Annotated in this window: 210 protein-coding genes, 4 tRNA genes and 10 pseudogenes (2 of these 224 cut by a window edge); 157 read left to right on the top strand and 67 right to left on the bottom strand. The window is 70.3% G+C overall.

The features are described from left to right. From pyrG to AC2W7E_RS03885, 11 genes and pseudogenes are all read left to right on the top strand, one after another. On the top strand, positions 1-571 hold the 3' portion of the coding sequence (gene pyrG, locus AC2W7E_RS03935; protein ID WP_029989884.1) for a CTP synthase. It extends 1,124 nt beyond the left edge of the window; only the last 571 of its 1,695 coding nucleotides appear in the window; its start codon lies off the left edge, out of view; the stop codon is at positions 569-571. Then, positions 564-1,160: an NUDIX domain-containing protein gene (locus tag AC2W7E_RS03930; protein WP_249521035.1), complete on the top strand. Its 597-nt coding sequence runs from the start codon at positions 564-566 to the stop codon at positions 1,158-1,160. Before pyrG ends, AC2W7E_RS03930 begins: the two co-directional genes overlap by 8 nt. Positions 1,161-1,162: 2 nt before the next feature. Then, positions 1,163-2,065, top strand: a complete 903-nt coding sequence (gene xerD / locus AC2W7E_RS03925; protein ID WP_485988575.1) for a site-specific tyrosine recombinase XerD — start codon at positions 1,163-1,165, stop codon at positions 2,063-2,065. A 157-nt stretch (positions 2,066-2,222) separates the two neighbouring features. Further along, positions 2,223-3,056: a ParA family protein gene (locus AC2W7E_RS03920; RefSeq protein ID WP_164498181.1), complete on the top strand. Its 834-nt coding sequence runs from the start codon at positions 2,223-2,225 to the stop codon at positions 3,054-3,056. Further along, on the top strand, positions 3,040-3,912 hold the full coding sequence (locus tag AC2W7E_RS03915) for a segregation and condensation protein A (protein ID WP_025105144.1): 873 nt from the start codon (positions 3,040-3,042) through the stop codon (positions 3,910-3,912). The genes AC2W7E_RS03920 and AC2W7E_RS03915 overlap by 17 nt, the downstream gene beginning before the upstream one ends. Beyond that, the gene (gene scpB / locus AC2W7E_RS03910; protein WP_315105621.1) at positions 3,902-4,525 is read left to right on the top strand and encodes an SMC-Scp complex subunit ScpB; all 624 of its coding nucleotides are present in this window, start codon (positions 3,902-3,904) and stop codon (positions 4,523-4,525) included. The genes AC2W7E_RS03915 and scpB overlap by 11 nt, the downstream gene beginning before the upstream one ends. Beyond that, positions 4,522-5,319, top strand: a complete 798-nt coding sequence (locus AC2W7E_RS03905) for a pseudouridine synthase (protein ID WP_485988574.1) — start codon at positions 4,522-4,524, stop codon at positions 5,317-5,319. The genes scpB and AC2W7E_RS03905 overlap by 4 nt, the downstream gene beginning before the upstream one ends. Further along, positions 5,316-6,451, top strand: a pseudogene (locus AC2W7E_RS03900) (prephenate dehydrogenase). Before AC2W7E_RS03905 ends, AC2W7E_RS03900 begins: the two are co-directional and overlap by 4 nt. Continuing rightward, the gene (gene cmk / locus AC2W7E_RS03895; protein ID WP_315105613.1) at positions 6,444-7,142 is read left to right on the top strand and encodes a (d)CMP kinase; all 699 of its coding nucleotides are present in this window, start codon (positions 6,444-6,446) and stop codon (positions 7,140-7,142) included. The pseudogene AC2W7E_RS03900 and the gene cmk overlap by 8 nt, the downstream one beginning before the upstream one ends. Beyond that, entirely contained in the window at positions 7,135-8,655 is a 1,521-nt protein-coding gene (gene der, locus AC2W7E_RS03890) for a ribosome biogenesis GTPase Der (RefSeq protein ID WP_025105139.1), read from the top strand. The genes cmk and der overlap by 8 nt, the downstream gene beginning before the upstream one ends. 62 nt (positions 8,656-8,717) lie before the next feature. Beyond that, positions 8,718-9,665, top strand: coding sequence for an NUDIX domain-containing protein (locus tag AC2W7E_RS03885; RefSeq protein ID WP_485988573.1), 948 nt, complete (start codon positions 8,718-8,720; stop codon positions 9,663-9,665). A 326-nt stretch (positions 9,666-9,991) separates the two neighbouring features. On the opposite strand, the gene AC2W7E_RS03880 is transcribed toward AC2W7E_RS03885, so the two are convergent. The 5 genes from AC2W7E_RS03880 to AC2W7E_RS03860 all read right to left on the bottom strand — a co-directional run bounded on the left by AC2W7E_RS03880 (position 9,992) and on the right by AC2W7E_RS03860 (position 13,659). After that, a complete protein-coding gene (locus AC2W7E_RS03880; protein WP_485988572.1) occupies positions 9,992-11,455 on the bottom strand; it encodes an HNH endonuclease signature motif containing protein in 1,464 nt (487 codons plus the stop codon). A 39-nt stretch (positions 11,456-11,494) separates the two neighbouring features. Continuing rightward, entirely contained in the window at positions 11,495-11,869 is a 375-nt protein-coding gene (locus AC2W7E_RS03875) for an RNA-binding S4 domain-containing protein (protein ID WP_025105136.1), read from the bottom strand. Further along, positions 11,869-12,537 (bottom strand): lysoplasmalogenase family protein, encoded by a 669-nt coding sequence (locus AC2W7E_RS03870; protein WP_485988571.1) that lies wholly within the window; start codon positions 12,535-12,537, stop codon positions 11,869-11,871. Before AC2W7E_RS03870 ends, AC2W7E_RS03875 begins: the two co-directional genes overlap by 1 nt. A gap of 62 nt (positions 12,538-12,599) precedes the next feature. Beyond that, a complete protein-coding gene (locus tag AC2W7E_RS03865) occupies positions 12,600-13,055 on the bottom strand; it encodes a hypothetical protein (RefSeq protein ID WP_485988570.1) in 456 nt (151 codons plus the stop codon). Positions 13,056-13,119: 64 nt separating this feature from the next. Continuing rightward, on the bottom strand, positions 13,120-13,659 hold the full coding sequence (locus AC2W7E_RS03860; RefSeq protein ID WP_485988569.1) for a GNAT family N-acetyltransferase: 540 nt from the start codon (positions 13,657-13,659) through the stop codon (positions 13,120-13,122). A 107-nt stretch (positions 13,660-13,766) separates the two neighbouring features. Here AC2W7E_RS03860 and AC2W7E_RS03855 point away from each other — a divergent pair. Beyond that, positions 13,767-13,843, top strand: a tRNA-Pro gene (locus tag AC2W7E_RS03855). A 99-nt stretch (positions 13,844-13,942) separates the two neighbouring features. Here AC2W7E_RS03855 and AC2W7E_RS03850 read toward each other — a convergent pair. Continuing rightward, a complete protein-coding gene (locus AC2W7E_RS03850; protein ID WP_485988568.1) occupies positions 13,943-14,581 on the bottom strand; it encodes a TetR/AcrR family transcriptional regulator in 639 nt (212 codons plus the stop codon). Positions 14,582-14,653: 72 nt separating this feature from the next. On the opposite strand from AC2W7E_RS03850, the gene AC2W7E_RS03845 reads away from it, so the two are divergent. The 9 genes from AC2W7E_RS03845 to AC2W7E_RS03805 all read left to right on the top strand — a co-directional run bounded on the left by AC2W7E_RS03845 (position 14,654) and on the right by AC2W7E_RS03805 (position 23,261). Beyond that, positions 14,654-15,697, top strand: a complete 1,044-nt coding sequence (locus tag AC2W7E_RS03845; protein WP_485988567.1) for an agmatine deiminase family protein — start codon at positions 14,654-14,656, stop codon at positions 15,695-15,697. Then, a complete protein-coding gene (locus tag AC2W7E_RS03840; RefSeq protein WP_485988566.1) occupies positions 15,694-17,415 on the top strand; it encodes an amidase in 1,722 nt (573 codons plus the stop codon). Before AC2W7E_RS03845 ends, AC2W7E_RS03840 begins: the two co-directional genes overlap by 4 nt. After that, the gene (locus tag AC2W7E_RS03835) at positions 17,415-18,515 is read left to right on the top strand and encodes a C45 family autoproteolytic acyltransferase/hydrolase (RefSeq protein ID WP_315105647.1); all 1,101 of its coding nucleotides are present in this window, start codon (positions 17,415-17,417) and stop codon (positions 18,513-18,515) included. The genes AC2W7E_RS03840 and AC2W7E_RS03835 overlap by 1 nt, the downstream gene beginning before the upstream one ends. A gap of 19 nt (positions 18,516-18,534) precedes the next feature. Further along, positions 18,535-20,178, top strand: a complete 1,644-nt coding sequence (locus tag AC2W7E_RS03830; protein ID WP_485988565.1) for an amidohydrolase — start codon at positions 18,535-18,537, stop codon at positions 20,176-20,178. Positions 20,179-20,247: 69 nt separating this feature from the next. After that, positions 20,248-21,711 carry a purine-cytosine permease family protein gene (locus AC2W7E_RS03825; protein ID WP_338566349.1) on the top strand — a complete coding sequence of 488 codons (1,464 nt, stop codon included), beginning with the start codon at positions 20,248-20,250 and terminating at the stop codon, positions 21,709-21,711. An 85-nt stretch (positions 21,712-21,796) separates the two neighbouring features. Further along, on the top strand, positions 21,797-22,147 hold the full coding sequence (locus AC2W7E_RS03820; protein WP_062764551.1) for a hypothetical protein: 351 nt from the start codon (positions 21,797-21,799) through the stop codon (positions 22,145-22,147). 8 nt (positions 22,148-22,155) lie between these two features. Next, entirely contained in the window at positions 22,156-22,611 is a 456-nt protein-coding gene (locus AC2W7E_RS03815) for a DUF6389 family protein (RefSeq protein ID WP_202976244.1), read from the top strand. A gap of 120 nt (positions 22,612-22,731) precedes the next feature. Beyond that, on the top strand, positions 22,732-23,049 hold the full coding sequence (locus AC2W7E_RS03810; protein ID WP_485988564.1) for a sugar ABC transporter ATPase: 318 nt from the start codon (positions 22,732-22,734) through the stop codon (positions 23,047-23,049). After that, positions 23,049-23,261, top strand: a complete 213-nt coding sequence (locus tag AC2W7E_RS03805; protein ID WP_485988563.1) for a DUF2188 domain-containing protein — start codon at positions 23,049-23,051, stop codon at positions 23,259-23,261. The genes AC2W7E_RS03810 and AC2W7E_RS03805 overlap by 1 nt, the downstream gene beginning before the upstream one ends. A 14-nt stretch (positions 23,262-23,275) precedes the next feature. Here the strand turns inward: AC2W7E_RS03805 and AC2W7E_RS03800 are convergent, their stop codons facing one another. Continuing rightward, positions 23,276-23,932, bottom strand: a complete 657-nt coding sequence (locus tag AC2W7E_RS03800; protein ID WP_485988587.1) for a hypothetical protein — start codon at positions 23,930-23,932, stop codon at positions 23,276-23,278. A gap of 581 nt (positions 23,933-24,513) precedes the next feature. Further along, on the bottom strand, positions 24,514-25,404 hold the full coding sequence (locus tag AC2W7E_RS03795) for a hypothetical protein (RefSeq protein ID WP_485988562.1): 891 nt from the start codon (positions 25,402-25,404) through the stop codon (positions 24,514-24,516). A 127-nt stretch (positions 25,405-25,531) separates the two neighbouring features. Between AC2W7E_RS03795 and AC2W7E_RS03790 the strand changes: the two genes are divergently transcribed. Continuing rightward, on the top strand, positions 25,532-26,113 hold the full coding sequence (locus AC2W7E_RS03790) for an NADPH-dependent FMN reductase (protein WP_338566346.1): 582 nt from the start codon (positions 25,532-25,534) through the stop codon (positions 26,111-26,113). Between the two features lie 17 nt (positions 26,114-26,130). Here AC2W7E_RS03790 and AC2W7E_RS03785 read toward each other — a convergent pair whose 3' ends face one another. Then, complete coding sequence (locus AC2W7E_RS03785) at positions 26,131-26,994, bottom strand: DUF72 domain-containing protein (RefSeq protein ID WP_485988561.1); 864 nt, start codon at positions 26,992-26,994, stop codon at positions 26,131-26,133. A gap of 84 nt (positions 26,995-27,078) precedes the next feature. On the opposite strand from AC2W7E_RS03785, the gene AC2W7E_RS03780 reads away from it, so the two are divergent. Together AC2W7E_RS03780 and AC2W7E_RS03775 are read left to right on the top strand one after the other, a co-directional pair. Then, positions 27,079-27,294: a hypothetical protein gene (locus AC2W7E_RS03780; protein ID WP_485988560.1), complete on the top strand. Its 216-nt coding sequence runs from the start codon at positions 27,079-27,081 to the stop codon at positions 27,292-27,294. 388 nt (positions 27,295-27,682) lie between these two features. Next, positions 27,683-28,063, top strand: a complete 381-nt coding sequence (locus AC2W7E_RS03775; RefSeq protein ID WP_485988559.1) for a hypothetical protein — start codon at positions 27,683-27,685, stop codon at positions 28,061-28,063. 33 nt (positions 28,064-28,096) lie between these two features. Here AC2W7E_RS03775 and AC2W7E_RS03770 read toward each other — a convergent pair whose 3' ends face one another. From AC2W7E_RS03770 to AC2W7E_RS03760, 3 genes are read right to left on the bottom strand one after another with little or no spacing between them, the layout of a single operon-like run. Then, positions 28,097-31,552, bottom strand: a complete 3,456-nt coding sequence (locus AC2W7E_RS03770; protein ID WP_485988558.1) for an error-prone DNA polymerase — start codon at positions 31,550-31,552, stop codon at positions 28,097-28,099. After that, a complete protein-coding gene (locus tag AC2W7E_RS03765) occupies positions 31,552-33,087 on the bottom strand; it encodes a DNA polymerase Y family protein (protein ID WP_485988557.1) in 1,536 nt (511 codons plus the stop codon). Before AC2W7E_RS03765 ends, AC2W7E_RS03770 begins: the two co-directional genes overlap by 1 nt. Further along, positions 33,084-33,887 (bottom strand): hypothetical protein, encoded by an 804-nt coding sequence (locus tag AC2W7E_RS03760; RefSeq protein WP_085607912.1) that lies wholly within the window; start codon positions 33,885-33,887, stop codon positions 33,084-33,086. The genes AC2W7E_RS03765 and AC2W7E_RS03760 overlap by 4 nt, the downstream gene beginning before the upstream one ends. 130 nt (positions 33,888-34,017) lie before the next feature. On the opposite strand from AC2W7E_RS03760, the gene AC2W7E_RS03755 reads away from it, so the two are divergent. The 6 genes from AC2W7E_RS03755 (at position 34,018) to AC2W7E_RS03730 (ending at position 38,405) form a co-directional block, all read left to right on the top strand. Further along, positions 34,018-34,488 (top strand): prepilin peptidase, encoded by a 471-nt coding sequence (locus tag AC2W7E_RS03755; protein ID WP_338566340.1) that lies wholly within the window; start codon positions 34,018-34,020, stop codon positions 34,486-34,488. A 47-nt stretch (positions 34,489-34,535) separates the two neighbouring features. After that, positions 34,536-34,751, top strand: coding sequence for a hypothetical protein (locus tag AC2W7E_RS03750; RefSeq protein ID WP_025105115.1), 216 nt, complete (start codon positions 34,536-34,538; stop codon positions 34,749-34,751). Beyond that, on the top strand, positions 34,744-35,355 hold the full coding sequence (locus tag AC2W7E_RS03745; protein ID WP_338566339.1) for a CYTH domain-containing protein: 612 nt from the start codon (positions 34,744-34,746) through the stop codon (positions 35,353-35,355). The genes AC2W7E_RS03750 and AC2W7E_RS03745 overlap by 8 nt, the downstream gene beginning before the upstream one ends. 62 nt (positions 35,356-35,417) lie before the next feature. Further along, positions 35,418-36,575 carry a type III polyketide synthase gene (locus AC2W7E_RS03740; protein WP_253247468.1) on the top strand — a complete coding sequence of 386 codons (1,158 nt, stop codon included), beginning with the start codon at positions 35,418-35,420 and terminating at the stop codon, positions 36,573-36,575. Next, a complete protein-coding gene (locus AC2W7E_RS03735) occupies positions 36,572-37,297 on the top strand; it encodes a methyltransferase domain-containing protein (protein ID WP_485988556.1) in 726 nt (241 codons plus the stop codon). Before AC2W7E_RS03740 ends, AC2W7E_RS03735 begins: the two co-directional genes overlap by 4 nt. Next, positions 37,284-38,405, top strand: a complete 1,122-nt coding sequence (locus tag AC2W7E_RS03730; RefSeq protein ID WP_485988555.1) for an FAD-dependent oxidoreductase — start codon at positions 37,284-37,286, stop codon at positions 38,403-38,405. The genes AC2W7E_RS03735 and AC2W7E_RS03730 overlap by 14 nt, the downstream gene beginning before the upstream one ends. A 53-nt stretch (positions 38,406-38,458) precedes the next feature. Here the strand turns inward: AC2W7E_RS03730 and lpdA are convergent, their stop codons facing one another. Beyond that, positions 38,459-39,856 (bottom strand): dihydrolipoyl dehydrogenase, encoded by a 1,398-nt coding sequence (gene lpdA, locus AC2W7E_RS03725; protein WP_485988554.1) that lies wholly within the window; start codon positions 39,854-39,856, stop codon positions 38,459-38,461. 9 nt (positions 39,857-39,865) lie between these two features. After that, positions 39,866-40,519 carry a copper resistance CopC family protein gene (locus AC2W7E_RS03720; protein WP_085607904.1) on the bottom strand — a complete coding sequence of 218 codons (654 nt, stop codon included), beginning with the start codon at positions 40,517-40,519 and terminating at the stop codon, positions 39,866-39,868. A 100-nt stretch (positions 40,520-40,619) separates the two neighbouring features. On the opposite strand from AC2W7E_RS03720, the gene AC2W7E_RS03715 reads away from it, so the two are divergent. The 3 genes from AC2W7E_RS03715 (at position 40,620) to AC2W7E_RS03705 (ending at position 42,433) form a co-directional block, all read left to right on the top strand. Continuing rightward, positions 40,620-41,102 carry an FHA domain-containing protein gene (locus AC2W7E_RS03715; protein ID WP_025105108.1) on the top strand — a complete coding sequence of 161 codons (483 nt, stop codon included), beginning with the start codon at positions 40,620-40,622 and terminating at the stop codon, positions 41,100-41,102. Further along, entirely contained in the window at positions 41,102-41,788 is a 687-nt protein-coding gene (gene ftsR, locus AC2W7E_RS03710; protein WP_085607902.1) for a transcriptional regulator FtsR, read from the top strand. The genes AC2W7E_RS03715 and ftsR overlap by 1 nt, the downstream gene beginning before the upstream one ends. Positions 41,789-41,887: 99 nt before the next feature. Next, positions 41,888-42,433: a MerR family transcriptional regulator gene (locus AC2W7E_RS03705; RefSeq protein ID WP_025105106.1), complete on the top strand. Its 546-nt coding sequence runs from the start codon at positions 41,888-41,890 to the stop codon at positions 42,431-42,433. A gap of 69 nt (positions 42,434-42,502) precedes the next feature. Here the strand turns inward: AC2W7E_RS03705 and AC2W7E_RS03700 are convergent, their stop codons facing one another. Then, positions 42,503-43,315: a ParA family protein gene (locus AC2W7E_RS03700; protein WP_025105105.1), complete on the bottom strand. Its 813-nt coding sequence runs from the start codon at positions 43,313-43,315 to the stop codon at positions 42,503-42,505. Positions 43,316-43,407: 92 nt separating this feature from the next. On the opposite strand from AC2W7E_RS03700, the gene AC2W7E_RS03695 reads away from it, so the two are divergent. From AC2W7E_RS03695 to def, 3 genes are all read left to right on the top strand, one after another. Continuing rightward, positions 43,408-46,815, top strand: coding sequence for a pyruvate carboxylase (locus AC2W7E_RS03695; RefSeq protein ID WP_485988553.1), 3,408 nt, complete (start codon positions 43,408-43,410; stop codon positions 46,813-46,815). Positions 46,816-46,880: 65 nt separating this feature from the next. Beyond that, a complete protein-coding gene (locus AC2W7E_RS03690; RefSeq protein WP_485988552.1) occupies positions 46,881-48,365 on the top strand; it encodes a MinD/ParA family ATP-binding protein in 1,485 nt (494 codons plus the stop codon). Next, positions 48,365-48,856 carry a peptide deformylase gene (gene def / locus AC2W7E_RS03685; protein WP_485988551.1) on the top strand — a complete coding sequence of 164 codons (492 nt, stop codon included), beginning with the start codon at positions 48,365-48,367 and terminating at the stop codon, positions 48,854-48,856. The genes AC2W7E_RS03690 and def overlap by 1 nt, the downstream gene beginning before the upstream one ends. Before the next feature lie 92 nt (positions 48,857-48,948). Here def and AC2W7E_RS03680 read toward each other — a convergent pair whose 3' ends face one another. Then, on the bottom strand, positions 48,949-50,781 hold the full coding sequence (locus AC2W7E_RS03680) for an AMP-dependent synthetase/ligase (RefSeq protein ID WP_025105101.1): 1,833 nt from the start codon (positions 50,779-50,781) through the stop codon (positions 48,949-48,951). 151 nt (positions 50,782-50,932) lie between these two features. On the opposite strand from AC2W7E_RS03680, the gene AC2W7E_RS03675 reads away from it, so the two are divergent. Together AC2W7E_RS03675 and AC2W7E_RS03670 are read left to right on the top strand one after the other, a co-directional pair. After that, positions 50,933-51,622 carry a lysophospholipid acyltransferase family protein gene (locus AC2W7E_RS03675; protein ID WP_029989867.1) on the top strand — a complete coding sequence of 230 codons (690 nt, stop codon included), beginning with the start codon at positions 50,933-50,935 and terminating at the stop codon, positions 51,620-51,622. Positions 51,623-51,669: 47 nt separating this feature from the next. Continuing rightward, complete coding sequence (locus AC2W7E_RS03670) at positions 51,670-53,010, top strand: class II 3-deoxy-7-phosphoheptulonate synthase (RefSeq protein ID WP_029989865.1); 1,341 nt, start codon at positions 51,670-51,672, stop codon at positions 53,008-53,010. A gap of 61 nt (positions 53,011-53,071) precedes the next feature. Here AC2W7E_RS03670 and pknB read toward each other — a convergent pair whose 3' ends face one another. Together pknB and AC2W7E_RS03660 are read right to left on the bottom strand one after the other, a co-directional pair. Continuing rightward, positions 53,072-55,027 (bottom strand): Stk1 family PASTA domain-containing Ser/Thr kinase, encoded by a 1,956-nt coding sequence (gene pknB, locus AC2W7E_RS03665; protein WP_485988550.1) that lies wholly within the window; start codon positions 55,025-55,027, stop codon positions 53,072-53,074. 76 nt (positions 55,028-55,103) lie between these two features. Then, positions 55,104-56,240 carry a LysM peptidoglycan-binding domain-containing protein gene (locus AC2W7E_RS03660; RefSeq protein ID WP_485988549.1) on the bottom strand — a complete coding sequence of 379 codons (1,137 nt, stop codon included), beginning with the start codon at positions 56,238-56,240 and terminating at the stop codon, positions 55,104-55,106. Between the two features lie 130 nt (positions 56,241-56,370). Here AC2W7E_RS03660 and AC2W7E_RS03655 point away from each other — a divergent pair, with 130 nt between their 5' ends. Beyond that, positions 56,371-56,727: an Rv2175c family DNA-binding protein gene (locus AC2W7E_RS03655; protein ID WP_025105098.1), complete on the top strand. Its 357-nt coding sequence runs from the start codon at positions 56,371-56,373 to the stop codon at positions 56,725-56,727. Between the two features lie 6 nt (positions 56,728-56,733). Here the strand turns inward: AC2W7E_RS03655 and AC2W7E_RS03650 are convergent, their stop codons facing one another. Beyond that, positions 56,734-57,837, bottom strand: a complete 1,104-nt coding sequence (locus tag AC2W7E_RS03650) for a polyprenyl synthetase family protein (RefSeq protein WP_485988548.1) — start codon at positions 57,835-57,837, stop codon at positions 56,734-56,736. A gap of 84 nt (positions 57,838-57,921) precedes the next feature. Between AC2W7E_RS03650 and AC2W7E_RS03645 the strand changes: the two genes are divergently transcribed. The 27 genes and pseudogenes from AC2W7E_RS03645 to AC2W7E_RS03515 all read left to right on the top strand — a co-directional run bounded on the left by AC2W7E_RS03645 (position 57,922) and on the right by AC2W7E_RS03515 (position 86,250). After that, the gene (locus AC2W7E_RS03645) at positions 57,922-58,296 is read left to right on the top strand and encodes a DUF3040 domain-containing protein (protein ID WP_025105096.1); all 375 of its coding nucleotides are present in this window, start codon (positions 57,922-57,924) and stop codon (positions 58,294-58,296) included. A 263-nt stretch (positions 58,297-58,559) separates the two neighbouring features. Then, the gene (gene mraZ, locus AC2W7E_RS03640; protein ID WP_025105095.1) at positions 58,560-58,991 is read left to right on the top strand and encodes a division/cell wall cluster transcriptional repressor MraZ; all 432 of its coding nucleotides are present in this window, start codon (positions 58,560-58,562) and stop codon (positions 58,989-58,991) included. Between the two features lie 103 nt (positions 58,992-59,094). Continuing rightward, on the top strand, positions 59,095-60,033 hold the full coding sequence (rsmH, locus tag AC2W7E_RS03635) for a 16S rRNA (cytosine(1402)-N(4))-methyltransferase RsmH (protein WP_062766897.1): 939 nt from the start codon (positions 59,095-59,097) through the stop codon (positions 60,031-60,033). Further along, entirely contained in the window at positions 60,030-60,602 is a 573-nt protein-coding gene (gene ftsL / locus AC2W7E_RS03630; protein WP_025105093.1) for a cell division protein FtsL, read from the top strand. The genes rsmH and ftsL overlap by 4 nt, the downstream gene beginning before the upstream one ends. Before the next feature lie 25 nt (positions 60,603-60,627). Continuing rightward, positions 60,628-62,397, top strand: coding sequence for a peptidoglycan D,D-transpeptidase FtsI family protein (locus tag AC2W7E_RS03625; protein ID WP_025105092.1), 1,770 nt, complete (start codon positions 60,628-60,630; stop codon positions 62,395-62,397). Positions 62,398-62,424: 27 nt separating this feature from the next. Beyond that, complete coding sequence (locus AC2W7E_RS03620; RefSeq protein ID WP_025105091.1) at positions 62,425-63,837, top strand: UDP-N-acetylmuramoyl-tripeptide--D-alanyl-D-alanine ligase; 1,413 nt, start codon at positions 62,425-62,427, stop codon at positions 63,835-63,837. After that, positions 63,834-64,940, top strand: coding sequence for a phospho-N-acetylmuramoyl-pentapeptide-transferase (mraY, locus tag AC2W7E_RS03615; RefSeq protein WP_485988547.1), 1,107 nt, complete (start codon positions 63,834-63,836; stop codon positions 64,938-64,940). Before AC2W7E_RS03620 ends, mraY begins: the two co-directional genes overlap by 4 nt. After that, positions 64,930-66,464 (top strand): annotated as a pseudogene (murD, locus tag AC2W7E_RS03610) (UDP-N-acetylmuramoyl-L-alanine--D-glutamate ligase). The gene mraY and the pseudogene murD overlap by 11 nt, the downstream one beginning before the upstream one ends. Further along, positions 66,433-67,638: a putative lipid II flippase FtsW gene (gene ftsW, locus AC2W7E_RS03605; RefSeq protein WP_062633985.1), complete on the top strand. Its 1,206-nt coding sequence runs from the start codon at positions 66,433-66,435 to the stop codon at positions 67,636-67,638. The pseudogene murD and the gene ftsW overlap by 32 nt, the downstream one beginning before the upstream one ends. Beyond that, positions 67,635-68,711 (top strand): UDP-N-acetylglucosamine--N-acetylmuramyl-(pentapeptide) pyrophosphoryl-undecaprenol N-acetylglucosamine transferase, encoded by a 1,077-nt coding sequence (locus AC2W7E_RS03600; protein WP_485988546.1) that lies wholly within the window; start codon positions 67,635-67,637, stop codon positions 68,709-68,711. Before ftsW ends, AC2W7E_RS03600 begins: the two co-directional genes overlap by 4 nt. 42 nt (positions 68,712-68,753) lie before the next feature. After that, positions 68,754-70,154: a UDP-N-acetylmuramate--L-alanine ligase gene (gene murC / locus AC2W7E_RS03595; protein WP_485988545.1), complete on the top strand. Its 1,401-nt coding sequence runs from the start codon at positions 68,754-68,756 to the stop codon at positions 70,152-70,154. Between the two features lie 3 nt (positions 70,155-70,157). After that, the gene (locus tag AC2W7E_RS03590) at positions 70,158-71,081 is read left to right on the top strand and encodes a cell division protein FtsQ/DivIB (RefSeq protein WP_485988544.1); all 924 of its coding nucleotides are present in this window, start codon (positions 70,158-70,160) and stop codon (positions 71,079-71,081) included. 162 nt (positions 71,082-71,243) lie between these two features. Next, positions 71,244-72,398: a cell division protein FtsZ gene (gene ftsZ / locus AC2W7E_RS03585; protein WP_025105084.1), complete on the top strand. Its 1,155-nt coding sequence runs from the start codon at positions 71,244-71,246 to the stop codon at positions 72,396-72,398. Next, positions 72,395-73,102, top strand: coding sequence for a YggS family pyridoxal phosphate-dependent enzyme (locus tag AC2W7E_RS03580; RefSeq protein WP_485988543.1), 708 nt, complete (start codon positions 72,395-72,397; stop codon positions 73,100-73,102). The genes ftsZ and AC2W7E_RS03580 overlap by 4 nt, the downstream gene beginning before the upstream one ends. Before the next feature lie 43 nt (positions 73,103-73,145). Then, positions 73,146-73,625, top strand: a complete 480-nt coding sequence (locus AC2W7E_RS03575) for a cell division protein SepF (protein WP_485988542.1) — start codon at positions 73,146-73,148, stop codon at positions 73,623-73,625. 3 nt (positions 73,626-73,628) lie between these two features. After that, positions 73,629-73,928, top strand: coding sequence for a YggT family protein (locus AC2W7E_RS03570; protein ID WP_025105081.1), 300 nt, complete (start codon positions 73,629-73,631; stop codon positions 73,926-73,928). A 181-nt stretch (positions 73,929-74,109) separates the two neighbouring features. Then, a complete protein-coding gene (locus AC2W7E_RS03565) occupies positions 74,110-74,712 on the top strand; it encodes a DivIVA domain-containing protein (protein WP_485988541.1) in 603 nt (200 codons plus the stop codon). 9 nt (positions 74,713-74,721) lie between these two features. Next, positions 74,722-75,294 (top strand): signal peptidase II, encoded by a 573-nt coding sequence (lspA, locus tag AC2W7E_RS03560; protein ID WP_485988540.1) that lies wholly within the window; start codon positions 74,722-74,724, stop codon positions 75,292-75,294. A gap of 2 nt (positions 75,295-75,296) precedes the next feature. Then, positions 75,297-76,217 (top strand): RluA family pseudouridine synthase, encoded by a 921-nt coding sequence (locus AC2W7E_RS03555; protein WP_485988539.1) that lies wholly within the window; start codon positions 75,297-75,299, stop codon positions 76,215-76,217. Between the two features lie 56 nt (positions 76,218-76,273). Beyond that, entirely contained in the window at positions 76,274-76,855 is a 582-nt protein-coding gene (locus AC2W7E_RS03550) for a GNAT family N-acetyltransferase (RefSeq protein ID WP_485988538.1), read from the top strand. Between the two features lie 31 nt (positions 76,856-76,886). After that, complete coding sequence (locus AC2W7E_RS03545; protein WP_025105076.1) at positions 76,887-77,489, top strand: RNA polymerase sigma factor; 603 nt, start codon at positions 76,887-76,889, stop codon at positions 77,487-77,489. Continuing rightward, positions 77,464-78,528, top strand: coding sequence for a hypothetical protein (locus AC2W7E_RS03540; protein ID WP_366215481.1), 1,065 nt, complete (start codon positions 77,464-77,466; stop codon positions 78,526-78,528). The genes AC2W7E_RS03545 and AC2W7E_RS03540 overlap by 26 nt, the downstream gene beginning before the upstream one ends. Positions 78,529-78,566: 38 nt before the next feature. Continuing rightward, positions 78,567-82,085: a DNA polymerase III subunit alpha gene (gene dnaE, locus AC2W7E_RS03535; protein ID WP_485988537.1), complete on the top strand. Its 3,519-nt coding sequence runs from the start codon at positions 78,567-78,569 to the stop codon at positions 82,083-82,085. Positions 82,086-82,152: 67 nt separating this feature from the next. Further along, complete coding sequence (locus AC2W7E_RS03530; protein ID WP_485988536.1) at positions 82,153-83,415, top strand: prolipoprotein diacylglyceryl transferase; 1,263 nt, start codon at positions 82,153-82,155, stop codon at positions 83,413-83,415. Position 83,416: 1 nt separating this feature from the next. Then, the gene (hisD, locus tag AC2W7E_RS03525) at positions 83,417-84,721 is read left to right on the top strand and encodes a histidinol dehydrogenase (protein WP_485988535.1); all 1,305 of its coding nucleotides are present in this window, start codon (positions 83,417-83,419) and stop codon (positions 84,719-84,721) included. Between the two features lie 10 nt (positions 84,722-84,731). After that, a complete protein-coding gene (nrdR, locus tag AC2W7E_RS03520; RefSeq protein WP_025105071.1) occupies positions 84,732-85,202 on the top strand; it encodes a transcriptional regulator NrdR in 471 nt (156 codons plus the stop codon). Positions 85,203-85,212: 10 nt separating this feature from the next. Then, positions 85,213-86,250, top strand: coding sequence for a quinone-dependent dihydroorotate dehydrogenase (locus AC2W7E_RS03515; RefSeq protein WP_485988534.1), 1,038 nt, complete (start codon positions 85,213-85,215; stop codon positions 86,248-86,250). On the opposite strand, the gene AC2W7E_RS03510 is transcribed toward AC2W7E_RS03515, so the two are convergent. Then, positions 86,225-86,797: a DUF3043 domain-containing protein gene (locus AC2W7E_RS03510; RefSeq protein ID WP_060921218.1), complete on the bottom strand. Its 573-nt coding sequence runs from the start codon at positions 86,795-86,797 to the stop codon at positions 86,225-86,227. The genes AC2W7E_RS03515 and AC2W7E_RS03510 overlap by 26 nt on opposite strands. A 45-nt stretch (positions 86,798-86,842) precedes the next feature. Between AC2W7E_RS03510 and AC2W7E_RS03505 the strand changes: the two genes are divergently transcribed. The 5 genes from AC2W7E_RS03505 to AC2W7E_RS03485 all read left to right on the top strand — a co-directional run bounded on the left by AC2W7E_RS03505 (position 86,843) and on the right by AC2W7E_RS03485 (position 91,887). Then, on the top strand, positions 86,843-88,246 hold the full coding sequence (locus AC2W7E_RS03505) for a dipeptidase (protein ID WP_025105068.1): 1,404 nt from the start codon (positions 86,843-86,845) through the stop codon (positions 88,244-88,246). Positions 88,247-88,313: 67 nt separating this feature from the next. After that, on the top strand, positions 88,314-88,676 hold the full coding sequence (gene erpA, locus AC2W7E_RS03500; RefSeq protein ID WP_025105067.1) for an iron-sulfur cluster insertion protein ErpA: 363 nt from the start codon (positions 88,314-88,316) through the stop codon (positions 88,674-88,676). 109 nt (positions 88,677-88,785) lie between these two features. After that, positions 88,786-89,712 carry an aa3-type cytochrome oxidase subunit II gene (ctaC, locus tag AC2W7E_RS03495; protein ID WP_062634011.1) on the top strand — a complete coding sequence of 309 codons (927 nt, stop codon included), beginning with the start codon at positions 88,786-88,788 and terminating at the stop codon, positions 89,710-89,712. Between the two features lie 3 nt (positions 89,713-89,715). Beyond that, a complete protein-coding gene (gene ctaD, locus AC2W7E_RS03490) occupies positions 89,716-91,449 on the top strand; it encodes an aa3-type cytochrome oxidase subunit I (RefSeq protein ID WP_371513639.1) in 1,734 nt (577 codons plus the stop codon). A 3-nt stretch (positions 91,450-91,452) separates the two neighbouring features. Beyond that, positions 91,453-91,887, top strand: a complete 435-nt coding sequence (locus tag AC2W7E_RS03485; RefSeq protein WP_126892922.1) for a cytochrome c oxidase subunit 4 — start codon at positions 91,453-91,455, stop codon at positions 91,885-91,887. 63 nt (positions 91,888-91,950) lie between these two features. Here AC2W7E_RS03485 and AC2W7E_RS03480 read toward each other — a convergent pair whose 3' ends face one another. The 7 genes from AC2W7E_RS03480 to ctaE form a co-directional block, all read right to left on the bottom strand. Continuing rightward, a complete protein-coding gene (locus AC2W7E_RS03480; RefSeq protein ID WP_485988533.1) occupies positions 91,951-92,370 on the bottom strand; it encodes a rhodanese-like domain-containing protein in 420 nt (139 codons plus the stop codon). Positions 92,371-92,450: 80 nt separating this feature from the next. Continuing rightward, a complete protein-coding gene (locus AC2W7E_RS03475) occupies positions 92,451-92,975 on the bottom strand; it encodes a GNAT family N-acetyltransferase (protein ID WP_485988532.1) in 525 nt (174 codons plus the stop codon). Then, positions 92,972-93,385, bottom strand: coding sequence for a RidA family protein (locus tag AC2W7E_RS03470; protein ID WP_366215486.1), 414 nt, complete (start codon positions 93,383-93,385; stop codon positions 92,972-92,974). The genes AC2W7E_RS03475 and AC2W7E_RS03470 overlap by 4 nt, the downstream gene beginning before the upstream one ends. 78 nt (positions 93,386-93,463) lie before the next feature. Beyond that, complete coding sequence (qcrB, locus tag AC2W7E_RS03465) at positions 93,464-95,278, bottom strand: cytochrome bc1 complex cytochrome b subunit (RefSeq protein ID WP_485988531.1); 1,815 nt, start codon at positions 95,276-95,278, stop codon at positions 93,464-93,466. Further along, positions 95,275-96,351 carry a cytochrome bc1 complex Rieske iron-sulfur subunit gene (gene qcrA / locus AC2W7E_RS03460; protein ID WP_025105059.1) on the bottom strand — a complete coding sequence of 359 codons (1,077 nt, stop codon included), beginning with the start codon at positions 96,349-96,351 and terminating at the stop codon, positions 95,275-95,277. The genes qcrB and qcrA overlap by 4 nt, the downstream gene beginning before the upstream one ends. A gap of 36 nt (positions 96,352-96,387) precedes the next feature. Further along, positions 96,388-97,188, bottom strand: coding sequence for a cytochrome bc1 complex diheme cytochrome c subunit (gene qcrC / locus AC2W7E_RS03455; RefSeq protein WP_025105058.1), 801 nt, complete (start codon positions 97,186-97,188; stop codon positions 96,388-96,390). A gap of 20 nt (positions 97,189-97,208) precedes the next feature. Further along, a complete protein-coding gene (gene ctaE / locus AC2W7E_RS03450) occupies positions 97,209-97,862 on the bottom strand; it encodes an aa3-type cytochrome oxidase subunit III (RefSeq protein WP_025105057.1) in 654 nt (217 codons plus the stop codon). Between the two features lie 192 nt (positions 97,863-98,054). Between ctaE and trpD the strand changes: the two are divergent. Further along, positions 98,055-99,124 (top strand): annotated as a pseudogene (gene trpD, locus AC2W7E_RS03445) (anthranilate phosphoribosyltransferase). Positions 99,125-99,126: 2 nt separating this feature from the next. Beyond that, positions 99,127-100,113 (top strand): PHP domain-containing protein, encoded by a 987-nt coding sequence (locus AC2W7E_RS03440; protein WP_485988530.1) that lies wholly within the window; start codon positions 99,127-99,129, stop codon positions 100,111-100,113. 12 nt (positions 100,114-100,125) lie between these two features. Here AC2W7E_RS03440 and AC2W7E_RS03435 read toward each other — a convergent pair whose 3' ends face one another. Both AC2W7E_RS03435 and AC2W7E_RS03430 read right to left on the bottom strand, forming a co-directional pair. Then, positions 100,126-101,076, bottom strand: coding sequence for a 5'-3' exonuclease (locus AC2W7E_RS03435; RefSeq protein WP_062766845.1), 951 nt, complete (start codon positions 101,074-101,076; stop codon positions 100,126-100,128). Positions 101,077-101,870: 794 nt separating this feature from the next. Further along, positions 101,871-102,395 carry a hypothetical protein gene (locus tag AC2W7E_RS03430; RefSeq protein WP_485988586.1) on the bottom strand — a complete coding sequence of 175 codons (525 nt, stop codon included), beginning with the start codon at positions 102,393-102,395 and terminating at the stop codon, positions 101,871-101,873. Between the two features lie 237 nt (positions 102,396-102,632). Between AC2W7E_RS03430 and rpsA the strand changes: the two genes are divergently transcribed. The 7 genes and pseudogenes from rpsA (at position 102,633) to AC2W7E_RS03395 (ending at position 110,840) form a co-directional block, all read left to right on the top strand. Beyond that, positions 102,633-104,087, top strand: coding sequence for a 30S ribosomal protein S1 (rpsA, locus tag AC2W7E_RS03425; protein ID WP_025105051.1), 1,455 nt, complete (start codon positions 102,633-102,635; stop codon positions 104,085-104,087). 144 nt (positions 104,088-104,231) lie between these two features. Next, positions 104,232-105,083, top strand: a complete 852-nt coding sequence (locus AC2W7E_RS03420) for an ABC transporter ATP-binding protein (protein ID WP_485988529.1) — start codon at positions 104,232-104,234, stop codon at positions 105,081-105,083. Then, complete coding sequence (locus tag AC2W7E_RS03415) at positions 105,080-106,120, top strand: aliphatic sulfonate ABC transporter substrate-binding protein (protein ID WP_025105049.1); 1,041 nt, start codon at positions 105,080-105,082, stop codon at positions 106,118-106,120. The genes AC2W7E_RS03420 and AC2W7E_RS03415 overlap by 4 nt, the downstream gene beginning before the upstream one ends. Next, positions 106,117-106,974 (top strand): ABC transporter permease, encoded by an 858-nt coding sequence (locus AC2W7E_RS03410; protein ID WP_062766830.1) that lies wholly within the window; start codon positions 106,117-106,119, stop codon positions 106,972-106,974. Before AC2W7E_RS03415 ends, AC2W7E_RS03410 begins: the two co-directional genes overlap by 4 nt. After that, on the top strand, positions 106,965-108,971 hold the full coding sequence (gene acs / locus AC2W7E_RS03405; RefSeq protein ID WP_485988528.1) for an acetate--CoA ligase: 2,007 nt from the start codon (positions 106,965-106,967) through the stop codon (positions 108,969-108,971). The genes AC2W7E_RS03410 and acs overlap by 10 nt, the downstream gene beginning before the upstream one ends. Beyond that, positions 108,968-110,271, top strand: a pseudogene (locus AC2W7E_RS03400) (O-acetylhomoserine aminocarboxypropyltransferase/cysteine synthase family protein). Before acs ends, AC2W7E_RS03400 begins: the two are co-directional and overlap by 4 nt. Further along, positions 110,268-110,840 carry a CoA-binding protein gene (locus AC2W7E_RS03395; RefSeq protein ID WP_082758503.1) on the top strand — a complete coding sequence of 191 codons (573 nt, stop codon included), beginning with the start codon at positions 110,268-110,270 and terminating at the stop codon, positions 110,838-110,840. Before AC2W7E_RS03400 ends, AC2W7E_RS03395 begins: the two are co-directional and overlap by 4 nt. Before the next feature lie 26 nt (positions 110,841-110,866). Here AC2W7E_RS03395 and AC2W7E_RS03390 read toward each other — a convergent pair whose 3' ends face one another. The 3 genes from AC2W7E_RS03390 to AC2W7E_RS03380 are packed head-to-tail and all read right to left on the bottom strand — an operon-like array spanning position 110,867 to position 112,503. Continuing rightward, the gene (locus tag AC2W7E_RS03390; protein ID WP_062766821.1) at positions 110,867-111,370 is read right to left on the bottom strand and encodes a hypothetical protein; all 504 of its coding nucleotides are present in this window, start codon (positions 111,368-111,370) and stop codon (positions 110,867-110,869) included. Positions 111,371-111,393: 23 nt separating this feature from the next. Then, positions 111,394-111,909, bottom strand: coding sequence for a signal peptidase I (locus tag AC2W7E_RS03385; RefSeq protein WP_231729464.1), 516 nt, complete (start codon positions 111,907-111,909; stop codon positions 111,394-111,396). A 36-nt stretch (positions 111,910-111,945) separates the two neighbouring features. Continuing rightward, positions 111,946-112,503 (bottom strand): hypothetical protein, encoded by a 558-nt coding sequence (locus AC2W7E_RS03380; protein WP_062634042.1) that lies wholly within the window; start codon positions 112,501-112,503, stop codon positions 111,946-111,948. A gap of 126 nt (positions 112,504-112,629) precedes the next feature. On the opposite strand from AC2W7E_RS03380, the gene coaE reads away from it, so the two are divergent. The 3 genes from coaE to AC2W7E_RS03365 are packed head-to-tail and all read left to right on the top strand — an operon-like array spanning position 112,630 to position 115,718. Continuing rightward, the gene (coaE, locus tag AC2W7E_RS03375) at positions 112,630-113,229 is read left to right on the top strand and encodes a dephospho-CoA kinase (protein WP_062766818.1); all 600 of its coding nucleotides are present in this window, start codon (positions 112,630-112,632) and stop codon (positions 113,227-113,229) included. A gap of 57 nt (positions 113,230-113,286) precedes the next feature. Continuing rightward, complete coding sequence (gene uvrB, locus AC2W7E_RS03370; protein WP_025105040.1) at positions 113,287-115,359, top strand: excinuclease ABC subunit UvrB; 2,073 nt, start codon at positions 113,287-113,289, stop codon at positions 115,357-115,359. Positions 115,360-115,370: 11 nt separating this feature from the next. Continuing rightward, positions 115,371-115,718 (top strand): TfoX/Sxy family protein, encoded by a 348-nt coding sequence (locus tag AC2W7E_RS03365; protein ID WP_249521026.1) that lies wholly within the window; start codon positions 115,371-115,373, stop codon positions 115,716-115,718. 12 nt (positions 115,719-115,730) lie between these two features. Here the strand turns inward: AC2W7E_RS03365 and AC2W7E_RS03360 are convergent, their stop codons facing one another. Further along, positions 115,731-115,979 (bottom strand): hypothetical protein, encoded by a 249-nt coding sequence (locus tag AC2W7E_RS03360; protein WP_060921196.1) that lies wholly within the window; start codon positions 115,977-115,979, stop codon positions 115,731-115,733. A gap of 39 nt (positions 115,980-116,018) precedes the next feature. Between AC2W7E_RS03360 and AC2W7E_RS03355 the strand changes: the two genes are divergently transcribed. From AC2W7E_RS03355 to AC2W7E_RS03280, 16 genes and pseudogenes are all read left to right on the top strand, one after another. Continuing rightward, on the top strand, positions 116,019-116,462 hold the full coding sequence (locus tag AC2W7E_RS03355) for a MarR family transcriptional regulator (RefSeq protein ID WP_315106120.1): 444 nt from the start codon (positions 116,019-116,021) through the stop codon (positions 116,460-116,462). Positions 116,463-116,525: 63 nt separating this feature from the next. After that, on the top strand, positions 116,526-117,281 hold the full coding sequence (locus AC2W7E_RS03350) for a DUF4129 domain-containing protein (protein ID WP_485988527.1): 756 nt from the start codon (positions 116,526-116,528) through the stop codon (positions 117,279-117,281). Next, positions 117,278-117,748, top strand: a complete 471-nt coding sequence (locus AC2W7E_RS03345; RefSeq protein ID WP_338566289.1) for a hypothetical protein — start codon at positions 117,278-117,280, stop codon at positions 117,746-117,748. The genes AC2W7E_RS03350 and AC2W7E_RS03345 overlap by 4 nt, the downstream gene beginning before the upstream one ends. Continuing rightward, a complete protein-coding gene (locus AC2W7E_RS03340; RefSeq protein WP_249521023.1) occupies positions 117,745-118,716 on the top strand; it encodes an AAA family ATPase in 972 nt (323 codons plus the stop codon). Before AC2W7E_RS03345 ends, AC2W7E_RS03340 begins: the two co-directional genes overlap by 4 nt. After that, on the top strand, positions 118,713-120,020 hold the full coding sequence (locus AC2W7E_RS03335; RefSeq protein WP_062766802.1) for a DUF58 domain-containing protein: 1,308 nt from the start codon (positions 118,713-118,715) through the stop codon (positions 120,018-120,020). Before AC2W7E_RS03340 ends, AC2W7E_RS03335 begins: the two co-directional genes overlap by 4 nt. Continuing rightward, on the top strand, positions 120,017-120,592 hold the full coding sequence (locus AC2W7E_RS03330; RefSeq protein ID WP_338566286.1) for a hypothetical protein: 576 nt from the start codon (positions 120,017-120,019) through the stop codon (positions 120,590-120,592). The genes AC2W7E_RS03335 and AC2W7E_RS03330 overlap by 4 nt, the downstream gene beginning before the upstream one ends. A 9-nt stretch (positions 120,593-120,601) precedes the next feature. Beyond that, positions 120,602-123,490 (top strand): excinuclease ABC subunit UvrA, encoded by a 2,889-nt coding sequence (gene uvrA / locus AC2W7E_RS03325; RefSeq protein ID WP_025105031.1) that lies wholly within the window; start codon positions 120,602-120,604, stop codon positions 123,488-123,490. Further along, entirely contained in the window at positions 123,490-125,394 is a 1,905-nt protein-coding gene (uvrC, locus tag AC2W7E_RS03320) for an excinuclease ABC subunit UvrC (protein WP_062766796.1), read from the top strand. Before uvrA ends, uvrC begins: the two co-directional genes overlap by 1 nt. A 35-nt stretch (positions 125,395-125,429) precedes the next feature. Beyond that, positions 125,430-126,302: an RNase adapter RapZ gene (gene rapZ / locus AC2W7E_RS03315; protein ID WP_025105029.1), complete on the top strand. Its 873-nt coding sequence runs from the start codon at positions 125,430-125,432 to the stop codon at positions 126,300-126,302. A 63-nt stretch (positions 126,303-126,365) separates the two neighbouring features. Further along, the gene (gene whiA / locus AC2W7E_RS03310) at positions 126,366-127,343 is read left to right on the top strand and encodes a DNA-binding protein WhiA (RefSeq protein WP_025105028.1); all 978 of its coding nucleotides are present in this window, start codon (positions 126,366-126,368) and stop codon (positions 127,341-127,343) included. A gap of 161 nt (positions 127,344-127,504) precedes the next feature. Continuing rightward, positions 127,505-128,131 (top strand): superoxide dismutase, encoded by a 627-nt coding sequence (locus AC2W7E_RS03305; protein WP_025105027.1) that lies wholly within the window; start codon positions 127,505-127,507, stop codon positions 128,129-128,131. A gap of 115 nt (positions 128,132-128,246) precedes the next feature. Next, positions 128,247-129,256: pseudogene (gap, locus tag AC2W7E_RS03300) on the top strand (type I glyceraldehyde-3-phosphate dehydrogenase). Between the two features lie 10 nt (positions 129,257-129,266). Beyond that, positions 129,267-130,481, top strand: coding sequence for a phosphoglycerate kinase (locus AC2W7E_RS03295; RefSeq protein WP_485988526.1), 1,215 nt, complete (start codon positions 129,267-129,269; stop codon positions 130,479-130,481). Next, a complete protein-coding gene (gene tpiA / locus AC2W7E_RS03290; RefSeq protein ID WP_025105024.1) occupies positions 130,472-131,263 on the top strand; it encodes a triose-phosphate isomerase in 792 nt (263 codons plus the stop codon). The genes AC2W7E_RS03295 and tpiA overlap by 10 nt, the downstream gene beginning before the upstream one ends. An 80-nt stretch (positions 131,264-131,343) precedes the next feature. Further along, entirely contained in the window at positions 131,344-131,592 is a 249-nt protein-coding gene (gene secG, locus AC2W7E_RS03285) for a preprotein translocase subunit SecG (protein ID WP_025105023.1), read from the top strand. Next, the gene (locus tag AC2W7E_RS03280; protein WP_025105022.1) at positions 131,592-131,945 is read left to right on the top strand and encodes an RNA polymerase-binding protein RbpA; all 354 of its coding nucleotides are present in this window, start codon (positions 131,592-131,594) and stop codon (positions 131,943-131,945) included. The genes secG and AC2W7E_RS03280 overlap by 1 nt, the downstream gene beginning before the upstream one ends. Before the next feature lie 56 nt (positions 131,946-132,001). On the opposite strand, the gene AC2W7E_RS03275 is transcribed toward AC2W7E_RS03280, so the two are convergent. Beyond that, a complete protein-coding gene (locus AC2W7E_RS03275; protein ID WP_485988525.1) occupies positions 132,002-133,231 on the bottom strand; it encodes a hypothetical protein in 1,230 nt (409 codons plus the stop codon). 71 nt (positions 133,232-133,302) lie between these two features. After that, positions 133,303-133,376 (bottom strand) — tRNA-Gly (locus AC2W7E_RS03270). Positions 133,377-133,470: 94 nt separating this feature from the next. Here AC2W7E_RS03270 and AC2W7E_RS03265 point away from each other — a divergent pair. The 11 genes from AC2W7E_RS03265 (at position 133,471) to clpX (ending at position 143,381) form a co-directional block, all read left to right on the top strand. Continuing rightward, positions 133,471-133,544: transfer RNA gene (locus AC2W7E_RS03265), tRNA-Pro, on the top strand. Between the two features lie 60 nt (positions 133,545-133,604). Next, a complete protein-coding gene (gene tig, locus AC2W7E_RS03260; protein WP_485988524.1) occupies positions 133,605-135,083 on the top strand; it encodes a trigger factor in 1,479 nt (492 codons plus the stop codon). A gap of 72 nt (positions 135,084-135,155) precedes the next feature. Beyond that, a complete protein-coding gene (locus AC2W7E_RS03255) occupies positions 135,156-135,650 on the top strand; it encodes a tetratricopeptide repeat protein (protein WP_025105019.1) in 495 nt (164 codons plus the stop codon). A gap of 81 nt (positions 135,651-135,731) precedes the next feature. After that, the gene (locus AC2W7E_RS03250) at positions 135,732-136,319 is read left to right on the top strand and encodes an ATP-dependent Clp protease proteolytic subunit (protein ID WP_025105018.1); all 588 of its coding nucleotides are present in this window, start codon (positions 135,732-135,734) and stop codon (positions 136,317-136,319) included. Positions 136,320-136,336: 17 nt separating this feature from the next. Further along, a complete protein-coding gene (locus AC2W7E_RS03245; protein WP_025105017.1) occupies positions 136,337-136,978 on the top strand; it encodes an ATP-dependent Clp protease proteolytic subunit in 642 nt (213 codons plus the stop codon). A gap of 154 nt (positions 136,979-137,132) precedes the next feature. Continuing rightward, complete coding sequence (locus tag AC2W7E_RS03240; protein ID WP_060921184.1) at positions 137,133-138,068, top strand: sugar-binding transcriptional regulator; 936 nt, start codon at positions 137,133-137,135, stop codon at positions 138,066-138,068. Then, the gene (gene deoC / locus AC2W7E_RS03235; RefSeq protein ID WP_025105015.1) at positions 138,065-139,066 is read left to right on the top strand and encodes a deoxyribose-phosphate aldolase; all 1,002 of its coding nucleotides are present in this window, start codon (positions 138,065-138,067) and stop codon (positions 139,064-139,066) included. Before AC2W7E_RS03240 ends, deoC begins: the two co-directional genes overlap by 4 nt. 10 nt (positions 139,067-139,076) lie before the next feature. Then, positions 139,077-140,519, top strand: coding sequence for an aldehyde dehydrogenase family protein (locus AC2W7E_RS03230; protein WP_374460175.1), 1,443 nt, complete (start codon positions 139,077-139,079; stop codon positions 140,517-140,519). Continuing rightward, positions 140,516-141,367, top strand: a complete 852-nt coding sequence (locus AC2W7E_RS03225) for an aldehyde dehydrogenase family protein (protein WP_025105013.1) — start codon at positions 140,516-140,518, stop codon at positions 141,365-141,367. Before AC2W7E_RS03230 ends, AC2W7E_RS03225 begins: the two co-directional genes overlap by 4 nt. Before the next feature lie 103 nt (positions 141,368-141,470). Continuing rightward, positions 141,471-141,995, top strand: a complete 525-nt coding sequence (locus AC2W7E_RS03220) for a hypothetical protein (RefSeq protein ID WP_062766775.1) — start codon at positions 141,471-141,473, stop codon at positions 141,993-141,995. A gap of 117 nt (positions 141,996-142,112) precedes the next feature. Next, entirely contained in the window at positions 142,113-143,381 is a 1,269-nt protein-coding gene (clpX, locus tag AC2W7E_RS03215) for an ATP-dependent Clp protease ATP-binding subunit ClpX (RefSeq protein ID WP_025105011.1), read from the top strand. A gap of 8 nt (positions 143,382-143,389) precedes the next feature. Here the strand turns inward: clpX and AC2W7E_RS03210 are convergent, their stop codons facing one another. The 3 genes from AC2W7E_RS03210 to AC2W7E_RS03200 are packed head-to-tail and all read right to left on the bottom strand — an operon-like array spanning position 143,390 to position 146,900. Next, positions 143,390-143,887 (bottom strand): GyrI-like domain-containing protein, encoded by a 498-nt coding sequence (locus AC2W7E_RS03210; RefSeq protein ID WP_366215497.1) that lies wholly within the window; start codon positions 143,885-143,887, stop codon positions 143,390-143,392. Positions 143,888-143,906: 19 nt separating this feature from the next. Next, a complete protein-coding gene (locus AC2W7E_RS03205) occupies positions 143,907-145,958 on the bottom strand; it encodes a M3 family metallopeptidase (RefSeq protein ID WP_485988523.1) in 2,052 nt (683 codons plus the stop codon). A gap of 9 nt (positions 145,959-145,967) precedes the next feature. Beyond that, positions 145,968-146,900: a LysR family transcriptional regulator gene (locus tag AC2W7E_RS03200; RefSeq protein ID WP_485988522.1), complete on the bottom strand. Its 933-nt coding sequence runs from the start codon at positions 146,898-146,900 to the stop codon at positions 145,968-145,970. An 81-nt stretch (positions 146,901-146,981) separates the two neighbouring features. On the opposite strand from AC2W7E_RS03200, the gene tdh reads away from it, so the two are divergent. From tdh to AC2W7E_RS03180, 4 genes are read left to right on the top strand one after another with little or no spacing between them, the layout of a single operon-like run. Next, a complete protein-coding gene (gene tdh, locus AC2W7E_RS03195; protein ID WP_062634086.1) occupies positions 146,982-148,025 on the top strand; it encodes an L-threonine 3-dehydrogenase in 1,044 nt (347 codons plus the stop codon). Beyond that, complete coding sequence (locus AC2W7E_RS03190) at positions 148,025-149,203, top strand: glycine C-acetyltransferase (protein ID WP_085607816.1); 1,179 nt, start codon at positions 148,025-148,027, stop codon at positions 149,201-149,203. The genes tdh and AC2W7E_RS03190 overlap by 1 nt, the downstream gene beginning before the upstream one ends. A gap of 54 nt (positions 149,204-149,257) precedes the next feature. Then, positions 149,258-149,872: an ArsR/SmtB family transcription factor gene (locus tag AC2W7E_RS03185; protein ID WP_378871502.1), complete on the top strand. Its 615-nt coding sequence runs from the start codon at positions 149,258-149,260 to the stop codon at positions 149,870-149,872. Further along, positions 149,869-150,087, top strand: coding sequence for a hypothetical protein (locus AC2W7E_RS03180; protein WP_378871499.1), 219 nt, complete (start codon positions 149,869-149,871; stop codon positions 150,085-150,087). The genes AC2W7E_RS03185 and AC2W7E_RS03180 overlap by 4 nt, the downstream gene beginning before the upstream one ends. An 83-nt stretch (positions 150,088-150,170) precedes the next feature. On the opposite strand, the gene AC2W7E_RS03175 is transcribed toward AC2W7E_RS03180, so the two are convergent. Next, positions 150,171-150,380 carry a hypothetical protein gene (locus tag AC2W7E_RS03175; protein WP_485988521.1) on the bottom strand — a complete coding sequence of 70 codons (210 nt, stop codon included), beginning with the start codon at positions 150,378-150,380 and terminating at the stop codon, positions 150,171-150,173. Continuing rightward, positions 150,380-152,974, bottom strand: a complete 2,595-nt coding sequence (gene valS, locus AC2W7E_RS03170; protein WP_085607810.1) for a valine--tRNA ligase — start codon at positions 152,972-152,974, stop codon at positions 150,380-150,382. Before valS ends, AC2W7E_RS03175 begins: the two co-directional genes overlap by 1 nt. Positions 152,975-153,131: 157 nt before the next feature. Here valS and AC2W7E_RS03165 point away from each other — a divergent pair. Further along, positions 153,132-154,180, top strand: a pseudogene (locus AC2W7E_RS03165) (P1 family peptidase). A gap of 12 nt (positions 154,181-154,192) precedes the next feature. On the opposite strand, the gene AC2W7E_RS03160 reads toward AC2W7E_RS03165, so the two are convergent. The 9 genes from AC2W7E_RS03160 to AC2W7E_RS03120 form a co-directional block, all read right to left on the bottom strand. After that, on the bottom strand, positions 154,193-155,005 hold the full coding sequence (locus tag AC2W7E_RS03160; RefSeq protein ID WP_062766745.1) for a serine hydrolase: 813 nt from the start codon (positions 155,003-155,005) through the stop codon (positions 154,193-154,195). After that, on the bottom strand, positions 155,002-155,835 hold the full coding sequence (locus tag AC2W7E_RS03155; protein WP_062766742.1) for a serine hydrolase: 834 nt from the start codon (positions 155,833-155,835) through the stop codon (positions 155,002-155,004). Before AC2W7E_RS03155 ends, AC2W7E_RS03160 begins: the two co-directional genes overlap by 4 nt. Next, positions 155,832-156,794, bottom strand: a complete 963-nt coding sequence (locus AC2W7E_RS03150; RefSeq protein WP_485988520.1) for a S66 peptidase family protein — start codon at positions 156,792-156,794, stop codon at positions 155,832-155,834. Before AC2W7E_RS03150 ends, AC2W7E_RS03155 begins: the two co-directional genes overlap by 4 nt. Continuing rightward, the gene (locus AC2W7E_RS03145; protein WP_085607806.1) at positions 156,791-158,440 is read right to left on the bottom strand and encodes an ATP-binding cassette domain-containing protein; all 1,650 of its coding nucleotides are present in this window, start codon (positions 158,438-158,440) and stop codon (positions 156,791-156,793) included. Before AC2W7E_RS03145 ends, AC2W7E_RS03150 begins: the two co-directional genes overlap by 4 nt. A 1-nt stretch (position 158,441) precedes the next feature. Further along, the gene (locus AC2W7E_RS03140) at positions 158,442-159,356 is read right to left on the bottom strand and encodes an ABC transporter permease (protein WP_082758500.1); all 915 of its coding nucleotides are present in this window, start codon (positions 159,354-159,356) and stop codon (positions 158,442-158,444) included. Continuing rightward, a complete protein-coding gene (locus tag AC2W7E_RS03135) occupies positions 159,353-160,132 on the bottom strand; it encodes an ABC transporter permease (RefSeq protein WP_485988519.1) in 780 nt (259 codons plus the stop codon). Before AC2W7E_RS03135 ends, AC2W7E_RS03140 begins: the two co-directional genes overlap by 4 nt. Further along, on the bottom strand, positions 160,090-160,395 hold the full coding sequence (locus AC2W7E_RS03130; RefSeq protein ID WP_485988518.1) for a hypothetical protein: 306 nt from the start codon (positions 160,393-160,395) through the stop codon (positions 160,090-160,092). The genes AC2W7E_RS03135 and AC2W7E_RS03130 overlap by 43 nt, the downstream gene beginning before the upstream one ends. A 72-nt stretch (positions 160,396-160,467) precedes the next feature. Further along, complete coding sequence (locus AC2W7E_RS03125; protein WP_485988517.1) at positions 160,468-162,273, bottom strand: ABC transporter substrate-binding protein; 1,806 nt, start codon at positions 162,271-162,273, stop codon at positions 160,468-160,470. A 314-nt stretch (positions 162,274-162,587) separates the two neighbouring features. After that, the gene (locus tag AC2W7E_RS03120) at positions 162,588-163,736 is read right to left on the bottom strand and encodes a M20/M25/M40 family metallo-hydrolase (protein ID WP_485988516.1); all 1,149 of its coding nucleotides are present in this window, start codon (positions 163,734-163,736) and stop codon (positions 162,588-162,590) included. Positions 163,737-163,829: 93 nt separating this feature from the next. On the opposite strand from AC2W7E_RS03120, the gene AC2W7E_RS03115 reads away from it, so the two are divergent. The 11 genes from AC2W7E_RS03115 to AC2W7E_RS03065 all read left to right on the top strand — a co-directional run bounded on the left by AC2W7E_RS03115 (position 163,830) and on the right by AC2W7E_RS03065 (position 175,704). After that, on the top strand, positions 163,830-164,606 hold the full coding sequence (locus AC2W7E_RS03115; protein WP_485988515.1) for a GNAT family N-acetyltransferase: 777 nt from the start codon (positions 163,830-163,832) through the stop codon (positions 164,604-164,606). Beyond that, complete coding sequence (locus AC2W7E_RS03110; protein ID WP_303708665.1) at positions 164,603-165,286, top strand: MurR/RpiR family transcriptional regulator; 684 nt, start codon at positions 164,603-164,605, stop codon at positions 165,284-165,286. Before AC2W7E_RS03115 ends, AC2W7E_RS03110 begins: the two co-directional genes overlap by 4 nt. Continuing rightward, positions 165,283-166,431: an o-succinylbenzoate synthase gene (menC, locus tag AC2W7E_RS03105; protein WP_485988514.1), complete on the top strand. Its 1,149-nt coding sequence runs from the start codon at positions 165,283-165,285 to the stop codon at positions 166,429-166,431. Before AC2W7E_RS03110 ends, menC begins: the two co-directional genes overlap by 4 nt. 32 nt (positions 166,432-166,463) lie before the next feature. Beyond that, entirely contained in the window at positions 166,464-167,351 is an 888-nt protein-coding gene (locus AC2W7E_RS03100) for an aminotransferase class IV (RefSeq protein ID WP_485988513.1), read from the top strand. After that, the gene (locus AC2W7E_RS03095; RefSeq protein WP_485988512.1) at positions 167,335-168,465 is read left to right on the top strand and encodes a dipeptidase; all 1,131 of its coding nucleotides are present in this window, start codon (positions 167,335-167,337) and stop codon (positions 168,463-168,465) included. The genes AC2W7E_RS03100 and AC2W7E_RS03095 overlap by 17 nt, the downstream gene beginning before the upstream one ends. Next, complete coding sequence (locus AC2W7E_RS03090; RefSeq protein ID WP_485988511.1) at positions 168,462-169,175, top strand: type 1 glutamine amidotransferase; 714 nt, start codon at positions 168,462-168,464, stop codon at positions 169,173-169,175. The genes AC2W7E_RS03095 and AC2W7E_RS03090 overlap by 4 nt, the downstream gene beginning before the upstream one ends. After that, positions 169,172-170,698 (top strand): serine hydrolase domain-containing protein, encoded by a 1,527-nt coding sequence (locus AC2W7E_RS03085; RefSeq protein WP_485988510.1) that lies wholly within the window; start codon positions 169,172-169,174, stop codon positions 170,696-170,698. The genes AC2W7E_RS03090 and AC2W7E_RS03085 overlap by 4 nt, the downstream gene beginning before the upstream one ends. Before the next feature lie 84 nt (positions 170,699-170,782). Then, positions 170,783-172,396, top strand: coding sequence for an ABC transporter substrate-binding protein (locus AC2W7E_RS03080; protein ID WP_485988509.1), 1,614 nt, complete (start codon positions 170,783-170,785; stop codon positions 172,394-172,396). 46 nt (positions 172,397-172,442) lie between these two features. Next, positions 172,443-173,390, top strand: coding sequence for an ABC transporter permease (locus AC2W7E_RS03075; RefSeq protein ID WP_485988508.1), 948 nt, complete (start codon positions 172,443-172,445; stop codon positions 173,388-173,390). Beyond that, positions 173,387-174,199 (top strand): ABC transporter permease, encoded by an 813-nt coding sequence (locus tag AC2W7E_RS03070; RefSeq protein WP_485988507.1) that lies wholly within the window; start codon positions 173,387-173,389, stop codon positions 174,197-174,199. Before AC2W7E_RS03075 ends, AC2W7E_RS03070 begins: the two co-directional genes overlap by 4 nt. After that, positions 174,196-175,704, top strand: coding sequence for an ATP-binding cassette domain-containing protein (locus AC2W7E_RS03065; RefSeq protein ID WP_366215511.1), 1,509 nt, complete (start codon positions 174,196-174,198; stop codon positions 175,702-175,704). The genes AC2W7E_RS03070 and AC2W7E_RS03065 overlap by 4 nt, the downstream gene beginning before the upstream one ends. Here AC2W7E_RS03065 and AC2W7E_RS03060 read toward each other — a convergent pair. Continuing rightward, complete coding sequence (locus tag AC2W7E_RS03060; RefSeq protein ID WP_025104982.1) at positions 175,694-176,335, bottom strand: pentapeptide repeat-containing protein; 642 nt, start codon at positions 176,333-176,335, stop codon at positions 175,694-175,696. The two genes, AC2W7E_RS03065 and AC2W7E_RS03060, sit on opposite strands and share 11 nt — an antisense overlap. Positions 176,336-176,599: 264 nt before the next feature. Between AC2W7E_RS03060 and AC2W7E_RS03055 the strand changes: the two genes are divergently transcribed. From AC2W7E_RS03055 to ndk, 5 genes and pseudogenes are all read left to right on the top strand, one after another. Next, the gene (locus AC2W7E_RS03055; RefSeq protein ID WP_485988506.1) at positions 176,600-177,451 is read left to right on the top strand and encodes an endonuclease domain-containing protein; all 852 of its coding nucleotides are present in this window, start codon (positions 176,600-176,602) and stop codon (positions 177,449-177,451) included. Positions 177,452-177,763: 312 nt separating this feature from the next. Then, positions 177,764-181,191, top strand: a pseudogene (gene ileS, locus AC2W7E_RS03050) (isoleucine--tRNA ligase). Further along, positions 181,188-182,536, top strand: a pseudogene (locus AC2W7E_RS03045) (bifunctional folylpolyglutamate synthase/dihydrofolate synthase). Before ileS ends, AC2W7E_RS03045 begins: the two co-directional pseudogenes overlap by 4 nt. Then, positions 182,533-182,946, top strand: coding sequence for a DUF4233 domain-containing protein (locus AC2W7E_RS03040; protein ID WP_231729450.1), 414 nt, complete (start codon positions 182,533-182,535; stop codon positions 182,944-182,946). Before AC2W7E_RS03045 ends, AC2W7E_RS03040 begins: the two are co-directional and overlap by 4 nt. Position 182,947: 1 nt before the next feature. Continuing rightward, complete coding sequence (gene ndk, locus AC2W7E_RS03035) at positions 182,948-183,364, top strand: nucleoside-diphosphate kinase (protein WP_025104977.1); 417 nt, start codon at positions 182,948-182,950, stop codon at positions 183,362-183,364. Positions 183,365-183,431: 67 nt separating this feature from the next. Here the strand turns inward: ndk and AC2W7E_RS03030 are convergent, their stop codons facing one another. Next, positions 183,432-184,043, bottom strand: coding sequence for a vitamin K epoxide reductase family protein (locus tag AC2W7E_RS03030; protein WP_485988505.1), 612 nt, complete (start codon positions 184,041-184,043; stop codon positions 183,432-183,434). A gap of 282 nt (positions 184,044-184,325) precedes the next feature. On the opposite strand from AC2W7E_RS03030, the gene AC2W7E_RS03025 reads away from it, so the two are divergent. Next, positions 184,326-186,794 carry an Rne/Rng family ribonuclease gene (locus AC2W7E_RS03025; protein WP_485988504.1) on the top strand — a complete coding sequence of 823 codons (2,469 nt, stop codon included), beginning with the start codon at positions 184,326-184,328 and terminating at the stop codon, positions 186,792-186,794. On the opposite strand, the gene AC2W7E_RS03020 is transcribed toward AC2W7E_RS03025, so the two are convergent. Beyond that, complete coding sequence (locus AC2W7E_RS03020; protein ID WP_025104974.1) at positions 186,756-187,025, bottom strand: DUF4031 domain-containing protein; 270 nt, start codon at positions 187,023-187,025, stop codon at positions 186,756-186,758. The two genes, AC2W7E_RS03025 and AC2W7E_RS03020, sit on opposite strands and share 39 nt — an antisense overlap. 213 nt (positions 187,026-187,238) lie before the next feature. On the opposite strand from AC2W7E_RS03020, the gene rplU reads away from it, so the two are divergent. From rplU to AC2W7E_RS02965, 11 genes are all read left to right on the top strand, one after another. After that, positions 187,239-187,547, top strand: coding sequence for a 50S ribosomal protein L21 (gene rplU / locus AC2W7E_RS03015; protein ID WP_025104973.1), 309 nt, complete (start codon positions 187,239-187,241; stop codon positions 187,545-187,547). 18 nt (positions 187,548-187,565) lie between these two features. Next, the gene (gene rpmA, locus AC2W7E_RS03010; RefSeq protein ID WP_025104972.1) at positions 187,566-187,823 is read left to right on the top strand and encodes a 50S ribosomal protein L27; all 258 of its coding nucleotides are present in this window, start codon (positions 187,566-187,568) and stop codon (positions 187,821-187,823) included. 98 nt (positions 187,824-187,921) lie between these two features. Next, a complete protein-coding gene (gene obgE / locus AC2W7E_RS03005; RefSeq protein ID WP_025104971.1) occupies positions 187,922-189,421 on the top strand; it encodes a GTPase ObgE in 1,500 nt (499 codons plus the stop codon). After that, on the top strand, positions 189,418-190,203 hold the full coding sequence (proB, locus tag AC2W7E_RS03000) for a glutamate 5-kinase (protein ID WP_025104970.1): 786 nt from the start codon (positions 189,418-189,420) through the stop codon (positions 190,201-190,203). Before obgE ends, proB begins: the two co-directional genes overlap by 4 nt. Positions 190,204-190,212: 9 nt before the next feature. Further along, on the top strand, positions 190,213-191,466 hold the full coding sequence (locus AC2W7E_RS02995) for a glutamate-5-semialdehyde dehydrogenase (protein ID WP_485988503.1): 1,254 nt from the start codon (positions 190,213-190,215) through the stop codon (positions 191,464-191,466). Between the two features lie 67 nt (positions 191,467-191,533). Further along, positions 191,534-191,755 (top strand): hypothetical protein, encoded by a 222-nt coding sequence (locus AC2W7E_RS02990; protein WP_025104968.1) that lies wholly within the window; start codon positions 191,534-191,536, stop codon positions 191,753-191,755. Between the two features lie 6 nt (positions 191,756-191,761). Further along, the gene (nadD, locus tag AC2W7E_RS02985) at positions 191,762-192,364 is read left to right on the top strand and encodes a nicotinate-nucleotide adenylyltransferase (protein ID WP_029989831.1); all 603 of its coding nucleotides are present in this window, start codon (positions 191,762-191,764) and stop codon (positions 192,362-192,364) included. Beyond that, complete coding sequence (locus tag AC2W7E_RS02980; protein WP_485988502.1) at positions 192,361-193,422, top strand: hypothetical protein; 1,062 nt, start codon at positions 192,361-192,363, stop codon at positions 193,420-193,422. The genes nadD and AC2W7E_RS02980 overlap by 4 nt, the downstream gene beginning before the upstream one ends. After that, positions 193,422-193,802 carry a ribosome silencing factor gene (rsfS, locus tag AC2W7E_RS02975; RefSeq protein WP_025104965.1) on the top strand — a complete coding sequence of 127 codons (381 nt, stop codon included), beginning with the start codon at positions 193,422-193,424 and terminating at the stop codon, positions 193,800-193,802. Before AC2W7E_RS02980 ends, rsfS begins: the two co-directional genes overlap by 1 nt. 1 nt (position 193,803) lies before the next feature. Beyond that, entirely contained in the window at positions 193,804-194,493 is a 690-nt protein-coding gene (locus AC2W7E_RS02970) for an SDR family oxidoreductase (RefSeq protein WP_025104964.1), read from the top strand. A gap of 138 nt (positions 194,494-194,631) precedes the next feature. Then, positions 194,632-194,889 carry a hypothetical protein gene (locus AC2W7E_RS02965; RefSeq protein ID WP_164498151.1) on the top strand — a complete coding sequence of 86 codons (258 nt, stop codon included), beginning with the start codon at positions 194,632-194,634 and terminating at the stop codon, positions 194,887-194,889. 63 nt (positions 194,890-194,952) lie between these two features. Here AC2W7E_RS02965 and AC2W7E_RS02960 read toward each other — a convergent pair whose 3' ends face one another. The 4 genes from AC2W7E_RS02960 to AC2W7E_RS02945 all read right to left on the bottom strand — a co-directional run bounded on the left by AC2W7E_RS02960 (position 194,953) and on the right by AC2W7E_RS02945 (position 197,211). After that, positions 194,953-195,126: a hypothetical protein gene (locus tag AC2W7E_RS02960; protein WP_164498152.1), complete on the bottom strand. Its 174-nt coding sequence runs from the start codon at positions 195,124-195,126 to the stop codon at positions 194,953-194,955. Positions 195,127-195,229: 103 nt separating this feature from the next. Beyond that, the gene (locus AC2W7E_RS02955) at positions 195,230-196,432 is read right to left on the bottom strand and encodes a DUF3500 domain-containing protein (RefSeq protein WP_485988501.1); all 1,203 of its coding nucleotides are present in this window, start codon (positions 196,430-196,432) and stop codon (positions 195,230-195,232) included. A gap of 205 nt (positions 196,433-196,637) precedes the next feature. Then, a complete protein-coding gene (locus AC2W7E_RS02950) occupies positions 196,638-196,961 on the bottom strand; it encodes a hypothetical protein (RefSeq protein ID WP_485988500.1) in 324 nt (107 codons plus the stop codon). Positions 196,962-197,138: 177 nt separating this feature from the next. Then, a tRNA-Ala gene (locus AC2W7E_RS02945) sits at positions 197,139-197,211 on the bottom strand. 135 nt (positions 197,212-197,346) lie between these two features. On the opposite strand from AC2W7E_RS02945, the gene AC2W7E_RS02940 reads away from it, so the two are divergent. The 5 genes from AC2W7E_RS02940 (at position 197,347) to AC2W7E_RS02920 (ending at position 201,671) form a co-directional block, all read left to right on the top strand. Continuing rightward, positions 197,347-198,414, top strand: a complete 1,068-nt coding sequence (locus tag AC2W7E_RS02940; protein WP_485988499.1) for a flavin-containing monooxygenase — start codon at positions 197,347-197,349, stop codon at positions 198,412-198,414. A 42-nt stretch (positions 198,415-198,456) separates the two neighbouring features. After that, the gene (locus tag AC2W7E_RS02935; protein WP_485988498.1) at positions 198,457-199,248 is read left to right on the top strand and encodes a hypothetical protein; all 792 of its coding nucleotides are present in this window, start codon (positions 198,457-198,459) and stop codon (positions 199,246-199,248) included. Then, positions 199,245-199,772, top strand: a complete 528-nt coding sequence (locus tag AC2W7E_RS02930; RefSeq protein WP_249521157.1) for a hypothetical protein — start codon at positions 199,245-199,247, stop codon at positions 199,770-199,772. Before AC2W7E_RS02935 ends, AC2W7E_RS02930 begins: the two co-directional genes overlap by 4 nt. Before the next feature lie 28 nt (positions 199,773-199,800). Continuing rightward, on the top strand, positions 199,801-200,457 hold the full coding sequence (locus AC2W7E_RS02925; protein WP_025104957.1) for an SDR family oxidoreductase: 657 nt from the start codon (positions 199,801-199,803) through the stop codon (positions 200,455-200,457). Between the two features lie 131 nt (positions 200,458-200,588). After that, positions 200,589-201,671: a glycoside hydrolase family 3 N-terminal domain-containing protein gene (locus AC2W7E_RS02920; RefSeq protein WP_485988497.1), complete on the top strand. Its 1,083-nt coding sequence runs from the start codon at positions 200,589-200,591 to the stop codon at positions 201,669-201,671. Positions 201,672-201,674: 3 nt separating this feature from the next. On the opposite strand, the gene AC2W7E_RS02915 is transcribed toward AC2W7E_RS02920, so the two are convergent. The 3 genes and pseudogenes from AC2W7E_RS02915 to AC2W7E_RS02905 all read right to left on the bottom strand — a co-directional run bounded on the left by AC2W7E_RS02915 (position 201,675) and on the right by AC2W7E_RS02905 (position 204,240). After that, positions 201,675-202,538, bottom strand: coding sequence for a 3-methyladenine DNA glycosylase (locus AC2W7E_RS02915; protein ID WP_485988496.1), 864 nt, complete (start codon positions 202,536-202,538; stop codon positions 201,675-201,677). A gap of 1 nt (position 202,539) precedes the next feature. Next, positions 202,540-203,564, bottom strand: a pseudogene (locus tag AC2W7E_RS02910) (App1 family protein phosphatidate phosphatase). A gap of 4 nt (positions 203,565-203,568) precedes the next feature. Then, positions 203,569-204,240 carry a DedA family protein gene (locus tag AC2W7E_RS02905; RefSeq protein ID WP_025104953.1) on the bottom strand — a complete coding sequence of 224 codons (672 nt, stop codon included), beginning with the start codon at positions 204,238-204,240 and terminating at the stop codon, positions 203,569-203,571. Positions 204,241-204,281: 41 nt separating this feature from the next. Here AC2W7E_RS02905 and AC2W7E_RS02900 point away from each other — a divergent pair, with 41 nt between their 5' ends. The 3 genes and pseudogenes from AC2W7E_RS02900 to AC2W7E_RS02890 all read left to right on the top strand — a co-directional run bounded on the left by AC2W7E_RS02900 (position 204,282) and on the right by AC2W7E_RS02890 (position 208,982). Beyond that, entirely contained in the window at positions 204,282-205,604 is a 1,323-nt protein-coding gene (locus AC2W7E_RS02900) for an anthranilate synthase component I family protein (protein WP_485988495.1), read from the top strand. A 46-nt stretch (positions 205,605-205,650) separates the two neighbouring features. Then, a pseudogene (gene leuS / locus AC2W7E_RS02895) lies at positions 205,651-208,213 on the top strand (leucine--tRNA ligase). A 169-nt stretch (positions 208,214-208,382) separates the two neighbouring features. Further along, a complete protein-coding gene (locus AC2W7E_RS02890; RefSeq protein ID WP_025104950.1) occupies positions 208,383-208,982 on the top strand; it encodes a ComEA family DNA-binding protein in 600 nt (199 codons plus the stop codon). Positions 208,983-208,989: 7 nt separating this feature from the next. Here AC2W7E_RS02890 and AC2W7E_RS02885 read toward each other — a convergent pair whose 3' ends face one another. Further along, positions 208,990-209,739 (bottom strand): DUF2510 domain-containing protein, encoded by a 750-nt coding sequence (locus tag AC2W7E_RS02885; protein ID WP_025104949.1) that lies wholly within the window; start codon positions 209,737-209,739, stop codon positions 208,990-208,992. A 53-nt stretch (positions 209,740-209,792) separates the two neighbouring features. Beyond that, complete coding sequence (locus AC2W7E_RS02880; RefSeq protein WP_485988494.1) at positions 209,793-209,930, bottom strand: hypothetical protein; 138 nt, start codon at positions 209,928-209,930, stop codon at positions 209,793-209,795. Positions 209,931-210,000: 70 nt separating this feature from the next. Here AC2W7E_RS02880 and AC2W7E_RS02875 point away from each other — a divergent pair, with 70 nt between their 5' ends. Genes AC2W7E_RS02875 through holA form a run of 3 tightly spaced genes read left to right on the top strand, consistent with a single transcriptional unit; the run spans position 210,001 to position 213,435 of the window. Further along, complete coding sequence (locus AC2W7E_RS02875; RefSeq protein WP_485988493.1) at positions 210,001-210,765, top strand: hypothetical protein; 765 nt, start codon at positions 210,001-210,003, stop codon at positions 210,763-210,765. Beyond that, positions 210,651-212,363: a ComEC/Rec2 family competence protein gene (locus AC2W7E_RS02870; RefSeq protein ID WP_485988492.1), complete on the top strand. Its 1,713-nt coding sequence runs from the start codon at positions 210,651-210,653 to the stop codon at positions 212,361-212,363. Before AC2W7E_RS02875 ends, AC2W7E_RS02870 begins: the two co-directional genes overlap by 115 nt. Before the next feature lie 34 nt (positions 212,364-212,397). Beyond that, positions 212,398-213,435, top strand: a complete 1,038-nt coding sequence (gene holA, locus AC2W7E_RS02865) for a DNA polymerase III subunit delta (RefSeq protein WP_025103705.1) — start codon at positions 212,398-212,400, stop codon at positions 213,433-213,435. Between the two features lie 68 nt (positions 213,436-213,503). On the opposite strand, the gene rpsT is transcribed toward holA, so the two are convergent. Beyond that, positions 213,504-213,764 carry a 30S ribosomal protein S20 gene (rpsT, locus tag AC2W7E_RS02860; RefSeq protein WP_025103704.1) on the bottom strand — a complete coding sequence of 87 codons (261 nt, stop codon included), beginning with the start codon at positions 213,762-213,764 and terminating at the stop codon, positions 213,504-213,506. A gap of 220 nt (positions 213,765-213,984) precedes the next feature. On the opposite strand from rpsT, the gene AC2W7E_RS02855 reads away from it, so the two are divergent. Further along, positions 213,985-215,358: a glycoside hydrolase family 1 protein gene (locus AC2W7E_RS02855; RefSeq protein ID WP_249521150.1), complete on the top strand. Its 1,374-nt coding sequence runs from the start codon at positions 213,985-213,987 to the stop codon at positions 215,356-215,358. Further along, a complete protein-coding gene (locus tag AC2W7E_RS02850; protein ID WP_485988491.1) occupies positions 215,355-216,593 on the top strand; it encodes an MFS transporter in 1,239 nt (412 codons plus the stop codon). The genes AC2W7E_RS02855 and AC2W7E_RS02850 overlap by 4 nt, the downstream gene beginning before the upstream one ends. On the opposite strand, the gene AC2W7E_RS02845 is transcribed toward AC2W7E_RS02850, so the two are convergent. From AC2W7E_RS02845 to AC2W7E_RS02825, 5 genes are all read right to left on the bottom strand, one after another. Beyond that, positions 216,585-217,316: an alpha/beta fold hydrolase gene (locus AC2W7E_RS02845; RefSeq protein ID WP_126892957.1), complete on the bottom strand. Its 732-nt coding sequence runs from the start codon at positions 217,314-217,316 to the stop codon at positions 216,585-216,587. The two genes, AC2W7E_RS02850 and AC2W7E_RS02845, sit on opposite strands and share 9 nt — an antisense overlap. 75 nt (positions 217,317-217,391) lie before the next feature. Beyond that, positions 217,392-219,107, bottom strand: coding sequence for an ABC transporter family substrate-binding protein (locus tag AC2W7E_RS02840; protein ID WP_062766639.1), 1,716 nt, complete (start codon positions 219,105-219,107; stop codon positions 217,392-217,394). 132 nt (positions 219,108-219,239) lie between these two features. Then, positions 219,240-221,168, bottom strand: a complete 1,929-nt coding sequence (locus AC2W7E_RS02835; protein WP_025103699.1) for an ABC transporter ATP-binding protein — start codon at positions 221,166-221,168, stop codon at positions 219,240-219,242. Next, a complete protein-coding gene (locus AC2W7E_RS02830; RefSeq protein WP_025103698.1) occupies positions 221,165-222,103 on the bottom strand; it encodes an ABC transporter permease in 939 nt (312 codons plus the stop codon). Before AC2W7E_RS02830 ends, AC2W7E_RS02835 begins: the two co-directional genes overlap by 4 nt. Position 222,104: 1 nt before the next feature. Next, positions 222,105-223,088 (bottom strand): ABC transporter permease, encoded by a 984-nt coding sequence (locus AC2W7E_RS02825; protein ID WP_025103697.1) that lies wholly within the window; start codon positions 223,086-223,088, stop codon positions 222,105-222,107. Between the two features lie 211 nt (positions 223,089-223,299). On the opposite strand from AC2W7E_RS02825, the gene lepA reads away from it, so the two are divergent. Further along, positions 223,300-223,622, top strand: partial view of a translation elongation factor 4 gene (lepA, locus tag AC2W7E_RS02820; protein ID WP_485988490.1) — the start only. It continues 1,576 nt past the right edge of the window; only the first 323 of its 1,899 coding nucleotides appear in the window; the start codon lies at positions 223,300-223,302; its stop codon lies beyond the right edge, outside the window.

Here is a 223,622-nt window from a genome sequence, read left to right as displayed (position 1 = left end):
CGAGGGCAAGCTGGGTGCGCTGAAGTTCGCCCGCGAGCAGGGCATCCCGACCCTCGGCCTCTGCCTGGGTCTGCAGTGCATGGTCATCGAGTACGCCCGCGACGTGGCCGGGATCGCCGGAGCCTCGTCCAGCGAGTTCGACCCGGACACCGCGGAGCCCGTCATCGCGACCATGGCCGAGCAGATCGAGATCCTCGACGGCGGCGACCTGGGCGGCACCATGCGCCTCGGCCTCTACCAGGCGGCTCTCGCGGAGGGCTCGCTGGCGCGCGAGGTCTACGGCGCCGCCGAGGTGTCCGAGCGTCACCGCCACCGCTACGAGGTGAACAACGCGTACCGCGATCGCCTGTCCGAGGCCGGTCTGGTGTTCTCGGGCCTCAACCCGGAACTCGACCTCGTCGAGTACGTCGAGCTGCCGCGTGACGTGCACCCGTACTACATCGCCACCCAGGCGCACCCGGAGCTGCGCTCGCGTCCGACCGACCCGCACCCGCTGTTCCGCGGGCTCGTCGGCGCGGCCATCGCCCGCCATCGCGCGAGCGAGCTGTTCGACGTGCCCGTCGATGAGTGAGTCGGAGGCGCCGGCCGTCGCGGAGCCGTTGCGCGACGAGCCCTTCGAGCCGGAGGTCCTGAGCAGCGACCTCGTCTACGAGGGGCGCGTCTGGGACGTGCGCTCCGACCGGGTCCGCTACGGCGAGGGCGAGATCGTGCGACAGTACGTCGCCCACCCCGGGGCCGTCGCGATCCTCGCGCTGGACGACGAGGGACGGGTGCTGCTCATCCAGCAGTACCGTCACCCGATCCGCCACCGCGACTGGGAGCTGCCGGCCGGCCTCCTCGATATCGCGGGGGAGGAGCCGTTGGCGGCCGCCCGACGCGAGCTCGCGGAGGAGGCCGACCTCGTCGCCGCGCACTGGGAGCCCCTGGTGTCGTCGTGGACGACGCCGGGAGGCAACGACGAGCTCATCCAGGTGTTCCTCGCGACGGGGCTCACCGCCGCCGCGGCCGCGCACGCCCGCGAAGACGAGGAGGCGGACATCCGTCTCGCCTGGCTTCCCCTCGAGGAGGCGGTCGCCGGAGTCCTGGCGGGACGCCTGCGCAACGGCATCCTCGCGCTCGGCGTGCTGGCGACCGCGCAGAGGCTGCGCGACCGGAGCTGAGCATGCAGCTCGATCGCGCCCTCGACGCGTATCTGCGTCACGTCACGATCGAGCGCGGCCTGAGCGCGCACACGGTCGGCGCCTACCGGCGGGACCTCGAGGGCTACCGGGACTGGCTCACGGCGGAGGGGATCGACGACACGGCGGACATCACGCCCGCCGTCATCGACCGCTTCATCGCCTACCGCGCCTCGGCGGAGCCGCCCCCGGCCGCGACGAGTCTGGCGCGCCTGCAGTCCTCGGTGCGCGGCTGGCACCGGTTCCTCGCCCGTGAGGGCATCGAGGCGGACGATCCGACCGGACGGCTCCGCCCGCCGAAGACCCCGCGCCGGCTGCCGAAAGCCCTCACGATCGACCAGGTGGAGCGGCTGCTCGCCGCGCCGTCGGCCGAGGAGCCGCTCGGCATCCGCGACCGGGCGCTGCTGGAGCTCCTCTACGCCACGGGCGCCCGGGTGTCGGAGGCGGTCGGTCTCGACGTCGACGACATGGCGCACGGCGAGGTGCTGCGCCTGCGAGGCAAGGGCTCGAAGGAGCGCATCGTCCCGGTGGGGTCGTACGCCCGTGCCGCCGTCGACGCCTACCTCACCCGGGTCCGCCCGGAGCTCGCCGCGAAGGGCCGCGCATCGGCCCGGCTCTTCCTCGGCGCCCGCGGTGCCCCGCTCTCGCGACAGAGCGCCTGGCTGGTGATCCGTTCCGCGGCGGAGCGCGCACAGCTCACGACCGAGGTCTCCCCGCACACGCTGCGCCACTCGTTCGCGACGCACCTCCTGCAGGGCGGTGCCGACGTGCGGGTGGTGCAGGAGCTGCTGGGGCACTCCTCGGTCGCGACGACGCAGATCTACACGCATGTGTCGGTGGACGCCCTCCGCGACATCTACGCGACCTCTCATCCCCGGGCGCGCTGACCGCGCAGGCCGCGGCCGGTACCGGGACCGCCGCGCGCCGAGCCGGCTGCGGAACGCTGGGCGGCTACAATCGAGCAAGCACGAAGGAGCAGGAGAACCGGTGGCTGAGAAAGTGGCGAAGTCCAGGGCGAAGGCGCAGAAGGCCGACGACACCCCCATGGGACCCACCGGCCGTCCGTACCAGGGCTTCCCGATCCCGGCGCCTCTGAAGTCGCACGGCCCGGCCCGCATCATCGCGCTCTGCAACCAGAAGGGCGGCGTCGGCAAGACGACCACCTCCATCAACCTCGCCGCCGCGCTCGCGGAGTACGGCCGCAAGGTGCTCGCCGTCGACTTCGACCCGCAGGGCGCGCTGTCCGCCGGTCTCGGCATCCAGACGCACGACGTCCCGACGGTCTACGACCTCCTGCTCGACACGAAGCGCGACGCGCACGACGCGATCGTGCACTCGAACGTGCCCGGTCTCGACGTGCTCCCCGCGAACATCGACCTCTCCGCCGCGGAAGTGCACCTCGTGAACGAGGTCGCCCGCGAGACGATCCTCGCCCGCGTGCTGCGCCAGGTGGCGGGGGAGTACGACGTCATCCTCATCGACTGCCAGCCGTCGCTCGGTCTGCTGACCGTGAACGCGCTGACGGCGGCGCACGGCGTCATCATCCCGCTCGAGTGCGAGTTCTTCGCGCTCCGCGGTGTCGCGCTCCTCATCGAGACCATCGACAAGGTCCGCGACCGGCTCAACCCCTCCATCGAGATGGACGGCCTGCTGGCGACGATGTACGACCCGCGCACGCTGCACTCGCGCGAGGTGCTGGAGCGCGTCGTGGAGGCGTTCGGCGACGACGTGCTGGAGACCGTCATCGGCCGCACCGTGAAGTTCCCGGACGCGTCGGTCTCGGGGGTCCCGATCACCGAGTTCGCTCCGGAGCACGCGGCCGCACAGGCATACCTGCGGCTGGCCAGGGAGCTGGTCGCCCGTGGCGCCGTCGCCTGACGAGCTCGGTACCGCTGAGGTCCCGGCACCCGCCGAGGCGATCGACACCGCGGAGCCGTCCTCCGCCGACGATGCCGCTGGGTTCCGCGTCTCGCTGTCCAACTTCGACGGCCCCTTCGACCTCCTGCTGAACCTCATCTCGAAGCACGAGATGGACATCACCGAGGTGTCGCTGAGCGCCGTCACCAACGAGTTCATCGCGTACCTCGCCGATCTGGAGGACGAGGAGGAGCTCGACCAGGCGTCGGAGTTCCTCGTCGTCGCCGCGACCCTGCTCGACATGAAGGTGGCGGGCCTGCTGCCGCAGGGCGAGCTCGTCGACGCCGAGGCCGTCGCCCTGCTCGAAGCGCGCGACCTGCTCTTCGCCCGTCTCCTGCAGTACCGCGCGTTCAAAGAGGTCTCCGCATGGTTCTCGCGGTGCCTGCAGCGGGAGGACCGCCGTCATGTGCGTGCGGTACCGCTGGAGGAGAAGCACCGGAAGCAGACGCCCGAGCTCGTCTGGTCGCTCACGCCCGACGACTTCGCGGCGCTGGCGCTGCTGGCCTTCGCGCCGAAGGAGATCCCGCACGTCGGACTCGACCACCTGCATGCGCCCCTGGTCAGCATCCGCGAGCAGGCCGCGATCGTCGTCACGCTGCTGCGCGGCACCGAGTCGCTGAGCTTCCGCGAGCTGGTCGCGGGCGTCTCGGAGCCGGGTATCGTCGTGGCCCGCTTCATCTCGGTGCTGGAGCTGTACCGCCACGCGGCGCTCTCCTTCGAACAACTGGAACCGCTCGGGGAGCTCACCCTCCGCTGGGCCGCCGACTCCTGGTCGGACGAGACACTCGCGACCCTGGGGGCCGACTATGACCGATGACGTGACCGAGGCAGAGACCGAGCTCCACGACGAGCCCGACGCCGTGACGGGTTCCGAGCTCCCGCTCAGCGAGCGTGTGGAGGCGATCCTCTTCATCGTCGACGAGCCGATCGGCCTGGTGGCCCTCGCCGCCGCGGTCGGCGCGCCGGTGCCCGCCGTCCGGCAGACGGTCGAGTCGCTGGTCGAGGACTACGACGGTCGAGGCGCGGGTCCGCGGCGCGGCTTCGAGCTGCGAGAGGTCGGCGGTGGCTGGCGGCTCTACGTCCGCGAGGACCTCGATCCGGTCGTGGCGGAGTTCGTCGGCGGTCAGGCGCCGGCCCGGCTCTCCCAGGCGGCGCTGGAGACGCTCGCGGTGATCGCGTACAAGCAGCCGGTGACCCGGAGCCAGGTGGCCTCGATCCGCGCGGTCAACGTCGACTCCGTGGTCCGCACCCTCCTCGCGCGGGGGCTGATCACCGAACTGTTCGCCGATTCCGAGACCGGCGCGATCAACTACGGCACGACCGATGCACTCCTCCAGCATCTCGGCATCAACTCTCTGGATGAGCTTCCGCCGATCTCGCCGCTCCTCGACGACGGCGCCGACGGCTTCGACGAAGGGACGGTCCGATGACCACCGACACCCACGATTCCGCCGCTCCCGAAGGCGTGCGACTGCAGAAGGTGCTCGCCGCGGCCGGCGTCGCCTCCCGTCGGGTCGTCGAGCAGTACATCGTCGAGGGACGCATCCGCGTGAACGGCCAGGTGGTCACCGAGCTCGGCCGCCGCATCGACCCGGAGCGGGACCTCGTGGACGTGGACGGCACCGCGGTGCAGCTCGACGTGTCCAAGCGGTACGTGATGCTGAACAAGCCGACGGGTGTGGTCAGCAGCATGCGCGACGAGAGCGGACGCCCCGACCTCCGACGCTTCACGAAGGACTACGAGGAGCGGCTGTACAACGTCGGGCGTCTGGACGCCGAGACCAGCGGACTGCTGCTGCTCACCAACGACGGCGAGCTCGCGCACGTCCTCGCGCACCCCTCCTTCGGCGTCACCAAGGTCTACATCGCGAAGGTCGAGGGGGCGGTGACGGCGCAGACCATCTCGAAGCTCACGAAGGGCATCGAGCTGGAGGACGGCCCCATCGCCGCCGACAAAGCCCGGCTGCTGGACATGTCGCGCGGCTCGAGCCTCGTGGAGCTCACGCTGCACTCCGGCCGCAACCGGATCGTGCGCCGGATGATGGCCGCGGTCGGCCATCCGGTCACGGAACTCGTGCGGCGGCAGTTCGGTCCGCTGCACCTGGGAACCCTCCCGGCGGGCCGGACGCGGGAACTGAGTAAAATCGAACTCGGCGCGCTGCTGACTCTCGCGCGCCGGGAATCCGGTGTCGCCGAGGCGCCAGGCGAGCAGGAGAGCGAATGACCCAGACGACGAGTGCGCCCGCGGTGCGGAAGACCGGTGCCGTGGCGCCGCGTCTGTCCGGCACCGTGCGCATCGTCGGCGCCGGGCTGCTCGGTGCCAGCGTCGGCCATGCCCTCCGTGCGAAGGGCATCGATGTCGTCCTCACCGACGCGTCCCCTGCGCAACTGCGCCTCGCCGTCGACTACGGCGCCGGACGCCTTCCGCAGGATGACGACGCCCCGGTGCTCGTCGTCGTGGCCGTGCCGCCGGACGTGACCGCCGACGTGATCCAGGCCGAGCTCGAGCGGTACCCCGACGCCGTCGTGACCGATGTCGCGAGCGTGAAGCTCGAGCCGTTCCGCACACTCCGGGAGCGGGGCGTGAACCTCGCCCGCTACATCGGCTCGCACCCGCTCGCCGGTCGGGAGCGCGGCGGGGCGATCTCGGCGAGAGCCGATCTCTTCATCGGCCGGCGTGGGTCGTGTGCCGCGACGAGGACACCACCGCGCGCGACCTCGCGCTGGTCGAGGCGCTGGCCCTCGACGTCGGCGCGATGCCGCTGGAGATGACTCCGGAGGAGCACGACCGCTCCGTCGCCCTCACCTCGCACGTGCCGCAGGTCGTCGCGAGCCTCCTCGCCGGTCGTCTGGCCGGGGCCGAGGAGGGCGCCCTCCGCCTGGCCGGGCAGGGGGTGCGGGACACGACGCGCATCGCCGCGTCCGCTCCGGAACTGTGGGTGCAGATCCTCGGGGCCAACGCCGGTCCCGTCGTCGAGATCCTCGACGCGCTCGCGACCGACCTGAGCGAGGTCGCCGACGCGCTGCGCGCTCCCGGGGCCCCGGGCGCCCGACGCGTGCTCGCGGAGACCATCCGCCAGGGCAACGACGGCGTCGAGCGCCTGCCCGGCAAGCACGGGCAGAACCGACGCTTCGAGACACTGGTCGTCATGGTCGACGACACCGCCGGTCAGCTGGGTCGCCTGTTCGGCGAGCTCGGCGAGCTGGGCGTCAACGTCGAGGACCTGCGACTGGAGCACTCTCCAGGCGCGCAGTTCGGCCTCGCCGAGATCAGTGTCGACCCCGCGGCGCTGCACGGCGCGATCACCGGGCTCCAGGAACGCGGCTGGCGCATCGCAGGGAACACCAATGACTGACACCTCCACCATCTCCGCCACGAAGTTCATCGCGATCGACGGGCCTGCCGGGTCCGGGAAGTCGAGCGTCTCCAAGGCGATCGCGCGTCGCGAGGGCTTCGGCTACCTCGACACCGGGTCGGCCTACCGGGCTCTCGCCTGGCATGTGCTCGATCGCGGTGCAGACACCGACGACGCTGAGGCCGTGCGCGCCGCGGCCGCCGACTTCCCCGTCCGCCTCGGGCTCGACCCGGACGACCGCACGGTGCGCGTCGGCGACGTCGACGTGACGGACGCGATCCGCGAACCTCGTGTGTCCGGTGCCGTGAGCGGCGTGGCCCGCGTGCCGGAGGTGCGCACCCAGGTCAACGAGCTCTTCCGGGCGCTGGTCGCCGAGGCGCCGTACCCGGCCGTCGTCGTCGAAGGACGCGACATCACGACCGTCGTGGCACCGGATGCCCCCGTGCGCATCCTGTTGACCGCGGCACCGGAGGTGCGGGCCGCCCGTCGCGCGGGTGAGCTCGCGGGCGAGAACGCCGCCGCCGTGGCGGAGGCCCTGCACAAGCGCGACGCCTCCGACAGTGCCGTCGTCGACTTCCTCAACGCCGCGGACGGCGTGGAGGTCGTCGACTCGACCGCACTCGATTTCCCCCAGACCATCGACGCCGTCCTCTCGGTGATCGAACGACTCCGAGGAGCAGACCGTGGCTGACGACGAATACGAAGGCGGTCCCGACCAGCTCGCCGAGAAGCTCGAGCAGATCGATGACCAGCTCGCCGAGCAGCGCGCGGAGACCCTGCGCGCCGGGCTCGCCGACTACGAACTCGACGACGAGGACGCCGCGCTCCTCGCCGGCGTGGCGCTGGGCGAGGACGGCATCGAGTTCCTGCCTGCGCTCCCCGTGGTGGCGATCGTCGGGCGGCCGAACGTGGGCAAGTCCGCGCTCGTGAACCGGATCCTCGGCCGTCGCGAGGCCGTCGTGGAGGACACTCCCGGCGTCACCCGCGACCGCGTCACGTACAAGGCCGAGTGGAACGACCGCCGCTTCACGGTCGTCGACACCGGCGGCTGGGAGCCCGACGCCCGGGGCATCGACCGTTCGGTCGCGGCGCAGGCCGAGGTCGCGATCGACCTCTCCGATGTCGTGCTGTTCGTCGTGGACGCCATGGTGGGCGCCACCTCGACGGACGAGCACGTCGTGAAGCTGCTGCGCAAGAGCGGCAAGCCGGTCTTTCTCGTCGCCAACAAGATCGACGACGCGCGTCAGGAGCCGGAAGCCGCCGCCCTGTGGAACCTGGGTCTCGGGGAGCCGCACCCGGTCTCCGCGATCCACGGTCGTGGTGTCGCCGACCTCCTCGACGCCGTGCTGACGAAGCTGCCGGAGATCTCCGCGGTGGCGAAGCAGGAGATCGGCGGTCCGCGCCGCGTCGCGATCCTCGGACGCCCGAACGTCGGCAAGTCCTCGCTGCTGAACAAGGCCGCGGGGGAGGAGCGTGTGGTCGTCAACGACCTCGCCGGCACCACTCGTGACCCTGTCGACGAGGTCGTGGAGCTGGGCGGCAAGATGTGGCGCCTCGTCGACACGGCCGGCATCCGTCGCCGCGTGCACATGGCGCAGGGCGCCGACTTCTACGCGTCGCTGCGCACGTCGGCCGCGCTGGAGAAGGCCGAGGTCGCCATCGTCGTCCTCGACGTGTCGGAGTCGATCAGCGAGCAGGACGTGCGGATCATCGACCTCGTGCTCGAGTCCGGTCGCGCGCTCGTCCTGGCGTTCAACAAGTGGGATCGCCTCAACGACGACGACCTGGAGAACGCCGACCGCCGCCGCTACCTGGAGCGCGAGATCGAGCAGGACCTCGCCCACGTGGCCTGGGCCCCGCGGGTCAACATCTCGGCGAAGACGGGTCGTCACCTCGACAAGCTCGTCCCCGCGCTCGAGATGGCGCTGGAGAACTGGGACCGCCGCATCCCGACCGGCAAGTTCAACGCGTTCCTCGCCGAGCTCGTCGCCGAGCACCCGCACCCGGTGCGCGGCGGGAAGCAGCCGCGCATCCTCTTCGGGACGCAGGCCTCGACCCGTCCGCCGACGTTCGTGCTGTTCACGACCGGTTTCCTCGACCCGGGCTACCGCCGGTTCATCCAGCGCCGCCTGCGCGAGCTCTACCCGTTCGAGGGCACGCCGATCGTCATCAACATGCGTGTGCGGGAGCGTCGCCAGCGCTGACTCGTTGCCGCGCATGTCGCGGCGGTGGCGCCGGAGCCCCGATGCTGTGAAAAGCTGAGGGGGTGACTGTCGTACCTCCCGCCGCCGGTGAACCGCGTCGCCCCGAGGGGCCGCGCGATCCGGGCGATGCCTGGGTGGTCGCGGACTCCGGTGAGCGGTACTGGGGGCGCTTCGGTGCGGCCGGTCTCCTCGCCGTCGATCCGGAGCGCGGCATCCTGCTGCAGCACCGCGTGGCGTGGAGCCACTTCGGCGGCACCTGGGGCCTGCCCGGCGGCGCGCTGCACGAGGGCGAGGCGGCCATCGTGGGCGCCGTGCGCGAGGCGCAGGAGGAGGCGGGAGTGCCGGATGGTGCGGTGCGGCCGCGCTTCACGAGCGTGCTCGACCTCGGCATCTGGTCGTACACCACCGTCGTCGCCGATGTGCGGACGCCGTTCGATCCCGTGATCAGCGACCCCGAGAGCGTCGCGCTGTCGTGGGTGCCCGTCGAGGACGTGGACGGGCTGCCCCTGCACCCCGGCTTCGGCGCGGCGTGGCCGATGCTGCGGGCTCAGCTCTCGGCGCACCCGGTGGTCGTGGTCGACGCCGCCAATGTCGTGGGCTCGGTTCCGGACGGCTGGTGGAAGGATCGCGCCGGAGCCGCCGCACGACTGCGTGATCGTCTGACCGGGCTGGCCGTGCCCGCGGACGACCTCGGCCTCGCGGGGGACGCCTGGTTCCCGGAGGTCTCGCTCGTCGTGGAAGGTCGAGCGCGGGACATCGCGGAAGCCGCTGCGGGGGCATCGCCCGCGGACGCCGCGGCCGCAGAAGCCGGAGTCGCGAGCTCGGCCCTGGACGTCGTGCGCGCCGAAGGCGCCGGTGACGACGCGATCGTGGCCGAGGTCGAACGCCGGGTCGCGACCGGGTCGCCGGTTCTCGCGGTGACCAGTGACCGCGAGCTGCAGTCCCGCGTCGAGGCCGCCGGGGCGCAGGTGCGCTCGAGCGGCTGGCTCCTTCGTCTGCTCGACGCCTGAGCGAGACACGGGCGCCTCGCTCCGCGGATCCCGGGACTCGTGGCGCGGCGTGGCGCGGCGTGGCGTGGCATGGCGTGTGGTCTGAGGCTGCGCGGCGTGGTCTGATGTGGTGTCGCACGACGTGGTCTGATGTGGTGTCGCACGACGTGGTCTGATGTGGTGTGGCACGACGTGGTCCGACGGCGCGGATCGACGTCGCTCGACGCGGCCCGGATCGACGTGGTCTGACCTGGCGTGGCGCGGCACGGCGTGGTCTGGCCTGGCGCGGATCGAGGTGGCCTGCGCCCCTGCGCTCGAAGGACCCGTCGTCGTGATGGCGCCGCGTTTCAGACGAAGGCAACCCGACGTGGGGCGCGATCGGTGTGGACCGCGCCGAGGGGACTTCGCCATTCCAGGACCCCGCCGGGGTGCTGCCGCACCGTCCAGCGCTGGGGCTCCGGGATATCGGGGTGCTTCAGCACATGGTGTCCGCGGCAGAGGTGCGCGAGGTTGTCGACGCGGGTCGGGCCGCCCTTCGCGTGATCCCAGGTGTGGTCGATGTCGCAGCGGTGTACCGGCTGGCGACACCCCGGGAACCGGCAGTGCTGATCGCGGGCCCGAAGCAACCGGCGCATGCCCTCGGTCGGGCTGTAGGCGTCCGTTTCGATGACCTGCCCGTGCGGATCGAGGAACAAGCGGGTCCAGCCGCCGTCGCGACCGGCCAGAGCCCGAGCGATGTCCGGGTGAAGAGCACCGTGTCCGTCCAGTTCCGCCGGGCGGTCGTCGAGTCCGGCGAGGGTCGTCGCCGCCACGGTCACCTGCAGGCGGCCGCGCACGCCGACGAGGCCGTCGCCCTCGACGGTGCTCGGATCGGCGGTGAGGAGCAGATCGGTCAGAAGGTCGGCCTGCACCTGGCTCCAGGTGCGGGTGTCTGCGGGGAGCGATTCCGCCTCGGGGTCGAGGGCGTAGGTGCCGCCATCGACGCTGGAGATCGTCGGGTCCGACCGAGTCTCGCCGCACGGGCGATCCGTTGCGAAGCGGTCGGCGGTCAGCACTTCGTGGTGCGCAGGTGCCAGACGCGGCGTCGCTTCGTCCGACCCCGATGCCGCATCACGCGCAGTCCCCGCATAACGCGTGGGAGCCGCATCACGGGCCCGGATGACGGTGCGGGTGAGCTGATTCAGTCGGTCGGCGATCGCCACCGCCGCCCATTCCGGGAGGACCGCCGTCAGGACCGCGAGGCCGTCGTCGACCGATCGCACCGTGACGCAGCGCTCGTCCGCGGCGCGGCGGTGTCGTTCCGTGATCGTCTCGCCGACAAGCGCGGAGGCGACGCGGCGGGCATGCACCCGCGTGCGCGCCGCGGTCTCCGCTTCGGCGACGACGAGCACCGCCGTCTCGAACAGCGCCATCGTCTCGGGCGCGACGACGCGGTTGCGGATGGCCTCGGCCACGACGGCGCTCGCCCGCGCGATCTCCCGCACGTGCCCGGAGCTCAGAGACCCCGTGTGGAAGGCCTCTCGTACGCGGGGGAGTGCCGTGCTCAGGGCGAGAGCATCGGCGAACGCGAACTCCGTGGTGCCGGTGGAAAGACGCGCCGCCGTGGCGTACTCGGCGACCATCGAGCGGTGGATGGCATCGCGGTGGTGCGGGGCCGCGGCCACGTCTTCGTCATGGAAAGCGATCTGCGCCACCAGCAGCTCCGCAGCCTCTGCCTCCAGCGCTGCGATGCGTCGACGTGTCGCCGTCCAGGCGTCTCGCACGCGCCTCCGCTCATCCAAGTCGAGGGGTGCGGTCGGCTGGTTCGTCATACCTCGATTTTAGAACTTATGTTCGAATCGAGGAAGGGTTCAGTCGTGTTGTATATCGCCTCGTCCGCGGAGGCGGTCGATGTCCCGACGCTCCCGCTTCGTCGGTCGTCCGGCGCCGCGGTCCCGGACGCCGAGGGCTGCCTGCGGCTCGCGTTCCGGCGTCCGGTCCTCGTACGCGAGGGCGGCCAGCGGTGCGCCGACGCGCTTGACGAGGATCTGGCGCACGATCAGGATCCGATCGAAGCCCGCGATGCGGATGCGGAGCTCATCGCCCACGCGAACCGCCTGTGCAGCCTTCGCCTTGTCGCCGTTGACGCGCACATGCCCCGCACGGCATGCGGTGGTCGCCGCCGACCGGGTCTTGTAGACGCGCACCGCCCAGAGCCAGCTGTCCACCCGCGCGCTGTCGACCATCAGGCGGCCCTCCGCTGCAGGGAGACGAGGGCGCCGGCGATGATCAGCGCCTGGCCGAGTGTGTACGTGAGCATCACGGCGGGGCTGCTCCAGGCCGGGAGCGCGTCGGGCAGGAAGAGTCGGAAAGCGAGGATCGTGTCGCTCGCCAGGAAGAACGCGCCGCCCGTCGCGACCAGCGGATGGCATCGTGCGGCGAACGCGGCGGTGCCCGCGAGGAGCAGGCCATACAGGGCGACGCCGACGAGGAGAGGGCCCGTGTGCGGGCCGAGGACGAGGATCATCGCGAGCCACCAGACGGCGTAGATCGCGGTCCACCACGGCGGGCGGCGGCGCGCGAGGTGGCGGGCGAAGAGGACGATGTAGGCGATGTGCGCGAGGCCGAAGAAGGCGAGCATGAGCGGAAGCTCGGGTGCCGCGGGGAAAAGCGCGCCCGCGCCGTCACCCAGCCAGGAGAAGAGCAGGGCGACGAGGAGCAGAGCCACCGTCACGGGTGGGTGGATCCGTCGCGCCGCCACCAGGACCGGCACCGCGAGCAGCGGCATGAGCAGCAGCTTCGTCGGAGCCGCGAGATCGTGGTCGAGCGCCAGAAGCACGACGTGCAGGGCGGAGACCGCGGCGTAGGGAACGAACGCCCACACGATCGCGGGAGGGAGGGTGCGGCGCTGCATCCCTCCATCGTATGACCGGAGGGGCATGTCGTCTCGAAGGCGGTCGATCGGACCGGCCCGACTCAGGACTCGACGGTGACCGTCGCCACGGCGCCCTCGGCATCGAGGTGGACGGCGGGCCAGTAGCCCTCCGGGAAGTGCTCGCCGCAGGAGTCCGTGAAGTGGAGGACGACGGTGCCGTCGCCGGAGGCCTCGATGGTCTCGAGGTCCAGGTCGTCCGCCGCCTCGTCGAGCTCGCTGGGGGCGGGGTCTCCGGTGCTGAACGTCGTGACCACGGCCTCCGAGGCGACCCGGCGGAGTCCCGGGAGCGCGGCGACGACTGTGCGCAGCCGGGGGAGCAGCGGCGCGACCTCGTCGGGCGACGCGCCCTCGACCATCAGCTCGTAGGTGCTGCCGTCGACCTCGACGCTGCCGACGAACCAGTCGTGGGTGAGGACGGAGCCGTCGTCGAGCTCGGAGGTCGCCCGGTGGAGCGGTCCGAGGTCGGGATCGTCGAGTGAGGGGTTCGCGTCGCTCATGCCTTCACGCTATCGGTCCCGTTCGGTGTGATATCCAGGGCGACGAGCACGCGCCCCGGCTTCATCACCGCCTTCTCCGTGAAACCTGCGCGGAGGAACGTCCCGAGTGTGCCGTGGTACAGATCGTTCGCGCGCTGCTTCTCACCACGGGTGTCGACGGGATACCCCTCGATGAGGCGGGCGCCGACTCTCGCGCGAAGGCGATTGCGGCGTCGAGCAGCTCGGCGTTGAGCCCGGTGCCCCGGTGCTCCCTGCGGACGACGAAGCAGGTGACCGCCCACACAGACTCGTCGTCGAACGGCTCGGTGCTCGACGCGGCGATCATGCGGGTACGGGGGATCCGGGCCTGACGGGTGCGGGGTCCGATACGGATCCAGCCCGCGGCCTCGCCGTCGACGTATGCGACCAGTCCCGGAGGGGGACCCTCGTCGATCTCGGCGCGGAACATCGCGGTGCGCTGAGGCGTGGTCGTCTGATTCCAGTCCTTGTTCGGCAGCACCGGCCAGATGCACTGGCAGCTCGCCCCATCGCCGCCGCCGGTGAGTGCGTGCTGAACGTCATCCCAGCGGGCGGTCGTCGCCAGCGCGGTCGTGATCGTCGACATGCAGCGACGGTACAAGCAGCTTCCGACACCCCGCAACGCCTCGGTTCGCGAGAGGGCCTCCGGTGCGGCTAAGATAGGGGAGTTGCCTGCGCGAGAGTGCAGAACAACGGGCTGTGGCGCAGCTTGGTAGCGCACTTGACTGGGGGTCAAGGGGTCGCAGGTTCAAATCCTGTCAGCCCGACCATTTCGGGGCCGGAATCTCGCACGAGGTTCCGGCCCTTCTGCATTCCTGGGATCGCCGAGGGCACGAAGAGGGCACGCCCTCCGCGACCCTCCGCGACCGTCAGCGCGTGGGAAGGAGCTCCGCGATCGTCCCCTGGGGCGCGCCGACCAGCGTCTCGCAGGCCTGTGCCAACCGAGCGGCGAACAGCGCGGCGTCGGTACGGCGGGTCAGCGCATGCGCTGCGATGCCGTCGATCATGGCGAGGATCTGCCAGGCCACGGCATCCGTGTCGTCGGTGCGGAACACGCCGGAGCGCCGGCCATCCTCGATGAGCTGCGCGATGAACGACTGCCAGGCGCTCATCTGCTCGTCGATGGCCACCGACAGCGCCGCGCTGCCGCGGCCGAGGGACCAGGCGTCCACCCACACGAGCGTGATGTCGTCGTGATCGCTGCTGAGGACCGTGGAGATCATCCGTGCCACCCGTGCCGCCGGCTCGCTCTCGGTCTCGGCCTGGGTGCGGACGTCGTCCAGTTCGGATGCCGTGAGCTCGCGGAAGGTGCGCGCGACCAACTCATCCATGCTCGATGCGTAGTGCGAGACGAGCCCCGGCGCCACCCCTGCCCTGCTGGCGACCGCCCGCAGCGTCAGTGCGGACAGTCCCTTCTCCCTGGCGATCGCGATCGCGGCGTCGTAGATCTCGCCGGCGCGCTGCTCCGGCGTCTTCCTGGTTCGTGGACGCGTATCGGATGTTGACATGGTGCCTCCAGTGTAGGAACATTCCTGTATTGGTCACGTGACCAACAAGCCGTTGTCGGCAAAGGAGATGACATGGGCTGGCGGATGCCGCACGAGGGCGATCGGCACGAACGCACCTGGATGGCGTTTCCGCGCGTGGGCGTCACCCTGGGAGACGGTGCCGCCTGGCGCGACACCGCGTACCGCGCATGGACCGACGTCGCCCTGGCGATCGCCGAGTTCGAACCGGTGACGATGGTCGTGGACCCGACCGAGATGGCGCGGGCGCGGGACATGCTCGGCTCGGCCGTCGAGATCGTCGAGTCGCCGCTGGACGAGTTCTGGATGCGCGATTTCGGCCCGACCTTCGTCCTCGACGACGATCGGCCCGGCGTCCTCGGCGCGGTCGACTGGATCTTCAACGGCTGGGGTGCGCCCGCATGGGCCGAGTGGCAGGTGTCGGCCGGCATCGCACGCATCGTCGCCGCACACGTGGGAGCGGAGCACATCAGCTCGGTGCTCGTGAACGAGGGCGGCGGTATCCACGTCGACGGCGAGGGCACGGTGCTGCTCACCGAGACCGTGCAGCTCGACCCGAACCGCAACCCCTACGCCGATAGGGGCCGCGTCGAAGCCGAACTCGCACGCACGATCGGCGCGACCAGAGCCATCTGGCTGCCCCGAGGCCTCACGCGCGACTACGACGAGTTCGGCACCAATGGGCACGTCGACATCGTCGCCGCGTTCGCCGCTCCGGGCCGGGTGCTGCTGCACCGCCAGGACGACGCGGGACACCCCGACCACGTCGTCACGCGGGAGCTGAGGGCGTTCCTGCAGGACCAGACGGATGCCGCGGGCCGCCCGCTCGAGATCATCGACGTCCCGGCCCCCGAGACCCTCCGCGACGACGACGGCTTCGTGGACTGGAGCTACATCAACCACCTCATCGTGAACGACGCCGTGATCGCGTGCGGGTTCGGTGAGGACGCCGCTGATGCCCGTGCGCGGGACATCCTCGGAGCCGCGTACCCCGGGCGACAGATCGTGACCGTCGACGCGCGCCCGATCTTCGCGCGCGGCGGCGGCATCCACTGCATCACCCAGCAGCAGCCGGCAACGAGCGAGGCGCCCGCATGATCGACGTGGTCGACGCATCCATCGCGGACCTGCGGCGAGCACTCGAGTCCGGTGCAGCGACGAGCGTCGCGCTGGTGCAGGCCTATCTCGCCCGCATCGACGCGTACGACGCACCCGGCACCGAGACCGCACTCAACGCGGTCGTCGTCCGCAACCCCGACGCCCTCGCCGAAGCCGCGGCGTCCGATGCCCGCAGGGCGGCCCGGCACTCGCTCGGCCCGCTGGACGGCATCCCGTACACGGCGAAGGACAGCTACCTCGTTTCCGGGCTCACCGCGGCATGTGGATCCCCGGCGTTCGCGGATCTGGTCGCGCAGCGGGACGCGTTCACGATCGAACGGCTCAGGGCCGGCGGGGCGATCTGCCTCGGGCTGACCAACATGCCGCCGATGGCGAACGGCGGGATGCAGCGCGGTGTGTACGGACGGGCGGAGAGCCCGTACAGCGCCGACTGGCTGACCAGTGCATTCGGATCCGGCTCCTCCAACGGATCGGGCACCGCGACCGCCGCGAGCTTCGCGGCCTTCGGACTCGGCGAGGAGACCTGGTCGAGCGGTCGGGCACCGGCGTCGAACAACGCCCTCTGCGCATACACGCCCAGCCGCGGCGTCATCTCGGTGCGCGGCAACTGGCCGCTCGTGCCCACGATGGACGTCGTGGTGCCGCATACCCGTACGATGGCCGATCTCTTCGAGGTGCTCGACGTGATCGTCGCCGACGACGCCGACGTCCGCGGCGACTTCTGGCGCGCCCAGCCGTGGGTGCGTATTCCTGCGGCATCCGAGGTGCGTCCGGCGTCGTACCGCGACCTCGCCGCGGCCGACCCTCGTTCCGCTCTCGCCGGCCGGCGCTTCGGCGTGCCGCGCATGTACATCAATGCCGATCCGGATGCCGGCACCGGCACCACCATCGGAGGCGCGTCCGGGCAGCGCATCGTGACCCGGGCGTCCGTCATCGACCTCTGGGAGCAGGCGCGCCGAGACCTCGAAGACGCTGGCGCCCACGTGGTCGAGGTCGACTTCCCGGTCGTCACCAACTACGAGGGTGACCGCGCCGGGGCGCCGACCGTGCGCACCAGGGGACTGGTGTCCGAGCGGTTCCTGCGCTCCGAGATCGAGGATCTCTCTGCCTGGGCGTGGGACGACTTCCTGCGCGCGAACGGCGACCCCGCGCTCGATCGGCTCGAACTCGTCGACGGCGCGCGCATCTTCCCGCATCCGGAAGGTGCCCTCCCGGATCGCTACACCGGCTTCGATGACGAGATCGCCGGGTATCCGGCCCTCGTCCGCGAGCGCCCGTACGCGTCATTCACCGACATCCCGCATCTCGAGGAGGGTGTGCGCGGGCTCGAGGAGACCCGCCGCGTCGACCTCGAGGAGTGGATGGACGCGCTCGGCCTCGACGCCGTGATCTTCCCCGCCGTCGCCGACATCGGCCCCGCCGACATGGACGTGAACCCGGCATCCGCCGACGCCGGTTGGCGCAACGGGGTGTGGGTCGCGAACGGAAATCTCGCGATCCGTCATCTCGGCATCCCGACCGTCACGGTGCCGATGGGCACGACGGCAGACATCGGGATGCCGGTGGGGCTGACCATCGCGGGCCGCGGCTGGGACGACACCGCCCTGCTGCGCCTCGCCGCCGCGTTCGAGGCGACCGGCGAGCGCCGCACTGCACCGCCGCGCACTCCCGCCCTTCCCGGAGAGGAGCTCTCGTGATGTCGCCCTTTCCGCGCCCGGCGCGGCGCTTGCAGATCACGGCCGATGCCTCGGATCCGCGCCAGCGCGGCGTCGAGCGCGGCAGGCAGCTGCGGGAGACTTTGCCCGGCACGATCGACGCGTATGATCGGCTCTTCCGCCTCGGCGCCGTGGACGAGAAGACCGTGCGCGACGACGCCGAACGGCTGCTCGACGCGGTCGACGCCCACCGTCCGGCGCTGCGCGCGCAGATCGAGGGCATCGCCGCCGGTGCGGATGCCGAGATCTGGCGCGTCGCAGCCTTGAACGGGCGAACGGAGATCCTGTCCCGCAGCGTCGCCGTACCGCCGGGGGAGTGCTCGACCATCGTGCGCTCGATCCGCGATGCGGACGGCCGCGCGCGCACCCTCGGCGTGCAAACGTGGGACTGGCACATGGAGATCGCGCCGTACTGGCACACGATCATCTCGCGCGGCGGCGTCCACGACTACGCCGGGCTCACCGAATGCGGCATCCTCGGCAAGATCGGCGTAAACAGCGCCGGCGTCGCGCTGCACTTCAACATCCTCGGGCACCGGTCCGACCGGCCCGAGGGCATCCCGATGCACGTGCTCGCCGCTCTCGTGCTCGAGGAGGCCTCCAGTGTCGCGCACGCCGTCGAGCTGGTGCGCGAGGCGCCGGTCACGAGCTCGGGCTCGTTCGCGCTCTTCGACGCCGCGGGCGACGCCGTGCTGCTCGACATCAGCCCCGAAGGCGTGTTCTCCGCGCCTGCCATCACCGAGGGCACCTGGCTGCGCACCAACCACTTCCTCACCGAAGCGCCGGCGGCGCGCGAGAAGACCTGGCTGTACCAGCCCGACTCCGGTCTGCGATGGGAGTTCCTGCGAGACCGACTGCTGTCGGTCGGCGCGCCGACGGATGCCGAGCAGCTGCGCGCCATGCTCGTGACCGGCGACGGCGAGCCTCCGGTGACCTGCATACCCGACCTCGCGCTTCCGATGGGACAGCGGTGGGCCAGCCTGGCCACCGTCGTGCTCGACCCCGTCGGTCGTCGGGCCGACGTGCTCGACGGCACTCCGGCTGAATCCGCCACCCGCCCTCATCTGGCTCTGGCGCTCTGACCCGATCGAAGGGACCACCATGACCAACACCGCCACCGTCTATCGCAACGCCACCGTCTTCGACGGGCTCGCGGATGCTCCGGTGCAGTCCGCGTTCGCCGTGCGCGGCGATCGCATCCTCGCTGTCGGTACGGAGACGGAGGTCCGCTCCGCGGCAGGTGAGGGTGCCGCGGTCGTGGACCTCGGCGGGGCGTTCGTGATGCCCGGTGTCATCGAGGCGCACGCGCACCTGGCGATGTTCGGCCACGCGCAGGGCAAGGTGCAACTCCGCGACTGCACCTCGGTGGCACAGATCCAGCAGCGGCTGCTCGAGGCGCGGGCGATGAACCCGGACGCGACGATCATCGAGGGCGTCAGCTGGCTGTTCGACGCTCTGCCTGACGGCGTCACCCAGCCGACCGCGGCGATGATCGACGAGGTGATCGACGACATCCCGGTCTTCCTCGACGCGAATGACCTGCACAGCACCTGGGTGAACACAGCCGCGCTGCGCGCTGCCGGAATCGACCGCGACACCGTCGACCCGATCGGCGGCCAGGTCGTGCGGGACGACGACGGAGAGGCGACCGGGTTCCTGCTCGAGACCGCGGCCATGGATCTGCTCGCGGACTATCTCGACGGAATCCGGACCGAGGAGGAGGTCGACGGCCACCTGGAGCTCGCCTTCGCCGCGTATCTGGCGGCCGGCGTCACCGGTGCCGCCGACATGGGGATGACAGAGCAGTCGATGGCGGCGCTGCGGCGTCGGCTCGACCGCGACGGTCGGCTGCCGTTCCCGGTCACCGCGCACTGGTGGCTGAGCTCGACCGGCGACCCGGCATCCGATCTCGCCCAGGTCGAGCGTGCGGTCCAGCTGCGTGACGAGCTCGAGGCCACGGGCACGCCGTGGCTGAAGGTCGTCGGAGTGAAGTTCATCCTCGACGGCGTGATCGACGCGTGCACCGCCGCGATGGTGCGCCCGTACGCCGACGGCTCGAACGCCGACCCGATCTGGAGCCGCGAGGCCGCGACGCCGGTCGCGATCGCCGCCGACCGCGCCGGCCTGCAGCTCGCGATGCACGCGATCGGAGACGCGGCGAGCGCACTGGCCGTCGACCTCGTCGAGGCCTGTGAGCGGGCGAACGGCACCGGCACCGCCCGCCGCCCGCGCATCGAGCACCTGGAGTCGGTCGCGCCCGAGACGGTCGCACGGATGCGCGCGCACGGCATCGCGGCATCCATGCAGCCGGTGCACTGCGACCCCGCCATCCTGGACAACTGGATGGCGATGCTCGGAGATCAGCGCGCCGAGGACGGCTTCCCGTGGAACTGGTTCCGCGACGTCGATGTTCCCATCGCGCTGGGTACCGACGCCCCCACCGCACCCCACGAGGCTCTGCACAACCTGTTCATCGCGATGTCCGGGCGATCCTCGATCGACCGCGCGCTGCCGCCGTACCACCCCGAGCGTGCGTTCACCGCCGCGCAGGCACTCGCTGCGGCGACGTCTGGCGCGGCCCACGTCGGTGCGATCGACGACGCCTACGGCCGGATCGCGCCCGGTTTCTTCGCGAACGTCGCCGTGCTGGACATCGACCCGCTGTCCGCGCCGACCAACGACCTGCTCACCGGTGCCGTGCTGCTCACCCTCGTGCACGGCGAGGTCGCCTACCGGCGGCCATGAGCTCCCGCTCCTGAATCCCGAACGCCCCCTGCACTGACGCAGGAGGGTGCCCGTCCTGGAAGGACCGTCATGTCCGACACATCCGCCATCCCCGCTCCTGGTGCCGTCGCGCCCGGATCCGAATCCGACTTCGTCGACTCCGCGAGCACCCCCGAGACGCGGGGCATCGAACTCATCACCGACGCCCAACGACACGGGAGAGCGCGCGATCTGTTCTTCGTCTGGAGCGCACCGGGCGTCAGCGTGCTGAACATCACGGTCGGCGCCTCGATGACGCTCGTGCTCGGCCTGGAGATCTGGCAGGCGCTGCTCGTGATTCTGGCATCGAGCGCGCTCGCTCTGCTGCCGGGTATCGTCGCCATCTCCGGACCGGCAGCCGGCACCTCCGGCTCGGTGGTCCAGCGAGCGATCTACGGCATCCACGGCAACAAGATCGTCATCGCGTTCTACGGCTGGTTCATCTCGGGCGTCTTCCTCGCGCTGAACTGGGTGGCGGCGTCATTCATCGGCGGCGAACTGCTCGTGCGGTGGGGCTTCCCCGATCCGATCGCGGCATCGATCCTGGTAGCGGTCGTGGTCTCGACGATCACCGTGGTGGTCGCCGTGTACGGTCACGCCCTCATCCTGAAGGCCTACCTGGCGATCTCGATCGGGCTGTTCGTGATCTTCGCACTCGTCATCGGCTTCATCGCCCCCGCGTTGGATTGGGGGTTCGCGCAGCCCGCGCCGCTCAGCGGGCTGCCGCTGTGGGTGAGCATCACGATCGCGTTCGCGCTGATGGCATCGTCGCCGCTGTCGTTCAGCAACAGCGCCGACATGGCCCGGTATCTGCCACGCGACACCAAAGCGTCCGGCATCATCGGCGCGACTGCGCTGGGACAGCTCTTCCCCGCGGTGCTCATCACCGCCTTCGGCGTCGTGCTGGGCGGCTCCATCGGGCCGGACAGTCTCGCGAACGGCATCGAGTACTCCCTGCTCGAGAAGCTGCCGGTGTGGCTCGCCCCGCTGTTCGTGCTCGGCGTCCTGGTGAACTGCATCTCGCTCAACGGCATGACGACCTACACGGCGAGCATGGCCCTGCAGTCGATCGGCGTGCCGATCCGCCGCATCCCCTCCGCGATCCTCATCGGTGCGCTCGGCTGCGCGTTCACGATCGTGCTCGTCGTGGCATCCGACCTGATCAGCGCCGTCAACCTGATGCTGCAGTTCCTGCTGATCATCTCCGTGCCCACGATGGGCGTCTACGTCGCCGACATCGTCCTGCGCCGCAACCGGTACTCCGGGACCGACCTGTTCGACGAGCGGCCCGGCGGCAGGTTCTGGTACACCGGCGGCTTCGGCATCCCGGGTCTCGTCTCCGTGGTCGCCGGTGGCTTCGCCACCGCGATGTTCCTGTCGACGACGGTGTGGACCGGCCCGCTCGGCGCGGCGCTGGGCGGGCTCGACCTCTCGGTGCCGGTCGGGCTCCTGGTCTCGATGGGCCTGTACGCCGTGCTCGCAGGACGGACAGTGCGCACGCAGATCGGCGATTGAGCCGGAGGCCGCCGCTTTCCGTCCGCCGCGGTGGAACGGGTCAAGGGGGTGCGACGCCACAGCCTCGCGTCCTAACGTCGGAGTCATGGCTATCGAACTGAACCGACCGGCGCTGAAGCTCGCGCGTTCCCTCGTCCGCGACGGCAAGGTCGTGCGGGACGAACGCGACGACTGGTCCGAGGCGGCGCCCAGCGCCGAAGAAGAGAACCGCTTCATCGACGAGCACGGGTGGACGGAGTTCGCCCACTGGCATCTCGGCATCGACAAGAGCGAGAACCTCGAGACGAAGAAGGCGTACAGCTTTCCGTTCGGCGACTTCCGGAAGGTGCGTCGTTCCGGCGTGATCTCGGGGGAGAGCCGCGCCGGGCAGTATGACCACACGGAGATCAGGGACGAGCTGCGGAAGCTCCTCGAGCTCATCGACTCCGAGGCCTGACACCTTCCATGAGCGCTCCGGAGACAGCAGAGCAGGCGGACGGCACCGAGCCCTACGCCCGCGCCCTGCGAACCGTGCTCGACCGGGAGAGCGAGCGCGTCGCCGCCGCGCTGGGTGCCCTACATCGGGCCGCCGTCGAAGCGGAGAGCGGTGTGGAAGCGATCCTCATCGACGTCTTCGTCGACCAGGACGGCGAGGGCCCCTTCGACGTCTGGGCGCGGTTCGACGGGGCCGACGCCTTCGACCTGGACCGGCGGTTCGACGACCAGCGCCACCTGTTCGGTGTGGAGTGGACCGCGGACGGCTGGGAGCCCGCGGTGCCCTCGCGCCCGCGCGGATGGACGCGGGATCGCCTGGAGGAAGCCGTCCTCGTGGTCGTCGCCGAATGGATAGAAGGCCTGCTCCCGGCCGGCGCGAGGGAGGGCCTCTTCTGGGTGGGTGCTCCCGATCTCGGCTACGCCTGACCCGCTCCTGACCGTCCCATCCGGCTCCGGAACCTAGCGGCTCGGCGAGGTCTCCTCAAGCCCCTCGGCGACTCAGAGTCCAGCCGGGAGACTGGGGGCAGCCCGATCGAAGGAGGAGACATGGAATCGACACCCGACGACGTCGGCGGTCAGCCGCTGCGCGACGGCGACGCGACCACCGAGGCCGACCCGAGCAACGATCCCGCGCAGGCGGAATGGGAGCGCACGGAAGCCCTCGACGACGGTGCGGCACCGGAGGATCTGGAGGCGTCGACCGCCACCGGCCGTGATCCCGACGAGATCCCGGACCCCGACGACGAGGTGCCGGCGGAGGACCTGCCGGGTTCCGCGCCGCAGCCGGAGAGCCAGGGAGAGGACCCGGTCCTCGCCGATCTCGGCGAAGAAGGACAAGGCGACCTGGGGTCGGGGGACGTCTGATGGCCATCACGGCAGTCGTCACCCGGTCGAAGAACGGGCAATGGGTCAACGAGGTGGACGGCGCTCCCGAGCTCTCCCGCAGCTACACCAGCCGCGACGAGGCGATCGAGGAGGGGGAAGCGCTGGCCTCCGAGCACGGTGCCCGCCACGAGATCGAGGAGAGCGAGCCGACCGGCACCATCACCGACGGCGGCGACCCGGACGACGTCTGAAGCTCCACGACTGCTCAGCGCAAGATGACGAGTTCGCGCGTCGTGCGGGTCATCGCCACATAGCGGTCGACCGCCCCCGTGCGCCCGGAGCCGAATGCCTCCGGGCGCACGAGGACCACGAGGTCGAACTCCAGTCCTTTGGCCTCCTCCGGCGTCAGCGCCCGGACCCGCGGATTCGGCGCGAAGGTGGGGTCGCCGATGACTGCGGCGATTCCCTCCGGGTTCGCCGCGAGCCACGCCTCGATCACCTCGTCACGCTCGACGGCGTTCCCGTGCCGGACCGGAATGCCGCTCTCCCGCACGGACACCGGGACGTTGGCATCGGGCAGGGCCTCGAGGATGCTCGGTGCGGCGACCGCCATCACCTCCGTGGGCGTGCGGTAGTTCACCCGGAGCGAGGAGACCCGGACGTTCCGCAGGCCGAGGCGTTCCAGACGCTCACTCCACGACTCCGTGAACGCCCTCCGTGCTTGGGCTCTGTCGCCCACCACCGTGAAGCTGCGGGACGGACACCGTGCGATCAAGGTGCGCCACTGCGCGTCGGTGAGCTCCTGTGCCTCATCCACGACGATGTGCCCGAACGGGCCGGCGAGCTCGTCCGGGGGGAGCGGAGGAGGAACGTCCGCTCCGGCGAGCACGGTCCGCGCGTCGGCACCGCGCAGGATCGACATCACCTTCATCTCGCTGTCATCGCTCTCGACGAGGTGGTCGACCACGGCGGACATCTGCTCCCGCGCCGCCGCGGCCGCGACCTGCCGGCGGTGCTGCTCCCGCACGGCCTCCGGGTCGCCCAGCCGACGGTGCGCGGCATCGAGCAGGGGAAGGTCGGCGTCCGTCCACGGCGCCCCCTCTGCGCGGTGCAGCAAGGCGAGCTCCTCCGCCGGGAGATCCGGCGCGCACCGGGCGAGCAGCGCCGGAGACGTCCACAGGGCGGCGACCACCGCCGCCGGAGAGAGCAGCGGCCACGCGCGTACGAACGTCGTCGTGAGATCGTCGTCCTGCCGCAGCCACCGACGGACGGAGGACTCCGGGACCTCGGGATCGCGAACCTGGTCCACCAGCATCTCCAGCACCTCCTCCCACACCTCGTCACGAGCCTCGTTGTGCGGCGACGCGGGATCCGCACGGGCGAACAGATCGGCCCAGTCCTCTCGGCTCACCCAGAGATCGGCCCACGGCGCCTCGAGGCGGAGCGCGTGCAGCGGCGGCCGGGTGAGCTCGGAGACCGCCGCCGCGATCACCAGCTCCGGGTCTAGGCGCTGCTTGAGCTCGGCCACGCGGGAATCCGTCTCCGCGATCGCGCCCGCGCCCTCGGGAGTGAGATCACGCAGAGTGCACAACCGCACCGTGTCCTCGCCGAGGCTCGGCAGCACGTCCTCGACGTAGCCGAGGTACTGCGGGTTCGGTCCCACGAGCAGCATGCCCCCGGCGCCGTGGTCAGCCGCGGCTCGGCGTACAGAAGGTGCGCCGCCCGGTGCAGCGCGACGACGGTCTTCCCGGTGCCGGGGCCGCCATCCACGACCAGAGCGCCGGGCGAAGGGGCGCGCACGATGGCGTCCTGATCCGCCTGGATCGTCGCCAGCACGTCCCGCATGCGCCCGGTCCGGTGTGCGTCGAGGCTCGCGAGAAAAGCGGACTGGTCGTCGAGGGAGGCGGCGCCGTCGAGGCCCTCGGGGGACAGCGCCTCGTCCCAGTAGTCCGTGATCCTGCCTCGGTTCCACCGGTACCGTCGCCGGGAGAGGAGGCCCCGGGGGTCTTCCCAGGTCGCGGCGAAGTACGGTTCCGCTGCCGGAGCCCGCCAGTCGACCAGCAGGCGGGTGCCGTCCGCATCGGACACCCCGGCGCGACCGATGTACACCGGCGGTCCGGCCGCGGGGGTCATCCGGCCCAGGCACATGTCGATGCCGTAGCGCTCCCGCAGGCGCAGCGTCGCGCTGAGGCGGCGGATCTCCAGGTCGCGATCGACCGCCGTGACGCCCGCGTCGGCGGCCTGCCGGCGCACGAGGGCGAGACGAGCGGTCAGGGCGTCCCGTTCCCGGGACAGAGCGGCGCCGAGGCGCCGGACGTGGGCGCGGTCGGCGGCGATGAGGTCGTCTGCGGATTTCGCCGCGTGGTCGTCGGACAGATCAAAGGGGTCGAGCACGGGACATCTCCTTCGCGAGGGCATGCGGGGGCACGCGAGCCGTCGATTCTGCCTCCCGAGGGGGCCTTGTGGCAAGCCCCCACCCCGGCGATATCCTGGAGATGCACGGAGACGAGGGGACCTCACCATGACCCATCGGATCGGCTACCTCATCGGCAGCCTCGCATCGGACTCGATCAATCGCGTCCTGGCCACGGCGCTCGTACGGCTCGCCCCGCCGGACCTCGAACTCGTGGAGATCCCGATCCGTGACCTCCCCCTCTACAACCGCGACGACGAGCTCGAACCCGTCGCTGCGGTCACCGCGTTCAAGAGCGCGATCGAAGGGTCGGACGGTCTGCTGCTCGTCTCGCCGGAGTACAACCGCTCGATCCCCGGGGCGTTGAAGAACGCCATCGACTGGGGCTCGCGACCCTGGGGTCACAACTCGTTCGCACGCAAACCCACCGGCATCATCGGCGCCTCGACGGGAGCCATCGGCACCGCGGTCATGCAGTCGTCGATGCGGAGCGTGCTGAGCTTCCTCAACGCGCCGCAGCTGAACGCCCCGGAGGCGTACATCACGTTCCGGCCCGAGGTCTTCGGCGCCGACGGTCAGGTGCACGATGCTGACACCGAGAAGTTCCTCGCGCACTACATGGAGGAGTACGCGGCGTTCGTCGAGCGGGTGCTGTCGCTCACCGCTCCGGGTCACGTCGGCGACCGGTAGCCGCCGCGCTCGCCGCGTCAGGAAGGCGCGTCCGCCACGAGCGCGCTCAACGCCAGGGCGTCGTGGGGTGCGTGCCCGCGGGCGTCGTTGTCGAAGTACACGAAGACGTCGCGTGGTCTCCCGTCGTCGGCGCCGGTCCCGTCGGCCCACCCGCGGATGAGCGCCGCCCACTCCCGCAGCTCGGTCTCGGTGTAGGCGCTGTGATAGAGCATCTGCGCGCCGTGGAGACGGATGTAGACGAAGTCCGCGGTGAGGGCATCGAATCGCGGCCACGTGCCTGCGGTGTCGGCGATGACGAGGGAAGCCCCGTGCTGCTGCAGGAGCCTCAGGCTCGAGGGGTCGGCGAAGGAAGCGGAACGCGGTTCGAGGGCATAGCGGAGCGGGCGGTCGGCATCGATCTCCAGCCACGCCCGGTCCTGCAGCCGCTCGTCATGCCGCCGGGCGAGCGCGAGAGCGTCGGCCGTCATCCGGGGAAGCGCGTCGAAGAAGGACTCCAGGAGATCCGGGTCGAAGCGCTGGCGCTCGGGGAGCTGCCACAGGATCGGGCCGAGGCGGGGACCGAGGGCGAGGACGCCCGACGCGAAGAAGTTCGCCAGTGCCTGCTCGACGTTCCGCAGTCGCAGCATGTGGCTGACGTAGCGTGAGCCCTTGACCGCGAACACGAAGTCGTCGGGAACGCTCGCGGCCCACCGGCGGTAGCTCTCGGGCCGCTGCAGAGAGTAGAACGAGCCGTTGAGCTCGACGGTGGGGAACTGCGATCCGATGTGCTCCAGCTCTCGACGCTGCGGGAGGCCGCGCGGGTAGAAGTCGCCGCGCCACCGGGCGTACCGCCACCCGGAGACGCCGATGCGTACCCGGCCTCGCGTGCTCTTCTTCTTCATGGCCGGCTCCGTCGGGTCAAGCCCCTTGCCGCTGTCGTGCGGCCTCGGCAGGCTGGAGGCATCCACACCGAAGGAGGAGGAGCCATGTCGCTCAATGACCATCCGATCGACGATGTGAAGCCCGAGGCCGACCTGCAGGAGCAGGAGCGCCTTGCGGAGGAGGTTCCCGAGGACCCGGAAGCGCCGACCCCCTCGGCACCGGAGACGCACCCCATCGAGGCGGACCCGGCGGACGCCGCCGAGCAGCGCATCGAAGTGCCGCTGGATGAGGAGGGCCTCGACGAGCCCGCCGAGGACTGACGGCCTCCGGCGGCAGGTGCGCCGGGGCGGCGTTCGAGACAGGGGAGAGGCGTCATGACGAACGACCGTAGTCCGAGCGGTGCGTGCCCTCGCCGGGGTTGACGCTCAGCGGGACGATGGCTAGCCGCGGGGTATGCCCTCTCGACGGGACCGCCCCAACCCGGTGCTGCCGAGAGGGCTCACCGTCCTACCCGGACGGTTGGGGAGGCGGCGAAGTCTCGCTGTCTCTACGGCTGATCCCCCAGAGATTCAGCCGGTAGCCCCCGCTACGAAGAGCAGAATATCCCTTAATCCTCTTGTCCGCCATTTGGGGGACAAAAGTTTCTTCGAAAATTCTGCGCGGCTCCCGGCCCTGTCGCCGATACGGACCGTTCCGTAGGGTGGGGGCATGGACAGGATGCTCGTCTTCGCCGGTGAGGTCGCACTCCCGGTCGGGCACCGGGTCGAGGTCTCCGAACTCGTCGACCCCCAGACGCAGGAGCCCGTCGTCCTGTCGCTGCTCGACCTGGACACCGGTATCCGCTACCGCCGCGCCGAGGAGCCCCGAGCTGAGGTGACGCACTGGATCGGCCGTGTCCTCGACTGCACGGTGGCGGTGGGCGTCGCTCCGCGGACGTCGCTGCTCATCGACCCCATCGGGCCGTCGGCCAGCGGCGCGGGCATTGCTCTGCGCGGCGCGGATGCGGCGGTCAACGCGGCCAAGGCCGAGGCGGATCGCTGGGGTGGATCGGACCGTCCCCCGCCGGAGGAGCCCGAACGCTTCTGGTGACCGCCGGAGGCCGGGGCCCCTCCCGCACCGGAGTCATCGGAAGTCCCGCGAGCGGTGCATGACCCCCGTGCGGAGGTCTTCGAAGGCGTCGGCGAGCACATTGACGACCCCCTCCGGGGAGCGCTCGAGGATGCCGCGGATGATGAGCGCCGGGGACTCCCGGGCGATGCGACCGAACCGGCCCCAGACCCCCGTCGAGCAGATCACGTTCACCAACCCGCTCTCGTCCTCGAGGTTGACGAAGGTGACGCCGGCGGCCGTGGCGGGGCGCTGTCGATGGGTGACGAGACCGGCCACCTCGACGCGTCGTCCGGTCTCGTGGCGCTGCAGGTCTGCGGCCGTCAGGACGCCGCGAGCCCGGAGGTCGTCGCGGAAGTGCGTCATCGGGTGGTCGTCGGTCGAGATGCCCGTGGCCCAGAGATCGGCCGAGAGGCGCTCGTAGCTGGTCTGGTCGGCGAACAGCGGCGGCTGCACCGCCACCGTGGTCCCCGGGAGGAATCGGGCGCGGTCTTCCGCGGCAGCCCCGGCGAGCCAGATGGCCTCCCGGCGCTCCAACCCGAGGCACGCGAAGGCTCCGGCGGTGGCGAGGGCCTCCAACTGCGCGGCCGTGGCGTCGGTCCGGCGCACGAGGTCGTGCAGATCGCGGTAAAGGCCGTGCGCTTCCCGCTCGGCGACGATGCGCTCTGCCATCGGCACTCCGATCCCGCGGATGCCGCTGAGTCCCAGGCGCACCGCGAACCGTCCGTCCCGCCGGTGCGCCGCGGACTCGTCCGGTGCGCTCCGGTCGAACCGGTGCACGGGCGGCTGCGGGTCGGCCAGGCAGTCGTCCCTCCCGGTCGTCCCTGCGGCGTCCGGCGAGAGAGGTTCGAGGGTCTCGGTGGCGCCGGAGAGGTGGAGATCCGGGCGCCGGACCTCCACGCCGTGTCGACGGGCATCTGCCGTGAGGGTCGCGGGGGAGTAGAAGCCCATCGGCTGCGACCGCAGCAGGCCCGCGAGGAAGGCGGCCGGATAGTGCAGCTTCAACCACGAGCTCGCGTAGACGAGCAGGGCGAAGGACAGCGAATGGGACTCCGCGAAGCCGAAGTTCGAGAACGCCTGGATCTGCGCGTAGATCCGGTCGGCGGCCTCGTCGACGAGCTCGCGGCGCGCCATCCCGGCGTACAGCTTGTCCCTGACCTTCTCGATCTTCTCCAGGCCCCGCTTCGACCCCATCGCCCGGCGCAGCAGGTCGGCCTCGTCGGCCGTGCAGTCGCCGACGGCCGTGGCCATCTGGATGAGCTGCTCCTGGAAGATGGGGATGCCGAGTGTCCGCTCGAGGATGTCCTCGAGGTCGCTGTGCGGGTAGGGGATGGGGAACTCCTCCGGGGGCTCGCCCCTGGACTCCCGTTCCCGGTTGGCCTCGTCCACCTTGTCCTTCGCCATCTTCCGACGGACGAACGGGTGCACGGCGCCGCCCTGGATGGGTCCGGGGCGGATGAGGGCGATCTGGATGGCGAGGTCGTAGAAGCGCCGCGGCTGCAGCCGGGGGAGCAGCCCGATCTGCGCGCGGGACTCCACCTGGAAGACGCCGATCGAGTCGGCCCGGCAGAGCATGTCATAGACGCCGGCCTCCTCCTTCGGCAGGGTCTCCAGCGTCCACTCCTCGCCCGTCGCCTCCCGGACCAGGTCGAAGCAGTGCTGCAGCGCCGCGAGCATGCCCAGGCCGAGGAGGTCGAACTTCACCAGCCCCATGAAGGCGGCGTCGTCCTTGTCCCACTGGATGACGGTGCGGTCCTCCATGCGGGCGTGCTCGACCGGCACCACCTCGCCGACCGGCCGGGCCGTGAGGACCATGCCGCCCGAGTGGATCCCCAGGTGCCGCGGAGCCTTCAGCAGCTCGGCTGCGTAGTCGAGCACGGTCTCGGGGATGTCGTGGCCCTCGACGGGTTCGAGTCCCGATCCCCAGCCGTCCACCTGCCGCGACCAGGAGTCCTGCTGCCCCGGGGAGTGCCCCAGGGCTCTGGCCATGTCGCGGACCGCGTTCTTCGGACGGTACTGGATGACGTTCGCCACCTGGGCCGCCCGCTCCCTGCCGTACTCCCGATAGACCCACTGGATGATCTCCTCCCGGCGCCGTGAGTCGAAGTCCACGTCGATGTCCGGCTCCTCCGTGCGGGTGGTGGCGAGGAAGCGCTCGAAGGGGAGACGGTAGAGGATCGGATCGACCGCGGTGATGCCCAGCAGGTAGCAGACCGCGCTCGCCGCCGCGGAACCCCGGCCCTGGCAGAGGATGCCGCGTCGCCGGGCTTCCGCCACGATGCCGTGCACGATGAGGAAGTATCCGGGGAAGTCCTTCTCCTCGATCACGTCGAGCTCGCGGGCGATGCGCCGACGGCCGTCCTCGTCCAGCCGCGGATACTTCGACGGGACCGCCTCCCAGACCAGGTGCCGCAGCCAGCTCATCGGGGTATGTCCCGTCGGCACGTCCTGGCGGGGGAGGGCCGGGCGCGCCATCCGAAGTGGGAAGGCCGAGGCCGCAGCCAGCTCCAGGCCGTGCGAGATCGCACCGGGGTACCGCTGGAAGCGCGCCGTCATCTCCGCGCCGCTGCGCAGGTGCGCGCCGCCATGGGCCGGGAGCCAGCCGTCGAGCTCGTCCATGCTCCGGACCGCGCGGACCGCGGCCACCGCCTCGGCGAGAGGGGCCTGATCCGGGCGGGCGTAGTGCACGTTGTTGGTCGCCACGACGGGCAGCCGCATCCGGCGGGCGAGGTCGGCCAGGGCGTCGTTCCGCCGGGTGTCCAGCGGATCGCCGTGGTCGAAGAGCTCGACGGCGATGTTGTCACGTCCGAAGAGGTCGACGAGGTGGCGCAGCGGCGCGGCGGCGTCCCCGGCCTCCAGCCCCTGCCGTACCGCCCCCTTGCGGCAGCCGGTGAGGATCGTCCAGTGTCCGTCGGCGGTCGCCGCGAGCTCGTCGAGGTCGTAGACCGGGCGTCCCTTCTCTCCGCCGCGGAGCTGGGCCGCGGTGATCGCCCCCGACAGGCGGTGGTACCCCTCGAGGCCCCGGGCGAGCACGAGCAGATGCGTGCCCGGCGGGTCGGCGGCCCCCTGCGGAGCGGAGGGCAGATCGAGGGAGAGCTCGGCGCCGTAGACGGTCTGCAGCCGCAGCTCCATGAGCTCCGCCAGCTCGGCGAAGCGCGCGGCGCCGTAGAACCCGTCGTGGTCGGTGAGCGCGAGCGCGCTCAGGCCGAGACGCTCGGCCTCCGCGAGCAGATCCTCGGGGGAGGACGCCCCGTCGAGGAAGGAGTAGGACGAGTGCGCGTGCAGCTCGGCATAGGGCACCGCCTCCTCCGGGCGCTCCGGGAGGGTCGGGGGGACGAGCTTCCGCGGACGACTCACCGGTCCGGGATCCGGGCGGAGCCCCCGCGGTGCGGAGGTCGCTTCGGGAGTGGACTCTCCGCTGAGGGTGCGCTCGAGCTGATCCCAGGTCAACGGCGGATTGTGCCAGCCCATCAGCGGTACCTCCCCTCGGCCCACCAGCGCTCGCCGGCCAGGAAGACCAGCCAGGCGCGGTCACGGTCGTCGACGATCTGGAGCCGGTGGCCTCGTTTGCCACCGCCCGTGCTCCACCGCCGCTCGTGCACGGGCCACGGCCCGGCCCAGGCCTGTACGGTCGCCCCGTCGATGCGGGCGGGGTCATGCGTGAGGGCGCCGCGATCGTCGACGTCGATCGTGCTCCCGTCCGCGGCGACGATGCCGATGGGGCGCGGTGGGCGGAACACCTCGGAGGGGAGAGGGTCGGGGAGGCTCCCCGGCCAGGGGGACCGTGGATCACGAGGCGGGACCGGGCGCTCGCCCCACGGCGTGAGCACCTGACGATCGGCGAGCCAGCGCCCTCCGGAGAGGGCGGCGGTGACCACGCCCTGATGCCCCAGCATGGTCTGCACCCGGGAGACCGCGTGATGCAGTCGCTCATCGGTACCCGAGCCGAAGAGCCCCGGTTGGTGGTGGGCCGCATCATCCACCGCGACGGGGAGGAGGCGGGCGGCCACGATGCCCCCGAACGCCCTCGCCTCGTCGACGGGCGCGCTCGCGGTCAGGGCGGCCAGCGCCTCCAGCTGCCAGCGCACGCGGTCCACGAGGTCGGCGGCGTCGAAGCTCGTCGGGTGCAGCCAGGTGCGGGAGTGGACGGCGCCGTCGTCGTCGGTCAGGTCGATCCGCACCTCGGTGCACACGAGCGACGCGTCCGCCAGAGCGAGCATCACGGCATCGGCGGTCTGCCGCACGGCGAAGGCCACCTGGTCGGTGCCCCCGAGAGGGGACTCGAACTCGATGGTCCTGGCCAGTTCGGGGTCGGGCGGCCGGGGAGCCAGGGGCCGGGAGTCGGCGCCGGCGGCGAGGGCCTGCAGGCGGGCACCATGCTCGCCGAAGCGGTCGCGGACGTCGAGAGGGGCGAGCGCGGTGAACTCGCCGAGAGTGCGCACGCCGAGGCGGAGGAGGAGATCGCTGATCTGCTCGTCGCGGAGCACCTGCACGGGGTAGGGGGCCAGGAACTCCCGGGAGCCGCCCGGGGGCACGACCGTGCAGGACGCCGTTCCTCGGGCCGCGATCTCGGCGGTGAAGGGTCCGTCGGCGACGCCGACACGCACTTCGGGGAAGCCGGCAGCGGCGAGGACCGCGGACAGGGCTGTTGCCGCCTCGGTCTCCCCGCCGTGATAGCGGGCGATGCCGCGGGCGCGCAGGATCGCGAGGCCGGGGCGCAGCAGCGTCACGCCCGGGGCGTGCTTCTCGATGAGCTGCAGCACGGGGACGAAGGCGCGTTCGTCCTTCTCGGCGTCGTGGGGGAGGACCTGCAAGGAGGAGAGGAGGCCCTGGGCGACGCGGCGGCGCTGGCCGATGCGGACGCCGTGTGCGCGGGCCGATGCGGTGCAGGCGACGACCGTGTTCGCCTGCACCAGGGCCGTCGGCGGGTGCGGGCCTCCGCCCAGCACCGCTCGCAGCGGCCAATCGGGGAACCAGAGCACGAGGACGCGGAGCGGGGCGTTCATCCTGCCTCCGCCCAGAAGAGGAGGTCGGACGACCCGGCCACAGCATCGTCTGTCGCCACGGCGCTGCCCGTCGCAGAGGGAACGAGCGGTGGCAGAGCGGTAAGCTCCGCGGCCGCGGTCTCCACGGCTCCGTGTCCGCCGGGCAGTCGGACGCGCACGCTCGAGGCGCGAGGGCTGTGCCTGGTCCGTGCCGTGACCGTCACCGTGCAGTCCGAGAGCAGCCCCCACCCCTCGCCGAGCCCATGCCAGTCCGGGTCGTGGAGCCGGATGGTCCCCTCGCTCTGCGCCCAGCGCCCCGCACCCGGTTCCTCCGCCACGAGCAGCGTGGACCCGCGGTCGCGCAGACGGGCGCTGAGTCGGGACACATCGGCGTCGCGTGCCCTGGTCGTGGGCTGCACGACGATCAGGGGCACCACCTCGGCCAGCGCGGATGCGACGGCGAGCCAGCGGTCCCCCGGGTCGGGGACGAGGATGAGGCGGCTCAGATCGATGCCGTAGGCGGCGGCGGCCTCGACCCCCAGGGTGGGCATGCCGATCACCGCGCACCAGTGCCCGCGGCCGGAGGAGGCGCTGAGCAGGGCGAGCACGAGGGCGGGCGAGGGGGAGACGGTGTACGAGGTGCCCGTCTGCAGTCCCTCGTCCGGCAGCAGCGCGGCGAAGGCGGGATCGAGGGGGAGGAGGGTGTGCTCGCTGCGCCGCCGCTGCATCCGGCTGATCTCGCGGCGCAGTCGCAGGACCTCTCCGGCGCGGGTGTCGCTGGTCGGAGAGAGCGCGGTCATCGCATCGAGCCCGATCCCCATGTGTCCATCCTCGAAGATATGTACGAATAAAGCAAGTGACGCGACTGACGCTAGTTCGTACATCCGACATCGCCCTCCGGGTTGTCCACAGGGCGCTCCGCGCCGTCCCGGATCTCCCTACCCTGCCGGGATGGACATCCGTCTCGCCCTCCTCGGCCTCGTGCACGGCGGCCTCCTCGCGATCGGCATCCTGCTGACCGTGATCGATGCGCGCACGCACCGGCTCCCGAACCGCATCGTGCTGCCGACCCTGTTCCTGCTGCTCCTGGCGGCGGTCGCCGACGCCGTCATCACCGCCGACGCCGCCGCTCTGGGGCGGGGCCTGCTCGGAGCTCTCGTGCTCGGCGGCTTCTATGCGGCCCTGCGGCTGCTCAGCCGGGCGGGCATGGGCGGAGGCGATGTGAAGCTCGCCCTGGTGATCGGGCTCGTCCTCGCCTGGCACGGCTGGGGGGCCTTCCTCCTCGGCGCGGTGTCCGCCTTCGTGCTCGGAGCGGTCTACGCGCTCGTGCTCCTCGCCGCGGGCCGGGCCGATCGGAGGACCCGCATCGCCTTCGGGCCGTGGATGATCGCGGGGGCCGTCCTCGGCGTCCTCGGCGGCTGACCGCGCAGGTCGCCCCGAATGGGGGAGGGCGGCGCTACCCTGGGCACATGGCACTCGCGCGACTTCACGGCGGCCCGCTGGACGGGCAGATCATCCCCCTCGACGACGATGCGGACGACAAGCTGATCGTCCCCTACAGCGAGACGCAGGTGGTCTACAACCGCCGCGGCGAGCCGCAGAACACGGGAGAGGGCGACGGCCCCACCGAGATCGACTACTGGTTCGAGGAAGCCCTCGAAGACCTCACGCTCGAGGATGACTGAGCCCTCTCGCACCGTCGAGGTCGAGCGCAAGTACGACGTCGACGACGGGACGCCCCTGCCCGACTGGACGGCGATCCCCGGCGTCGATGCGGTCTCGCCCGGTGAGCACCGCGCTCTCGACGCCCGCTACCTGGACACCGCGGACGGAACGCTGGCCCGTGCCGGCGTCGCGGTGCGCCGTCGTTCCGGGGGACCGGACGAGGGCTGGCACATCAAGGGCCCGCGGCAGGGCGACGGCCGGGTCGAGCAGGGCTGGCCCCTCGGCGGCGAGCAGGTCCCGACGGCGGTGCGCGCAGCGATCGCCGCCTGGACCACTGCGCCGCTGGAGCCTCTCGCACGCATCGAGAACGACCGAACGGCCTACCTCCTCACCGGACCGGACGGCGTCGTGGCGGAGTTCGTGGACGACCACGTGCGCGCGACCGACCTGCGCAGCGGGACTCGCCGGACCTGGCGGGAGTGGGAGGTCGAGCTCGGCCCCGCAGGCCCCTCCGACGACGCCGGTCGTGCGGCGTTCTTCGCGGCGGTCGAGCGTGCGGTGCACGCCGCCGGCGGCCGTGAGGCGGGCTCCGATTCGAAGCTCGCCCGGGCTCTCGGCTTCTAGGCCGCCGACTCCTCGGATGCAACCCCTTTCCGCGTGCGGTTGCAGGGTGGTTGAGTGACCACATGAGTCGACCGCCCGTGCTCCGATCGCTGCAGACGATCGTCCCCGAGACCGTCCTCGTGCAGGAGCAGGTGCGCGACGTCTTCGCCGCCCAGCCCGGCCTGGGACGGCTGGCGCAGCGCATCGTGGCGACGTCGTTCAACGTCTCCGGCATCGACACGCGCCACACCGTGATCGCGGAGCTGGCCGACGACGCCTCCCCGGACGACCCGTTGTTCTACGATCGCGTCTCCGGGCAGCTGCTGGCGCCGGGCACGAGGGCACGCAACGACGTCTACACGCGCGAGGCCTCCCGTCTCTTCGTCGAGGTCGCGCGCCGCGCCCTCGAGGCGGACCCCGACCTGAGCCCGACGGACGTGACGCACGTCATCACGGTCTCCTGCACGGGCTTCCACGCCCCGGGCCCCGAGTACGAGATCGTGCGCGGGCTCGGCCTGTCCGACGCCGTCCAGCGCTATCACTTCGGCTTCATGGGGTGCTACGCCTCGATGCCGGCCCTCCGCGCCGCCGGCCAGTTCTGCGCGGCCGACCAGAACGCCGTCGTCCTCGTCGTCAGCGTCGAGCTGTGCACCCTGCACCTGCGCTCCTCCGAGGACCCGGACACCATCGTCGCCTCCTCCCTGTTCGCCGACGGGGCGGCCGCCGGGATCGTGACGGCACGGGACCTTCCCACGACCGTCCCTGCGCTCCGGCTCGACGGCTTCCACACGGCGATCGTGCCGGAGGGCGTGGACGACATGGCCTGGACGATCGGCGACTCCGGCTTCGAGATGATCCTCTCCACCGCCGTCCCGCAGATCATCGGGGAGTCGATCATCGGAGCGCTCGCCCCGCTCTACGGGCGGGAGGACGGCCTGGCGGAGGCCTTCGCCGCGGGGCGGGTGGGCGACCGGGTGCGCCATTGGGCGATCCATCCCGGCGGACGGAGCATCCTCGACCGTGTGCAGGAGCGGATGGCGCTGAGTGACGGGCAGTTGCGACCGGCGCGGGAGACGCTCCGGGAGTACGGGAACATGTCGAGTGCGACCGTGCTGTTCGTACTGAAGCGCATCCTCGAGCAGGAGGATGCGGAACCCGGCGACCGCGTCGCGGCGATGGCCTTCGGCCCGGGGCTCACCGCCGAGAGCGCGCTGCTGACCGTCGTCGCACCCGCACCGTGAGCGTGGATCTGTCGGCGCGCGCCGTCGACCTCGTCGAGCTCATGGACGACCCCGCCGCCGACGAGGAGGCGCTCGGTCGCACGTACCGGCGCTTCAGCGCCGTGAACGCGGTCGTCTCCCGCCCGGGTCGGCTGTATCGGCGGGACATCCGCCCGCGGGCGGTCGCCGGGCGTCCGCTGCGCATCCTCGACATCGGCGCCGGCGGGGGAGACCTGTGTCGCGACCTCGTCCGGAGACTGCGACGCGACGGCCTCCGCGCCGACATCACCGCTCTGGACGCCGACGAGCGTGCGATCCACTGGGCCTCGGCGCACGACGACGGCGCGGGGATCCGCTATCGCCATGCACTCTCCGGCGACCTCGTGGCGGCGGGCGACACCTATGACGTGGTGCTCTCCAACCACGTCCTCCACCACCTCGACGCCGCAGCACTGCGCGCGGTGCTCGACGACTCCCGTGCGCTGGTGGGTGACCGAGGACTCATCTCCCACCACGACATCGCCCGCAGCCGCCTGGCCTACGAGGCGTTCGCGGTAGGAACCTGGCCGTTCGCGCGGAACCTCCTCGCCGGGTCCTTCATCCGGGTCGACGGTCTCCTGAGCATCCGCCGCTCGTACACTCCGCGGGAGCTCGCGGCCGTCGCCCCGCCGGGCTGGGAGGTGCGCTCGCACCTGCCCGCTCGTCTGGAGCTGCGCTGGGAGGGCGCGGATGGTCGACCATGACGTCCTCGTGGTCGGGGGCGGTCCGGTCGGGCTGCTCCTCGCCTGTCTCGTCGCGCAGGACGGTCGTCGGGTGCGCGTATGCGAGCGTCGCGCCGAGCCGGGCCTGCAGACGCGGGCGATCGGGATCCATCGTCCGGGGCTCGATGCCCTCGACGCCGCCGGAGTGGGCGCCGACGTCCGCTCCGCGGCGCTCCGCCTCTCGAGCGGCGAGGTCCGCAGCCGCGGGCGACGGCTCGCCGCCCTGACCTTCCCTCCCGAGCGTCCCATCCTCACGCTGGCGCAGCCCCGCACGGAGGAGCTGCTGCGCGACCGCCTGCAGACGCTGCGACCCGATGCGCTGCAGCTCGGCTCCGCCGTCCGGGCCGTCCATGACGACGGTCCGCTCGTCCGGGTCGGGATCGACGGTGAGCACGGGCCCGTCGAGGAGACGGCGTCGGTCGTGGTGGTCGCCGACGGTGTGCGGAGTCCTCTGCGGGCGGCGTTCGGCGCCGGCTGGGGTCGGCGGTCGGGGAGTGCCGGCTACGCGATGCTCGACGTCGACGATCCGCAGGCCGACGATCGCGCCGTGCTGTACTTCGAGCCGGACGGCCTCGTCGAGTCCTTCCCGCTGCCGGGTGGACGGCGCCGCTGGGTGGTGCGCGAAGACGGCGACCGGACGGTGGCGTCCGCCGGCGAGCTGGCGGACATCGTCGGGCGCCGGACGGGGAACCTCCTCGACGTGGACCCCGCGGCGGCGGTCTCGTCGTTCCGCGCCGCTCAGCACGCGGCTCGGAGGCTGCACCGCGGACGGATCGTCCTGCTCGGGGACGCCGCGCACGAGGTGAGCCCCATCGGCGGCCAGGGCATGAACCTCGGCTGGGCGGATGCGCTCCGGCTGGCGGCCGCGTTGCGCCGGACCGACCGGGGCGCCGTCCCGGTCCTGGACGGCTTCGCCCGGGAGGTCCAGCGGACCGCGCGGAAGGCGCATCGTCGTTCCGCGTTCTTCATGGCGATGGGGGCTCCGGCGATCGCGCCGGTCGTCGCTGCGCGGGAGGGCCTGGTCGGCGTGCTCGGCTCCTCGACGCTGCGCGGGTGGACCACCGGCCTCATCACCATGCGCGGTCTGTGACGCGAGAAGGCCCGATCCGCGATGCGCGGACCGGGCCTTCTCGAGGCGTCGGATCAGAAGTTGATCATGTGGCCGACGAGGCCATGGAAGCCCTCCTGCAGCGCCTCCGACAGCGTCGGGTGCGTGTGCACGTTGCGGGCCAGCTCGAGAGCCGTGAGGTCCCACTTCTGCGCGAGGGTGAGCTCGGGCAGCAGCTCCGACACGTCGGGGCCGATCATGTGCGCGCCGATGAGCTCCAGGTGCTCGGCGTCGGCGATGAGCTTGACGAAGCCGACCGGCTCGCCGAGGCCGTGGGCCTTGCCGTTGGCCATGAACGGGAAGGTCGCGACCTTGATCTCGCGCCCCTCGTCCTTGGCCTGCTGCTCGGTCAGTCCGAACGAAGCCACCTGCGGCGAGCAGAACGTCGCCCGCGGCATCATGCGGTAGTCGCCCAGCGTCATGGTCTCGGCGCCGCCGATGGTCTCGGCCGCGACGACGCCCTGCGCCTCGGCGACGTGGGCGAGCTGCAGCTTGGCGGTGACGTCGCCGATGGCGTAGATGCCCTCGACGTTGGTGCGCATGTGGTCGTCGATGTCGATCGCGCCGCGCTCCGTGAGCTTCACACCCGTCTTGTCGAGTCCGAAGCCCTCGACGTTCGGGGCGAACCCGACCGACATGAGCACCTTGTCGGCCTCGATCGACGCCTGCTGGCCGTCCTTGCCCGTGTACGACACGGTCACCGAGGAGCCGTTGTCGACGACCGACTCGACCTTGGTGGAGGTGAGGATGTCGACGCCGTAGTTCTTGTACTGCTTGGTGATCTCCTTCGACACGTCGGCGTCCTCGTTGGGGAGGGCGCGGTCGAGGAACTCGATGATCGTGACCTTCACGCCATAGTTCGTCATCACGTAGGCGAACTCCATGCCGATGGCGCCGGCACCGACGATCACGATGGACTTCGGCAGCTCACGGGAGAGGATCTGCTCCTCGTAGGTCACGACGTTGTCGCTAAGCTGCACGCCCGGGAGCAGGCGCACCTTGGAGCCGGTCGCGATGATCACGTTGTCGAACGTGACCTCCTCGGTGGAGCCGTCCGCCTTCGCGACGGAGATGGCCTTGGGGCCGGTGAAGGTGCCGCGGCCGTCGTACTCGGTCACCTTGTTCTTCTTCATGAGGAAGTGGATGCCCTTGACCCGGCCGTCCGCGACGACGCGGCTGCGGTCGAACGCCTTGCCGTAGTCGATCGTGAACTCTCCGGAGATCCCGAAGAAGTCGGCCTTGTGGTTCAGGGTGTGCGCGATCTCCGCGTTCTTCAGGAGCGCCTTGGAAGGGATGCAGCCGACGTTGAGGCAGACACCACCCCAGTACTTCTCCTCGATGATCGCGGTGGACAGGCCGAGCTGTGCGCTGCGAACCGCAGCGACGTATCCGCCAGGACCTGCACCAAGGATGACGACGTCGTAATGTGGCATGCCTTAAGCCTATCGCTCCGAGGGGGCGTCGGAATCGGTCGGAGCGGGGCGCCGACGACCGCGCAGGGTGAGCCAGAGGACGACGCCCAGCACCGCGAGCGCGCCGAGGATCACGAGCACCCAGATCCATGCCGGAGCGGCTCCGGCGTCTTCTCCGGCGTCCGGCGTCTTCGTCGCGGTCGCCTCGGGGGTGGCGGTCTGCTCCGTCGTCGGTGCCGCCGTCGGGGGAGCGGTGGTGGGCTCGTCCGTCGCAGCGCCCTCGTCGCCGACGGTGACGGTGAAGGAGAACTCGCCGGACGTGGGGTGGCCGTCGCTCGAGACGACCTTCCACACGACGCGGTACTCGCCGGCGGGCCCCGAACCGGTCAGGGGCTGGGTCACGATCGCGCCGTCGACCGTCGGGGCGCCGTCGATCACGGACTCGCCGGCCGGATCGGTGACGGTGAGCTCCGTCGCACCCTCCCCGTCGATGAGCTTGGCGCTGAACGTCAGGGTCAGCTCCGACGGCAGGGTCTCCACGCTGCTGTCCGCCGCGGGCGACGACGACACGAGGGCGTCGTGGGCCGAGGCCGACAGCGGGGAGAAGAGGACGAGGAACGCGGCGAGGAGGGTGGCCGCGAGGGCGATCGGGGCCGCCGTGCGGCGCAGGGCTGTGGTCTTCACGAGTCCAGCCTATGAATCCCCGGTATGGGACCGCTGAGTGCGAAAGCGGCCTCCCGCGCACCCCTTCGGATCGGATAGTCTGGACGACCAGGAGGGCACAGTGACAGACAGCGACAGCCGACCGGCCGGTGAAGCCGCCATCCATCGCTCCGGCGAGCCGAGACACGATGTGACGCAGACGTTCGGACACGATTCCGATCTGTCGTTCGTGCCGTTCGGCGTGGAGTTGACCGATGTCGAGCAGTCGGCCATCGCGGCGCTGCCCTCGGGCTCCGCGCTGCTGCTCGTCCGCTCCGGCGCCCTCGCCGGCGCCCGATACCTCCTCGACACCGACGTCACCACCGTCGGTCGTCACCCGGAGGCCGACATCTTCTTCGACGACGTCACGGTGTCCCGTCGTCACGCGGAGATCACCCGCACCGGGACGACGTTCGAGATCATCGACCAGCGCTCCCTCAACGGCACCTACGTGAACGGGGAGCGCGTCGATCGCAGCGCCCTCGCGGACGGCTCCGAGCTGCGCGTCGGCAAGTTCCGTCTGAACTTCTTCGCTTCTCCGCTCGACCGCGCGGCGAACGCCTGATGGCGGCGACTCCCGCCCGCGAACGCTCGGCGTCCGCGGGCCTGCTGAGTATCGGTCAGGTGCTCGCCCGCCTCACCCCGGAGTTCCCCGACCTGACCTCCAGCAAGCTGCGGTTCCTCGAGGTGCAGGGCATCGTCCGCCCCTCCCGCACCGAATCCGGCTACCGCAAGTTCTCCGCGTCCGACATCGAGCGGCTGCGCCTGGGCCTCACGCTGCAGCGGGATCACTACCTTCCGCTCAGCGTGATCCGCGAGCAGCTCGATGAGGCGGTGGCGTCCGGCGAGACCGCCGCGCTCGCGCCGCCGCCCTCCATCGCCCCCGCGCCGCGTCGCTACCGCCGCGAGGAACTGCTCGCCGCGGCGGGCGCGGGACCACAGCTGCTCAACGACGCGATCAGCACGGGTGTCATCACCGCCCAGGAGACGTACCCGGAATCCACCGTCGCGCTGCTCCGCGGGCTCGTCGCCCTCGATCGGCATGGCATCGAGCCTCGGCACCTGCGCTCCCTGCGGCAGGGCGCCGAGCGTGAGGTGTCGCTCATCGAGTCGGCGCTCTCCACGCTGCTGCGCCGCACGGACGCGGCGTCCCGTGCTCGTGCCAACGAATTGGCCCCGGAGCTGGCCACGCGGATCGACGATGTGCGGACGCTCTTCGTGAAGGACGCGCTCACCCGGATCCTTTCGTAACGAACTGATTGCGACACACCTTCGGCGTCGCACGGATGTCGTTGCCGGTGCCGGGACCCTGCTCTACCGTGGAGATAACCGTTCCAGGGAGGATTTCAGATGAATGCGGATGAGCTCGCAGGCGACCCGCGGTTCGTGACCGAACTCCTCTTCACGGACGGTCTGCCCGCGATGGACGACGAGGTCGGCTACCGCGGCGCCGTGGCGGCCCGTGCCGCCGGCATCACCTACCGTCAGCTGGACTACTGGGCCCGCACCGAGCTCGTGGAGCCCACCGTGCGCGGTGCGAACGGCTCCGGATCGCAGCGCCTCTACGGCTTCCGCGACATCCTCGTGCTCAAGCTCGTCAAGAGCCTGCTCGACACCGGCATCTCCCTGCAGCAGATCCGCACCGCGGTGGACGAGCTCCGCCGTGCGGGTATCCGCGACCTCGCCGGCACGACCCTCATGAGCGACGGCGCTTCCGTCTACCTCTGCACGTCGAACGACGAGGTGATCGACCTCGTCAGCCGCGGCCAGGGCGTGTTCGGCATCGCGGTGGGCAAGGTCCTCCGCGAGGTGGAGTCGACGCTCGTCGCGTTCGATCCGACCGCACCGGACCCCGTCGACGAGCTGTCGGCCCGTCGCGCCAAGCGCACCGCCTGACGCGTCCCCTCCCGCTTCACGAAGAACGGCCACCCTCGAAGAGGATGGCCGTTTCGTCGTTCCGCGGGGTCAGCTCTGCGGTCCGTTCTCCGGCACCGGGACGCGGCCCGTGCGGATGATGCGGTCGAGGAGCTGGTCGAAGTCGGCGGCGAGCTCCTGTGCGGAGTCGCCGGGCCAGATGTGCAGAGGCTTCGCGGCGCCCTGGGCCTGCTGGAGCGAGGTGCGCTCGGGCAGCTGGGGCGAGAGCACGAGGGGACCGAACATGTCCCGCAGCTCCTTGATGCGGAACTGGTGCTCGATCGACTGCGGACGGACGCGGTTGACCACGATGCCCAGCGGCTGGAGGCGCGGGGAGAGGCCCCGGCGGATCTCCTCGATCGCGCGGAGCGCACGGTCCGCCGCGGCCACGGAGAAGAGGCCGGGCTCGGTGACGACCATGACGCGGTCGCTGGCGGCCCACGCCGTTCGCGTCAGGGCGTTCAGCGACGGGGCGCAGTCGATGAGCACGAGGTCATAGTCGGCCTCAACTGCCGCGAGGGCCTCCTCGAGCTTCCACACGTCGCGGACGCTCGGGTGCGGGCCGTCGAAGTTGATGGCGGACGGACTGCCGATCAGCACGTCGATCGTGCCGGGGTGGACCTTGGCCCAGCCGCTGGAGGTGATCGCCTGACGGACGGTCTTCTCCTTCGGGTTCGCCAGCACATCGGCGATGTTGAGTCGTCCCGCGACCTGGATGTCCATCCCGGTGGAGACGTCGGACTGCGGGTCGAGGTCGACGACGAGCGTCCGGACACCCCGGGCGAAAGCCGCGGAGGCCAGCCCGAGTGTCACGGTCGTCTTGCCGACGCCTCCCTTGAGAGAGCTGACGCTGAGTACGTGCACGGACTCCACGTTACCTTCCCCTAGGCTGGGGGAACACTCAGCCCCGCCCCATGTGCGTGCTTCGGCCGTGCATCGAGCTCTCAGAGGTGTGCATGTTCCAGAAGATCCTTGTGGCGAATCGTGGCGAGATCGCGATCCGGGCATTCCGAGCGGCCGTGGAGGTGGGGGCGCGCACCGTCGCCGTCTTCCCGCACGAGGACCGCGGCTCGGTCCACAGGCTCAAGGCCGACGAGGCCTACGAGATCGGCGAGCGCGGCCATCCGGTCCGCGCCTACCTCGATGTCGACGAGATCATCCGCGTCGCGACCGAGGCCGGCGCTGACGCCATCTACCCCGGTTACGGCTTCCTCTCGGAGAACCCCGAGCTGGCGGAGAAGGCCGCGGCGAACGGCATCGTGTTCATCGGGCCGCCGGCGAAGGTCCTCGAGATGGCCGGCAACAAGGTGGAGGCGAAGCGCCACGCCGTCGAAGCGGGCGTCCCCGTGCTCCGGTCCACCGAGGCCTCGGACGACGTCGACGCCCTGGTCGCCCAGGCGGAGGAGATCGGGTTCCCCCTCTTCGCCAAGGCGGTGGCCGGGGGAGGCGGCCGTGGCATGCGGCGCGTCGAGACGATGGGCGATCTCGGCCCTGCCCTCGCCGAGGCCATGCGGGAGGCCGGCAGCGCCTTCGGCGATCCCCGCATGTTCCTCGAGCAGGCCGTCGTGCGGCCCCGGCACATCGAGGTGCAGATCCTCGCGGACAAGACCGGTGAGACGGTGCACCTGTTCGAGCGGGACTGCTCGGTGCAGCGGCGGCATCAGAAGGTCGTCGAGATCGCTCCCGCCCCCAACCTCGACGACGACGTGCGCCAGGCCCTGCACGGCTACGCCGTCGCGTTCGCCCGCTCGATCGGCTACGAGAACGCGGGGACCGTCGAGTTCCTCCTGGAGACGGCGGGGGAGCGCGCCGGCGAGGTCGTGTTCATCGAGATGAACCCGCGCATCCAGGTCGAGCACACGGTGACCGAGGAGGTCACCGATGTCGACCTCGTGCAGAGCCAGATGCGCATCGCCGCGGGGCAGACCCTCGCCGAGCTGGGACTGCAGCAGGAGAATCTGCACCTGCGCGGTGCCGCGCTGCAGTGCCGCATCACCACGGAGGACCCGACGCAGGGCTTCCGTCCCGACACCGGGAAGATCACGACCTACCGCTCGCCCGGCGGCGCGGGGATCCGCCTGGACGGCGGCACCGTGCACCAGGGCGCTCAGATCAGCCCGCACTTCGACTCGATGCTGGCGAAGCTCACGTGCCGCGGACGCGACTTCCCGGCCGCCGTCGCCCGGGCGCGCCGTGCCCTCGCCGAGTTCCGCATCCGCGGCGTCTCCACGAACATCCCCTTCCTCCAGGCGCTGCTCGACGACGAGGCGTTCATCCGGGGCGACGTCAGCACGTCCTTCATCGACGAGCGCCCGGAGCTGCTCCGCGGCCGCGAGTCGAAGGACCGCGGGACCAAGATCCTCAACTGGCTCGTCGACGTGACGGTGAACAAGCCGCACGGTGCGCATCCCGGCGTCATCGACCCCGCGACCAAACTGCCGCCGATCGACCTGGCCGCCGCACCGGCGCCCGGCTCCCGGCAGCGGCTGCTCGAGGTCGGCCCGGAGGAGTTCGCGCGCGGTCTGCGTGCGCAGAGCGCGCTCGCGATCACGGACACGACGTTCCGCGACGCGCACCAGTCGCTGCTCGCGACCCGCGTCCGCACGAAGGACCTCGTCGCCGCCGCTCCGTACCTCGCCCGGCTGACACCGGAGCTGCTGTCGGTCGAGGCCTGGGGCGGCGCCACCTACGACGTGGCGCTCCGCTTCCTGGGTGAGGACCCGTGGGAGCGGCTCGACAAGCTGCGCGCGGCCCTGCCGAACGTCGCGATCCAGATGCTGCTGCGCGGCCGGAACACGGTCGGCTACACGCCGTACCCGACGGCGGTGACCGAGGCCTTCGTCGCGGAGGCGGCGGCGAGCGGCGTCGACATCTTCCGCATCTTCGACGCGCTCAACGACGTGGAGCAGATGCGCCCCGCGATCGAGGCGGTCCGCGCCACGGGGACGGCCGTCGCGGAGGTCGCGCTCTGCTACACCGGCGATCTGCTGGATCCGGCGGAGGAGCTCTACACCCTCGACTACTACCTGGGGCTCGCGGATCAGATCGTCGCCGCGGGTGCGCACATCCTTGCGATCAAGGACATGGCGGGCCTGCTCCGTCCCGCCGCCGCCGCGAAGCTCGTCTCGGCGCTCCGGGAGCGCTTCGACCTGCCCGTGCACCTGCACACCCACGACACTCCGGGCGGACAGCTCGCCACCCTCCTCGCGGCCAGCGCCGCCGGCGTCGATGCGGTGGACGCCGCGTCGGCCCCGCTGTCCGGCACGACCAGTCAGCCGTCGCTGTCGTCGCTCGTGGCCGCCCTCGCCCACACGGAGCGGGACAGCGGGATCTCCCTCGCCGCGGTCTCCGACCTGGAACCGTACTGGGAGGCGGTGCGTCGCCAGTACGCGCCGTTCGAGTCCGGGCTGCCGGGACCCACGGGGCGCGTGTACCACCACGAGATCCCCGGCGGACAGCTGTCGAACCTCCGGCAGCAGGCGAAGGCTCTCGGCCTCGCGGACGACTTCGAGCTCATCGAGGACATGTACGCCGCCGCCGACCGCATCCTCGGACGCGTGCCGAAGGTCACCCCGTCGTCGAAGGTCGTGGGCGACCTCGCCCTGCACCTCGCCGCGGTGAAGGCCGACCCCGCAGACTTCGAGGCGAACCCCGAGAAGTACGACGTTCCGGACTCCGTGGTCGGGTTCATGGCCGGAGAGCTCGGCGACCTCCCCGGTGGCTGGCCCGAGCCCTTCCGCTCCAAGGTGCTCGCGGGGCGTTCCGTGCGCACGGGGCTCACGGCGCTGACGGAGCAGGACGAGGCGGAGCTGGCCGGGACGAGCGCGCAGCGCCGTTCTCGCCTGAACACGCTGCTCTTCCCCGCCCCCACGGCCGAGTTCGCGGAGCGGCGCGAGCAGTACGGCGATCTGTCCGTGCTCGACACGAGCGACTACCTCTACGGGCTGGTCCCCGGGCAGGAGCACCTCATCGAGATCGACCGAGGGGTACAGCTCTACGTCGGTCTCGAAGCCATCGGCGAGGCGGACGACAAGGGTATGCGCACCGTGATGACGACTCTGAACGGTCAACTCCGGCCCGTGTTCGTGCGCGATCGCTCGATCGCTGTCGACGCGCACGAGGTGGAGAAGGCCGACACGTCGGTGCCCGGCCAGGTGGCCGCGCCGTTCTCCGGCGTGGTCACGCTCAAGGCCGAGGTGGGCGCGACCGTGCGGGCGGGCGAGCCGGTCGCGTCGATCGAGGCGATGAAGATGGAGGCCGCCATCACCGCCCCGGTGGACGGGGTCGTGGAGCGGCATGCCATCGCCGAGACGCAGCAGGTGGACGCGGGTGATCTTTTGGTCGTGATCCGACCGGCGCACTAATCTTGTGCGGGCGAGGCCGCGCACCCTGGGCGCATCCCGAGGCCCGCACAGGTTGGGAGTGACACGTGACCGCGAAGAAGAACGCCGACCCCGAGGACAGTCCGCTGGGAGTGCTCGACGACGCCGCGTCCGTCGACACCGCCGGCATCGGCATCCTCGGCGGGACCGCGCAGGTGCGGGTGGCCCTGCCGGCGGAGGAGGACGACGACCTCGCCGACGACGGCGTGGTGGAGGGAGAGGTCGGGATCGATCTCGTCGTCGACGACCTCACCCTCCCCTCCGCGCCGACGCCCGTCCTCGACCCGCCGCGCATCCACGAGGTGATCGACGCGGTCGTGGTGGAGGAGCCGGTGCCGGCCGTGGTTGCCGCGCCGGAGCGGGCCGCCGAAGAGGAGGCGGCCGCCCTCTTCCTCGCGAAGGCCGATGCCGACCGTGCGGAGGTCCCGGCCGCGAAACCGGCGCGGGCCCCGCAGGTGCCCGTGCAGAAGGAGACCACGATGCCCGAAGCCGACGACACACCCGCCGCCTCCGCGCCCGCACGTCCGGCGCCCCGGACGGATGTGACCCTCACCGCGAAGCGACTGGGGGAGCTGGGGGAGTCCGCTCGCGAGTCCGCGGACCTCCTCACGACCGATCGCCTCCTCGACCCGCACCGGGTGGCCAAGCCCGAACCCGAGGGCGGGTGGAGTCACCTGCTCTACACGTTGTCCGGACGGCGGCTGAACATCGGCGACGGGCGGCGTGCGCGCGAGCGCAAGGAGCTGACCGCGCGCATCGCGGCCCCGCTCGCCGGCGGCGCCCGCTTCGTGCCGGTGCTCTCCCGCAAGGGCGGGGTGGGCAAGACCACCGTCACGGCGCTCCTGGGCATGGCCCTCGCGGACGCGCGGGAGGACCGCGTCATCGCGGTGGACGCGAACCCCGATCGAGGAACTCTCGCCGACCGGGTGCAGCGCGCCGCGCACGGCAAGTCCGTGCGCGACCTCGTCCGCATCCGGGACGACGTGCGCGGCTACCACGACATCTCCGCGATCGTGGCTCGGGATGCGACGCGCCTCGACGTGCTCGCGTCGGACGTCGATCCCCGTGTCGCCGAAGCCTTCAGTGACAGCGACTACCGCGATGTCGCCGACGTGGCCGCGCACTACTACTCGCTCGTGCTCACCGACACCGGCACCGGGATCGTCCATTCGGTGATGTCGGCGACCCTCGATCTCGCCGACCAGATCGTCATCGTCTCCGGTCTCAGCGTCGACGAAGCGCGGCTGGCCTCCGAGACGCTCACGTGGCTGGAGACCAACGGGTACGCGCAGCAGGCGCGGGACGCCATCGTGGTACTCAACCAGTCCACGCCCGGGACGCCGCTCGTGCGTCTCGGAGAGCTGCAGGCGCACTTCGCGTCGCGGGCCCGCAGCGTCGTGCGCGTGCCGTACGACCCGCAGATCGCCGCGGGCGGGACGATCGTCTTCGCGAACCTCCTCCCCGAGACCCGGAAGGCGGCGCGGGAACTCGCGGCGCTCCTCGTCGAGGGCCTCCGGACGAAGGCCGCCTGATGGCGGTTCGCGAGATCCGCATCTTCGGCGACCCGGTCCTGCGGACGGTGTGCGCGCCCATCGAGGAGATCGACGACGGCGTGCGCGCCCTGGTAACCGATCTCCTGGAGACCGTCGAGCTTCCGGGGCGCGCCGGCGTGGCGGCCCCGCAGATCGGCGTCGCGCTCCGCGCCTTCAGCTACAACGTCGACGGCGAGATCGGGTACGTCCTCAACCCCGTGCTCACGGAGGTGCGCGGCGAGCCGGAGCCCACGGGGGAGGGCTGCCTCTCCGTCCCCGGACTCTGGCACGACGCCCAGCGCCATCCCTGGGCCCGCGTCGAAGGGATCGACCTCGACGGACAGCCCGTGGTGCTCGAGGGCGACGGCTTGCTCGCGCAGGCGCTCCAGCACGAGACCGACCACCTCGACGGCACGCTCTTCCTCTCCCGGCTCGACCCGGAGACGCGGAAGGTCGCGATGCGCGAGGTGCGCGAGAGCTCCTGGTTCTAGCTGTCGACCCACCCCTTCTCGTACGAACCGGCCCCTTACGCGCGAGCGCAAGGGGCCGGTTCGGTCAGAAGGGGCTGGGTCGACGAGGGGCGTCAGCCGCCGATCGCGACGTTGGTGGTGGCGACGGGCTCGTCGTAGATCGCGGAGATCTCGTCGGCGAAGTCGTTCATGATGATGTTCCGCTTGATCGACAGCTTCGGGGTGAGGTGGCCCGAGGCCTCCGTCCACTCCGAGTCGAGGATCGTGAACTTGCGGATGGACTCCGCACGCGACACCCGCTCGTTCGCCGCGTCGACCGCGCGCTGTACCTCGGCGCGGACCTGCGGGTTGGTCGAGGCCTCCGCCAGCGTCATCTTCTCGTCGAGGCCGTTGTTCGCGAGCCACGTCGGCAGCATCTCGGGGTCGAGGGTGACGAGCGCCGAGATGAACGGACGCTGGTCGCCGACGACGACGACCTGCCCGACGATCGGGTTCGCGCGGATCGGGTCCTCCAGGGCCGCGGGGGCGACGTTCTTGCCGCCCGCCGTGACGATGATCTCCTTCTTGCGTCCGGTGATCGTGAGGAACCCGTCGGCGTCGAAGCTGCCGATGTCGCCGGTGTGGAACCAGCCGCCGTCGCTGAACGCCTCGGCGGTGGCCTCCGGGTTGTTCCAGTACTCCTTGAAGACGTTGATGCCGCGCACCTCGATCTCGCCGTCGTCGGCGAGACGCACCCCGACGCCGGGAAGGGCGGGACCGACCGTGCCGATCTTCGACTTCGAGGCGAGGTTCACCGTCGCGGGGGCGGTCGTCTCGGTCAGACCGTAGCCCTCGAGGATCACGACGCCGAGGCTGTGGAAGAAGTGACCGAGCCGGGCGCCCAGGGGAGCGGAGCCGGACACCGCGTAGACGACCTTGCCGCCCATGGCCTCGCGGAGTTTGGAGTAGACGAGCTTGTTGAACAGCGCGAACTTGAGCTTCGTCCCGAACGGGATCTTCTTGCCCTCCTCCAGCAGCCGGGAGTGCTCGATCGCGACGTCGGCGGCGGCGCGGAAGATCTTGCCCTTGCCGCCCGCCTCGGCCTTCTGCTCGGCGGAGTTGTAGACCTTCTCGAACACGCGGGGGACCGCGAGGAGGAAGGTCGGCTGGAACGAGCCGAGGGCCGGGAGCAGCTGGCGCGTGTCCGGCTGGTGACCGGTGCGAACCCCCGCATGCACGTTGAGGATGGAGATGAAGCGGGCGAAGACGTGTGCCGTCGTGATGAAGAGGAGGGTGGAGGACCCCGGCGTCTGCACGACCTCGTCGAGGGCCTTCGCGGAGTTGCGGGACAGCTCGACGAAGTTGCTGTGCGTGAGCACGCAGCCCTTCGGCCGCCCGGTGGACCCCGAGGTGTAGATGAGGGTGGCGATGTCGGAGCCGACGGCGAGGTTCCGGCGGCGCTGGATCTCCTCGTCGGAGACCGATGCCCCCTGGGCGGTGAGCGTGTCGATCGCGCCCAGGTGCAGCTGCCAGACCTCCCGGAGCAGCGGCAGGTCGCCGCGCACCTCGTCGACGCGGGCGAAGTGCTCCGGCGACTCGACGAGGAGGGCGATGGCGCCGGAGTCCTCGAGGATCCACTGGATCTGCGACGGCGAGCTCGTCTCGTAGATCGGCACCATCACCGCACCGGCGTAGAAGAGGGCGAAGTCGACGAGGCTCCACTCGTAGGTGGTGCGGGCGAGGAAGCCCACCTTCTCGCCGGGCTGGATGCCCGCGGCGGCGAAGCCCTTCGCGAGCGCGATCACCGCGGTCTCGAAGTCGGCGGCGGTGATGTCGCGCCATCCGTCGCCCTGCGGGACGGAGAACAGCGCCCGGTCGGGAGTCGCCTCGACGCGCTTCGCAAGCAGGTCGGCGACGTTCGCGTCGGGATCGGCGGGGACGATCGCGGGGACTTCAAACTGGACCACGGCAGCTCCTTCGGTACCGGTCGGGCACGGGCGTTGGTCCGAGTCTAGGGCATGGCACCGGGTCGCGGTCAGGGTGAAACTGAGTCGCTTTCCCGAGGTGGCGAGGGGGAACAGCGGGACGATCCGCGACACGGCGCTAGACTTCACCTCGATGTTCTACTGGCTGATGAAGTACGTCGTGATCGGCCCCGTGGTCAAGGCCGTGTTCCGCCCCTGGATCGTGGGGCGGAAGAACGTGCCCGCGACCGGAGCGGCGATCCTCGCCAGCAATCATCTCTCCTTCGCGGACTCGATCTTCCTCCCGCTCGTGATCGACCGGCCCATGTCGTTCCTCGCGAAGAGCGACTACTTCACCGGGCGGGGCCTCAAGGGGTGGTCCACCCGCTTCTTCATGAAGGCGACCGGGCAGCTCCCTATCGACCGCTCGGGCGGAAAGGCCTCGGAGGCATCGCTCAACACGGGTCTCCAGGTGCTCGGCGGGGGCGACCTCCTCGGCATCTATCCGGAGGGCACCCGCAGCCCAGACGGCAAGCTCTACCGCGGCCGCACCGGCATCGCCCGGATGGCGCTCGAAGCCAAGGTCCCCGTGATCCCGGTCATCATGGTCGACACCGACACGGCCATGCCCATCGGCCGGCGGATCCCGCGCGTCATGCGGGTCGGGATCGTCATCGGCGAGCCCCTCGACTTCTCCCGGTACGCCGGCATGGAGAACGACCGCTACATCCTCCGCTCGGTCACGGACGAGATCATGGTGGCGCTCCAGCGGCTCGGTCAGCAGGAGTACGAGGACGTCTACGCATCGACCGTCAAGGACCGCCTCCCGAGCCGCGTCACATAGGCTCCAGGGCGCGTCTCGGCGGTGTCGCCGCCCACTAGGCTGGACGCATGCTCCCGCACCACATCGAAGCCCTTGATGCCTGGCGCTCGCTTCCCATCAAGCAGCAGCCGCAGTGGCCAGACGCCGACCGCGTCGCCGACGTCTCCCGGCAGATCTCGAGCCTTCCGCCGCTGGTCTTCGCCGGTGAGGTCGACAACCTCCGCGACCGTCTCGCCCGGGCCGCCTCGGGGCAGGCCTTCCTGCTGCAGGGCGGCGACTGCGCCGAGACGTTCGCCGGTGCGACCGCCGAGCAGATCCGCAACCGCATCAAGACGGTGCTGCAGATGGCCGTGGTGCTCACGTATGGCGCCTCGATGCCGGTCGTCAAGATGGGACGCATGGCCGGGCAGTTCGCCAAGCCGCGCTCCAGCGACACGGAGACCCGCGGCGAGGTCACGCTCCCGGCGTACCGCGGCGACATCGTCAACGGCTACGACTTCACCGAGGGCTCGCGTCAGGCCGACCCCGGTCGTCTGCTGCAGGGCTACCACACCGCGGCGTCGACGCTGAACCTCATCCGGGCGTTCACGCAGGGTGGATTCGCCGACCTCCGCGAGGTGCACTCCTGGAACAAGGGCTTCGCCCAGAACCCCGCCAACCAGCGCTACGAGCGCATGGCCGCGGAGATCGACCGGGCGATCAAGTTCATGGAGGCCGCCGGCGCCGACTTCGACGAGCTCAAGCGCGTCGAGTTCTTCACCGGGCACGAGGGCCTGCTCATGGACTACGAGCGCCCGATGACGCGCATCGACTCCCGGACGGACACCCCGTACAACACCTCGGCCCACTTCCTGTGGATCGGGGAGCGCACGCGCGAGCTCGACGGCGCGCACGTCGACTACTTCTCGAAGATCCGGAACCCGATCGGCGTGAAGCTGGGGCCCACCACGACGCCGGAGACGGCGCTGGCGCTGATCGACAAGCTCGACCCGGAGCGCGAGCCCGGACGCCTGACCTTCATCACGCGCATGGGCGCCGGACGCATCCGCGACGCGCTGCCCCCGCTGCTGGAGGCCGTCCGGGAATCCGGCGCGCAGCCGCTGTGGGTCACCGACCCCATGCACGGCAACGGCATCACCACGCCGACCGGCTACAAGACGCGGCGCTTCGACGACGTCGTCGACGAGGTCCGCGGCTTCTTCGAGGCGCACCGTGCGGTGGGCACGTTCCCCGGCGGCATCCACGTCGAGCTGACGGGAGACGACGTCACCGAGTGCCTGGGCGGGTCGGAGCAGATCGACGAGGCCGCGCTCGCGACCCGCTACGAGAGCCTGTGCGACCCGCGCCTGAACCACATGCAGTCGCTGGAGCTGGCGTTCCTCGTGGCCGAGGAGCTTGAGAAGCGCTGATCCGCGAGGCGGATGCACGAAGGGGCCGGAACGATGTTCCGGCCCCTTCGTCGTCTCGGTCTCAGCCGGCGAAGCCCATGGTGAGCGTGATGCTCGTGCCCTTGCGCTGCGGTTCGGACGGGCTGTACGACTCCACCCGCGTGTTCTCGTTCGCGAGGAGGTCCCAGACGGAGTCGGGGAGTCCGGTGCTGCTCGTGTAGCTCCACGTGAAGCCGGCGTCACGCAGGGCGGCGGTGGCCTCGTTGCGCGTCATGCCCGACACATCGGGGACGTCGAAGAGCGGCGGCCCCTGCGAGATGATGAGCTGGATGGTCTCGCCCGGTCGCCAGGCACCCTCCTCGGCGCGGTCCGCGTATCCGATGACGCGGTCCTTGCCGATGGAGTCGCTCGGGCGGTAGATGCTCTCCTCGGCGACCTTGAGTCCCTTGCCGGTCAGCGCCTCGGTGGCCTGAGCGACGGTCATGTCCGTGACGTCGGGCACGGCGCCGCGGGAGACCTGCATGGTCGCGGTGTCCTTCTCATGCACCGTGCAGCCCTCTTCGCAGCCGAAGGCGTCTCCGCCGTCCCGAGGCGTGATGCGCACGTTGATCACCGAGCCGTTCGCCGCGTCGGTGAAGAACTCCTCGTCGTCGGTGATCTCCAGGTTCGCCGCCGCCAGCGCCGCGCGGACGTCGTCGGCCGACTGCCCGGCGACGGCGGCGAGCTCGTGCGAGGCGGGGCCGGCGGAGACGACGACGGCGACCGTGGTGCCCTTGTCGACCCTGGCCCCGGTGCCGGGATCGGTCTCGATGACGATGCCCTTGTCGACGTCGACGGAGAACTCGTCGCGCTGCGTCGGTTCGAAGCCTGCCTCGGTGAGGTCGGCCGCCGCCTCGTCGTACGTCTGTCCCGCGACATCGGGGACCGCGATGAGCGAACCGGGGCCGGAGCCGAACCACCAGCCCACGCCGCCGGCGAGGACCGCGAGCAGGAGCACGAGGGACAGCAGGAAGGTGCCTCTGGCGCGGCGCTTCGAGGCCCGCCGACGGAGGATGGTGGCGTTGTCGATCCCCGGGGAGGTCGCCGTCGCCGGCTCCGGGAGCACCATCGTGCCCGGCATGACCTTGGTGAGGTCGCCGGAGTCCGCCTGGTCGCGGGCGGAGCCGGTCGTCCGGGTCACCGCGGGGGCGACGCCGATCTCGCGCTCGATCTCGCGCAGGCGCTCCAGCATCTGCTGTGCGTCGTCGGGCCGCTCGTCCGGCGACTTCTCCGTCGCCCAGAGCACGAGCTCGTCGAGCTGTTCCGGGACCGCGGGGTTGCGCACGCTGGGGCGGGGCACCGACTCGGTGGCGTGCTGGAAGGCGATCTGCATCGGCTGCTCGCCCTTGTAGGGCTGCTCGCCGACGAGCATCTCGTAGAGCATGATGCCGAGCGCGTAGATGTCGCTGCGGGCGTCGGCCGTGCCGCGCGTGACGAGCTCGGGCGCGAGGTAGGCGATCGTCCCGAGCAGCTGCTGGCCGGTCGCAGTGTTGGCCGTGGTGGCCCTGGCGAGGCCGAAGTCGCCGATCTTGATGCGGCCGTCTTCCGCGAGCAGCACGTTCTCCGGCTTGACGTCGCGGTGGACGATCCCGGCGCGGTGCGCAGCGGACAGTCCGGCGAGGACGGCGTCCATGATCGTGATCGTCTGGGCGACCGTCAGGCGCTTCTGCTCGCGGAGGAGTTCACGCAGGGTGATGCCCGGCAGATACTCCATGACGAGGTAGGCGAGTTCGCCGTCCTGCCCCTGGTCGAAGACGTTGACGACGTGCGGGTCGGCCAGACGGGCGGCCGCGCGGGCCTCCTGGATGAACCGGCTCTGGAACGCCGAGTCGTCGCTGAGGTGCGCGTGCATCACCTTCAGGGCGATGCGGCGCTCGAGGCGCAGGTCGGTGGCGACGTAGACGGTGGCCATCCCGCCGCGGGCGATCCGCGCGCGGACGCGGTAGCGACCGTCGACAAGCCGCCCGATGAGGGGGTCGGCCTGATGGTTGGTCGTCACGACAGAAGTCTATGGACGATTGGCTGAAAGCCCCGGGAACGCCTCACCCCTCGACGCATCCGGATTTCCGGAATCGTCACCCGTGCTGGGCGAGCCACGCGTACGCCTGCGTCTCCCACTGCCCGTAGCGCTCGGGGTAGGCGGAGATCTGCACGGCCTGCGCCGCGTCGGTGAAGGACAGCGACTCCCACCCGGGGATGTCGAACAGACCGCGGGTCACGTCGCCGTTGGGATCGCCGGTCCCGCCGTAGAAGACCCGCGTGCTCCGTTCCGCATCCATGATCTGCTCCGGCGTGCCCCAGCCCGTGCTGGGGCGCTGCTGGAACAGGCCGAGCGAATCGCGGTCTCCCCAGTCGAGGTTCCGCAGACCCGACTCCACCATCCCCGTCGCGAGCGCCGTGGCGATCGCGCGGTCGGAGGCGCCCAGCTCACGGCCGATGCGGATGATGAGGGAGGCATTGGCCGCTTGCTCCGCATTCAGGGCGGCGGTGCGCTGGCCGCTCGGGGCGGCCGCGGGCGTCGGCGCCGGAGCACCCTGGACGGCGAGCTTCTGACCGGGATAGATGATCGACGAGGCTTCGAGGCCGTTCCAGGCGAAGAGCGACTGCGTCGTGGTGCCGTACTTCTGGGCGATCGAGAACAGCGTCTCACCGGCGGCCACGGTGTGCGTGGCGGCGGCCGGTGCGGGGGCGGGCGTCGACGGCGCTGCGGCCGGCGCGGCCGCGGGTGCGGCGGGTGCGCCCGCGGAGACGACGAGCTTCTGGCCCGGGTAGATGATCGCGCCCTGGGGCAGGCCGTTCGCGGCGAGGACGGCGCTCACCGAGGTCCCGTACGTCTGGGCGATGGCGAACACCGTGTCGCCGGCCGCGACGACGTGCGTCTTCGCCGCGGCAGGGGCGGGCGTCGCGGCCGGGGCCGGAACCGCCGCAGGTGCCCGCAGGGAGAGAGTCTGCCCGGGGTAGATCACGGAGCGCATCGAGAGCCCGTTCCAGCTGAGGACGTCGGCGGTCCGGAGCCCGTACCGACCGGCGATGCCGGCGACCGTGTCGCCCGGCTGCACGACGTGCCCCGGCGGCACGTTCTGCGTGGGGACGACGCGCGTCGGAGCGACGCGCTGGCGTTCGTGCGGTGCGAGCGGTGGTGCGGGTGCGGCGGCGGGTGTCGCCGTCAGGGTGGCGGCGAGAGCGCCGGCCACGGCTGTCTGCAGGATCACGTCGGGCCCCCTTTTCGAGCACTTCACGCTGACACGGATGTATAGAGATGTCAACAGAAGTGACGGGTGTGACGCATGGGGCGAAAGTGACGAACATGCGACCGGGCCGTGGAGGTGAGATAGTGGCACCGTGTCTGAGAACGTCGCTGCAACCCCTGATTCCGCGCTCGAGTGGCTGACCATGCCCGACCTCGTCGAGGTCCTCGGCGAGCCGTTGGGTCGCGTGCGACGCCTGATCGACGAGCACTACCTCGTCGGCTCGCGCCGCAGCGGTGTCTTCGCGGTCCCCTCCGTGTTCATCGTGGACGGACAGCCGCTGAGCTCGCTGCGCGGAACGATCATCGTGCTGCAGGACGCCGGGTTCTCCGACGACGAGCTCATCGACTGGCTGCTCGCCGAGGACGAGACCCTCGGGCGTTCGCCGATCGCCTCTCTCCTCGCGGGGCACAAGAGCGAGGTGCGTCGGCTCGCGCGCACGCTCGCCTGAGCCTGCTCAGGAGGAGCGCACGGTGGCGGCCCTGGCGAGGTCGCGCAGCTCGCCGACCGCTGCGTCGTCGAGGCGCGCGCCGGTCAGCGCACGGTCGGCGTCCCTGGCGTAGTCGGCGATCATCGTCTCGACGCGGTCCAGAGCCCCGGTCCCGGCGATCGTCTCCTGCAGGGAGGAGACCTGGGACGCCGACAGGTCGGGATCGCCGAGCATCTCGTCGAGCACCCGGCGGGCCGAGGTGTCCAGGCGCTCCCTGGTGAAGGCGATGAGCATGGTCCGCTTGCCCTCCCGCAGGTCGTCGCCCGCGGGCTTCCCGGTGACGGCGGCGTCGCCGAACACGCCGAGCACATCGTCGCGCAGCTGGAAGGCGAGACCGAGCGGATGCCCGAAGCGGCGCAGCGCCCGTGTCTGCTCGGCATCGGCGCCGGCCAGGCTCGCTCCGAGGATCAGCGGTTGCTCGATGCTGTAGCGCGCCGATTTCAGCGAGGCGACGCGGAGCGCCCGCTCGGCGTGCTCGCGGTCGTCGCTCACGCTCCACGCCGACTCCTCGGCGATGTCGAGGAACTGCCCGGTCGTGACGTCGCGACGCATCCGGGCATACTCCGCCCGCACGGTCCTCGCCTCGGCGTGCCCGTCGAGCGCCGACTCCAGGAGGTCGTCGCTCCAGGCCACGAGGAGATCGCCGAGCAGGACGGATCCGGCGCGCCCGAAGGCGGCGGCGTCGCCCCACCATCCGGCGGCGCGGTGCGAGGACTCGAGTGCGCGGTGGGCGGCGGGGCGTCCTCGACGGGTGTCCGAGTTGTCGATCAGGTCGTCATGGACGAGAGCGGCCGACTGGAAGATCTCGAGGGCGGCGCAGGCGTCCCACAGGTGGTCGTCCTCGACCGCGCGACGATCGCGGAACCGGGCGACCGCACGCCACCCGGCGTGACAGAACCGGGCGCGCAGGCGCTTGCCGCCGGAGAGGGTGTCCGCCGCCGCGGCGAGGAAGGCGGCGGCGTCCTCGCCGTACTCGGCCGACTCGGCTCGCATGCGGTCGAGGAAGAGGTCCAGTCGCGCGGCTACGGCCTCAGCGACGGAGGGGGTGGGGGACGGCACGACTCCCAGCATACGTAAAGGATGTGAGGCGGGAACCGCTAGCCCCGGACGCTGCTCGCGCGTAGACTGGAGGGCACGATACCCGAGGGGGATGAGATGCCACTCTCCGAACAGGAGCAACGTCTGCTCGACGAGATGGAACGCCATCTCCTGCACAATGACGCCGACGTCGTGAGCGCGCCGTCGGGTGATCGCACGCTGAGCTATCGCAACCTCGTCTACGGGGCCCTCCTCCTGCTCGCCGGCATCGGCGGACTGGTCGTGGGTGTCATCCTCGGCGACGTCTGGGGCATCGTGGTCGGCGTCATCGGATTCGCGGCCATGCTCGGCGGAGTGATGCTGGCCGTCACCCCGGTCCGGCGCAGCGGTCCGGCAGAGACCCGCACGCGCACCGCCCCGAAGCGGCAGGACTCCTCCTCCTTCATGGATCGCATGAACGACCGGTGGGATCGGCGCCAGGACGGTCACTGAGCCCCCTCCCTTCTCCTCCACCACGAAGCCCGGATGCTGAGCATCCGGGCTTTTTCGTGTCTTCGGTCCGTTGACGCCGTCTGAGTCCTCCACTGGCCCTCCACTCGCCCTCCACCTTGCTTCACCGCGGAATCCCGGGGGTCGCGAGCGTGCGGGTCGCGAACCGCGGCGCGATACGCGGGATTCATCGTAGGAATGTGGAGGAAAGTGGAGTAAAGTGGGGCGCACCTCGAGTTGGCCGGACGGAGAGGGGGTGATGGCCGATGCTGCTGGGCACGCACTCACCGAAGCTGGACGACAAGGGACGGGTCATCCTTCCCGCGAAGTTCCGCGAGGACCTGGGCGGCGGCATCGTCGTCACCCGGGGTCAGGAGCGGTGCCTCTACGTCTTCAGCACGGCCGAGTTCGAGGCGATGCACGAGCGGATCCGTCAGGCCCCGCTCGCCAACAAGCAGGCGCGTGACTTCATGCGCATGTTCCTCTCCGGTGCCAGTGCGGAGATGCCCGACAGCCAGAACCGCATCACCATCCCCGCCCACCTGCGTCAGTACGCGGGTCTTCAGAAGGAGCTCATCGTGACCGGAGTCGGCGCCCACGCCGAGATCTGGGATGCGGAGAGCTGGAACGCCTACCTCGCCGCCGGCGAGGAGTCCTACGCCGAGCTGGAGCAGGAGGTGATTCCCGGACTGTTCTGACCACGGCTGTGATGCCCCGCCGCTCCCGCCCCGACACACTTCCCCGGTGCCGGGTCGAGAAGCGGAGGGGGATCAGAGCCGAAGGTCGGACCCGAGAGAGATCATGAACCTCCGCGACATCCACACACCCGTCCTGCTCGACCGCTGCGTCGAGCTCCTCGCGCCGGCCCTCCGGGAGGACGGCGCCGTGCTCGTCGATGCCACCCTCGGCATGGGCGGGCACTCGGAGGCACTGCTCGAGCGCTTCCCCGGCATCCGCCTGATCGGCCTGGACCGCGACACCGACGCGCTGAAGATCGCGGGGGAGCGGCTCGCCCGGTTCCGCGACCGCGTCACGCTCGTCCACACGGTCTACGACGAGATCGGTCTGCACGCCCAGGGCGCCGCCGGGATCCTCTTCGACCTCGGCGTCTCGTCGCTGCAGCTGGACGAGGCCGAACGCGGCTTCGCGTACTCCAAGGACGCTCCGCTCGACATGCGGATGGACCAGACGAAGGGCATCACCGCCGCCGACGTCATCGCGACGTACAGCGAGGGGAACCTGCGCCGCATCTTCGAGCGGTACGGCGAGGAGAAGCTCGCCGCACGGTACGCCCGCTTCATCATCGACGCCCGCCAGAAGCAGCCGATCACCCGCTCCGGGGAGCTCGTGGACATCCTCGTGGCGGCGACGCCCGCCGCGGCACAGCGTGCGGGGCACCCCGCGAAGCGCGTGTTCCAGGCGCTGCGCATCGAGGTCAACGCGGAGCTGAACGTGCTCGCGGACGCCATCCCCTCCGCGATGGACGCTCTCGCCGTCGGCGGTCGCATCGTCGTGATGTCCTACCAGTCCCTCGAGGACCGGCTGGTGAAGCAGGCCTTCGCCGCCGCGTCCTCCTCGACGGCACCCGCCGGCCTCCCTGTCGAGCTGCCGGAGCACGCCCCCCGATTCCGCATCCTGACCAAGGGGGCGGAACTCGCCGACGACGAAGAACGCGCACGCAACCCGCGTGCGATACCGGTGCGCCTGCGCGCCGCCGAGAAGGTGCGGGAGAGCGCATGAGCATGAACGCAGTCCGCAAGCCGACCCTGCCGCTGCAGCCGGTCGTCCCGGAGAAGACCCCGGAGCGCCGCCTCCAGCCCGTGACGGCGCCGGCGCGGCGGCGGAAGCCGAAGCTCGCCTACGCGCTCGTCGCCCTCGGCGGAGCCCTGGCGATCGGTGCCGCGCAGGTCGGACTCTCCCTGGCCATCACGCAGGACTCGTTCACCCTCGCCGGGCTCACCTCCCAGCAGCGCGAGCTCGATCTCCGCACGGATGCACTGAAGGAGGAGCTCACGGGTCTGAGCTCTCCGCAGGTGCTCGCCGGCAATGCGGCCGACCTCGGCATGGTCGTCGCGGGAGCGCCCTCCTATCTGCGTCTCAGTGACGGCGCGGTCTTCGGTGCCGGTGCCGGCGCGGAGGGGATCTCGACGGTCGACCCCCACGGACCGGCGGCCGTCGGCAACGTCCTCGTCACCGAGGAGACGCCCGCGGCGGAGCAGACCGCGGAGGAGTCCACAGGCGGCACTCCGCCCGCGACGGATCTGCCGCCCGCTCTCACCGACGGCCTTCCCAGCCCCACGACCCACTGACCATCCCGATCGACGGAGAGATCCCATGACGACACGAGCCACGCGCGGACCGCGGCGACGCACCGTCGTCGCACTGGCGGTCATACTCTCGGTGCTGGTGGCGTTCGTCGTCCGCCTCATCGACATCCAGGTCGTGAGCGCCGACGAGCACGTCAGCCAGTCCCTCGAGCACATCGGGGACGGGTCGACGATCCCCGGACAGCGCGGCTCCATCGTCGACGCGGAGGGCACCGTCCTCGCGTCGAGCGTCATGGTGTACGACGCCCAGCTCAGCCCGCAGGTGATCCGACTCACGGAGGAGAAGGACCCGGCGCTGCCGTGGGCCGAGGCCTCCGAGAAGATCGCCGAGATCACGGGCGTGCCGGGCGACGAGATCCGCAAGCGGGTCTCGGACGCCCTGGCCGAGAACCCGAACAGCCAGTACGCGCCCTTGAAGACCGGATTGAACACCGAGCAGTACATCGCGCTCCGCGACCTCGGCCTCGGGTCCTACCTGGCGCTGAAGCCGCGCGAGACGCGGGTCTATCCGAACGGCGCGGTCGCCGGCAACGTGCTGGGCTTCCTCGACAACACGGGCGAGGCCAAAGCCGGTGTGGAGCAGCTCGAGGAGTCGTGCCTCGCGCCCGTGGACGGTGAGAAGACGTACCGCAAGGGTAAGGACGGGGTCGTGATCCCGGGCAGCGAGTCCGTCACCGACGCCGTGAACGGCGGCACCGTGCAGCTCACGATCAACAGCGACCTCCAGTGGTACCTCCAGCAGATGGTCGGCGAGGAGGCCCAGAAGCAGGGCGCGAAGGGCGGGACCGTGACGGTGGTCGAGGTGGGCACCGGCAAGATCCGCGCCGCCGCCGAGTGGCCCGCCATGGACCCCAACGACCTGGACTCCTCGACGCCGGAGACGCGTTACAGTCAGATCTTCCACCGCGACTTCGAGCCGGGCTCGACGTTCAAGGCGATCACGGCGGCGGCGGCGATGGAGGGTGCCGGCCTCACTCCGCTCAGCACCGTCACGGCCTCGTCGCGGGAGACCTTCCCGAACGGCGCCGTGGTCAACGACGCGTTCAGCCACCCCGCGTACAACTACACGCTGGCCGGCGGACTGATCGACTCGTCCAACACGGCGCTGTCGAAGTTCGGCACGATGGTCGCCCCCGAGGTCCGCTACGACTACCTGCAGCGATTCGGCGTCGGTCAGAAGACGCTGGACTTCCCCTCCGAGGTGGGGGGCATCCTCCACCCGGTGAGCGACTGGGACAGCCAGTCGCTCTACACCACGACGTTCGGCCAGTACTTCACCGTGACGGCTCCCCAGCTCGCCGGCGCGTACCAGGCCATCGCCAACGGCGGGGAGAAGATCGACCTGACGATGGTCGAGTCCTGCACCGCACCCGACGGGACGGTCACGGAGACCCCGAAGCCGAAGCACGAGCAGATCGTGAAGGAGCAGACCGCGGCCGATCTGACGCGCATGCTCGAGAACGTGGCCGTGCAGGGCGGGAACGCCGATCGCATCCAGGTGCCCGGCTATCGCGTGACCAGCAAGACCGGTACCGCACAGGTCTCCGACGGCAAGGGCGGCTACAAGGCGGGCGTCTACTACACCAGCATGGTGGGCTTCGCTCCCGTCGACGACCCCCAGTACGTCGTCGTGGTGACCCTCGACGAGCCGACTAAGGTTGTATCGTCCGCGGCCACCGCTTCCGCCTTCCAGAAGGCGATGACGCAGGTGATGAAGACCTATCGCGTGATGCCGTCCTCTGTCCCGATGGACGCGCTCCTCCCCAAGTTCGGATAGCCGGCGAGAGCCGCGCATGGAGATGACATGATCGCCCTGACGCTCGCTGAGATCGCCGCCGCCGTCGGTGGTGAGCTGCGCGTGGCCGGAGAGCACACGCCGGAGACGGTGGTCGACGGCATCGTCGACACCGATTCCCGAACCATGGAGGCCGGGTCGATCTTCGTCGCCAAGCCCGGAGCCGAGACGGACGGACACCGCTTCGTCGGCGCCGCTGTCGAAGCCGGCGCGGTGCTGGCGATCGTCGAGCGTCCGGTCGACGTCGCGGTTTCACAGATCGTCGTCTCGGATGCCGTCGCCGCGCTCGGCGACCTCGCCCGCGAGGTCGTGGCGCGCGTACGCGCTGGCGGGAACCTGCGCATCGTCGGCATCACCGGCTCCAACGGCAAGACGACGACGAAGAACTTCCTCGCCCGCATCCTCGAGGACGAGGGCGAGACCGTCGCTCCGGTGAAGTCCTTCAACAACGAGGTCGGCGCCCCGGTGACGATGCTCCGCGTCACGCACGACACCCGCTTCCTCGTGAGCGAGTTCGGCGCCGCCGCGCCGGGCAGCATCGCGCGGCTCGCCGGCCTCGTCGAGCCCGACCTCGTCGTCGTGCTCATGGTCGGGATGGCGCACGCCGGGGGCTTCGGCGGCATCGAGGCCACCGCGAAGGCCAAGTCCGAGCTCGTCGCCGCGGCCCGCGTGCCCGGCACGGCCGTGCTCAACGCCGACGACGCCCGGGTGTGGGCGATGCGCGAGCTCGCGGAGAGCCGCGGCCTCCGGGTCGTCGGCTTCGGCCAGTCCGCCGCGGCCGCCGTGCACGCGCGCGACATCGAGGTCTCGGCCTCCGGCACGCAGTGCGTGATCGAGGTCGCGGGGGAGCGGCTGCCGCTGCGGCTGCGCGTCCTCGGCGCGCACCACGTCACGAACGCCCTCGCCGCGATCACCGCGGCCGTCGAGCTCGGTGTGGCCGCTGCCGACGCCGTCGCCCGCTTGGAGACCGTCGAGATCGCCGAGCGCTGGCGCATGCAGCCCCTGGGCAACGACCGCGTCCGCATCATCAACGACGCGTACAACGCCAGCCCCGACTCGATGGCAGCCGCCTTGCGGACCCTCGCCCAGATCACCGGCCCCGACGAGCGCACCGTCGCCGTCCTCGGCGCGATGAGCGAGCTCGGCGAGAGCGCGGGGGAGGAGCACGACCGCATCGGCCTCCTCGCGGTGCGCCTCAACATCCGGCGCATCGTCGTGGTCGGCCCGGAGGCCCGTCGGCTGTACCTCGCCGCCGTCGGCGAGGGATCGTGGGACAGCGAGGCCGTGCATCTGCCGGACCAGGACGCCGCGTTCGAGTACCTCCGCACCGAGCTGCGCGACGGCGACCGGGTCCTCGTGAAGTCGTCCAACTCCGTGGGCCTCCGGCATCTCGGCGATCGTCTGGGAGAATTGTTCTCGTGAGGTCCCTCATCATGGCGGCGGCCATCTCGCTCGCCTTCACTCTCTTCCTGACTCCCGTCTTCCTCCGGCTCTTCCGGAAGTGGGGCTGGGGGCAGGTCATCCGCACCCCGGAAGCCGCCGGCAACCCGAGCCACGAGGCCAAGCGCGGCACGCCCACGATGGGCGGGGTCATCTTCATCCTCGGCTCGATCGTCGGCTACTTCACCGGCGTCCTCGTCAGCGGCGAGACCCCGGCGCTGTCCGCGATCCTCGTCATCTGGCTCATGGTCGGCTTCGGCGTGGTCGGGTTCATCGACGACTACATGAAGGTGCGCAGCCAGCGCAGCCTCGGGCTCTCCGGGTGGCGCAAGGTGATCGGGCAGCTCATCGTCGTGATCCCGTTCGGGATCGTGGCGCTGAACTTCCCGAACAAGTGGGGGCAGACGCCGGCCAGTGCGTCCATCTCCCTCTTCCGCGACATCACGTGGCTGAACCTCTTCGCGTTCGGCGTCATCCTCGGCTGGATCCTCTACCTCGCCTGGATCTCGATCATCGGGGTCGCGACCTCCAACAGCGTCAACCTCACCGACGGCCTCGACGGCCTCGCCGCCGGTGCGGGCGTGATCGTCGTCGGTGCGTACAGCCTCATCGCGTTCTGGCAGTTCAAGCAGCCCTGCATCGGCGGAGACCCCGGTTCCCTCGGCGGCTGCTACGAGGTGCGCGACCCGTTCAACCTCGCCATCATCTCGGCCTCGTTCGCTGCCAGCCTCATCGGCTTCCTGTGGTGGAACGCCCCGAAGGCCAAGGTGTTCATGGGAGATGTGGGTTCGATGGCCATCGGCGGCGTCATCACCGCGATGGCGGTCATGACCCGTACCGAGCTGCTGCTCCTCATCATCGCCGGTGTCTTCGTGCTCGCCTCCGGATCCGTGATCCTGCAGCGCGCCTACTTCAAGATCACCCGCGGCAAGCGGCTCTTCCTCATGAGCCCGTTCCACCACCACCTCGAGATGCGGGGATGGTCGGAGGTCACCATCGTGGTGCGCATGTGGATCATCGCGGGTCTGCTCGCCGTCTCCGCCGTCGGTCTCTTGTACGTGGAATGGCTGACCCGTGTCGGCTGAGCGCCTGGCCGGGCTGACGAGCTGGCACGCCGACTGGCGTGGCCTGCGCGTCGCCGTCCTCGGCCTCTCCATGACCGGCTTCTCCGTCGCCGACACCCTCGCCGAGCTCGTGCCGACGTCCTCGTGCTGAGCGCGTCGGCGGAAGAGGAGTACGCCCGTCTGCTCCCCGTCATCGGCGCCCGGCTGGAGCTCGGTCCGCTGGACGCCGTGCCCGAGGCGCTGACGGCGTTCGCGCCCGAGGTCGTCGTCGCCTCCCCGGGTTTCGCTCCGTCGCACCCCGTCATCCGCTGGGTCCAGGACGAGGGCATCGCGCTCTGGGGCGACGTCGAGCTCGCCTGGCGCGTGCGTGACAAGGTCCTCCGCGCGGACGGCACGCCGGCCGACTGGGTGCTCATCACCGGCACCAACGGCAAGACGACCACGACCCAGCTCACGGCGACGCTGCTCGTCGCCGGCGGACTGCGCGCCGCACCCTGCGGCAACATCGGCGTCCCCGTGCTCGACGCGGTCCGGGATCCCGCCGGCTTCGACGTGCTCGTCGTCGAGCTCTCCAGCCACCAGCTCTGGTATCTCGGCCTGTCGCGCCCGGAGGGGGAGCTCTTCCCGCACGCCGCGGTCTGCCTCAACCTCGCCGACGATCATCTCGTCTGGCACGGCAGCGCCCAGGCGTACCGGGACGCAAAGGCACTGGTCTACCGGAACACCCGCGTCGCCTGCGTCTACAACAAGGCCGACGAGGCCACGCGGCGGATGGTCGAGGAGGCCGAGGTCGTCGACGGCGCTCGTGCCATCGGCTTCGACCTGGGCATCCCCGGCCCGAGCGATCTCGGCGTCGTGGAGGGGCTGCTCGTCGATCGGGCCTTCCTCGACGACCGCGCGCGCAGCGCCCTGGAGCTGACCACGGTCGCCGACCTGGAGGCGGCAGGGCTGTCGGCCCCGCACATCGTGCAGAACATCCTCGCCGCCAGTGCTCTCGCCCGGTCCCTCGGAGTCGAGCCCGAGGCCATCCACGGGGCGCTGCAGAGCTTCCGGCTGGACGCGCACCGCATCGAGGTCGTCGCGCGGCACGCCGGCATCACCTGGATCGACGACTCCAAGGCGACGAACCCGCACGCCGCCGCCTCCTCGCTGCGCGCGTACCCCGGAGCGGTGTGGGTCGTCGGCGGCGATCTCAAGGGCGTCGACATCGCCGATCTCGTCGCGGACGCGGGCTCGACCGCGCGCGCAGCGGTGGTCATCGGAGTGGACCGCACGGCCGTCGTCGCGGCATTCGAGCGACACGCGCCGACGGTGCCGGTCTTCGAGGTCGATGCTGGCGACACTGGACAGGTCATGAACCGCGTCGTGGAGATCGCGGCGGGGATCGTCGACGGGGAGGGCACCGTGCTCCTCGCTCCCGCCGCCGCATCCTTCGACCAGTTCTCCAGCTACGCGGATCGCGGCCACCGCTTCGCCGAAGCGGTGCAGGAATGGATCGATCGGGGGAGCACCGATGACGCAGGTGGCTCGCCCTCCGCGGTCTGAGTCGGGCGGGCTCGCGGCCCGGGTCTCGCTCGGGCGCCGGTTCACGCCGGTCTCGACCGAGTTCCTGCTGATCGCTTCGACCGCCCTGCTCCTCACGATCTTCGGCCTCGTCATGGTGCTGTCCGCGACGAGCGCCACCGCCGTGGCCAACGCGCAGAACCCGTTGGACGGCGCCCTCCGGCAGGGTGTGTTCGCTCTGCTCGGCATCCCGATGATGTTCCTCATCAGCCGCTTCCCCGTGGACTTCCTCAAGCGCATGGCCTGGCCGGCGCTGTTCGGCGCGGTGGCCCTCCAGCTCCTGGTGTTCACCCCGCTCGGCATCGCCGACGGCGGAAACCGGAACTGGATCCAGGTGGCGGGCTTCCAGATGCAGCCGTCCGAGTTCCTCAAGCTGGCGCTCGCCCTGTGGATCGCCGCGGTGCTGCTGCGCAAGCAGACCATGCTCGGCACCTGGCACCACGTCTTCATCCCCGTCGTGCCGGTCGGCGCGCTGGCGATCGGCACCGTGCTCGCGGGCAAGGACCTCGGCACCGCGATGGTGATGGTCCTCATCCTCCTCGGCTGCCTCTTCTTCTCCGGCGTGAAGCTGCGGCTGTTCATCATCCCGATGATCCTGGGCGTGGTCGCGGTGCTGGCGTACGCGCTCTCCAGCGAGGACCGCATGCGCCGCATCACCGCCACCTGCGACGACATGGCGCTGTACTACACGGACTGCTACCAGTCGATCCACGGCATCTGGGGCATGGCCTCCGGCGGTGTCTTCGGCCTCGGTCTCGGCAATTCCCAGGAGAAGTACGGGTGGCTGCCCGCCGCCGGCAACGACTTCATCTTCGCGATCGTCGGCGAGGAGCTGGGGCTGATCGGCTGCATCGTGGTGCTCGCCCTCTTCACGTTCTTCACGGTGGGCGCGTTCCACGTGATCCGCAAGACCTCGGACCCCTTCATCCGCGTCGCGGCCGGGGGGATCACGGTGTGGATCGTCGGCCAGGCGGTCCTGAACATCGGCGTCGTCATCGGGGTCTTCCCGGTGATGGGTGTGCCCCTTCCCTTCATGTCGCAGGGCGGGACGGCGCTCTTCGCCGTGCTCATCGCCTGCGGTGTGCTGCTGGCCTTCGCGCGGACCATCCCGGTCGCCGAGAAGCAGTCAGCCGAGCGGGGTAGGGTCGCGAGGTGACTTCGTACCTCCTCGCCGGCGGTGGCACCGCCGGCCATGTCAATCCGCTGCTCGCCGTCGCCGACGCGCTCCGCGAGCGCGACCCCGACGCGACGATCCTCGTGCTCGGCACGGCCGAAGGCCTGGAGTCCCGCCTCGTCCCCGAGCGCGGCTACGAGCTGCTCATCGTCGACAAGGTGCCGTTCCCGCGGCGTCCGAATGCGCAGGCCGCCGCGTTCCCCGCGCGGTTCCGTCGGGCGATCGCGCAGGTGCGCGCGCACATCCGTCAGCACGGCATCGACGTCGTCGTCGGCTTCGGCGGCTACGCCTCCGCACCCGCCTACGTCGCCGCGCGTCGCGAGCGCGTGCCCTTCGTCGTCCACGAGGCCAACGCGAAGCCCGGGCTGGCGAACGTGCTCGGTGCCCGTGCGGCCGCGGGCGTGGGCGTCGCGTTCGCCGGGACGCCCCTCCGCGGAAGCGAGGTGGTCGGCATGCCGCTGCGGCGCGAGGTCATCACGCTCGACCGGGTGGCACGGCGCGCCGAGGCCGCGGAGTACTTCGGGCTCGACCCCGATCGCCCCGTGCTGCTCGTCTTCGGCGGCTCGCTCGGAGCGCAGCGCTTGAACGACGCTCTGGCGGATTCCTGGCGCGACATCCTCGCCGCGGGCTGGCAACTGCTGCATGTGACGGGGGAGCGCAGCGGCCTTCCCGATCCGGGCGTCGCCGGCTATGCCCTCCGGCGGTACGTCGACCGCATGGATCTGGCGTTCGCCCTGGCCGACCTCATCGTGTCGCGCTCGGGGTCGGCGACGGTCAGCGAGATCAGCGCGCTCGGCATCCCCGCGCTGTACGTGCCGTACTCGGTGGGCAACGGGGAGCAGCGTCTGAACGCGGGATCGGCCGTGGCCGCCGGTGCCGCGCAGCTCCTCGACGACGCGACCTTCGACGGCGACGCCGTCCGGCGGATCGTCGTGCCGCTGCTCGGCGATCCCGACCGCATCCGGCGGATGGCGGAGGCCGCGGAGACCGTGGGCACCCGCACCGGGACCGAGAACGTCGTGGCGATGATCGATCGTGCCCTCGGTGCGGCGTGACGCCGCCGCCCGGACGCGAACGAAAAGTAGACTGAAGCGGACATGATCAGACCCGACCTCTCCCTCCCCATCCCCGACACGATCACCTCCGCGCACTTCATCGGCATCGGTGGATCCGGGATGAGCGGACTCGCCAAGATGTTCCTCGACGCGGGTATCCGCGTCTCCGGCAGCGACCGCGCCGACAGCGACAACCTGCGGGCGCTGGCCGACGCGGGGGCGACGGTCCACGTCGGTCACGATGCCGCCCACCTCGGCGACGCCGACACGGTCGTGCACACCGGCGCCATCTGGCCGGAGAACCCCGAGTTCGTCACCGCCAAGGAGCGGGGCCTGCACGTCATCCACCGGTCCCAGGCGCTGCACTGGCTGATCGGCACGCGGCGCCTCGTCTCGGTGGCGGGTGCGCACGGCAAGACGACCTCGACGGGCATGATCGTCACCGCGCTGCGTGACCTCGGCGCCGATCCGCACTTCGTCAACGGCGGCGTCATCGAGCAGCTCGGCACGTCCAGCGCGACCGGGAGCGGCGACCTCTTCGTCATCGAGGCCGACGAATCGGACGGCACCTTCCTCCTCTACGACACGGCGGTGGCGCTCATCACGAACGTCGACCCCGACCACCTCGACCACTACGGCTCGGACGAGGCCTTCCACGACGCCTTCGTGCGGTTCGCGGACGCCGCGTCGGAGGCGGTCGTCATCTCCAGCGACGACCCCGGCGCGCTCCGGGTGCTGGCAGGACTGTCCCACCCGCGGGTCCTGACGTTCGGTCAGGCCGAGGGTGCCGACGTCCGGGTCAGCGAGATCGTCACGGCAGGTCCCGTCGCCGCGGTCGTCTCGCACGGCGGGGAGACCGAGCGCATGCAGCTCGCCGTCCCCGGCGTGCACAACGCGATCAACGCCACCGGGGCGGTCGCCGTGCTGCTCGCGCTCGGGCACCCGCTCCGCGACGCCGTGCGCGCCGTCGAGGGCTTCGCGGGGACCGTCCGTCGTCTCGAGCGTCATGGCGAGGAGCGCGGGGTCACGGTCTACGACGACTACTCCCACCACCCGACCGAGGTGCGTGCGGCGCTCGAAGCCATGCGCAGCATCGCCGGCTCCGGACGGTTGATCGCGATCCAGCAGCCGCACACCTACTCGCGGACGCAGCACATGTACCAGGAGTTCGCGGACGTCCTGGAGGAGCTCGCCGACCACACCGTGATGCTGGACGTCTACGGCGCCAGAGAAGATCCGGTGCCCGGCGTCACCGGCGAGCTGGTGAGCGGCGCGTTCCACGACCCCTCCCGCGTGCACTTCGTCGCCGACTGGCAGGAGGCGGCCGACTACACGGCATCCGTGGCGACCGACGGCGACTTCGTCGTGACCCTCGGCTGCGGCAACGTCTATCAGATCATCCCGCAGGTGCTGGACTCGCTGCGCCGGACCGACGGGGCGTAGCCCATGCGCCGGCCGCCCCCGCTCCCGAGCGCCCCGGATGCACCGGAGGAGACGGACGCCGCATCCGCGCGCAGCCTCCGCCGCCGCGGTGCCGCTCCGTCGCCGGCGGACGAGGCTGTCCAGGACGATCTCGTCGCCCCCGGGGTCGAGGGGGAGCAGGAAGCGGCCGTCCCGAGCTCCTCGATGGACGTCTGGCGGGCTGCGCGCGCGCGTCGCAAGGCCCTCCGCGCGGAGATCCGTCGGTTCACCCAGCGCTCGCGTCGGCGCCGCATCACCTGGCTGAGCGTCGTCGGCGCGATCGTGCTGCTGATCGGCGGAAGCGTGGCGGCGGCCTACAGTCCGCTCTTCGCGGTCGAGCGCATCACGGTCACCGGGACGACCACGATCGATCCGGCGGTGATCGAGGGTGCGTTGGCGGACCAGATGGGCACGCCGCTCGCGCTCGTCGACACCAGTGAGGTCAAGGCCGCGCTGCTGGCCTTCCCGCTCATCGAGACCTACGCGCTGGAGGCGAGACCCCCGCACGACCTCACGGTCCGCATCGTCGAGCGCACACCGATCGGCGTGATCGAGTCCGATGCCGGCTTCACCCTCGTGGACGCCGCGGGCGTCGCGCTCTCGACGACCGAGGAGCGCCCGGCAGGTCAGCCGCTCGTCGAGGTCGAGGGCGGCGTGGACTCCTCGGCGTTCCGCAGCGCCGGGCTCGTCGTGCGTGCCCTCCCCGCCGACATCCGCAGCGCCCTCACCGGCGTCCGTGCCTCGACGGCGGACGACGTGACCCTCACCCTCGACTCCGGCCTCACGGTCGTGTGGGGGAGCGAGGAAGACAGCGCGCTGAAGGCGCTCGCGCTCTCCGCGGCGCTCGTGAAGAACCCCACGGCCTCGTCGATCGACGTGACCTCGCCCGACGTCGCGGTCGTCGGCTGAACGCTTTCCGCAGGAATGGCGCGACACGCCCACGGCGTTGCGGGCGCGCGGGCGGGGGGCGCTTACCTTCGATCTGAGAGAACGCAATACCGGGAAATACTTTACACCTCTAGTTGAGGTTTAAGGTTCCCCCTTCCAGGCTCTACTAATCGGAGGCCGGCCATGAGCCAGAACCAGAACTACCTCGCCGTGATCAAGGTCGTCGGCGTCGGCGGTGGCGGCGTCAACGCCGTCAACCGCATGATCGAGCTCGGTCTCCGCGGAGTCGAGTTCATCGCCGTGAACACCGACGCCCAGGCGCTGCTCATGAGCGACGCCGACGTCAAGCTGGACGTGGGCCGCGAGCTCACCCGCGGCCTCGGTGCCGGTGCCGACCCCGAGGTGGGTCGTCGTGCCGCAGAGGACCACGCGGAGGAGATCGAGCAGGCGCTGACCGGCGCCGACATGGTCTTCGTCACCGCCGGAGAGGGCGGTGGCACCGGAACGGGTGGCGCTCCCGTCGTCGCCCGCATCGCGAAGTCGATCGGTGCGCTCACCATCGGTGTCGTCACGAAGCCGTTCTCCTTCGAGGGGCGTCGCCGCCAGAGCCAGGCCGAGGCGGGCGTCGCGAAGCTGAAGGAAGAGGTCGACACCCTCATCGTCGTCCCGAACGACCGTCTGCTCGAGATCAGCGACCGCGGCATCTCGATGATCGAGGCGTTCGCCACCGCCGACCAGGTCCTCCTCGCCGGTGTGCAGGGCATCACCGACCTCATCACGACCCCCGGTCTCATCAACCTGGACTTCGCCGATGTGAAGTCGGTCATGCAGGGAGCCGGATCCGCCCTGATGGGCATCGGCTCGGCCCGCGGCGCCGACCGCGCGATCAAGGCGGCGGAGCTCGCCGTCGAGTCGCCGCTGCTCGAGGCCTCCATCGAAGGTGCCCACGGGGTGCTGCTCTCGATCCAGGGTGGCTCGAACCTCGGCATCTTCGAGATCCACGACGCGGCGGACCTCGTCAAGGAGGCCGCGCACCCCGAGGCCAACATCATCTTCGGTACGGTCATCGACGACACGCTCGGCGACGAGGTGCGGGTGACCGTGATCGCCGCGGGCTTCGACGGCGGGGAGCCCTCGCTGCGACTGGACCCGATGGTCGTCTCGCGTCCCTCGACCGCGTCCCTTCCCGAGGTGGCGCTGTCGGAGACCAGCGAGCCTGCGGCCGAGAAGAGCACGCCCGAGCCCGCCCCGGCGCCCGCGGCACCGCGCACGCCGGCGACGAGCATCGAGCCGGCCTTCGCCGACGACGACATCGACATCCCCGAATTCCTGAAGTGACGACACCGGTCGGCGCCTCGGCGCCATCGGATCTGGCCGCGCGGCTGTCGGCGATCGACGACAAGATCGCCGACGCCGCGCGTGCCGCCGGGCGGTCTCCCGCGGAGATCACCCGGATCGTCGTCACGAAGTTCCACCCCGCTTCGCTGGTGCGCGATCTGCACGCCCTCGGAGTGCACGCGGTGGGGGAGAACCGGCAGCAGGAGCTCACCGCCAAGGCGGGCGAGCTCTCCGCGCTCGACCTCGAGTGGCACTTCATCGGACAGGGACAGACGAACAAGGCCGCGGCGATCAGGCGGAGCGCCGACGTCGTGCACTCCGTGGACCGTGACCGGTTCGCCGATGCCCTGCATCGTGCCGCAGAGACCGACGAGGTGCTCGACGTGCTCGTGCAGGTGAACCTCACCGAGGACGAGGGCAGGGGAGGGGTGGAGCCGGCGTCGGCGGTGGCGTTGGCCGAGCACGTGCTCAGCCTGCCCTCGCTGCGGCTCCGGGGCGTGATGGCCGTCGCGCCCCTCGTCGAGGACCCCGCGAGCGCCTTCGCCCGTCTGCACCACATCGCCGCCGACGTGCGGACCGTCGCTCCCGACGCGACGTGGATCTCCGCCGGGATGACCGGCGACTTCGCCGAGGCCATCGCCGCCGGCGCGACACACCTGCGGATCGGTTCCGCAATCACGGGACCGCGCCCCGCCCGGGGTTAACCTGTGACAAGACCAGCCCGAAACGTTCGAACCGGAGGACACGATGGGTAACCCGCTGAAGAAGACCATGGTGTATCTCGGCCTCGCCGACGAGGAAGAGGTCTACGAAGAGGAGACGCCGGCACCCGCGCGCGCCCATCGCGAGCGCGAGCGTGAGCGCGAGCGCGAAGAGCCGGCTCCGGCCCCCGTCACGCCGCTCCGTCGTCCCGTCGCCGTCCGCCAGCCCGCAGCAGGAGCCGTGAACGAGATCCTCACCGTCCACCCGAAGCAGTACCGCGACGCCCAGCTGATCGCGGAGAGCTTCCGCGAGGGCGTCCCGGTCATCATCAACCTCTCCCAGATGAGCGACGCCGACGCGCGCCGCCTCATCGACTTCGCGAGCGGTCTCTCCCTCGGCCTCTACGGCCGGATCGAGCGGGTGACCTCCAAGGTCTTCCTGCTCTCGCCGGAGAACATCGCGGTGTCCGGTCACGGGGGTATCGCGCACGCAGACGCCGAGTCTGCGGGCTTCGACCACTCGTAGACCGTGCAGCTGGTCTCGGTCCTCGCCAGCATCGTCCATCTGGTGCTGCTGGTCTACATCCTCGTGCTCTTCGCGAGGCTCATCCTGGATTACATCCCGATGTTCAATCGGGAATGGCGTCCGAAGGGCTTCGGCCTCGTGGCCGCGGAGGCGGTGTACACCGTCACCGATCCGCCCATCCGGTTCTTCCGGCGGATCATCCCTCCGCTGCGCATCGGTCAGCTCTCGCTGGACTTCGGCTTCGCGCTGACCCTTCTGGTCGTCCTGATCCTGATGAACATCGTCCGGTTGTTCATCCGCTGACCACCCCGCGTGTCGCGCCCGGGGACGGCTGCGAGTTCTCCGAGCCTGGGTGTCGTGGCATCGCGACCCCAAGGCTCGGGGGCTATGCTGGCACCCAGGTGCGCGCCCCGGGTTCGCGCCACATCACGAACACGCCATACATCGGTACTGGCAATCGAACTCATCGAAAGAGGAGCCACCCATGGCACTTACCCCGGATGACGTCGTCACCAAGCAGTTCCAGCACGTCCGCTTCAAGGACGGCTTCGACCCGGACGAGGTCGACGACTTCCTCGACGAGATCGTCATCGAGTGGCGCAAGGCCCTCGAGGAGAACGCCGAGCTGAAGGCGAAGCTCGCCGCGTACGAGTCGGGTTCCACCCCTGCTCCCGCTGCCGCCGCCGAGCCGGCTGCCGCTGCATCCACCCCGGCCCCCGCGGCCGAGGCCCCCGCCGCCGACGCCGCACCGACCGGCTCCGCCACCGCCACCGCCGGCATCATCGAGCTCGCGCAGCGTCTGCACGACGAGCACGTGGCCGAGGGTGAGGCCAAGCGCAACCAGCTCATCTCCGAGGCCGAGGCCGAGGTCGCCCGCATCCGCACGGAGGCCGAGGCGAAGCAGCGCGAGGAGACCGCGCGCCTGGAGCGCGAGCGCAACACGCTGGAGGCCCGCATCACCGAGCTGCGCAACTTCGAGCGCGACTACCGCTCGCAGCTCCGCGGCTACATCGAGGGTCAGCTCCGCGAGCTCGACGAGAAGTCGGCGTCCACGGACTCCACGCCGGTCTCCGCGATCGGCCTGTAAGGCGCCCTCTTGTCAGGACGTCGTCCCCTTCGTCGGTCGGCGGCCGGCGCGATCGTTGCGATTCTCGCAGCGGTCGTGCTGGCCGCCGATCAGTTTGTGAAGTACCTCACCATCGAGAACCTGCCGCTGCACGAGGCGGTCCCGGTTCTCGGAGAGTTCCTGCAGCTCTACTACGTGCGCAATCCCGGCGCGGCGTTCTCGCTCGGCTCTGGCGTGACGTGGATCTTCACCATCGCCCTCGTGGTCGTCGCGGGCGTCATCGTCTGGAAGGCGTTTGGCCTGCGGTCGCGTCTCTGGGCGGTCGTCCTCGGCTGCCTCCTCGGGGGCGTGCTGGGGAATCTGTCGGACCGTCTGTTCCGGGAGCCCGGGTTCCCCGTGGGTCACGTCGTGGACATGATCTCCATGCCGTGGATGATGCCGGCGATCTTCAACGTCGCCGACATCTTCATCGTCACCGGGATGATCTCGGTCGCCCTGCTCGTGGTGTTCGGCCTCCGGTTCGACGGCACGCGTGAGCGCGACCACGCCCCGGTCGAGACCGACGAGGACGCCGAGGCCGCCGCCGCGTCCGAGGGGCGCTGAGCGTGGAGTCCCGCTCGCTGCCCGTCCCGGACGGGCTCGACGGCACGCGGGTCGACGCCGCCCTCGCCAAGCTCCTCGGGTTCTCGAGGACCTTCGCGGCGGAGGTGGCCGCGTCCGGCGGCGTCCGCCTGGACGGCGTCACCCTCGACAAGTCGGACCGCCTGCGGGGCGGTGCCTGGCTCGATGTCGAGTGGGAGCCGAAGGAGGGGCCGAAGATCGTCCCCATCGCGGTGCCTGAGCTGGGCATCGTCTACGACGACGACGACATCGTCGTCGTCGACAAGCCGACGGGCGTCGCCGCCCACCCCTCGCTCGGGTGGGAGGGCCCCACGGTCGTCGGTGCGCTCGCCGCCGCGGGGTTCCGCGTCGCGACCAGCGGTGCACCGGAGCGTCAAGGCGTCGTGCACCGGCTGGATGTGGGGACGAGCGGACTCATGGTCGTCGCCAAGAGCGAGGCCGCCTACACCGCTCTCAAGCGGGCGTTCAAGGAGCGCACAGTCGAGAAGATCTACCACGCGGTGGTGCAGGGGCATCCGGACCCGCTCGTGGGCACGATCGATGCGCCGATCGGTCGGCACCCGAACCACTCGTGGAAGTTCGCCGTCGTCCCGGACGGCAAGCCCTCCATGACGCACTACGAGACGCTCGAGGCTTTTCCCGGTGCCTCCCTGCTCGAGATCCACCTGGAGACGGGCCGTACGCATCAGATCCGCGTGCACATGGCGGCGCACCGGCACCCGTGCGTCGGGGACCCGCTCTACGGCGCCGACCCGACGCTTTCGGCCCGCCTCGGACTCACGCGTCAGTGGCTGCATGCGCATCAGCTGGCCTTCGCCCATCCGACGACGGGGGAGTGGGTGCAGTTCGCCTCGCCCTATCCGGAGGACTTCCAGCACGCGCTGGACGTGCTGCGCGGGGAATAGTCCATCCGCCGGGGCGTCAGCGCGCCGGTGTCCGTGGTCTCCGCCACACTGACCGCATGAGCATCGTGGTGCGCCCGGCGACGGTCTTCGACGACGTCGCCGCTGTCGTGGGACCGAAGAAACCGACGTCGAATGTCTGCTTCTGCCTGAGCTATCGGATCGGCAACAAGGAGAACGTCTCCCTTCGCGGTCCCGCACGGGCCGAGCGGGTGCGTGAGCTCTGCCACCAGGATCCTCCTCCCGGCGTGCTCGCCTACCTCGACGACGAGCCGGTCGGCTGGGCGGCGTTGCACCCTCGGCGCGACACGAGCTTCGCGCGCAATCGCCTCATCCCGCATGTCGACGACCTCGACGTGTGGTCGCTGTGGTGCTTCCGGGTCCGCCCTGGGCACCGCAAGCAGGGGGTCTCCCACGCTCTCATCGAAGGCGCGGTCGCCTACGCCAGGGAACGCGGCGCGCCCGCGATCGAGGGCTATCCGGTCGACAACGCCGGGGCGAAGGTGAATCTCACGATGGCGTACGTCGGGACCCAGCGGCTCTTCGAGGGCGCGGGGTTCGAGAAGGCGGCGGACACGGGTTCGGTCCTCGACGGCTTCCCTCGCGTGCTCATGCGGCTGGACCTCCGCGAGAAAGCGTGAACCGGATTCCGCTTCCCGGGCAATACAGAGTGTGAACACAGACAGCGAGGTCATCGCCCGGTCGCTCGACGAGCCGCGGGCGTTCTCCGCCATCTTCGAGCGGCACGTGCGCCCGGTCGGCGGGTACATCCGGCGGCGGGTCGGCGAGGATGCGGTCGACGACGTGCTCAGCGAGACGTTCCTGGTCGCGTTCCGCCGTCGGGCGTCTTTCGATCTCGATGTCGTGTCGGCCCTCCCGTGGCTCCTCGGTATCGCCACGCGGATGGTCAAGCGGCATCGTGCCGCCGAAGTGCGGCAGTGGCGGGCTTTCGAGGCTACGTCCGCCGCGGCCGGACCCGGCGAGCACCCGTACGCGGCCTCGGATGCGCGGCTGGACGCCGACGCGGCCCTGCGAGCGCTCGCACCCCGCATCGCCGGTCTTCCCGCCCGAGACCGCGATGTGCTTCTCCTGCATGCGTGGGGCGACCTCACATACGAGCAGATCGCCGAGGCCCTCGGCATCCCGGTCGGGACGGTGCGGTCGCGGCTCCACCGGGTGCGACGACGACTCGCCCCGCCGGGTTCGCGCGGGCAGACCCGACTGACATGGATGGCGAAGGAGGAGAGCGATGCTGCTTATGGAACGAGTGCGTGACCTCGGTGCGGATCGGGCGGAACCGTCGGAGGAGAGCGTCCGTCGAGCCCGCGCCGCTCTGGCGACCGCGGTGTCCGCCGCACATGCTCCGCGGGGCGGGCGACGACGGGCGCGGGTGTGGACCGGCCTCGTCATCGGGGGGCTGACGGCCGGAGCCGCGGTGGTGGCGCTGGGCGCCGGAGGCCTCCTGTTCCCGGTGATGCCCGATGCCGCCGCTGCGGCGGTGCTCGAGCAGGCGGCGAGCGTCACCGTCGACGCCCAGGACCTCGCCCCGGGCGCGGGACAGTACATCCGGATCGAGACCGTCGACGAGTTCGTCCAGTTCTGGGATGGAGACGCCGCCGACGACGGCGACGACGACACCTTCGCCTTCAACGCCTCCCGCGACACGGGGGACGCCGCCGTCCTGGTCAGGGACACGCGGGTGCTGTACGTCCCTGCCGACCGCTCGGCGGACTGGTTCTACGACTGGGGGAACGCCGAAGTCGTACGGTCGTTCGGCGCGCAGGGCACGCGCGCCGCACAGGAGTGGCCCTCGTCACCCGGAGCGGCGATCCGCGAGCGCGGCACTGTGCAGGTCCTCCCGGGCGGCGCCTGGCCGGTCGGCGACGGCGATCCGGCACCCGTCCCGCACCTGGCGGACGGCTATCGCCCGTACTACGAGGAGATGCCGCGGGAACCGTCGGCGTTGCGGGACTGGCTGCGTGCCCGCTCCGGCCTGACCGGTGCGGAGGGTGATCGGTGGGTGGTGGCGAGCCTCTCCGACCCGTCCGCGATCAACCTCATGCCGGCCGAGCTGAGAGCGGCCTTCTTCCGCGCGATCGCCTTGATCCCGGGATTCGAGCTGGTCGACGAGGGTGACGGCACGGCCACGCTGCGCTATGCGGTTCCCGGCCACCGGACGACGACCATCGTCGTCGACACGGATCACGGACTCGTGGACTCGATCGCTGAGGGCTACGGGTCAGGAGGGGTCATCGGCGACACGCCGGAGTCGACGACGAGCGTCGTCACCGAGGTGGTGGACGAGGTGCCGTGAGGCCGGCCGATGTCGATGGCCGAACGTAGACTCGAAGCATGGCATCCGACTCCTTCGTCCACCTGCACGTGCACAGCGAGTACTCGATGCTCGACGGGGCTGCGAAGATCAACGCGATGACGCAGGCGGCCGCCGATTACGGCATGCCGGCGATCGCGGTGACGGACCACGGGAACACCTTCGCGGCGTTCGAGTTCTACAACGCCGCGCGCAACGCCGGCATCAAGCCCATCGTGGGTCTCGAGGCGTACGTCACCCCGGGCACGCACCGCAGCGACAAGACCCGCGTGCAGTGGGGCTCGGCAGACCAGCGCAGCGACGACGTGTCGGGTTCGGGCGCGTACACCCACATGACCATGTGGAGCCAGAGCACGGAGGGCATGCACAACCTCTTCCGGCTGAGCTCGCTGTCGAGCATGGAGGGGTACTACTTCAAGCCGCGTATGGACCGCGAGCTGCTCCAGACGTACGGCAAGGGGCTCATCGCCACGACGGGGTGCCCGTCCGGCGAGGTGCAGACGCGGCTGCGGCTCGGCCAGTACGACGCCGCCCGCGCGGCCGCAGCGGAGTTCCAGGACATCTTCGGCAAGGAGAACTACTTCGCCGAGATCATGGACCACGGCCTGTCGATCGAGCGCCGGGTCATGACGGATCTGCTGCGTCTCGCGAAAGACCTCGGCATCCCGCTCGTGGCGACCAACGACTCGCACTACACCCACCAGCACGAGGCCGACGCCCACGCGGCCCTGCTGTGCGTGCAGTCCGGCTCCACGCTCGACGACCCGAACCGCTTCAAGTTCGACGGCGACGGGTACTACATCAAGACCGCGGCCGAGATGCGGCAGCTCTTCCGGGACCACCCGGAGGCCTGCGACAACACGCTCCTGATCGCCGAGCGCTGCGAGGTGGAGTTCAACACCTCGGCGAACTACATGCCGCGGTTCCCGGTCCCCGAGGGCGAGACCGAGGACAGCTGGCTCATCAAGGAGGTCGAGAAGGGCCTCCACTACCGGTACCCGAACGGCATCCCGGACAAGGTGCGCAAGCAGGCCGAGTACGAGACCGGCATCATCCTCCAGATGGGCTTCCCCGGGTACTTCCTCGTCGTCGCCGACTTCATCAACTGGGCCAAGGACAACGGCATCCGGGTCGGTCCAGGGCGCGGCTCCGGTGCGGGTTCGATGGTCGCCTATGCGATGAAGATCACCGACCTCGACCCTCTCGAGCACGGTCTGATCTTCGAGCGGTTCCTCAACCCGGACCGCGTGTCGATGCCCGACTTCGACGTCGACTTCGACGACCGCCGCCGCGGCGAGGTCATCGAGTACGTGACTAGGAAGTACGGGTCCGAGCGGGTCGCACAGATCGTCACGTACGGCACGATCAAGTCGAAGCAGGCCCTCAAGGACGCCGGTCGTGTCCTCGGCTTCCCGTTCAGCATGGGAGAGCGGCTCACCAAGGCGATGCCCCCGGCCGTCATGGGGAAGGACATGCCCCTCGACGGCATGTTCGACTCCGCGCACCCGCGCTACAAGGAGGCGAGCGAGTTCCGGGCTCTCATCGAGACCGACCCCGAGGCGAAGACGGTCTTCGACCGCGCGCTCGGCCTCGAGGGGCTGAAGCGGCAGTGGGGCGTGCACGCCGCCGGCGTCATCATGTCGTCCGAGCCCCTGCTCGACATCATCCCGATCATGCGTCGCGAGCAGGACGGTCAGATCGTCACGCAGTTCGACTATCCGTCGTGCGAGTCCCTCGGTCTGATCAAGATGGACTTCCTGGGCCTCCGGAACCTCACGATCATCTCGGACGCGCTCGACAACATCCGCATGAACCGGGGCGAGGAGCTCGATCTCGAGCACCTCGGTCTCGACGACCCCGCCGTCTACGAACTGCTGGCCCGCGGCGACACGCTCGGCGTCTTCCAGCTCGACAGTCCGCCGCTGCGCTCGCTGATGCGGCTCATGAAGCCCGACAACTTCGGTGACATCTCGGCCCTCATCGCGCTGTACCGTCCCGGGCCGATGGGAGCCAACTCCCACACCAACTACGCGCTGCGCAAGAACGGGCAGCAGGAGATCACCCCGATCCACCCCGAGCTGGCGGAGCCGCTCGCCGAGATCCTGGAGGAGTCCTACGGGCTCATCATCTACCAGGAGCAGGTCATGGCGATCGCGCAGAAGGTGGCCGGGTTCAGCCTCGGTCAGGCCGACATCCTGCGCCGAGCGATGGGAAAGAAGAAGAAGTCCGAGCTGGACAAGCAGTACGCGGGTTTCGCGGCGGGCATGACCGAGCGCGGCTTCGGGGAGGGAGCGGTCAAGGCTCTCTGGGACATCCTCCTGCCGTTCTCGGACTACGCCTTCAACAAAGCGCACTCCGCTGCCTACGGGCTCGTGTCGTACTGGACCGCCTACCTCAAGGCGCACTACCCGGCCGAGTACATGGCCGCCCTCCTCACGAGCGTCGGCGACTCGAAGGACAAGATGGCGCTCTACCTGAACGAGTGCCGCCGGATGGGGATCAAGGTGCTCCCGCCGGACGTCTCGGAGTCGATCAACTTCTTCGCGGCCGTCGGCGACGACATCCGCTTCGGTCTCGGGGCGGTCCGCAACGTCGGCACGAACGTCGTCGACGGCATCGTGCAGTCGCGCAAGGATGAGCGGTTCACCTCCTTCCATCACTTCCTCGACACGGTGCCGCTGCACGTCGCCAACAAGCGCACGGTGGAGTCGCTCATCAAGGCCGGCGCCTTCGACTCGATGGGGGACACCCGGCGGGCGCTCCTCGAGATCCACGAAGACGCCGTGGAGGCGGCCGTCGACAGGAAGCGCAACGAGGCGCAGGGCGCCATCGGGTTCGACTTCGACAGTCTCTATGACGGCATGGAGGAGGCGGCACCCGCGAAGGTCCCTCCGCGTCCGGAGTGGATCAAGAAGGACAAGCTCGCCTTCGAGCGCGAGATGCTCGGCCTCTACGTCTCGGATCACCCGCTCGCGGGTCTCGAGGTGCCGCTGGCCAAGCACGCCTCGATCTCGATCCACGACCTCAACAACTCCGAGGACCTGCAGGACGGCGATCAGGTCACCGTGGCGGGCCTCGTCACGAGCGTGCAGCACCGTGTGGCGAAGGCGAGCGGCAACCCCTACGGCATGATCACCGTGGAGGACTTCAACGGCGAGGTCACCGTGATGTTCATGGGAAAGACCTACCTCGAGTTCCAGCACACGCTGCAGCAGGATGCGATCCTCGCCGTGCGTGGGCGCGTCTCCCGCCGCGACGACGGCCTGAACCTGCATGCCCAGTCCGCCTTCGCGCCCGACGTCGGCTCCTTCGATGCGGCAGGGCCCCTGGCGCTCGTCCTCGCCGAGCAGCGCGCGACGGAACGGGTCATGACCGAGCTGGCCGAGGTGCTCCGACGGCACAGCGGCGACACCGAGGTGCTGCTCCGCGTGCACCGCGGAGGCACCGCGAAGGTGTTCGAGGTGCCCATGCCCGTGAAGGTGTCGGCCGACCTCTTCGGCGACCTCAAGTCGCTGCTCGGACCAACCTGTCTGGGGTGAGCGGGTAGGATCGGGAGCCGTCGAGAGCACCGGAAAGTCGTGGTGCGCCGATGAGGAAAGGACGACTATGAGCACGGATCTTCCCGAGCCGGATGCCGAGGCGGTGTTCAGCGACGAGGACGGCGTCCTCTACGACGACGAGGTCACGCCGGAGTACGGCATCCTCGGATTCACGCTGCGCGAGCTGCTGATCGTCGGAGTCTGGCTGGTCTCCTTCCTCGTGTCGTTCTTCCCGCTCAGCGGGGGGATCTCGCTCTGGGGCATCGGCATCCAGTGGATCCTGCCGATCGGCGTGCCGACGGTCGCCGTGTTCCTCCTCGTCCTCCGGCGGTTCTCGCCCGACGGCATCCGCCGCGTGGGGTCGCTCGGCATCGATCAGTTCGCCTCCGTGGCCTTCTCGGTCTCGGCGTGCGTGTGGGCCGGCAACCTGTGGCTCGCCCTGTCGGCCGTCATCTCCACCGGCAACTGGGGTCTGCCCTGGAACGCTGTCGTGCAGGTCATCACCTCGACCGCGCTCGTCGTGCTCACCGTCTTCGCCCCGCTCATCCCGGGCCTCAAGGAGGACTTCCAGGGGCGTCTCGTCACGCTGGCGCACCGCAACGCGAACCCGGTCCGCCCCGTGATCCCTCGTCCGCGTCCCGAGACGACCACGGACACCACCGCCGCCGCGGAGGCCGACGCGTCGCCGTCCGTGGCCACCGCGGCTCCGGCGGAGGATGAGACCGCCGTGATCGCGACTCCCGACAGCGCATCGTCGACGGCGGATGTCGCTCCTGCAGAGGCCCGCACCGCTGATGCGGCCTCCGATGAAGGCTCCGATGACGCCGCCGACGACGGGATCGCGGACGACGCGGGTCGGGTCCCGCTCACCGCGCACGCCTCCGGAGGGGGAACCGGAACCGTTCCCGTCTCCTCCGAGCCGGAGTACGCCCCGCCGTACTCGCGTCGCTCCCGTGGCGAGCAGCCCGAGATCGTGTCGGACACCGGCAGCATCGAGTCCCTCCTCGGAGCCAAGGCGCTCACCGAGGAAGAGCTCGCCGCATACCGGGAACCGGAGGCGGACGACGCGACCGCCGTGCACCCGGTCGTCGGCGACAGCCGTGAGGACGGGTACGCCGCGCCGCGCGAGAGCGCGGACGTGGCGCAGCCCTTCTGGATCCTCGCGCCGACGGAGCGCGACGTGCACGACGAGCGCGGCGAGCCGATCTTCCGTATCGGTCCGACGGCCTGGGCCCTCGTGATCGAGGATCGGGGCGGCGCGTTCGTGGTCCGTCATGACGACGGCCGCATCGGCTACCTCCACGACATCGCCGGCATCACGAAGGGCTGACATGCGCACGATCGATCTGCGGGGGCGCGAGCTCTCGCCCGCCGACATGCTCGCGGCCGTCCCGCGCGCGACTCAGGCGCGGGCCGAGGCTCTGGACACCGCCGCGCGTCTCGTCGACGATGTCCGGGAGCGCGGCGAGGAGGCCCTCCGCGAGCAGGCGGAGCGCTTCGACCGCGTCACCGGCCACGCGGTGCGGGTGCCCGCGTCCCACCTCCAGGAAGCTCTGGAGGGGCTGGCCCCCACAGTGCGCGCGGCCCTGGAGGAGGCGATCCGACGCGTGCGATCGGCGTCGGCCGCGCAGGTGCCGGCCCCGCAGGTCACACGTTTCGGCGACGGCGCGACCATCACGCAGCGCTGGCAGCCGGTCTCCCGCGTCGGGGTCTACATCCCCGGCGGCAAGGCCGTCTACCCGTCGAGCGTCGTCATGAACGTCGTGCCCGCGCAGGTCGCCGGGGTGCAGCAGATCGCCCTCGCCTCGCCACCGCAGGCGGATGAGGACGGCCGCGTGCACCCGACCATCCTGGCTGCGGCCGCGCTGCTCGGGGTCTCCGAGGTCTACGCCATGGGCGGAGCCGGAGCCATCGGAGCCCTCGCCTACGGCGTCGGGAGCTTGGGACTCGATCCCGTCGACGTCGTGTCCGGACCGGGCAACAACTACGTCGCCTCCGCGAAGCGCGCCGTCGCGGGCGTGGTCGGCACCGACTCCGAAGCCGGGGCCACCGAGATCCTCGTCGTCGCGGACGCCACGTCCGACCCGCGGCTCATCGCCGCCGACCTCGTGAGCCAGGCCGAGCACGACGAGCAGGCCTCTGCCGTCCTCGTGACGGACTCCGCGGAGATCGCGGAGCAGGTCAGGGGAGAGGTCGAACGGCAGGCGGGGCGCACGCGGCACAGCGAGCGCGTCGCGGCCGCACTGTCCGGACCGCAGTCGGCGATCGTGCTCGTGGACGATCGGGCGATGGCTGTCGCGTTCAGCAACGCGTATGCCCCGGAGCACCTGGAACTGCACCTCGCGGATGCGGAGGAGGCGGCAGCCGCGTTCACGAGCGCCGGTGCCGTCTTCGTCGGCGATCAGACCCCGGTCAGCCTCGGCGACTACATGGCCGGGAGCAACCACGTCCTGCCCACCGGAGGGCAGGCGCGCTACGCCCCGGGCCTGGGCGCCTACACGTTCCTCCGCCCGCAGCAGGTCGTCTCGTACGACCGTGCCGCTCTGGCTGCGGTCCGGGAGGGCGTGGTCGCATTGGCCGACACCGAGGTGCTCCCCGCCCACGGCGAGGCGATCGAGGCCCGTTTCACCGCGTAGGATCTGTCAGATGCACTGCCCCTTCTGCCGTCACCCCGATTCGCGCGTCATCGACTCGCGCACCAGCGACGACGGTCTGTCCATCCGTCGGCGTCGTCAGTGTCCGGAATGCGGCGGACGGTTCTCGACGACGGAGACCGCGAGCCTGAACGTCATCAAGCGCTCGGGCGTCATGGAGCCCTTCAGCAGGGAGAAGGTCATCTCCGGTGTCCGGAAGGCCTGCCAGGGGCGGCCCGTGACGGAGGCGGACCTGGCGATCCTCGCTCAGCGCGTGGAGGAGGCGGTCCGGCAGACGGGGGTCTCCCAGCTCGACACGAACGAGATCGGCCTCGCCATCCTCGGCCCGCTGCGTGAGCTCGACGAGGTCGCCTTCCTCCGCTTCGCGAGCGTCTACCAGGCGTTCGACTCGCTCGAGGACTTCGAGTCCGCGATCAGCGACCTCCGGGCCGACCACGCGAAGGCGGAGGCGGCGGACCGGTAATCTGGCAGGGATGTATCCGCTGCTCTTCCGCGCCGTCCTCTCGCGCTTCGACCCCGAGTTCGCCCACCACGCAGGCATGGCGGTGATCCGCGTCCTCGGTGTGCCGCCGTTCTCGTGTGCCACCCGTGCGATGACCCGGCCGGACCCCTCGCTGCGGGTCGAGGCCCTCGGGCTCACGTTCCCGTCCCCGTTCGGCGTCGCAGCCGGGTTCGACAAGAACGCCGTCGGGGTCCGCGGACTCGCGGCGCTCGGCTTCGGCCACGTCGAGGTCGGCACGATCACGGCAGTCCCGCAGGAGGGCAACCCGAAGCCGCGCCTGTTCCGGCTGGTCGAGGACCGGGCGGTCATCAACCGCATGGGCTTCAACAACCGGGGCGCGGATGCCGCAGCCCGCCGCCTCGCCCGGCTCCGCCGCGGCGCGCCGGACACGGTGATCGGCGTGAACATCGGCAAGAGCCGCGTGGTGGACGTCGAGGACGCGGTCGCCGACTACGTCGCCTCTGCCACCAGACTCGCTCCGCTCGCCGACTATCTCGCGGTCAACGTCTCGTCGCCGAACACCCCAGGGCTGCGGGGCCTGCAGGCGGTCGAGACCCTGGCGCCGCTGCTGCGCGCCGTCCGCGACGCGGCCGGGTCCACCCCGCTGCTCGTGAAGATCGCCCCCGATCTGCCGGACGACGAGATCACCGCGATCGCGCGGCTCGCCGTCGACGAAGGGCTCGCGGGGATCATCGCCCACAACACGACGATCAGCCGTGACGGCCTGCGGACCGATGCGGCCGTGGTCGAAGCGGCCGGCGCCGGGGGGCTTTCCGGGGCTCCGCTCAAGCAGCGGTCGCTGGAGGTGCTCCGGGTCGTCCGTGCGGCGGTGCCGGAGGACTTCTGCGTGATCGCGGTGGGCGGTGTGGAGACGGCCGCCGACGTGCAGGAGCGTCTGGATGCCGGGGCGACCCTGGTCCAGGGCTACACGGCGTTCCTCTACCGCGGCCCGTTCTGGGGCCGCGAGATCAACCGCGGACTGGTCAGTCGGGGTACTGCCCGCGCTTGACCTGCGGCTTGGGCAGGCGCATGAAGCGCATCTGCAGCGCCCGCATGCCGGCGTACCAGCCGAGACCCTTCTCGACGCGGTCCTTGCCGAACTTCGCGGCCGCCTTGCGCTTGACCCGCATGCCGAGGAGGATCATGCCGCCGATCGCGATCACGAGGTACGCCATCATGAACAGGTACGCGTAGAACGAGATCATCATGTTCGTCGGCAGCAGCGAGGCCAGGATGACGAGGACCATGACGCCCATGACGAACTCGGCGGGGTGCCAGCCGGCATCGACGTAGTCGCGCACCCACCGACGCTGCGGGCCCTTGTCGCGCGCGGGGAGGTACTTCTCCTCACCGGCGGCCATGCCGGCCTGTGCCTTCGCGCGGCGCTCGTTGAGCTCGGCGCGGGCCGCAGCCTTGGCCTCCTTCGTGTTCGCCACGAGGGGGCGGCGGCGGGCGGCCTCCTGCTCGGCGCGGGTCGGCGTCGCGCGTCCCTTGCCGACGGCAGGCGTCTGGGGGGCGTCGTCGTTCGTCGAAGGGGAGGCGGGGGTAGTGGCCACGAGGTTCCTCGGTTCGCTGGGGTGGGTCGCCTTAAGATTACTCGCATGACCTCACCTGCACTTCCCAGCGAGTCCGACGCCGCCGTCCTCGAAGCAGTCGCCACCGGTATCCCGTCCGCGCTGTCGGACCTCGGGAACCTCGTGCGCATTCCCGGCATGGCCTGGCCGGCCTTCGACCAGACGCAGCTCGAGCGCAGCGCCGACGCCGTCGCCACGCTCGCGCGCGGCACCGGTGTCTTCGACGAGGTGAGGGTGCTCCGTGCCGACATCCCCGGCACCGACGAGCAGGGCCAGCCCGCCGTCCTCGCGACGCGCGCGGCACGCAACGGGAAGCCGACGATCCTCCTCTACGCCCACCACGACGTGCAGCCTCCGGGGGAGGACGCCCTGTGGGAGACGCCGCCGTTCGAGCCGACGGTGCGTGACGGCCGCCTGTACGGACGCGGCGCCGCGGACGACAAGGCCGGCATCATGGCACACATCGGCGCGATCCGCGCGGTCGCCGACGTGCTCGGCGACGACCTCGACCTCGGGATCGCGATGTTCGTCGAGGGGGAGGAGGAGTACGGTTCGCGGTCATTCGCGCAATTCCTCTCCGACAACAAGGACGCCCTCCGCGCCGACGCGATCGTCGTCGCGGACTCGGGCAACTGGGACTCCGTCACGCCGGGCCTGACCGTCTCCCTCCGCGGCAACGCACGCTTCACCCTGAAGGTGCGCACGCTCGACCACGCGTCCCACTCCGGGATGTTCGGTGGCGCGGTGCCCGACGCGATGATGGCGACCGTGCGTCTCCTCGCCACGCTGTGGAACGAGGACGGCTCCGTCGCGGTCGAGGGCATGACCGCTCGGGACGCCGAGACACCCGAGTACACCGAGGAGACGCTGCGCGACGAGGCCGGGCTCCTCCCGGGGACGACGCCCATCGGCGACGGCACGATCCTCAGTCGCATCTGGAACAAGCCCTCCGTCACCGTGATCGGCATCGATGCGACGAGCGTCGCGGCGGCGTCGAACACGCTGCTCCCGGAGGTGACCGTGGTCATCAGCGCACGTGTCGCCCCCGGACAGTCCGGCCAGGAGGCCTACGAGGCTCTCGAGCGGCACCTCCGCGCCCACGCCCCGTTCGGCGCCGAGCTGACCTTCTCGGACGTCGACCTCGGCAACCCCTTCCTCGTGGACACGAGCGGGTGGGCGGTCACCCTCACCCGCGACGCGATGCGCGACGGGTACGGGGTCGCTCCGGTGGACCTGGGCGTCGGCGGGTCGATCCCGTTCATCGCCGACCTCGTGCGCGAGTTCCCGGAGGCGCAGATCCTCGTGACGGGCGTGGAGGATCCGCACTCCCGCGCGCACAGCCCGAACGAGTCTCTGCATCTCGACACCTTCCGGCATGCCGTGGCGACCGAGGCCCTGCTCCTCGCCCGCATGAACGCGCGGGAGATCTGAGCCTTCCGTCCGCACCGGCGGTAGAATCGTCGAAGAGCACGTACCCGGCCCCGTCACGAGGAGCGACATGAGCGACACCACCCTGTCCGCAGAGACCACCCGCGCACACGGCGTCAAGCTGACGGACGCCGCCGCCACGAAGGTGAAGAACCTTCTCGAGCAGGAGGGCCGGGACGACCTCCGGCTGCGTGTCGCCGTGCAGCCCGGCGGCTGCTCGGGCCTGATCTACCAGCTCTACTTCGACGAGCGCTACCTCGAAGGCGACGAGACCGTCGACTTCGACGGTGTCGAGGTCATCGTCGACAACATGAGTGTTCCCTACCTCGACGGCGCCTCGATCGACTTCAAGGACACCATCTCGGAGCAGGGCTTCACCATCGACAACCCGAACGCGGCGGGCAGCTGCGCCTGCGGCGACAGCTTCCACTGACACGTTCTTCCCGCGAACGGCCGCCGTCACGTCCCGTGGCGGCGGCCGTTCCGCTTCTCAACCTGCATGGTTGGCATGAATCAGGTGTGAGGTTGCTCTAGACTTGGACATGCCTTGTCCGCGATCTGAAAGGTGCATCGTGCCCTCGAAACGCCGCCTTCGTTGGGCCGCACTCCCTGTGGGAGTTGTGGCAGCTGTGGCTCTGGCGGGATGTACTCCCACCGAGCTGAACGGCTTTCTTCCGGGCTTCGTGGATGGTGGTCCGGCAGCAACCAACCAGACGGAGCGCGTGTCGTCCCTCTGGGTGAACTCCTGGATCGTGCTCCTCGCGGTGGGTGTCGTCACCTGGAGCCTCATGGCCTGGGCTGCGATCGCGTATCGCCGCCGCAAGGGCCAGACCGGCCTCCCGGTGCAGATGCGCTACAACATGCCGATCGAGATCTTCTACACGATCGTGCCGCTCATCCTCGTGCTGGGCATGTTCTTCTTCACGGCTCGCGACCAGACCGAGATCGAGACGAAGTGGGACGACCCCGACGTCGAGATCACCGCGATCGCCAAGCAGTGGGCGTGGGACTTCCAGTACAACGGCGAGACCGAGGAAGACACCGTGTGGACCATGGGCATCCAGGCCCAGCCCGACGCGGAAGGCAACATCGACCAGGCGGAGCTGCCGACCCTGGTGCTGCCGGTCGACCAGAAGGTCACCATCAACCTCCAGTCGCGCGACGTCATCCACTCCTTCTGGATCATCGACTTCCTCTACAAGAAGGACATGTTCATCGGGAAGGACAACTCCTGGTCCTTCATCCCCACCCGCGAGGGCGAGTACGCCGGCAAGTGCGCCGAGCTCTGCGGCGAGTACCACTCGATGATGCTCTTCAACGTGAAGGTCGTCTCGCAGGATGAGTACGCCGCCTACCTCGAGACGCTCGAGGAAGAGGGCAACACCGGGGACATCACCGACGCGTACGACCGTCTCTCGAACCTCCCCGGCACCTCCGGGAAGACCGACACCGAGGAAGGAGAGGAGTAAGCCATGTCGACCACTGAAGCTCCTCGCACCGACGAGGCACCTCGCTCCCGTCCCACCACCCTGCCCGCGCGCCAGGCTGCTCTGATGAGCTCCTCCCGCGTCGAGCAGAAGGGCAACATCGTCGTCAAGTGGATCACCTCCACGGACCACAAGACGATCGGGTACATGTACCTCATCGCCTCGGTGATGTTCTTCCTTCTGGGTGGCGTGATGGCGCTGGTGATCCGTGCCGAGCTGTTCGCTCCGGGGATGCAGATCGTCCCGACCAAGGAGCAGTACAACCAGCTGTTCACGATGCACGGCACGATCATGCTGCTGATGTTCGCGACGCCGCTGTTCGCCGGCTTCGCGAACGCGATCCTGCCGCTGCAGATCGGTGCGCCGGACGTCGCCTTCCCGCGTCTGAACGCCTTCGCCTTCTGGCTGTTCCTGTTCGGCTCGACCATCGCGGTCGCCGGCTTCCTCACCCCGCAGGGTGCGGCCTCGTTCGGCTGGTTCGCGTATCAGCCCTTGGCCAACGCGTCGTTCTCGCCAGGAGCGGGCGGAAACCTCTGGATGCTCGGTCTCGGCATCTCGGGCTTCGGTACCATCCTCGGTGCGGTGAACTTCATCACGACGATCATCACGATGCGTGCCCCGGGCATGACGATGTGGCGCATGCCGATCTTCAGCTGGAACACGCTCATCACCAGCCTCCTGATCCTGATGGCCTTCCCGGTGCTGGCCGCGGCGATCTTCGCCGCCGCCGCCGACCGCGTGCTCGGTGCGCACATCTACGACCCGGCCAACGGCGGTGTCCTGCTCTGGCAGCACCTCTTCTGGTTCTTCGGCCACCCCGAGGTCTACATCATCGCGCTGCCGTTCTTCGGCATCGTCTCGGAGATCTTCCCGGTGTTCAGCCGCAAGCCGATCTTCGGGTACAAGACCCTGGTCTACGCGACGATCGCGATCGCGGCCCTGTCCGTCGCCGTGTGGGCGCACCACATGTACGTCACCGGCTCCGTGCTGCTGCCGTTCTTCGCCCTGATGACGATGCTCATCGCGGTGCCCACGGGTGTGAAGATCTTCAACTGGATCGGCACGCTCTGGCGCGGCTCGGTGACGTTCGAGACCCCGATGGTGTTCTCGCTCGGCTTCCTCGTGTCGTTCGTCTTCGGTGGCCTCACCGGTGTGATCCTCGCGGCCCCGCCGCTGGACTTCCACCTCAGCGACAGCTACTTCGTCGTGGCGCACTTCCACTACGTGGTGTTCGGCACGGTCGTGTTCGCGATGTTCGCCGGCTTCTACTTCTGGTGGCCGAAGTGGACGGGTCGCATGCTGAACGAGCGCCTCGGCTACGTGCACTTCTGGATGCTGTTCATCGGCTTCCACATGACCTTCCTCATCCAGCACTGGCTCGGTGTCGACGGCATGGTGCGTCGCTACGCGGACTACTCCGCGGCGGACGGCTGGACGTGGCAGAACCAGGTCTCGACGATCGGTGCGATCATCCTCGGCGCCTCGATGCTGCCGTTCTTCCTGAACGTCTGGATCACGGCGCGGAAGGCGCCGAAGGTCACCGTGAACGACCCCTGGGGCTACGGTGCCTCGCTGGAGTGGGCGACCTCGTGCCCGCCGCCGCGGCACAACTTCACGTCGATCCCGCGCATCCGCAGCGAGCGCCCGGCGTTCGACCTGAACCACCCGGAGGCCGCGGAGTTCGCGACCACCGCACCCGGCGAGCGAGAGGGCCACTGAGCCATGCGCGACAACGTCATCATCTGGTGGGTCCTGACCGCGTTCTTCGCCCTCGTCGGCGTCGTCTACACGGGCTGGAACATCCTGGCTCACCCCGGGCTTCCGCTGGTGAACCAGGTCGAGTGGGTCGGTACCGTCGCCCTGTTCTTCTCGGCCTTCATGGGCGCGATGGTCGCCTTCTACCTCGACCGGACGCACAAGGCGCAGAACGGTGAGCTGCCCGAGGACATCCTCACGTCGGACATCGACGACGGTGACCCCGAGCTCGGCGAGTTCAGCCCGTGGTCCTGGTGGCCGCTGGTGCTCGCGGCTTCGGCGGGAGTGTTCGTCGTCGGCCTGGCGGTCGGTCACTTCCTGCTCCCGATCGGTCTCGCGATCTTCGTGGTCGCGATCGTCGGCTGGGTCTACGAGTACTACCGCGGCAACTTCGCCCGCTGAGTCTCCTCACACCACGAAGGCCCCCGGATCACTCCGGGGGCCTTCGTCGTTCCTGCGATCCGCTCACACGCGGGTGCGGATGCGGGGGATTCCGGTCAGCGGGTCGACGGGACGGTGGTGCACACCCTCGGCGTCTTCGACGGGATATCCCTCGCGGGCCCAGTACTCGAAACCGCCGATCATCTCGCGCACGCGATAGCCGAGACGAGCGAACTCGAGCGCCCCGCGGACACCGCCGTTGCATCCGGGACTCCAGCAGTAGACGACGACCTCGGCATCCGCCGGGATCTCCTCCGGGGCACGGTGCGCGATCTCGCTGTGAGGCATGTGGAGCGCGCCGGACACGCGGCCTTGGGCGAATGCCTCGCTCGAGCGGACGTCGACGACGACCAGTGCGTGGCCGGCGGCACGGTCGGCGTGCACGTCGCTGGGGTCGGTCTCGAAGGCGAGTCGGGCGGCGAAGTAGTCGAGGCGATCGATCATGAGCCCAGACTAGGGATGCGCGGGCGCCGACGACCGAGGGATACCGTCGTGCGTCGCGCGAATCCTGCCGTCGTAGCCGGTCAGAGCGCCGCGGTCATCTGGATCCGCCGTCCGTACCGGGTCACGCCCAGACGCTCTTCGACGGCGACGAGCTCACGGAGGAAGTCGGTGTCCGGCGTGGACTCCGTGAAGCCGCAGCGGGAGTAGAAAGGGGCGTTCCAGGGGACGTCCGCGTAGGTGCGCAGCGTGAGCTGCGATCGGCCCCGACGGCGGGACTCCTCCTGGGCCGCCATGACGAGCGCGCGACCGATACCGCGGCGAGCGGAGGCGGGGTGGACGGACAGCTGCTCCAGATGGGCGTACCCGGGCCCCTCCAGCACCTGCACGAACCCGACCGGCACCTCGAGTCCGCGGGCAGCCTCCGCCGTAGGGGAGTAGGTGGCCACCAGGACGAATCCCTCGGCGCGCCGCCGGTCGTCGGCTGTCGACGGCGGGGGCCAGTCCTCGGCACCGAAGCGATCGGTCAGAAGGCTGTCAGCGGCGCGCTCGATCTCCTCCAGGACGGCATGGTCCTGATCCGTCGCGTGTCGGATGAGGGTGGTCATGCACGGTCCGCGGGCAGAGCGGCGACCGCCTCGATCTCGACGAGCTGGTCGTCGTAGCCGAGGACAGTCACGCCGAGGAGGGTGCTGGGGACGTCGTGAGGCCCGAACGCGGCGTGGATGACGTCCCAGGCCGTGATGAGGTCCCGCTGCGCGGAGGAGGCCACCAGGACCCGCGTGCTGATGACATCCGTCAGAGTGGCGCCGGCAGCCGTGAGCGCGCCCTGCAGCGTCTCGACACACCGAGCCGCCTGAGCGGCGTAGTCTCCGGGGGCGGTGGTCGTCCCATCGTCCTCCAACGGGCAGGCTCCGGCCAGGAAGACCAGACGCGCGTCAGCGGGGGCGGTGGCGGCGTACGCGTAGGGGGCGTCGGCGAGGAGGGGAGCACGGAGCAGGCGGACGACCGAAGACATGAGACGATCCTCTCATCAGGGGAGAACGATGAAGGCCCCGTCCGAACGGACGGGGCCTTCATCGAAGGGGAGTGACGACTACTCGTCGTCCTCCGACTTCTTCTTCCGAGGCTTTTTGACGGGCTCGGTCGAGATCACCGTGCTGGGCGTGTTCGGCGTTTCGTCGACGTGCGTCTCGTCGACCGTGAGCGGCGCGTCCGGGAACCCGGCACGCTCGTGAGCGCCCTGGATCTCGGCGGCCTCCGCCTCCTCGTTCCCCGTAGTGACGTGATGCTGGTGCGCATCCGCGGCGTCGATCTCGGCCTGCGTGAGCGGGGCGAGACGGTCCTCGAAGAACCAGCGGGACATCGCAGAACGGAGGTTCTCCGTCCACGGGATGCGGCCCTTGGCGTTCGGGCGGACGACCAGCGGCTCGTAGCCGTCGACGTCGATGAGCTTCCAGCGGTCGTAGACGTCGACCGGCTGGTGCACCTCGATGAACTCGCCGCCGGGGAGGCGGACGATGCGTCCGGACTCGAAGCCGTGCAGGACGATCTCACGGTCCTTCTTCTGGAGCGCGATGCAGATGCGCTTCGTGACGAAGTAGCCGATGATCGGGCCCAGGAACAGCAGCGCCTGCAGCGTGTGGATGACGCCTTCCATGGTGAGCATGAAGTGCGTGGCGATGAGGTCGGACGAGGCCGCCGCCCACAGGACTGCGTAGAAGATGACGCCGGCGACGCCGATCGCGGTGCGGGTGGCCGCGTTGCGCGGACGCTGGGCGATGTGGTGCTCGCGCTTGTCGCCCGTGACCCACGCCTCGATGAACGGGTAGATCGCGACGATGACGATGAACAGACCGAGCACGGCGACCGGGGCCAGGATTCCGAACGACCAGGTGTGGTCGAGGAACACGATGTCCCAGTTCGACGGGGCCAGACGCAGCGCGCCGTCCGCGAACCCGATGTACCAGTCCGGCTGCGTACCGGCCGAGACGGGGGAGGGGTCGTAGGGGCCGTAGTTCCAGATCGGGTTGATCTGGAAGAACGTCGCGATCAGCACGATGGTGCCGAAGACGATGAACAGGTAGCCGCCCATCTTGGACATGTAGACCGGCATCATCGGGTAGCCCACGACGTTGTCGTTCGTGCGGCCGGGGCCGGCGAACTGCGTGTGCTTGTTGATGATCATGAGCATCAGGTGCACCGCGATGAAGGCGATCACCAGCATCGGGAGCAGCAGGATGTGCAGGGTGTAGAGGCGTCCCACGATGTCGGTGCCCGGGAACTCGCCGCCGAAGAGGAGGAAGGAGGTCCAGGTGCCGATCAGGGGGAGACCCTTGATCATGCCGTCGATGATGCGCAGACCGTTGCCCGAGAGCAGGTCGTCGGGGAGCGAGTAGCCGGTGAAGCCCTCGGCCATCGCGAGGATGAACAGCACGAAGCCGATCACCCAGTTCAGCTCGCGCGGCTTGCGGAACGCGCCCGTGAAGAACACGCGCAGCATGTGCACGCCGATGCCGGCGATGAAGACGAGCGCGGCCCAGTGGTGGATCTGGCGGACCAGGAGGCCACCGCGGAGGTCGAACGAGATGTGCAGCGTCGACTCGAGAGCCGAGGACATCGCGATACCGCGCATGGGGGCGTAGGCGCCGGTGTAGTGGGTCTCCACCATCGACGCCTGGAAGAAGAACGTCAGGAAGGTTCCGGAGAGGAACACGACGACGAAGCTCCAGAGCGCGATCTCACCGAGCATGAACGACCAGTGGTCGGGGAAGATCTTGCGACCGAGCTCCTTGACGAAGCCGGAGAGGCTCGTGCGCTCATCGATGTAGTTCGACGCGGCACCGACGAAGCGGCCGCCGAGAGGCGCCTTGGTGTCCTTCTCGTCCTTGGACAGCGTTGCGGTGCTCAATGGCGCTCCCAGAAGCTCGGGCCGACGGGTTCGGTGAAGTCGCTGCGTGCGATGAGGTAGCCCTCGTCGTCCACGGTGATGGGCAGCTGAGGCAGCGGCCGAGCGGCCGGGCCGAAGATGACCTTCGCGTGGTCCGTGACGTCGAACTGCGACTGGTGGCACGGGCACAGCAGGTGGTGGGTCTGCTGCTCGTACAGCGCGACGGGGCAGCCGACGTGCGTGCAGACCTTGGAGTAGGCGACGATGCCGTCGTAGGACCAGTCCTTGCGGTCCTCGGCCTCGATGAGCTGCTCCGGGCGGAGGCGCATCATCAGCACGATGGCCTTGGCCTTCTCCTCGAGGTAGCCCTCATCGTGACCGAGCTCCGCGAGGTCCTCCGGGATCACGTGGAAAGCGGAGCCGAGCGTGACGTCGGCGGCACGGATGGGGGTGCCGTCGGGGTCGCGGACGAGGCGCATGCCCTCATCCCACATCGTGTGCTTCAGCAGCGCGACCGGGTCGCCCGCGGTGGGGTCGTCCGGCGTGGAGTGCGGGGCGAGGCCACGGAACAGCGTCACACCGGGGATGATCGACGCGACGATCGCCGCGAACAGCGAGTTGCGGATCATCGTGCGGCGACCGAAGCCGGACTCCTCGTTGGCGTCGGCGAAGGCCTTGATGGCCGCCTCACGCGTCGAGTCCTTGCCCCGGGTGGGGTGGCGGAGCTCGACGTGCTCCTTGTCGGACATGAGGGCCTTCGACCAGTGGATCGCGCCGATGCCCAAGGCCAGCAGCGCGAGCGCGATGCCGAGACCGATGAAGAGGTTGTTCTGACGGATGTCGATGAGAGCGCCGCTCTCGATCGGGAACAGCATGTAGGCGGCGACCGCCCAGATGCTGCCGGCGAGCGACAGGTAGAACAGCGTGTAGACGGTGCGGACGGCGGCCTTCTCGGCGCGCGGGTCCTTGTCGGTCATCCGCTCGCGGTGCGGCGGAAGCCCGGGGTTCTGCACGGGATCGCTGACTGCGACACCCAGCCCCGGAGAGGGCTGGTAGGCCCTGTCAAGAGCCTGCGAGTCGTCGTCGTGTGCCATGGTGCTCCTCGTACGTTCCTCTTCGATGAATAAGCGTCAGTTGGACTTCGCCGTGATCCACACGGTGATGGCGACCAGAGCGCCGATACCGAAGATCCACACGAACAGGCCTTCGGAGACCGGTCCGAGCGAGCCGAGGGAGAAGCCGCCGATCTGGACGGACTGCTGCTGGAAGAGCAGAGCCGAGATGATGTCGCGCTTGTCCTCGTCGGACAGGTTCATGTCGCCGAAGACCGGCATGTTCTGCGGGCCGGTGACCATGGCCGCGTAGATGTGCAGTGCGCTGGTCTCCGTGATGGCCGGAGCGTACTTGCCCTCGGTGAGAGCGCCACCGGCGGCGGCCACGTTGTGGCACATCGCGCAGTTGACGCGGAAGAGCTCGGCGCCGTGCGCCACGTCGCCCTCGCCGTCGATGATCTCGTCAGCGGGGTACGTCGGGCCGGGGGCCTCGGACTGCACGTAGGCCGCCATCGCGAGGATCTGCTCCTCGGTGAACTGCGGCTCCTTCTGCGGAGCCTGCGGTCCCTGCATCTGCAGCGGCATGCGGCCGGTCGACACCTGGAACTCCACCGCCAGCTCGCCGACGCCGTAGAGGCTCGGGCCGTTGGGGGTGCCCTCCAGGTCGAGGCCGTGGCAGGTGGCGCAGTTCGCCGTGAACAGCTTCTCGCCGTCCTCGACCGTCAGCTGCGTCGATGCCGTGGGGGCGTCGTTGGCGGCGAATGCCGCGGTCGCACCCGCGTACACCGCGCCGGTGATCATGAGGCCTGCTCCGATGAGCGCGGCCGCCGCCAGTGGGCTGCGACGACCGCTCGAACGGCGCTTCTTCTCTCGTGCCATCTCGGGGATCAGCTCCGCTCTTATTTCAGGAAGTAGATAACGAAGAACAGCACGATCCAGACGACGTCGACGAAGTGCCAGTAGTAGGACACCACGATCGAGGAGGTCGCCTCCTTGTGCCGGAAGTTCTTGACGGCGTACGCGCGGCCGATCACCAGGAGGAACGCGACGAGTCCGCCGGTGACGTGGAGGGCGTGGAAGCCGGTGGTGAGGTAGAACGCCGAGGCGTACGAGTCCGCCTGGATGGGCATGCCCTCTGCGACGAGCTGGGCGTACTCCCACACCTGGCCGGACACGAAGATCGCGCCGAGGGCGAAGGTGAGGAAGAACCACTCGACCATGCCCCAGCCGAACAGGCGACGGCGGCCGGCGCCGTTCTTCTGGCCCTTGCCGATCTTGTACGGCTGCAGGTCTTCGGCCGCGAACACGCCCATCTGGCAGGTGAACGAGGAGAGCACGAGGATCGCCGTGTTCACTGCCGCGAACGGCACGTTCAGGAGCTCGGTACGGTCGGCCCACAGCTCGGGGGAAGTGCTGCGGAGGGTGAAGTAGATCGCGAAGAGTCCCGCGAAGAACATCACCTCGCTGCCGAGCCACACAATGGTGCCGACAGCTACCGGGTTGGGCCGCTTGATGGTTCTCGCCGCCGGGGCATACGTCGCTGAGGTCGTCACCCCTCCATTATGGCCGATCCGCGGGCGTGATTCTTGCACCCGCGCCCCTCGATTCGCCCGTCGAGGACTTAGGGGACCCTAAGAAAACACTGCGAATACCCGGTGAATACGCGGGAAACGTCGCTCTTCCGCGGGCTGCGCGCTCGCCCGGATCGATCTGCACGTTTTCTCCGCGCCGATAGGATCGCACACATGGCTGATTCCCTGACCTGGTCCGATGTGCTCACCTCTCTCCTGGAGCGTCGCGACCTCAGCGTGTGGGAGTCGACGTGGGCCATGCGCCAGATCATGAAGGGCGACGTCTCCGAGGCGCAGCTCGCCGGATTCCTCGTCGCTCTGCGGGCGAAGGGGGAGACGATCGATGAGATCGTCGGCTTCCGCGACGCGATTCTCGAGGCGGCCGTGCCTCTGCCGGTCTCGCCGAACGTGCTGGACATCGTGGGCACGGGCGCGACCGCGTCGGGACGGTGAACGTGTCGACGACGGCCGCCGTCATCATCGGTGCCACAGGCATCCCCGTTGTCAAGCACGGCAATCGCGCCGCGAGCTCGGCCTCGGGCTCCTCCGACGTCCTCGGTGCACTCGGCCTCGAGCTCTCCCTCGACCCCGCGGCGGTCGCCTCGATCCTCGACCGGACGGGCATCACCTTCGCCTGGGCGGGGGCGTTCCACCCCGGGTTCATGCACGCCGGTGCCGTGCGGTCGCAGCTCGGCGTTCCTACGGTGTTCAACATGCTCGGCCCGCTCTGCAACCCCGCGCGTGCCGAGGCGAACGCGGTCGGTGTCGCCCAGATGGAGCGCGTCCCGCTGATCACCGGCGTCTTCCGCACCCGGGGAGCGACGGCGCTGGTCTTCCGCGGCGACGACGGCCTCGACGAGCTCACGACCACCGGGCACAGCCGCATCTGGGAGGTCACCCGTGGAGACATCCACGAGCACGACCTCGATCCCCGTGACCTCGGCATCCCGCTCGCCGACCTCTCCGACCTCATCGGCGGCTCTCCCGCCCACAACGCCGAGATCCTCCGCCGGACGCTCGCGGGGGAGCAGGGGCCGGTACGGGACATCGTGCTCCTCAACGCCGCTGCCGGCATCGTCGCCTTCGAGCTGTCGCAGGACGCGACCCAGGTGCAGCGGCCGATCCTCGAGCGGCTCCGCGATGCGCTCGCCCGTGCGTCCGCCGCAGTGGACGACGGGCGCGCGCTGGCCAAGCTGGATCAGTGGATCGGCGTCAGTCGCGAGCTGGCCGCGCCGAAGGAGTGAGCATGGACCCGGTCGACGCGCTGCTCGAGATCGCTTCGCTGCTGGAGCGCGAGCGGGCGTCGCGCTACCGGGCCAAGGCGTTCCGCCAGGCGGCTGCCACGTTCCAGGATCTTCCGTCCGACGTGCAGGGCGACCCGACGCGTCTCCGCGCAGCCAAGGGCATCGGGGAGTCGACCTTCGCCGTCATCCGCCAGGCGCAGGCCGGTGAGGTGCCGGAGTACCTCGTGGAGCTCCGCGGCGACGTCGAACCGGAGAAGGTGTCGGTGCTCCGCGGGAAGCTGCGCGGAGACCTGCACGCCCACACCGAGTGGTCGGACGGGACGACGTCCATCCAGGTGATGGCCGCTGCCGCCCGCGCGCAGGGCCACGAGTACCAGGCCATCACCGACCACTCTCCACGCCTCCGTGTGGCGCGAGGGCTGTCGGCGGAGCGGCTCCGCGAGCAGATCCCGCAGGTGCGGGCGCAGTCGGGGGACGGCTTCACACTGCTCGCCGGCATCGAGGTGGACATCCTGGAAGACGGAGCGCTCGATCAGGAGGACGCCCTCCTCGCGGACCTGGACATCGTCGTCGCCTCGGTGCATTCCAAGCTCCGCATGGACGGACGGGCGATGACCGCGCGGATGATCGCGGCCGTCTCGCATCCTCGGGTGAACGTCCTCGGACACTGCACCGGCCGGCTCGTCCAGGGCGACCGGGGCACGCGCCCGCCCTCGGCCTTCGATGCCGCCGCGGTGTTCGCGGCGTGCGCGGAGAACGGGGTGGCGGTCGAGATCAACTCGCGCCCCGAGCGTCAGGACCCGCCGGACGAGCTCATCGCGATCGCGCTCGAGGCCGGATGCCTCTTCTCGATCGACTCCGACGCGCACGCTCCCGGACAGCTCTCCCTGCTGGACCACGGCGCCGAACGTGCGGAGCGCGCCGGGGTGCCGGCGTCGCGCATCGTCACGACGTGGGGTCTGTCGCGCCTCCTCGCCTGGGCGGAGTGACGTCCGGCCGCGTCAGCCCTCGGTGATCTGGCTCGCGGCCGCGGTGACCGCGGTGACGGCCCGTGTCATCGAGCTTCCGAGGTTCCAGCGCTCGGCGAGGGCCGTGGCTTCCGCCGCTTCGTCCGGCGTGAGGGCTCGCAGCGCGACATCGGGAGCGGTGATCGGGAGCTCCGTGGCGACGGCGACGACCGTGGGGGCGACATCGAGATACGCCTGCGCGTCGAGGATCTTCGCGCGGATGCCGGCGCTCATGCCCTCGCCCGCTTCCGCGGCTTCCCGGATGCCGACGAGGTCGCCGTGCTTCTGCAGCAGGGTGGCGGCGGTCTTCTCGCCGATCCCGGCGACGCCCGGGAGTCCGTCCGACGCATCGCCGCGCATCGTCGCGAAGTCCGCGTACTGCGAGGGGAGCACCCCGTACTTGGTGACCACAGTGGCGTCCGTCACGACCTCGAGGTTGCTCATGCCGCGCGCCGTGTAGATCACACGCACGTCGCGCTCGTCGTCGACGAGCTGGAACAGGTCGCGGTCGCCGGTGACGATGTCGACGGGCATCGTCGCGTGCGTCGCGAGGGTGCCGATGACGTCATCCGCCTCATGCTCGGCGACGCCGACGATCGGGATGCCGAGGACCGCGAGCGTCTCGCGGATCAGCGGGATCTGCGCCTCCAGCGGGTCGGGCACTTCCTCGACGTCGGGCGCACCCGCCACGACCTCCACCACGCGGTGCGTCTTGTAGCTGGGGATGAGGTCCACTCGCCACTGCGGGCGCCAGTCGTCGTCCCAGCACGCCACGACGTGGGTCGGCTGATAGGTGGTCACGAGCTTCGCGATCATGTCCAGCAGGCCGCGCGCCGCATTGATGGGGGAGCCGTCGGGGGCTGTCACCTTGTCGGGAACGCCGTAGAACGCGCGGAAGTAGAGGCTGGCGGTGTCGAGCAGCATGAGGCGTTCGGCGCGGGTCATGGATTCAGGGTAGAGCGTGCCCCGCGGGTGCTCAGCAGCCCGCAGCCGCGGGTCGTTCTTCACACGTCCGTGCCACGAGCGCGGTGGTCGCCTCGTAGATGCGGATCTGCCTGGATGCGCCATCGACCGAAAGCTCGCCGGACACCGGGAACCAGCCCCCGCCGACGTCGACCTCCGCCGTATAGGCGACCGTCGTCCTCGTCGTGTAGGTGCCGCGTCGGGTGTAGACGTGGCTCGTGGGGGTCGCGGTGAAGGGCGCTTGGTCGAGCGTCGCCCACGTGCGGCCGCCGTCCGGCGCGGTGGCCGTCGTCCCGTCGCCGTGGTCGAAGACGACCGCGCGGGTGTGAAGCGCACCGTCACCGGCCGGTCGAGGAGTGTGCCGCTCACCGTGTGCGCCGCGACGGTCGCCACGAAGTTCGTCGCCATCCCCACGACGCCGGCGTTCCCGGGCTCCGCTGTCGTCGTCACGGGGTCGGGCGCGAACTGTGCGAGGTCCTCGATCGTGAGCGGGTGCTCGGACTCCTCCGTCACCCGCACTCCGTACATGCCGCACGACCGGCTCAGCGCCGTGTCCGTCTTGCACGGTTCGCGTTTTGGTTCTGGGGCGGAGTGAAGGGGCACGGGAGAGTTGGTGCCATCAAAAGCCGACCGTTCAGAATCGCTGACGCGAACCACGAGCGAATCCCCTGTGTTGGAGGCCCAAACGTCTTCCACTCCGGCCTGCGATCCACTTGGGTCGCTCTCAGAGGTCGCGAGGACAAACACCAGCGCGGCAACCGACAGCGAACGGATGACTAGCACGAGAGTTCCTCAGTCGCAGCAGTCGAGGAGATTGCCAGTCCTGTGCTTGTCGTCGGCGCCGTGATAAGCAGAACCTCGACAGCCTGGCGGCCAGGCCGGTCAGAACTGACCTCGTTTCCCGATCCGTCCCAGAGCCTCACCGCTGACGCGTCGACGCAAAGGCGCGCCGTAACTGATTCGTCGCCGAAGGAGACAGGAATGAATTGATCGAACGTCGTGTCGCCCGAGCGTTTCCAACCTTCTGCGTGAAAGCGGGAGAAGTTGGTCTTTGCGGAAGCCAGTGCCTCATCGCGTAGCCAAGAAAAAACGCCCTCGAAAGAAGCCGGATCGCTGAGGTCGGTATCGTTTGACGCCTCAACATACGCCCGGTACGTAGCCTCGGCGGCGGCGAAGGCCTCTTCCTCGGAGGCGAAGGCGGGGGAGGGGGTCGGCGTGGGCTCCGGAGCGGGGGCGCAGGCGGACAGGGCCGAGACGCCGAGGGCCAGCACGGCGAGCATGCGGAGAGCGGTGGGCGACATCACCGGGCCACCGTACGCGGAATGGACGGAGCGGCGCCGACGTTATCCACAGAGAAGCTCGCACGAATCCGCTCTTTCGCGGACGGCAACTTCTGATAGCCTGAACTGTCACTCGTGGCGTGTACACGCATGCCCAGGTGACGAACACACCACAATCCACCTGCTGCGAAGCACATCCCGGCCGTGCGCGGCCATGCTCCGCAGCCCGAGTATCCATTCACAAGGACAACCCACTACATGACTACCGCAACGACCGCCCCGGCCACCAAGCAGGTCGCCATCAACGACATCGGATCTGCTGAGGACTTCCTGGCCGCGGTCGAGAAGACCCTGAAGTTCTTCAACGACGGCGACATCATCGAGGGCACGATCGTCAAGATCGACCGCGATGAGGTCCTGCTCGATGTCGGCTACAAGACCGAGGGTGTCATCCCCTCGCGCGAGCTCTCGATCAAGCACGACGTCGACCCCAACGAGGTCGTCAAGGTCGGCGACGAGGTCGAGGCCCTCGTTCTCCAGAAGGAGGACAAGGAAGGCCGCCTGATCCTCTCCAAGAAGCGTGCACAGTACGAGCGCGCCTGGGGAGACGTCGAGAAGATCAAGGAGAACGACGGCGTCGTCACCGGTACGGTCATCGAGGTCGTCAAGGGTGGACTCATCGTCGACATCGGCCTCCGTGGCTTCCTCCCGGCCTCGCTCATCGAGCTCCGTCGCGTCCGCGACCTCACGCCGTACCTCGGCCAGGAGATCGAGGCGAAGATCCTCGAGCTCGACAAGAACCGCAACAACGTCGTCCTGAGCCGCCGCGCGCTGCTCGAGCAGACGCAGTCGGAGTCGCGCACCACGTTCCTGAACAACCTGCACAAGGGTCAGGTCCGCAAGGGTGTCGTCTCCTCGATCGTCAACTTCGGTGCGTTCGTGGACCTGGGTGGCGTGGACGGCCTCGTGCACGTCTCCGAGCTGTCCTGGAAGCACATCGAGCACGCCTCCGAGGTCGTCGAGGTGGGCCAGGAGGTCACCGTCGAGATCCTCGAGGTCGACCTCGACCGCGAGCGCGTCTCCCTGTCGCTGAAGGCGACGCAGGAGGACCCGTGGCAGGTCTTCGCCCGCACCCACGCGATCGGTCAGGTCACGCCGGGTAAGGTCACCAAGCTCGTTCCGTTCGGTGCGTTCGTCCGCGTCGCCGACGGCATCGAGGGCCTCGTCCACATCTCCGAGCTCTCCAGCAAGCACGTCGAGCTGGCCGAGCAGGTCGTGTCGGTGGGCGAAGAGGTCTTCGTCAAGGTCATCGACATCGACCTCGAGCGTCGTCGCATCTCGCTGTCGCTGAAGCAGGCCAACGAGTCGGTCGACCCCAACGGCACCGAGTTCGACCCGGCCCTGTACGGCATGCTCGCCGAGTACGACGAGAACGGCGAGTACAAGTACCCGGAGGGCTTCGACGCCGAGACCGGTCAGTGGAAGGAAGGCTTCGACGCCCAGCGCGAGGCATGGGAGCAGGAGTACGCTGCGGCCCAGGCTCGCTGGGAGGCGCACAAGGCTCAGGTCGCGAAGGCGGCCGAGGCCGAGGCTGCGGCCGGCGACGACTTCGGCGGCCAGTCCTTCTCGAGCGAGTCGGCCGGCGCCGGCACGCTCGCCGATGACGAGGCTCTCGCGGCTCTGCGCGAGAAGCTCTCGGGCGGCAACTCCTAAGCACCACTCCGAAAAGGGTCGTCACCCCGCCTCACGGCGGGTGTGGCGGCCCTTTTCGCATGCCCGGTATCCGGCGGAGCAGCTGCGTGACGCAACGTTACGACCGCATTCGTAACATTCCCGAGCCTCCGACAGCATGGGGACATGACCGCCCTCCTGCCCGCTGCGTCGCGCACCGCTGAGGCCCCGACGACGTCGGGCTCCGCACAACCCGTGCGCCTGGACGGCATCGCGCGGTCGTTCCCGCTCGCTCAGGGGCGACGCGAGGTGCTCCGCGGCATCGACCTGGATATCGTCGCAGGGGAGATCGTTGCCGTCGTCGGTCCGTCCGGGTGTGGGAAGTCGACGCTGCTGCGCCTCATCGGCGGACTGGACACCCCTACGCGTGGAACGATCCGTCTGGACGGCTCCGGTGTCGCCGACGTCGACGAGCGCACGGCGATCGCGTTCCAGGAGCCGCGGCTGCTCCCGTGGCGTACGCTCGCGCAGAACGTCGAGCTCGGTCTTCCCCGGGGCGTCTCCCGCCGCGCCGGACGCGCCCGGGTCCGCGAACTCCTGCAGCTCGTGGGACTCGAGCACGCCGCCGACCAGCGCCCCCGTGAAGTGTCCGGAGGCATGGCGCAACGGGCCTCCCTCGCCCGGGCTCTCGCCAGGAACCCCGGAGTCCTGCTGCTCGACGAGCCGTTCGGCGCGCTCGACGCCCTCACGCGCCTCCGCATGCACGACCTGCTCCTGAAGATCCACGCGGCCGAGCCCACCACGGTGCTGCTCGTGACCCACGACGTGGAGGAGGCGCTCTATCTCGCTGATCGCGTGCTGCTGCTGCGCACCGTCGGCGACGCGGACGACCCCGCGTCGTCCGTCGCGCGGACGATCCGCGTACCCGGCATCCGCCCCCGAGACCGCGCCGACCGCGGCCTCGCCGACCTGCGCGCCGAGCTCCTCGAAGGGCTCGGCGTCGACACGCACCACCACACCCCCGAGGAGACCCGATGAGCACCATCACCCGCCGCATCATCCCTGCGATCGCCGTCGCCGGGACGATGATGCTCGTCGCCACCGGCTGCGTCGCCGGGGAGAACGCGTCCGCCGAGGCCGAGTCCACCCCGGCCGGGAACGGCGAGTGGTCGGCGGACACGCTGTCCATCGACTTCGCGACCTACAATCCGCTCAGCCTCGTGATCCGCGACCAGGGCATCCTGGAGGACATCCTCGGCGACGACGTCACCGTCGAATGGGTGCAGTCCGCCGGCTCGAACAAGGCCAACGAGCTCCTCCGCTCGGGTTCGGTCGACGTGGGGTCGACGGCGGGCTCGGCCGCGCTGCTCGCCCGCGCGAACGGTTCGCCGATCCAGGTGATCGACATCTTCTCCCAGCCCGAGTGGTCGGCCATCGTCGTCGGGCCCGACAGCGACATCACCTCGGTGGAGGATCTCAAGGGCGCCTCCGTCGCGGCCACCAAGGGCACGGACCCCTACTTCTTCCTCCTCCAGGCCCTGGAGGAGGGCGGGCTGTCGCTGGCTGACGTCGAGGTGCAGAACCTCCAGCACGCCGACGGCCGCGCGGCGCTCGACGGCGGTTCGGTCGACGCATGGGCGGGTCTCGACCCCATCATGGCCGCCGCGGAGCAGGAGTCGGGCGACAAGCTCATCTACCGCAACGTCGACTTCAACACGTACGGCTTCCTCAACGCGACCGAGGACTTCATCGACAACCACCCCGACCTCGCTCAGGCCGTCGTCGACGCCTACGAGGAGGCGCGTGCGTGGGCGCTGGAGAACCCGGAGGAGACCGCCGCCCTGTTGGCAGAGGTCGCCGGTATCGACCTCGAGGTCGCGACCACGGTCATCCAGGAGCGGTCGAACCTCGACGTGGACGGCGTCCCCGGTGACGACCAGCTCGCGGTGCTCGAGAAGATCGCTCCGGTGCTCGTCGAGTCCGGCGACGTCCAGGGTGGGCAGGAATCCGTCGACAAGGCGCTGTCCAGCATCATCAACGACACCTTCGCGACGAAGGCGGGCGCAGGCGAGTGACTGGTCTCGAGGATCGGGTGGTCGTCCCGGCGGAATCGCGGGACGCGCTCGAGTTCGCGAAGGGTGCTCCCCGGCGGGGGACAGGAGGATCACGGCGTGGTCTGCCGCCCGTCGTGCGGATCGTCGCGGGTCTCCTGCTCCCGGCCGCGATCCTCATCGCCTGGCAGGTGGTCACGACGGCCGGTCTCATCGAGCCGTACCGCCTCCCGGCGCCGGCGTCGGTCTTCCAGGCCGGGGTGGAACTCGCCGAGTCCGGACAGCTCTGGACCCACATCGCCATCTCCGTCCAGCGGGTGCTGCTCGGATTCGCGATCGGCTCGGTCGTCGGCCTCGCCGCAGCCGGCATCGTCGGGCTCTCGCGCTGGGGTGACGTGCTGCTCAGCCCGACTCTCGCCGCGGTTCGCGCGGTGCCGTCGCTCGCCTGGGTGCCGCTGCTGATCCTGTGGATGCAGATCGGCGAGGAGTCCAAGGTGACCCTCATCGCGATCGGTGCGTTCTTCCCGGTCTACACGACCGTCGCCTCCGCGCTCCGGCATGTGGACCCGCAGCTCGTCGAGGCGGGACGCTCCTTCAGCCTGCACGGATGGTCGCTGTTCCGGACGGTGCAGCTCCCGGCCGTCGTGCCGTCCGTCGTCGCCGGCCTGCGCCTCGCGCTCGCCCAGGCGTGGCTGTTCCTGGTCGCCGCCGAGCTGATCGCCTCGTCCATGGGGCTCGGTTTCCTCTTGACCGACTCCCAGAGCACGGGGCGCGTCGACCGCATCCTGCTCTCCATCGTGCTGCTCGCGCTGCTGGGCACGATCACCAACGGCGTGCTCGCACTGTTGGAGAAGTACCTGCTGCGGCGATGGACGTGACGACGACCGAGGCTCGGCTGCTGGAGGAACGGGTCTATCCTCCGTCGCCCGCGTTCCTCGACGCCAACGTGACCGCGGACGCCTACGAGCGCGCGGCCGCTGATCCTCTGGCCTTCTGGGAGGACGCGGCGCGCCGACTGGACTGGGCCGAGCCGTGGACGGCCGTGCACGAGTGGGAGCCGCCCGTCGATGGTGCCGTCCCCGCGGCGCGGTGGTTCCTCGGCGGGCGGCTGAACGTCGCGGTGAACTGCGTGGACCGTCATGTCGACGCCGGACGCGGAGACAAGGTCGCGCTGCATTTCGAAGGGGAGCCCGGCGACCGGATCTCGGTGACCTACGCCGACCTGCAGCGTCGTGTGGCCCAGGCGGCGCACGCGCTGGAAGACCTCGGGATCCGACCGGGGGATCGCGTGGTGATCTACCTCCCCGTGCTCGTGGAGACCGTGGGCGTCACGCTCGCGTGCGCCCGGATCGGAGCCGTCCACTCGCTCGTCTTCGGAGGGTTCTCCGCGGAGGCCGTGCGTTTCCGGCTCGAGGACACCGGGGCGAAGCTGCTCGTCACCAGCGACGGCCAGTTCCGGCGGGGGACGGCGACCGAGGTCAAGTCCGCCGCCGATGCCGCCGCTGCGGGACTGCCGGACCTCGAACACGTCCTCGTGCTCCGTCGCACCGGACAGGGCGTCCCGTGGACCGAAGGCCGGGACGTGTGGTGGCACGATGTCGTCGACACGGCTCCCACCGCGCATCGGGCGGAGGCCTTCGACGCCGAGCACCCGCTCTTCATCATCTACACCTCCGGCACGACCGGGAAGCCCAAGGGCCTCGTGCACACCTCCGGTGGCTACCTGACCCACGCGAGCTGGGCGCACTGGGCGCACTTCGACGCCAAACCCGACGACGTCCATTGGTGCACGGCCGACCTCGCCTGGGTCACGGCCCACACCTACGAGATCTACGGGCCGCTGTCGAACGGGCTCACCCAGGTCATCTACGAGGGCACGCCGGACACTCCGCGCCGCGAGCGGCACCTGGAGATCATCGAGCGCTACGGCGTCACGGTCTACTACACGGCCCCGACGCTCATCCGGACGTTCATGACCTGGTTCGGCGACGAGCTGCCGAGCGGCCACGACCTGTCGACCCTGCGACTGCTCGGCACGGTGGGGGAGGCGATCAATCCGGAGGCCTGGGTGTGGTTCCGCCGGAACTTCGGGCGGGAGGAGCTCCCCGTCATCGACACGTGGTGGCAGTCGGAGACCGGCGCCGCGATGATCGCCCCCCTGCCCGGCATCACGCCGCTGAAGCCCGGCTCTGCGTCCGTCCCGCTTCCGGGCATCGACGTCGCGGTGGTCGACGAGAACGGGGACGAGGTGGCGCCGGGCCGATCCGGGACGCTGGTCGTCCGGCGCCCGTGGCCGGGGATGGCGCGGACCGTCTGGGGGAACCCGGAGCGCTACCGCGACGCATACTGGTCCGCGTACGCCGGCGTGGGCGCGCACGGCGGCTACTACGTGGCCGGAGACGGGGCGACCCGGGACGCCGACGGGTTCATCTGGATCCTGGGCCGGCTCGACGACGTCGTGAACGTGTCCGGTCATCGCCTCTCGACGATCGAGATCGAGTCGGCGCTCGTGGCGCACGAGACCGTCGGCGAAGCCGGGTCCGCCGGCGTGGCGGATCCGGTCACCGGGCAGGCGGTCGTGGCGTTCGTCACCCCGTCCGGCCGGGCGGAGATCGACGTGCACGCGCTGCGTGCTGAGGTCGCCCGCGCGATCGGTCCGGTCGCGAAGCCGAAGCACGTCGTCGTCGTGCCGGACCTGCCCAAGACACGCTCGGGGAAGATCATGCGCCGCCTGCTCGCGCAGCTCTGGGATGCCGAACAGGATCGGCGAGCGGGACGCACTCCGCAGGCCCTCGGCGACACGACGTCACTGCAGAACCCCTGGGCCGTCGACGACATCGCCGGCGCTCTCGCCGCAGAATCGAGGACATCATGACCGAGGACCACCGTTTCGGGTTCCGCACCCGCGCTCTGCACGCCGGCGGCACACCGGACGCCGCCACCGGAGCGCGGGCGGTGCCGATCTACCAGACGACGTCGTTCGTCTTCGACGGTGCGGCCGACGCCGGGAACCTCTTCGCGCTGCAGAAGTACGGCAACATCTACTCGCGCATCGGCAACCCCACCGTCGCCGCCCTGGAGGAGCGGCTGGCATCGCTGGAAGGCGGTATCGGGGCCGTGGCGACCGCCTCGGGGATGAGCGCCGAGTTCATCACGTTCGCCGCCCTCGTGGGCGCGGGCGATCATGTCGTCGCCGCCGCGCAGCTCTACGGCGGCACGGTGACGCAGCTCGACGTCACCCTGCGACGGTTCGGCGTGGAGACGACGTTCGTCAGCTCCTCCGACCCGGCCGACTTCGCCGCGGCCATCCGTCCGGAGACCAAGGTCGTCTACGTCGAGATGATCGGGAACCCGTCGGGCGAGATCGCCGACATCGCGGGACTCGCCGCCGTCGCGCATGAGGCGGGGGTGCCGCTCGTCGTCGACGCCACGCTGGCCACCCCGTACCTCGCGCGCCCGCTGGAACACGGGGCGGACATCGTCATCCACTCGGTCACGAAGTTCCTCGGCGGCCACGGCACGACCCTCGGCGGCGTGGTCATCGAGAAGGGCACCTTCGACTGGGGGAACGGCAAGTTCCCGCAGATGACCGAACCGGTGGCCTCCTACGGCGGGATCTCCTGGTGGGGGAACTTCGGCGAGTACGGATTCCTGACCAAGCTGCGCTCCGAGCAGCTGCGCGACATCGGGCCGGCGCTGAGCCCGCAGTCGGCCTTCGCGCTCCTGCAGGGCGTGGAGACGCTGCCGCAGCGCATCGACGCCCACATCGCCAACGCCCGGGTCGTCGCCGAGTGGCTGGCCGCCGACCCCCGCGTGTCCTACGTCACCTGGGCGGGGCTGGACGGTCATCCGCATCACGAGCGTGCCGCGCGATACCTGCCGCTGGGACCGGGCTCCGTGTTCGCGTTCGGGGTCGCCGCCGAGGACGGCCGCGCCGCGGGGGAGGCGTTCATCGAGAACCTGCAGCTCGCGTCCCACCTCGCCAACATCGGCGCGCCCGCACCCTGGTGATCCACCCGGCCTCCACCACGCACCGCCAGCTCACCGAGGAGCAGCTCGTCGCCGCGGGCGTGCGTCCCGACCTGATCCGCATCTCCGTCGGCCTGGAGGACGCAGAGGACATCATCTGGGACCTCGACCAGGCCCTCACCCTCGCGACGGGAGCCCACCGATGAGCACGACCTCCGCCGGCGACGCCTGCGCCATCCCGCCGACCACGGATGCCGCCAGCTGCGCGCTTCCCGCTGCCGTGGAGCCGGGCCGCACCTGGACCGGGCCCTCGCAGCCGCAGCGGTTCGGACTGCTGCGGCGGGCGCGATCGATCGCCATCGTCGGTGCCTCCGGGAATCCGTCACGGGCCTCGTACTTCGTCGCGACCTACCTGCTGTCCAGCACGGCCTACGACGTCTATCTCGTGAACCCGAGGGAGACCGAGATCCTCGGCCAGCCGGTCTACCCGTCGTTGAGTGCCCTGCCCGTGCAGCCCGACATCGTGGACGTGTTCCGTCGTCACGACGACCTCCCGGGGGTCGCGCAGGAGGCGATCGACAGCGGCGCGAAGACCCTGTGGCTCCAGCTCGGCTCCTGGAACGAGGAAGCCGCCGCGATCGCGGAGGCGGCGGGGCTCTCGGTGGTCATGGACCGCTGCATCAAGATCGAGCACGCCCGCTTCCACGGCGGCCTGCATCTCGCCGGCTTCGACACCGGGGTGATCAGCTCCCGACGGCAGCTGCTCGCGCGCTGAGGGGAGCCGCGCCGTGCCCAGGAGGCTCAGGTGCAGATCGTGTTCGCCGTGGTGCGCTGCAGCGTCACGGCAACCTGAAGGTCGGTGAGGTGCCAGTCGAGGCTGCGGCCGGTGAGCCGGGGCAACGAGGAGCACGTCCACGCGGGGTCCGGCGTGACGTGGCTGCCCGGGAGCACCCCCGCAGCGGTCCACGAGGTCCACGTCCGGGGAAGGCCCGTCGCCTTCTTCAGATCCACGTCGACGTCGACGTGGTGCGACCCGCCCGGGGCGTTCGTGCTGATGTAGAAGTGGCCGGAGGTGTCGCTGATCTCCTCGTAGCGGATCGCCGTGATCGCGCAGCTGGTGGGAGCTGCCGACTGGCTGCTGTAGGCCTTGCACGTGTTCCCCGCGAACGGCGACAACCATGCCGAGGCGGACGTCACCGTCGCCGTGACCACGGTCCGATCCGTCCACGCCGCGGTAGTGGTCGAGACGCTTCCCTGGGCGACGGCCAGGAAGACGAACGCCATCGCGACCGCGAAGCCGGCCATCGGGGACACCCGTCGTGCCGGCATCACGTGGTCAGCGGCTTCCGCGCCGGTCGCTCCCCAGGGCTCATCATGCTCAGGCCGAGCAGCCCCAGGAGTCCGAGGAGCAGCGGGACGGCGACGGCGGGCGTGGTCATCCGCATGATGGCGGTCCCCCAACCGGGAAGCTGCACCGCCGGCTTCCAGACATCGCCGGTGACCGGATAGTCGAGAGCGTCGGAGAACTCGTTGTTGTCGCCCTTCATGGTGATCGTGCGCGCGCCGTCGGCGGCTTCGATGGCGGTGATGCGATGAGTCACCAGGGAGTCGGTCAGCGCGCTCCGAAGGCTGACGACGTCGCCCACCTCCAGAGAGTCGGCGGGGACCTTCGTGGCGATGAGGAGATCGCCCGTCATGATCCCGGGCTCCATCGAGCCCGAGATCACGACGAGCGGCTGGATGAGCCCGATCGCCGTGGCGCCCCAGACGACGCCGCAGCCCACGCCCGTGGCAGCCAGCGCCCAGAGCACGGGCAGGGCGAGCCGGCGGAGGATCTGCACCACGGTTCGTCTCTTCGTTCTCTGCTGCGGGGCGAGGGGTCAGTTGGTGGCGGTGGCGGAGACCGTGACCAGGATCGTGCCGGTCTTGCCCTGGTTGCTCGTCGGCCAGTCGGCCGGGGTGGTGACGACGAGGTCGAACTCATCGGTCGCCGTGGAGCCGGAGGAGGTCAGCGACGCCGCGAGCCCGGTGATCGTCGCCGTCGGCTTGACCGTGAAGTCCGTCGCCGTGTTGCCGGGGGCGTACTCGACGGTCGAGGTGAGTGCGGCGTTGACGGAGCTGGCGTTCTTCACCCAGAGCTTGATCGTGCGGGTCTCGCCCGGGAGCAGGTTGGCCAGCTTCTCCGCGGGCACGACGAGCTCGATGCTGTTCTTCGCGGCCGACTCCTTCCAGGTGGTCCCGTCGGTGGAACCCTGGAGGTTGAAGGTGGCTCCTGCGGCCGGGGCGCTGAAGAAGGTGTTGTCGGTCCACGCGGCGCTCGTGAGCGCGGCACCGATCCCTCCGGTCGCGAGCACGGCCAGCGCGAACGCCATGATCGGGCGCCGCCGGGAGCGTCGCTCGGTGCGGTCAGGGCGTGCGGGGGCATCCGTGTTCGTCATGGCTTCGACGTTACGCAGCGCACCTCAGGGGACCGTCAAGTCTTCCTCAAGAGGGACCGAAGCTTTCCCGATTGTTCCGCGGCAGCGTCGTGCGCCGCCCTCGGACAGGCGTGGCAGGATGGTCGGATGCCGCTCATCGCTCTCACCGGAGGCATCGCGTCGGGAAAGTCCACCATCGCGAACCGGCTCGCCGAACTCGGCGCGGTGGTCGTCGACGCGGATCGGATCGTGCGCGAGGTGCAGGCGCCCGGATCCGAGGTGCTCGGCGCGATCGCGCGGACGTTCGGTGACGAGGTCATCGCCGAAGACGGGTCGCTCGACCGAGCCGCTCTCGGTGCGACCGTGTTCGCCGATCCGGGCCGTCTCGCACAGCTGAACGCCATCGTGCACCCGGCCGTACGGGCCGAGTCCCAGCGTCGTTTCGACGCCGCCTTCCAGGCTGATCCGGATGCCGTCGTCGTGTACGACGTGCCGCTTCTCGTGGAGGCTCGTGTCGACGACCCCTGGGATGCGATCGTCGTCGCCCATGCCCCGGAGGAGGTTCGCCTCGAGAGGCTCGTGCACCTGCGCGGGATGACGCCCGACGAGGCCCGCGGACGGATCGCCGCCCAGGTTCCGGACGACCGGCGGCTCGCGATCGCCGACGTCGTGATCGACACCGCAGGATCGATCGCGGACACGCTGGCCCAGACGGACGCGCTCTGGAACCGGCTCCGCGCGAGCTGAAGCGGTGTCGCCGCCGGACGCGGCCCCGATGTCGGAGGGGCGGCATACGCTTGATGTATGCAGCCCACCCGCAGTGTCCGCCCCTTCGAGGTCATCAGCGAGTACGCCCCTGCCGGTGACCAGCCGCAGGCCATCGCCGAGCTGGCCTCCCGTATCAACGCGGGCGAGACCGACATCGTGCTGCTCGGCGCCACCGGAACGGGCAAGTCGGCGACCACGGCCTGGCTCGTCGAGCAGGTGCAGCGTCCCACGCTCGTGCTCGCGCACAACAAGACCCTCGCGGCACAGCTCGCCAACGAGTTCCGCGAGCTCATGCCGAACAACGCCGTCGAGTACTTCGTCTCGTACTACGACTACTACCAGCCCGAGGCGTACGTCCCGCAGACGGACACCTTCATCGAGAAGGACTCCTCGATCAACGCGGAGGTCGAGCGGCTCCGCCACTCGACGACGAACTCCCTGCTGAGCCGGCGTGACGTGGTCGTGGTGTCGACCGTCTCCTGCATCTACGGCCTGGGTGCTCCGGAGGAGTACCTGCGCGCCATGGTCGCGCTGCAGGTGGGGGAGCGGTACGACCGCGACGCCCTGATCCGTCAGTTCATCGCGATGCAGTACAACCGCAACGACGTCGACTTCTCGCGGGGAAACTTCCGCGTGCGCGGCGACACGATCGAGATCATCCCGGTGTACGAGGAGCACGCCATCCGCATCGAGCTGTTCGGCGACGAGATCGAGGCGCTCTACTCGCTGCACCCGCTCACGGGCGAGGTCATCGAGAAGCTGGACGCCGTGCCGATCTTCCCCGCCTCGCACTACGTCGCGGGCACCGACGTCATCCAGCGCTCCATCGGCACCATCGAGCACGAGCTGGAGGAGCGGCTGAAGGAGTTCGAGCGTCAGGGCAAGCTCCTCGAGGCGCAGCGCCTCCGGATGCGCACGACCTTCGACCTGGAGATGCTCCAGCAGCTCGGATTCTGCTCCGGCATCGAGAACTACTCGCGTCACATGGACGGACGCATGCCCGGCGAGCCCCCGCACACGCTCCTCGACTTCTTCCCGGACGACTTCCTGCTCGTCATCGACGAGTCCCACGTCACGGTGCCGCAGATCGGCGCGATGTACGAAGGCGACGCGTCCCGCAAGCGCACCCTCGTCGACCACGGATTCCGGCTGCCGAGCGCGATGGACAACCGACCGCTGCGCTGGGACGAGTTCAAGAACCGCGTGGGGCAGACCGTCTACCTGTCCGCCACCCCGGGCAAGTACGAGATGGGCATCGCCGACGGCGTGGTGGAGCAGATCATCCGCCCGACCGGCCTGGTCGACCCGGAGATCATCGTCAAGCCGTCGAAGGGGCAGATCGACGATCTCCTCGAAGAGATCCGGCTTCGCGTGGAGCGGGACGAGCGCGTCCTCGTCACGACCCTCACGAAGAAGATGGCGGAGGAGCTGACCGACTTCCTCGGTGAGCACGGCGTGCGCGTGCGCTACCTGCACTCCGACGTCGACACCCTGCGTCGCGTCGAGCTTCTCAGCGAACTGCGCGCCGGTGTGTACGACGTCCTAGTGGGTATCAACCTGCTGCGCGAGGGACTCGACCTCCCGGAGGTGTCGCTCGTCGCGATCCTCGACGCGGACAAGGAGGGCTTCCTCCGCTCCGGGACCTCACTCATCCAGACGATCGGCCGCGCGGCGCGCAACGTCTCGGGTGAAGTCCACATGTACGCGGACAACATGACGGACTCCATGGCCAAGGCCATCGAGGAGACCGACCGTCGGCGTGAGAAGCAGATCGCGTACAACAAGGAGCACGGCATCGATCCGCAGCCGCTGCGCAAGCGCATCGCCGACATCACAGAGGTGCTGGCGCGCGAGGGTCAGGATACGGCGGAGCTGATGTCCGGCCGGGGCCGCGCGTCGGGCAAGGGCAAGTCGCCGACGCCGAACCTGCGGCGCACCGGGATCGCGGCCGAGGGCGCTCAGCAGCTGGAGGCCACGATCCAGGACCTCACCGATCAGATGCTTGCGGCAGCCGCGGAGTTGAAGTTCGAGCTCGCCGGGCGCCTGCGCGACGAAGTGCAGGATCTGAAGAAGGAGCTCCGGTCGATGGAGCGGGCCGGGCACGCGTAGACGGAGCCGAGATGGATGCCGCAGGAGAGGAACTCGCGGACCGCGTCCGCGCACTGCTCGGGGCCGACCCTTCCATAGAGGAGCGCCGGATGTTCGGGACCAGGGCATTCCTCGACGAGGGGCGCATCCTCGTGGGTGCCCGGAAGGACGGGACGCTTCTCGTCCGCGTGGATGAGGAGAACGGGGCTGTCGCCGTGACGCTGCCCGGGGCCGCGCGTGCCGTGATGGGATCCCGCACCATGGGGTCCGGCTGGATCGATGTCGCAGCCTCGGCGATCGCCGACGACGCCGCGCTCATGACGTGGATCGACATGGCCCGGGAGTCGGTCGGCGCCGCGCTCGCCGATGACGACGACTGACGCCGAGGGAGCTTACGGGCAGTGCACCAGCGTCTTCGGGCCCGAGCGATCGATCTCGTGCTCGGTCATCGGCGCGCCGCACAGCGGACAGGCCCGTTCGGCGCGCTCCGCGGCGCTGGGCGGCGGCGTCTTCTCGTACGGCCCGACCGAGGCCGGGCCGGCGAGACGCACGAGGTTGGTGTTCACCCAGGTGTAAAGGCCCCCCGCCTCGCGGATGCGGGTGCGAAGAGGGGGGCGGCTGGAGTCGCGTGACATGTTCATTAGTGTACTAATGATTCGTGCGGATGTATAGTCAGGACCGTGACTGACACCGACGATCTGCTCCGGCTCGAGAATCAGCTCTGCTTCGCCGTGGTCACGGCGGCGCGGAACGTCGTGGCGATCTACCGGCCGATCCTCGAGCCGCTCGGGTTGACGCACCCGCAGTACCTGGTGATGCTCGCCCTGTGGGAGCGGTCGCCGCGGACCCTGAACGACCTCGCCGCCGACCTCGCGCTGGAGCCCGCGACCGCGTCGCCCCTCGTCAAGAGGCTCGAGGCCGACGGCCTGGTGACGCGCCAGCGCAGCAGTGAAGACGAGCGCCGACTGGAGATCACGCTCACCGATGCCGGGGCGGCTCTGCGTGCGAGGGCCGTGGATGTGCCGCGACAGGTGATGGCCGCCGTGGGGATGGGCATCGGCGAGATCGCCGCCCTCCGCGACGGGCTCGGGGCCTTCGCGGGGCGGCGCCCCGAGCAGAGCTGACCCGTTCCGCGGCACCCCGGTGCGGAACGGGGCCGTCTCGGGCCGCGCCCCTAGGGTGGAGGCATGTCGCGCCCAGAGCCTCCGGTCCGTGCACCGGAGGCCGTGCGCCGGTCAGGGGCGACCGCGCCGCTGCTCGGCCTCGCCGCGATCGCCGGCCTGTTCGGGGTCCTCATGCTCGCTGCCGCGGGACAGGGCACCCCGGAGTTCTCGTCGTCCCGATCGGAGAACACGGCGCCGCGCCCGGAAGACGTCGTCCTCCCGGTCCCGTCGACGACCGGGACACCACCGCCCCCGGAGTCCCGGGGTGATTCCGCTCTCGCGCAGATTCTCGGGGTGGTCTTCGGGGCGCTGCTGACGCTGGCCGTCCTCGCGCTCGTCCTCGTGGTCCTGCGCCAGCTCCTCCGCTTCCTCCGACGGCTGTGGCAGGCACGTCCGCTCGATCGTCGTGAGGTCACCGCTGCCGCCGGGGAGGACGGTGGCAGCACTCCCGCGGTACCTCCGAACGAGGAGGTCATCCGCCGCGGGGTCTCCGCCGCGTTGCGCACCGTGACAGCGAGGCCCGATCCCGGTGATGCGATCGTCGCCGCGTGGGTCGGACTGGAGGAATCCGCCGCCGACGCCGGCCACGGTCGCGGAGCCGCCGAGACGCCGGCGGAGTTCACGGCCCGGGTGGTCGGTGCCCGCCGGAGCATCGCGGCCGACGTGCTCCGGCTCCAGGGGCTGTACGAGCGGGTCCGCTTCGGTGGGCTGGTCGCAGACGAGCAGGACCGACAGAGCGCCGTGGTCGCCCTCCGGGGCATCAAAGAGGGGTGGCGGTGAAGGGCATCGTCGTGACGGTGATCAGCGCCCTCATCGGGGCCGCTCTCCTCACCGTGCTCCTCGTGCTCGGAGTGCCTGCCGCCTTCGCCGTGGCCTGGACCCTCCTCCTGCTCGCGGTGGTCGCGGCCACCCGGCAGGTCTTCGTCGACGAGGCGGTCGTGTGGCCGCCGGAGGCGCCGCGGCCGGAATCGCGCGGCTCGGACGTGTCGCGGATGGCCTGGGCGATCAACACCCGCACGGGCGTCGCCGGGCACGTCGTCGTGCGGCGCGTGCAGGGGGTCGTCCGGCGCCGCCTCGCCCATCGCGGCCTCGACCTCGACGATCCTGACGACCACCCGCGCATCGACGCGATGCTGGGGGACGGCGTTCGAGCGTCCCTGCACGCGCGTGACGTGCAGCGTGCCGACATCGAGCGCGTCCTCGACGCCCTCGACCGCATCCCGACCGACACGGAGGAGACTTCATGACCAACGATGAGACCGCGCAGATCGCCGACGTCGGACGCCGCGTGCTCGCCGGCGTCCGGACAGCGGTGGTCGGGATGGACGAGCCTCTGACTCTGGCGCTCGCCACGATCCTTGCCGGGGGACATGTGCTCTTCGAGGACGTCCCCGGCCTCGGCAAGACGCTCGCCGCGCGGAGTCTGGCGGGGGCCCTCGGCCTGGACTTCCGTCGGCTGCAGTGCACTCCTGACATGCTTCCCGGCGACGTCACCGGCTCGTACGTGTACTCGCCCTCGACCGGAGAGTTCGCCTTCCGCCTCGGCCCCCTCTTCACGGGCCTGCTGCTCGCGGACGAGATCAACCGGACGACGCCGAAGACGCAGTCGGCGATGCTCGAGGCCATGGCCGAGCGCCAGGTGACGGTGGAGGGCAATCGGTTCGCCCTCCCACGGCCGTTCCACGTGATCGCGACCTCGAATCCGATCGAGTACGAGGGGACGTACGCGCTGCCCGAAGCCCAGCTCGACCGGTTCATGGTGCGGCTCTCCGTGGGCTATCCCGGCGCTGAGGAGGAGGCGCGCATCATCCTCGACCGCGTCGAGCGGCAGAGCCCGGATGTCGAGGTCGCACCCGTTCTGGACGCGGAGGGCCTCCAGCGCCTCCAAGCGGCGGTCGAGCGCATCCACGTCGATCCCGACGTCGTGCGGTATGCCGTCGAACTCGCCCGCGCCACCCGCGAGGCGGCGACGGTAGCCGTCGGCGCGTCCCCGCGCGGCTCGCAGGCGCTCGTCCTCCTCGGCCGCGCGCTCGCCGCGCTGGACGGCCGGGCGTATGTGCGGCCGGACGACATCAAGCGCATCGCGGTGCCGGTCCTCGCTCACCGCCTGACGCTGACGCCGCAGGCCTGGGCGCAGGGCGTCGATCCGCGGACGGTGGTGGACGCGGCGCTGGCTCGGACGCCGGTGCCTCCGACGGTCGCGACGACGCCGTGACGGACGAGACGGCGACCGAGTCCACCGCCGCACTCACGTGGCGGCGCACGCCGGTCATCGCGCTCGGCATCGCCGGCGCCGCGATCCTCGCGGCGGTCGGGCTCGCCTCCTCGCGTCCGGACGTCGTCGCCCTCGGGCTGCCGCTGGCGCTGACCGCGGGCTGGGCGCTCCTCTCGCGCCCCCGTCCCGGACACGCACGCATCGCGCTGCGGGCCCAGGCCGTCGGCGACGGTGACCGCCCGGAGGTGCGGACCACCGTGGACGTGCTGCTGACGGCCGACGCCGTACAGGTCGCGGTGGATCAGGACGGGCGGCGCACCGGCCTCGCGGACGTACGGCCCGGCGCCGCGTGCGTCACGGCCCGCAGTGCTCTGCAGCACTCCGGTCCGAGCGAGCCGCTCGGCGTGACCGCGCGGGGATCCGACCTCGACGGTGCGTGGGTCACGGGGCTCCTTCCCCGGATGGCGGTCGTCTGGAACGCGCCCCCGCGCGGCGTGCGGATCAGCGCCCTCCCGGTGGCGCCGCGACTCACCGGACTCCACGGTGCCCATCCGGGCTCGCGCCCCGGTCAGGGTGGGGACTTCCGCGACATCCAGCCCTTCGTCCCGGGGGATGAGCTCCGGCGGGTGGACTGGCGGGCGACCGCGCGAGCCGCCCGTCGCCCCGGCGACCTGCTGGTGCGCAGGGACGACGCGCTGAGCGATTCCTCGGTGGTCATCGCGATCGACACCGCCGAAGACCTGGGTACCGTCGTCGCCGCGTGGGGGAGCGGCGACGCCGATCGCTCCGGGGTCACGTCGCTCGATCACGCGCGTGAGGCTGCCCTGGCGATCGCCACGGCCGCCATCGGCGTCGGGGACCGGGTCGCCTATCACGCGCTCTCCCCGGACGGGGTGTCGCTGCCGTCCGGTGGAGGAGTGCGGCACCTCGCCCGTCTCCGCCGCGCCATCGCGGCCACCGGCCTCGGCGCCGACCCCTCGTATCGTCGCTCGCCGGTGGTGCCGCCCGGCTCGATCGTCTTCGTGCTCTCGACGTTCGTCGACGGGGTCGCCGCGCGGCTGGCGACGAGCTGGCGTGCCGCGGGCCACGCCGTCGTGGCGGTCGACGTGCTCCCTGTGCCGGAGGCGACCCGCCTCACCAGGGAACAGCGGATCGCGCTTCGCACGCTGCTCGCCGAACGCGCCGACATCCTGACGGAGCTGGACCACGCGGGCGTCGAGGTGGTGCCGTGGTCGAGCGGAGCCGATGCGGCGATGCGGCTGGCGGCGCGTCGTCTCACGCGCCGGGGGACGGGGCGCCGATGAGTCGTTCCGTCCGCTCGTTCCGCACCGGCGCCGCGGTGCCGGGCATCGTCATCCGGCTCGCGATGGTCGCCGTGGCCGCCTGCGGGGCCCTGCTGCTTATCCCGTTCCCGCTGTGGCAGGGCATCGCCGTGCTCGCCGCGCTCGTCGCCGCCGCGATCCCGCGCAGCCTCGCCGCCTGGGTGGCGCTCGCGTGCCTGCCGTTCGGGGTGATCCTCACGGAGCCGGATCCCGGCCGGACGGCGCTGGCGCTGTTGTGCGTGCATGCTCTGCACGTGTGCGCGTCGCTGAGTCTCGTGGTGCCGCCGTCCTCGCGTGTGGCCCTTCCGATCCTGCTTCCGACCGCCGGCCGCTTCCTCACGGTCCAGCTGCTCGCCCAGCCGGTCGCGTTCGGAGTCTGGCTGCTCACCGAGCGGCAGATCACCGGGGCGACCGCGCTCCTGGCACCCGTCGCCGCCGCGATGCTGCTGGGCGGGGTCCTGCTCGCGGTCCGTGCCGCGAGACGGGCCGACGTGGCGGCCGCAGGAACCGGGGCGTTCGGCGTTCTCGGAGCCGATGTCCGTGGCCCCTCGTAGACTTGTTCGGTGCCCATCGTCCCCGTTGCTTCCCCAGGAAAACTCAGTGTCCGCGGCGCCCGCGTGCACAATCTCAAGAACGTCGACATCGACATCCCCCGCGACTCGCTGGTGGTCTTCACCGGCCTCTCCGGATCGGGGAAGTCGAGCCTCGCCTTCGACACGATCTTCGCCGAGGGGCAGCGCCGGTACGTCGAGTCGCTGAGCGCCTACGCGCGGCAGTTCCTCGGTCAGGTCGACCGGCCGGACGTCGATTTCATCGAGGGGCTGAGCCCGGCGGTGTCGATCGATCAGAAGTCGACGAACCGCAACCCGCGGTCGACGGTCGGCACGATCACCGAGATCTACGACTACATGCGTCTGCTCTGGGCGCGTATCGGCGTTCCGCACTGTCCGGTGTGCGGCGAGAAGATCCAGCGGCAGACCGTCCAGCAGATCGCCGACCAGCTCATGGAGCTCCCGGAGCGCACCCGCTACCAGGTGGTCGCGCCGATCGTCTCCCAGAAGAAGGGCGAGTTCGTCGACCTGTTCCGGGAGCTCGGGGCGAAGGGCTACTCGCGGGCGATCGTCGACGGCGAGCTCATCCAGCTGGCCGAGCCTCCGACGCTCAAGAAGAGCTACAAGCACGACATCGCGGTGGTCGTCGACCGCCTCGTCGCCTCGCCCGACATCCTCGGACGCGTGACCGACTCGGTGGAGACCGCTCTCGGTCTCGCCGGTGGGGTCGTGCAGATCAACTACGTGGACGGCGAGGGCGACGACGCCTGGCAGACGTTCTCGGAGAAGCTCGCGTGCCCGAACGGCCACGCGCTCACCCTCACCGAGATCGAGCCGCGCACGTTCTCCTTCAACGCGCCGTTCGGTGCCTGCCCCGCCTGCTCGGGCCTCGGCACCCGCATGTCGGTGGACGTCGATCTGATGCTCGGCGACGAAGACCTCTCGATCCGCGAGGGCGTCATCATCCCGTGGACCACGCAGGGCAAGGGGCTCTTCCAGTACTACGAGCGCCTGCTCGAAGGACTCTCCCGCGACCTCGACTTCTCCCTCGACACCCCGTGGCGCGAACTGCACTCCGACGTCAAGGAAGCAGTCCTGCGCGGAGAGAACTACAAGGTCACCGTCAAGTGGAAGAACCGCTACGGCCGTGAGATGCGCTACGCCTCCGGTTTCGAGGGCGTGGTGCCGTACATCGAGCGGCAGTACCTGCAGGCCGAGTCCGACACCCAGCGCAGCCGGTGGGGCGAGTACCTCCGCGAGGTCCCGTGCCCGGTCTGCAACGGCGACCGTCTCAAGCCCGAGGTGCTGGCCGTGCAGGTGCACGGTCACTCCATCGCCGAGGTCTCCCACCTGAGCCTGGCCGACGCCCGGGCCTTCATGGAGAAGCTGCACCTCACCGACCGCGAGGCCAAGATCGCCGCGCAGGTGCTCCGTGAGATCCGCCTGCGCCTCGACTTCCTCCTCCAGGTCGGTCTGTCCTACCTCAACCTCAGCCGTTCGGCCGGCTCGCTGTCGGGAGGCGAGGCCCAGCGCATCCGCCTCGCCACGCAGATCGGCTCCGGTCTCACCGGCGTGCTCTACGTCCTCGACGAACCGTCGATCGGACTGCACCAGCGCGACAACCGCCGGCTCATCGAGACGCTGCTCACGCTGCGCGACCTCGGGAACACCCTGATCGTCGTCGAGCACGACGAGGAGACCATCGAGGCCGCGGACTGGGTCGTCGACATCGGCCCGGGGGCCGGCGTGAACGGCGGTGCCGTGGTCCACTCCGGGCCCTACTCGGCGCTGCTCGCCGACACCGAATCGATGACCGGGGACTACCTCTCGGGCCGTCGGGAGATCCCGATGCCGGCGAAGCGCCGCAAGATCGACAAGAAGCGCATGCTCAGCGTCGTCGGCGCCCGCGCCAACAACCTCCGCAATGTCACGGCCGACTTCCCGCTCGGCGTGCTGACCGCGGTCACCGGCGTCAGCGGATCCGGGAAGTCGTCCCTCGTGAACGACATCCTGTATCAGGTGCTCGCGTCGCGGCTCAACGGGGCGCGGACGGTGCCGGGCAAGCACACGCGCGTGACCGGGCTCGACAACCTCGACAAGGTCGTGCACGTCGACCAGGCGCCGATCGGCCGCACCCCGCGATCGAACCCGGCGACCTACACCGGTGTCTTCGACCGCATCCGCACGCTCTTCAGCGAGACGCCCGAGGCGAAGGTCCGCGGCTATCAGCCGGGCCGGTTCAGCTTCAACGTCAAGGGCGGACGCTGCGAGGCGTGCTCGGGCGACGGCACGATCAAGATCGAGATGAACTTCCTCCCGGACGTGTACGTGGACTGCGAGGTGTGCCACGGCAAGCGGTACAACCGCGACACCCTCGCCGTGCACTACAAGGGCAAGAACATCGCCGAGGTGCTGGAGATGCCCATCGAGGAGGCGGCCGAGTTCTTCGAGCCGATCCAGGCCATCCACCGCTACATGAAGACCCTGGTCGACGTGGGGCTGGGATACGTGCGCCTCGGGCAGTCGGCGACGACGCTGTCGGGCGGTGAGGCGCAGCGCGTGAAGCTCGCGACCGAGCTCCAGCGTCGCAGCAACGGCCGGAGCATCTACGTGCTCGACGAGCCGACGACGGGTCTGCACTTCGAAGACGTGCGCAAGCTCCTCGAGGTGCTGAACGGTCTGGTCGACAAGGGCAACACGGTCATCGTGATCGAGCACAACCTCGACGTGATCAAGTCGGCCGACTGGGTGATCGACCTGGGTCCGGAGGGCGGTTCCGGCGGCGGCACGATCCTCGCCACCGGCACGCCGGAGCAGATCGCGCGGGTCGAGGAGAGCCACACCGGCCAGTTCCTCGCCGAGATCCTGGGTGAGGGGCGCTCCGCGCGGAAGGCCAGCTGATGGCCGACGTGCTGCCGTACAAGCCCCGGGCGGGCGAGATCCCGACCGACCCGGGGGTGTACCGGTTCCGCGACGCCAACGGCCGGGTGCTGTACGTCGGGAAGGCGAAGAACCTCCGTCAGCGGCTGTCGAACTACTTCGCTCCGCTGCGGACGCTGCATGAGCGCACGCGCCGGATGGTGACGACGGCGGCGTCGGTGGAGTGGACCGTCGTGCCCACCGACGTCGACTCCCTCCAGCTCGAGTACATGTGGATCAAGGAGTTCGATCCGCCGTTCAACGTCAAGTACCGGGACGACAAGTCGTACCCGTTCATGGCGGTGACGCTCGGGGACGAGGCGCCGCGTGTGCTGGTCACCCGCAACCGGAAGATCCCCGGGGCCCGCTACTTCGGTCCGTACCCGAAGGTCTGGGCGGTGCACGAGACCATCGACCTGATGATCAAGGCGTTCCCGATCCGCACGTGCAGCGACGCCAGTTACAAGCGGGCGATGCAGACGGGGCGTCCGTGCTTCCCCGGGCAGATCGGCAAGTGCGGCGGGCCGTGTTCGATGACGGTGTCGATCGAGGAGCATCGCGCCATGGTCGACGACTTCGTCGCATTCATGGCGGGCGGTGACGAACGCTTCACCCGCGAGCTCACGCAGCGCATGCTCGCGGCGTCGGCGGCCATGGACTACGAGGCGGCCGCGAAATACCGTGACAAGCTCTCGGCGATCGAGGCCGTGCTCGGCAAGAGCGCCCTCGTGCTCCCGGCCGACGAGGACGCCGACCTGTTCGGCATCGCGGAGGACGAGCTCGCCGCCGCCGTGCAGCACTTCGTCATCCGCGGCGGACGCGTTCGAGGCGTCCGGGCCCTGACGATCGAGAAGGAGATCGACATCACGGGTGGGGAGCTCGTGGAGCAGGTCCTCCAGCAGGCGTACGGCGAGGCCCAGGACGTGCCGCGCCGCATCCTCGTCCCGGTGCTTCCCGACGACGCCTCCGAGCTGGAGGTGTGGCTGCGCGAGCGCCGGGGCCGGAAGGTCGAGATCGCCGTGGCGCATCGCGGCCAGCGCGCCGACCTCATGCGCACGGCCACCCTGAACGCCCAGCAGGCGCTGATCAGGCACAAGACGCGTCGGACGAGCGACTACGTCGCGCGCACGCAGGCGCTCACCGATCTCCAGGAGGCGCTGGGGATGGAGGAGGCACCGCTCCGGATCGAGTGCTTCGACATCTCGCACCTCGGCGGCACCAACGTGGTGGCATCCATGGTCGTGTTCGAGGACGGGCTGCCGCGCAAGGACCAGTACCGCACCTTCAACATCGCGGAGACCACCGACGACACCGACTCCATGTACCAGGTGCTGCGGCGACGGCTCGCCTACCTCGACCGCCCGGAAGAGCAGGAGACCGTCGACCCCACCACCGACGAGGTGGTGGCGGAAGACGTCGGCGAGGCGGGGGTGCGCCGGAAGCCCCGGTTCGCCTACCCGCCGCAGCTGCTGCTCGTGGACGGCGGTCAGCCGCAGGTCGAAGCCGCCGCGCGAGCACTGCGCGACGCCGGACACACGGAGATCGCGGTCTGCGGCATCGCCAAGCGTCTGGAGGAGATCTGGTTGCCGGGAGACGACTTCCCGGTCATCCTGCCGCGGACCAGCGAATCCCTCTACCTGCTCCAGCGTCTTCGCGACGAGGCGCATCGGTTCGCCATCACGCACCAGCGCAAGAAGCGCAAGAAGGACATCACCACGGTGCTCGCCGAGGTCCCTGGTCTCGGGGCCTCGCGGATCAAGGTCCTCCTCAAGCACTTCGGGTCGGTCACCGCGCTGCGTGCCGCGGAACCGCAGCAGATCCAGGAGGTCCAGGGGATCGGTCCGGTGCTCGCCCAGAACATCCATACGCACCTGTCCACTCGCTAGGCTGGGAGGCCGAGGGGGAGAAGGAGCAGTGAGCGATGTCTGACGGGGAACAGGGCGAATTCCTCATCGTCACCGGGATGTCCGGCGCGGGTCGGACCACGGTGGCGAACGCGCTGGAGGATCTCAGCTGGTACGTCGTCGACAACCTGCCGCCGCAGATCCTCCGACCGCTGCTCGATCTCACCGGCATGGGGGGCGACGCGCTGCCGAAGGTCGCGGCGGTGGTCGACGTGCGCGGCCGCAACCTCTTCGACGACTTCCCGGGTGTCGCTCGCGTGCTGCGCACCAGGGGATCCATCCGCGTGCTCTTCCTGGACGCCTCGGACGACGTCCTCGTCCGTCGCTTCGAGGCCGTACGGCGCCCGCATCCGCTTCAGGGCGACGGCACCCTCCTCGACGGCATCCGGACCGAGCGCGCCCGGCTCGCCCCGATCCGCGAGGCCGCGGATCTGGTGATCGACACCTCGGCGTTGAACATCCACCAGCTCGCGACCAAGGTCTCGGACATCTTCTCGGAGGAGGGCGAGGCGCGGCACCGGGTCACCCTGCTCAGCTTCGGCTTCAAGTACGGGCTGCCCACCGACGTCGACGTCGTGGCCGACATGCGCTTCCTCCCGAACCCGTATTGGAACGAGGACCTGCGCGGTCTCACCGGGCAGGACGAGACCGTGCGGGAGTACGTGCTCTCCCGGGACGGCGCGGAGGAGTTCCTCGACGCCTACGCGAAGGCTCTCGTGCCCGTCCTCGAGGGGTATCAGCGCGAGAACAAGAGCCACTCCACGATCGCCATCGGGTGCACGGGCGGCAAGCACCGTTCGGTCGCCATGTCCGAGGAGCTCGCCCGTCGACTGGCGGGAATCCCGGGCGTCGCGGTCAACGTCCGCCACCGTGACCTCGGCAGGGAATAGGCCCCCGAGCGAGTAAGCTGGAGGTTTGCGTCGCGACCCGGCGCGTGAACGTGAAGGAGTCTCGTGGCACTAACCACCGACGTCAAGGCTGAGCTCGTCAGCATCCGCAATGCACCCCCGACGGTGCGCGTCGCTGAGGTGACGGCCATCCTCCGGTTCGCCGGTGGTCTGCACTCCATCGCCGGCCGTGTGGCGGTGGAAGCGGAGGTCGATGCCGAGACCCTCGCCCGCCGTGTGGCCCGCGACCTCGCCGAGATCTACGGCGTCCGCCCGGAGATCGCCCAGGTGCAGTCGAGCACCGCCAACGACGGCGCCCGCTGGGCCGTCCGCGTCATCGCGCAGGGGGAGACCCTGGCCCGCCAGACCGGACTGCTCGACCAGCGTCGCCGCCCGGTCCGCGGACTGCCGAACCGCCTCACCACGGGGTCCCGTGCGGAGATCGCCGGCCTCTGGCGCGGGGCCTTCCTCGCCGCGGGTTCGCTGAGCGAGCCGGGCCGCTCCGCGATGCTCGAGGTCGCCTGCCCGTCGTCCGAGGCCGCCATGGCGCTCGTGGGTGCCGCCCACCGCCTCGGTGTCGCCGCGAAGGCGCGCGAGGTCCGCGGGCTTCCCCGCGTCGTCGTGCGCGAAGGGGAGGCGATCCGCACCATCCTCAGCGAGATGGGCGCCCAGCGCACCGCTCTCGCGTGGGAGGAGCTGCGACAGCGCCGCGAGGTGCGCGCCGGCGTCAACCGTCTCGTCAACTTCGACGACGCGAACCTCCGCCGTTCCGCGCAGGCCGCCGTGGCGGCATGCGCCCGGGTCGAGCGCGCTCTCGAGATCCTGGCCGACGAGGTGCCCGACCACCTCCGTGTCGCCGGCGAGCTCCGCCTCGCACACCGCGACGCCAGCCTCGACGAGCTCGGTCACCACGCCGACCCTCCGCTCACGAAGGACGCCGTGGCCGGCCGCATCCGCCGCCTGCTGGCGATGGCGGACAAGCGCGCGCAGCAGGAGGGCATCCCGGGGACCGAGGCCGCCGTCCCCGCCGGTCTCGACGTCTGACTCGGGTGACGCCGCCCTGGACGGCGTGTCAACCCCCGGAAGGATCCGGACACCCGAGGCGTTGTCGTCAGTAGGATGAAAGTCGTCCGCTCTCCGTCGCACATCGGCGACGCGGAGCATCGGCAAGCGCCGCGGCGCGGCGCGGATTGGATGAATGCGATATGGCAACCTACACGCTCCCCGACCTTCCCTACGACTTCGCCGCTCTCGAGCCGCACATCAGCGGCAAGATCATGGAGCTGCACCACGACAAGCACCACGCGACCTACGTCGCGGGCGCCAACACCGCCCTGGAGCAGCTGGCCGAGGCCCGCGAGAGCGGCAACCTCGCGAATGTGAACAAGCTCGAGAAGGACCTCGCGTTCAACCTCGGCGGCCACGTCAACCACTCGATCTTCTGGACCAACCTCTCGCCGAACGGCGGCGGCCAGCCCGAGGGCGAGCTCAAGGCGGCCATCGACGAGTACTTCGGCTCCTTCGAGAAGTTCCAGGCGCACTTCACCGCCGCCGCCACCGGGATCCAGGGTTCCGGCTGGGCCGTCCTGAGCTGGGACTCGATCGGCTCGCGCCTCATCATCCAGCAGCTCTTCGACCAGCAGTCGAACACCGCGCAGGGCACCATCCCGCTGTTCCAGCTGGACATGTGGGAGCACGCCTTCTACCTCGACTACCTCAACGTGAAGGCCGACTACGTCAAGGCCGCGTGGAACATCGCCAACTGGGAGAACGTCGCCCAGCGCCTCGAGGTCGCCCGTCAGCAGACGAACGGCCTGCTGGTACTGTCGTAATCGGGTCGCGTCCCGGCGGGCCCACGGCTCGTCGGGGCGCCATCTCAGCCAAAAAACCCGCGCATCGCGCACGCTCGACGGCGGCGCTCGGCGCATGAGAAACAGGGAGACCTGAGTGTCTGTCAAGATCGGTATCAACGGCTTCGGCCGCATCGGACGCAACTACTTCCGCGCAGCTCTCGCGCAGGGAGCAGACCTTGAGATCGTCGCGGTCAACGACCTCACCGACAACAAGACCCTGGCACACCTGCTGAAGTACGACTCGGTCAGCGGCGTCCTCGACGCCGAGATCACGTACGACGACGACAGCATCACGTCGACGGCAAGGAGATCAAGGCCTTCGCAGAGCGTGACCCCGCCAACCTCCCGTGGGGCGAGCTGGGCGTGGACATCGTCATCGAGTCGACCGGCTTCTTCACCAACGCCGACGCCGCGCGCAAGCACATCGACGCCGGTGCGAAGAAGGTCCTCATCTCGGCTCCGGCCACGGGTGACGACCGCACCATCGTCATGGGCGTGAACGAGGAGACGTACAACCCGGAGACGGACCACATCATCTCCAACGCCTCCTGCACCACGAACTGCCTCGCGCCGCTGGCCAAGGTGTTCAACGACGCCTTCGGCATCGACCGCGGCTTCATGATGACGGCCCACGCCTACACCGCCGACCAGAACCTGCAGGACGGTCCCCACAAGGATCTCCGCCGCGCCCGCGCCGCCGCGATCAACATCACGCCGGCCTCGACGGGTGCCGCGAAGGCCATCGGCCTCGTCCTCCCGGAGCTGAACGGCAAGCTCAGCGGTTCCTCCTACCGCGTGCCGGTTCCCACGGGCTCGATCGTCGACCTGACGCTCATCACGGACCGCGAGAACCTCACGGTGGACGAGGTCAACGAGGCCTACAAGAAGGCTGCGGCCGAGGGGCGTCTGGCCGGGTACCTGCAGTACAACGAGGACCCGATCGTGTCGAGCGACATCGTGCACAACCCGCACTCGTCGATCTTCGACTCCACGCTCACCAACGTCAGCGGCAACCTGATCAAGGTCTCGAGCTGGTACGACAACGAGTGGGGCTACTCCAACCGTCTCGTCGACCTGACCGAGTACGTCGCCGAGCGCATCTGAGCTCCGACACATGACTCTGCGCACCCTGGACTCACTGGGTTCGCTCGAGGGCAAGCGCGTCATCGTCCGTTGTGATCTGAACGTCCCCCTGCGGGACGGGGTCATCACGGACGATGGCCGTGTCCGCGCCTCGCTGCCGACCCTGAAGACCCTCATCGACGCGGGCGCCCGCGTCGTCGTCTGCTCGCACCTCGGCCGCCCCGACGGCGCGCCCGACCCGCAGTACAGCCTCGAGCCGGTCGCCCAGCGGCTGTCCGAGCTGCTCGGCGCCCCGGTCGCCTTCGCCGGCGACACCGTGGGCGAGGCCGCGAAGGACGCCGTGGCGTCCCTCGAGAACGGTCAGGTCGTCGTGATCGAGAACCTCCGGTTCAACCCGGGGGAGACGTCGAAGGACGATACCGAGCGCGGTGCCTTCGCGGCGCAGCTCGCGGAGCTCGGCGACGTGCTCGTCTCCGACGGCTTCGGCGTCGTACACCGCAAGCAGGCGAGCGTCTACGACCTCGCGAAGCTGCTGCCCTCGTCGGCGGGGCTCCTGATCGCGACCGAGCTCGATGTGCTCGATCGCCTCACGGAGAACCCGGAGCGGCCGTACGCGGTGGTGCTCGGCGGGTCCAAGGTGAGCGACAAGCTCGGAGTCATCTCGCACCTGCTGCCGCGGGTGGACCGCATCCTCGTCGGCGGCGGCATGCTCTTCACCTTCCTGAAAGCGCAGGGGCACGCCGTCGCGTCGAGTCTCCTCGAGGAGGACCAGCTCGAGACCGTGCGCGGCTACATCGCCGAGGCGGCCGAGCGCGGCGTGGAGCTCGTGCTCCCGACCGACGTGGTCGTCGCCGCCTCCTTCGGTGCGGACGCGGACCACGAGGTGGCCGCCGCGGACGCGATCGAGGAGACGGCATTCGGCTCGTCGGGCATCGGCCTCGACATCGGACCGGAGACCGCCGCGCGCTTCGCCGAGGTCATCCGCGGATCGAAGACGGTGTTCTGGAACGGCCCGATGGGCGTGTTCGAGTTCCCGGCCTTCGCCGCGGGAACCAAGGCGGTCGCGCAGGCACTGACCGAGGTCGACGGCCTCAGCGTGGTCGGCGGCGGCGACTCCGCCGCGGCCGTCCGCCAGCTCGGATTCACCGACGATCAGTTCGGGCACATCTCGACCGGCGGCGGCGCGAGCCTCGAATTCCTCGAGGGCAAGAAACTACCTGGGCTGGAGGTCCTCGGATGGGCGTGAGCTCCCGTACCCCGCTGATCGCGGGCAACTGGAAGATGAACCTGGATCACCTGCAGGCGGTGGCGTTCGTGCAGAAGCTGCACTGGACGCTGAAGGACGCCAAGCACGAGGACGGGTCCGTGGAGGTGGCGGTCTTCCCGCCCTTCACCGACATCCGCAGCGTGCAGACGCTGATCGACGCGGACAAGATCCCGTTCGCGTTCGGTGCGCAGGACGTCTCGGCGCACGACTCCGGTGCGTACACCGGCGAGATCTCCGGGGCGTTCCTGGCGAAGCTCGACGCGAAGTACGTCATCATCGGCCACTCCGAGCGTCGCGAGTACCACGCCGAGTCCGACGAGATCGTGGCCGGCAAGGTGAAGGCTGCGCTCAAGCACGGCCTCTCCCCGGTGATCTGCGTGGGCGAGACGGCGGAGGACCTGGAGAAGTTCGGTGCCAGCGCGGTTCCGGCCGGACAGCTCGAGGCCGCGCTCCAGGGCGTCTCCCCGTCGGCCGACATCGTCGTGGCGTACGAGCCCGTCTGGGCCATCGGGTCGGGCCAGGCGGCCACCCCGCAGCAGGCGCAGGACGTCTGCGCGGCGCTCCGCGGTGTGATCGCGAAGGTCCTCGGCGACGAGGCGGCGGCCCGCACCCGCATCCTCTACGGCGGATCGGTCAAGGCGGCGAACATCGCCAGCTTCATGCGCGAGCCTGACGTGGACGGCGCTCTGGTCGGCGGCGCGAGCCTCGTCGTCGACGAGTTCGCGGCGATCATCCGCTTCGAGAAGCACGTCGGCGTGTGAGTGCGGCGGGGCTCCGGCCCCGCTGCACCGTATACTTGACCGTTACGGGGGCGCTCCGGCCCCAGCGAAAGGCTCTTTCCGTGGCAATTCTCGAGTTCGTCCTGCAGGTCGTGCTGGGCATCACCAGCGTCCTGCTGACTCTCCTCATCCTCTTGCACAAGGGTCGCGGTGGCGGCCTGTCCGACATGTTCGGCGGCGGCATGACCACTGCGGTCGGCTCCTCCGGGCTCGCGGAGCGGAATCTGAACCGCTTCACCGTCGTCCTGGCGCTCACGTGGTTCATCGCCATCGTGGCGCTCGGCCTCATCACGAAGTTCGAGGTGATCTGATGGCTACCGGTGGAAACGCGATCCGCGGTACCCGTGTCGGTTCCGGTCCCATGGGGGAGCAGGACCACGGCTACCACGCCGACCGCATCGCGGTGTCGTACTGGGACGGTCTCGGCAATGAGACGGTCCGCTACTTCGCCGCCGGTCTCCCCGAGGAGGAGATCCCGGAGATCATCGATCACCCGCAGTCCGGTCTTCCGGCCGGGCGCGACAAGGAGAACCCTCCTGCCGTCGCCAAGGCCGAGCCGTACAAGACGCACCTGGCCTACGTGAAGGAGCGTCGCACGGACGAGGAGGCCGTCCAGCTCCTGGAGGACGCCCTCACCCAGCTTCGCGAGCGTCGGGGTCAGTGACCGCCGACTGAGCGAGAGGAGAAGCCGCCGTGGTGACCACGGCGGCTTCTTCCGTCTCAGCGGCAGCCGGCCGCCGCGTCGATGTAGTTCTGCGGGGGATACCCGTAGGCCCAGACCCCGTTCGCATCGTCGGTGAAGCCCATGCTGATCGCCCAGGCCGTCGCCCACTTCTCGATGCTGTCCTGGGTGGACGAGTCGTACATGCCCTCGCACTTGACGCTGATGGCATGGCCCACCTCATGGGCGACGAGCGCGCGGCTGCGTTCGGCGGGCCACTGCTCCGCCACCGAGTCCGACAGCTGGATGACCGCGCGCCCCGGATCGTCCCACCACCAGGTGGTGTACCCGCCCATGCTGCCGTTGTACCCGGCGCCGTTGACGAGCGGGGCCCAGTCGAATTCCAGCAGGACGCCGGGCGCGAGAGACCGCGCGAACGCCTCCACCTCGAGGCGGGCGTTCTGCAGCGGACCGGCCTTCTCCGCGAGCTCCGCGTTCTCCGCGGAGACGACCTCGGTGGCGGCCTGCTGCAGGGCGACATAGGCGGCCGCGGCCGCATCGTCGACCTCGGTGACGGCGAGAGCGTCGGATGCGGCTCCGCGCAGAGCGATCACGGCGGCATTGCGAGTGGACGGATGCGCGGTCTCGAAGGCGCCCGCGGCCTCGGCCGCGGCGGTGAGCACGGACACGCCGGTCGTCCGCACCGCGTCCACGCTCGCGGCGGCGGACGCGGAGGCGCTGTCCATCGACTCGGCGACGTCGCGCAGGATGCTCTGGTCCTCGGCGAGACGGCTCGTCGCGGCGAAGAGGTCCCAGAACCAGCCGGGTTTCGTCTCGTCGGCCGGGAGCCGCGTCGCGAGGACGTCCTCGGCCTCGCTGCCGGTGGTCTCGCCCTCCGCCACGGCGGAGTCCAGGGCCGCCCAGAGGTCGTCGGGGACGGCGAGGGCGGGCGCGCCGGTGTCGATGATGATGTGGCCGGCATCCGTCGCCGCGATCAGATCGGCGGTCCGCTGCCGGAGTTCCGTCTGCTGGGCGGTCACCGATCGGGTGGCGTCCTCGACCCCGCTGGCGGCCTCGTCGTATCCCTGGTTCGCGACGAGCTGCGTGATGCCGAGACCCGTCAACACCGCGACCGTGCCGACGGTGCCGGCGAGGACGCCCCTGAGCGATCGCCGGTCGCGCGGCGGCCGGGGCACGCTGGACGGCGAGGAGAGGACGGCCGGGAGGCGATGCCCACCCGGAGCCGGCACCATGGCGGTCGCGGCAACCGACGGCGGAGGGGCGGTCACGAGGCGCTCATCTCGGCAGGCCTTCCGGTCGGGAGCTGATCCTGTCAGCGTATTCGACCGAGGTGACGACGTGGAGGGGGTGACGGGAATCGAACCCGCGCAATCAGTTTGGAAGACTGAGACTCTACCATTGAGCTACACCCCCGGAACCGGAGTCCGGACTCCATCGATCATAGCGGACGGTCGGGCATGCTCCTGTCCGTTAGACTCGGTGGGGCTGAATCTGCGTGCGGATTCCCCGGGGCGTAGCTCAGCTTGGTAGAGCGCCCGCTTTGGGAGCGGGAGGTCGCAGGTTCAACTCCTGTCGCCCCGACTCGACCCCACGACCTTCCAGCCGCGTTCTGCGCGGAAACCACAAGGAGAACACACCAGCATGGCGAACAGCACCGTCGAGAAGCTGACCCCGACCCGGGTCAAGCTCACCATCACGGTCACCCCGGACGACCTCAAGCCCAGCATCGCGCACGCCTACGAGCACATCGCGCAGGACGTCCAGATCCCCGGCTTCCGCAAGGGCAAGGTGCCCGCTCCGATCATCGACCAGCGCATCGGCCGCGGCGCCGTCATCGAGCACGCCGTGAACGAGGGCCTGGACAAGTTCTTCCGCGAGGCGACCGCCGAGCACAAGCTCCGCATCGTCGGACGCCCGTCGGCCGAGATCACGCAGTGGCCGAACGAGAAGGACTTCTCGGGCGACCTGCTCGTCGACGTCGAGGTCGACGTGCGGCCGGAGATCGAGCTCCCCGACTACGCGGGCATCACCCTCGAGGTCGACGCCGTGGAGGCCGACGAGGCCGCCCTCGACGCCGAGCTGGAGAACATGCGCGCCCGCTTCGGCACCCTCATCCCCGTCGACCGCCCCGCGGCCAAGGGCGACTTCGTCGAGCTGGACCTCGTCGCCACCATCGACGGCGCCGAGATCGACCGCGCCGAGGGCGTCTCCTACGAGATCGGCTCCGGCGAGCTCCTCGAGGGCATCGACGACGCGGTCGAGTCGCTCACCGCCGGTGAGGACACCACCTTCCGCTCCGCCCTCGTCGGCGGCGACCACGCCGGCAAGGAGGCGGAGGTCTCCGTCACCGTCAAGGCCGTCAAGGAGCGCGAGCTTCCCGAGGCCGACGACGAGTTCGCGCAGATCGCGAGCGAGTTCGACACGATCGCCGAGCTGCGCGACAGCCTGCGCGAGCGCGTCGAGCAGCAGGGCGTCTTCACGCAGGGCTCCGCCGCCCGCGACAAGCTCGTCGAGACGCTGCTCGCGCAGATCGAGATCCCGGTCCCGCCGCAGCTCATCGAGGACGAGGTGCACAACCACCTCGAGGGCGAGGGTCGTCTCGAGGACGACGTGCACCGCGCCGAGGTGACCGAGGCCAGCGAGAAGCAGTTCCGCACGCAGGTGCTGCTCGACACGATCGCCGAGCAGGCCGACGTGCAGGTCTCGCAGGAGGAGCTCTCGCAGTACCTCATCCAGTCCGCCGCGCAGTACGGCATGGCGCCGCAGGAGTTCGTCGAGGCGCTGCAGTCCTCGAACCAACTCCCCGCGCTGGTCGGCGAGGTCGCCCGGAACAAGGCGCTCGCGATCGCCCTGGGCAAGGTCAAGGTCGTGGACACCAACGGCAAGGCCGTCGACCTCTCCGACTTCGTCGTGACCGACGACGAGGCCGAGTCCGAGGACGAGAAGCCCGCCGAGGCCGAGGAGAAGCCGGCCGCGAAGAAGAAGGCCCCCGCCAAGAAGGCGGCCGCCAAGAAGGATGCCGACGCGGACGAGAAGCCCGCTGCGGAGAAGAAGCCCGCTGCCAAGAAGCCGGCGGCGAAGAAGGCTCCGGCCAAGAAGGACGCCGACACCGCCGAGTGATCGGCACGGTCGAGTGAAGAGGGCGGGTGCTGCGGCATCCGCCCTCTTTCTCATCGAGGGAAGGACGACGGGATGACGAGCTGGGACGACCGCATCGAGCAGGTGTGGGCGGAGGCCTCCGGAGAGGAGGTCGGCGACGAGACGATCGCGCGCATCGACGCCCTCGCCGCCGAGCGGGGTGCGGACGACGCCAGGGCCGAGTTCGAGCGCGCCGGTGCCCGCGATTCCGCGGGACGCCCGGCGGAGGCCGTGGAGCTGTACCGTCGCGCCCTGGCGCTCGGCCTCGACGAGGAGCATCGCCCGCAGTGCGTGATCCAGCTCGCGAGCTCGCTGCGCAACCTCGGAGACTACGACGAGGCGCTGCGGGTGATCCGCGCCGAGGAGGAGATCGCGGCGGACGGGCCGTATCGGGACGCGGTCGCGGTGGTGCACGCCCTCATCCTCGCGAGTGCCGGCCGGCCCGCGCAGGGCCTGTCGGTGGCCATCCTCGCGCTCGTCCCGCACCTGCCGCGCTACCACCGGTCGATGACGGCGTACGCGCACGAGATCGCGGGCAGCGACACCTGATATGCCGACGGCGAACACGACCTAGGGGCTGTGCGCGCGCCGGTAGATTCGAATCACTGAAACACGGAAGCAGGAGCTGACATGGCTGAACCCCTCGTCGCGACAAGCGTCTTCGACAGGTTGCTGAAGGACCGCATCATCTGGCTCGGCTCGGAGGTGCGAGACGACAACGCCAACGAGATCTGCGCGAAGATCCTCCTTCTCGCCGCCGAAGACTCCGAGAAGGACATCTACCTCTACATCAACTCGCCCGGCGGCTCGATCACCGCGGGCATGGCGATCTACGACACGATGCAGTTCGTGCCGAACGACATCGTCACCGTCGGCATCGGCATGGCCGCGTCCATGGGCCAGCTGCTGCTGACGAGCGGCACCAAGGGCAAGCGCTACATCACGCCGAACGCCCGCGTGCTGCTGCACCAGCCGCACGGCGGCTTCGGCGGCACCGCGAGCGACATCCAGACCCAGGCGCAGCTCATCCTGTCGATGAAGAAGCGCCTCGCCGAGATCACCGCGTCGCAGACCGGCAAGCCCGTCGAGCAGATCAACGCCGATGGCGACCGCGACCGCTGGTTCACGGCGGAGGAGGCCCTCGAGTACGGCTTCGTCGACCACATCCGCGAGCACGCCAGCGACGTCACCGGCGGCGGCGGCACGGGCGTCGAGTAAGGATTCGAGAGGACACCATGTACACACCCACGTTCCAGTCCGCCGGAAACCTGCCCTCCAGCCGGTATGTGCTGCCGCAGTTCGAGGAGCGCACCGCCTACGGCTTCAAGCGCCAGGACCCGTACAACAAGCTGTTCGAAGACCGCGTGATCTTCCTCGGCGTGCAGGTCGACGACGCGTCGGCCGATGACGTCATGGCACAGCTCCTCGTCCTGGAGAGCCAGGACTCCGAGCGCGACATCACCATGTACATCAACTCGCCCGGTGGCTCGTTCACCGCGATGACGGCGATCTACGACACGATGCAGTACGTCGCGCCGCAGATCCAGACCGTCGTGCTCGGCCAGGCGGCCTCGGCCGCGTCCGTGCTGCTCGCGGCCGGTGCCCCCGGCAAGCGTCTCGCCCTGCCGAACGCGCGCGTGCTGATGCACCAGCCCGCGATGGGGGAGGCCGGCCACGGTCAGGCCTCCGACATCGAGATCCAGGCGGCGGAGATCCTCCGCATGCGCACCTGGCTCGAGGAGACCATGGCCCGTCACACCGGCAAGCCGGTCGAGCAGGTCAACCGCGACATCGATCGCGACAAGATCCTCTCGGCCAACGAGGCGCTGGAGTACGGCATCGTCGACCAGGTGCTCACCTCGCGCAAGCGCGCGTAGTCCGCACCCGCAGAGAAGGGCGCCCGTCGAATCGACGGGCGTCCTTCTCGCGTCTCCGGCGAATGCGCGCGGGGGGATGGTGGGACTGCGCATATGAGCAGACGGGTGCGCGAACGCTGAATCCGGCCTACCCTGGAGGAGGAAGGAGGACACCGTGGAAGAAGATCTGCTCATGGTCCGGGTCGCCGAGCTGTACTACGACGAGGACAAGACGCAGGACGAGATCGGTGGTCTCCTGAAGATCTCCCGCTGGAAGGTCGGGCGCCTCCTCACGCAGGCGCGTCAGCGGGGGATCGTCCGCATCGAGATCGTCCACCCGCGCGCCCGTCGGCTGGGCCTCGAACGCGAGCTCGTGGAGCGGTTCGGCTTGACCGACGCCGTGGTCGTCCCCTCGCCGGAGGGCGACGAGGGCACCCTGGAGCGCGTCGCTCAGGCGGCGGCCGACTTCCTGACCGCCCTCCGTCCGGTTCCGCGCACGCTCGGCGTGAGCTGGGGCAAGACCCTCCGCGCCGTGGCCGAGGCCCTCCCCGACGGCTGGGCGAACGGCGTCACCGTCGTGCAGCTCAACGGCGGTGTCAGCCTCAACCGGCGCTCGGGCGGGGCCGCTGGACTCGCGGTGACCATCGCCCAGCGCGCCTCCGGCCAGGTCTCCCTGCTGCCGAGCCCCGCGATCCTGGAGCACGTCGAGACGAAGCAGGCCATCGAAGGCGACCGCACCGTCGCGGCCGTGCTGGAGGAGGCGGCGGACGCCCAGGCGTTCCTGTTCACCGCCGGACCGTGCGATGCGACCTCCGCCCACGTCGAGAACGGCTATCTCACGGCTGCCGATGTGGAGGAGCTGGCGCGCCGCGGCGCCGTCGGCGACGTCCTCGGGCGCTACGTCGACGCCGAGGGCAACATCGTCGACCCGCAGCTGGACGCCCGCACGGTCGGCGTCTCGCTCGACCGCCTGCGCGGCGCCGCGCGGGCCATCTTCGTGACGGCGGGTCCCGCCAAGCACGACATCGCGCGCACGGTCGTGACCAGCGGCCTGTGCGGGGTCCTGGTGACCGATGAGACCACAGCACGAGCATTGTTGGAGGAACAGTGACGACGACAGAACTCAGCCGCAGGACGGCGGTGGACGTCCTCGGCGGTGAGCCGGACGACGCCACCCTCCGTCGTTTCCTGCACGGCCTCCCCGGCGTGGACGCCGTCGGGCTGGAGCAGCGCGCTGCCGGCCTCGGCACCCGCTCCATCAAGACCACGTCGAAGGCGTGGGCGCTGGACACGATCATCAAGCTGATAGACCTGACCACGCTGGAGGGCGCGGACACCCCTGGCAAGGTCCGTTCGCTCGTCGCCAAGGCGAAGAACCCGGATGCGGCGGATCCGTCCACGCCTCGGGTGGCGGCCGTGTGCGTCTACGGCGACATGGTCGCCGGAGCGGTCGAGGCTCTCGGCAGCCTGCACGGCGACCCCGACGACGGCCTCATCTCGGTCGCCGCGGTGGCCACCGCCTTCCCGAGCGGCCGGTCCTCCCTCGCGATCAAGCTCGCCGACACCGCGGAAGCTGTCGCCGCGGGTGCGGATGAGATCGACATGGTCATCGACCGCGGTGCGTTCCTGTCCGGCCGCTACGGGCTGGTGTTCGATCAGATCGCTCAGGTCAAGGAGGCGTGCCGCCGTGAGGACGGCTCGTACGCCTCGCTCAAGGTGATCCTCGAGACCGGCGAGCTGAACACGTACGACAACATCAAGCGCGCCTCCTGGCTCGGCATCCTCGCCGGGGGCGACTTCATCAAGACCTCGACGGGCAAGGTGCAGCCGGCGGCGACGCTGCCGACCACGCTGCTCATGCTGGAGACGGTGCGCGACTGGTATCGCGGGACGGGGGAGCGCATCGGCGTGAAGCCCGCCGGCGGCATCCGCTCGTCGAAGGACGCGGTCAAGTACCTCGTCACCGTTGCCGAGACCGTGGGGGAGGAGTGGCTCCAGCCGCACCTGTTCCGCTTCGGCGCCTCGAGCCTGCTCAACGACGTGCTCCTGCAGCGCCAGAAGCTCACCACCGGCCACTACTCCGGCCCCGACTACGTCACGATCGACTAGGACACCCGACATGTCATTCCTGGAATACGCTCCGGCTCCGGAGTCCACGGCGGTGCTGAACCTCAAGGACAGCTACGGGCTGTTCATCGACGGCGAGTTCGTCGACGGCTCCGGCACCCCCTTCCGCACCATCTCCCCGGCGACGGAGAAGGAGATCGCCGAGATCGCCTCCGCCGACGACGCGGACATCGACCGCGCTGTCGCCGCGGCCCGTCGCGCCTACGACAAGGTCTGGTCGCGCATGAGCGGCCGCGACCGGGGCAAGTACCTGTTCCGCATCGCCCGCCTCGTGCAGGAGCGCGCCCGCGAGCTCGCCGTCGCCGAGAGCCTCGACAACGGCAAGCCCATCAAGGAGAGCCGCGACGTGGACGTGCCCCTCGTCGCGTCCTGGTTCTTCTACTACGCGGGCTGGGCCGACAAGCTCGACTACGCCGGGCTGGGTGCGAACCCGCGTGCTCTGGGCGTCGCCGGTCAGGTCATCCCATGGAACTTCCCGCTGCTGATGCTCGCGTGGAAGCTCGCGCCCGCGCTGGCGGCCGGGAACACGGTCGTGCTCAAGCCGGCCGAGACCACGCCGCTGACGGCACTGATCTTCGCCGAGATCCTGCAGCAGGCCGATCTCCCCGCCGGTGTCGTGAACATCGTCACCGGAGCCGGGGCGACCGGTGCCGCCCTGGTCCGGCACCCGGACGTCGACAAGGTCGCCTTCACCGGCTCGACGGGTGTGGGTCGCGACATCGCCCGCGCCGTGGCGGGGACGGACAAGAAGCTGACGCTGGAGCTGGGCGGCAAGGCCGCGAACATCGTGTTCGACGACGCGCCGATCGATCAGGCCGTCGAGGGCATCGTCAACGGCATCTTCTTCAACCAGGGCCACGTGTGCTGTGCGGGCAGCCGCCTGCTGGTGCAGGAGTCCATCCATGACGAGGTCGTCGACCGGCTGAAGAACCGGCTGTCGACGCTGCGTCTCGGTGACCCGCTCGACAAGAACACGGACATCGGCGCGATCAACTCCGCCGCGCAGCTCGCCCGTATCCGTGAGCTCAGCGACATCGGCGAGGCCGAGGGTGCCGAGCGCTGGACCGCCGACTGCGCGATCCCGGAGCAGGGCTTCTGGTTCGCTCCGACGATCTTCACCGGCGTCGAGGCCTCGCACCGCATCGCCCGCGACGAGGTCTTCGGGCCGGTGCTGTCGGTCCTCACCTTCCGGACGCCCGCTGAGGCGATCGCCAAGGCCAACAACACCCCGTACGGTCTCTCCGCCGGCATCTGGTCGGACAAGGGCTCGCGCATCCTCGCCGTCGCCGACCGGCTGCGCGCGGGCGTCGTGTGGGCGAACACGTTCAACCGTTTCGACCCGTCGAGCCCGTTCGGCGGCTACAAGGAGTCCGGGTACGGCCGCGAGGGCGGTCGCCAGGGCCTCACCGCCTATCTCAAGGGAGCCGCAGCATGAGCAAGCGACTGACCGTTCCGAAGACCTACAAGCTCGCGATCGGCGGGGCCTTCCCCCGGAGCGAGTCCGGACGCACGTACGAGGTCGTCTCCCGCAAGGGCGCCTTCCTCGCCAACGCCGCCAAGGCCTCCCGCAAGGACGCCCGCGATGCGGTCGTCGCCGCGCGCGCCGCCGTCAAGGGCTGGTCGGGGGCGACGGCCTACAACCGCGGCCAGGTGCTCTACCGGGTCGCCGAGGTCCTGGAAGGGCGTCGCGCGCAGTTCGTCGACGAGATCGTGGCGCAGGAGGGCATCTCGTCCTCGGCGGCCACGGCGCAGGTCGACGAGGCGATCGATCTCTGGGTCTGGTACGCCGGCTGGTGCGACAAGTACGCCCAGGTGGCGGGAAACGCGAACCCTGTCTCCGGTCCGTACTTCAACATCTCGGTGCCCGAGCCCACCGGTGTGGTCGCCATCGTGGCCCCGCAGGACTCGGCGCTGCTCGGCCTGGTGTCGGTGGTCGCCCCGGCCCTCGTCGCCGGGAACACCGTCGTCGTGGTCGCGAGCGAGCAGTACCCGCTCTCCGCGATCAGTCTCGCCGAGGTGCTCGCGACCAGTGACGTGCCAGGGGGCGTGGTGAACGTGCTCACCGGCTCGCCGGCGGAGATCGCGCCGTGGCTCGCCTCGCACCAGGATGTGAACGCCCTCGATCTCGCCGGCGCGGGCGCGCTGGAGTGGGTCGACATGCAGATCGCCGCGGCGGAGACGCTGAAGCGCGTGCTCGCCCCCGGCGACGTGGTGGCCTCGCCGGAGCGGATCGCCGCGTTCACCGAGGTCAAGACGGTCTGGCACACCAAGAGCATGGTCTGACGACACGTCAGGATGACCGAGGGCCCCGTCGCGCACCGCGCGGCGGGGCCCTCGTCGTGCGGGCAGCGTGCGGGTGACGCCGGTGCTGTGGTTTCATGGCGGCATGATGGCGATCTCCGGCGTCCGCGCCCGCCCCGGGCGAGTGACGCTCGTGCTGGCGGCGATCCTGCTTCTCGGCGGCTGCGCTGCGGCGCCGGCCGACGTCGCCGCCGGAGAGCCGACGCCGACCGTGACGCCCACCGCCGCCTGCCCGCAGGTGGACGGCGCCGAGCTTCCGCCGGAGTGCGCGCCGTACGACCCGGAACACGCGATGGAGCAGAACGACCGACATCGTGAGCGGATGGACATGTCGGCCGAGGCACGGGCGGCCGCCGAGCAGCCGGTGGCGGATCTCCGCGTGCGTCTCGAAGCGCTGCGCACGGAGAGCGCGATCTCCGTGATCGCCGTCCAGGACGCCTTGCGCGAGGCCGGCCTCGTCCATCACGTCGCCCGGGGAGATGCGCGCGCGGTGGCGTTCGGGGCCGACGGTCCGGAGGGCGGCTGCGTCTTCGGGGAACTGCGTCCCGACGAGGTCCGTGTCGAGGTCGGCGGATACATCATGGACGGCGGCTGCCTCCCCGCGGAATGACGCCGGAGACACCGTCGTCCGCCGGACCCGCCGAACGACTCGTCGCCAATGCGGCCCGGTGTCGTATGCAGCGGTTAGGCTCGAAGAACGATCCTGATCCCCCCGAGGAGGACGCGCATGGCCCGCATCGGTGAAAGCGCTGACCTGTTCAAGTGCTCTTTCTGCGGAAAGAGCCAGAAGCAGGTGCAGCAGCTCATCGCCGGACCCGGCGTGTACATCTGCGACGAGTGCGTCGAGCTCTGCAACGAGATCATCGAAGAGCGCATGGCGGAGTCGTCCGCCGAGGGTGTCGCCGAGTTCGAGCTGCCGAAGCCCCGCGAGATCTTCACGTTCCTCGAGGAGTACGTCGTCGGACAGGAGCCCGCGAAGCGTGCGCTGTCCGTCGCCGTCTACAACCACTACAAGCGCGTGCGCGCTCACGGCACCCTGCAGCCTGCTGAGCAGAAGGCCGAAGAGGTCGAGATCGCCAAGAGCAACATCCTGCTCATCGGACCCACGGGCTGCGGCAAGACCTACCTGGCGCAGACGCTCGCCAAGCGCCTCAACGTGCCGTTCGCCGTCGCCGACGCGACGGCACTGACCGAGGCGGGCTACGTCGGCGAAGACGTCGAGAACATCCTCCTCAAGCTCATCCAGGCCGCCGACTACGACGTGAAGCGCGCCGAGCAGGGCATCATCTACATCGACGAGGTCGACAAGATCGCCCGCAAGGCCGAGAACCCGTCGATCACCCGCGACGTGTCGGGCGAGGGCGTGCAGCAGGCGCTGCTGAAGATCATCGAGGGCACGGTCGCCTCGGTGCCGCCGCAGGGTGGTCGCAAGCACCCGCACCAGGAGTTCCTGCAGATCGACACCTCGAACGTGCTCTTCATCGTGGCCGGCGCCTTCGCCGGTCTGGAGGACATCGTCTCGGCGCGTGTCGGCAAGCACGGTGTCGGCTTCGGTGCTCCGCTGCACGACAAGGGCAAGGACCTCGACCTGTTCAGCGAGGTGCTCCCGGAAGACCTCCACAAGTTCGGTCTCATCCCGGAGTTCATCGGTCGTCTGCCCGTCGTGACGAACGTGTCACCGCTCGACCAGGCCGCCCTCATCGACATCCTCACCGGTCCGCGCAACGCCCTCGTCAAGCAGTACCAGCGCATGTTCGAGCTCGACGGCGTCCAGCTCGAGTTCGAGGAGGACGCGCTGCGATCGATCGCCGACCTCGCCGTCGAGCGCAAGACCGGTGCCCGCGGACTCCGTGCCATCCTCGAGGACGTGCTCGGTCCGGTGATGTTCGAGATCCCCTCTGCCGAGGACGTCGCGAAGGTGATCATCACCCGTGCCGCCGTCGACGAGGGCGCCCCGCCCACCATCGTGATGGAGCGCAAGCGCAAGAGCGCCTGAACGCCTGCTCAGGCCACGGGCATGAGCAGGTCCGTGCGGAGCTCGTCGGGATCGACACCGGGGTCCGAGACGTAAACCTCGATCCAGACGCCGCGCGGGTGCAGCCCCGCCTCCGCGGCGCGCGCGACCAGCCCGGCCCACCCGGCACCGAGACCGTCGTACGAACCGAAGACGCTGCTCGCGACGGCCTGCCCGGTCGGCAGGGTCGAGGGGATGATGGCTGCCCCGTCGCCCGTGGCGATCGGGTCGGAGGGTGGGGCCTGGACCGGGAAGCCGAGCTCCAGGTCGAACACGCCCATCGGATCGCCGTGGTAGATCGCGAGCGCCGGGCCGGCGGGAATCAGGGTGCCCGCAGCGAAGGCGGCACCGATCGCCGCGTATCCGGAGTCGAAGGCATCGCGGAGGTCGGCGATCCGGATGCCCTCGTGGCGGATGACGGCCAGGGGGACGGCGTCCAGCTCCAGGGTGTCTGCGGGGCCGAACGGAGCGTCGGGGAATGCGTCCATGCGCTCAGGGTCTCACGACTCAGGAATCGAGTCCACGGCGTTTCAGGAGCGGCTTGATCTCGGCGTCCCGACCGCGGAAGTCGCGGTAGGCGGCCAGCGGGTCCTTCGAGCCGCCGACGCCGAGCAGCCGGTCGCGGAAGCGGTCCCCATTGGCGCGGGTGAGGCCGCCGTTCTCCCGGAACCACTCCACGGTGTCGGCGTCGAGCACCTCGCTCCAGATGTACGAGTAGTACCCGGCGCTGTAGCCGCCGGAGAAGACGTGGGCGAAGTAGGTGGAGGAGTACCGGGTCGGGACGGCGGGGTCGTCGAGGCCGATGTCCGCCAGCGCGGCCGCCTCGAAGCCGGCGACATCGTCCACTGTGTCCTCGGCGGAGAGCCGGTGCCACGCCTGATCCAGCCACGCCGCGGCGAGGTATTCGCTGGTCGCGTGCCCCTGGTCGAAGGTCGCGGTCGCTCGCAGCCGCTCCACGATGGCGGGATCCAGCGGCTCACCGGTCTCGTGGTGCCGGGCGTAGTGGTCGAGGACCTCGGGCCAGAGGATCCACATCTCGTTCACCTGGCTGGGGAACTCGACGAAGTCGCGGAACACGTTGGTCCCGGCGAAGTGCGGGTAGGTCACCGTGGCGAACAGGCCGTGCAGAGCGTGCCCGAACTCGTGGAACAGCGTCGTCACCTCGTCGAGCGTCAGCAGCGTGGGCTCGCCGTCCCCGGGCTGCGGGACGTTGAGGTTGTTGACCACGACCGGGGCGCTGCCGCGCAGGCGGGACTGGCTGACGATCGCGTTCATCCAGGCGCCGCCGCGCTTGGAGTCGCGGGTGTAGAGGTCGAGCACGTAGAGCCCGAGCGGGGAGTCGTCGGCATTGCGCACCTCGAAGACGCGGGCCTGCGGGTGGTAGGCCGCGAGGTCGTGTCGTTCATGGAAGGTCACCCCGTACAGGCGGGTCGCCGCGAAGAACACGCCGTCCTGCAGCACGCGCTCCGCCTCGAACCAGGGGCGCAGGGCGGCGGTGTCGATGTCGTAGCGGGCGGTGCGCACGCGCTCGGTGTAGAACGCCCAGTCGTGGGCCTCCACGGGGAAAGGCTCCGGTTCGGTCTCGTCGACGATGGCCTGGAGCGCGTCCCGTTCGGCGCGGGCGTTGCGCGCGGAGGGCGCGGCCAGTCGTCGCAGCATCCGCTCGACGGCCTCGGGGGAGCCCGCCGTCTCGTCGGCGGTGACGTAGGCGGCGTGCGAGGCGTAGCCGAGGAGGCGCGCGCGCTCGGCGCGGAGGCGCACGATCTCGCGCAGCACCGGACGGTTGTCGTTGCCGTTGTCCCGCGAGCCCCGCGCGCGGGACGCCGCCATGATCCGGCGACGGGATTCCCGGACCGCGAGCCGGGCGAGCGCCGGATGGCCGGTGAACAGCGGCAGCGTGAGGAGGTAGCGGCCGTCGAGCCCGCGGTCGGCCGCGGCGCGTGCGGCGGCGGACAGCTCACCCGGGCTCAGGCCCTCCAGGTCGGCCGCGGCGTCGAAGACCACGGCGAGGTCGTTCGTATCGCTCAGCAGATTCCGCTCGAACGTGTTCGTGAGCACCGACAGCTTCTGGTTCAGAGCCGTGAGCTGCGCCTTCGCCTCGTCGTCGAGCGCGGCGCCGGCATGCGTCATCTCGCGGTGGTGGCGCTCCACGAGATACCGCTGCTCAGGATCGAGGTCGAGCGCCTCGCGCTGCTCGTACACGTGGGCCACGCGCGCGTAGAGGGCCGCATCCAGCGTGATCGCATCCTGATGGGCAGCCATGAGCGGCGCGAGCTCCTCGTCGATCGCCTGGATCTCCGGCGTGGCATCGGCGGAGCTCACCGTGTAGAACGCGTGCGCCACCCGGTCGAGGAGCGCGCCGGACCTCTCCAGTGCCTCGAGGGTGTTCTCGAACGTCGGCATCGACCGCACGCGGGTGATGTTCGCGACCTCGGCGAGCTGCTCCGCGAACCCGGCGCGGAAGGCGGGGAGGTAGTGCTCCGGACGGATGGCCCGATAGTCCGGGAGCCCGAAGGGGAGGGTCGACGGCTGCAGCAGCGGGTTCGTGGCGTCGCTCATCCTCCGAGCCTAGCCATCGCCGTCCCCGGAACGCTCCGCGCTCAGACGGGTCATCACCTCTCGCAGGGCGTCGACGACGACACGGACCGAGCGGCGGCGCAGGTTCTCCGGGCGCGCGAGGACGTCGATCATGCGGTGCGTGCTCACGCCTCGGAGCGGGATGCGCACGATGGCACGATCGTCCACGCTGCGCGAGGTGAACCGGGGGAGCATCCCCAGGACGCCGCCGGCTGCGACCACCGCCGACACCGCACCGTAGTCGTTGATGCGGTGCCGGACCTCGACCGGGCGGCGGGCGACGGCGGCGACGGCGCGGAGCACGTCGTCGGGGGAGTACCCCACACGGCTCGTCACCCACTGCTCGTCGGCGATCTCGTCCGGCGAGAGGGTGCGGCGACCGGCGAGAGGGTGCTCGGCGGAGACGGCGACGTCCAGAGGCTCGCGGACGAGACCCACGGCGCGGACACCCTCGGTCGGCCACGGCGCGGAGTGCTCCATCCGATGGGCGAGGACGAGGTCGTACCGCGCGGTGAGCCCGGGGAACTCGCTCTGCGCGACGTCCTCGTCCGTGAGACGCACGGTCGGGGCGTGCTCCTTGCCGGACAGCTCCCGCACGAGCGGGCCGAAGAGTGCCTGACCGACGCTGTGGAAGCCGCTGATGCTCACCTCTCCCGTCGCCGCGTCCTCGAAGTCGTCCAGGGCGTGGCGCGCCGCCGCCATCGCGTCGATGGCCTCGGCTCCGGCTGCTGCCAGGACCTCGCCGGCGGCGGTCAGCACGAGGGTACGGCCCTGGCGACGGGTGAGCGGGGCCGGGAAGGAGCGCTGCAGTGCGGCGAGCTGCTGCGAGACCGCGGAGGGGGTGACCCGCAGCGCCTCGGCGACGGCGGTCGCGCTTCCCAGCGCTCCGAGTTCGCGGAGGATCTGGAGCTGGTGGAGTTCCACGACGACAGTTTAGTTCCCTCTACAGGGCGGATGCAGAAGATGCCGATTGTTCTACAGCAACGGATGCGATGAGATCAGAGCATGAGAGCTCTGTTCAAGGAGGAACCCGGCGCCGGCCTCGCGCTCGTGGAGCGTCCCGACCCCGTCGCGGGTCCCGGCGAGGTCGTCATCCGTGTCCTCCGCACCGGCATCTGCGGAACCGATCTGCACATCCGGCGATGGGACGACTGGGCGGCCTCCGCGATCGCCGCGCCCCTCATCCCGGGACACGAGTTCTACGGGGAAGTCGTCGAGGTCGGGCCGCTCGTCCACGACATCGCGGTCGGCGACCGGGTGTCCGGCGAAGGACACATCGTCTGCGGCACCTGTCGGAACTGCCGCGCCGGACGGCGGCAGATGTGCATCCGCACGATCGGACTCGGGCTGCAGCGCGACGGCGCCTTCGCCGAGTACCTCTCGCTGCCGGCGACGAACGTGTGGGTCCACCACGCCGAGGTCACCCCGGAGCTCGGCGCGATCTTCGACCCGCTCGGCAACGCCGTGCACACCGCCCTCCGCTTCCCGCTCGTCGGTGAGGACGTGCTCGTCACCGGGTGCGGTCCGATCGGCCTGATGGCGATCGCCGTCGCCCGGCATGCGGGCGCCCGCTTCATCGTCGGGACCGACGTGAGCGCGCCGCGCCTGGAGATGGCGCGCGGGATGGGAGCCGACGAGGTCGTCGACGTCTCCCGCCAGGAGATCCGCGACGCGCAGCGGGCGCTCGGCATGCGCGAGGGCTTCGACATCGGCTTCGAGATGAGCGGCGCGGCGTCGGCGCTCCCGGCGATGATCGACAACATGAACCACGGCGGACGCATCGCCATGCTCGGGCTGCCGTCGACCGGGTTCGACATCGACTGGGGCAAGCTCGTCACGCACATGCTCACGATCACCGGGATCTACGGCCGGGAGATGTTCGAGACGTGGAACGCCATGGGCGCGATGCTCCAGACGAGTGCGACGTTGCGCGAAGCCATCGGCCGGGTGATCGCCGAGGTCGTACCGGCGCGCGACTGGGAGCGCGGATTCGCGGCGGCGGAGTCCGCCGGCACGGGCAAGATCATCCTCGACTGGACGGAGCTGTGATGTACGCGACCTTCAAGGACCATGTGGCGCAGGAGCTGGCGGGAATCGAGGAGGCGGGGCTCACCAAGCGCGAGCGCGGCATCCGCGGACCGCAGCGGGCGGAGATCACGGCCGACGGCGCCGAGGTGCTCAACTTCTGCGCCAACAACTACCTGGGGCTGGCCGACGACCCGCGAATCCTCGCTGCGGCCCGGACGGCCCTGGACGAGTGGGGGTACGGGCTCGCGAGCGTCCGCTTCATCTGCGGCACCCAGGAGCAGCACCTCGAACTGGAGCGTCGGCTCGCGGACTTCCTCGGCACCGATGACGCGATCCTCTACTCCTCCTGCTTCGACGCGAACGGCGGTGTCTTCGAGACGCTGTTCTCCGCCGAGGACGCGATCATCTCGGACGAGTTGAACCACGCGTCCATCATCGACGGGATCCGGCTGTCCAAGGCGCGCCGGCTCCGGTACCGCAATCGCGACATGGCGGATCTGGAGGAGCAGCTGCGGGCGGCCGCCGATGCCCGGTTCCGCGTGATCGTGACCGACGGTGTCTTCTCTATGGACGGCTACATCGCCCCGCTGGCCGAGATCTGCGACCTGGCGGAACGCTACGACGCGCTCGTCTTCGTGGACGATTCGCACGCGGTCGGCTTCGTCGGCGAGAACGGACGCGGGACGCCGGAGCTGTGCGGCGTCGCAGATCGCGTGGACATCTACACCGGCACGTTCGGCAAGGCGCTGGGCGGCGCCTCCGGCGGGTACGTCGCCTCGCACGCGGAGATCGTCGCGCTGCTGCGTCAGCGCTCCCGCCCGTACCTGTTCTCGAACACCCTCGCTCCGGCCATCGTGGCCGGCACGCTGACCGCGCTCGACCTGGTCGAGGGATCGGCCGACCTCCGGGCGCGGCTGCGCGACAACGCGGCCCTGTTCCGCGCCCGGATGGCGGAGGAGGGGTTCGACCTGCTTCCGGGGGAGCACCCGATCGTGCCCGTCATGTTCGGCGATGCCGGTCTCACAGCCCGAATTGCCACGGCGATGCAGGACCAGGGCGTGTACGTGACCGCGTTCAGCTTCCCGGTGGTGCCGCGGGGCAAGGCGCGCATCCGGGTGCAGCTCTCCGCCGCGCACACCCCCGACCAGGTGGAGCGGTGCGTGGCGGCCTTCGTCGCGGCCCGGGAGTCCGTGAGCTGATCGGATGCAAAGAAATGCTTGCAAAGAGTTGTTTGCAAGAGTATCTTTGCATTCATGACGAACGAGACGCAGGTACGGACGCTGGATGCGGGGGCGCTCAAGGCGCTCGCCCATCCGCTGCGGGTCAGGATCTTCGATCTGCTCGCCTCTCGCGGTCCTCAGACGGCCAGCTCTCTCGCGGCGCTCGTGGGGGAGACCTCGGGATCCACCAGCTACCACCTCCGCGCCCTCGCCGCCCACGACCTCATCCGCGAGGTGGAAGGCCGGGGCACGGCACGGGAGCGATGGTGGGAGCGTCCGAAGGGCCGGATCGACGTGCCGGGGCCGGACGAGCAGATGTCGCCGGCGAACCGCGCTGCGGCGCAGATCGTGACCTCGGAGTTCTTCCGACTCCGGCACGAGACGCTGATGCGGTACCTCAACCGCCCGGAGTCCGAGGTCCCCGAGGGCTGGCGCGACGTGGGCGTGACGATCACCACGCACCTGGACATGACCGCGGAGCAGGCGATGTCGCTGCGGGCCGAGCTGGAAGCGGTCGTGGAGAAGGCGATCGCGCAGTACCGCGGTCAGGAGGGGCCCGACGTGCGCCGCGTCTCCCTCCGTGCCGAGATCTTCGATCTGCCGACACCGGATGGTGCGGCCACGACCGAGACGATGGAGGCATCATGACCGCCGCGACCCTGCACCTCGTCCGTCCCACGCGGACGGAGCGCGGCCTGCTGCGCCTCGCCGACCGGGTCACCGCCATGATCGAGCACCGGATCGAGCGTCGCGCACAGCGGCGGACCCTCGCCCTCGAGCTCCTCCGCGAACAGCAGGCCCGCCGCCACGACCCGCACGCCGTGGATCATCTCCTCGCGCAGCTCGGAGCCCCGCGCCGCTGACCCGGGACCCCGGGTACGCGTCGAGACCCCCTCCTTCCCACGTGGAAGGAGGGGGTCTCGGCGATGAAGCGGGGTCTCGGGGATCAGAAGGGGCGGGCGATGACCTCGCCGGACGGGGTCTGGAGGACCTCCCAGCCGGCGTCGAGCTCGGCGATCGCGCGGCCCTCGAGCCAGGTGAGGGTCCAGTGGCCGGTGAGGCCCTGGGTCTCGACCTCGGCGATCGCGGGACGCAGCGCCTCGGGAACCGACGCGGGCGGCTGAGCACCCGTGGCCCACCGCGTGCCGAGCTGCATCAGGAGGCCTCGACCGGGGCGAGCTCGATCGCGGTGACCGCGAACTCCTCCGCCTCGGTGATCTCGAGCTCGGCGATGCGGCCGACCGCGCGGAGGTCGTCCGCTGCGGCGCGCAGGGCCTCGACCTTCGCGGCGGGAGCGGCGATGGCGGCACGGGAGACGGGGGTCTTCTGCGATGCCTTCGCCTCGGTCTTCGCGCGCCGGATGCCGATGAGCGCCTCGCTCGCGGCGGCCAGCACGGCCGGGTCGCCCTCGATGCCGAGCTTCTCGGGCCACGCAGCCGTATGCACGGAGCCCTCCTCGAACCAGGACCACGCCTCCTCCGTGGCGAAGGAGAGCACCGGGGCGAGCAGCCGGAGCAGCGTGGACAGCGCCAGACGCAGCGCGAGGGCGGCCGAGGCCTGGCCCACGTCGTTCTGGTTGTAGGCGCGCTCCTTCACGAGCTCCAGGTAGTCGTCGCAGAAGGTCCAGAAGAACGCCTCGGTCAGCTCCAGCGCCCGCGCCGCGTCATACCGGTCGAAGGCCGCGGTCGCCTCGGCCACCACGCCGTCGAGTGCCGTGAGCATCGAGGCGTCGAGCGCGTGCGTCACCTGAGCGCCCTCGGGCACGGGGAACGACAGCACGAACTTGGCGGCGTTGAGCACCTTGATCGCGAGACGCCGGCCGATCTTCACCTGGGTCGGGTTCTGCGGGTCGAAGGCCGCGTCCATGCCGAGGCGGCTCGACGCCGCCCAGTACCGCACCGCGTCCGAGCCGTGGGCGTCGAGCACGTCGGCCGGGGTGACCACGTTGCCCTTCGACTTCGACATCTTCTTGCGGTCGGGGTCGACGATGAAGCCCGAGATGGCGGCGTTCTTCCACGGGGCGCGGCCGTCTTCGAGCGTGGAGCGCAGCATGGTCGAGAAGAGCCAGGTGCGGATGATGTCCTGTCCCTGCGGGCGCAGGTCGAACGGAGCGGTGAGCTGCCACAGCTCCTCGTCGCGCTGCCAGCCGCCCGCGAGCTGCGGGGTCAGCGACGAGGTCGCCCACGTGTCGAGGATGTCGGCCTCGGCGTCGAACCCGCCCGGCACGCCGCGCTGGGCCTCGGTGTAGCCGGCCGGCACATCCGTGGTCGGGTCGATGGGCAGCGCGGCCGCATCCGGGGTGAGCACCCGGTCGTAGTCGCGCTCCCCGTTCTCGTCCAGCGCATACCAGAGCGGGATCGGCACGCCGAAGAACCGCTGCCGGGACACGAGCCAGTCGCCCGTGAGGCCGCCGACCCAGTTCTCGTAGCGGACCCGCATGAAGTCGGGGTGCCACGCCAGCTCGGTACCGTGCGCGAGGAGCTGATCGCGCAGCTCCCCGTCGCGGGCGCCGTTGCGGATGTACCACTGCCGGGTCGAGACGATCTCGAGCGGGCGGTCGCCCTTCTCGAAGAACTTCACGGCGTGCTGGAAGGGCTTGCCGACGGCGGTCATGTCGCCGGTCTCCTGCAGCTTCTCCACGATCGCCTTGCGGGCGCTGAAGACCGTCTTGCCCGCCACGTTCTCCGCGTACCAGGCGCGTGCGTCGGCGTCGGCCACGATCGACGGGGCCTCGGCGAGGAAGCGGCCGTCGAGACCGATCGTCGTCATGTTCGGCAGGGACTCGCCGGCGGCGGTGCGCAGCTCGCGCCACCAGATGATGTCGGTCACGTCGCCGAAGGTGCAGACCATGGCCGCGCCCGTGCCCTTGTCGGGCTGGGCGAGGTGGTGGCCGTGGATCTCGATCTCGGCGCCGAAGTAGGGCGTGCGGATCTTGGTGCCGATGAGGTGCTTGTGCGGTCCCTCGGGGTGGGTCACGATCGCGATGCACGCGGGGAGGAGCTCGGGGCGCGTGGTGTCGATCGCGATGGAGCCGGAGCCGTCCGCGAAGGGGAACTCGATCGTGTGGTACGCGGCCTGCTGGTCGCGGTCCTCGAGCTCGGCCTGCGCGATCGCGGAGCGGAAGTCGATGTCCCACAGCGTCGGCGCGAGGGCCTGGTATGCCTCGCCGCGCTCGATGTTGCGGAGGAAGGCGAGCTGGCTCTGCCGGATCGTGTCGTCGGAGATGGTGCGGTAGGTCTGCGTCCAGTCCACGCTCAGCCCGAGCTGACGGAACAGCGCCTCGAACTGCTTCTCGTCCTCGATCGTGAGGCGCTCGCACAGCTCGATGAAGTTGCGACGGCTGATCGGCTGCTGGTCCGCGGCCCGGCTCGACTTGTTGTCGCCGCCCTCGAACGGCGGGGTGAAGTCGGCGTCGTAGGGGAGCGAGGGGTCGCAGCGCACGCCGTAGTAGTTCTGCACGCGGCGCTCGGTGGGCAGGCCGTTGTCGTCCCAGCCCATCGGGTAGAACACGGTCTTGCCGCGCATGCGCTCGTACCGGGCCTTGACGTCGGTGTGCGTGTAGGAGAACACGTGACCGATGTGGAGGCTGCCCGAGGCGGTGGGCGGCGGGGTGTCGATCGAGTAGACGCCCTCACGACCGAGCTCGGCGGCGCGCAGACGGTCGAACAGGTATGTGCCCTGCTCCGCCCAGGCGGCGTCCCACTTCGCTTCGAGACCTTCGAGTGCGGGCTTGTCGGGAATGGCGGACATGGAGGTCTCCTCGAGCGATGTATGCGGCACTGTGTGAGCGTGCCTGAGTGTGGGTGGTGCCGCCCAGTCTACCGAGCGCACGGGCGGGGCGCTCGACCCGGCGGAGCCTCCGGCGCGGCGCTGCGGTCGGTCCCTCCGACGCTGGAAGGATCGGAGCATGACACCGCCGTCGTCCTCGTCCTCCCGTCCCCGTCTCGCCGACCTCGGTGTGCCGTCCGGAGCCTTCCCGCGCGGCGCGGAGAACGCGATCACCGACGTCCCCGGTGTGCGGGTGGGGCATGCCACGCTGCACGGCGACGGTCTGCACACGGGCGTGACGGCGATCGTCCCCGACGCCCTCACCGCCGAGCGTCGGAGCCTTCCCGCGAACCTCTCCGTGGGCAACGGCTACGGCAAGCTCGTCGGCGCCACACAGCTCCGGGAGCTCGGGGCGCTGGAGACGCCGATCCTGCTGACCTCGACGCTGTCCGTGTTCCGCGTCGCGGACGCGCTGCTCGGGCATCTGCTGGCGACGCCGGCGCACGCACGGACGACCACGCTGAACCCGGTGGTGGGCGAGACGAACGATGGGTTCCTCTCCGATATCCGACGGCGCGCGTGGGGCAGGAGCAGGTGGCGGCGGCCCTGGCCGCGGCGGCTCCGGGAGCGGTCGCGGAGGGAGGCGTGGGCGCCGGTGCCGGGACCGTCGCCCTCGGGTACAAGGGTGGCATCGGCACGGCATCGCGGCTGGTCGAGGTCGCGGGGCGCTCGCGCACCGTGGGGGCGCTCGTGCAGACCAACTTCAGCGGCACGCTGCGGATCGCGGGAGTCCCGCTGCCCGCGGAGGAGCTGCTCGCCGATGCTCCGGCACAGCCTGTGGGCAATTCCTGCATGATCGTCGTCGCGACGGACGCGCCCGTCGAGGGGCGGCAGCTGGGCCGTGTGGCCAACCGGGCCGTGTTCGCGATGCGCGGTGTCGGCGCCGACTATGCGCAGGGCAGCGGCGACTACGCGATCGCCTTCTCGGTGCACGACCAGGCGGACGGCGGTCCGGCGGCGGACGACGAGCTATCGCCGCTCTTCGCCGCGACGATGGACGCGGTCGAGGAGGCCCTGGTCAACTCGGTGCTCGCCGCGGAGACCACCGTGGGCCCCGAGGGGCGGACGGCGCACGCGGTGCCGATCGACCGGGTGCGGGAACGCCTGGCTCGCGCCGGGGTCGTCTGAGCCGCGGCGGTCTCAGTCGGCGAGCGCGGCGTGGATGCCCTCGCCGATGCGGCGCATGGCGGCCAGCACCGGTCCGCGTCCGTCGGCGCCCCGGTCCCAGCTCGCCAGGACGGCGTACGCGATCCGGCGGGTGGGGGACATGACGATCCCGGTGTCGGCGCGGACGCGGGAGATCGTGCCGGTCTTGTTCAGCAGCCACACGCCGCGATCGAAGCCCCAGTGCGCGAGCGGGTCGAGGTCGAAGGCCGACGCGACCATCGACAGGTCCATGCCCGCGCCCAGCCAGCGGCGCAGCGTGTCGGCCGAGGCGGGGGAGAGATCGGTCCCATCGGCCAGGCGCGACATGAAGAGCACGAGCTCCGCGGCGTTCGCGTGCGACAGCGTCTTCGGGGCACCGGGCGGGATCGGCCACCGCACGATGTCGTCGAGGGCCGAGGCGGTGTAGCCGAGCGCGCGCGTGTGCTCCTGCACGGTCGGGATGCCGATGACGCGGCCTAGCGTGTTGGTCGCGGCGTTGTCGCTCACGGCCCCGATGAGCGCGGCCACGTCGTACAGCGACAGCTCGGACGCCTGCAGCAGGTACCAGAGGCCGGAGTCCTCGATCGCCTCGACCGGCCGTCGGGTCACGCGCTCGTCGAGAGTCCGCGTGCCAGCGTCGACCTCGGCGAGGAGGCGGTGCAGGAGGAAGATCTTGCCGACGCTCGCCGTGTCCTGCACCGTCTCCGGGTCATGGCGCAGCAGCACCTCGCCGGAGTCGATGTCCTGGACGAGGATCGACCACACCGTGCCGTTCTCGTCGGGGAGCTCCACGTCGATCGCGCTCATGCGTCCTCCTCGTCTCGTGCGCGTCCGGTGACGTGCGCGCGGATGAGCTCGCCGACCGCGCGCATGCCGTCGAGCACGGGCGCGCGGAGATCGGCCGCGGAGTCCTTCCAGTTCGCCGCGACCGCATACGCGACGGCGGCCCTCGGGCCCCGCAGCAGCCCGACGTCGACGCGGGCGAAGCTCACGCTGCCGGTCTTGTGACGCAGCACCATGCCCTGATACTCGGCCTCGACGTGGGCGAGGGGGTCGAGGAGGAAGGCGTCGGCGGTCATCGACGTGTCGGTGTCGGCGGCGAGCCAGTCCAGCACCCGGGCGCTCACCGCGGGGGAGAACGCCTCGCCCGCCCCGAGTCGGCGCATCACGTCGGACAGCTCGGCCGCGGTGCCGAACGACGGCGTCCAGGGCAGGTCGGGGGTGCGCTCGTTGCGGATGTAGTCGTGCAGGGCGGTGTCGCGGTATCCGAGTGCCGGAGCGACGGCCCGCACCTCCTCCAGACCGCAGAGGTGGATCAGGGCGTTCGTGGCGAGGTTGTCGCTCACCGCCCCGACGAGGAGCGCCGCGTCGTGGACCGTGATGCGCTGATCGTGCATGCGGTACAGCAGCCCGGAGTCCTCGACGCGGTGCTCGTCCGGGATCTCGATCCGGTCGTCCTCGGCGAGCGCGCCCGCCTCCAGCCGTCGAGCGACCTCGAGGAGCAGGAAGATCTTGCCGATGCTCGCGGTCTCGCACTGCGTGTGCGGCTCGTGCTCGGCCAGGGTCTCCCCGGTGCCGGCGTCGACGAGCCGGATCGACCAGGTGACGCGGGGATCGAGGGGCGGAAGGGCGATCATGGCCGTCCCACCATGAGGCGGGGTTCGTCGCCGGTCGCGTCCAGCACCCCGTCGACACCGAGCGGGATGGTCAGGGCGTGCGGGTCGTGGCCGAAGCCCTGCTCCCACAGCACGGGGACCCCGGCGTCCTGGAACTCGTCCCGCATGAGCGCGTGGACGAGGTCGAGGTCGCCGCACTCGTGCCAGGAGCCGAGCACGATGCCCGTCGCCTGGGCGAGACGGCCCGCGCGCCGGAGCTGCGTGACGAAGCTGTCCAGGCGGTACGGCTCCTCGGTGATGTCCTCCAGGAACAGGATGCCGGGGGAGGGGACGTCCGCCTCCGGGGCGCCGAGTCCGGCGGCGAGCAGGCTGAGGTTGCCGCCCGTGAAGCGCCCTTCGGCGCGGCCCGGCGTCATGATCTCGGTCTTCGGGCCGATGAGCTCCCGCCCGCGCCAGGGTTCGAAGAGCCAGCGCTGCACGTCGTCGCGCACCTGCTCCGAATCGCGGAAGACGTTGTTCCCTGCCATCGGGCAGAAGAGCGTCGCGACTTCGAGGTGCGCGCGCCACGTCTCGTGCAGGGCGGTCACGTCGGACGAGCCCGTGAGGAGCTTCGGCCGCCCGTCCCGGCGCAGCGCCCCGCGGCGCATGTCGGCCCAGTCGATGCCGTCGAGGAGGCGCAGGGCACCGTAGCCGCCGCGAGCCGTGACGACGGCGTCCACGTCCGGATCGAGCCAGGCGTCGACGAGGTCGGCGCGGCGGAGGTCGTCCGGCCCCGCGAGGTACGACGCGCGCGGGTGGGGCGTGAGGACATGCTCACCCACCCGGACGTTCAGCCCCCAGGACTCGTAGTAGCCGACGGCGCGCTGCGTGTTCTCCTCGTTGCCGGGACCGGACGGCGAGACGATCGCCACCGTGTCGCCGGGCTGCAGGGGAGCCGTGTCGAGATACGGCGACACCGCCGCCTCCGTCAGGGTGCTCATGCCGTCTTCTCCTCGATGCGCGGCGCCGCGGACAGCAGGTGCCGGGTGTACTCGTGCTGCGGGTTCAGCAGCACCTCTTCGGTGGGTCCGTGCTCGACGATCTGTCCGTGGTACATCACCGCGACCGTGTGGGCGATGTTCCAGGCGAGACCGAGGTCGTGCGTGATGACGAGGGCGGAGAGCCCGAGGCGGCGGCGCAGCTCCAGCAGGAGTCCGAGGATCTCCCCGCGCACGGACGCGTCGAGCGAGGCGACGGGTTCGTCGGCGATGAGCAGCTGCGGCTGCACGGCGAGCGCACCGGCGATGACGACGCGCTGCCGCTGTCCGCCGCTGAGCTCCTGCGGGATGGCGCCGAAGTAGCGCTCCGGCGGGGTGAGCTCCGCATCCGCGAGGCTCTGTGCCACGCGTTCGCGCTCGTCGCCGGGGAAGCGCTGCACGCGCAGCCCCTCGGCGACGGACTCGTAGACGCTGTGCTTGGGGTTCAGGGCGGCCCACGGATCCTGGAGCACGAGCTGCACCTGCGAGCGGAACCGCGCGAGGTCGCGCCCTTTCGACGGGATCGGTGCGCCGTCGAAGAGGATCTGCGACCCGGGGTCGGCGGGCTGCAGGCCCATGAGCGCGCGGGCGAGGGTCGACTTGCCGGAGCCGGACTGGCCGACGAGCGCGACGATCTCGCCCTTGCGCACCGAGAGGTCGACGTCGCGGACCGCATGCACGGGGCGCCCGCCGGAGCGGTAGGTGACGTTGACTCCGCGCGCCTCCAGCAGCACCTCGTCGCCGTGGGTGATCTCCGGCACCTCGTCCGCATCGCGGCCGTGCCGCGTCACCGGGGCCATCCGCGAGGCGGGGTCGCCGATCGTGGGGAAGGCGTCGGCGAGCTGTCGCGTGTACGCCTCCTGCGGGGTCGTGCAGACCGCGTAGCTCTCGCCGACCTCGACGAGCTCGCCGTCGCGCATGATGGCGATCCGGTCGCACGCCGTGGCGAGCACCGAGAGGTCGTGGCTGATCATGAGCATCGAGATGCCGCGCTCCGCCACCAGACGCGAGATCATGTCGAGGATCTGCTTCTGCACGATCACGTCGAGTGCGGTGGTCGGCTCGTCCGCGATGATGACCTCGGGATCGCAGGCGAGGGCCATCGCGATCATCACGCGCTGCTTCTGGCCGCCGGAGAGCTCGTGCGGGTACGACTCGCTCTTCTGCTGCGGCAGGTCGACGATGTCGAGCAGCTCCCGGACCCGCTCCTTGCGTGCCTTCTCGCCCTTCCATCGGTCGGAGGCGTGCAGCTCCAGCGCCTCCAGGAGCTGCCAGCCCACCGTGCGGACCGGGTTGAGCGAGTGCATCGCGCCCTGGAACACGATGGACGTCTGCGCCCAGCGCACGGCGCGCAGCTGCCCGAAGGACAACGTGGCGACGTCCTGGTCGCCGAGCAGCACGCGGCCGCTGAGCCGGGCGTTGCGCGGCAGGAGCCGGAGGACGCTCATGGCGAGAGTGGACTTGCCGGAGCCGGACTCGCCGGCGATGCCGAGCGTCTGCCCGGCGGGGAGGGTGAGCGAGACGTTGCGCACGGCCGCCACCTCGTCCCGACCCGACCGCCCCGAGGTGCGGTACGTGATGGAGACGTCGTCGAAGATCAGGTCGGGCATCTCAGCGGCTCCTCAGCGTCGGGTTGGTGATGTTCTCGACGGCGCGGCCCATCAGGGTGAACGACAGCACGACGAGGACGATGGCGATGCCGGGCACGAGCACGTACCACCAGTAGCCGCTGGTCGCCGCGGAGACGTCCATCGCGTTCTTCAGGATCGAGCCCCACGACTGCAGCGTGGTGTCGCCGAGGCCGAGGAACGCCAGGGTGGATTCGGAGATGATCGCCGAGCCGACCGTGAGGGTCGTGTTGGCGAGCACGAGCGGGAGCACCCCGGGGAGGAGGTGCTTCATGATGATGTGCCAGTGCCCGGCGCCGAGGGCCCGGGAGCGCTCGATGTAGTCGCGCGATTCGACGGACAGGGTCTGCGCGCGGACGACGCGGGCGGTGCCGGCCCAGGAGGTCAGGCCGATCGCGATGATGATCGTCCAGACGCCGCGGCTCAGCACCGACGACAGCACGATCGCGAGGATCAGCGACGGCAGCACGAGGAAGAAGTCGATGATGCGCATCATCAGCCCGCCGAAGAAGCCGGTGAAGTGGCCGGCCGAGAGGCCGACGAGGGTGCCGATGATCATCGACATCGCGGTGGCGGCGAGGCCGACGAGCAGGGACACCCGGGCACCCCACACCATGCGGACCCAGATCTCGCGACCCTGATGGTCGGTGCCGAGGGGATGCTCCCAGGAGGGCGGGGCGAAGCGCTGCACGTCGACGAGCTTCGTGACGTCGAGCATGCTGGCGGGGGCGATCACGGGGGCGAAGATCGCGATGAGCGCCACGATCACGAGGAAGACGAGGCCCACCATGCCCGCCCGGTGCTGGGCGAACTGCCGGCAGAAGTCGACGAAGGCGGTGCCGCGGCGGTGCCACGCCAGGGCGCGGGGGGAACGGATGGTCGGGGATGCCGTGGTCATGCGCGCCTCACCCTCGGGTCGAGCTGCCGGTAGATGAGGTCCGCGATGAGGTTCATCGCGATGATGATCGTGGAGAACACCACGAAGGTGCCCTGCAGGAGCGGGAGGTCGGGGCCGGAGATGGCCTCGAAGGTGAGCTTCCCGAGCCCGGGCCAGGAGAACACCGTCTCCACCGTGACGGCCCCGGCGATGAGACCGCCGATGTGCATGAAGACGAGGGTGACGGTCGGCAGCAGGGCGTTGGGGACGGCGTGCCGACGGCGGACGAGGTCCTCCCGGAGGCCCTTGGCCCGCGCGGTGGTGAGGTAGTCGGCGCCCATCTCCTCGAGAAGCGAGCTGCGCATCACCATGAGGTACTGCGCGTACACGACCGCGACCATCGTGATCACCGGGAGCACCATGTGCGAGATCACGTCCAGGACCGCACCGACCGGATCGGTGGGCGGGTTGGGGGAGACCATGCCTCCGGTCGGGAACCAGTGCAGCGTGCCTCCGAAGACCATCAGGAGCAGCAGGGCCAGCCAGAAGGTCGGCACGGACCAGAACACGAGCGACGTGCCGGAGACGATGCGGTCGAAGGTGGAGCCGTGCTTCCAGGCCGCCTTCTGTCCGAGCCAGAGGCCGAGGGCGATCGCGATGATCGCCGCCGTGCCGGTGAGGAGGATCGTGTTCCAGAAGTACTGGCCGATGAGGTCGGACACCGACGTGCGGTAGACGTAGCTTGTGCCGAAGTTCAGGGTGAAGACGTTGCCGAGGTAGTCGACGAATGCTGCCACAGGGGCTTGTTCAGACCGAGCTGCTCGCGCAGCTGGTCGGCCTGCTCGGCGCTCATCCCGCGCTCGCGGGCGATCGAGGCCACCGGATCGCCCGGCAGGATCTTGAAGGCGAAGAATCCGAGGAGGATCACCATCGCCAGGCTGATGGCCGCGCCGCCGAGCTTGACCAGGAAGTAGCGGAGGGCGCCGACGCCCTTCGGCTGCTCCTCGGCCGCGGCGCTCGTCGCGATGGCGGAGGTGGACGGGGGTACCGCGTTGGACATGGGGGTCTCCTTACAGCGGACCGGGAGACGCCGCGGGGGCGGAGGCCCGCCACCCGCGGCGTCTCGCCGGACTCATTCGACGTCGGCGATGTTGCGGCGACGGATCAGGAAGAAGATGAGCCCTCCGATGATGACCACCCCCACGACGATGCCTCCGATGAGGAGTCCGGTGTTCGTGCCGGTGCCGCCGGCGGTCGCGCCCTCGACGGGCTCGACGGTGAGGTAGCCCCAGTAGCCGGCCTGGTTGGCGATGATGCCGCCGTCCTTCGGCTGCAGCGTGAAGCCCGTGAAGCGGTCGGAGCGGTAGGCCTCCAACGAGTTGGCGTACCAGGTGGCGACCTGCGCGGTGTCGGTGTAGTTCAGCGCGAGCATGTCGTGCACGATCTCCTGACGCTTCTCGGCGTCGATCTCGGAGCGCTGCGCGGCGTACATCTCGTCGAACTCCGGGTTGCAGTACCCGTCCTGCGTGGTGCCGCCGGTGCCGTCGGTCGCGGTCGGCAGGTTCATGCAGGTGTTGATGCCCAGCTGGTAGTCCGGGTCGGGGTTGACCGACCAGCCGCTGAAGTACAGGTCGTAGTCGCCGGAGGTGGCCTTCGCGCTGATCGTGTCGGAGTCGGTGGACTCGACCGTGATCTCGATGCCGATGTCCTTCATCCACGGGACGAAGAAGTCGGAGATGGACTGCTCGTTCGCGTCGTCCGCGTCCGTCAGCAGGCGCAGGCTCAGGCGCTGGCCGTCCTTCTCGCGGATGCCGTCGGCGCCGGGAACCCAGCCCGCCTCGTCGAGCTTCGCCTGCGCAGCCTCGGGGTCGAAGCCCACGATCACGTCGTCGTCGTCGGACAGGTGCCACTTCGGGAAGGACGCCGGGATGAAGCTCGTCGCGAGCGTGCCCTCGCCGTCCAGGACCTTGTCGAGGAGGGTGGCCGTGTCGGTGCCGAGACGGATGGCCTGGCGCACCTCGAGCTCCTTCAGCGCGGCGTTGCCGGTGCCGTAGGGCACGTTGTCGCGGGTCTGCTGACCGACGTTGATGCTGATCGAGTGGTAGCGGCGGCCCTCACCGGAGTGCGTGGTGATGCCGTCGACGCCCTCGAGTGCCGAGAACTGGGTGGGGGTGAGGCCGGTGACGAGGTCGACGTCGCCCGCCTTGAGCGCCTGCACCTGGGCGTCCGAGTTCGTGTAGTACACGTACTGGATCGCGTCGATCTTGGGGGCGCCGCGCCAGAAGTTCTCGTTCGCCTTCAGCACGATGGACTGGTTGGCCGAGTAGCTGTCGAGGACGAACGGGCCGGAGCCGACCACGTCGGCGTCGTTGGTGAAGGTCGTCGGGTCGTCGACCTCCTCCCAGATGTGCTTCGGGACGATCGGGATCTCCGAGCCGGGGTTCGGGGCCTGCGGGGTCTTCAGGGTGATCACGACGGTCTTGTCGTCCGGGCTCTCGACAGTGTCGAAGTTGGAGACGAGGTTGCCGTTGGCGGTACCGAGCGCGGGCACCGTCATCATCTGGTCGTACGTGTACTTCACATCGGCGGAGGTGATGGGCTCGCCGTCCGACCAGACGAGATCGTCCTGGAGGGTGAAGGTCCACGTCTGGCCGCCGTCGGTCGCCTCCCAGCTGTCGGCGAGGCCCTTCGTGGGGGAGCCGTCCTCGGCGTCGTTCTGCACGAGCGACTCGTAGACGTACCGGATGATGTTCGTCGGCGTCAGGTAGATCGAGATGAACGGGTTGAACGTGTCCACGAATCCGGAGGTGGCGATCCGGAGCGTCGTGTCGGAGGCCGGGGATTCGGTGGCGGCGCTGACGGACTGCGCCTGAGCGGCACCGACCGGAGCGGCGAGGAGGAGCGCGGAGGCGATCGCGGCGGCGGTCAGACTTCGCACGGTTCTGGAGCGGGGGGCAAGACGCATGGAAGGTCCCTTCGGGCGCCGCCCGGATCCACAGTGAAGCCGGGTCGGTGCTGACCATGCAAGCGGAAGACGGCCCCGTGGTCAAGACATTCGATGCGTATCGCGGAAGAAAAATCGCGCAGATCGGAAAGATCGCCGGCCGTCGAGCGGGTGTAACACGGCGGAAACACGCGGATGCCAGGATGCGCGCATCGGAACGAGGGGAGCGAAGGACGACTCCTCGACACGGACATCCGGAACGTATCTCGGGCCGGTTCGGGTCGGGCACGGGAACCGGAATCGTATCGTCACTCCGCCGGGACGGTGAGCACGGCACGCAGGAGCGCGATGCGTTCGTGCAGGGAGGAGCGCAGGAAGTGCTCGTCCAGCGCATGCGCACCGCCGCCCCGGGGGCCGAAGCCGTCGACGGTCGGCAGACCCTTTCCGCCGAGGAGGTTCGTGTCGCCGGCGCCGGCCGCGGGGCGGCCGTCGACCTGCTGGCCGAGCGCAGCACCGGCCGCGGCGATCCGGGCGAGGAGGTCGGTGTCCCCCGCCGAGGCCTGCCAGGCGGGCCGGGCGCTCAGCACGGCGACCTCGAGGCGGGCGCCGGGGCGCACCGGCGCCAGCTCCTGGAGGGCGGTGAGGACGCGCTGCTCGCTGTCCGGGTCTTGGAAGCGGAGGCCGATCTCGGCGGCCGCGTGCGCCGGCACCACGTTGGTCCTCGCGCCGCCGTCGATGACGCCGACGTTGCACAGCACCGGACTCGGAAGCTCCGGGTCCGCCACGATCGTGCGGACCAGGAGGAGCTGGTCGACGAGCTCGTCGATCGCGGAGACGCCATGCTCGGGGTCGAGGGCGGCGTGGGCCGCGCGGCCGGTGACGGCGATGCGCACCCGGGCGCTGCCGCGGCGGCCGACCTTGAGGGCGCCGTCGGGATGCGGGGACTCGAATCCGATGGCGCAGGCCGCGCCCCTGGCCCGTTCCGCGAGCCGGGGGCCCGAGACGGGGGAGCCGATCTCCTCGTCCGCGACGAGCACGATCCGCACGGCGCGCCGCTGTTCGAGCGGCGCGGACTGCAGGTGCCGCAGGGCCTCGAGCATCACCACGATGCCGGCCTTCATGTCGTAGGCACCGGGGCCGCGCACGACATCGCCGTCCTCGGCCCACGGCAGGTCGTCCGACAGCGTGCCCGCCGGCCAGACGGTGTCGGTGTGGCCGATGAGGAGAACTGGGTCTCCGGTGCCGGGGACGTCGATGACGAGATCCGTCCCGAGCTCGTGCGGGATCCGCTGGACGCTGCCGCCGACGCCGGCGAACCAGGCGGACAGCAGGTCGGCGATGCGGGCGCTCGCCTCCGTGTCACGGCTCGGCGTCTCGATCAGCACGAGTTCGCGCACGAGTGCGATGATGTCGTCGGAAGGATGGTCCCCGTCGCGCACTGCCGAGAGAGTCGTCACGGTTACGAACCGTATCTTGCCCCTTGATCACCCCGCAACCCGCCGATAGCATCGCTCTCAGCAGCAGGACTCTTCGATCTTAGGAAACGTATCGTGCCTCATTCTTCGGTGGCCGCCGGTGTCGCCCACGGCTGCCGCGAACTCACCCGGCACACCGAGTTCCGTGAGGCCGCCGCGCTGTACGCCCGCGTCTTCGCGTACACGGAGAACGAGTACGCCCTCAACGCCAACCTGCTCACCGCCCTCGCCCGCAACGGCGGTTCCGCGGTCGGCGCCTTCGCCGACGACGGGGAGCTGATCGGGTTCGCGTACGGGTTCGCCGGCTGTGACACCACCGGCGCGTCCTTCCACTACTCGCAGGCGGCCGCCGTCGATGCCGCGCACCAGGGACGCGGCGTCGGCCAGGCGCTCAAGCTCGCGCAGCGTGCCGTGGCCCTGCGCTGGGGGCAGCGGACGATGCGGTGGACGTTCGATCCGCTGCTCTCGCGCAACGCCCATTTCAACCTGAGCTCTCTCGGGGCCGTCGGCATCGCGTACGAGCGCGACTACTACGCCCGCCCCGACACCGACCGTCTGGTGGTCTCCTGGGACCTGGACGTCGCCGATCGTCCGACCCGTCGGTCGCTCCCCGTCCCTCCCGTGCTCGGGCCGGACGACTGGGGGCGGGCCGTGGCGGCGGACGGCGGCACCTGGATCGCGATCCCGACGCGACCCGGCGCCCTCGACGCCGAGGAGCGCGCGGTGCTGCGGCGGGATCTGGAGCGGACGATGACCGCGGCATTCCGCCGCGGAGACGTCCTCGTCGGGGCCACGCGCCTCGACGACGACACGGCGGTCTACCGCGCGACACCTCGGGAGGGCACGGCATGAACGACCACGACCAGGAGGATCGCGACCTCGTCTCTCCGCGGGACCGCTACGGCGAGCGCATCCGCACCAACCTCTCCGCCGAGAGCATCCAGGCGCGGATCATCGAGACGGAGCAGCGCACGCTCGCCCAGACCTTCGAGGAGCTCAGCCGCTCGGCACAGGTGCCGCAGGCCGCGGCGCTGCTGCTCGGCGCCCGGCGACGGTACGTCGCCGGCGAGGGCAAGGCGGCGGCGTACGCGCAGCTCCTCAACGCGGATCTCTCGGCGACGCTGTCGAACGTCTTCCTCGTCGACGGGCACGCGCTGCAGCCGCTCACCGTGCTCACCGACGTCCGGGCCAGCGACGTGCTCATCGCGTTCTCCCTGCGGCGCTACCGGGAGGAGACCGTGCGGCTCGGGCGGCTCTTCCACGAGGCGGGCGGTCAGCTCGTCGTGATCACCGACAGCGAGGACGCCCCGCTCGCATCCATCGCGACCTCGCTCATCCGGGTGCGCACGGGATCGGCGTCGTACGCCGACTCGCCGACCCCGGTCGCGGCGGTGTGCCACCTGCTGAGCGCGCTCACCACGGCGAGCGCGAAGGGAGCGCGGCGGCGGCTCGCCGAACGCGACCGGCTGGTGGCGCGCCTGGGTCTCTACGGGCCCGAGACCGCGCGGGCCCGCCCGGAGGAGGACGCGTGAGGGTCGTCCGCGTCCGGCTCTTCGCCCTGCGCCAGCCGCTGCGTCACAGCTTCGAGACGAGCTCGCACCGCAAGTCCGGCATCGAGCACGTGCTCGTCGAGGTCACCGATGCCGACGGCCGGACGGGGTGGGGGGAGATCGCGTCGCCGTCCGATCCGTTCTACGGAGCGGAGACCACGGTCACCGCGTGGGAGATCGCGACCCGCTACCTGGTGCCCGCGCTGCTCCGTGCCGAGGGGGAGGACCCGGCGGAGCTGGAGGCGTCATGGGCGCGGGTCCGCGGGCACGAGTTCGCGAAGGCCGGGTTCTCCGGCGCGGTGTGGGACCTGGCCTCCCGGAGGCGGGGGATCGCGCTCGCCGCGGCCCTCGGCGGGACGCGCGACGAGGTCGTCGCGGGGGTGTCGTTGGGCATCGAGCCGTCGATCGACGAGCTGCTCGCGCAGGTGGAGCTGCAGCGCGCCGCCGGCTATCCCCGCGTCAAGCTCAAGATCGCTCCGGGCTGGGATGTGGAGCCGGTGCGTGCGGTGCGCGGCGCCTACCCCGACCTGGATCTCCACGTGGACGCGAACGGCGCCTACGCCGATGACGAGCGGGCGGCCGCGGTGTTCGCACGCCTGGATCGCGAGGCGCTGACCATGATCGAGCAGCCCTTCGCGCCGCGGGATCTCGTGGCCCACGCCGATCTGCAGGCGCGGCTCGACACGGACGTGTGCCTGGACGAGTCGGTCGTCGACCTCGGCGACCTGCGGACCATGATCCGGCTGGGGGCGGGGCGGGTCCTCAACATCAAGGTGTCGCGGATGGGCGGGCTCACCGTCGCCCGCGCGGCGCACGACGTGGCGCGGGACGCGGGCATCCCCGTGTGGTGCGGCGGGATGCACGAGTTCGGCGTCGGGCGGGCTGCGAACGTCGCGCTGTCCTCGCTCCCCGGTTTCCTGCTGCCGTCGGATGTGTCGGGATCGGACAAGTACTACGAGTCGGACATCATCGCGCCTCCGGTGACCGCCGTCGCCGGTCGCGTCACGGTCCCCACCGGACCGGGGATCGGACACGAGGTGCTCGCCGAGCGCATCGCCCGTGACGCGTCCCGCGTCTTCGACTCCTCCGCGGCCGAGGCCCCTGAGGCCGTCCTGACCGCGGGCTGACCGGCCCCCGAACCCTGCGAGAGCGGAATCCCATGCGCGCACTGCTGCTGTACCGGCTCGATCTCGCCGCCGAGGCGGCGGAGGACGGGATCCATGCCGTCGATCCGCGGGAGCCGATCATCCGGGCGACGGACCTCGGCGTCACCCGCGGCGACGGCGTCTTCGAGACCGCCGTGGTGCGCGGAGGAAGGCCGCAGGCCCTGGAGGCGCATCTCGTGCGGATGGAGCGTTCGGCGCAGCTCCTGGGGTTGCCCGCGCCAGGCCGCGAGCGGTGGGCGCGGGCGGTGCGCCGCGCGGCCGCCGAGGTCTCCCGCCCCGGAGTGCTCCGCGACGGGGAGATCGCCTCGATCAAGTTCGCGATGACCCGCGGGGACGAGATCGACCCGGCCGGACCGACGGGGTGGGTGCTCGGCTTCGCGGGAGAGGACCCGGAGGCCGTCCGCGCGCAGGGCGTCTCCGCGGTGGTGCTCGACCGCGGGTACCGGCACGACGTCATGGAGACGGCGCCCTGGCTGCTGCAGGGAGCGAAGTCCCTCGCCTACGCGGTGAACCAGGCGGCCCTGCGGGAGGCGCGGATCCGGGGCGCGGACGACGTCGTCTTCGTCAGCACCGACGGGTTCGTCCTCGAAGGGCCGCGGTCGACGCTGATCGCGCGGCTCGACGGGGCGCTGGTCACGCCACCGCCCGAGTACGGGGTGCTCCCGGGGACGACCCAGGCCGACGTCTTCGCGGGACTCGCCGAGGTGCCCTCCCGCGTCGGTCCGATGGTGCGGGACGATCTGGAGCGGGCGGACGCCCTCTGGCTCTGCTCCAGCACCCGCGGTGCGGTGCCCGTGCGGGAGCTGGACGGCGTCGCGCGCGCCGTGGACCCGGTGCTCACCGCGCGGATGAACGCGGTGCTGGATGGACGAGAGGACTGAGATGGTCGACGCGGACCTGCCGATCGATCGGGTGATCGACGGCCACAACGATCTCGCCTGGGCGAGCAGGACGCTGCTCGGCTACCGGGTCGCGGAGCTCTCCGGACCGGTGGCGGCCACGCAGACCGATCTGCCGCGACTGACCGCGGGCGGGGTCGCCGGCCAGTTCTGGTCGGTCTGGGTCGATCCCGTGCTGGAGGGGGCGGAGCAGGTGGTGGCCACGCTCGAGCAGATCGACTTCGTGCACCGCCTCGTCGACGCCCACCCGCAGCGCTTCGCGATCGCTCGGACGGCGGCCGACGTGCGTGCGGCGATGGCGGAGGGGAGGATCGCCTCGCTCATCGGCATCGAGGGCGGCGACCAGCTCGGCGGATCGCTGGCCGTGCTGCGGCAGTTCGCGCGTCTCGGCGCGCGGTATCTCACCCTCACCTGGTCGCGGACGATCGCCTGGGCGGATTCGGCGACCGACGAGGCGCGCCACGGCGGTATGACGGACTTCGGACGCGAGGTGGTGCGTGAGATGAACCGCATCGGTGTGCTCGTCGACCTCTCGCACGTCGCTCCGACGACCATGCGGCATGCCCTGGAGATCACGACCCGCCCGGTGATGGTCAGCCACTCCGGCGCCTTCGCCCTGTGCGACCATCCTCGCAACGTGCCGGACGACGTGCTCGCCGCGATCGGCGCGCAGGGCGGCGTCGTGATGGTGCCGTTCGTCCCCACGTTCGTCTCGCAGGCCCGTCGCGACTGGTGGGAGGCGGGGGGAGAGGGAGAGGCCCCCCGCGTCGGCGTCGCGGACGTCGCCGATCACCTGGATCACGTGCGTCGCGTGGCCGGCGCGCATGCGGTCGGGATCGGTGCCGACTACGACGGGTCCGATGCGATGCCGGACGGTCTCGGCGACGTCTCGGGGTACCCGGCGCTGTTCGCCGAGCTGCGGCATCGCGGCTGGTCGGAGGACGACCTCCGGGCGGCGGCGCACGAGAACGTCCTCCGCGTGCTGGAGGCGTCGGACCCCGACCACGAGGCCTTCCTCGCGGGCGGCGCAGGAGAGCCGGCCGCGGCCGCGCTCGTGCCGGCGGTCGACACGACGATCCGGGAGGGGGCGCTGTGACCCCGCGCGTCCTCGTGATCGTGAACTCCGCGAGCTCCGGCCCGCGCCGCCTCGGCACCTGGCTGCGGGAGAAGGCGATCGACGTCGACGAGGTCGTGGGAGCCGAGCAGCCGCTGCCCGCCTCCCTGGACGGCTACGCCGGACTCGTCATGCTGGGCGGCGGGCTCATGCCGGACGACGATGACCGCGCGCCGTGGCTCGCGGCAGAGCGGGCGCTCGCCGCGGAGGCCATCGACCGCGACCTCCCCACCCTCGGCATCTGCCTGGGCGGTCAGCTGCTCGCCCACGTGGCCGGCGGCGAGGTCGCCGAGAAGACCGGACCCATCGAACGCGGCGCGACCCCCATCCGCCCCACCGCCGCAGGACGTGCCGACGCCCTGTTCGCGGCCCTCGGCGATGAGGCTCCGATGATCGAGAACCATCAGGACATGATCACGCGGCTGCCAACCGCGGCGGTGCTGCTGGCGACGAGCGCCGACGTCGAGAACCAGGCCTTCCGGCTGGGGGCGCGGGTGCGCGGAGTGCAGTTCCATCCCGAGGCCTCCGCGGCCGACCTCGCCCGTTGGGACGACGCGGCACTGCGGGGAGAGGGACGCTCGCTTCCCGCCCTCATCGCCGCCGCCGAGCGCGTGCACGACCACAACACCGCGGCCAGCCGCGCGCTCATCGAGGCCTTCGCCGACGAGGTGCGCGCCGGGGTCCCCGTATGACCGGGCAGGATGCGGATCTCCTCGTCACCGCCGAGTCCGCCGCGGAGGCACTCCGCCACGGCCTGGACGAGCGCGCGCGTCGTGCCGCCCCGGCCGCCATCGCCGCCGTGGCCGAACGGGGAAGCGTCCGCGCAGTGCTCACCCACGGCCATCCCCGCGCCGATGAGGCCCCGACGACGCGGGACACCGTCTTCCGCATCGCCTCGATGTCCAAGAGCTTCCTGGCCGCCACCGTGCTCTCCCTTCGAGACCGCGGGCTGCTCGACCTCCACGCGCCGATCCGCACCTATCTGCCGGAGGTCCGGCTACGGCATCGGGGTGCGGACGTCGAGGTCACCGGCGACCTGCTGCTCTCCAACCGGTCCGGTCTGGGGGAGGACAACGCCTGGGTGGACCGGCATCTCGGCGCCTCCCGTGCGGAGATCGCCGCCCTGTTCGCCGGTGGGGTGCACCTCGCGGCCGCGCCGGGAACCGTCTACCAGTACTCCAACCTCGGCCAGTCGCTGCTCGGCCGCGTCGTGGAAGCGGTGACGGACCGGGACGTGGAGGACGTGATCCGGGAGACCCTGCTCGAGCCCCTCGGGCTGCGCCGGACGGCGCACGTGTCGGACGGCTACGCGCCGGAGACGCTGGCCGGCGGGTTCCGGACGTTCGACGACGGCACCACGTTCCGCCCCGAGCCGTTCGTGGGGTCCGGCGCGCTCGGCTGCATCGGCAGCATGTTCAGCACCGTCGACGACATCGCGAGATGGATGTGGTTCCTCGGCTCGGCCTTCACCGACGACCCGCTGGCGCCCGCCGTGCTGGCTCCGGCGTCGCGACGGGAGCTGCAGCAGGCCCGCACCCCCATCCCGGTGCCGTCGGCGATGTTCGACGGGCGCGATCTCGCGGGGGCCGGCTACGGCTACGGCCTCGTCGTCGAGGACGACCGGCGGTTCGGGCGGATCGTGCAGCACTCCGGCGGTCTTCCCGGATTCTCGGCGCACATGCGCTGGCACGCGGCCAGCGGCATCGGCGTCGTCGCCTTCGGGAACTCCGACGAGTTCGGCGCCCGGCGGATCGCAGGCGCCGCGCTCCAGCAGCTGCTCGAACGGACGGACGCCCCCTCCGCGGTCCTGCACCCGTGGGCGGAGACGGTCGCCGCCGCGCAGGCTCTCGACGCCGCGATCCGCTCGGGACGGCCCGCCGCCACGTACCCGTTCCTCGCCGACCATGTGCTCGATGACATCCCGGCCGACGTCCGCGATGCCCGGCTGGAGGCACAGGTCCAGGAGATCGGCGGAATCCGCGAGGACCAGGACCCGTTCCCCGACCGTGTGGTGGCCGCGGCGACCGAGGCCGAGCTGCGCTGGCGGATCGTGGGGAACCGCGGCGACCTCCTCGTCGACATGCGGCTGGTCGGGCTTCCGGAGCCTCGGGTACAGGGGCTGGGCGCGGCGGTGGTCGCGCCGGGACAGACGCGTGTCGAGGGGGAAGGGGCCGGGGCCGCAGAGCGACACCGGATCATCCTGCCGTCGCCCTGATCCCGGGTCGGACACAGATCGACCGGGTCCAAAAAACCGCCCTAGGATGGAGACATCCCGACCCGTCCGTTCTGAGGAATCCCCATGCCCGCCACCCCTGTGCGTCGCCTCCTTCCCCTCGCTGCGCTCGCCGCCGCCACCGCCCTGGTGCTGACCGCGTGCGCGGGCCCGTCCACGGACAGCGACGGCGGTGAGCTCGTGTGGTCGATCGAGGGCGCGAACCTGTCCGCGGGGCACATGGACCCGCAGGTGAGCCAGCTCGACGTCTCCGGCATGGTGCAGCGCGCGGTGCTCGACTCCCTGGTGTTCCAGGAGGACGACGGCACGTTCAGCCCGTGGCTCGCGAAGAGCTGGGACGTCTCGCCGGACAGCACGGAGTACACCTTCACGCTGCGCGACGACGTGACCTTCACCGACGGCGAGCCGTTCGACGCGGAGGCCGTGAAAGCGAACTTCGACCGGATCGTCAACCCGGAGACCGCCTCGGCCCAGGCGGCGAGCATGCTCGGTGCGGACTTCTACGCCGGCACCGAGGTCGTCGACGACCACACGGTGAAGGTCTCGTTCACGCAGCCGTATGCGCCGTTCCTGCAGGCGGCCAGCACCCCGCAGCTCGGCTTCTACTCGCCGGCCGTGCTCGCCGAGTCGGCCGACAAGCTCAAGGCGGGCGGCCCCGACGTCACGGTCGGCACCGGACCCTTCGTGCTCACCGAGTACACCGCCGACCAGGAGATCGTCTACACGCGCAACGACGACTACGCCTGGGGTCCGCACGAGACGAAGGCGCCGGCGTTCGAGACGCTGCGCGTGCAGATCCAGCCGGAGGCGTCGGTGCGTACCGGAGTGATCGAGAGCGGCGAAGCCGACCTCGCCAGCAACATCCCGCCGAACCAGGTCGCCGGTCTGGACGACGCCGGCGTCACGGTCGACTCGGTGGAGTACCCCGGACTGCCCTACTCGCTCTACCTGAACGAGAAGTACGGCGTCTTCGCCGACGAGAAGGTGCGGCAGGCGTTCGCCCGCGGCATCGACGTCGACGCGGCGGTCGAGGAGATCTACTTCGGGCAGTTCCCGCGGGCGTGGAGCGTCCTCGGCAGCACGACCCCGGGCTATGACGCGTCGCTGGAGGACTCCTGGCCGTTCGATCAGGACGCCGCGAACGCCCTGCTCGACGAGGCCGGCTGGACGGAGCGCGACGCGGACGGCATCCGCATGAAGGACGGCGAGCGCCTGTCCGTGCGATGGATCGCCTGGACCCCGGTCCCCGACGACCGCGCGGCGCTGGCCAACGCGATCCAGTCGGATCTCAAGGCCATCGGCTTCGAGGTGCAGCGCGAGGAGCTGGAGCCCGGTGCGTACAACGCCCAGTACGAGCCGAAGACGTTCGACCTCACCGACTGGGGCTTCTCCGGCGTGGACGCCGACTTCCTCCGTGCGCACCTGCACACCGACGGCTTCCAGAACGCCTCGCAGGTGAGCGACCCGGAGATCGACGCGCTCCTGGAAGAGGCCGTCGCGTCGAGCGACCAGGACGCCCGCAACGAGCTCTACACGCAGCTGCAGGAGTGGAACGCGGAGTACACGGCCATCGTCCCGCTCTACAGCCCCTCGGCGATCACAGCGGTCGGCGAGCGCGTGCAGGGTCTGGACTACGACCTCTACGGGCGGCCGCTCTTCTACGATGTGAGCCTCGGCTGACATCCGGCGGCCGTCGTTTCGAGGGAGCGGGCGGAGTGATCGAACCGTGACGGCGGTGCTCGGCCGCGCCCTCGGGCTCGTCGCCTCGGTGGTCATCGTGCTGTGGGGCGCCGCGACGGTCGCGTTCCTGGCCTTCCGGGTGATCCCCGGCGACCCGGTCTCGGTGATGCTGGGGCCGCAGGCGCAGGTGAGCGAGGCGGTCAAGGACGGCATCCGCGCCGATCTCGGGCTCGACCGCCCGCCGCTGGAGCAGTACGTCGGCTTCATCGGGCAGCTCGCCCGGGGTGACCTCGGCGAGTCGTACCAGCTGCGGCTGCCGGTGACCGAGGTCATCGGACGGCAGCTGGGTGCGACGGTGCAGCTCTCGGCCCTGGCGCTGGGGATCGCCGTCGTCCTCGCCCTCGCGGTCGCGGTCTTCGTGCGGGGCCGCGTCGGGCGCACCGTCGCCGCCGGCGTCGAGCTCGTGGTGCTCTCCTCGCCGGTGTTCTGGATCGGGCTGCTGCTGCTCAGCGTCTTCGCGTTCGGTCTCGGCTGGTTCCCCGTCTCGGGCACCCGCAATCCGGCGACCATCGTCCTCCCGGCGATCACGCTCGCCCTCCCGGTGGCCGCACTGCTCAGCCAGGTGCTGCGTGATGGGCTGATGCAGGCGGAACGGATGCCCTTCGCGGAGACGGTGCGTGCGCGGGGTGCCGGACCCACCTGGTTCACGCTGCGGCACGGGGTGCGCCACGGCGCCGCGTCGGCGGTCACCCTCGCGGCCTATCTCACCGGCTCAGTCCTCGGGGGTGCGGTTCTCGTCGAGACCGTGTTCGCCCGGCCCGGCCTGGGGCGGGTCACCCTCGCCGCCATCAACGACCGCGATCTCCCCGTCCTCACCGGCATCATCCTGCTGAGCGCTCTCGTCTTCGTCGTCATCAACGTGGCGGTGGAGCTCGTGCATCCGCTCATCGACCCCCGCGTCGCCGCCTCCTCGCGACCCGGAGTCGTCCGATGAGTCGGGGGCAGCGCATTCTTCTGGGCTCCGCCGTGCTCGTGCTGGCGGTGGTCGCCCTCGCCGCCCTGTGGCCGGGGCTGCTCGCCACGCACGATCCGCTGCAGACCGAGGTCCGGGCCGCTCTGCTGCCGCCGAGTGCCGAGCACCTTTTCGGCACCGATCAGAGCGGCCGCGACGTGTACTCCCGCGTGGTGTTCGGCGCGGGGCGCTCGGTGGGGATCGGGCTTCTCGCCACCGCCATCGCCCTCGCCGCCGGCCTGCTCGTGGGGGCGCTCGCCGGCATGTCGCCTCGGGGTGTGGACGTGACGCTCATGCGCATCAACGACGTGCTCATGGCGTTCCCGGAGTTCCTGGTGGCGCTCGTCGTGGTGGCCGTGCTGGGTCCGGGACCGGTGAACATCGCCATCGCGGTGACGCTGGCCGCCGCACCCGTGTACGTGCGCCTCGCCCGCGTGCAGACCAGGACGCTGCGCGTGGCCGAGCATGTCGAGGCCGCCCGGATCCTCGGCGTGCCGCCGCTGCGGGCGTTCCGCCGCCACGTCGTGCCCGGTGTGCTGGGTGCGCTGAGCGTGCTGGCGACCATCGGCATCGGGTCGAGCATCCTCGCCGCCGCCGGACTGAGCTTTCTGGGTCTCGGGCCGTCCGAGCCGACCCCGGAATGGGGCCTCATGCTCGCCGGCGGGCGCAATGTGCTCGGACAGGCCTGGTGGGTGTCGGTCTTCCCCGGACTCGCGATCACGCTGACGGTGGTGTGCGCGACGGTGGTCGGACGCATCCTCCGAGCGCGGGCGGACGGGAGGGACGCATGAGTGCGGCGCTGGAGGTCGAGGGGCTGCGGATCGCCTTCGCGGGGACTCCCGTCGTGGAGGACGTCTCGTTCACGGTGGACGCCGGCGAGTGCGTGGCGATCGTCGGGGAGTCGGGGGCGGGGAAGTCGCTCTCGGCCCGCGCTCTGCTCGGCCTCACGCCGCCGACGGCAGACGTCGCCGTCGACCGGCTCCGCATCGACGGGGTGGACGCCGCCACCCTGACCGAGCGCGGCTGGCGGCGGCTCCGGGGGACCAGGATCGGCCTCGTCTCGCAGGACGCCCTCGTGTCACTGGACCCGTTGCGACGGATAGCGGACGAGATCGCCGAGCCGCTGCGGCTGCACCGCCTCGTGCGCGGGCGCGCGGCCCTCGCCGCGCGGGTGCGGGAGCTTCTCGGACGGGTGTGGATGCCCGACCCCGACCGCCGTGCACGGCAGCGTCCGCAGGAGCTCTCCGGAGGGTTGCGGCAGCGCGCGCTCATCGCCTCGGCGCTCGCCGGGAACCCCGCGGTGCTCGTCGCTGATGAGCCCACCACGGCCCTGGACGCGACCGTGCAGGCCCGGATCCTCGTGCTGCTGCGGGAGATCGCCGACGACGGCACCGCCGTGGTGTTCATCAGCCACGACTTCGCGGCCGTGCGGCGGGTGGCGGATCGCGTGCTCGTGATGAAGGACGGCCGGATCGTGGAGTCCGGCCCGGTCGCGGAGGTGCTCGCTGCCCCCCGCCACCCGTACACGCGGCAGCTCATCGCGGCGACGATGCATGAGCCGCGGGAGGAGCGTGCGGCGTCCTCGGACGTCGTGGTCGTCGCCGAGGAGGTGTCCAAGGCGTTCGGCGGGGTGGCCGCCGTCGTCGACGCCTCGTTCACGGTGTCTGCCGGTCGGACGCTGGGCATCGTCGGCGAATCCGGATCGGGCAAGACGACCCTCGCCCGGATGCTGGTGGGCGTCGAGAGGCCGGACACCGGAGTGCTGCGCTGGACCGGAACGCCGCGCGTGCAGCTCGTGCACCAGAACCCGCTCGGCGCCTTCGACCCGCGGTGGACGGTGGGGCGGTCGCTGGAGGAGGCACTGGAGGCGGGAGGGGTGCCGCGTGGTGCGCGTCGGAAGCGGGTGGCGGCGCTGCTCGCGGAGGTCGGGCTCGATGCGAGTCTGGCGGCCCGACGGCCGGCGGCGCTGTCGGGCGGGCAGCGGCAACGGGCGGCCCTGGCCCGCGCTCTCGCGGCGGACCCGGACGTGCTGGTGCTGGACGAGCCCGTCTCCGCTCTCGACCCCTCGGTGCGCGAGCGGGTGCTCCGGCTCCTCGGGCGGGTGCAGGAGGAGCGGCGGCTCACGATGGTCTTCGTCTCCCACGACCTCGACGTCGTCGGCGCCGTCGCGGACGACGTCCTGGTCATGCAGGACGGCCGGATCGTCGAGCAGGGGCCCACGGCGGCGGTGTTCGCGGCGCCGCAGCATCCGTTCACCCGGGAGCTGCTTGCGGCCAGCGGCCCCGTCAGTCCGTGACGGTGATCCCGAGCCCGGCCGCCATCACCGGGGCGAGCTGCTGCACCTGCACCGACGAGAGCGTGGTGCCGCGCAGGCTCTGGACGTCGAGGTAGGAGAGCGCGTCGAGGCCGCGGAGGTCCACGTCCTTCGCGCGCAGGCCCCGGGGGTCGACCTCGTCGCTGCGCGTGGCCTGGAACCGGACGCGTGTCAGTTCGGCCTGCGGGATGTCGATCGTGCGGACGGCGCATCCCACGACGTCGACGTCTTCGGCGCGGGCGGCGCCCAGGTTCAGGTAGTCGATGCGCACGTCCCGCAGCTCGAGCTCGGCCACGCGGGCGTCACCGAGGTCGAGGGTCCCGATGCGGCCGCCCGTGATCCGGAGTCGACGGATGCTCGCGTTCCGCAGCCGGAGCGACGCGATGCGCGGTTCGGGCAGGTCGACGTCGAGGAGCGTGGCCCCGGTGAGGTCGATGCTGTCGGCGTCCGCCTGGACCGCGCACTGCTCGAGCGTGGCGTACGCGAGGTCGACGGTGCCCGTGAGCTCCAGCGCGGCGGCGAGGAGGTCGGCCCGGCGCGCGGCTTCACGCGGCTCCAGCACGGGCGGGAGGTCGGGCGCGGACACACGGGGTGCGGTCGGGGAGTTCGGCATCCTCCGAGGCTATGTCCTCCCTCCGACACCCTCGCCCCTCCGTGCATCCCGGCTTCAGGCTGCGGGAGGTCGCTGATCTGCGCCGCGTCGCAGGCCCTCGGCAGGTTCCTCCGACGGGGGCGTGAATCTGCGACATCGAGCGGGGGTACGGAGGAGAGGGACTCGGGCTGCACAGGAGAGGGAGTGGGGGAGTTGTGCACAGGGAATGGGAGGAGCTGGCCGCGGTGGGGAGCATGGGAGGGGATGGGGAGCAGCATCGGGGGCATGAACGGGATGAGGCGGGCGCGGCTGCTGCAGGCGATGCGGGAGGTCGACGGAGTCGCACGGGTCGAGCGGCTGCGGGATCGCGGGGTCAGCCGATACGACCTCGAGATGGCGGCCGCGGAGCGGATGATCCAGCGGGTGCGAGTCGGGTGGGTGGCGCTGCCCGATGCCGATCCGCGTCGGGTGACCGCGGCGCAGCACGGTGTTCTGCTGACGTGCGTGACGCAGGCGCGGCGGCTGGGCCTCTGGGTGCATGACGAGAGGCCGCGCCTTCACCTCGCGGCCAGCCCGGGCAGCCGGGGTGGGAAGCCGCCGGAGGCACGCGTGCACTGGGCTCGGCCTCTGGTTCCGCGACACCCGGATGCCCTGGAGGACCCGATCGAGAACGTGCTGAGCCTGGTGTCCACGTGTGAGCCGTACGAACAGGCGCTCGCGACCTGGGAGTCGGCATTGAACAAGGGCCTCGTCGACCGAGAGAGGCTGCTCCGACTCCGCTGGGGACCGCGCGGGCGGCGGCTCCTGGCCGAGGCGCTGCCGTTCGCGGATGCGGGGCTCGAGACCTACCTGCGCGTGCGACTGCGCTGGCTCCGGCTGCCGCTGCGCTTCCAGACGTGGATCGCCGGGCACCGGGTGGACGCCCTCATCGGCGAGCGGCTCGTGCTGCAGATCGACGGCGGCACGCATGTCGGAGCCCAGCGCGACCAGGACAACCGTCACGATGCGGAGCTGAAGCTGCGCGGCTACCACGTCATCCGTCTGGGCTATCACCAGGTGATGGACGAGTGGCCCGCGGTGCAGGACCTCCTCATGCGCGCCGTCGCTCAGGGACTGCATCGTGCGCGCACGGCGTGATGTCGCAGATCCCGCCCCGGGTCGCAGGGATGTCTCCAGATCCTGCGACGTGGAAGAGAATCCGCGGGAGGAGGAGCACGCGTACAATGGGCACACGAGCATCGATCCGGCCATCACCGGGGAGCTCTCGGAAGAACGGTCCGGCGACGGACTCAGTAGAACCGAGCGGGGCAGGCCCGTCACAGCCGCAGTGAGAGTGGTCCGTGGGTCTCTGAGCTTGTCGAGGAGACGCAGGGGCACGCGAGGTGGTACCGCGGTCCGCGAGGATCGTCCTCGCAGCAGCATCCGCCACGACGACCACTGCGAGAGACCATGACCTACCCGCGCTCCTCCTTCGGCCCCGCTGCCGACCAGGCCACCACTGTGGCGCCGAGCCCCCGCTTCCCGCAGATCGAGGAGGAGGTGCTCGACTTCTGGAAGACCGACGACACCTTCCGCGCCTCCATCGAGCAGCGCGAGGGTGCCCCCGAGTGGGTGTTCTACGACGGCCCTCCCTTCGCGAACGGTCTGCCGCACTACGGCCACCTGCTCACGGGCTACGCGAAGGACGTGTTCCCGCGCTTCCAGACCATGATCGGGCACAAGGTCGACCGAGTCTTCGGATGGGACACCCACGGGCTCCCCGCCGAGCTCGAGGCGATGAAGCAGCTCGGGATCACCGAGAAGAGCGAGATCGAGGAGATGGGGATCGACGTCTTCAACGAGAAGGCGCGCTCCTCGGTCCTGAAGTACACGCGGGAGTGGGAGGACTACGTCACCCGCCAGGCCCGGTGGGTGGACTTCGAGCGCGGCTACAAGACGCTCGACCTCGGCTACATGGAGAGCGTGCTCTGGGCCTTCAAGACCCTGTACGACAAGGGGCTCGCCTACGAGGGGTACCGTGTGCTCCCGTACTGCTGGCGCGATGAGACGCCGTTGTCCGCCCACGAGCTGCGCATGGACGACGACGTCTACCAGATGCGACAGGACCCGTCGGTCACGGTCACCTTCCCGCTCACCGGCGCGAAGGCCGAGGCGCTCGGGCTCACCGGCGTGCGCGCCCTCGCCTGGACGACGACCCCCTGGACCCTGCCGACCAACCTCGCGCTCGCCGTGGGGCCGGACATCGAGTACGTCGTGCTGCCCGCCGGTCCCGCCGGCGCCTCCGACGTGCACCAGGGACGCGCCGCTCCCTCGGCCGACCAGCTCGCGGTCGAGGCCTCCGCGCACCGCTACCTGCTCGCGAAGGATCTGCTCGGCGGGTACGCCAAGGATCTCGGTTACGAGAGCTCGGAGGACGCGCTCGCCGCGGTCGACGCCACGCTGCGCGGTGCAGAGTTGGCGGACGTCACCTACGACCGCCTGTTCGACTACTACGCGGACGAGGAGACCTACGGCACGGGGAACGCCTGGCGCATCCTCGTCGACGACTACGTCACCACCACCGACGGCACCGGCATCGTCCACCAGGCACCCGCCTACGGTGAGGACGACCAGCGCGTCGCCGGCGCCGCGGGCATCCCGACGATCCTGTCGCTCGACGACGGCGGGCGCTTCCTCCCGAACGTCACGGATGTCGCGGGCGAGCTGTGGATGGACGCGAACACCCCGCTCGTGCGGATCATCCGCGACAACGGCCGTCTGGTCCGGCTGCAGAGCTACGAGCACTCCTACCCGCACTGCTGGCGCTGCCGGAACCCCCTCATCTACAAGGCCGTGTCGAGCTGGTTCATCCGGGTCACCGACATCAAGGACGACCTCCTCGCGAACAACGAGCAGATCACCTGGGTGCCGGAGAACGTGAAGGAGGGGCAGTTCGGCAAGTGGCTCGAGGGCGCCCGCGACTGGTCGATCAGCCGCAACCGCTACTGGGGCTCGCCCATCCCGATCTGGAAGAGCGACGACCCGGAGTACCCGCGCGTAGACGCCTACGGCTCGCTGGAGGAGCTGGAGCGCGATTTCGGCACGCTGCCGCGCAACCCGGAGGGCGAGGTGGACCTGCACCGCCCCTACATCGACGATCTGACCAGGCCGAACCCCGACGACCCCACGGGCATGAGCACGATGCGGCGCATCGGCGACGTCTTCGACGTGTGGTTCGACTCCGGCTCGATGCCGTACGCCCAGGTGCACTATCCGTTCGAGAACCAGGAGTGGTTCGACTCGCACTCCCCGGCGGACTTCATCGTGGAGTACATCGGCCAGACCCGCGGCTGGTTCTACGTCATGCACGTGCTCTCGACGGCGCTGTTCAACCGCCCGGCGTTCACGGGCGTCAGCTGCCACGGCATCGTGCTCGGCAGCGACGGCTACAAGATGTCGAAATCGCTGCGGAACTACCCCGACGTGTCCGAGGTTCTGGACCGCGACGGGTCTGACGCGATGCGCTGGTTCCTGATGTCGAGCGCGGTGCTCCGCGGCGGCAACCTCATCGTCACCGAGGAGGGCATCCGGTCCGGCGTGCGGGAGTTCCTGCTGCCGCTGTGGAACTCGTGGTACTTCTTCGCGACGTATGCGAATGCTTCGACAGGCTCAGCAACCCAGGGAGGAGCAGGCTCAGCAACCCAGGGAGGCGGGTACGAGGCATCGTGGCGCACCGACTCGACCGACGTCCTCGACCGGTACATCCTCGCGCGGCTGGGCGACCTCGTCCGCGAGGTCCGGGCCGATCTGGAGGGTCTGGACTCGACCACCGCGTCCGCGCGACTGCGCGACTTCGCCGAGGTGCTGACGAACTGGTACATCCGCCGTTCGCGCGACCGGTTCTGGGTGGGCGTGACGGACGACCCGAAGAGCCGCGAGGCGTTCGACACCCTGTACACCGTGCTGGAGACGCTGTGCCGCGTGGCCGCGCCGCTCGTCCCGCTGATCAGCGAGCGCGTGTGGCAGGGACTCACCGGCGGGCGCAGCGTGCACCTGCAGGACTGGCCGGATGCGGATCAGTTCCCCGCCGCCGACGAGATCCGCGACGCCATGGATGCCGTCCGTGAGCTGTCGAGCGTCGGCAACGCGCTGCGCAAGAAGGAGAAGCTGCGCGTGCGCCTGCCGCTCGCACGGCTCACGGTGGTCTCTCCGCTCGCGGGCGACCTCGGCCAGTTCGAGGACATCCTCCGCGAGGAGCTCAACGTGAAGACCGTCGAGCTCGTCCCGCTGACCGATGAGGCAGCCGGGGAGTACGGCATCAGCCACCGGCTGAGCGTGAACGCCGCGCCGCGGGTCCGCGCCTCGGCAAGGACGTGCAGAAGGCCATCCAGGCCGCGCGCTCGGGTGACTGGTCCGAGACCGACGGCGTCGTGACCGCCGGCGGCATCGCACTGGAGCCCGCCGAGTACGACCTCGTCCTCGAGACCACGGGTCGCCCCGAGGGGGAGGCCCTGGCCATCGTCCCGTCCGGAGGGTTCGTCCTGCTCGACACCGACACGACGCCGGAGCTGGAAGCCGAGGGCATCGCCCGCGACGCCATCCGCGTCGTGCAGGAGGCGCGCAAGAACGCCGGGCTCGACGTCAGCGACCGGATCGTGCTGGCCCTCAACGCCGCTCCCGCGGAGGCGGCGGCGCTGGAGACCCATGCCGACCTCATCGCCGCCGAGACGCTCGCCGTGGCGTTCGCCGTGCAGCCGACCGACGACCTCGACCGGCTCGTCGACGAGGCCACCAGCCCCGGAGACGGCGTGCATCGGAGCGGGGCGAAGGCGCTCGGGGCCGGGAAGGCGCCGCTCCTCGTCACGATCGACACGAACCTGGAGAAGGTGGGCGCATGAGTGCGAGAGACCGGGCCGACGCCGTCTACGAGACGCTGCTGAGCCGTGCCGGGGAACGCTGGGTGCAGCCACGCAAGGAGCGGACGGCGCGGATCCTCGAGTACCTCGACGATCCGCAGCGCACCTACCGCGTCATCCACATCACCGGCACCAACGGCAAGACGTCGACCGCGCGGATGATCGAGAGCCTGCTGCGTGCCCATGACCTGCGCACCGGCCTGTTCACGAGCCCGCACCTGGAGCGCTTCACGGAGCGCATCATGATCGACGGCGAGCCGATCGCCGACGAGGCCGTCGCCGACGCCTGGGACGAGATCGAGCCCTTCGTGGGGATCGTCGACGCCGAGCTCGAGGCGGCAGGGGAGGCCCCCCTGACGTTCTTCGAGCTGCTCACGGTCCTCGCCTTCGTCGCGGTCGCCGACGCGCCCGTCGACGTGCTCGTCCTCGAGGTCGGCATGGGTGGCGAGTGGGACTCGACGAACACCGCGGACGGCGACGTGGCGGTGTTCGCTCCGATCGACATCGACCACGCGGACCGCCTGGGAAGCACGATCGCCGAGATCGCCCAGGTCAAGGCCGGCATCATCAAGGAGGGTGCCGCCGTCGTCTCCGCCCAGCAGCCGGCCGAGGCCGCCGAGGTGCTGCGCCGCGTAGCCGCGGAGCGCCATGCCACCATCGCTCGAGCGAGGACTTCGGGCTCGCCGAGCAGAAGCTCGCCGTCGGCGGTCAGCTCCTCACCATCCGGGGCCTCGCGGGGCAGTACGAGGAGGAGTACCTGCCGCTGTACGGCGCGCACCAGGGCCACAACGCCGCGCTGGCCGTCGCCGCCGTCGAGTCGCTCATCGGCGGCGCCGGCCAGGCGATCGCCGGCGGAGTGATCTCCGACGGACTCCAGGGCAGCACGTCTCCCGGCCGCCTGCAGCTCCTCGGCATCGCTCCCACCGTGATCGTCGACGCTGCGCACAACCCGCACGGCGCCGCGGCGCTCGCCCAGGCGCTGGACGACAGCTTCGACTTCGACGAGTGGGGCCTGGTGCTCGGCGTCCTCGCGGACAAGGACGCGGCGGGGATCGTCGCGCGGCTCGCGCCCGCCGCCGCGCACGTCTTCGCGACCGCGCCGGAGTCGGACCGCGCCAGCGATGCCGACCTCATCGCCGATCTCGTCGAACAGGCCGGACAGCGCGCCACCGTGCACCCGTCCCTCGCAGACGCCGCGGACGCGGCCCGGGAATGGGCGGCCTCGTCGGATCGTCGGGCCGTGGTCATCGCCGGCTCCGTCGTGCTCGCGGGCGAGGCGATCGCGCTCTCCGAAGAGGAGGACTGGAAGTCGGGGTGGCGCGCATGAGTGCCGCTGCCCCGCGTCGACCGCGCGCCCCGCGCACCCTCGTGCAGAAGCTCGCCCCGGTGGTGCTCGGCTTCGAGGCGATCGTCGTCTTCCTCGTCGGCCTCACCATCTTCGGCCTGAAGGCTCTGCCGGCGGGCATCGAGCAGTGGTGGGGGATCGTGGGCGGTGCCGTCGTGGCCGTGGCCTGCGTCGTCATCGCGGGCATGATCACGAAGCCCTGGGCGATCCCCGCCGGGTGGATCGTGCAGATCGTGGTCGCGTTGTCGGCCATCGCCGTCCCTGCGGTGCTTCTCGTCGTCCTGATTTTCGGCGGCATGTGGGCGTATGCGACCATCATGGGGGCCCGCCTGGACGCACGACGCCCGAGCGGGGCTCCGACCGCGCAGAACGCAGACACAGAGAGTGAATGACATGGCCACCGAAGAAACCCTCGTCCTCGTCAAGCCGGACGGTGTCGCCCGCGGCCTCACCGGCACGATCCTCGCCCGCATCGAGGCGAAGGGATACGCCCTCGTCGACATCCGCCTCGTCGAGCCCGACCGCGACCTGCTCGCCGCGCACTACGCCGAGCACGAGGGCAAGCCGTTCTACGAGCCCCTGCTCGAGTTCATGATGTCCGGCCCCTCGGTGGCGATCCGTCTCGCCGGCAACCGTGTCATCGAGGGCTTCCGCTCTCTCGCCGGCACGACCGACCCCACGACCGCCGCGCCCGGCACCATCCGTGGTGACTTCGGTCGCGACTGGGGGCTCCAGGTGCAGCAGAACCTCGTGCACGGCTCGGACAGCCCCGAGTCGGCCGCCCGCGAGCTGGGCATCTGGTTCGACTGATCCCGACCCTCACGACGAAGCCCGTCCGCCGGAATGGCGGACGGGCTTCGTCGTTCTCACGGAGAGATCAGAAGAGGATCTTCGCCATCTCGCCGAGGAAGTCGAGTCCCTGCAGCTGCGCGAGGAAGATGATGAGCGCGTACGCGATGACGGTCGCCAGCGGCACCCACGGCATGAGCTTCTCGGCGCGCGCTCGGACCTTCGCGTTGCTCGTGAAGGTGCCGTTGCGGGCGAGATGGACCATCGTGGCGAAGAAGGTGGGGATCGTCACGGCCCAGGTGACCATGCACCAGGGGCAGAGCACGAAGAGGCTGTACAGGCTCTGCGCGATCAGCCAGCACACGAGGCCGAAGGCGAAGGTGATGCCCGCCCCGAACGCCGCCCAGAACCACCGCGGGAACCGCGCCCCGGCGAGGATCGCGACGCCGACGACGAGCGGCGCCATCCAGCCGGTGAGACCGATGATCGGGTTCGGGAAGCCGAACACCGATCCCTGCCACGACTGCAGGTTGACGCTGCACTGGATGAACGGGCTGAGATCGCACCCGAGCGCTTTCTGCGGCTTCTCCAGCAGTGCGAACTTCTCGACGGTGAGCTGGAAGGCGGCGTACCAGCCGATGACGCTCGCGATGATCAACCACACGGCATAGACGACGGGGCGGGTGCGCTGCTCGCTCATGCTCAGGATTATCCCAGCGACGGCTATGGAAAGGGCGAGAACCGCCCGGAGAAAACGGGCGGTGAGCGACGGGATGCCGCGATCGGACCGACTTGGTGCGATAATGACCTGTGATGCGATGAACGGCGTTGCCGCGACACGCGTCGAGCAGACTTCGGGGCCCATGCCCCACGCGACCAGAGCCATGAGCCGGTCGCAGGCCGATTGAGTTCGCGGCACCCGCGGGTGCCGCATGAGATTTCACGGGACACGCAGTGGACCGTGCCAGGGAGCACGCCAGAGATGGCCGATGAGAACAATGACAACAACGCCCCCGCCCTCGACGCCCCGGCTGATGCCGCGGAGCCGCTGACGGCGCCCACCGACGCCGCAGAGCTCGAGGCGGAGAGGGAGGCTCCCGCAGCGCAGGCTCTGACGGAGGATGCTCCTGCCGAGTCCGAGGCTCCCGCGGAGTCGGAAACTCCCGCGGAGTCGGAAACTCCCGCGGAGTCCGAGGCCGCTGCGGAGTCCGAGGCGCCTGCCGAGCCCGAAACTCCTGCCGAGTCCGAGGCTCCCGCGGAGTCCGAGGCTCCCGCGGAGTCCGAGGCGCCTGCCGAGCCCGAGGCTCCTGCCGAGCCCGAGGTCCCTGCGCAGGCGGAGAAGCCCGCGCCGGTCACCGCCGTGTCGCTCGGACTGCTGCCCGAGGTCTTCGTGTCGCAGGTGTCGACCCAGCTGCACTTCTACGCACCGGAGATCGTCCCGCTTCCTGCTCGCCCCGGTCGCGACGACCGTGCGCCGGAGCGCGACCAGGACGAGTCCGGGGGAGGCCGCCGGGGGCGTCGTCGCCGTGGCGGCTCCGAGGGCGACGACCAGCAGCGCGACGAGCCGCGGCAGCGTCAGCGCGTCGTCGAGTACATCACCGAGCCCAAGGCGATCAAGGGCTCGACACGCCTCGAGGCCAAGAAGCAGCGCCGTCGTGACGGCCGCGACGCCGGTCGTCGTCGTCCGGTCGTGACCGAGGCCGAGTTCCTCGCACGCCGGGAGTCCGTCGACCGCAAGATGGTCGTGCGCTCCAAGAACGGCCGCACGCAGATCGGCGTGCTGGAGGACGGCGTGCTCGTGGAGCACTACGTCGCCCGCAATCAGGACGCCTCGCTGATCGGCAACGTCTACCTCGGTCGCGTGCAGAACGTGCTTCCCAGCATGGAGGCCGCGTTCGTCGACATCGGTCGCGGCCGCAACGCCGTGCTCTACTCGGGCGAGGTGGACTGGGACGGCGTCGAGACCGGCAACCAGCCCCGTCGCATCGAACTGGCGCTCAAGCCGGGCGATCGCGTGCTCGTCCAGGTCACCAAGGACCCCGTGGGTCACAAGGGCGCCCGCCTCACGAGCCAGATCTCGCTGCCCGGCCGCTACCTGGTGTACGTGCCCGGCGGCTCGATGAACGGCATCAGCCGCAAGCTCCCCGACAACGAGCGCGCGCGACTCAAGCGCATCCTCAAGGAGGTGCTGCCGGAGTCGTCCGGCGTGATCGTCCGCACGGCGGCCGAGGGCGCCACCGAGGAGCAGCTGACCCGCGACGTGCAGCGCCTCACCTCGCAGTGGGAGCACATCCAGAAGCAGGTCGAGAGCCAGCAGGCCCCCGCGCTCCTGCACGCCGAGCCCGACCTGCTCGTGAAGATCGTCCGCGATGTCTTCAACGAGGACTTCACGAAGATGCTCATCCAGGGCGAGGAGTCGCAGCGCACGATCCGGGCGTACCTGGAGAGCGTCGCGCCCGACCTGCTCGAGCGCGTCGAGGCCTATGAGGACGACGTCGACCCGTTCGACGCGTTCCGCATCACCGAGCAGATCGAGAAGGCGCTGGACCGCAAGGTGTGGCTGCCCTCCGGCGGCTCGCTCGTGATCGACCGCACCGAGGCCATGACGGTCGTCGACGTCAACACCGGCAAGTTCGTCGGCTCTGGCGGAAACCTCGAGGAGACCGTCACCAAGAACAACCTCGAGGCCGCGGAGGAGATCGTCCGCCAGCTGCGTCTGCGGGACATCGGCGGCATCATCGTCGTCGACTTCATCGACATGGTGCTGGAGTCCAACCGCGACCTCGTGCTGCGTCGACTCATCGAGTGCCTGAGCCGCGACCGGACGAAGCACCAGGTCGCCGAGGTCACCTCGCTCGGTCTCGTGCAGATGACGCGCAAGAAGCTCGGCCTCGGCCTGCTGGAGACCTTCAGCGAGGCGTGCGAGGTGTGTGCGGGTCGCGGCGTGATCGTGCACCACGACCCGGTCGTGAAGCACCGCGCGAACGGCAACGGCAACAACAACGGCGGCAACGGCAACGGCGGACGCCGCCAGCGCGGCAACGGCGGCAACGGCAACGGCAACGGCGGCGGAAACCACTCCGCCCCCGCCGCCCCGCCGGTGACCCACAGCATCACCGAGGGGGCCAAGTCGGCCCTCGCGCAGATCGCCGCGTCCACGATCGCGCCTGCCGGTGACGCGGTCGCCGAGGCTCCCGGCGCCGAGCCCGCACCGGCTCCCGCGTCCGAGCGCCCGAAGAAGGCCCGGAAGAAGCGCGGGGACCGCAAGGGGCCGAAGACGCCGACCGAGGAGCTTCTCGACTCGGTCCTGGACGCGCTCCCGGAGCCCAAGGCGCCGGGTCAGGGTCGTGGACGGCGTCGGGTCACCACCGCCGCGCTGTCCGGCACGCCGGTGTCCGTGAGCTCGGAGGCGTCAGTGGCGCCGGTCGCGTCCGCGGACCCGGAGGCCTGACGCGATCAGGCGGGTGACCAGCTCCCTGCCGGAGACGTGCTGTGCACCGCCGGCGATGAGCCGGGGGACCGCGTCCTCAGGGACGTCGTAGTGATCGAGGTCGAAGGCCCGCGCCGGGATCCCGTGGCTGCGCGCGAACGCGTGCAGCTCGTCGAGGTTGTCGTCGCTGACCAGGTGCGCCCACAGGCGTCCGTGGGCGGGCCAGCGGGGGTCGTCGACGAGTACGGTCACTCCGTCAGCCTACGACCGGCCCCGTCACCCGGCTCACTTTGCGAGGTCGTCCGGCATCCGGTAAAGTAGTCCCTTGGTGCGCATGCCGCCTCGTCCTCGACGGCCGAAGCGGAGAGTCTTGCATTCGCGCCCGTCGTACCAGCGACGCATGCAAGCAACAGTCTTCCCGTGAGATTCTCGGAGCCGCGTGCTCCCCAACGAAACAGGTATGAAGTGGTTTACGCAGTAGTGCGCGCCGGTGGCCGGCAGGAGAAGGTCGAGGTCGGCACCATCGTTCAGCTCGACCGTGTTCAGGCTGCCCAGGGCGACAAGATCCAGCTGCCCGCCGTGCTGCTCGTCGACGGCTCCACGGTGACCACCGACGCCGACGCGCTGGCGAAGGTCACCGTCACGGCTGAGGTCGTCGGCAACCTCCGCGGCCCGAAGATCGTCATCCAGAAGTACAAGAACAAGACCGGCTACAAGAAGCGTCAGGGCCACCGCCAGGAGCTCACGCGCGTCAAGATCACCGGCATCAAGTAAGACCGAGGAGACCAGGACATGGCACACAAAAAGGGCGCAAGCTCCACCCGTAACGGTCGTGACTCCAACGCACAGCGCCTCGGCGTGAAGCGCTTCGGCGGTCAGCAGGTCCTCGCCGGCGAGATCATCGTCCGCCAGCGCGGCACCCACTTCCACCCCGGCGCCAACGTCGGCCGTGGTGGCGACGACACGCTGTTCGCTCTGGCCGCCGGTGCGGTCGAGTTCGGCGCGAAGGGCGGCCGCAAGGTCGTCAACATCGTCGCTGCTGCTGAGTGATCACAGCACCACGCTAAACATCCGGTTCGGGGCGGGCTTCGGCTCGCCCCGTCCGTGTATCTGCCGTCAGGCACCCTGAGCAACCGAAGGACTCGCACATGGTCACGTTCGTCGACACCGTCACACTGCACCTGCGTGCAGGCAAGGGCGGCAACGGCTGCGTCTCCGTGCACCGGGAGAAGTTCAAGCCTCTCGGCGGTCCGGACGGCGGCAACGGCGGCGACGGCGGCGACATCGTGCTCGTCGCCGACACGCAGACCGGCACGCTGCTGTCGTACCACCACTCGCCGCACCGCTCGTCGGGCAACGGCGGACCGGGCATGGGCGACCACCGCTCCGGCTTCGACGGCGAGACCCTGGAGCTCCCCGTCCCGGTCGGCACCGTGGTCAAGAACCCGAACGGCGACGTCCTGATCGACATGATCGAGCCGGGCGAGCGCTTCGTCGTGGCCGCGGGCGGTCAGGGTGGACTGGGCAACGCGGCCCTGGCGACCCCCAAGCGCAAGGCTCCCGGGTTCGCCCTGCTCGGCACCCCGGGCTTCGAGGGCGATGTCGTGCTCGAGCTCAAGACCGTCGCCGACGTGGCGCTCGTGGGCTACCCGTCCGCGGGCAAGTCGAGCCTCATCGGCGCGATCTCGGCCGCACGGCCCAAGATCGCCGACTACCCCTTCACGACGCTGCACCCGAACCTCGGTGTCGTCCAGGTGGAGGACTTCCGCTACACCGTCGCCGATGTGCCCGGCCTCATCGAGGGCGCCAGCGAGGGACGCGGGCTCGGACTCGAGTTCCTGCGGCACGTGGAGCGCTGCTCCGCCCTGCTGCACGTGCTCGACTGCGCGACGCTGGAGCCGAACCGCGACCCCATCTCGGACCTCGACGTCATCCTCGCCGAGCTGGCCGCGTACGAGGTGCCGGAGGGGCAGACGCCGCTGCTGGAGCGCCCGCAGTTCGTGGCGCTGAACAAGGTCGACGTGCCGGAGGCCCGTGACCTCGCCGACCTCGTGCGTCCTGACCTGGAAGCCCGTGGTTTCCGGGTGTTCGAGATCTCCACGGTCTCGCACGAGGGGCTGCGCCCCCTCACGCTCGCGCTCGGCGAGCTGGTCGAGCAGCACCGCAAGGAGACCGCGGTCGAGGCGCCGCGCGAGCGCGTCGTCATCCGGCCGAAGGGCTCCGTGAAGCCGTTCACGATCCGCGTCGAGGGCGGCACCTACGGCAACATCTACCGCATCCTGGGCGAGAAGCCGGTGCGCTGGGTGCAGCAGACCGACTTCCAGAACGAGGAGGCCGTGGGCTACCTCGCCGACCGTCTGGAGAAGCTGGGCGTCGAGGACGAGCTCTTCCGCCTCGGCGCCGTGCAGGGTTCGACCGTCGTCATCGGCGAAGGCGACAGCATCGTCTTCGACTGGGAGCCGACGATGAGCTCCGCCGCCGAGCTCATGACGGCACCCCGCGGCACCGACCCGCGTCTGGCGCCGAACGCCCGCCGCACCACGTCCGAGCGGCGCGAGCAGTACTACGAGCGCATGGACGCCAAGGCGCAGGCGCGCGCGGAGCTGGAGGCCGAGCGCCTGGCCACCTACCGCGAGGACGAGGCGTGACCGCACGCACGCGCGCCGACCTCGCGACGGCGACGCGGATCGTCGTGAAGGTGGGCTCGTCGTCCATCAGCGGCGAGTCGTCCTGGCGCATCCCGGTGCTCGTCGAGGCGCTGGCCGCGGCGCATGCCCGCGGAGCAGAGGTCGTGCTCGTGTCGTCGGGAGCGATCGCGTCCGGCATCCCCTTCCTCCGCCTGGACGCGCGGCCCACCGACCTCGCCACGCAGCAGGCCGCGGCCGCGGTCGGCCAGAACATCCTCGTCTACCGGTATCAGGAGGCCCTGCGGCCCTTCGACATCGTCGCCGGTCAGGTGCTGCTCACCACCGGAGACCTCGAGAACCCGACGTCGCGGTCGAACGCGCGTCGCGCCATGGAGCGTCTGCTGGGGCTGCGCATCCTGCCGATCGTGAACGAGAACGACACCGTCGCGACACAGGAGATCCGCTTCGGCGACAACGACCGGCTCGGCGCTCTCGTCGCCCAGCTCATCGAGGCCGACGCGCTCATCCTCCTCAGCGACATCGAGTCGCTGTACACGCGCCCGCCGAGCGACCCCGGCGCGGAGCCCATCGACATCGTGGCCCCCGACGCCGATCTCTCCGGGCTGGAGTTCGGCGCCACCGTCGTCAACAGCGTCGGCACCGGGGGAGCGGCCACGAAGGTCTCCGCGGCCCGGCTGGCCGCGGCTTCCGGCATCGGCGTCCTCGTGACCAGCGCGGACCTCGTCGCCCAGGCGCTCGCGGGTGCCGACATCGGAACCTGGTTCGAGCCGGCCACCTCCTAGACTGGGCGGATGACCGACCTCACCCCTCAGACGCGCCTGGAGCGGGCCAAGGAGGCCTCGCGGGAGACCGCCGCCCTCACCAGCGACGACAAGGCGCGGGCGCTGGAAGCCGTCGCCGTCGCCCTCGAGGCGAACGCCGCCCGGATCATCGAGGCCAACGAGCGCGACGTCGCGCGCGGGCGTGACGACGGCATCGGCGAGTCCCTCATCGATCGGCTCCGCCTCGACGAGAAGCGGGTGTCGGCTCTCGCAGCCGCCGTCCGGCAGGTGGCCGCGCTGCCCGATCCCGTCGGCCGGGTGGTGGGTGGCCATCGGATGCCCAACGGCGTGGCCCTCGAGCAGGTGCGCGTCCCGTTCGGGGTGGTCGGCGCGATCTACGAGGCGCGTCCCAACGTGACCGTCGACATCGCGGCTCTCGCGCTGCGATCCGGCAATGCCGTGGTCCTGCGCGGAGGAAGCGCCGCGCGCGACTCGAACACGGTGCTCGTCGACGTGATGCGCGCCGCCCTCGGCACGGCGGGCGTGACGCCGGAGGCGATCCAGACCGTCGACGACTTCGGGCGCGACGGCGCGAAGGCGCTCATGCACGGCCGCGGCTTCATCGACGTGCTCGTGCCGCGCGGCAGCGCCGGTCTCATCGAGACCGTCGTGACGGAGTCGACCGTGCCGGTCATCGAGACGGGCGCGGGGAACGTGCACATCCTGCTCGACGAGAGCGCCCCCGACGACTGGGCCTGCGACATCGTCGTGAACGCCAAGGTGCAGCGGCCGAGCGTGTGCAACGCGGTCGAGACGGTCCTCGTGCACCGGCAGGCCGCCCCGCGGCTGATCCCCCTCGTCGCGAGCGCGCTCATGAGCGAGGGCGTGGCGATCCACGGCGACGATGTCGTGGCGGGCCTCGTCGCCAACGTGATCCCGGCCACGGAGGAGGACTGGGCCACCGAGTATCTCAGCCTCGACGTCGCCATGAAGGTGGTCGACACCCTCGACGACGCTCTCGACCACATCCGCCGCTACAGCACGGGTCACACGGAGTCGATCATCACCACCGACGCGCGCAACGCGGAACGCTTCCTGGCCGAAGTCGACTCCGCGGTCGTGATGGCCAACGCCTCGACCCGGTTCACCGACGGGGCCGAGTTCGGCTTCGGCGCCGAGGTCGGGATCTCGACGCAGAAGCTGCACACGCGCGGTCCAATGGGGCTCGCCGAACTGACCAGTACGAAATGGCTCGCGCGTGGGGCAGGTCAGACGCGCGGGTGAGGGCTAGACTGGGGGACGCTGTATCCCCACAGGACCCCCGAGACAGCACGCCACGAACGGAGTCAGGATGAACCTCGTCGCACAGATCGCGATGGCCGCCGCAGAGACCGAGCACCACGGCAACGTGGCCCTCGACACCCTGATCTTCGGAGTCATCGCCGCGATCGTGTTCGCCGCGCTCGGGATCGTGACGCTGTCGTACAAGAACGTCGCGAACCGTCACTCGGCGAAGGCCGAGGCCTGGGCGGCAAAGCACGGCAAGGACCACGAGGCGGGACACGGCCACTAGGCCCTCATGAGCACCGCGACCACGCGCGCACCGCGCATCGGCGTGATGGGCGGCACCTTCGATCCGATCCATCACGGCCACCTGGTCGCCGCCAGCGAGGTCGCGCACTCGTTCGATCTCGACGAGGTGGTGTTCGTCCCGACGGGTCGCCCGTGGCAGAAGGCGGACGTGACGCCCAGCGAGCACCGCTACCTGATGACCGTGATCGCCACGGCGTCCAATCCGCAGTTCACGGTGAGCAGGGTCGACATCGACCGCGCGGGACCGACGTACACGATCGACACCCTCCGCGATCTCAAGGCCCAGCGTCCGGACGCCGAGCTGTTCTTCATCAGTGGCGCCGATGCCGTGGCGCAAATTCTCAGTTGGAGAGACCATGATGAACTGTGGGAGTTGGCCCACTTCGTCGCGGTCTCCCGCCCAGGACACGTTCTGAGCATCGACGGCCTCCCGAGCGACGACGTCAGCCAGCTCGAGGTGCCGGCGCTGTCGATCTCGTCGACGGACTGTCGTGAGCGTGTCCGTGACGATCAACCGGTCTGGTACCTCGTCCCCGACGGGGTCGTCCAGTACATCGCGAAGCATCATCTGTATCGGAGCAAGGCATGAGCACATCGGATCAGCGAGGTCCGCTGACGCGGAAGCAGCTGCGGGAGATCCGGTTGACGGGATCCACCCCGATCATCAGCGAGGAAGAGGCCAAGGCCGCCGCGGAGTCCGCTCCTCCCGCCCAGCCGCTGCCCCGCGCCGCCGAGCCCGTCGTCGTCCCCCCGGCGCCGGTCGCCGCAGGCCCCGTCGAGCCCGGCGCCGCTCCGCTGACCCGCCGCCAGGCGCGGGAGCAGGAGAAGATCAAGACCGCCTCGGTCCCGGTCCACGGCGCGGAGGATCAGGCCGGGCACGACGTCGCGGCGGATCAGCAGCCGGCGGCACCGACGGAGGAGGACGACGTCGTCGATGACGAGGTCGCCGCGGAGCCCGTCAGCGCCGCCGACGTCGCCGATACCGTCGGCACGGTGCCCCTCGTCGAGGACGAGGGTGCGCAGACGGAGTCGGCTCCGGAGGATCTGTCGGAGGTACTCGGCGTCCCCGCGGAGGACGAGGCCTCGGACGAGGATCTCCTCGAGGAGGAGGTCGACGACGACATCGAGGCGGGCGAGCGCCCGACCGTGAGCCCGACGTTCGGGGAGGGGGTGCTCCAGGAGGATGCACCCGCCGAGCCCGCGCCGTTCCGTCCCTCGTTCGACGAGCTGCTCACCTCGAACGACTCCGGGGGCACCCAGCACTCGGCACCGAACGCCCTGATCTTCACGCCGTCGGCCGGCGAGGGTTCGCTGTCCGGGCCGGTGGCCTCCACGGGCGAGATCCTCGTCACGGGGTCCTACGAACTGCCCAAGGGGCTCGGTTCGCAGGGGCACGCTCACGGCACCACGGACGGCAAAGAGGTCGACGCCGTCCTCATCGACGGGGAACTCCCGCCCGCGTCGTCCCCGACTCCGATCGCGGCGAGCTCCGCGGTCAGCACCATCAAGCCCGCCGGCGAGGTGATCCGTCCGCCGGCACCCGAGAAGGGCAACCGGCTGATGCTGATCGCCGCCATCGTCGCGGGCGCCCTCGCGCTGGGCCTGGGCACGGCCCTGGTCATCGCCTTCACAGGAAACGTCTTCTGATGCAATCACCCGAAACCGCCGAAGAGATGCTGCGCATCGCCGCCGACGCCGCCGTGGCCAAGGGCGGTGAGGACCTCGTCGCACTGAACGTCTCCGAGCCGCTTCCGCTCGTCGACATCTTCCTCCTCGTGACCGGCAACAGCGAGCGGAACGTCGCCGCGATCGCCGACGAGATCGAGGACCGTCTCGTCGAGTCCGGACACAAGCGCGTGCGCCGGGAGGGGCGTGCCGAGGCGCGCTGGGTGCTGCTGGACTTCGGCGACCTCATCGTCCACGTCTTCCACCAGGAGGAGCGGGTCTACTACGGCCTGGAGCGTCTGTGGAAGGATTGCCCGGTCATCCCGCTCGAAGTCGCCGAAGCGTCGGCTGACAACGCCTGACATGGCCACGCACCTGCTGACCGGTGCGGGGTCGGGCATCGGCGCGGTCCTCGCCCGACGGCTCGTGGAGCGCGGCGACGACGTCGTGGTGCTCGCGCGCGACGCGGGACGCGCGCGACAGATCGCCGAGGAGCTGCCGGGGGTCTCGACCCTGGTCGGCGACCTCGCCCAGCCGGGACGCCTCTCGTGGGCGCTCTCGAAGCAGAGTCTGCCGGATCGCATCGACTCCCTGGTGCACGCGGCCGGCGTCGTCGATCTCGGGACGGTGGGGGAGCTCACCCCGGCGCTCTGGGACCAGCAGCTCGCCGTCAATCTCGTCGCCCCGGCGGAGCTCACCCGTCTCCTGCTGCCCGTGCTCCGGGTCTCGCGGGGGCACGTCGTGTTCGTGAATTCCGGCGCCGGGCTCCGGGCGAGCCCGGGGTGGTCGGCCTACGCGGCCTCGAAGCACGGCCTGCGGGCTCTCGCTGACGCGCTGCGGCAGGAGGAGGCCGAGCACGGTATCCGCGTGACCTCGGTGTATCCGGGGCGGACGGCGACGCCCATGCAGGAGCGGGTGCACCGGCAGGAAGGCCAGGAGTACGACGCGACGCGGTTCATCACGCCGGAGGCGGTGGCGACGACGATCCTCACCGCGCTCGACCTGCCGCGGGACGCCCACCTCACGGATCTCACGGTGCGTCCCCAAGGCTGAACGAGCCGATCACACCATTCTCCTGCACCTCCTCGTGAGGGTGTCAAGGCCCTTCCCTTCCCTGGCGGGGTATCGGAGGCTCGTCATCAGAGAGTCCTGGAGGGCCGACTGATGTCAGAAGTTCCTGATCCCCGTTTCGTGCTTCACCGCATCACGCCGTCGGAGTGGGTGATCAACGATCTGCGCTATCCCCCGAACGACCCGCGCCATGTCGTCGCCTGCGTGTACGAGCTCGCCGACACCGAAGTCGAGGTGACGTGGCTGCGCGATCTTCCGCTCGCGATCCGATACGGCACGGCGTTCGAGGTGCTGGAGGAGGTCGAGCGGATGCAGGGGGCGAGCCGGGCGACGCGTCCCATCGCGATCCCGCATCGACCGCCGCTGCTGGCCACCTGAGCCGGCTCCGCGTGAGAAAGGGCACCCCTCCGTGAGGAGGCGGTGCCCTTTCCTGTGTCCGGATCAGTCGTCGTCGCCGGCGACGGCGGCGCGGTCGGCCTCCGCACTGTCGATCTGGGCGTCGTCCGCATCCTCGTCGAGCACTTCTTCGCCGTCCACCTCGCGCGTCGGGACGTCGTCGGCGTCCCCGTCGGCGATCGGCGGGAGAGGCGGGATCGGGGGAGTCGTGTTGGACATGTCGTCTCCTTTCGTCGGATGCCCTCTGTCTACGCCGGCATGCGCACCCTGGGGAGACCGTTGACGGGCCGTGGCGGGGGCGGCTACGGAGCCGGCTCCGACCTCAGGAAGCAGGGGGCGTGCCGCCGCCTCCCGGGCCGCCCATGCCGGACGCGGCCTGCTGGGTGACGCTGTTCGCATAGTCGTTGGTCGGATCGCGGTAGATGGTGTGCACGTGCCCCCAGCCCGACGTGGTCACGCCGTCGACGTCGGCGCCCGCAGAGCCCTGCTGCGCCTGTAACGCGACGTACACCTTCGGGCCGGAGATCGAGAAGTCGATGCCGTTCCCGGTGCTCATGTCGTACGTCGTCGCCCCGGACCAGGCGATGACGGTGTCATCCAGCGTCTCCTCGATGTCGGCCAGCGTGGACGCCGTGGTCTCCTCGTCGCTCATCCCGGCCCAGTTCGCGATGAGCTGGAGCAGCAGGTCCCGCTGCTCGTCGGAGAGGTCGGCCCCGGACAGCCCGGCTCCGCTGACGAAATCGCACGTGTCGCCCGGTGCGCACATGCTCACATCGCCGGAGGTCAGCGTGGCCTGCTGGTCGGCGGTGAGGCTGTCGAAGAACGCGAAGGCGTCCGTGTAGATCCCGTCGAACGGCTGCACCTCCTCGCCGTCCTCGTTCGTGTAGACGGCGGGCTGGACGCCGAGGTGCGTGGGCGCGAACGTGATCGCGTCGGTGCTGCCGTCCAGCGTGGCGTTGATACCGAGGTGGTGCCCGCCGAACTGCACCTCGAAGGCGCTGTCGGTCGCCGTCGGATCGCCGAAGAAGGCGATGTAGTACTGCCCGAGGGAATCCTCGGTGCTGCTGCTGTTCTCGGCGAGGTACTCGTCGCCCCCCATGATCCCGGTGACGGTGGCGTAGGCCTCGTCGCTCAGCAGAGCCTCCAGCACGGCGAGCGCCGCCGTCCGCTGCTCTTGGGTCAGATCGGTGAGGTTCAGTCCTGCCCTCTGCACGAAGGTCACCGGGAAGTTCGACCACGACGTCGTCTTCGTCTCGTCGTCGAAGTCGTACAGCACGGCCTCCCTCTGCTCGTCGGTCAGCGTTGCGAGGAAAGCCTCGGCGGCGGCGGACGTGTCGGCGATCGTCCCCGCGGTCGTTCCGGCATCCGTCGAGGCGGCGGCGGAAGCCGAGGCGGACGACGAGGCAGAGGTCGTCGGTTCGGCGGTCGTGGCTGCGGCGCAGCCGCTCAAGACGAGGCCGCCCGCGAGGACGAGGCCGGAGAGCCAGGCGAGGCGCTTCTGCGCGGGAGAGGATGTCGTGTTCATGCCTCCACGGTAGGAAGGGGACCGGTGGCGGCCCTATGATCTGTCGATGCCCTTCCTATGACGATGGAGCCGCGGCCACGCCACACCATGTTTTTCCGGGCGATGTCCGGGACGCCGCCTCAGGCATCCACGCGGGATCAGGCGACCTCGCACATCGGAGCCTGATCTCGCGCGAATGCCTGAGGTCGAGCGAGAGGATGGATGGCTAGGGGAGGTAGCGGTCGACGATCGTGCGGAGCTGTGCCTCGTCGGGTGCCGTGGTCACGCCGGTCACGCGCTGCAGCGTCGCGAACGGGGTCGACGCGGACCCGACGGGAGCCGGCTCGATCTGCGTCTTCCAGTCGGGAGCGATGCGGTCGAGGAGGAGGCCGAGCTGTGCACCGGTGAAGTAGGAGTAGTCGCGTTCCAGGACGGTCTGCTGCTCCGGGTCGTCGATCAGCGCGTCGAGACCGTCGGTGAAGGTGCTCTGCACGGGAGTGAGACCTCGTGCCGGGAGCGAAGCGGCGACCGCGTCGCGCGACGGAAGCATGCATATGTAACACGCTACCGTGATGACTGTTTCGTCTTCGTATGCTCCTCAGTCAGGCGATGGCGCGGCATCAGGCAGGGAGGGCGGTGAATGCCTGATAGGGCGCGGGCGCCTGATCTCGCGTGATGCAGCACGCCACGGAAACGCAAAAACCCCCGGCGAACCGAGGGCTTTTCGTGGACCTGAGGGGACTCGAACCCCTGACCCCCTGCATGCCATGCAGGTGCGCTACCAGCTGCGCCACAGGCCCAGACGCTGTTCCGGAGTGCTCCGGGCAACGTGAAAACACTACTACACGAATCCGCATCCGCACCAATCGGGACGGGCTGCCCGGGCGCGTCGGGGCGCGAGGAACATCCGGAGGAGCGACGGCGTTCGATCCATCGTGAGCACTCTCGACAGCATCGTGATCGGCGCCGGCCAGGCCGGGCTGTCCGCGTCGTTCCACCTGCGCCGCCGCGGGATCGAGCACGTCGTCCTGGATGCCGATGCTCGCGCCGGGGGAGCGTGGCAGCACCGATGGGACGCCCTCACGATGCGCGACGTGCACGGGGTCGCCGAGCTCCCGGGCGACACCGCGCCGCCGCGGGACGAGCGGCGGGCCAACATCGCGGTACCGGAGTACTTCGCCGCGTACGAGAAGGCCCACGATCTGCCGGTGCTGCGGCCGGTGCACGTCCGCCGGGTCCACGATGACGACGGCGTCCTGGTCGTCGAGGCCGACGAGGGGGAGTGGCGCACCCGCACCCTCGTCAACGCGACCGGCACCTGGACGCAGCCCTTCCTCCCGCACTATCCGGGGATGGAGACGTTCCTCGGGGAGCAGTTCCATACCGTCGACTACCCGGGTCCGGAGCACTTCCGCGGCAAGCGGGTGCTGGTCGTCGGCGGCGGTGCATCCGCCGTGCAGTTCCTCGGCGCCCTCGCTCCCCTCACCGAGACCCTGTGGGTCACCCGACGCCCGCCGGTCTGGCGCGATGATGACTTCACACCGGAGGCCGGTGCCGCCGCCGTCGCGCTCGTCGAGAAGCGGGTGGCGGCCGGGCTGCCCCCGGAGAGCGTGGTCAGTGTCACGGGTCTCATGCTGCGCCCCCAGGAACGGGAAGCGGAGCGCCTGGGCGCGTACGCCGACCGTCGACCGCTCTTCCAGCGCATCGAGCCCGACGGCGTGCGCTGGGTCGACGGATCGTTCGAGCGGGTGGACGTGATCCTGTGGGCGACGGGGTTCCGGCCGGCCATCGGCCACCTCGCCCCGCTCCACCTGCGCAGTGCCGCGGGTGGGATCCAGCTCGACCGCGGCGGCCGCGGTACGACGGCGGTGGCCGACCCCCGGGTGCAGCTCGTCGGGTACGGCCCCTCCGCGAGCACCATCGGCGCGAACCGGGCGGGGAGGGCCGCTGCGGCCGGTGTCGTCCGGGCGCTCGCGAAGACGGGAGCCGTGGTTTCGTCCTGACCGTTTCGTCGTCCGGAGCGTCCTGTGGATACGCTGGGAGGCATGCTGCGCATCGTCCTGACCGTCGTCTGGCTGCTGCTCTCCGCGTGGCTCGTGGTGTGGGTGGGGGAAGGCCTGTTCGGCGTGAACCAGCGGGAGTCGATCCTCCCCTTCGCGAGCGGTGACGGCCTGGGCGGACCGATCGTGATCGGCGTCGCCTGGGGCCTGCTGCTCACCTTCGGCGGATCGATGTCGGGTCTGGCGCGGCGTAAGAAGGTCCGCGGGCCGACGCAGATCGGCGTCGGCACCGTCGTCGAGATGTCGCGCACCGGCGTGACCGTGAACGACGTGCCCCAGTACGACCTGTTCATCCGGGTCAGCCCCAGCGTCGGCGACGACTTCATCGGACAGCTGCGCATGCTGCTCGACGCCGGTGACGTCGGAGCGCTGCAGGTGGGGCAGCCCGTCCCGGTCCGCTACAACGTCGACGACCCCGACACGGTCGAGCTCGCCGACCTCAGCGACCCGAGCGTCCGAGAGGCGATGCTCCAGTGGCGCATCGACCGGGGCCTCATCGACCCGTCCCAGGTCCGCGCGCGTACGACGGGGACCCAGGTGCCCGCGTCCGTCGTCGAGGTGCGTCCGACCGGACGGCGCCGTGAGGGGCAGAGCGAACTCGCGCTGAAGGTGCTCGTGGCCCCCGAGGGGGCAGAGCCGTGGGAGGCCGACACCACCGTGTTCGTCTACCCGCAGGCCGTGTCGCGCCTGCAGGTCGGGGCACCGATCTGGGCGTTCTACCGGCGGGAGGACCCGCACACGGTCGCCGTCACGATCGAGAAGGAGGCGGCACGATGAACCCCCTCGACACGCTGATGTGGCTGGTGAACTTCCCCGCCGCGCACGGCTATGCGATGGTCTTCATCGCGGCGTTCTCGATCCTCGGGCTGTTCGCGGTCTCCGCGCGAGGCACGACCGGAGGGGGCTCGCTGCGGGCTGTCCGTGAGCGGGAAGGCCTTGTTCCGGCGGGCACGCGATCCAGGGGGAACATCGGCGGCTCCGTGGTCCGCGTGTTCTTCCGCGTCCTGGCCTTCGTGATGCTCGGTTCCCTCATCATCGGGATCCTGAGCCTGACCGGTGTCCCGGTGACCCGCGCGTACATCTTCGAGAACGGTCGTCCCACCACGGGCACGGTCGACGGGGACTGGGTGACGTTCACGGCGGCCGACGGCACCGAGTACACGCTGGAGAGCGACTTCTTCACCCCCGCCGTGTACCCGGACCGTGACGCGTGGATCCCGACCGGGACGCCTGTCGTCGTGCGGTACCTCCCCTCGCATCCGCAGGCCTTCGTCATCGACAGTTCGCAGACCCCGGGCTGACGTCAGTCGGGGCGCGTAGGGTGAAGACATGTCGCGCATCCTCGTCTTCGGCGGCCACGGCCGCATCGCCCTGCTGCTCGCCCCGCTCCTCGTCGCCCGCGGTCACGAGGTCACCGGGGTGATCCGGAACCCCGATCACGTGACGGAGGTGGAGGACGGCGGCGCGATCGCGCTCGTCGCCGACATCGAGACCATGGACGTCGACGCCCTCACCGAGATCATCCGCGGACACGATGCCGTGGTGTGGTCGGCGGGTGCCGGAGGCGGGAGCCCGGAGCGCACCTACGCCGTCGACCGCGACGCGGCGGAGCGGACCATGGACGCGGCGGAGCGCGCGGGCGTGCGACGCTACGTCATGGTGTCGTGGATCGGCTCCACGGCCGATCACGGCGTGCCGGAGGACGACTCCTTCTTCCCGTACGCCGATGCGAAGTGGGCCGCAGACGAGCATCTGCGCGCTTCCGACCTCGACGGGACGATCCTCGGCCCCGGCACGCTGACCTTCGACGACCCGACCGGTCGCATCCGCATCGATCCGGAGGGGCGCGGCGAGGTCTCCCGCGCCGACGTCGCGGCGGTCATCGTCGCCACCCTGGAGGACCCGGGCACGATCGGGCGCACGATCCGCTTCGGCAACGGCGACGAGGAGACCTCGGTGCCGATCGCCGAGGCGCTCGCGCGCTGAGGGCGATGAAGCGGAGTCGGTCCCTCGGGCGCCGGGCACGGCGAGGTGCCGGCGCCGCGCTCGTCCTGACCGCCCTCGTGGGAGGTGCCTGCGCGTCGGCGGCTGCCCAGTTCAGCCCGGAGCCCGCTGAGGTGGTATCGGTACAGGCCGCAGAGCCCGGCGCGACCCGAGAGCAGGCCGCCGCCCTCGTCGCGGACATGAGCACCGCGGAGCAGGCATCGTCCATCGTGATGGGACACATCGGCGGGACCGATCCGGCGGCGCTGCGTGCCTATATGCAGTCGGGGCTCGGCGGATTCATCCTCATGGGCGGGAACATCCCGGCCACGGAGGAAGAGCTCCGCACGCTGACGGCCGCGCTGACCGTCGACCCCGCCCTCCCGCCGCTGATCGCCGTGGACCAGGAGGGCGGCATCGTCTCGCGCCTGCCCTGGGACGCCTTCCCGGCGTCGACGACCCTGAAGAGCCGTCCGGTCGCCGAGACCTCGGCAGCCTTCGCGGCCCGCGGCGCGCTCGTCGCGCGCGCCGGGATCACCGTCGACTTCGGTACCGTCGCCGACGTTCCCGCGGACCGCGGCTCGTTCATCTTCGGGCGGTCCCTCGGCACCGATCCGGAGAGTGCCGCCGACCGCACCGTGGCGGCGACCACGGCCCAGGAGCACTTCGTCGCGTCCACCCTCAAGCACTTCCCCGGGCACGGAGCGGCGCCGGGCGACTCCCATCACGCGATCCCGAGCACGGGCATGACGAAGGCCGCGTGGCGCGAAACGGACGGCGTCCCGTTCGCCGCTGGCATCGAGGCCGGCGCCTCGGTGCTCATGTACGGCCATCTCGCGTACACCGCCGTGGACTCCCGACCGGCGTCGCTCTCCGCGGAGTGGCATCGCATCGCGCGGGAGGAGCTCGGCTTCGACGGCGTGGCCGTGACGGACGACCTCGGCATGCTGCTGTCCTCGGGGGATCCCGCATACGCCGACCCCGTCGCGAACGGCGTCGCCGCGGTCGCGGCCGGCAACGACCTCGTGCTCATGATCGCGGGGTCCACCGCCCAGACCGCGACCGACATGGCCGCGGGGATCGCCGCGGCGGTCGACGCCGGGACGCTGCCCGCCGACCGGCTGGAGGACGCGGCGACCCGGGTGCTCACCCTGCGTCTGCAGCTCGCCGCAGCGTCGTCGTCGTGGGGCGTCTGCGGGGACTGCGCCGCCGGCTGACGCTCAGGCGGCGGCGCGCTCGTCCGGGCCGAGCCAGGCGGTGAGGAGGGAAGCGCGGAGGGCGGCGCCACGGTCCGCGAAACCACGCTGGCGCCGGACGTACTCGGCCTTGCCCTCCGGCGTCTCGATGCGTACCGGTTCGACGTCCCACGCCGACAGGTCGTACGGGGCGGCCTGCATGTCGAGCAGCCGGATGTCGCGCGCCAGCTCGAACGCCTCCAGCAGCAGCTCTCCGGGAACGAGCGGGCCGAGCTTCATCGCCCACTTGTACAGGTCCATGCCGGCGTGCAGGCAGCCGGGCTGTTCGAGGAGGGGCTGATCCTCTCTCGTCAACGCCGCCCGGTTGCGAGGCACCGCCTCCGGAGTGAAGAACCGGAAGGCGTCGAAGTGCGTGCAGCGGAGATCGTGCGCCTCCACCACGGCATCCGTGCCCGCCTGCCCCAGCCGGAGGGGGACGGCATGCCGACGCTCTGCGGCGCGGTAGACCATCGCCCATTCGTGCAGACCGAAGCAGCCGAACTGCCCGGGCCGGGAACCGGTACGGCGCAGCATCAGCGAGACGAGGCGAGCGAGCTCGGGCTTCTCGGCGGCGAAGCGCTCGGCATCCGGCGTCACGCCGTCCGGTGTCGTCCCGGGGGCGTACCAGCGCCAGGCCGCTCGTTCGGACGCGTCCGCCAGCTCCACACCCGCTCCGGGATGCCAGCGGCGGAGCTGCGCGGGCTTGTAGCCGTAGTAGGTGAAGAGGAAGTCCCACACCGGGTGCTTCTCGCCGCGCGCCACACGGTCTCGGTGCGAGGCGGTCAGCGCGTCGGCCCGCTCCCGATGCGCGTCCTCGCGCCGAAGCCAGTCGTCACGGGTGAGGATCATGTCAGTGCAGGATGCCGGCGTCGCCGAGCTGGTCGCGCAGGCCCGCGCCGTCCTCGGCGCTCACCCACGGCACCTCGTCCGCGTCATGGGATTCCATCTCGGCACGGCCGCCGGCGAGCACCGCCTCGGCAGGCAGCAGCCGCCGGATCGCGACACCCGCGACCGAATCCGGGTGCTCCTCCTGGAACTGCGTGTAGATCGCCTCGTCATGCTGGCCGTCGTCGCCGATCAGGAGCCACTTGACGTCGGGGAACTCGGTGGCCAGTCGCCGGAGGTTCGTGAGCTTGTGGTCGCGCCCGCTGCGGAACCAGCGATCGTGCGTGGGGCCCAGTCGGTCAGCAGCAGCGAGCCGGCGGGGAAGAGGTGACGACCGAGGAACCGCGACAGCGTGGGGGCGACGTTCCAGGCGCCGGTGGAGAGGTAGACCATCGGAGCTCCCGGGTGCTGCCGGAGCAGCTGGTCGAGCAGCACGGCCATCCCCGGGACCGGAATGCGGGCGTGCTCGTCGACGACGAACGAGTTCCAGAAGGCGATGAAGGGCCGGGGGAGCGCCGTGACCATGACCGTGTCGTCGACGTCGGAGACGACGCCGAACCGGGTGCTCTCCGCGACGACGAAGGCGCGCGCCTCGATCGGCTCCTGTCCCTCGACGGTGATCGTGAAGGTCTGCCAGCCGGGTTCGAGGTCGGCGCGGATGACGGTGTCGATGACGCCGCCGCGGTCGGCGACCACCCGATGCGTGCTGTCGCCGACATGCACGTCGACCGAGGCGAAACCCACGGGGATGCCGACGAAGCTGCGCCAGCCGCGGATGCTCGCCGGTTCCCCGTCGCGGCCTCGGCGCTGCGGCGGGACGATCAGCACGCGACCGAGCACACGGACCCACCCGGGGCCGCCGTAGCCCGGGAAGGGCAGCACGGTGGCGCTCCGGCCGCGGCGGCGCGCTCGTCCCTCGCGCCACACGTGCAGGCGGTGCTCGAGACGGGCGAACCAGTGGATCCTGGGCGCCGGGGGTGCGGGGGCCATTGCCTCAGTCTTTCACGTCGGCGTCGGACTCCGCCGCCGGGGCCTCCAGATGACGAGCTTCGAGACGGTGCAGCAGCCGCTTGCCCAGGTAGGCGAGCACGAGGAACAGGGCGATGACTCCGACGAAGAGGTAGCCCGCGAAGTGCACGCGGTCGACGAGCTCGCGGAAGCTCCCGGCCGCCAGCGAGGTCACGCTCACGTACGCCGAGGCCCAGATGATGCAGGCCGGGGTCGTCCAGGCCAGGAAGCGCCGGTAGGGGTACTCGCTCATCCCCACCGTGAGGGGGACGAGGGAATGGAGGACGGGGAGGAAGCGGGAGAGGAAGATGGCGATGCCGCCGCGTCGGGCCAGGTAGTTCTCCGCGCGGACCCAGTTGTGCTCGCCGATCCGCCGTCCGAGCCAGGAGGCACGGATGTAGGGGCCCAGCCAGCGGCCGAGCCAGAAGCCGATGCTCTCGCCGATGAGGGCGCCGACGACGACCGCCACGCCCATCGCGATGCCCTCGAGGGGAGTGGCGACGCCCATCGAGGCGATGATGACGATCGTGTCGCCGGGGACGATGAGGCCGATGAGGATGCTCGTCTCCAGCATGACGGCGAGACCTGCGACCAAGGTGCGCGTGACCGGATCGATCGACTGCACGGTGTCGAGGAGCCAGAGCAGGAGGTCGTCCACCCCATGAGGATACGGGAGCAGCCCGGTCCTAGGCTGGAAAGGTGCCCGACCGCCTGACCCCCCGAGCCCTGCCGTCCTGGGTGGCGCCGGAGCGACTTTTCGGGGTGCTCGCGCAGCGGCAGGCGGACGTGTTCTGGCTCGATGCGGGCGCTGACGCCGTCGAGGGATGGAGCTTCCTCGGCACCGGGATGGCGGAGCCGCTTCCGGAGGACGTGCGCCTGGATGCCGGGTCCGTCGAGGCCGGGATGCCGCCGTTCCGCGGGGGATGGGTGGGCTGGCGCGACTACGAGAGCGGAGCCGCGCGCGCGGGAGCTCCGGTCGCCACCGAGCCGGAGCCGGAAGCCCGGACGTGGCTGCGCGTGACCAGGGCCGTGGCGGTCGATCACGCCGCGCACCGCCTGTGGCTGCTGGCCCCGGAGGAGGAGACCAGTGAGGGGGAGCGCTGGCTGCAGTCCCTTCTGAGCGACGCCGGCCCCGAGGCGCCGACGCCGCGGGCAGTGGAGGACCGACACGTCGCCGAGGCCCGCCATACTCCCGCCGCGTACGAGCAGCTCATCGACCGCTGCCGCGACCTCATCCACGCCGGGATCGCCTACCAGCTCTGCCTCACGACGCGGTTCACCGTGCCCGGGGTCCACGACCCCGTCGCGGTGTACGGGCGTCTCCGGGCGGCGACGCCGGCGCACCACGGGGGATTCCTGCGGATCGGGGGACGTGCGCTCCTCAGTGCCAGCCCTGAGCAGTTCCTCCACGCCGGCGGTGGGGTCATCCGCACCCGTCCCATCAAGGGCACGCGTCCTCGGGGCGCCGATGCCGCGACCGATGCCGCGCTCGCCGCAGAGCTCGCCGCGGATCCGAAGGAGCGGGCCGAGAACGTCATGATCGTCGACCTCATGCGCAACGACCTCTCCCGGGTGTGCGTGCCGGGGTCGATCCGGGTCGACGGTCTCTGGGAGGTCGAGAGCTATCCGGCCGTGCATCAGCTCGTCAGCACGGTCAGCGGCACGGCCGCGGAGGGGATCACGGTCGGGGCGCTGCTGGAGGCGGCGTTCCCCGCCGGGAGCATGACCGGAGCACCGAAGCTGTCGGCGATGACACAGCTGCGCGACCTCGAGGGCGCCCCTCGCGACATCTACGCCGGCTGCTTCGGCTACATCGGCGTCGACGGTGCTCTTGATCTCGCGATGGTCATCCGCAGCATCGTCGTGGACGAGGAGGCGGCGTTCGTCGGCGCCGGTGGCGGGATCACGTGGGGATCGGTGCCCGCGGCCGAGGTGCGTGAGGTCGCCACGAAGGCCCGAGCCCCGCTCGCGGCGCTGGGCGCGGAAATGCCCGCCACCTGGCGTTCCGATATCCTGAACTGATCCCGTTTTTCCCTTCAGATTGGTCGTGCGTTCGTTGTCCGAGAACATGTCCACCGCTCCCGTCGACGAGGAGTTCTCCTCGCCGCACGCCATCCAGGCCAAGTGGCAGAAGTACTGGGCGGAGCACGAGACGTTCCTCACGGGCGGAGACGACGACACCCGGCCGCGGCGCTACGTGCTGGCCATGTTCCCGTACCCCTCCGGCGACCTGCACATGGGGCACGCGGAGAACTACCTCTACTCCGACATCGTCGCCCGCTTCTGGCGTCACCGGGGCCACAACGTCCTGAACCCGATCGGTGGGACTCCTTCGGGCTGCCGGCGGAGAACGCCGCAATCCGCCAGGGCGCCGACCCGCGCGAGTGGACGTACCAGAACATCGCGCAGCAGAAGGTGGGCTTCCAGCAGTACGGCGTCTCGTTCGACTGGAGCCGGGTGCTGCACACGTCCGACCCCGAGTACTACCGCTGGAACCAGTGGCTGTTCCTGAAGATGTACGAGCGGGGCCTGGCGTACCGGAAGAAGAGCCCGGTCAACTGGTGCCCGAACGACCAGACGGTGCTGGCCAACGAGCAGGTCGTGGACGGGCGCTGCGAGCGCTGCGGCTACGAGGTCGTCAAGAAGAAGCTCACCCAGTGGTACTTCCGCATCACCGACTACGCGGACCGCCTGCTCGACGACCTGAACCAGCTCGAGGGGTTCTGGCCGCACAAGGTGCTGCAGATGCAGCGCAACTGGATCGGCCGCTCCGTCGGCGCCGACGTCGACTTCCGCATCGAGGGGCGCGAGGAGCCGGTGACGGTGTTCTCGACGCGCCCCGACACCCTGCACGGTGCGACGTTCTTCGTCGTGGCGCCCGACGGTGACCTGGCCGCCGAGATCGCGGCGGACGCTGAGCCCGAGGTGCGCGAGCGCTTCCAGGCCTACCTGGCCGAGGTGCAGAAGACCACCGACATCGATCGGCAGTCCACCGACCGTCCCAAGACGGGCGTGTTCCTGGGCCGCTACGCGATCAACCCGGTCAACGGCGAGAAGCTGCCGATCTGGGCGGCCGACTACGTGCTGGCCGACTACGGGCACGGCGCCGTCATGGCGGTCCCGGCACACGACCAGCGCGACCTCGACTTCGCACGCGCGTTCGACCTGCCGGTTAAGGTCGTCGTCGACACCACCGCTCCGGTCACCGGTGCCATGCCGGTCATCGAGGTGGACGAGGACGGCGTCCCGATCGACGCCGACGCCGCGCTCGACGAGCAGAACCCGGCGAAGACCGGCGTCGCGCTCACCGGCGAGGGGCGCATGATCAACTCCGGTCCGCTGAACGGACTGTCGAAGCGCAACGCGATCGCACGCGCCATCGAGCAGCTGGAGGCCACGGGGACGGGCCGGGCGGCGAAGAACTACCGCCTGCGCGACTGGCTGATCTCGCGTCAGCGGTTCTGGGGCACGCCGATCCCGATGCTCCACACCGAGGACGGCCGCATCGTTCCGGTGCCGGAGGACCGGCTGCCGGTCAAGCTGCCGAGCGTCGAGGGCCTCGACCTCAAGCCGAAGGGACGTCCCCGCTGGGCGGCGCCGAGAGCTGGGTGCGCACGACGGATCCGGAGACCGGCGACCCGGTGCTGCGCGATCCGGACACGATGGACACCTTCGTCGACAGCTCCTGGTACTTCCTCCGGTTCCTGTCGCCGAACAGCGACACGGTGGCGTTCGACCCGGCCCAGGCGGCGCGCTGGGCCCCGGTGGACTCGTACATCGGCGGTGTCGAGCACGCGATCCTGCACCTGCTGTACGCACGCTTCATCACCAAGGTCCTCTTCGACATGGGGCTGATCGACTTCACCGAGCCGTTCTCCAACCTGATCAACCAGGGCATGGTGCTGCTCGACGGACAGAAGATGTCGAAGAGCAAGGGCAACCTGGTGCTGTTCCAGGAGGAGCTCGACGCCCACGGTGCCGACGCGCTCCGCGTCGGTCTGGCCTTCGCCGGTCCGGTGGAGGACGACAAGGACTGGGCGGACGTGTCGACCACCGGTGCGCAGAAGTTCCTCGCGCGCGCCCTGCGGATCGCGCACGAGGTCGCCAGCCCCGTCGACGTCGTCTTCGACGGGGGCGACGCGGTGCTGCGCCGTGCGACGCACAAGCTGCTCGCCGAGGCGCCTGCACTGGTCGAGCAGACGAAGTTCAACGTGCTCGTCGCCCGTCTGATGGAGCTGGTCAACGTGACCCGCAAGACGATCGACGGCGCGGCCGGTGCTGCCGACCCGGCCGTCCGTGAGGCGGCGGAGACCATCGCCGTCATGCTCGACCTCATCGCCCCGCACACCGCGGAGGAGATGTGGGAGATCCTAGGACACGAGCCGTCCGTCGGACTCGTGTCGTGGCGCTCCGCCGATCCGGCGCTGCTCGTCGAGGACACCGTCACCGCGGTCGTGCAGATCGGCGGCAAGGTGCGCGCGCAGCTCGAGGTGCCGGCACGCATCGGCGAGGCCGAGCTCGAGGCGCTGGCGCGAGCCGATGAGCGCGTCATCCGGTCGATCGGCGACCGCGAGATCGTCAAGGTCGTCGTGCGGGCCCCGAAGATCGTCAGCATCGTCGTCAAGGGCTGAGTCCTCGGCGTGCTCCGCGGTTCCGCCTCCCCCGGTGCGAAGGGATGATGCCCGGATCACGTCGCGATCGGGAACGGCCGTCCTCCACGACGAGTCCCTTCTGAGCGTCTCTCCACGGTCGCTGTGTCCGGAGCCGGGAGGCGGTGGGCGCGGAGCTTAGGGTGACCGGATGACCTCGTCCCCGCCTCCACCTCCTCCGCCCCGTCGGAGACTCCGCCTCGGACTCGGCGCGGCGGTCGTGCTGGCGATCGTCGCGCTCTCCACAGCCGTCGGCCTCGGGCTGGTGCGGGGTCAACCGTCGTCCGTCGAGGCGGTTCCGCTCGCGGAGAGCTCGGCGTCGGTCGAGCCCGCGCCCGCGGAGATCTACGTGCATGTGCTCGGGGCGGTCGAGCGCCCGGGCCTGTACGTCCTGCGCGCCGACTCCCGGGTCGTCGACGCTCTCGCGGCCGCCGGCGGGTCGACGGACGCCGCCGACCTTGCGGGGGTCAATCTCGCCCGCCGGGTCGAGGACGGTGAGCAGATCCTGGTTCCGGTCGTGGGTGCTGTCGCCGACCCGTCGGCGCCGCCATCCGGAGACGGGACCGTCGATCTGAACACCGCGGATCAGGCGGCTCTGGAGGAGCTCCCGGGAATCGGGCCGGCGCTGGCCGAGCGTATCGTCGCGTGGCGCGAGGACAACGGTCGGTTCCGCACGGTCGACGATCTCCTGGCGGTGCCGGGGATCGGGGAGAAGGTCTTGGAGGGGCTGCGAGACGGGGTGCGCGTGTGAGAGTCGCCTACCCCTGGGGATCGCAGGTCAGCGTGGCATCCGTGATCACCTGGGTCGCCAGCTCCCGCTCGGACTCGAGCGGATCGCGTCCGTCGACCAGGAGCTGAACGCTCTCATCGGACAACGCGGAGTCGTAGACGTACTGCCCGACGCAGGGATAGAAGTCCGGCATATCGTCATAGGTGGTCAGGCCGTTCGACCGGTTGATCTCCTCCGCGGACGCGCCGATCTCCTCAGGTGTCGGACGGCTCTCACTGGCGCTGCTCGGCGGGTCCGATGGCTGGGCGCTGGCCGGGGGCGCGCTTTCGGCGGGCAACGAGTCGTTCAGCGCCGACGAGGCCAGCACGAGCGACACGATGAGCACGATGACCCCGATCACGGCGCCGACGACCGAAACGACCATGCCGACGATCGACGGCCACTTCGCGGCGTTCTTCGTGAACAACCCGATCAGCGACACGACGAACCCGGCGAACAGGATCACCGCGCCGACCACGAACAACACGGGGATGAAGGCGAGAACGGCGCCGAGGACGGCCAGGCCCAGCCCGATGAACCCGAGGACCGGCGTCGGCCGAGAAGCAGCGTCAGGGACCTGTTGCGCCGGGGCGGCCGACCCGTATGTCGGCGCCTCGGGATGAGGCAGCGAGGGATTCGTCGGAGCCGAAGGGGGAGCGTAGGCGTCGGTCCACCGTGCTCCGTCCCACCACCGCTGGCGCCCGGAACCATCGTCGTACCACCCAGCCGGGACACTCATGCGCTCTCCTCCTCGTCGCGGCAGCGTCCGCCGCGCGCCAGTACCCAGGCTACTCAATCGCTTCCGACGAGGTCGTCACCGCGTCCGACGCCGGCGGTCTCCTCATCGGAGAAGTGCTCCTCCACACCCTGACCTCCGGGGTCGTTGTCCTCCGCTCGTGCGGCGGCGGTCGCGGCGGGCGGAGCGAGCACCGGCGCGACTCTAGGGTGATCCGATGCATGAGAGGCAGCGTTCGTCCCTGGGGCCCGAGGAGGGATCGGCGTGACGCGCGATCTGCGCCTACTGCCGGTGGCGGTCGCTGCCTGGGGTGTGGCCCTGGTCTGCGTGTTCGTGCCGGGAGCGGCGGCGTGGGTGGCGGGTGGATGCCTGGCGGCCGCGGGGATCATCGGCGCCGCTCTGGCGATCCGGCGCCGCGCAGTCGCGACGATCGGGGGACTGGTCATCGTGGTTCTCGCGACGGCGGCGGCCGTGGCGTTCACCGTGTTCGCACAGTCCGCGGACCGTGACGCCGTGCACGCCTGGGGAGGCAGAGCCGTCGAAGCGGTCGGTGAAGTCTCGTCGTCGGCGTCCGTGGGACGCGATGGGCGTCTGTGGATGGACGTGCAGCTGAGCGGCATCGGTGCGCCCGGGGCCGTGGCGCCGGCGGCCGGTCCAGTGCGCATCGGCATCGAGGAAGCGGAGGGGTTCGTCCTCGGTGCGCAGGTGCGGGTGACCGGAGAGAGTGCGGAAACGGATCCGGGGGAGCGGGCGGCCCTCGTCGTCTTCGTCACCGCCGGAACGGTGGAACGGTCCGCACCGGGCGTCTTCGGGTTCGCTGCCGACCTCCGCCGGTCGTTCGTCGAGCGCGCGACGCGGCTCCCGGAACCCGGCGCCGGCTCCTTCCGGGGTTGGCGGTGGGCGACACGACCGCTGTGCCTGCCGCAGTCGACGCCGACATGCGTGCGAGCGGCCTCAGCCACCTCACCGCCGTGTCCGGGGCGAACTGCGCGATCGTGGTCGCCGCGGTGTTCGCGATCGCGGCGCTGAGCGGCGGGACGCGAGCGCTGCGGGTCGTGCTCGCGGCCCTCGCGCTGGCGGCCTTCGTCGTGCTCGTGACGCCGGAGCCGAGCGTCATCCGGGCCGCCACGATGGCCGCGGCAGGCATGCTGTCGATCCTCGTCGGGCGGCCGAGCGCAGGCGCCGGGATCCTGGCCCTGTGCGTGGGCGCGCTCCTCGTCGCCGATCCCTGGCTCGCATCGACGCCGGGGTTCGCGCTGTCCGCCGTGGCCTCCGGGGCCCTCATCCTGCTCGCCCCGGCGCTGGCGAACGGTATCGCTCGCTGGCTGCCCGGTCCGCTGGCCCTCGCGATCGCCGTGCCTCTGGCGGCGCAACTCGCGTGCGCGCCCGTCATCGCGCTGTTCGCGGAGCAGCAGTCGCTCGTCTCGGTCGTCGCGAACCTCCTCGCCGAGCCGGCCGCGCCGGTCGCCACGGTGATCGGGCTCGTCGCCTGTCTGGCTGCGCCTCTCCCACCCGTCGCGGATCTGCTCGCCGCGTGCGCGTGGCTGCCGTCTGCGTGGATCGCGACCGTCGCGCATGTCATTTCCGGGCTCCCCGGCGCTCAGGTGCTCCTCCCCGCGGGGCTCGGCAGCGCTGCCCTGGTCGCGCTGGTGAGCGTCGCGATCGCCATCGTGTGCTGCCGCGGAAGGTCGCGCCTACGGGACGTCACGCGCCGGGACGTCGTGACGGTGTGGTCTCGTCGGCCGTGGGCCTCGATGTCCGGCGGCGTCCTCATCATCGTCCGATGCGTGGCGGCCGGCGTTCTCATCGTCGTGGCGTCCGTCGGTGCCTCCCGCGTGCTGGTCGACGGTCCGCTCGCCCCGCTGGTGACGCCGCACGGGTGGGCGATCGCCGCGTGCGACGTGGGCCAGGGCGACGCGATCCTGGTGCGTTCGCAGGACGCGATCGCCCTCATCGACACCGGTCCGGACCCGGGGGCGCTCGACGCCTGCCTCCGCTCGCTGAGCATCGACCGCATCGACCTGCTCGTGCTCACGCACTTCGACGCTGACCACGTCGGGGGTGCGGCCGTGCTCGAAGGGCGAGTGGTCACCGTGTTGCACGGACCACCCGCCGACGATGCCGATGCGCGCGTGCTCGATGGCCTGGCGCGGGCGGGCGCGGCCCTCCGGGCGGTCGGCGCCGGGGACCGGGGCACTCTCGGCGAAGCATCGTGGCGGGTGCTCTGGCCGCGGAAGGACAGCGTCGCCTTCCCGCCGGGCAACGATGCGAGCGTCGTCACCGAGTTCGCCGGGGGAGGAGTGCCGCGCGCCCTGTTGCTCGGCGACCTCTCCGCGGCCCCGCAACGCGCGCTGCTCCGCGATACGCCGCTGACACGATACGACGTGGTCAAGGTCGCCCACCACGGGAGCGCTGATCAGGAGCCCGCCCTGTACGAGGCTCTGCATCCGAGCGCGGCGCTCATCACGGTCGGCGCGGGCAACGACTACGGACACCCGCGTCGGGAGACCCTGGAACTGCTGTCGGCTCTCGGCGCGCACGTCTACCGCACCGACCGCGACGGTCGCACCCTGCTCGGCATCGAGGACCATGCCCTCCGCGTTTGGACCGATGTCGCGCCGCCCTGAGTCGGGTGTCCGACACCGCCGGTAGGCTGGTCCCATGGCAGCTTCCCGTCCTCCCTCCCGCGGCGGCGCGAAGGCCACGAAGATCCCGCAGGTGTCGTGGCGAGAGCCGCACCCCGCGCCGCTGGTGCTCGTCTCGGGCCCGGAGGAGGTCTGCGCCGAGCGCGCGATCGCCGGGGTGCGCGACTACCTCCGTGCGGAGGATCCGGCGCTCGAGGTCAGCGACGTCCGTGCCGACGACTACGCGCCCGGCACGCTGCTCTCCCTGACCTCGCCGTCGCTGTTCGGAGAGCCGCGCCTGGTTCGCGTGTCCGGCGTGGAGAAGTGCTCTGACGCCTTCCTCCAGGAGGCCATCGGGTATCTGGAGAACCCGCAGGAGGGGGCCACGGTCGTGCTCCGCCACACGGGCGCCAGCGTCCGCGGGAAGAAGCTCCTCGATGCGCTGCGCGCGGGGACGGGCGGCGGGATCGAGATCGCGTGCCCCGCCATCAAGCGCGACGGCGACCGGGTCGACTTCGCGGCGGGGGAGTTCAAGGCGGCGAAGAAGCGCATCGCCCCGCCGGCACTCCGAGCGCTCGTCTCGGCCTTCGCCGACGACCTTACCGAGCTCGCCGCCGCCTGTCAGCAGCTCATCGGCGACGTCGAGGGCGACATCACCGAAGAGGTCGTCACGAAGTACTACGGCGGCCGGGTCGAGGTGTCGGCATTCGTCGTCGCCGACACCGCCATCGCCGGACGCTACGGCGAGGCTCTCGTGGCGCTCCGCCATGCCCTGTCCTCCGGCGCGGACCCGGTGCCGATGGTCGCCGCGTTCGCGATGAAGCTGCGCACGATGGCGCGCGTCGCCGGCAACCGTGAGCCCAGCAGACAGCTCGCCCAGCGCCTCGGAATGAAGGACTGGCAGGTCGACCGCGCGCGTCGCGACCTGGCGGGCTGGAACGAGCGCTCCCTGGGGATGGCGATCCAGGCGACCGCGCGCGCCGACGCCGAGGTCAAGGGTGCGGCGCGCGACCCCATCTTCGCGCTCGAGCGCATGGTGACGGTCATCGCCACCCGTGAGCCGTTCGGGGGGTAGGGCTCCCGCCTCCCGGGAAAGCAGAAAGCCCGCCTCACGAGGAGACGGGCCTTCCGGAAGTCAGAAGCTCAGAGAGCCGAGACCTGCTTGGCGATCGCCGACTTGCGGTTCGACGCCTGGTTCTTGTGCAGGACACCCTTGCTGACGGCCTTGTCGAGCTTGACCGAGGCCTTCTTCAGGCTCTTCTCGGCGGCGGCCTTGTCACCGGCGGCGACGGCCTCGCGGGTCTGGCGGACGAGAGTCTTCAGCTCGCTCTTCACGGCCTTGTTGCGCTCGTGAGCCTTCTCGTTGGTCTTGTTGCGCTTGATCTGCGACTTGATGTTTGCCACGTGTGGACGCTTTCTGTACAGGAGTGATTCGGAGTGCCGGCAGCAGAAGAGGGCTGCTGCACGGCGGTCGTGAGGGAAGAACCCACACGCAAGCCAAGAGTCGAGTCTACCAGTACCGGGCGGGATCGTGCGAAACGACGTCACTCGGGCGAGACGCCGTCGCGCGAGAGGCGGGACCGGGTGCAGAATCATCCACAACGACGATGACGTCAGGAGCCCGATGACCCCCCTCAGCACCGACCCGGCCGCGCGTGCGCGGCTCCGCTGGTCCGCCGCCACCTCGTCCGTCCAGATCGAGGGTTCCCGCCGCGCCGACGGCGCGGGCCGGTCGATCTGGGACGACGAGATCGCCAAGCCGGGACGCATCCGGGACGGCTCGACGGCGGAGCCGGCCTGCGACAGCTATCGCCGCGTGGCGGATGACCTCGCCCTGGTGGCCGGTCTCCTGGTCGATCGGTATCGGTTCTCGATCCCCTGGGCGCGCGTGCAGCCGGACGGACGCGGCCCCGGGAACGTCGCGGCGCTGGACCACTACGCCCGCGTCGTCGATGGACTGCTGGCGGCCGGCGTCACCCCGTTCCCGACCCTCTATCACTGGGAGCTGCCGAGCGCGGTCGAGGCCGACGGCGGCTGGCTGGCCCGCGACACCGCTGAGCGCTTCGGCGAGTACGCCGCCCTCGTCGCCGCGCGCCTCGGAGACCGGGTGTCGTCCTGGTACACGCTGAACGAGCCCGCGATGACCACTCTGCAGGGCTACGCCGTCGGTGCGCTCGCACCCGGAAGGCAGCTCCTCTACGGCGCGCTTCCGACCGCACATCACCAGCTGCTCGCCCATTCCCGAGCCGCCGAGGCGCTGCATGCCCGTGGCGCGGCGAGCGTGGGACTCGTCAACAACCACACCTGGGTCCTGCCGCTGCGGGACACCGAGGAGGATCAGGCCGCGGCCGCGGTGTACGACCTCCTGCACAACCGGCTGTTCAGCGAGCCGCTCCTCTCCGGGACGACACCGGACCTGGAGGTCCTCGGGCTCCCGCCGCTGCCCGTCCTCGGTGACGACCTCGCACGCATCGCGGGATCGATCGATTTCTACGGGGTGAACTTCTACAACCCGACCACGGTCACCGCCGCCGCCGCCGAGGATGACATCCCGTTCGAGATCGTTCCGACTCCCGGAGTGCCCGTCACCGGGTTCGGTCCCGAGTGGCCGATCATGCCGTCCGCGCTGCGCGACCTCCTGATCGATCTGCACCGTCGCCACCCGAGCATGCCTCCGATCATCATCGGGGAGAATGGGGCATCCTTCCCGGAACCCGACGTCGCCGGTCCGGTGGAGGACATCGACCGGATCGCCTACCTCTCCGCGCACATCGACGCGGTGGGCGAGGCCATCGACGCCGGCGTCCCCGTCGAGGAGTACACGGTCTGGTCGCTGCTCGACAACTGGGAGTGGACGGACGGCTACACGCAGCGGTTCGGCCTCGTGCACGTGGACTTCTCGACGGGGGAGCGCACCCCGAAGGGCTCCTACGGCTGGTACCGCGACCTCATCGCGGGTGCGCGCGCAGCCGAAGACGCCGAGGCGGCACGCGCATGAGCGCGACCCCGGGCCTCGGCACCCACCGAGCGGGCCTGCGCTGGATGTCGCTGTTCACCCTCGCCTGGCTCGCGATCTGGACCGTCCAGCTCACCCCGGTCCAGCTCCTCCTCCCGCTGCAGCTCGACACTCCGGAGGACGACTGGATCCGCGGCGTCGTCTCCTCCGGGATCGTGCTCGGACTGGGTGGCCTCGCCGGCGTCGTCGCCGGGCCGCTCGCCGGGGCACTCTCGGATCGCGCCCGCGCCGGCGCGCATCGGCGGCGGCCATGGGCTCTGGGAGGGGTCGCGCTCACGGCTGCCTGTCTCGTCCTCACCGGATTCGCCGACGGCCCGTGGGCGGTCGGCGCCGGCTGGGTCGGCGTCTCGATCGGCGTCGCCGTCTCCTCCGCCGCGTTCACCGCGCTCATCGCCGACCAGCTCCCGACGACGCAGCGCGGTGCCGCATCCGCCGCGGTCGGGTCGAGCCAGGCGGTCGGGATCGTGCTCGGGGTCGGACTCGTCGTGCTGCTCGGCCTCGGCATCGTCACCGGGTATCTGCTCCTCGCCGGCATCATCGCGGTGGTGGGCGTCGCGGCGGCACTGCTGCTGCCGGACCCGCCGAGCACGGAGGCGCTGCGCCCTCAGCGCATCGGGCGGCCCCGCCTGGCGTCGCTCCGCGACCGCGACTTCGCCTGGATGCTCTCGGGCCGGCTCGTCACCAACATCGGCAACGCCCTCGGCACGGCGCTGTTCCTTTTCTTCCTCCTCCACGGGCTCGGACAGGAGAGCACGACCGCACAGGACAACCTCCTCCTGCTGATCGTCGTCTACACGGTCTTCGTGGTGCTCGCCTCCGTGATCACCGGGATCATCTCCGACCGCACCGGGGAGCGGCGCCGGCTCGCCGTGGGGGCCACGATCGTGCAGGCGGCGTCGGGTGTGGTGATCGTGGCTCTGCCCACCTTCGAGATGACGATGGTCGCCGCCGCGCTCATGGGCGTCGGCTACGGCGCCTTCTCGACCGTGGGGCTCGCGTTCGCGGCCGATCTGCTCCCGGATGAGCAGGACCACGCGCGCGACCTCGGCATCGTGAACGTCACCGCCGCCCTCGGACAGCTCATCGGTCCCGTGCTCGGGGCGGGGCTCGTCGCGCTGGCCGGCGGGTTCTGGCTCGTCTTCCTCGCGGCAGCCATCCTGTCGCTCGTCGGCGGAGCGCTCACTGCCGCCGCGCGGCCTCGGGTGCTCTCAGCCTGACGCCGTGCGCTGCTCGATCGTCGCGATCGCGAGGGAGAGGACGGCGTTGAACACCCGCGGGCGCATGGCCGTGATCAGGTGCGTGGTCCGTGGCACGACGATGAGCTCCGCCTCCGGGGCCAGGCGCCGGAACAGGGGTTCGTTCAGCCGGAGCTGATCGTACTGGCCGTTCACGAACCAGAGGGGCACCTGGATGCGGGGGACGGCGGCCGCCACATCCAGGGCGGCGAGGCTGCGCAGCGTCTGGTCCTGGATGTCGAGGGCGTACCCGCCGGCGGCGAAGTCTCCGCGATTCTCCTCGGGGATCGTCGCGGCGAGCATGCGCTGCGTCAGCCACATGCCACGGTCGGGCAGGGAGTCGACCGCCCGGGCGAACAGGCGGTACGCGCGCAGCCCGGCGCCGCGGGGAAGCGAGGTGCATGCGGCGGCGACGAGTCCGTCGACGGGCGGAGGCTCAGCGCCACCGGTGTACGCGAGCGAGAGCAGCCCGCCCATGGAGTGGCCGACGAGCAGCACGGGGCCCGTCTCGGCTGCGGCGCGGACGGCCGCATCGATCGTGTGCAGCGCCTCGTGGAGGGTGAAGTCCTCGTCCATCCGGCTGCCGTGGCCGGGGAGGTCGACGGCGGTGACGGGGAGCCCGCGTGCCCCCAGGTACTCGATCTGCGACCGCCACATGGTGGCCGACGTGCGGATGCCGTGCACGAGGACGGTCTGGACGGTCACGCCTTCAGCATAAGGAAAGCGGGGCCGGTGGATGGACCACCGACCCCGCTTCGACACGAGATGTGTCAGAGGATGTTACTTCTCCCAGCCGACGTTCTCGACCGGCGTGACGCCGAACAGGTCGAGACCGACGTAGGGCTCCGGCGTGAGGTTCGCCAGGCCGTTCTTGACCACGTAGATCGAGGGGCCGCTGTACAGCGGGATGAGGCCCCAGGTCTGCTCGATGATCTTCGGCTCGAGGTCCATCGCCGCGGTGGTCCAGGACTCCGCGTCCTTCTGGCTCTCGACCTCGTCGGCGATCTGCTGGTCGATCTCCTCCGTGCCGGTCGCCGAGAGGTTCAGACCGCTGTCGGAGCAGTAGAGCTGGCAGAACCAGGCCGGGCCGAACGGGTCGGAGTCGGTGAAGCGGAGCGAGACGACGTCCCAGTTCTTCGTGGTGAAGTCGCTGGAGAAGTCGGCGGAGGCACGGACATCGATCTTGAGGTCGATTCCGATCTCCTTCTGCTGCGCCTGCAGCGACTTCGCGAGGGCCTCGATGGTCGGGTCCTCACCGAAGATCGGGAAGGTGACGGAGAGCTTCTCGCCGTCCTTCTCACGGATGCCGTCCTCGCCCTCGGTCCAGCCGGCGTCGTCGAGGAGCTTCTTGGCGCCCTCGACGTCGTGCTTCAGACCGGCTTCGGCGAACGAGTCCTTGTAGCCGTCCTGGAACGAGTACAGGTTGAGCGAACCGGCGACCGGCTCCTCGTAGCCGAGGCCGTTCCACGCGATCTGCTTCTGCTGGTCGACGTTCACGCCGAGGAAGAACGCCTTGCGCACGTCGATGTCCTCGAACTGCGGCTTGTCGGCGTCGACGAGCAGGACCGTCTTGGCGGTTTGCTGTGCGCGGCGGACGACGGTGTCGTCCACTTCCTGGACCTGCTTCAGGCGGTCGTTGGTGTTGGCGCCCACCATGTCGATCTCGCCGTTCTTGAAGGCGTTGATCGAGGCGTCGGGCTCCATGGCCGTGAAGGTGACCGTGTCGAGCAGCGGCGCGTTGCCCCACCACTCGGGGTTCGGCTTGAACGAGACGAAGCCGCCGTTCGCGTCGAACGTGTCGACGGTGTACGGGCCGGCGCCCCACTCGGGGTGCATGTTGCCGATGAAGGCCTCGTTGAACACGGCCGGGTCGGCGATGTCCGGGTGCAGGACGCCACCCGTGAGGAACGCCATGGACGGCCAGGCGTAGATGCCGTCGAACGTCACGACGGCGGTCTTCGCGGTGTCACCCTGCTCGACGGTCTTGATCTGCTTGTAGCCGTCGGTCGCGTTCGGGTTGAAGCCCTCGTCGTAGGAGCGGTTGGCCTTCCACGTGGCGTCGATGGACGTCCAGTCCATGTCGGTGCCGTCGTTGAAGTGCGCCTCGTCCTTGAACGTGAAGGTGATGGTCGTGTTGCCATCCTCCTCGCCGATCTCGTACGCGTCGAGGTAGGCGTCGTTCTTCGTGACCTCGCCCTCCGGCGAGACCAGGAGGATCTGCGGCATGTACCACGACCACAGGCGAGCGGTGTCAGCACTGGCATCGCTGTTGAAGCCGTTCAGCTGCTCCGGGATCTCGTTGATGGGGAAGTTGACCTCGCCACCTTCCTGGAGGTTGCTGCGGTCCTGCGGGTTGTAGTCGGCGGTCTTGGTCTCGACCTTCTCGCCGCCGTTGTCTCCGCCGCCGTTGTTCCCGGAACCGCTCGCGCAACCCGCGAGGGCGAGTGCGAGGGCGCCGCCGACCGCGACCGCCCCCAGCAACTTCTTGTTCTTCATGGTGCTCCTTTCGCCTTTCGGCGTTTCATAAAGGGAAGACTAGTTCGCGCTGTATCCCGGAACACGGCGCTGCGGTGAATGCCGCCTAACCGTTATCGGACGGTGACCAGGAACGCGCGCATGGGATCCGGGTCAGACCGTCGCGGGCTTCGTCGACATCGTCTCAGCGTCGAAGACCACCCGCTCGCGGGTGCGCTCGATGTCGGGATCCGGCACGGGGATCGCCGACAGCAGCGCCTTCGTGTACGGGTGCTGCGGGTCGTCGAACACCTGGTCGACGTCGCCGTGCTCCACGAACTCGCCGAGGTACATCACGGCCACCCGGTCGGCGATGTGACGCACCACCGAGAGGTCGTGCGCGACGAAGAGGTACGACAGCCCGAGCTTGGTCTTGAGCTCGTCGAGCAGGTTGATGACGCCGGCCTGGATCGACACGTCGAGCGCGGAGACCGGCTCGTCGAGCACGACGATCTTGGGGTTCGTGGACAGGGCCCGGGCGATGCCGATGCGCTGCCGCTGACCGCCGGAGAACGCCTGCGGGAAGCGGTCGCTGTGCGCGGGGTTGAGCCCGACGAGGTCCATGAGCTCGTCCACCCGCCGGTGCGCCTCCTCCTTCGGCGTGCCGATCGCGAAGAGCGGCTCCGAGATGATGTCGGCCACCGTCATGCGCGGGTCGAGGGCTCCCATCGGGTCCTGGAACACGATCTGGATGTCGCGGCGCAGGGCGCGCTCGACCTTGCGGCTGTGGATGTCGTTGACGCTGGTGCCGGCGATGACGATGTCGCCGTCGGTCTGCTTGACCATGTCCATGATCTGCAGCAGCGTCGTCGTCTTGCCCGAGCCCGACTCGCCGACGATGGCCATCGTCTCGCCCTCGCGCACGTCGAAGCTGATGCCCTTGATCGCCTGGACCTCGCCGACCTTGCGCTTCAGGAACGCGCCCTTGACCAAGGGGAACGTCTTGCGGAGGTTCTTCACCTCGAGCGTGATCGGCCGCTCCTCGCGCGGCGTCCGTGTGAGGTCGCTCTCCGGGACGGGGCGGACGGGGTAGACGGGCAGGCCCCCGAGGAGGCCGCCGTCCTCGATCTCGTGCGCGCGGATGCAGGCGGCCTGGTGCAGGTCGCCCGAGCCCGTCGGCACGGGGAGCAGTTCCGGCTCCTTGGCGCGGCAGGCGTCCATGACGATCGGGCAGCGGTCGGCGAACGGGCAGGCGTCCGGCAGGTTGATGAGCAGCGGCGGGTTCCCCTTGATGGGGGTCAGCGGCTCCTTCTCGGCCTTGTCCACGCGGGGGATGGCGCCGAGCAGACCGATCGAGTACGGCATGCGGGTCTTGTGGAACAGCTCGCGCACGGGCGCGTGCTCCACGGGCTTGCCGGCGTACATCACGAGCACGTCGTCGGCGGTGCGGGCGACCACGCCCATGTCGTGCGTGATCATGATCACCGCGGCGCCGGTCTCGTCCTGCGCCTTCTCGATGAGGTCGAGGATCTGCGCCTGGATGGTGACGTCGAGGGCCGTGGTGGGCTCGTCGCAGATGATGAGCTTCGGATCGTTGGCCATCGCGATGGCGATCACGACACGCTGCCGCATGCCTCCGGAGAACTCGTGCGGGAAGGACTTCATCCGTCGCTCGGGCTCGGTGATGCCGACGAGCTTGAGCAGCTCGACGGAGCGGTCCCAGGCGTCCTTCTTGGACAGGCCGCGGTGGACCGTGAGGGCCTCGATGAGCTGATCGCCGACCGTGTAGACCGGCGTGAGCGAGGTCAGCGGGTCCTGGAAGACCATCGACATGCCGTTGCCGCGGATGACCGACAGCTGCTTGTCGCTCATGCCGACGAGCTCCTGCCCGTCGTACATGATCGAGCCGGTGACCTTGGCGTTCTCGTCGAGGAGACCCATGATCGCGAGCGAGGTCACGGACTTGCCGGAACCGGATTCGCCGACGATGCCGAGGGTCTTGCCGGCTTCGAGGTCGAAGGAGACGCCGCGGACGGCGTCGACACGGCCGGCCTCGGAGGCGAAGCTGACCTTGAGGTCGCGGACGGAGAGGACGTTGGTCATGCGCGGCCTCCAGCAGCCGAGGTGGGATCGAGGGCGTCGCGCAGGCCGTCGGCGATGAGCGCCATCGACACGGTGAGCAGGGTCAGCGCCGCCGCCGGGAAGTAGAACAGCCAGGGCGCCGTGGTCAGCGAGCTCGAGCCGGCGCCGATGAGGGCACCGAGCGACACGTCGGGGATCTTGACGCCGAAGCCGAGGAAGGACAGGCCCGTCTCCGTCACCACGGCGTTGACGACGCCGAGGGTGAAGTTGATGACGAGGAGCGAGCCGATGTTGGGCAGGAGGTGGCGGAGCACGATGCGCATGCCGCCGACGCCCATGTAGCGGGAGGCGCTGACGTACTCGCGCTCGCGCAGCGACAGGGCCATCGTCCAGATGACGCGGGCGGGGAAGTACCACCCGATCACGAAGATCATGATGAGGGCGATGACGCGCCAGTCACCGCCGGCCTTGTTCGAGATCATCGCGAGGATGAGGAAGCTCGGGATCACCATCATGAAGTGGATGACCAGGAGCGAGATGCGCTCGGTCCAGCCGCCGAAGTAGGCCGCGGCCGTGCCGACGAGCGCGGACACGATCGTGACGCCGACGGAGACGGTGATGGCGATCATGAGCGACCGCTGCAAGCCGACGGCGACCTGGGCGAAGAGGTCGTTTCCGGCGTTGTTCGTGCCGAACCAGTGCTCCGCGGACGGGGGAGTGCTGAGGTTCAGGAAGTCGAGCTCGATGTGGTCGTACCGGGCGATGAAGGGCCCGACGATGGCGAACAGCACGAGGACGACGAAGATCACGAGGCCGATGAGGGCTCCGCGGTTCCGGGAGAAGCGTCGCCAGTACAGCGTCCACTTCGACAGCCGCTTGGTGGCGACGCGGGTGGTCTCGGGGCCGGCGGTCTCCGGCTCCGGGTGGATGGTCGGGTCGAGCATGTCGGTGCTCATGTCAGCTCACTCTCACGCGCGGGTCGAGGACGACGACGGCGATGTCGGCGAGGATGGCGCCGATCGCCGTGAGGACCGCACCGAAGGCGGCGATCGCGACGGTTCCGTGGATGTCGTTCTTGGTGATGGTCTCGATGAAGTACCGGCCCATGCCGTTCCACGCGAAGATCGTCTCGGTCAGGACCGCTCCGGTGAAGATCGCGGGGATCGTGAAGGCGACCTGCGTGGCGACGGGGATGAGCGACGTCCGGAGCGCGTGCTTGCGGATGGCCTGCTGCTTGGTCAGGCCCTTCGCGCGGGCCGTGCGGACGTAATCGGCGTTGATGTTGTCCAGCAGGAGCGACCGCTGCAGGAAGTGGATGCTCGCGTACCCGGTGAGCACCAGCGCGATCGTCGGCAGCGTCAGGTGTTGCAGCACGTCTATGAGGGTGGGGAAGAAGCCCTCGACCCCTTGGCTGGCGTTACCGGTCACGTAGAAGATGCGGGTGCCGGTGGCGTTGTTCAGGCCGATCGCGAGCAGGACGATCGCGAACGCCGCGACGACGATCGGGATGTTGAGCGTGATGATGCTCGTCGCCTGGCCGATGCGGTCGGCGAGCTTGTACTGCCGAGACGCGGTGTACACGCCGAGCGCGATGCCGAGGACCGTCGTGAGGATCGTCGCGCCGAGGACGAGCTCCGCGCTGACCCACATGCGGTAGGCGACCTGCTCGTTGACGGATCCGCCCGTCGGGCTCACGCCCCAGTCCCAGCGGAGCAGGATGCCGGTGAGCCACGTCCACCACCGCTCGATGAGCGGGACGGTGTCGCTCAGGTTGCGGGGAGCGAGGGTGTTCACGATCTGCTCTTCGGTGAGCGGAGGGCGACGACCCACGTAGTTGCTGCGCGGATCGAGGAAGCCCCACGCGAGGAAGTAGGTGAGGTTCGTCGCGACCACGATCATGAGCAGCCAGCCGAGGGCACGGCGCGCGAGGTACTTGATCAAGGGGGATTTGTCTTTCTCTTCTCCAGACGCGCTCGGGGTCTGCCGACGCAACGCTGAGCCGGGCGGATGATCGGGTTTCATCCGCCGTTCCGCGCGACGCGACAGCCCTCACGGAGTCTGTGACGGAGTCGTATCGCTTACGGGATCCGGTGTCACGGATTGATCCCGGGCAACTTCGGGAGACTATCACCGATACGCACGAATGGGGATTATGAGGACCCTCACCGTAGAATCGACGGGACATGTCCCACGCGCTCTCACCCCGCTTCAGCCTGCCGCGACGCCGGCTGCGCAGATCCGTAATTTCTGCATCATCGCCCACATCGACCACGGCAAGTCGACCCTGGCCGACCGCATGCTCCAGATCACCGGCGTGGTCGCGGAGCGGGACATGCGCGCCCAGTACCTCGACCGCATGGACATCGAGCGGGAGCGGGGCATCACGATCAAGAGCCAGGCGGTGCGGATGCCGTGGGCCCTGGGGCAGGCGCAGGGCCCGGACGAGGTGTTCGCGCTCAACATGATCGACACCCC

Source organism: Microbacterium sp. CFSPD4_SD4 (genome assembly GCF_057364585.1).
This window is presented reverse-complemented; position numbering and strand designations above follow the sequence as displayed.

What these genes read in the sequence shown, in the direction of transcription:
- AC2W7E_RS03130 (WP_485988518.1), bottom strand. Translation starts at nt 160,395, where the DNA reads ATGTCCAACGCGGTACCCCCGTCCACCTCCGCCATCGCGACGAGCGCC.
- AC2W7E_RS03395 (WP_082758503.1), top strand. Translation starts at nt 110,268, where the DNA reads ATGAGCACGACCTCCGCCGGCGACGCCTGCGCCATCCCGCCGACCACG.
- AC2W7E_RS02930 (WP_249521157.1), top strand. Translation starts at nt 199,245, where the DNA reads ATGAACCCCCTCGACACGCTGATGTGGCTGGTGAACTTCCCCGCCGCG.
- AC2W7E_RS03755 (WP_338566340.1), top strand. Translation starts at nt 34,018, where the DNA reads ATGGACATCCGTCTCGCCCTCCTCGGCCTCGTGCACGGCGGCCTCCTC.
- uvrC (WP_062766796.1), top strand. Translation starts at nt 123,490, where the DNA reads ATGGCCGACGTGCTGCCGTACAAGCCCCGGGCGGGCGAGATCCCGACC.
- def (WP_485988551.1), top strand. Translation starts at nt 48,365, where the DNA reads ATGGCGGTTCGCGAGATCCGCATCTTCGGCGACCCGGTCCTGCGGACG.
- AC2W7E_RS03360 (WP_060921196.1), bottom strand. Translation starts at nt 115,979, where the DNA reads ATGAACATGTCACGCGACTCCAGCCGCCCCCCTCTTCGCACCCGCATC.
- AC2W7E_RS03340 (WP_249521023.1), top strand. Translation starts at nt 117,745, where the DNA reads ATGACCAACGATGAGACCGCGCAGATCGCCGACGTCGGACGCCGCGTG.
- uvrB (WP_025105040.1), top strand. Translation starts at nt 113,287, where the DNA reads ATGCAGCCCACCCGCAGTGTCCGCCCCTTCGAGGTCATCAGCGAGTAC.
- tig (WP_485988524.1), top strand. Translation starts at nt 133,605, where the DNA reads ATGGCGAACAGCACCGTCGAGAAGCTGACCCCGACCCGGGTCAAGCTC.
- AC2W7E_RS03440 (WP_485988530.1), top strand. Translation starts at nt 99,127, where the DNA reads ATGGACCCGGTCGACGCGCTGCTCGAGATCGCTTCGCTGCTGGAGCGC.
- AC2W7E_RS03515 (WP_485988534.1), top strand. Translation starts at nt 85,213, where the DNA reads ATGTATCCGCTGCTCTTCCGCGCCGTCCTCTCGCGCTTCGACCCCGAG.
- nadD (WP_029989831.1), top strand. Translation starts at nt 191,762, where the DNA reads ATGAGCACCGCGACCACGCGCGCACCGCGCATCGGCGTGATGGGCGGC.
- AC2W7E_RS03530 (WP_485988536.1), top strand. Translation starts at nt 82,153, where the DNA reads ATGAGCACGGATCTTCCCGAGCCGGATGCCGAGGCGGTGTTCAGCGAC.
- AC2W7E_RS03175 (WP_485988521.1), bottom strand. Translation starts at nt 150,380, where the DNA reads ATGCAGCTCGGCACGCGGTGGGCCACGGGTGCTCAGCCGCCCGCGTCG.
- scpB (WP_315105621.1), top strand. Translation starts at nt 3,902, where the DNA reads ATGACCGATGACGTGACCGAGGCAGAGACCGAGCTCCACGACGAGCCC.
- AC2W7E_RS03040 (WP_231729450.1), top strand. Translation starts at nt 182,533, where the DNA reads ATGAGTGCCGCTGCCCCGCGTCGACCGCGCGCCCCGCGCACCCTCGTG.
- AC2W7E_RS03745 (WP_338566339.1), top strand. Translation starts at nt 34,744, where the DNA reads ATGACTGAGCCCTCTCGCACCGTCGAGGTCGAGCGCAAGTACGACGTC.
- AC2W7E_RS03220 (WP_062766775.1), top strand. Translation starts at nt 141,471, where the DNA reads ATGATGGCGATCTCCGGCGTCCGCGCCCGCCCCGGGCGAGTGACGCTC.
- AC2W7E_RS02840 (WP_062766639.1), bottom strand. Translation starts at nt 219,107, where the DNA reads ATGAAGAACAAGAAGTTGCTGGGGGCGGTCGCGGTCGGCGGCGCCCTC.
- AC2W7E_RS03865 (WP_485988570.1), bottom strand. Translation starts at nt 13,055, where the DNA reads ATGAGCGACGCGAACCCCTCACTCGACGATCCCGACCTCGGACCGCTC.
- AC2W7E_RS02830 (WP_025103698.1), bottom strand. Translation starts at nt 222,103, where the DNA reads ATGAGCACCGACATGCTCGACCCGACCATCCACCCGGAGCCGGAGACC.
- AC2W7E_RS03095 (WP_485988512.1), top strand. Translation starts at nt 167,335, where the DNA reads ATGGACGAGAGGACTGAGATGGTCGACGCGGACCTGCCGATCGATCGG.
- tdh (WP_062634086.1), top strand. Translation starts at nt 146,982, where the DNA reads ATGAGAGCTCTGTTCAAGGAGGAACCCGGCGCCGGCCTCGCGCTCGTG.
- ctaD (WP_371513639.1), top strand. Translation starts at nt 89,716, where the DNA reads ATGTCGACCACTGAAGCTCCTCGCACCGACGAGGCACCTCGCTCCCGT.
- AC2W7E_RS02950 (WP_485988500.1), bottom strand. Translation starts at nt 196,961, where the DNA reads ATGCTTCCGTCGCGCGACGCGGTCGCCGCTTCGCTCCCGGCACGAGGT.
- AC2W7E_RS03825 (WP_338566349.1), top strand. Translation starts at nt 20,248, where the DNA reads ATGTCCGACACATCCGCCATCCCCGCTCCTGGTGCCGTCGCGCCCGGA.
- AC2W7E_RS02980 (WP_485988502.1), top strand. Translation starts at nt 192,361, where the DNA reads ATGAGCACATCGGATCAGCGAGGTCCGCTGACGCGGAAGCAGCTGCGG.
- AC2W7E_RS03590 (WP_485988544.1), top strand. Translation starts at nt 70,158, where the DNA reads ATGCGCCGGCCGCCCCCGCTCCCGAGCGCCCCGGATGCACCGGAGGAG.
- obgE (WP_025104971.1), top strand. Translation starts at nt 187,922, where the DNA reads ATGGTCACGTTCGTCGACACCGTCACACTGCACCTGCGTGCAGGCAAG.
- AC2W7E_RS02835 (WP_025103699.1), bottom strand. Translation starts at nt 221,168, where the DNA reads ATGACCAACGTCCTCTCCGTCCGCGACCTCAAGGTCAGCTTCGCCTCC.
- AC2W7E_RS03150 (WP_485988520.1), bottom strand. Translation starts at nt 156,794, where the DNA reads ATGAGCACCCTGACGGAGGCGGCGGTGTCGCCGTATCTCGACACGGCT.
- AC2W7E_RS03820 (WP_062764551.1), top strand. Translation starts at nt 21,797, where the DNA reads ATGGCTATCGAACTGAACCGACCGGCGCTGAAGCTCGCGCGTTCCCTC.
- AC2W7E_RS03920 (WP_164498181.1), top strand. Translation starts at nt 2,223, where the DNA reads ATGGGACCCACCGGCCGTCCGTACCAGGGCTTCCCGATCCCGGCGCCT.
- AC2W7E_RS03080 (WP_485988509.1), top strand. Translation starts at nt 170,783, where the DNA reads ATGCCCGCCACCCCTGTGCGTCGCCTCCTTCCCCTCGCTGCGCTCGCC.
- AC2W7E_RS03205 (WP_485988523.1), bottom strand. Translation starts at nt 145,958, where the DNA reads ATGAGCGACGCCACGAACCCGCTGCTGCAGCCGTCGACCCTCCCCTTC.
- AC2W7E_RS03155 (WP_062766742.1), bottom strand. Translation starts at nt 155,835, where the DNA reads ATGATCGCCCTTCCGCCCCTCGATCCCCGCGTCACCTGGTCGATCCGG.
- mraZ (WP_025105095.1), top strand. Translation starts at nt 58,560, where the DNA reads ATGCTGCTGGGCACGCACTCACCGAAGCTGGACGACAAGGGACGGGTC.
- AC2W7E_RS03775 (WP_485988559.1), top strand. Translation starts at nt 27,683, where the DNA reads ATGGACAGGATGCTCGTCTTCGCCGGTGAGGTCGCACTCCCGGTCGGG.
- AC2W7E_RS03295 (WP_485988526.1), top strand. Translation starts at nt 129,267, where the DNA reads ATGACTCTGCGCACCCTGGACTCACTGGGTTCGCTCGAGGGCAAGCGC.
- rpsA (WP_025105051.1), top strand. Translation starts at nt 102,633, where the DNA reads ATGACTACCGCAACGACCGCCCCGGCCACCAAGCAGGTCGCCATCAAC.
- AC2W7E_RS03250 (WP_025105018.1), top strand. Translation starts at nt 135,732, where the DNA reads ATGGCTGAACCCCTCGTCGCGACAAGCGTCTTCGACAGGTTGCTGAAG.
- AC2W7E_RS03800 (WP_485988587.1), bottom strand. Translation starts at nt 23,932, where the DNA reads ATGTCGATCCTGCGCGGTGCCGACGCGCGGACCGTGCTCGCCGGAGCG.
- AC2W7E_RS03785 (WP_485988561.1), bottom strand. Translation starts at nt 26,994, where the DNA reads ATGAAGAAGAAGAGCACGCGAGGCCGGGTACGCATCGGCGTCTCCGGG.
- AC2W7E_RS03765 (WP_485988557.1), bottom strand. Translation starts at nt 33,087, where the DNA reads ATGAACGCCCCGCTCCGCGTCCTCGTGCTCTGGTTCCCCGATTGGCCG.
- AC2W7E_RS03905 (WP_485988574.1), top strand. Translation starts at nt 4,522, where the DNA reads ATGACCACCGACACCCACGATTCCGCCGCTCCCGAAGGCGTGCGACTG.
- AC2W7E_RS03330 (WP_338566286.1), top strand. Translation starts at nt 120,017, where the DNA reads ATGAGTCGTTCCGTCCGCTCGTTCCGCACCGGCGCCGCGGTGCCGGGC.
- AC2W7E_RS02935 (WP_485988498.1), top strand. Translation starts at nt 198,457, where the DNA reads ATGCTGCGCATCGTCCTGACCGTCGTCTGGCTGCTGCTCTCCGCGTGG.
- AC2W7E_RS03055 (WP_485988506.1), top strand. Translation starts at nt 176,600, where the DNA reads ATGAACGGGATGAGGCGGGCGCGGCTGCTGCAGGCGATGCGGGAGGTC.
- AC2W7E_RS03230 (WP_374460175.1), top strand. Translation starts at nt 139,077, where the DNA reads ATGTCATTCCTGGAATACGCTCCGGCTCCGGAGTCCACGGCGGTGCTG.
- AC2W7E_RS03380 (WP_062634042.1), bottom strand. Translation starts at nt 112,503, where the DNA reads ATGACGAACACGGATGCCCCCGCACGCCCTGACCGCACCGAGCGACGC.
- AC2W7E_RS03740 (WP_253247468.1), top strand. Translation starts at nt 35,418, where the DNA reads ATGAGTCGACCGCCCGTGCTCCGATCGCTGCAGACGATCGTCCCCGAG.
- tpiA (WP_025105024.1), top strand. Translation starts at nt 130,472, where the DNA reads ATGGGCGTGAGCTCCCGTACCCCGCTGATCGCGGGCAACTGGAAGATG.
- AC2W7E_RS03540 (WP_366215481.1), top strand. Translation starts at nt 77,464, where the DNA reads ATGCTGCTTATGGAACGAGTGCGTGACCTCGGTGCGGATCGGGCGGAA.
- AC2W7E_RS03550 (WP_485988538.1), top strand. Translation starts at nt 76,274, where the DNA reads ATGAGCATCGTGGTGCGCCCGGCGACGGTCTTCGACGACGTCGCCGCT.
- AC2W7E_RS03485 (WP_126892922.1), top strand. Translation starts at nt 91,453, where the DNA reads ATGCGCGACAACGTCATCATCTGGTGGGTCCTGACCGCGTTCTTCGCC.
- AC2W7E_RS02885 (WP_025104949.1), bottom strand. Translation starts at nt 209,739, where the DNA reads ATGAGTGTCCCGGCTGGGTGGTACGACGATGGTTCCGGGCGCCAGCGG.
- AC2W7E_RS03390 (WP_062766821.1), bottom strand. Translation starts at nt 111,370, where the DNA reads ATGGCCGGCTTCGCGGTCGCGATGGCGTTCGTCTTCCTGGCCGTCGCC.
- AC2W7E_RS03245 (WP_025105017.1), top strand. Translation starts at nt 136,337, where the DNA reads ATGTACACACCCACGTTCCAGTCCGCCGGAAACCTGCCCTCCAGCCGG.
- rsmH (WP_062766897.1), top strand. Translation starts at nt 59,095, where the DNA reads ATGAACCTCCGCGACATCCACACACCCGTCCTGCTCGACCGCTGCGTC.
- AC2W7E_RS03025 (WP_485988504.1), top strand. Translation starts at nt 184,326, where the DNA reads ATGGCCGATGAGAACAATGACAACAACGCCCCCGCCCTCGACGCCCCG.
- erpA (WP_025105067.1), top strand. Translation starts at nt 88,314, where the DNA reads ATGAGCGACACCACCCTGTCCGCAGAGACCACCCGCGCACACGGCGTC.
- ctaC (WP_062634011.1), top strand. Translation starts at nt 88,786, where the DNA reads ATGCCTTGTCCGCGATCTGAAAGGTGCATCGTGCCCTCGAAACGCCGC.
- AC2W7E_RS02990 (WP_025104968.1), top strand. Translation starts at nt 191,534, where the DNA reads ATGAACCTCGTCGCACAGATCGCGATGGCCGCCGCAGAGACCGAGCAC.
- AC2W7E_RS03475 (WP_485988532.1), bottom strand. Translation starts at nt 92,975, where the DNA reads ATGACCACCCTCATCCGACACGCGACGGATCAGGACCATGCCGTCCTG.
- AC2W7E_RS03180 (WP_378871499.1), top strand. Translation starts at nt 149,869, where the DNA reads ATGACCGCCGCGACCCTGCACCTCGTCCGTCCCACGCGGACGGAGCGC.
- holA (WP_025103705.1), top strand. Translation starts at nt 212,398, where the DNA reads ATGGCAGCTTCCCGTCCTCCCTCCCGCGGCGGCGCGAAGGCCACGAAG.
- qcrC (WP_025105058.1), bottom strand. Translation starts at nt 97,188, where the DNA reads ATGGCACGAGAGAAGAAGCGCCGTTCGAGCGGTCGTCGCAGCCCACTG.
- AC2W7E_RS03730 (WP_485988555.1), top strand. Translation starts at nt 37,284, where the DNA reads ATGGTCGACCATGACGTCCTCGTGGTCGGGGGCGGTCCGGTCGGGCTG.
- murC (WP_485988545.1), top strand. Translation starts at nt 68,754, where the DNA reads ATGATCAGACCCGACCTCTCCCTCCCCATCCCCGACACGATCACCTCC.
- AC2W7E_RS03850 (WP_485988568.1), bottom strand. Translation starts at nt 14,581, where the DNA reads ATGTCAACATCCGATACGCGTCCACGAACCAGGAAGACGCCGGAGCAG.
- AC2W7E_RS02955 (WP_485988501.1), bottom strand. Translation starts at nt 196,432, where the DNA reads ATGAACACGACATCCTCTCCCGCGCAGAAGCGCCTCGCCTGGCTCTCC.
- AC2W7E_RS03780 (WP_485988560.1), top strand. Translation starts at nt 27,079, where the DNA reads ATGTCGCTCAATGACCATCCGATCGACGATGTGAAGCCCGAGGCCGAC.
- AC2W7E_RS03255 (WP_025105019.1), top strand. Translation starts at nt 135,156, where the DNA reads ATGACGAGCTGGGACGACCGCATCGAGCAGGTGTGGGCGGAGGCCTCC.
- coaE (WP_062766818.1), top strand. Translation starts at nt 112,630, where the DNA reads ATGCCGCTCATCGCTCTCACCGGAGGCATCGCGTCGGGAAAGTCCACC.
- acs (WP_485988528.1), top strand. Translation starts at nt 106,965, where the DNA reads ATGGACGTGACGACGACCGAGGCTCGGCTGCTGGAGGAACGGGTCTAT.
- rapZ (WP_025105029.1), top strand. Translation starts at nt 125,430, where the DNA reads ATGTCTGACGGGGAACAGGGCGAATTCCTCATCGTCACCGGGATGTCC.
- AC2W7E_RS03100 (WP_485988513.1), top strand. Translation starts at nt 166,464, where the DNA reads ATGCGCGCACTGCTGCTGTACCGGCTCGATCTCGCCGCCGAGGCGGCG.
- AC2W7E_RS03060 (WP_025104982.1), bottom strand. Translation starts at nt 176,335, where the DNA reads ATGCCGAACTCCCCGACCGCACCCCGTGTGTCCGCGCCCGACCTCCCG.
- AC2W7E_RS03830 (WP_485988565.1), top strand. Translation starts at nt 18,535, where the DNA reads ATGACCAACACCGCCACCGTCTATCGCAACGCCACCGTCTTCGACGGG.
- AC2W7E_RS03625 (WP_025105092.1), top strand. Translation starts at nt 60,628, where the DNA reads ATGACGACACGAGCCACGCGCGGACCGCGGCGACGCACCGTCGTCGCA.
- nrdR (WP_025105071.1), top strand. Translation starts at nt 84,732, where the DNA reads ATGCACTGCCCCTTCTGCCGTCACCCCGATTCGCGCGTCATCGACTCG.
- AC2W7E_RS03790 (WP_338566346.1), top strand. Translation starts at nt 25,532, where the DNA reads ATGACCCATCGGATCGGCTACCTCATCGGCAGCCTCGCATCGGACTCG.
- AC2W7E_RS03815 (WP_202976244.1), top strand. Translation starts at nt 22,156, where the DNA reads ATGAGCGCTCCGGAGACAGCAGAGCAGGCGGACGGCACCGAGCCCTAC.
- valS (WP_085607810.1), bottom strand. Translation starts at nt 152,974, where the DNA reads ATGTCCGCCATTCCCGACAAGCCCGCACTCGAAGGTCTCGAAGCGAAG.
- AC2W7E_RS03070 (WP_485988507.1), top strand. Translation starts at nt 173,387, where the DNA reads ATGAGTCGGGGGCAGCGCATTCTTCTGGGCTCCGCCGTGCTCGTGCTG.
- dnaE (WP_485988537.1), top strand. Translation starts at nt 78,567, where the DNA reads ATGGCATCCGACTCCTTCGTCCACCTGCACGTGCACAGCGAGTACTCG.
- AC2W7E_RS03365 (WP_249521026.1), top strand. Translation starts at nt 115,371, where the DNA reads ATGGATGCCGCAGGAGAGGAACTCGCGGACCGCGTCCGCGCACTGCTC.
- AC2W7E_RS03670 (WP_029989865.1), top strand. Translation starts at nt 51,670, where the DNA reads ATGCTCCCGCACCACATCGAAGCCCTTGATGCCTGGCGCTCGCTTCCC.
- AC2W7E_RS03620 (WP_025105091.1), top strand. Translation starts at nt 62,425, where the DNA reads ATGATCGCCCTGACGCTCGCTGAGATCGCCGCCGCCGTCGGTGGTGAG.
- lpdA (WP_485988554.1), bottom strand. Translation starts at nt 39,856, where the DNA reads ATGCCACATTACGACGTCGTCATCCTTGGTGCAGGTCCTGGCGGATAC.
- AC2W7E_RS03350 (WP_485988527.1), top strand. Translation starts at nt 116,526, where the DNA reads ATGTCGCGCCCAGAGCCTCCGGTCCGTGCACCGGAGGCCGTGCGCCGG.
- AC2W7E_RS03840 (WP_485988566.1), top strand. Translation starts at nt 15,694, where the DNA reads ATGATCGACGTGGTCGACGCATCCATCGCGGACCTGCGGCGAGCACTC.
- AC2W7E_RS03470 (WP_366215486.1), bottom strand. Translation starts at nt 93,385, where the DNA reads ATGTCTTCGGTCGTCCGCCTGCTCCGTGCTCCCCTCCTCGCCGACGCC.
- AC2W7E_RS03085 (WP_485988510.1), top strand. Translation starts at nt 169,172, where the DNA reads ATGACCGGGCAGGATGCGGATCTCCTCGTCACCGCCGAGTCCGCCGCG.
- AC2W7E_RS03645 (WP_025105096.1), top strand. Translation starts at nt 57,922, where the DNA reads ATGCCACTCTCCGAACAGGAGCAACGTCTGCTCGACGAGATGGAACGC.
- AC2W7E_RS02970 (WP_025104964.1), top strand. Translation starts at nt 193,804, where the DNA reads ATGGCCACGCACCTGCTGACCGGTGCGGGGTCGGGCATCGGCGCGGTC.
- AC2W7E_RS03860 (WP_485988569.1), bottom strand. Translation starts at nt 13,659, where the DNA reads ATGTCGACGATCACGACCGCGCTGGCGACGACCGCCCGCTGGGATGAC.
- AC2W7E_RS03160 (WP_062766745.1), bottom strand. Translation starts at nt 155,005, where the DNA reads ATGAGCGCGATCGACGTGGAGCTCCCCGACGAGAACGGCACGGTGTGG.
- AC2W7E_RS03210 (WP_366215497.1), bottom strand. Translation starts at nt 143,887, where the DNA reads ATGGACGCATTCCCCGACGCTCCGTTCGGCCCCGCAGACACCCTGGAG.
- AC2W7E_RS02855 (WP_249521150.1), top strand. Translation starts at nt 213,985, where the DNA reads ATGACCCCCCTCAGCACCGACCCGGCCGCGCGTGCGCGGCTCCGCTGG.
- AC2W7E_RS03565 (WP_485988541.1), top strand. Translation starts at nt 74,110, where the DNA reads ATGGCACTTACCCCGGATGACGTCGTCACCAAGCAGTTCCAGCACGTC.
- AC2W7E_RS02890 (WP_025104950.1), top strand. Translation starts at nt 208,383, where the DNA reads ATGACCTCGTCCCCGCCTCCACCTCCTCCGCCCCGTCGGAGACTCCGC.
- ftsW (WP_062633985.1), top strand. Translation starts at nt 66,433, where the DNA reads ATGACGCAGGTGGCTCGCCCTCCGCGGTCTGAGTCGGGCGGGCTCGCG.
- ndk (WP_025104977.1), top strand. Translation starts at nt 182,948, where the DNA reads ATGGCCACCGAAGAAACCCTCGTCCTCGTCAAGCCGGACGGTGTCGCC.
- rpmA (WP_025104972.1), top strand. Translation starts at nt 187,566, where the DNA reads ATGGCACACAAAAAGGGCGCAAGCTCCACCCGTAACGGTCGTGACTCC.
- AC2W7E_RS03770 (WP_485988558.1), bottom strand. Translation starts at nt 31,552, where the DNA reads ATGGGCTGGCACAATCCGCCGTTGACCTGGGATCAGCTCGAGCGCACC.
- AC2W7E_RS03145 (WP_085607806.1), bottom strand. Translation starts at nt 158,440, where the DNA reads ATGCCCGACCTGATCTTCGACGACGTCTCCATCACGTACCGCACCTCG.
- AC2W7E_RS03705 (WP_025105106.1), top strand. Translation starts at nt 41,888, where the DNA reads ATGAATGCGGATGAGCTCGCAGGCGACCCGCGGTTCGTGACCGAACTC.
- AC2W7E_RS02850 (WP_485988491.1), top strand. Translation starts at nt 215,355, where the DNA reads ATGAGCGCGACCCCGGGCCTCGGCACCCACCGAGCGGGCCTGCGCTGG.
- AC2W7E_RS03575 (WP_485988542.1), top strand. Translation starts at nt 73,146, where the DNA reads ATGGGTAACCCGCTGAAGAAGACCATGGTGTATCTCGGCCTCGCCGAC.
- AC2W7E_RS03480 (WP_485988533.1), bottom strand. Translation starts at nt 92,370, where the DNA reads ATGATCGATCGCCTCGACTACTTCGCCGCCCGACTCGCCTTCGAGACC.
- AC2W7E_RS03845 (WP_485988567.1), top strand. Translation starts at nt 14,654, where the DNA reads ATGGGCTGGCGGATGCCGCACGAGGGCGATCGGCACGAACGCACCTGG.
- ftsZ (WP_025105084.1), top strand. Translation starts at nt 71,244, where the DNA reads ATGAGCCAGAACCAGAACTACCTCGCCGTGATCAAGGTCGTCGGCGTC.
- AC2W7E_RS03805 (WP_485988563.1), top strand. Translation starts at nt 23,049, where the DNA reads ATGGCCATCACGGCAGTCGTCACCCGGTCGAAGAACGGGCAATGGGTC.
- hisD (WP_485988535.1), top strand. Translation starts at nt 83,417, where the DNA reads ATGCGCACGATCGATCTGCGGGGGCGCGAGCTCTCGCCCGCCGACATG.
- AC2W7E_RS03110 (WP_303708665.1), top strand. Translation starts at nt 164,603, where the DNA reads ATGAACGACCACGACCAGGAGGATCGCGACCTCGTCTCTCCGCGGGAC.
- AC2W7E_RS03760 (WP_085607912.1), bottom strand. Translation starts at nt 33,887, where the DNA reads ATGGGGATCGGGCTCGATGCGATGACCGCGCTCTCTCCGACCAGCGAC.
- AC2W7E_RS03505 (WP_025105068.1), top strand. Translation starts at nt 86,843, where the DNA reads ATGACCTCACCTGCACTTCCCAGCGAGTCCGACGCCGCCGTCCTCGAA.
- AC2W7E_RS03695 (WP_485988553.1), top strand. Translation starts at nt 43,408, where the DNA reads ATGTTCCAGAAGATCCTTGTGGCGAATCGTGGCGAGATCGCGATCCGG.
- AC2W7E_RS03810 (WP_485988564.1), top strand. Translation starts at nt 22,732, where the DNA reads ATGGAATCGACACCCGACGACGTCGGCGGTCAGCCGCTGCGCGACGGC.
- AC2W7E_RS03305 (WP_025105027.1), top strand. Translation starts at nt 127,505, where the DNA reads ATGGCAACCTACACGCTCCCCGACCTTCCCTACGACTTCGCCGCTCTC.
- rsfS (WP_025104965.1), top strand. Translation starts at nt 193,422, where the DNA reads ATGCAATCACCCGAAACCGCCGAAGAGATGCTGCGCATCGCCGCCGAC.
- AC2W7E_RS03430 (WP_485988586.1), bottom strand. Translation starts at nt 102,395, where the DNA reads ATGTCGCCCACCGCTCTCCGCATGCTCGCCGTGCTGGCCCTCGGCGTC.
- AC2W7E_RS03140 (WP_082758500.1), bottom strand. Translation starts at nt 159,356, where the DNA reads ATGACCACGGCATCCCCGACCATCCGTTCCCCCCGCGCCCTGGCGTGG.
- AC2W7E_RS03185 (WP_378871502.1), top strand. Translation starts at nt 149,258, where the DNA reads ATGACGAACGAGACGCAGGTACGGACGCTGGATGCGGGGGCGCTCAAG.
- AC2W7E_RS03420 (WP_485988529.1), top strand. Translation starts at nt 104,232, where the DNA reads ATGACCGCCCTCCTGCCCGCTGCGTCGCGCACCGCTGAGGCCCCGACG.
- AC2W7E_RS03870 (WP_485988571.1), bottom strand. Translation starts at nt 12,537, where the DNA reads ATGCAGCGCCGCACCCTCCCTCCCGCGATCGTGTGGGCGTTCGTTCCC.
- AC2W7E_RS03225 (WP_025105013.1), top strand. Translation starts at nt 140,516, where the DNA reads ATGAGCAAGCGACTGACCGTTCCGAAGACCTACAAGCTCGCGATCGGC.
- AC2W7E_RS02960 (WP_164498152.1), bottom strand. Translation starts at nt 195,126, where the DNA reads ATGTCCAACACGACTCCCCCGATCCCGCCTCTCCCGCCGATCGCCGAC.
- AC2W7E_RS03750 (WP_025105115.1), top strand. Translation starts at nt 34,536, where the DNA reads ATGGCACTCGCGCGACTTCACGGCGGCCCGCTGGACGGGCAGATCATC.
- AC2W7E_RS03835 (WP_315105647.1), top strand. Translation starts at nt 17,415, where the DNA reads ATGTCGCCCTTTCCGCGCCCGGCGCGGCGCTTGCAGATCACGGCCGAT.
- AC2W7E_RS03880 (WP_485988572.1), bottom strand. Translation starts at nt 11,455, where the DNA reads ATGACGAACCAGCCGACCGCACCCCTCGACTTGGATGAGCGGAGGCGC.
- AC2W7E_RS03065 (WP_366215511.1), top strand. Translation starts at nt 174,196, where the DNA reads ATGAGTGCGGCGCTGGAGGTCGAGGGGCTGCGGATCGCCTTCGCGGGG.
- AC2W7E_RS02925 (WP_025104957.1), top strand. Translation starts at nt 199,801, where the DNA reads ATGTCGCGCATCCTCGTCTTCGGCGGCCACGGCCGCATCGCCCTGCTG.
- xerD (WP_485988575.1), top strand. Translation starts at nt 1,163, where the DNA reads ATGCAGCTCGATCGCGCCCTCGACGCGTATCTGCGTCACGTCACGATC.
- qcrA (WP_025105059.1), bottom strand. Translation starts at nt 96,351, where the DNA reads ATGGCACACGACGACGACTCGCAGGCTCTTGACAGGGCCTACCAGCCC.
- AC2W7E_RS03030 (WP_485988505.1), bottom strand. Translation starts at nt 184,043, where the DNA reads ATGAGCGAGCAGCGCACCCGCCCCGTCGTCTATGCCGTGTGGTTGATC.
- AC2W7E_RS03875 (WP_025105136.1), bottom strand. Translation starts at nt 11,869, where the DNA reads ATGGTCGACAGCGCGCGGGTGGACAGCTGGCTCTGGGCGGTGCGCGTC.
- AC2W7E_RS03930 (WP_249521035.1), top strand. Translation starts at nt 564, where the DNA reads ATGAGTGAGTCGGAGGCGCCGGCCGTCGCGGAGCCGTTGCGCGACGAG.
- AC2W7E_RS02915 (WP_485988496.1), bottom strand. Translation starts at nt 202,538, where the DNA reads ATGATCCTCACCCGTGACGACTGGCTTCGGCGCGAGGACGCGCATCGG.
- AC2W7E_RS03280 (WP_025105022.1), top strand. Translation starts at nt 131,592, where the DNA reads ATGGCTACCGGTGGAAACGCGATCCGCGGTACCCGTGTCGGTTCCGGT.
- AC2W7E_RS03650 (WP_485988548.1), bottom strand. Translation starts at nt 57,837, where the DNA reads ATGCTGGGAGTCGTGCCGTCCCCCACCCCCTCCGTCGCTGAGGCCGTA.
- ftsR (WP_085607902.1), top strand. Translation starts at nt 41,102, where the DNA reads ATGGCGGCGACTCCCGCCCGCGAACGCTCGGCGTCCGCGGGCCTGCTG.
- ftsL (WP_025105093.1), top strand. Translation starts at nt 60,030, where the DNA reads ATGAGCATGAACGCAGTCCGCAAGCCGACCCTGCCGCTGCAGCCGGTC.
- AC2W7E_RS03435 (WP_062766845.1), bottom strand. Translation starts at nt 101,076, where the DNA reads ATGACCCGCGCCGAACGCCTCATGCTGCTCGACACCGCCAGCCTCTAC.
- AC2W7E_RS02995 (WP_485988503.1), top strand. Translation starts at nt 190,213, where the DNA reads ATGACCGACCTCACCCCTCAGACGCGCCTGGAGCGGGCCAAGGAGGCC.
- clpX (WP_025105011.1), top strand. Translation starts at nt 142,113, where the DNA reads ATGGCCCGCATCGGTGAAAGCGCTGACCTGTTCAAGTGCTCTTTCTGC.
- AC2W7E_RS03190 (WP_085607816.1), top strand. Translation starts at nt 148,025, where the DNA reads ATGTACGCGACCTTCAAGGACCATGTGGCGCAGGAGCTGGCGGGAATC.
- AC2W7E_RS03675 (WP_029989867.1), top strand. Translation starts at nt 50,933, where the DNA reads ATGTTCTACTGGCTGATGAAGTACGTCGTGATCGGCCCCGTGGTCAAG.
- cmk (WP_315105613.1), top strand. Translation starts at nt 6,444, where the DNA reads ATGACTGACACCTCCACCATCTCCGCCACGAAGTTCATCGCGATCGAC.
- AC2W7E_RS03415 (WP_025105049.1), top strand. Translation starts at nt 105,080, where the DNA reads ATGAGCACCATCACCCGCCGCATCATCCCTGCGATCGCCGTCGCCGGG.